Raw genomic sequence first — 230,686 nt, 5'->3', positions numbered from 1 at the left:
TGATCGACCAACTGGTTACTGAGGTCAGTCAGTTCCGGCCATAACTTCATTGCCCGGACCAGGTCGTCCCGGGTCAGAGGATAACGTTCCGCAGACACAAAGTGGAGGGTGGCGTGCTGGCTGGCGGGACTGTTCCGCCAGGCCTGCCAGGTCGCCAGGAAGTTCAGGCCGGTACCAAAGCCGGATTCCGCGACAACAAACGAGGCGTGCTTCCCGACCCGGGCAAAGCGTTCCGGTAATCGATTGTGCCCGATAAAAATATATCGGGTCTCATCCAGCCCGTTGTCCCGGTTGAAATAGAGATCACCGAACAGCCGGGATTCCGGAACGCCGTCATGCCACAGGATATCGGCCGGCTCCATGGCCGGCGCTGTTACTTCTGCCATCAGTTCCCGGAAGCGTTGCCGCTATTGATAATGGTGATGTTGTTGATGGTCACCGGTTCCCGGGGGACATCCGCCATGCCGCCGGAGTGACCGGTTGGCGTGCTGGCGATCGCATCCACGACACCCATGCCTTCGGTTACTTTTCCAAAGACTGCATATCCCCATTTTTTGGGGTTGTCCGATGCGTTCAGGTATGGGTTGTCTACAACATTGATAAAGAATTGGGAGGTCGCCGAGTGGGGCTGGCCGGTACGCGCCATGGCAATGGTTCCCCTCAGGTTTTTCAGGGTGGGGCTGCCTTCGTTGGGGATCGGGCTGCGGGTGTCCTTGCGAACAAGGTCGCGATCAAAACCACCGCCCTGAATCATGAATCCGGGAATCACCCGGTGAAAGATCGTGTCCCGGTAATAGCCGCTTTCCACATATTCAAGGAAGTTTGCCACGGTTTCCGGAGCCACATCCGGACGAAGCATGATTTCGATAACGCCTTCGCTGGTCTCCATGCGGACCTGGGGCAACGGGTTATCCGCGGAGCGGGGTTCTTCCGCCAAGAGCTGAGTGCTGAACGAAAGTGACGCCATCAGGATCAGCAAGAAACGGGTCACAAAAAGCGGGGAAGCGGCCTTGGATTGCGATTGGTTCTGGGTCACCTTGTTCACTCCGTGGAAAGTGCTGGCCATCGGGCAGCGGTAGCTTTGAGTAGTCGGATGTTAGCAGATATTCCTTCGGGAACGGATAATCTCCATGCACGATGCGTGGTGATCGTCTAACCTGTCTTAAGATTGTTTAACAACAAAATAGCGCCGGGCCGGGATGTACGGTGAGTGCAATCAAGGGAGGGGCCAAGTGAAGATCCGTCAGGGATTTGAAGAGAGATCAAGGCTGGGGCGATTGCTCATCAACCGGGGGTATTTATCTCCGGTACAGCTGGAAGAGGGATTGCGCCTTCAGGAGGAAACCGGGCAGCGTCTTGGGGAGGTGCTGGTCCAGGCGGGGTGGATCACCGAGCGGGAGCTCTACAGGGTTCTTAAGCACCAGTCCCGGTACCGCAACGCTGCAGCGTTGATCACCATGGTGGCATTGCCGCTGCAGCCGCTGGTCAGTTTTGCGGCCAGTAGTGGCGCAGACTCTCCGCAGGCGGCTTCGCCGGACTCCGGAGAGATGTATCGGAGCAAGGGGTTCTCACCGTTGAGTGATGACGATCTGGCGAGGGTGGCCGGGCAGGGGGATAGCGCGTTGGCGCAACGTATTGCTGCCGCCACCGCCATGGTGCCGGGGGGCGGTGAAGGCAGCCAGGAGCCGGATGTGGTGGAAGGTATCAAGCTGACGGCCCATATTTTTGTTCCAATCCTGAACTTCCTGGACTCCGACCTGACCATTAAAGGGGTTCACTATCGCGATGACGAACCCCGACATCAGCTCGGGACTGATGGATCGCTCACCCTGGCTTTCCCGGAGCGGATAGAGGAGATCCACATGGATAACATCCGGGTCAGTGGCGGGCGAACGCCGGCGCTGGGCAATGTCAGCATCCACGATATCCGTTTCGATCCGGCTTCGCGGATGACCATCTATACCCGGTAAGGTCTGCAGGCATTCCGGAGAGTGCGTTGGCCGGAATCAGGCGCTGGCCAGGATGGTTCTCTGGGAAGCGCCGGTCTGTTCGCCATGGGCGCCGTAAAGCTTTTGCTGGCTGCTGGCGCCACGGAAGATGTCTGTCAGGCGCGACAGGCGCTTCTGCATGTGGCTGATGACGCGACCGTTGTTCTGGTTGATCTCCTGGCAGAACGTCAGGCGCTCATTGGCCTGCGACCACAGCGACGCAAGATCGGATAATCCGGCGCTGCGGATAAAACGGGATGGCGCTCCGCTTTCCGGGCGATAGCCCATGGCAACGAGGGTATGAATTTTTTGCCTGGCACGGCCGCGGATCTGGTCGAGCAGGGTGTTTTTCTCGGTCGTTATTGCTTGCAGTGCCTGCATGTCCGAGGAAGAGAGGCAGGACTTTTCCTGCTCCAGAATATCCGCCAGTGCATCCAGTTGACGGATATCCTGAGAGAGAAGGTCTTTCAGTTCATCGATTGCGGCCATGATTTACTCACCCGAATATGCTTTTATCCATCTCAAGCATTTTCTGGGCCAGTTTCTCGGCGTCAACCTTGTATGAACCATCGGCCAGCGCCGCACGGATCTGCTCAATGCGGTCATCATCCATTTCCGGATAATCACCCAGCTTCTGTTCCAGCTGTTTCAGGTTCTTGGCCTGATTGCTCAGGTTTACGTTCTCACCGCGGGCACCCTGGCTCTTGGCCTGCTCGGGTGCCTGGGGCTGGGCATTCTGGGTGGAGCCAGACTTGTCGGCCGTGGTTCTCTGGGTGTTGACCTGGCCGGGACCAATTCCATTAAAGTCAACTGACATATCGGTACCTGCTTACCTTATTGACTGTACGGGGGACAGCATTCGCGAATTTTATACCTGCGTATCGGCCGTCAGGCCGGAAGCTTTAGCGAATTTTTAGCTCCAGAAGATTACACTTCTGTCATTCGCAGAGCGTGGAGCGGCAAGACTCTGCCGCCTGCGGAAAAAGCGCGCCGCACCTACATAGGAATTTCAACCTGGCCCGGGGCGGTCACCAATGCTTTCACGGTGCGGGACGATGACAGATTCTCTACCAGTACCTGATCGCCCACGCCCGCGTCGGCCATGGCCTTGCCGCGAGAATTGACCGAGAAATTTCCACTTCTGGCGGTGATGATAACATGATCGCCTCTGGTCACCGCTGCCGGAGCTGAGAGCAGGTCTGGCGTCATCAGTGTGCCGGCGTTGACGCCGCGTCGCATCTCCATGCCCACCAGCTGGTCAACGTTGTTAATCACACCCTTGCGGGTGGCATTAACCACGACTGAGTCCGTTTCGATCATGTTCGCCATGACCCGCTCTCCCCTGGCCAGTGGGCGTGCGGCCACAAGGCCTTCTCCGGTAATGGACACGGACGCGTTGAGAAACATGCGCCACGGCCGTTCGCCGCGACACGAGACCTGTAACGTCGGTTGCGTGGTTTTCCAGGGATCACCGCTGAAACTGACGTCCAGGGGGGCGTTACAGGTGGCCAGGGCCAGTCGGCTGTCCAGTCGGCCGGTTTTGTGTATGACCTCGAAACCGTTGTCCGCCTGTTGTTTCGAAAACTCGTCAAGGAACGAAGCCGCAGCGCTCCTGATCTGCTCGGCGGTGGTGTTTGCGGCCTGCACCAGCACCGGGACAGACGTTAACAGTGTGACGACAAAAATGGTGATGCGCATACGCTGCGGTTTGTCCTATGCTGTCAATTGTCAGTGGAAGATCCCGAAAAGCTTAAGGGTTCGGGGAATCGGCCGTTAACTTCACATAGTGAGTCAAAATTCCGGCGAAAAGCTGGTTTCATCCGCTCTTGAGAGCAGAAAAAGCAAAATGCATGCCGGCATGTCCGCGGGCAGACCTGGGGGAAAAGTAATGGCAGGGGTACTCGACAGTGTAAATCAGCGTACGCAGCTGGTGGGGCAGAACCGCCTGGAGCTCCTGTTGTTCCGTCTTCGCGGCAGGCAGATGTATGGCATCAACGTTTTCAAGGTAAAGGAAGTCCTGCAGTGCCCCAAGCTGTCGTCGATTCCCAAAAGTCGTAGCGTGGTTCGGGGGGTCGCCCATATCCGCGGTGAAACCATCCCCGTCATTGATCTGGCCATGGCCATCGGCCATCCCGGAGTTCCCCGCGAGGAGCTGGCGAACAGCTTCGTCATCATCACCGAGTACAACCGCAAGACCCAGGGGTTTATGGTTACCGGTGTTGACCAGATCGTGAACATGAACTGGGAAGATATCCTGCCGCCGCCCAAGGGTGCCGGCAACGATGTGTACCTGACGTCGGTCACAAAAATGGACGACAAACTGGTTGAAATCATCGATGTAGAAAAGATTCTTGCAGAAGTTTCTCCGCTCAGGGACGATGTTAACCAGGATTTGGTGGCCCGCAGCGCCGGGCGTGTTCAGGCACACCTGCCTGTGCTGGTCGTTGATGACTCCAGTGTCGCGAGACGGCAGATAGAGCGATGCCTGACCGCCATCGGCATGGAGGTTGTTACACGGGACGATGGGAAGCAGGCTTTTGATTACCTGAAAAAAATCACTGAAGATGGTTCCAGGGCCAGCGATCATTTGTCCCTCGTGATTTCCGACGTCGAAATGCCAGAGATGGATGGTTACACTCTGGTGACCCGATGCAAAAACGATCCGGCGTTACGGGATATGTTTATTATGCTCCATACCTCACTGAGCGGTGTGTTCAATACCGCAATGGTGCAGAAGGTTGGCGCTGACGAGTTTATGGCAAAGTTCAGTGCAGATGAGCTGGCCGAGAAGGTTATGGAAATAATTGATCGTGCCTAGGGCCAGCGATCCTTGCAGATTCACCTGACGCAGAGATTCAATGAAAGCGGACATTACGCCACAGGAATACGAAGCTTTTAAGACGTTCCTGCAGGATGCCTGTGGCATTCTGCTGGGTGAGAACAAACAATACCTCGTAAAAAGCCGTCTGCGCCGCATTCTCGAAGAAAACCAGCTTACAACCCTCGGGGATCTGCTGGGGCAGCTGAAGCGTCCGGGCCGCAGCAATCTCAGGGAGTTGGTCATTGACGCGATGACCACCAATGAAACCCTGTGGTTCCGCGACAACCACCCGTTCCGGATTCTTCAGGAAAAGCTGCTGCCTGAGTTTGCTGAACGCAAATCCATGCAGCCTTTGAGGATCTGGTCGGCTGCCTGTTCCACGGGGCAGGAACCATACTCGGTGGCCATGATCATCGAGGAGTTCCGGCGTCAGCGCCCGGGTAAACTCCGGGATGTGAAGCTGACTGCAACGGATATATCCAAAAGCGTTCTGGAAGTCGCCCGCAAAGGTGAGTACGAAATGATCGCGATTGGGCGCGGGCTGTCCCCGGAGCGCCAGAAGCAGTTCTTCGCGCCATCTTTGAACGGCGGCTGGCAGATACGTCCCCAGATCAAGAGCATGGTGGAGTTCAAGGAACTGAACCTGCTGGAGCGGTATATGCTGGGCAAGTTTGATATTGTCATGTGCCGCAATGTGTTGATATATTTTTCTGCGGAACTCAAAAAGGACATCCTGACGCGCATTCACGCCACCCTGAACCCCGGTGGTTACCTTATTCTGGGCGCGTCGGAATCACTCAATGGATTGCCCCACCTGTACGAAATGGTGCAGTGCCACCCGGGGATTATTTACAGGAAGAAATAACCCGCCCATGCCTCTCAACGTCTGGATACTGGTTGCCGCCCAGGCACTGGCCATGTGTACGGCCCCCTTCATTGTCTTCATCGGCAGCATTCATGGCCGGATTCTGGCGCCGTCCCCCGAGTGGGCCACTCTGCCAGTAGGGCTGGTGGTAGTCGGCACTGTGCTGGCCATCAAGCCTGCAACCTGGTTGATGGAGCGCCTGGGTCGAAAGCCGGTCATGCTTCTTGGTGCATTGATGGGGGTGCTGTCCGGTCTGACGGGCGGGGCCTCGGCCTGGCTTTCCAGTTTTCCGCTGCTGTGTCTGGCAGCCATTGTCGGCGGGACAGGGCTGGCGGTAGTTCATCAGTACCGCTTCGCCGCGATGGAATCCGTAAAGTCGGAGTTGGCAGGCTCCGCCGCGGCGCGGGTGTTGCTTGGTGGCCTGATTGCCGCGTGGCTGGGACCTGAAATTGCTCTCCTCGGCAGTGCGGGCCAGGGGGATCACCCGTTCCTCGAAGGCTGGCTGGGGCTGGGCGTCGTCCAGTTACTGGCGATGGGGGTGTTGGCGCTGGGCTATCGCGCAAAAAGTGAACTGGTCAGGGAAGCTCCGGCCGGGGGCGGTCGACCCCTGAAAGACATCCTGCGTGCCCCCGTGGTGTGGACCGCCATCAGCGGAGCAGCCATTGGTTATGCCGTGATGAGCTTTATCATGACAGCTACTCCGCTAAGCATGACCGAGATGGCCGGCCACGAACTTCCGGACGCCAAACGGGTGATCCAGATTCATATTGTTGCCATGTACCTGCCGTCGCTGATCAGCGGCTGGCTGACCCGGGTGGTCGGCATTCCCCTGATGATGGCCGGCGGGTTGATAGCCTACCTGGCCTGTATACTGCTGGCGTTCAGTGGCATCACTTTCCATCATTACCTGTTTGCGCTGATTCTGTTGGGTGTGGGCTGGAATTTCCTGTTCGTTGGTGGCACCACCCTTTTGCCCAGGGGGTACAGGGATGAGGAGCGTTTCCGGGTTCAGGGGCTGAACGATATGATGGTGTTCAGCTCCCAGGCTGTCGCGGCTCTCAGCGCCGGGGCTGTGCTGACGGCGCTGGGCTGGACCGGCTTGCTGCTGGCGTCGATTCCATTGCTGATACTGCACGCGGTATTGATGACTTCCTGGCTTCTCCATTCCCGGACACCAGCGGTCTCTGAATCGTCAGCGGACTGATAACAGCTGGCTTTGATGCATTATTGGGTAAGTAGCCGCAAGGTTTCCGGCGCTGTCAGCGCGGTATAGTGGCCAGCTGTGTCGAGCAGGCTGAGTTCGCAGTTGGGAAGGTGGCTTGCCAGGCAGCGGGCATGCTCGGGAAACACCAGGTTGTCGTGTAGTCCATGAACCACATGGACCTTCTGGTTGATTTGTCCGGCCTTGAATGGCCAGTCTCCGGCCATCAGGGCTATGTCCCGTGCAAATGACAGCGCTGCGATCCGGGGCCCCTGAGCCGTTGCCGCTTTGATTTCATCCAGATAGGCGGACCGCAAAGGCTCCTGTGAGAGCAGGGCGGTGTCGTTGGCCGACATGGCCTGGTGCATGGCGTTACACAGGGATTCGGCGCTCGTCAGAAGCGGCTCGAGCTGGGCTGGAAGCGTTTCCGGGTTATCCCGCCCGAGGCGCCACGTGCCTGCCGACAGCTCCCCGCCGTGGGCAAAGGGATCCTCCATCATCGGGATGGCCGGCATCCCGACAACCACCAGGTTATCTATTCGGGAAGCCGCACTCAGGGCACAGGCGAGAGCGAATATCCCACCTCCGGAAAATCCCAGTACTGAGAAGCGCTCCAGTTTCAGATGGTCCGCCAGAGCCAGTAGGTCGCTGGTGTGGTCGGCCAAGCCATAGTGCCCTATGGGGGTGGAGTCACCGTATCCTGGTCTGTCAGGGCTGATCAGGCGAAGCCCCAAAGCGCTGGCCTCTGTTGCCAGCCCGGCGGGCGCCACGCGTGATCCGGGAATGCCGTGGAGAAAGAATACCGGTTTGCCGTCACGGGGGCCGTGGTCAGACCATGACAGCCATCGACCGCTGTCTCTTTCAAGCATGGTGGTGTTCCGGCGCCAGGGAAGCCGCTCCCAGAAGCAGGCAGCGAACCATGTCGGCCTGGCGGGTCACCTGCATTTTCTGCATGACGGACTTGAGCTGTGTTCTCGCAGTATGTACCGAAATGCCCAGGCAGGCGCTGGCTTCCTTGATGTCATGCCCTCTGACCAGCTCCCCGGCCAGTCGGATTTCCGCGGGCGTCAGGCGGTAGATTGACATCAGGTGGTTGGTGTTCAGTGTCACGGGACGATCCGGGTTCAGGAGGAAGGCCAGTACTGTCTCTCCACCGTATGCAGTGGTGCCAAAACTCGATGGTCCTTGGCGGTAGTTAACCAGCGCCAGTGACGCCCCCCTGGGGGAAACTGAAATGCTGTGGGTGTTGCAGGTCCCATCCTGGAGCAGGCGGACAGCGGCGCGTAACTGGTTATGCATACTCTCGTTGCTGAATGCGAGTTTGCCACCATGAAGTCCCAGCCCAAAGGCCCGGGTTCTCGCGCATTCTTCTGCAACGTTATTAAGCCACTGACAACGCAAGTGGTGATCCAGGATCCAGACGCCAAAGGGCAAGCGGTCGAGCGCGGCGTGTGCCTGCTGGAGAGCTGATTCAAACTGGCCAATCAGGCGCGTCAGGTCCGCCGCTCTTTTCAGGTGTGGTGAGAAAAACTCAAGGGTTTGCTGTTCGTCCGGGCTGAAAGCGCCGGCCCGCCGGCAGCGATGAACGCCGATGTGCATGGCGCATTGCCGCCCCCGGTCGAATTGCGCGCCCATGGCGTAGAAATTGCCGTTGGGCCGGAAAATCGTCTGGTAGTGGGAGCTTTGCTCGAACTCTCGATCCGCAATAATCTGGTGGCTCACCTGAATCTTGCCAAGGGGGCCTTCAGACAGCGGAATGCGGAACGGGTCATGAAAGAACGCCCCTTCATGATAGGTTGCGTTAGCCGTGTCATCGAAACCCACGGTATAAGAGCGGTGAACCACGGGGTCATGAATGTCCGTTACCCGTAATGACGCAGTCCCGGTATGGAACAGTCTGGCGAGCTTTCCGAGGAAGACCGGCCAGCCGTCCGGATTCATGGCGCCGCCGTAAAGATCGTTCAGCATTGCCGGTGCAGCTGTTTTGATACTGCCCAAAACCTGCGACTCCTGATACCAGTGCATGCAATTGCGACAGGTTCATTTAAGCACACTTCTCCGGGGCCAGCGAATGGCTCCTTCGACAATATTGCGTGCGCGATGGGTCAGGTGCTACTTGATCAGTCCCTGAATGTCGCGAAAACGCGGGTGCTTGCAGTGCCGTAGCCATTCAAAAGCCACCATCTCGACTGTGACAATCCTGGCGCCGCTCTGGTGCAGGCGATCCAGGGCCACGTCCCGGTCAAGCTCATTGCGTGACCCGGTGGCATCCGCCACCACCCAGACCTTGTAACCGGCATCCACCAGGCTCAGCGCGGTCTGCATCATGCAGACGTGGGTTTCACAGCCACCGATGACGATTTGTTGGCGTCCTTCAGGCAATTCATCAATCAATCCATCGGGGCAGGCATCGAAATGATACTTCCCGATGACCTGATCGCACAGCTCACGGATGTCTGGCATGTTATGACCGAGCTTTTCCGGCAGCTGCTCGGTTGCCACTACCGGAACCTCCAGCAGTCCGGCCATGGTTGCCAGTTTGAGGCATTGGTCAATGACAGCCCCGCCATCGGCGATGGCCGGCATCAGCTTCTCCTGCAGATCAATCAGGATCAGGATGGATTGGTCGGCTTTCATCAGCATTGTTGTTCTCCTTATATTGGCTGGTTATTCTGACGCCCATCTGGCTATTTCCATACAGTAACGATAGCCCCGAAAACGCTCAATCGTTAACCGATGTCCCTTGGCAGTGTAATTTTTTCCACGATTTTCCCAAAGAGAGTTGCCAAACGCCTGAAAATTCATTAGAGTTTGCGCCCTCAAATCAGTGACGACATTACTGATTTGGAACAGTTTATTGGAGAGGTGGCCGAGTGGCTGAAGGCGCACGCCTGGAAAGTGTGTAAACGTTAATAGCGTTTCGAGGGTTCGAATCCCTCCCTCTCCGCCAATACAAAACCCCAGCAGAAATGCTGGGGTTTTTTATTGGCCGTGAGGGCGGGTGAGAAGCCTCGCCGGGTTCGACCGCAGGCTGCGAAGCAGCCGAAGGAACGTCGGAGCAAAGCGACGACGGCCCCGAAGGGGTGAGGGCCGAAGGCCCGAATAATCCCTCCCTCTCCGCCAATACAAAACCCCAGCAGAAATGCTGGGTTTTTTTTATTGCAGAACTTCAGTCTTTTATCCTGAACTCCCGAAATTCATCGGATACAGGCACTTCGCGAACCTCCACTCCCGTGACCCTTGCAGCTGGCGGCCCTTCCTCGCACCAATCCTTCAGCGCCTGAAGGTCATCCTGCAAGCCCTCCGCCACAATTTCCACCCGACCGTCGGGGAGGTTTTTTGCGTAACCCGTGAGGTTCAGTCGCCTGGCAACATCCTCCGTGGAAGCGCGGTAACACACCCCTTGCACCTTACCCGAAACCAGTATTACCCAGCGTGTTCGCATCATGGTCTTTCCCGTGTTATGTGGCATGGTACGCTAATTATCAATGTACAAGCCCTGGCCAGGAAAGCTCAAGCGCGGAAATGAGGGAAATGGCGACTTACCGTAAACACAATCACTCCGGGTATCCGAATGCGCTGATCCGTGAAGCAGAGGGGCTGGCATTGCTGCGGTCGGAACTGCTGAATGCCAACCAGGCTGAGACGATTTGCGTGCCAGAGGTGTATTACGTCGACGAATCGGTGCTGGAGATGGAAGCCATCGCTGCAGGATCTTCCTCGGATGATGCTCTGGCAAAACTGGGGGAGGGGCTTGCGACCCTGCATCGGGTGGTGCAGCCGTTCTATGGTCTTGAGGCTGACAACTACATTGGCCTGTCTCCACAGGTGAATGGCAGGTTCAGGAATTGGGGGTATTTCTTTGTAAACAACCGGCTTGGCTACCAGGTGGCGCTGATCCGCAATGCGGGAGTGCGTCGTGAATTCCAGGCTATTCTGGACAGCAGCGCGAGTGCGCTGGAGAGCTGGCTGGACGCCCGTTGCGAACAGCCCAGTCTGTTACACGGTGACCTGTGGGGTGGTAATGCGCTGTTTGAAGGCCACACACCCTGGCTGATCGACCCGGCGGTGTACTTTGGGGACCGGGAAGCAGATGTGGCGATGACAGAAATGTTTGGCGGGTTTGGCGCGGCATTCTACGCCGCATACGACTCCGTATGGCTCCGTAGCAAGGATTACCCGCTGAAGAAGGAGATCTACAATCTCTATCATTACCTGAACCACTACAACCTTTTTGGTGGCAGTTACCTGGATGGGTGCCGTCGGGGCTTTGACCTCCTGACTGACATGCGCTAATCAGCGTTTGCGCCAGACCAGAAAACGGTTGTTGGCGGGCATCTCGAAATCGCTTTCCAGAAACAGGTCATTGTCGCCAGCCATTGCTTCCATGTCTTCAATGTGACGAATCCCCATACGGGCATTGCGGGCCCTGAGATACTGGTCGAATTGTCGGTTGCTGTCACTGGTGTAGGTCCCGTTATAGTTGAACGGGCCGTACAGGCAGAAAGCGCCGTTTTCCGGCAACCGTTGGCCCAGGCCTGAGAACATGGCCTGGACTTCCTCCCAGGCCATGATGTGGGCGGTATTGGCGGAAAACGCGCCATGGATCTCAGGTACTGGCCAGTCCGCTTCACCAACGTCCAGCGCCACCGGCGCCAGGATGTTGCCGAGCCGGCAGTCCTCAAGCCAGGGCTGGCAAAGCTGGTAGTTGTCCGGATGGTCACTGGGCTGCCAGGTCAGGTGCGGTAAATGACCGGCAAAATGCACCGCATGCTGCCCGGTTCCCGTGCCCACCTCAAGGATAGTGGCGGGCGTGTGGAAGATCAGGGTCAGCTTCTCCAGAATAAAGGGTTTGTTGTTTTCACACGCCTGTGAATAGGGCTTTTCCTGCTGCATAAATCGCCTCTGGGTTGTGTGGTGTGAATGGCACTGGTTCACGTTGTCGCGTCATATGACGCCCTGGCTTCGCAACAGGAAAACTCCGACCGTTACGGTTACGCTCGCCATCAGGGTGGTTAGCGCAATGATATTGGCGGCCAGTCGGTCATTGCCGCCCAGCGCCTTGACCATAACAAAACTGGCGGCCGCGGTGGGGCTGGCGAAGAACAGAAACATCAGTCCGAGTTCGGCATCCCGAAAACCCGACAGCCAGGCGGCGCCGGTGCACAGGGCAGGAAGGGCCACCATCTTCATAACACTGGAACTGATGGCAGTGCGGCTGTCACTGCGAATAGCGCTGAGGGAGACGGTTGCGCCTATGCAAAGCAGGGCAAGCGGTAAAGTGAGAGATGCGAAGTAGTCGCCGCTGGTCATGACCCAGGTCGGGAAAGACACCTTCCACCAGGCGAACGGGATGGCCAGGAAGACCGAGATAATCAATGGATTGCGGACAATATCGCTGAGAATTCGACGCCAGCTGGCGGACTTGCCCGGTTGATAGGCCAGCAGGACGATTACCGATAAGGCGTTGTAGGAGATAATCACCAGCCCGAGCAATATACCTCCGGCGGACAGCCCGTAGTCGCCGTAGAGGCTTGCTGCCAGCGCAAGGCCCACAATGCCGCAGTTGCCGCGAAACGCTCCCTGCACATACACGCCGCGGTCTTCCCTGGGCACCCGCCAGACAGCCCAGCCCCATGCCAGGGCGAAACTCGCCAGGGTTGCTGCCAGGAAGAATATCAGCAGGTGGACATTCAGCGCCGTTTCCAGATCCGCCCGGACAATGCTGAGGAACACCAGGGTTGGCAGGGTCGCCTTGAACACCAGCGCGGAAGCGGTATTAACGAAATCATCGTTGATCCATCCAATGCGCTTCAGGCCCAGGCCGATAAAGACCATGGCGAATACCGGCAGGGTGGTTTCCAGGGTTTGATAGAAAATATCGAGAAGTGTCATAGCGTTACTGTGGACGGATGTGGGTGGGGATGGAGAGGGTAATCACTGGCACAGGATCCTGTTTCGAGCCGAAAAAGGGAATTGCACAAAGGGCTTAGGGGAGCAGGCTGGCTTGTATAATACGCTCAGGGTCGGTATCGACCAAGTTTTGGTCAGGGACTTGTCTTGACCCCAGGGCTCGGGCTGAAGCATGGGAGGTTGGTCCAGGTTGAATGAAATGTAATTGAAAGGTCTTGGTGACCTGGGGGCATGCTGCGCTATAGTTACGGGCACATATCCAAAATATAACGAACGTTCAGAGCCTGATAGACCAAGGAAACCCATGGAAACCGTTAATCCGACTCCCGAACAGCTTCAGAAAGTTCTGGCGAATACCCCCAAAGATCATCCGGTCGTTATGCTTAACCTGTTGCGGTTTCGTGATCGCGCCCAGTATAAGGATGAGGCTTCGGACCGGTCCGGGCGTGAAGCCTACTCACTCTACATGCAGGAAGCGGCAGCCTGTGTGCGGGCCGTCGGTGCGGAGGTGATCTGGTCCGGGCGGAGCGTCGGTTCCCTGATTGCGCCCCCCGACGAGTCCTGGGATCAGGTTCTGCTGGTTCGGTACCCATCCGTGGATGCATTCATGGCGATGATCGAGAGCCCTGAGTACAAGGGTGTCGTAAAGCATCGGACAGCCGCACTGGAAGATTCACGGCTGGTGGCCAATCTCGAAGGGAGCGCGGGCTAGTTCCATCAGCCACTCTGACTGCTGAATCATAATGCAGGTCACTTTGCCCGCCGCAATGGAGGGCAATGGCGCTCTGTTCCTCTGCAATAAAAGTGTCACCGAATTGGCATAACCTCCACCGCAAAGCCTGCATGTGGAGTTGTCATGCTCAGAACTGTCCGTAGTCGTATCCTGTTTTTCTCATGCCTGTCGGTGGTGGCCGTGTTTGGACTGGCATTATTGTCCTGGTCCATTATTACCAGGGCTGAGCAAGCCTCCGAGCAGCTGATCAAGGACAACCTGACGGAATCCTGGTCACTGGAAGATCTCGAGGCGGACCACCGACGACTGCAGGACCTGGCATACAAAGTAAAGGCGCAATTGTTGCTCTGGAGTGAGATCGACGAAGAATTCCAGTCCATTCGGTACTCCGTTGCAGAAAACTGGAGCGAAATACGCTCAAACCCGCTGCTGGCGGATTGGGCGACAGAAAACGCCGACAGATTTGCCGCCGTCCAGACTCTGCTCGCCGACCTGGCTCCGGGCATTGAGGAGCAGAGTTATTATCGGGTAGGGCAGGTGGTTGACTTCAAGCTGTTCCCCGCATTGGACCCCATGCTCGAATCCATAGCCGATCGTCGTAACGCCAGTCGCAAACGTATCGACTCCGGCGCTCAGGAGTTGCTGGCGTTTCTGGAGACCCAGCAGGTTTACCTGGTGGTGGGATCAATCATCTTCATGCTGGCGGTGCTACTGATGACTCTGTGGCTGAGAGCGACTGTGATTGTGCGCTTGAGGCGAATAGAGCGGGACCTGCATCAGATGGAGAAAACCGCGGATCTGACGAACGTCCCGGCGGTTTCGGGGCAGGATGAGGTGGCCGGCGTCAGCGTTGCGCTGGGTGGTCTGGTCAGTCGCTTCAACGGTTTTATCGGCGACATCCGGGAGGCCTCCCGTACCCTGGACCATCGCTCGGCATCCCTGGATACCCAGGCGGAGGAGGTCCAGAAGTCTTCCGATCGCACCCGCACCCAGATAAGGGACGTCAGCCAGTCCATGGCAGTCATCGCCGATCAGGCGACCGCCATAGAGGCGGCCTCGGCCAATGCCGCTGATACTGTGCGCGAGGCTTCATCCGCCAACGATGAAGTGCACAGCGGTCTACGCAACAGCGAGCGGGGCGCCGAACACGCCAACGAAGTCATTGGTCGTGTCTCGGCTGCCATTCAGGCCCTTGGCGGCTCTACCTCCAGGATCGAACAGGTTATCGGGGTGATTGCCGATATCGCCGAACAGACCAACCTGCTGGCACTTAATGCAGCCATTGAGGCTGCCAGGGCGGGAGAGCACGGCCGGGGCTTTGCGGTGGTGGCTGATGAAGTCCGGACACTGTCCCGGCGCACAGCGGATTCGACAGCGGAAATCCGTCAATGGGTCCATGATCTGGTCCAGGGGGTTGGCAATGTCGATGGGCTGCTCGAGGAGATGAGCGAAGCCGGGGTGAGCAATCGCAACAACCTCAACGCTCTGAAAGATCACCTGATCGAGCTTGGCGCACGTTTTGAGGCGCTGCAAACCCGGACAGGGGAAATCAACGCTGCAGTCAGCCATCAGCGGGGTGAAATCGAACGGGTTGGCAGGCGCTCTGCCGCACTGGACGACAGTGCTGGTGCGCTGAGCAGTAGTGTGGACATTACCCGGGAAATCAGTGAGGCGCTCCGTCAGGAGTCGCTGTCAATGCGACAATTAATTGCAAGGTTTCGCATAACTTAACAGTAACACCACTTCACCGATACCTCCCCAGGCCTTATGATAAGTCACTGAAACGGAGGAATGATGATCGACGACGCCAGCCAGCAACCTGAGGCCGACCCCAGGCAGGAAAAGTTCGTGGTTGATACGGAGCTGCTCTCCGATGATCAGGTAGACGGGCTAGTGGATGAATATTGCACCCGTTATCACGGCCTGAATGACACCGAAAACCCAATGGATGAGCGAGACCGGGTAAAAGCGGCGGTGAAGCGGGGGGATCTGGTGGTGTGGTTTGATCCGGTTGAGAATACTGCCGGATTGGGTGTTCCCGCTTGAACGCTCATTCATGTTTCATCGATCCGCGAGAACACCTACCCCGGGGTTCTTATAAACGGTACAATCCCGCTGTTTTTACCAGAAGCCGTGTGCGAGGTGAGTTTTGATCAGGGTATTGGTTGTTGATGACCATGAGCTGGTGCGTTCCGGGATTACCCGGATGCTGGCGGATAACCCCGATATTGACGTCATCGGCCAGGCCTCCTCCGGTGAGGACGCCATTGAATGTGTGCGCAAGCAAACGCCGGACATTGTCCTGATGGACATTCGCATGCCCGGTATTGGCGGCCTCGAGGCTACTCGCCGGATTCTGCGCATTGACGATACCATTCGGGTCATTGTGGTAACGGCCTGCGCCGACGACCCCTATCCCACCCGGGTGATGCAGAGTGGCGCATCGGCCTATATCACCAAGGGCGCTGATATCAAGGAAATGGTACGTGCGATCCGGATGGCCCATTCCGGCCAGCGCTACATCAGTCCCGAGATTGCCCAGAAGATGGCGCTCAAGCAGCTGGGGGGCGACCCCAACGGCGAAGATGGCGATCTGTCATTGTTTGACCGCTTGTCGGAACGGGAAATGCAAATCGCCATGATGGTGGTGGATTGCCAGAAAGTTCAGGACATTTCCGACAAGCTTTGCCTCAGCCCCAAAACCGTCAACAGTTACCGTTACCGGATATTCGAGAAGCTGGAAATTTCCAGTGACGTTGAGCTCGCTTTGATGGCGGTACGGCTCGGGTTGCTCGATGCCGACAAGGTCTGAATTCGACTCCAGAAATTTTCTGAAACAGCTTACTGAGCGTCCTGGCGTATATCGCATGTACGATGAGGGCGGCTCGGTCCTGTATGTGGGCAAGGCGCGCAATCTCCGGAAGCGGGTGGGCAGCTACTTCCGCAAGTCTGGCCTGGCGTCGAAAACCGAAGCGCTGGTGGCGAAAATTGCATCCATTGAGATCACCATTACCGGTAGCGAGACCGAAGCGCTGCTGCTGGAACAGAACCTCATCAAATCCCTTCGGCCGCCTTACAATATTCTGCTTCGGGATGATAAGTCTTACCCGTACATTTACCTGTCTTCCCATGACGACTATCCGTCACTGACGTTTCGGCGGGGGCGTACGAAAAAAGGCGGCGGCACCTGGTTCGGGCCGTTTCCCAGTTCCGGCGCGGTCAAGGAAAGTCTTAATATCCTGCAAAAGGTTTTTCGCATAAGATCTTGTAGTGAAAGCTATTTCAGGAATCGAACTCGTCCCTGCCTTCAATACCAGATCAACCGCTGCACAGCTCCCTGTGTGGAATATATCTCTCCGGAGGATTACCGGGAGGACATCCGTCACGCCACCATGTTTCTGGAAGGGAAAAATCCCGCCATCATCCATGATCTTATGGCAGCGATGGAGAAGGCCTCACAGAACCTGGAATTCGAGAAGGCAGCAGCCTATCGTGATCAGATTAACCACCTTCGCCATGTCCAGGAACAGCAATCCGTTGACGGCGAGGGGGGCGATGCGGACGTGGTTGCTATTTCCCAGGATGCAGGCGTTGTCTGCATTGTGGTGATTATTGTCCGGGGTGGCCGGGTTCTCGGTACCAAGGACTACTTCCCCCGTTACTCGATAGAACAGTCGGAAGGCGAACTGTTGAGCGCGTTCCTGGGGCAGTACTATTTCGGTGGCAGCACCCGCAGGGAGATTCCCCAGGATATCCTGGTGCCGGTGGAGGTCGAGGGGGAATCGTTGCTGGCGCAGGCATTAACCGAGACTGCAGGCAGGGATACCCGGATCCGTCGCAACGTTCGTGGCGAACGGCGTAAATGGCTGGAGTTGGCCATGACCAATGCCCGCCAGACGCTGCTGAGCCATCTAGCCAGCAAGGAAACCGTCTATCGGCGATTACTGGCATTGCGGGACATGCTGGAACTGGCTGAAACGCCGTCACGAATGGAGTGTTTCGACATCAGCCACAGCCATGGCGAAAACACGGTCGCATCTTGCGTGGTTTTCGACGAAAATGGGCCGCTTAAGAGTGACTACCGGTTGTATAACATTGAAGGCGTGACCGCCGGGGACGACTACGCCGCCATGCGCCAGGTCCTGACCCGCCGCTACAGGCGAATGGTTTCAGGTGATGGCAAACGCCCTGATCTGGTGTTTATTGATGGCGGTAAGGGGCAGTTGAATATTGCCCGGGAAGTCTTTGATGAACTGGGGATTTCCGATATTCCACTGATTGGTGTGGCCAAGGGTGTCACCCGCCGGGCCGGGATGGAGCAGTTGATTGATGCCATGACCGGTGATGTCTTTCGGGTGCCGGCGGATTCACCCGCGCTGCATCTGATTCAGCACATCCGGGATGAGTCCCATCGCTTTGCGATTACCGGCCACCGTGCCCGTCGGGACAAGAAGCGCCGGCAATCGACGCTGGAAGGTATCGAGGGCGTGGGACCCAAGCGCCGGCGGGATCTCATTCGCTACTTCGGTGGCATACAGGAACTTCGTAAAGCCAGCGTCGATGAGATGGCCAAGGTACAGGGCATCAGTAAATCACTGGCGGAAACCATCTACGCAGCATTGCACGACGAGTAAGGACAGCATGAATTTACCAAACGTACTGACGCTATCCCGCATTGTGATGATCCCGGTCTTTGTGGTGATTTTTTACCTGCCGGTGCAATGGAGCTATCTGGTTAGCGCGGCTATTTTCGCCCTGGCTGGCGCCACCGACTGGCTCGATGGTTACCTGGCCAGAAAGCTCGACCAAAGCACCCCCTTCGGGGCGTTCCTGGATCCGGTGGCTGACAAACTGATGGTGGCGGTTGCCCTGACGGTGCTGATTGAGGAGCATGCCAGCCTGATCCTGACGATTCCCGCTACCGTGATTATCGGCCGCGAAATCGTCATATCCGCACTGCGGGAGTGGATGGCCGAGATAGGCAGCCGGGCCAGTGTCGCCGTGTCCTACATCGGCAAGATAAAAACCACGGCACAGATGGTGTCTATCATTACGCTGCTGGCGTTTCCTCCGGGCGAGCTCTGGTCGTGGATTGGGGTAGGGCTGCTATACGTAGCCGCTGGCCTGACGTTCTGGTCAATGATCCTGTACCTGCAGGCGGCATGGCCGGATCTGTTCCCCAGGCAGGAATCCTGATCAGGCTTCCAGGCAGTCGCTGAGCCAGTCGCGTAGCTGCTGGCCCAGTTTTTCGCCCCCACGGCCAAAGGCCTCGACTACCTGATCTATCCCCGGACCTGTCGCGTCCGCGGTTACCCTGAAGTTGCCAGTGCAGATGGTCTGCCTTGTGCGGTTGTTCATCAATTGGGCATACAGTGAAACGAGCACCTGAACGCCGTTTTCACCTGTTTCACTGTGAAAACCATACAGGTCACTGACCAGGGTGACGTCGCTGCCAGTTGGGCTGGTTTCATTCACCACGCCCTGAAGTTGTCCTTCCTGGCGGAATGTTCCTATCATCAGTTCCCGTAACAGAACCGGCGCTGTGTCACGCCAGCGTACACCGCCGTAAATCTGGTATTCGTGGGGCGCGGGCTTGGTCAGAATCCGTGAACTGTCAAAGGGTTCGGTGGCCTGGGGCGTGTCAATTCTCAGGGTTATATCGAACTCGGTGCTACCATCGCTTTGGGCGGCAGCCGGTGTCGGGATATCCATGACCCGCGGCGCTTCGTAATCCGGGAATACCGTGCATCCGGCGAGTATGGCTGTCATTGCCAGGGCGGTGAAGGTTTGCGCATGGCGAACAGTCATTGCGGCGCCTCCTGAATGTTTTCCCGGTTCCAGATGGTGCTGGAAGGATCATCTTCAAGGCGCCGGGTGAAATGATTGAGGTTGCGGAGCGTGCTTCTCAGCTCGCGGAGAGCGGGCGAGAGCTCACCCAGGCCCTGCAGGCCTTCATCCAGTGCGCCTTCATTGCTGGCGGTTAGCTGTTCAATGCGGGTTGCCGTGGTCTGGATCGAGGCAATGGCGCTGTTGAGAGATTCGAGGGTGTTCTTGCCCTCGCTCTGTAATAACCGGTCGGCGTTGTTGGCAAATGCGGATACACGCGTTGAAGCTTCGGCGGCCCGCACGCTGGCGTCGTTCATCCGTTCGAGCAATTGTTCCAGTTCTGTCCGGCGGTCCATCAGCCCGTCCGTGGCTACCCGGGCGTTGCGGAGGATACGGGTCAGGTTCTCGCTGTTCTCTTCCGAAAATAAAGTATTGGCGTTGGTCAGGAGGCGTTCGGCTTTACTTAACAGAGCCTCGCCGTTATCCAGCAGGGAGGTGAACACCGAGGGTTCTGCCATGATCAGCGGCGGATCACTGCGACTGCCTTCCAGTACCGGGCTATCGGTCGTGCCGCCCTGGAAACGCACACTCATGCTGCCGGTGATATTGGCGAGCACCAGTCCGACGCGGGTGTTTTCGCGGATTTTCACGTTCTCGTCCACACGAATGAGCACCCTCACATGGCTGGGGTTTTCAGAATCCAGGGACAGGTCCACCACTTCGCCAACTTCGACACCGCTGTACTGTACCGGGTTACCCCTGGACAGGCCACTGACGGGATGATCAAAGCCGATTTCGTACCAGGCCCACTCCCGGTCGGTCGCGGACTTTCCCAGCCAGAGTGCAAATATCAGGGCTGCTGCGGCAATGATGACCGTAAACAGTCCGATAATAATATGGTGAGCTTTTGGCTCCATACTCTACTGCTCCTGCATCCCGGCTGTTGCTGAATGTGCGGCGGCACGGCCACGGGGGCCGTGGAAATAGTCGTGCACCCATTCGTCATCGGTTGCTTCCACCACCTCAAGGCTATCGGCTACCAGCACTTTTTTCCGTGACAATACGGCAACCCGGTCACAGGTGCTGTATAGCGTGTCCAGGTCGTGAGTAACCATGAATACCGTCAGGCCCAGAGCATCCCTCAGGGTCTTGATGAGCCCGTCAAACGCAGCGGCGCCAATGGGGTCAAGCCCGGCGGTGGGCTCATCCAGAAACAGGATTTCCGGGTCCAGCGCGAGGGCTCTGGCAAGGGCCGCGCGCTTGACCATGCCGCCGGACAATTCCGCGGGATACTGCAGGGCCGCCTCTGGCGGCAACCCCGCGAGGGCGAGCTTCATCTGTGCCAGGTGTTCCGCCATGGGGCGGGTGAGACCGGCGTGTTCCATCAACGGGACGGCAATGTTTTCCCGAAGATTGAGTGAGGTGAACAACGCTCCGCCCTGAAACAGAATGCCAAACCGCTGTTCGATCCGGGCCCGCTCCCTGTCCGGTAAACTGTGCAGATCCTGGCCAAATACCCGGATCTCACCACTGGTGGGGCGATGCAGGCCAACGATGCTGCGAAGCAGTACGGATTTACCCGTGCCTGAGCCGCCAACGACACCAAGAATTTCCCCGCGCCGGATATCCAGATCCAGGCCATCGTGGACCACATGGGAGTCAAACCGGTTTTCCAGGCCCCGGACTTCGACCAAGATGTTCTCGCGGCTGTTGCCCATTGCTGAGTTTTCCTGCCTCATGCTCACCATCCCATTTCCATGAAGAATAGCGCAGCGATGGAATCCAGCAGAATCACCATGAAAATGGACTGCACCACGCTGGATGTGGTGTGCTCGCCCACCGATTGTGCGCTGCCACTGACCTTGAAGCCTTCCAGGCAGCCAATAACGGCGATCAGGAAGGCGAAGACCGGCGCCTTGCCGAGGCCAACCAGAAAGTGTTTGAGAGCAATGTCCTGCTCGACGATGGCGAGGAACTGGGTCGGGGAGATGTCCAGCACGAGGGCACACACCGCTGCTCCGCCGGCCATCCCCGATAGCATACCGACGAAGGTCAGCAACGGCAGGCTGATCATCATGGCCAGGACCCTGGGCAGCACCAGCAATTCAACGGGGCTGAGTCCCAGGGTGCGGATGGCATCCAGTTCCTCGTTGACCTTCATGGCGCCGAGGTGGGCGGTAAAGGAGCTGGCGGTTCTACCGGCGAGGAGGATGGCGGCCAACAGTACGCCGAACTCCCGCAGGAACGAGAAAGCCACCAGGTTAACCGTATAGATGGTCGCACCGAACGCTTCCAGCACCGTGGCGCCCAGGAACGCCACCACTGCCCCCACCAGGAATGTCAGCAGGGCGACAATGGGGAGTGCGTTCAGCCCTGTGTCCTGAATTGCCGCCACAAACGCGGTAACCCGCCAGCGTCGCGGGCGGGGAAGGTTGTAAGCAAGCGCCGCCAGAGTCTCGCCAATAAAGGCGAGCAGTAACCGGAGCAGGTCGTACAGCTCTTCAACGCGCTGCCCGAGGGTGGATAGCATAGCCACCACCGGGTTGTAGGCGGGAGGTTGCGGCTCGTTTCTGTCGCCCATCGCCCTGGCGACTGCCCGGAGCAGGGCGCGCCTTTCGTCCGCAAGCCCGGGGGTGCTGTCCGCAAGGCCGGCGAGTGCCTTTGCGCCCAGCAGTTCCGCCAGCAGGGCGGCGCCGGCGGTATCAACCCGGCCAAGGTTGGCGAGATTGCCGCTGCAACCTTCAACTGACCCGGATATTTGGAGTCGGGCAATTAAATTCTTCAGTTCAGGATAATGGCCAAGTACCCAGTCCCCCTGAATCGTCAGTTGGCTACCATCCGTCAGGATCTCGCCGGGAACAGGGCTGGCGGTCCGGGATGAGGGTGGTGGCGTCATAGTGCTCCCCGATGTTGTTCAATTATTGTTCATAAAAACCAGGTAAAACAAAAAGTTGAAAAAAGTGGTTGACGCAATCGGTCGAATCCGTAGAATACGCCCTCGTTGACCAAGCGGGAATAGCTCAGTTGGTAGAGCACAACCTTGCCAAGGTTGGGGTCGCGAGTTCGAATCTCGTTTCCCGCTCCAATTTAACACAGTCTCTCACAGCCCACCTGAGAGCATGAAAGTCCTTAAAACTCCTCGGACTTTTCCCCGGCGCGGTGGCAGAGTGGTTATGCAGCGGACTGCAACTCCGTGTACGCCGGTTCGATTCCGACCCGCGCCTCCAATTTTTTCCTTGTTTAAACCACACCGGTCTCGGTGAATTCTGGTTATCGCACGAGTGCAATGCTCTCGTTGCCTTGACGCCCTCCGTTTGTCTTTCTATACCAAGTAATATCAATGACCGCCATTTCCTGCCAGTACCGGCCTTAGAGTTTCGTGAGCGGTAGTGGCGTCGATTCTGGCAGTGACCCTGCCTGAATCGTTTCTCCACGGAGGCACGTATGACGGACGAGGCTGAAGAGAGTAGCGGGGCTGATCGGCAAGATCGCCTGAATCCCATCGTGTTCTATGGTTCAGCGGCGGCCATTGTGGTGTTCGCGGTGTGGACCATTCTGTTTACCGAGTCGTCGAGCACCGTTATCTATAGTGTGCTGGCCTGGATATCCGATAGCTTCGGCTGGTTCTATTTTATCTCTGTTGTGGCCTATCTGGTGTTTGTTATTGCCATTGGCTGCTCACGGTTCGGAAAGTTAAGGCTGGGCCCGGCCCATTCCAAACCGGATTTTAACGTGCTGACCTGGGCGGCCATGCTGTTCTCGGCCGGTATCGGGATTGATTTGCTGTTTTTCTGCATCGCGGAGCCGGTTACTCAGTACCTTGCGCCTCCGGCCGGAGATCCGGAGACGGTGGCGGCTGCCAGGCACGCCATGGAAATCACCTTCCTGCATTGGGGGCTGTCTGGCTGGGGCGTGTACACCCTGGTGGGCATGGCGCTCGCTTTTTTCAGTTACCGGCACGGCCTGCCGCTTACCATTCGCTCAACCCTGTATCCGATATTTGGCAAACGCATCAAAGGCCCGATCGGCCACACCGTTGATGCGGCCGCGGTGCTGGGTACGGTGTTCGGTGTTGCCACCAGTCTCGGAATCGGGATCATTCAGCTGAACTTCGGTCTCAACTACATGTTTGGCGTAGCAGAGAGCACGCTGACCCAAACTGTATTGGCTATTTTGATTGTTATTTTCTCGGCGATTTCGGCGTTTACCGGCGTGGACAAAGGTATCCGCCGTCTTTCCGAGTTCAATATGGCACTGGCGCTGCTGCTGATGCTGTTCATTTTGTTCAGCGGCAAGACGATTTTTCTCCTGAACGCCCTGGTCATGAATGTGGGGGACTATCTCTCCAGCTTCATCACAATGTCGTTCAATACCTATGCCTTTGATCCCCCAACAGACTGGTTGAACGCCTGGACGGTGTTTTTCTGGGCCTGGTGGATTGCCTGGGGGCCATTCGTCGGTCTTTTTCTGGCGAGGATTTCACGGGGCAGAACCATCCGGCAGTTTGTGGCGGGCACACTGATCCTGCCACTGGCCTTCATGATGGCCTGGATGTCCATCATGGGAAACAGCGCCATCGACCTCGTAATGAATGACAGCGGCGTGGTGGGGTTCGGCCAGGAGGCGATGGAACACCCCGGTTCATCCATTTATCTTTTCCTGGAAAGTTTTCCCTGGGTGGGTCTGACCACCATCGTGGTGACCATTCTGGCGATTGTGTTCTTTGTGACCTCCGGCGACTCCGGCTCGCTGGTATTGTCCAATCTTACGTCAATTCTCCGTGACCCCAACCACGATGCGCCGGGCTGGATGCGGGTGCTTTGGGCCGCCATTATCGGGGTGTTGACGGTGGCGTTGCTGATGGCTGGCGGGCTCAGCGCGCTGCAAAGTACGGTGGTGATCATGGGCTTGCCGTTTGCCTTCGTGCTGTTTCTGATGATGCTCGGACTGTTCAAGGCGCTACAGCTTGAGGGATTGAAGGAGGACAGCCATCGCGGCAGCATGGCCGGGCACCTGTCGGGGCGGACTGACCCCGGCAAGAACGCGGCCCTGAACTGGCAGCAGCGCCTGACTCGCAGTGTGAGTTTCCCGACTCTGAATCAATCCCGTCGCTTCCTGGAAGACGTGGCAAAATCGGCGATGGAAGAGATCAAACAGGTCCTTTCACAGCAGGGATTCGCTGTGGATATTGAGGAAGGAGGGCAGGGCAATGAGCACATCGTCCTGCGCGTTAACCTGGGCGGCGAACAGGATTTCAGCTACGGCATCTGGCCCGCCAGATGCAAGATGCCAGCATTTTCGATCCGCGCAACCCGATCCGATACTCATTATTACCGCCTGGAGGTTCACCTCACAGAAGGCGGTCAGGGTTATGACCTCTACGGGTACTCCCGCGAGCAGGTAATTGCGGACATTCTTGATCAGTATGAGCGTCACCTGTACTTCCTGCACACGCAACGCGAAATGCCGGGCGGCGATACCATCATGCCTGCGGGGAATGATGAAAACTGATTGGCGGGGAATGTTGCCATGGATAACTCGAAATCAGAGGACGTATTTGACTACGTCATAGTCGGGGCCGGCTCAGCGGGATCGGTGTTGGCGGATCGTCTGAGTGCAGATGGACAGTATCGGGTACTGGTACTGGAGTACGGCGGCAAAGACAACTCGGTATTCATCCAGATGCCGACGGCGTTTTCGATTCCGTTGAACAAGCCCAAGTTTGACTGGGAGCTGTATACCGAGGCGGAACCCGGGCTGAATGGCCGGAAAATTCACCAGGCCCGGGGCAAGGTCATTGGGGGATCCTCATCCATCAACGGCATGGCCTATGTGCGGGGGTGTGCCGGAGATTACGAGGAGTGGGTTGAACAAGGCGCGGAAGGCTGGAGTTATGAAGAGGTGTTGCCGTATTTCCGGCGCGCCGAAGACTGCATTTACGGTTCCGATGACTACCGCGATACCGGAGGGCCACTCGGGGTCTGTAACGGCAATAATATGAAGAATCCGCTGTACCGCGCGTTTATTCAGGCCGGACGACAGGCCGGGTATGGCGAGACCAAGGATTACAACGGATATCGCCAGGAGGGGTTCTGCAGGATGGACATGACAGTACGCGATGGCAGGCGCTGTTCCACGGCCAATGCGTACCTCAAGCCCGCCCTGACACGGCAGAATCTTGAGCTCCGGATGCATGCGCTGACCACCAGGATATTACTTGAGGGCAAGCGCGCGACGGGTGTTGAATACCGCCACGGCGGCCAGTTGATCACTGTGCAGGCGCGTCGTGAGGTGATCCTCAGCGCCAGTGCCTTCAACTCACCGAAACTGCTGATGTTGTCGGGCATAGGGCCCGCCGACCATTTGCGGGAAATGGGCATTGAGCCGGTCCACGATCTGCCGGGCGTGGGCCAGAACCTTCATGACCACCTGGAAGTCTGGATTCAACAGGCCTGTACACAGAAGATCACGCTTAACAGCTGGCTGAATCCGTTCGGGCAGGCCCTGATTGGCGCACGCTGGTTGTTCTTCAAAAGCGGTCTGGGCGCGACTAACCATTTTGAATCCAACGGCTACATCCGCAGTCGGGCCGGTCTCAAGTACCCCGACCTGCAGTTCCATTTTCTGGCTGGCGCCATTGCTTATGACGGCTCCAGCTCGGCCGAGGGGCATGGTTTCCAGGCGCACCTGGGGGCGAACAAACCGAAAAGCCGTGGTTGGGTCAGGTTGGCGTCCAGTGACCCCCAGGCGCCCCCGCGGATGTGCTTCAACTATCTGCAGGAGGAAGAAGACAGGCAGGCGTACAGGGCTGGCATACGGCTGACCCGGGAAATCTTTGCGCAACCGGCGTTTGATCCGTATCGAGGCGAGGAGCTGATGCCTGGTGACCAGGTGCAGACCGATGCCGAGATCGATGCCTGGGTCGCGGACAACGCCGAAACCGCCTATCACCCCTGCGGCAGTTGCCGGATGGGCTCGGATCCGATGGCGGTGGTCGACTCCGAATGCCGGGTTCATGGCATTGAAGCCCTGCGAGTGGTGGATTCGTCGATCATGCCGACGGTGACCAACGGCAACATCAACGCACCGACCATCATGATCGGCGAGAAAGCGGCGGATCACATTCTTGAACGCCCGCCGCTGGCACCGTCGACTGCCCCGGTATTCTCTCCGGATGACTGGGGGGAGCATCAAAGAGAAGGGGCTCCCGAGCGGGCGACCCGGGAGTAATGGGGCAGGCGCAACCTCTAGCGCAACAGATCAAGTACCAATAACGCCCCCGTCTGTTTTGGTTATCAGCACTGTGGTTGAACGGGCGCGGGTTTTTCCGTCCGAAGCGGGGTAGCTCAGCTCCGGATGCTGGATATTGACCCACATGGTCTTGCCGTCGGGCGTTGCGGTTACCCCCGTCACCTCGCAACCCCTTGGACCGACGAGAAAGCGGTTTACCTGTCTGGTTTCCGGGTCGGCGCAGAGCATCTGGTTCGTACCCATGTTGGCGTTCCGGGGCTCGTCGTCACCATAGTCTGTCTGAATCCAGAGGCGACCCTGATGATCGAACCAGAGGCCGTCAGGGGAGGAGAACACGTCGCCCTTGATGGTTCCGGTCAGGTGCTCCGGCGATCCGGCTGAAGGTTTATCGCCAGCCAGCAGGAACATCTCCCAGGTAAACTCTGTCGCATCCACTCGGTTATCGTTTTCACGCCATCGCAGAATCTGACCGTGGAGATTGGTTTCGCGGGGGTTGGCTGCATCCACCGGTTGGTCGGGCTTGTTGCCTCTGTGTTTGTTGTTGGTCAGGGTGACGTATACGTCGCGGGAAACCGGGTGAACCGCTACCCACTCAGGCCTGTCCATGGGCGTTGCACCGACAATGTCGGCGGCTGACCTGGCATTGACCAGAACATCCGCCTGGTTGTGGAATCCGTTACGTGGGGTCAGCCCCAAATGACCGAATTCCAGGGCGCGCCACTCACCTTTACCGTCCTTGTGGAAAACGGCCACATACAGGGTGCCTTCATCCAACAGGTTTGCATTGGCGGTGCCGTTAACAGGGCGGTAGCGATCTTTGGGCACGAATTTGTAGATATACTCGCCCCGGGTGTCGTCGCCAGAGTAGATGGCTACACGGCCATCCGCGTCGTGGGTTACTGTCGCGCATTCCCGCACCAATCGACCGAGAGCGGTACGCTTCTTCGGGGTAGAGTCCGGGTCGAACGGATCGAACTCGACCACCCACCCGAACCGGTTCGGCTCGTTGACATGGCCGTGGTGTGGTTGGCTGTCATCGGGGGTGGCGTTGAACCGGGGATCGACCGAATCCCAGGCGTAGTTCTTGCTGTTGAGGGCCTGGGAAATACCATAGCGGTGATGTTCGCGGCGGCTGGTAAAATCTTCGGGGTTTCGGTTTACGAAATAGTTCTTCCAGTTTTCCTCGCATATCAGGTAGGTACCCCACGGGGTCTGCCCCATGGAACAGTTATTGATGGTGCCCAGTACCTTCTGGCCGGTGGCATCATCCACGGTTCTGAGGAGGTTCGATCCGGCGACCGGGCCCGTCAGATCCATTGGTGATTGAGCGGTAATGCGCCGACCATAGCGGGAGTCCCTGACGAGCTGCCATTCGTTTTCCTGCCTCTTCACCTCGATCACACTGACGCCATGGGCCATCTGCTCCTTGCGGACTTCAGCCTCCGGCCGCTGGATGGCGCCATCTTCCAATTCCCGGCTGCTGAATCCGTTCGGGTGCAGGGTGGGGTTCACATACTCATGGTTGATAACCAGCAGTCCATGACTGTCGGGGGCGTCCGGGAATGGAAAATAGGCCATGCCATCGTGGTTCTGGCCGGCCTGCAGAGCCTGTTCCTGCCAGCTATCGGACGCGTCAGATTGCCAGGCCTTGGCGCCACGGACCACGGGGTCACCCCAGGAAAAGAAGGCGCGTGCATCATAGCCTTCCGGCACCACCACCGAGTCAAAATCGGGGCTGGTCTGAGCAGGCACCGGGCGAAAGCGAATATTGCCGCTGGCCACACCTGAAAAGCCCTTCGATGGGGTGTTTCCGGCCATTACATGGGCCGGGGGCAGAAAGACAGACGCAACTGCGGTGGCCAGGCTGCCCCGTAGAAAACGGCGGCGGTCCAGACGAACCCGGCTGTCCAGATCCGGGTTGCCGGAGCGGTTGTCCGGGGTGTCGTCCAGACGCTCCATATCTTGGTGGAAGCCGTGGTCGTTTCGGGTAATGGTCATCTCTTATCCTCTTTCAAAGAACGGGTGGATGAATGGCTGGCAAGGGCAGTGGCATCGGTGGCCGTGAGCTGGTTCATATAGTCGAGCCACTGACTGGCTCGTTCCTGAGTGCTGGAGTGTCTGGTGGCCCGGGTTAACGCATCTTTGGCTTTTGGGTGATTGCCGCTGCGCATCTCGGCTATGCCCAGAAGGAGCAGGGTTTCCGGATTATCCGCCCCGCTCTTGGCGACGGCTTTCTGAAGCCAGCGTGCTGCACGGTTCCATTGCTGGCTTTGCAGCAGCAGACGACCAGCCATCAGTTCACTTTCGCCATTGCGGGTCTGGCTGGATAAATCCTCCAGTATCGCCAGCGCCTGATCGGGCTCATGGGCCTGTATCCAGGCCTGGACCAGTTCGAATCTGCTTTTGTCAGAGGCGGGCATCACTCCCAGGTTGATGGCCTCCTGAAGCCGCAGGGCCGCTTTACGGGGCTGGCCCTGGTGCAGGTGCAGGCTGATCAGGGCGCGCCATTCTGCTTCGGATTCCAGGCGTTGGTCGCTGTACAGGCTTTCCATGAGGGCGAGCTGGTGCTTGTAGTTCTCTTGAAGGCCGTACAGGCTTGCCAGGGCCTTGAGGTACTGCGTTTTCGGGAAGCGTTCGGCAAGGGTTTCCAGTACGCCAATCGCGCTGCCATGGTCATCCAGTTGCTGATAGCAGGCGCGTAGCAGATTAAGAACCTGCTCGGAAGCGTCGGTGTCACCCAGGCCTTCAAGCGATGTTGCCGCTTCCCGATAGCGTTCAAGCTGGTAAAGGCTGTGGGCCTGCAACATGGCGAGCTGGGAGTCATTCCTCACATCCCTCGGGGCCATTTCGCTCAGGACATTCAGCGCCTGCTGCCAGTCCCCATTCTGGTAATGCAGTTGAGCAAGATTGCGCCTGGCGCTCTGGTGCAGTCCCTCCGGTACTTCTTCAAGGTCCATGATGCTTTGATAGTGGCGAATGGCCGCCGGGTAATCGTGTTGTTGAATTGCCAGATAGCCGTGAAGGTTGAGTACCTGGGAGCGTTCATAGGCAGTCAGATTGTTCTGCTGGCCCATTTCGCCCAATTGCTTGCTGGCGGGCTCGTATTGGCCGTCCTGAATCTGGGCTTTGACGGTCTCCAGGGCGTTATAGACCGATTCCCGCATGGCATTGCCATACGATGCTGGTGACAACCCGAGAACAACGGTAAATACGAGGGAGTACAGGGGCGCTTTCACGTTACTGATCCTCTATACGGAATTTGAAGACGTTGCGGACTCCGGAAACCGCCACCGGTTGACCATCCGCCGTCCGCGGCTGGTAACGAAACCGGGCGGCGGCTTCCAGAGAAGGCTTTTCGAACAGGTAGCTATCGCAGGCGGATTCGATCACCCGGATATCCGCCACGGTTCCATCTTTCCTGACCGTGTATTCCACCGTGCAATTGCCTTCCACGCCTCTCATCAGCGCTCGCTCCGGATACCGGGGGGCAATTTTCGCCAGGGGCTGAAATTCGCCCTGTTGCCGTGCGCCGAGGTTGAAGCCGCCAGCATCAAGTGCCAGCCCACCGATGGCGGGCACGGCCGGCGTGGGCAACGGCGAGGGTGCGGGCGCATCCGTGGCAACCGCCGGTACGTCCGGGGTTTTGGGCGTTGGCTTCGGCTTTGGTGGCGGCTCCGGTTTCTGCCGTTGCTCCTTTACCGGGGGCTCGGGCGGAATTCGCACGAAATCCAGTGACACCCGCTCGCTTGTACCGGTGTCACCAACGTTTTCCATCAGGACCAGCTGCCTTATGCCCGTGACGAGGGTGGCGGCAAGCAACAGACCGATTGCCGACGCCATCAACCAGAAAGCCGGGTGCCGTCGGGGTTTCAGGGCTTTCGCTATCATGGGGGAGTGCAGGGTATTCATGGCAGCCATCACCGCTTTGTCGCCAGGGCTATATCCACGACGCCGGCCCGGCGGGTGGCATCCATCGCGGCCACAAGTGTCCGGGTCGAGGCCTCCGCATCGGCTTGTATGACCACCGACCCCCTGGGGTTTTCGGAATGCAACCGGGCCACGATGCCGGTAATGGAGTCCGTCCCCACTTGGCGACCGTCTATCCAGACCGCGTCGGAGTCATCAATGGCGATCAGAATGGCGGCATTGTCCCGGGATTCGGCTGTCGTGGCCTCGGGCCGCTCTACTTCAATGCCGGATTCACGCACGAACGACGCGGTTACCAGAAAGAAAATCAACAGAATGAACACCACATCCAGCATGGGGGTGACGTCAATCGTGCTCTCGTCTGCCGGCTCGTTATCATTCCAGGCAAATCTACGCATGGGCTACTACCTCCTGATATGCGTTGTCGGGGCTGCGAACTGCCGGAGATTCACTGAGAAGGTGCGTCACCTGCCGTTCGGCGCGCTGGGTCAGTCTGGTCAGAAGCAAGGTGGCCAACAGCCCGGTGAGGCTGACGACCATGCCGGCCAATGTGGGCAATGTGGCGCGGGACACGCCGTCAGCCATGGCTCTGGCATTGCCGGTCCCCGTGAAAGCCAGCACATCAAAGACCGTGAGCATGCCGGTGACTGTGCCCAGCAGGCCGAGCAGAGGGCATATGGCAACCAATACCCGGATCGCGGGCTGATTCCGTTCAAGTCGCTGGCGGGTGATGGAAACCAGTCTCTCCCGCAGTTTCTGTTCTACCCAGACGGATGCCGGGGTTAGCTGTTGCCACACTTGCGTCAATTGCGTCCGGAAGCGCGGAAACGCAATGAACAGATAGATAGTGCGTTCGGCCAGCAACGCCCAGAGCAGGGCGCTGGTCAGGGCAATCAGCCACATGACCGGGCCACCCTGATCGAGAAAAGCGGCCATATCCATGAACAGGGTTTCCAGCGTTGCACTCATGATGTGGCAAGCTCTGGTTGAGTCGCTGGAACTGGCTCCCGATCGATTCGAGGCGCTTTATCAGCAGCCCGGAAGTTTTCTGCAATAATCCCTGCCGCCTGTTCTTCAAGTACTTGCCAGATACTTCTGGCGCGAGCACTGACCAGGGTGTGCATCAGCAGAACCGGTATCGCCGTTGCCAGGCCAAGAACCGTGGTGACCAGCGCCTGGGAAATACCTCCGGCCATCATTTTCGGGTCACCATTTCCGAACAAGGTGATGGACTGGAAGGTAAGGATCATCCCGACGACGGTGCCTAACAGGCCCAGCAGGGGAGCAACGGTGGCAATAATCTTCATAAGCGCCAGGCCCCGGTGAATGGCCGGCCGCTCACGCAAAAGCGCCTCGCCCATCGCGACTTCCAGGGACTCCGGGTCTGTGCGTCGCATCTCCCGTGCGGCATTCAGAATTCGACCCAGGGGATTGCTGCCCGGTGTTCCGGGATTACGGGCCTGCCGGTTCACCCTGCCGCTCATGAGTCCCAGAATGACAAGGCGCTCCAGGGCCAGTAACAGGCCAATAGCCCCCAGCGCCAGAATGACATAACCAACAACGCCGCCCTGGCGTATGCGCTCTGATAAGTCCGGAACCTGAAGGAGCATATCCAGCAATTGGCCGCGGGTCGGGTCCAGTGAGACGGTTACTGGCTGAGAGGCATCTTCCGGGTTCTCCGGTACCTGGTATTGGCGGCCAGGCTGTTGTGCCAGCTCGGTCAACGTGGTGCTGGCGGGAAGATACTGCAGGTACTGGCCTTCGCTGATGACGTTGAAAGTGCCAAACCGGGTGACCTGTTTTGCTTCCGTGGCCCCGGAAAGTGAGGTGACCTCCGCATCGAAACTCCGGGCCTGGCCGGATGCCGCCAGCTCCTGGTGCAATTCAAGCCAGAACCGGCGAATGTCCTTCACGTCCGGAAGGCCAGAGTTGGTTTCCAGTGAACTGATAAAACCCGCCAGAAAAGCATCCCTTTCCGGAAACTGGAGATGGGTTGGGGAATCTTTCAGGGTGGCCCGGATCTGGCCGGCGGAATTGGCGAGCACCCCGAACAGTTCCTGCAGGTCACCGAGCGCTTCATCCCGGGTCTGCCTCAGTTCCGTCAGGCTTTCCTGATTGTCCTCGAACCGTTGTTCAAGGTGTTTGCTCTGTTCACGGGCATCCGCTACTTTCTGTTTCAGGGCGGCAAGCCGAGCTGCCTGTTCATCCCTTTGCTGGACGAACCGTTCAATGCGCGCCTGCTGTTCCGAGCGATCTTCGGTGGCGGCAGCCCTGACTTGCTGTAACAACTGGTCCAGAGACAGGGGGCGCTCCTGCGCCTGTGTATTGCAAGCCAGGAAGGAGATTCCGACAAGGATGCAGGTCAGAAAGGAAGACTTCATGGTTTCAGACCTCCGTTGTCAAAGTCGCTACTGGCGGTAAAAACCGGCACGGTGAGCAGATCGGGCGCTGCCTGTTTACGAGCAATTTTGTTGGCCTGGTCAAAGGCGCGATTCCATTCATTCGCCGCCAGCCGCTGCCATTCCCCGGCTTCCGGATTCCAGATGCCCAGCTCCTTCCGGTCCAGTGACCGATAAAGCAGCGTAAGGCGGCCAATGCGCAACATATCCACTTCCCGGCTGTTGTCACCGGTAGCCAGTTGTTCCCGCCAGGATTCGATGTTCCGGCCATAATCCAGCTCAGTCTGGTAGGTCTCCAGTACTCGTCGGAGGGTGACGGCCAGGGAGTCGGCGGGGTCTTCGAGACTGTCCTGCAGTGCAGCCACTGCGCGTCTGCGATCTTCAACCAGGAACGGTTTGTCCAGGGAGACAAAGTCTTCCAGGCTTGAAATCATATCGGTCACTATGGGTAGCAGCCGTTGCTCAAGTCCGCGTGAGTTATCAACGGTCTGCTTCAGGGTGTTGATATCCTTTTCCTGGTTAGCAACCTGTGTTGAAACGAGTTTGTTGTAGGCCGACAGTTGCTTGGCTTCCATCAGCAACTGCTGGTATTGAGCAACCATTTGCCGACTCTCTTTGTCCAGTCCGGCGACGGTTCGCTCCGCTTGGCTGGTTTGCTCAACCCGATCAACTGCCTGTCGGTTCAGATCGTCCAGGTCGGCAGATTCAACGGTAGCGGTAAACAGTGTGAGTGACGCAGCGAGGCTCGCTGCCAGACCGATACCGGTCTGTTGCTTGCGATGGGGATAATGCACAAGAACGTTCCTCGGTTACTTTTAGAGTGTGGCCAGACTATGGCTATTTTGTGACACTTCAGGGACACCCTTCGGGTGCCCCTTTCCGTGAGGCTCAGCGTTCCAGGTTCAGGGCTTCGCGGATGTACCGCCAGGGTACGGATTTGAAGTTCTGGGCCTGGGCGGGCAGAACGTTGCGACCGTCCTGGACCACCAGCATTCCCTCACTCCAGATGCCTCCAAGATCCGCCGAAGTTGCCGCGATGCCGTCTGTTTCGGAGGCGCCGTCAATGGCCTTCTCGTGGTTGATGCCAATCCTGAATTTGCCACGGAACTCGTAGGGCGCTTCAGCGTTGTAAACCACATAGGTGTTGTCGCCCTGGCTGGAGACCACCAGGTAGTCCCGGGTCTCGCCGCGATAGAACGTCAGGCCCTCGATGTCGTCCGTCAGGTGGTCACCGATGCTGTCCACCATTGACAGTTTGCTGTTTGAGTCCGGCTCGGCATCCAGTGCCCAGACTGCGTTATCCTCTTCACCAACAAACAGCTGCTGTCTCTGATCGTCAGCCACGCATCCCTCGGGCTGGGAGTCCACCCGGAATTCACGCACAAGCTCGCCGCCCCAGCGCTCATCGGTCAGATCCAACCGGAATTGATGAAACCGACCGTCTTTATCATTGGCGATGGCGTAGGTGCCGGTATCAGACTGGTACATGCACAGGCCGTAGATTTCGGGCAGGTCTGTCGGCACCTCTGTGACGGGAATGAGGGAAGCCCGGTCACGGTCAATGGCAAACAGGCTGAGGCTGTTTCGGGTGCGATTGGTGGCAACGGCAATGTCCACTGTTCTGCCCTGGTAAGGCACGCCATACCGAATGTCGACATTGTTGACACGGCCGACTTCAAGACTCTGGCGTTCTTCGCCATCCAGGCCGTAGGCCAACAAGCCATTGCGCTTATCAGTACCCAGGATCAGGCTTCTGTCCGGATGCTCAGGGTTCACCCAGATCTCTGGGTCGTCAGCCGCATCGCCAATCGTCGCAACCGGTGCGGTCTGCATTTCGGGCTTGACCTTCGGATAGCTGGCAGCAACCGGGGGCGGCGTAACGGCGAATGGCAGGTTTGCCAGCTTGAGCTGTTCGCTGTTTTCATCAAACAGAACCGCTTCAATCTGTTGGTTCCTGAGGGTCGCCGTCATTGTGTCCGGAGCTGTGCTATCGCCAAGATTGACGGTGCTTTGGTGCTCATAGCCTTCATCTGTGGCCTGGATCAGATGAAGGGCAGGGTGGTCCAGTTCAAAGGCAATCAATCCGCCCGGTACCGTAGCCAAACCTTTCGGTCCATTGCCCAGCTCACCAAAAGGCCCTGCCATCGCAACCGGGCTGCGGGCCAGTTCCGCTTCAGGGCTGGCGTCATAGGCCCATATACCCACGCCTTCCTCTGCGATGAAGAGGGTGTCTGTTCTGTCATCGGTTGCGCAGGTTTCGCCGCCCGCGGGTATGGGCAGGTCCCGAACCGACGCGACCTGGAAGTCGCCTTCCCCGGATTGGGTGATCAGGTATTGGTGTGCAAAGTATTTTTCGCTCAGGGCAAATAAATAGAGATCTTCGTTGTCTTCATCGTGGAAAAGGCATAGGCCCTCAAGGGGAAAGCCGCGCGGCGTTAACGCGGTGCGGCTCTCGATGGCGTTACCATCCTCGGACAGGGTAAACAGCAGGGGTTCCGCCGTTTCCGGGTTATAGCTGGCGAACAGTTCCAGTTTTTTTCCGTTGAGGCGTACGGTCCTTGAATCCAGAAATTCCGCCTTGGTCTGCCACTGGTCGACCATGCTGCCATCACTGGCGAACAAGGCGATCCCATCCCGTTCGCTGGTGCTTAGCCAGTGGCTATTGGCCCCGGCAGGGCGAGCCCATTCGCCAGCGATTGGCAAAGTGGCAAGTTCCGATGTCTCCACGGGGGATTTAACGGAGGAAGTGCAACCTGCAAGGGTGGTTGCAGCAATAACGGCTGAAAGTAGATTTTTGCGTGTTACAAACATTACGTTTATCCGGTTTAGCTGTGTGGTTCGATTGCAGCCCCGGGCGGAATGGCCGGGGCAGAGTCCTTGATGCTTCAGAAGCTGGTCATGGTGAGAGAGAGGCGATAGGTGCGGCCGTATTCCTCATACTGCGCGTTAAACCGTTCTCCCCCTTTGCCGGTGTAGGCGTAATAGGGGCGGTCAGTGAGGTTCACTGCATCGAACTGCACCATGAGGTTGTCCATCAGGTAATAGCTTGCCGTCAGATCCAGCTGGAAATGGTCACCCTCGTAAAGATCGTGGCGTTCGTCGGCGACATCGGGAATTTCTATGAGGTAATCAGACTTATAGTTACCGGCAAGGCGAATGCTGGCGCGGTCTGTCTCGTAACCAAGAGTCAGGTTGCCGGTGGTGTCGGACTGGCCTGGCAAGCGAACATCGCGGCGTACAGGGGTACCGTCATCGAAGGAGGTCACCGTGGCATCGGAACGGGTCCAGGTGCCATTGGCGCCAACGATAAGACCGTTCCATGGCGAGGGCAATGTGCTGAACTTATGGGAGTAAGCCAGTTCAAAGCCCCGAACTTCGGCGGTATCCCCATTCTCAAAGGTTTTCGCCTCTGAGAAGTCGGCCCATTCACCCGTTCCGGCGATATCGGTGGAGTAGATGAAGTTGTCGATACGCTTGTAGAAGGCATAGGCGGATATGGCGCTGGTCGGGCCCATGTAGTGCTCGATGCCAACATCAAAGTTGTCTGATTCCAGAGGGTCGAGATCCGGGTTTCCGAATTCTGCCTCATCATCCTCAATAACGAACGCGGGAGACAGCTGCTCGAAAGTGGGGCGTGCCAGGGATTGGGTCAGCGATGCGCGGAGCTGAGTGCGGTCAGTAAGCTCATAGCGAGCATGAAGAGATCCCAGCAAGTTGCTGTAATCATTGTCGACTCTGTTTGCCTGAAATGCGCCATCCTCGAGTTTGGAGCCCCGGGCTTCCAGATCCGTGTCCTCGTAACGGAAACCACCAAGAAGACGTAGGCCACGGATATCAATCCTGCCCATCAGATAGGCCGCGTTGATGTCTTCATCAATCTGGTAATCGTTGATACGCGACTCTTCCTCGTCGAAGTAGTCCTCTCTGCCAAGGCCAGAGACAAGGTCGCGAATGGCATCGGCGTTCAGGTCACTTCCGATGCGCCCCGGATTGTAATCCAGCTCGCCGCCGGCATAGTTGCCCATCCCCAGGCGATCGCCGCTGATGCCTGCATCTTCAAAGTCTTCATAAACCCACACGTCTTCGTCGGTTTCTTTTGTGCGCTGGCTGGCCTTGGCGCCGAATTTGATCAGGCCCGGATGGGCACCAAACATCAAATCCCGGGTGATATCGAAGCGAATGTTTTTTTCTTCATCCGTTGCTTCGCTGTCTGTCATTTCCACTTCATCCAGAGTGAAAGAAGACGACTGATACAGCGATCCAGGGCCGAAGACGTCGGGTTTTCGAGTACCACGGAAGCCCACGCCCTCGAATGGATCGGCGGCGACGAAAACGGCGCCGCCGAGGCCGTCATCTTCTTTCTCAGACGCTTCGCTGGCACTGACGCTGTACTCAACGAGCCAGTCCCGCAACCTGTGTTCGCCCCCCAGGGACGCCGACAGGATTTCCTGGACCTCCTCCCGGGCCTTCAACTCACGTTCGACTTCTGCTGCTCCCGAAGCGCCTGCTGCCAGGGGATCTTCAAACTCAAAGATGTTAGCCACGCGCTGCTCATCATCCGAGTAACGGCTATACATCGTTCTCAGGTAAAACAGGTTGTCCGGGTTCAGTTCGAGATCCAGGTTCACGGCGGCACCCAGGCGTTCCCGGGTGATCAGATAGTCCCTCTGTTCGATTTCCTCCAGTACAGCCGGATCTTCATCGAAGTCCCAGGCACCGCCGGTTTCAACGTTGTCAGAGCCGAATTTCCGTTCTTCCCAGCTTACAGCCCCAGCAACACCCAGGCGGGCGCCATCAGAGCCGATATCCAGCGTCGTTCCACCCGATAAAGCGCCGGCTGGGCTGGTTTCATCCACCAGTTCGTTATGGCTCATTTCGATCTTGGCCTTGCCGAACGGTTCGTTCTTGTCCAGGGCGGAAATGCTCTGCACATCAATATTGCCGCCAATACCGTTAGCGTCCATGTCTGGGGTGGGCGCCTTGGTGACGACCAGGGAAGAAACCAGGCCAGAAGGCAGCACATCCAGTGCCACGGCCCGCCGGTCACCCTCCGGCGCCGGCAGCTGCGCACCGTTGATGCTGACACTGTTCAGGTCAGGGCCCAGGCCCCGAATGCGGACAAAACGACCTTCCCCCTGATCCCGCTCTATCGAGATACCCGGCAGTCTTTGCAAGGATTCGGATACGTTGGCATCGGGAAGCGAGTTGATAGCATCGGACGTCACGATGGTTTGGAGGTTGTCAGACATTCGCTGTTGATTCAGGGAAGTGCGCAGGCGAGCGGCCTGGCCAACGACGGTCACGGTTTCCGCCGATGTGTCTGCGGGCGTCTCACTTTGACCAAAGGCGGCCGGGGCCGCCGCGGTGCCCATGCATGCGACGGCGATAGCCGCAGCCAGTCGCGAACGTTTCAATCCAGTCGGTGCAGATGTCATTCGAGCGAATCCTTATGTTTGTTTCCAGGAGCTGGCAGCGACATTAGGATTCGAATGTGTCGAAGCGGTTACACTTTTTTTAATGCCTCGTTTTTTCAGGCACTTACGAACGGTTTAAGGCGCCTGGTGAGCCGAAACGACCACGTGGTCTGCGAGCCTGGAACGGCTGTGCATCGGCGGTTTGCCCGGTAAAGGGCCTCAGCCAAACCTTTTTCGCCAGCAATGACATCTGAAACCCTGAGCCAATTTGACCCCCATTCCCCGTCACATAAGTGCAACCATGCTGTGCTATAGCTGCCACCGAACTTGAAACCAGTGGATAGCAAAATGACTCTGACTACCCTCAAACCACACCGTGGGAAACTGCTGATGCTGGCGGTTATTGCGAATGCATCACTTGTTGCAAGTCTGATCCTCGGAGATGTGAAAGCACGGTCGGAAATCGATTGGCTCGATGTGTTCGGCGAGGGCGGTGGCGCCGCCATGGTGTTGACCTGGTTGATTCTTATTCTTCGCAGCAGGCCGGCAGGGCGGGTCAGTAACATTCTTTCCGCAGGTTTTGGACTTGTATTTCTCGCACTCTGGCAAGACAACCTGGACGAGTTCGTACAATTTCCTGATGCGCAATGGTGGGACACCTGGCTGGAGTCGGTAACTCTGCCTATCGGCATGGCCCTTGTAACCTGGGGAATGTTCCACTGGCATCGGGAACAGTTGGTGATTACAGAACAGCTGCGTGGGCGTGAGCTCACCATCAGAGAGCATACGCAGGTGGATTCCGTTACCCAGTTAGCCAAATCAGAGTACCTGGACGGTCAGATTGAAATGGAACTCCAGCGTTTGGACGAGAGAATCATTCCTCCGTCTCTGTTGATGGTTGATGTCGATGGCTTCGATGCCGTGAACCGTGAGTACGGCACGAGCGAGGGAGACCGCTTGCTGAAGGTTATCGGTGAGCTACTCATAATGAATGTGCGCCGCAACGATCTGGTTTGCCGGTTCGCCGGTGACCGTTTCGCTGTATTGCTTCCGGGGACTGGCCTGCCTTTGGCCAGACTTATGGCGGAGGAGATTTCCAATGCGGTGCGTCACCTGGCACACAAAACCGCATTGCAGGGCAACACCGTCAATGTATCGGTGAGCGTCGGGGTTGCCCACGCCAGGTCGGCCAGTGCCGCCGAATTACTGGAGCGTGCGAACTATGCTCTTGCTTTGGCCAAGGCTGAACCCCGCCGGGGACATGCCGCATGAGCAACAAAGCAGACCGTCCAGAGTTTTACACCGCAGAGGAACAGGTGTTGCCCGCGCATCATCAGGCGGCATTGCTGGTTGAGCTGGCTTTAACCCGCAACATGCGGGAAGACCGGTTGCTCAAACACACCGGATTGTTCCCCAGCGACATTCGCAAGGCGAACCACAAGTTATCGGCGGCGACCTTTCGGCGCCTGATCCTGAATGTCGCAAGTCAGGGCGATGGTTCTGAGTTGAATCTGTTGTGGGGCAGCCAGCTGTTTCCCGGTCATTACGGCCCTCAGAGTACGCTCCTGGCCCACTCCGGGAACCTCATGGAGTTTCTGCAGACGCTGATCAGATTCCGATTTCACCTGTGCCCTTTTATGACACCTCATCTGGTCAGAGATGAGCGATGGTCCTATTTGTACTGGACGGATGCTGGCGGTGCAGGAAGGGCAAGGCCGTTTCTCGTGGCTGCCCTGATTTCAGGTGTGCGGAGTGCGACCAACTGGTTAGCGGGCGAGACGCTGCCCTGGCAGGTTTGCCTCAAACAGCCTAAACCAGTAGACACATCGGACTATCTGGTTGCCTTTGGGGAGTCCGTTCGATTTGAGGCAGGCATCGATTTGATGCGAATCGAGAGCCACTGGCTGTTCAAGCCCTGGGACGGGACATCAGAAATGGTTCGGGCTTCTGCTCTTGCCGAATCAGAGCAAGTGCTGGGCAAGGCCGATCGAAGACACGGATTGCCGGAACTGGTTTACCGCGTGATGCGACGTCACCCCGACGTCTTTGGCAGCCTGGATGCTATCAGTGAATACCTGGGAATGAGTTCCGCGACCCTCAAGCGCCGGCTAAAGGAATGTGATGCCACCTACCAGGCCATACATGACGAGGTACGGCTTCATCTCAGCCTGTACCAGTTTTATATCAAGGGGTGGAGCCAGGAGGACGTGGCCAGTTACCTGAATTGTTCCGATGACGCCAATTTCCGAAGGATGTTCAAGCGATGGACCGGACTGACTCCAACTGAATACCGAAAACACTTTCAGTTTCAGTGAGGGGGGATAGGTATCAAGAACCTTTCAGAATTATTGTCGGCTATGAACCAGCCCGAGCGGTTCAATCGTCATCTTCCATTAAGGTTCTTTCCTGCCGCTCCATCTCTTCCAGTCTCGCGGCATCGATCACCGCTAACAGGTCATCGACATCCGCACTGTGGGTATCGTGCTCGAAGCAGCCGGTGAGCTTGCTGTCAGCGCTTAGTTCGCCGCTCTCATAGAGCGCCCATATCTCCAGGCCGTAATCCGTTGCCAGCAGGTCTGGTGCGTATTTGCCAAAGTGGCGGCGCATGTTGTCGACATCCCGCAGCAGCATGCGCTGGGCACTGTTATTGCCTGCGGCGTTGACGGCCTGGGGCAGGTCAATGATCACCGGGCCCTGGGCATCCACAAGCACGTTGAACTCGGACAGGTCACCATGGATAAGGCCTGCGGCAAGCATACGGACGATCTCCGCCAGGACCCGGCCGTGGTAAAGTCGGGCCAGATCCGGGGTAAGCGTAACGTCATCGAGCCGTGGTGCGGCTTTGCCGTCTTCATCGGCAATCATTTCCATCAACAGCACGCCATCCACAAATCCCAGAGGCTGGGGCACCCGCACGCCGGCCGCTTCCAGCCGGTACAAGGCATCGACCTCAGCATTGAGCCAGGCGTCCTCCTGCTCTTTCTGGCCATAGCGTGTTTTCTTGCTCATGGCTCTGGCACGTCGGCTGTTCCGTACTTTCCGGCCTTCCTGGTATTCCACGGCTTGCTTGAAGCTGCGCTTCTGAGCTTCCTTGAACACCTTGGCGCATCGCAGGTGGTCACCGCAGCGCACCACATAAACCTGCGCTTCCTTGCCGCTCATCAGCTGGTACATCACTTCGTCCACCATGCCGTCGTCGACAAGGGGCTGTAATCTCTTCGGTACTTTCATAAAGCCTTTCTGGTTAACCGTAAGTTGATCTGGCACAAGGCGTCATATATACCACGTTTGGCTCGCCGATACTGTTGCAAAGAGAGGGGGGCGGATTCTCAACTCGCCGGGCACGGTAACCTGCCACCCACCAGAAATGTTTCCCGGCTGAACGCTGAGGCCGTTTTCTTTCCATCCTCGTTGGTCAGGCTCATGGTCACGGTGCTCGGGTCTGCCATCATGATCAGGCGATAGCGACTTCTCGGCTTCCTGTCTTTCAGCGCCCGCGGGGAAAACAGGGCGGCGTTTACCCCTTCCATGCCATTTGATTGAGAATAGGGTAATCGATAGAGATCAGCTTGCCGGGCTCGTGCTGAAAGGAACTGAAACCCTTCAATTCCGGATTCCCTCATTGCCGTCCCCAGTTGTTGGCAAGCGTCATAACGGGCGGGATGGGTGAGATCTTCGTGGAGATCTGCCCAGGCGTTATCCTGCAAGCGAATTCCGCGACTGGAGCGCATTCTCGTGGCGAACAGGGTGTGCAGGGTTTTCAGCGGCCTGGGGTAGGGCGACACCATGTCGTTGATAAAAACAAAGCGGTAGAACGCTGCTTCCGCCAGTGCTGTATTGACCGTCATGGCACCGTAGAAAAGGCTTTTTTCAAAGGGGCGGCCAAAGCGGGAGCCATATTTCAGGGGCGGATAGCGGAAGGGCGTGGCCAGCAGGTAGTGAAGGTTTTCAGTGCCTTCGGGCCGAGGCGGCTTGCTGCGATCAAGCAGCGCTTCAAGCCGCATCTGCTCCTCGATGTTATCCACCAGTTCGGTGGTGGCAATTTCCTCTTGGGATTCCACGACCCGGTAGATGGTGCCCTGAACCACCGTGGCATCAGATTCGATGCGATCCCGAAGGTTCAAATCTTGCCCCGCATGGCGTCAAGATAGTAAAGCACACGTACCAGTCCTTCGGCGCTACGAATCATGTCCCTGGGAACATCGGAGAAATAACGGTTCTCCGTATTGAGCCAGTGCTGCATGGCGGCCTCATCACCGCCCACCAGCGCGTAAACACTGCGATACACGCGGACGAACAGCAAGGCGAGTTCACCGGCTTTGCTGGATGGGTCGACCCCGTCCCGGGCCAGGCCGGTGCGATTGCGCCCCACGATTTCAGCCAGATCCGCCTGCGTCAGTCCCATGGCTTTGCCGGCATTAACCAGAGCCTTGCCCAGCAGCGCGCGGTCACTGGTTTGCTGTTTGATGTCGGAAACGGTGGTCATGTGCGGTCTCCGTTAATGATGTCTGTTTTTCACATTATAGTCGATATGAGTGAAAAATGCACAAGCAAAAGGTTACCGGAGAGCTTCAATCAACCGCTTGTTCACATCCTGCCAATGATCCAGCTTGCCGGCTTCGCCAATGCGTTTTTGTCTGCCTCCGGATCGGTTAAGCCACAAACCCTCACCGTTGAAACTGTAGACCGGTTCCAGGTCATTTCTGCGGGAGGCGGGTCTGATCTCATTGATCAGGTTATCCAGAATCAGGGGATCGGCATCCGGTTCCGGATACCAGGCGAGGACCATATGAGCCTGGTTCAGTTCCAGCGCCTTGACATAGACGATCCTGAGCTCCTCATCGGGAACGCCCATGGATTTGAGAGTCAGGTATTTGGCAATCGAGAAATCCTCGCAGTCACCGCCATTGGTGGTCAGCAGTTCCACCGGAGTTGCCCAGTAGTCTTCCTCCCCCCAATGCTCCATATCGGTAATAAAGCGGGCCCGGTTAAAGAATGAATTCACCAGAGCCAGCTGCCGCTCCCTCGGGGCATTTTTAGCCACTTGATGCAGGTTCTGCCAGCTTTCCAGCCGGCCGCGGGCTTCCTGCCCGAACTCTTCCTGAACGTAGCTTAGCAGGCGGTCGCCAAGCTCAAAGGCAGCCACTGCGGTGACCAGCAATAATACGGGAAGCAGGAAACTGCGGCGGCGAAACGTCCGGGCTGCCGTTTCCATGGTCGGACTCAGTTGTTGTTGTTCCGCAGGCGTTCGCGGAGTTGTTCGAGTCGCCGACGAATTTCCTCTCTGCGCTGTTCATCGGCGGCGGGGGAGGATGTGTTGCTCGCCGGTGAAGCGCTGGGGGCTGCTTCCTGCGTCTGTGGTTCGGCAGTGCCGGACCCGTCTGCGGCGAACTCCAGTCCGGTGCGGTCTTCAGATTCGGGAAAGTACAGGTTCTCCAGTTTTCCGCTACGCTCAATAATGACCCGGTTGGCGTGAACCGCGCGTAGTTTGGCATTGCCGGGCAGCTCGTCACCGACCAGGTAAGCTTCCGTCTGGCTTTTATCGTCTTCGATCAGGGCGCTGCCGGGGAATTCTCCGTCTGCTGCCAGCACCCCGCGCAAAAATAGCCGCAGGTTGGTTTCAGGCAGGTTTTCGGTATCAATTTGCTGGTCGCCCGCAGATTCCCCGGCGGTGCCGAACAGGTCAAGAGAGGCCAGTTCCACCTCGGGGGTGGTCTGGTCCCCGGAATCGGCTTTCCTGTCGGCGGCCGCCCTCTGTTGCTGGCTGTCGCGCTGGGATTCCTGTTGCCAGAAGCGGTAGGCCTGCCAGGACGTCAGGGCGATCATCGCGACGACGACGGCAGCGGCCAGAAGCATGGGTAACCGGGTGTTGTTCAAAGGCATTGGATGTCCCGACAGTGAATTTACGACCCTGGAAAAAGATCACAGGTTATCAGACTGCAAAGGTTAAATGGCAGTATAGTGTATAGAGTTATTCAGCGGGTCCATATCCTATGGTAGCCTTTCTGAATTAATTGAATAAAAAGGGTTTCCGGATAATTTATCCGCGCCTGGCAACAAAACGAGGACGACCTTGAATACAGACCACGAACTTCAGCCGCAGGATGCTCCGGTGGGCCGTCTTCCTTTCGCGTTCGCCAAACGCAACGGCGTGATACTGACCCGCGAGGAAGATGGTGAGCCAGTCATTCTTGTGCGTCCCGGAGCCAGCCATTCCGCCCTGGCCGAGGCCAACCGTATCAGTGGTGGCCGCGCCCGGTTCTCCACCATTGATCCCGATCGCTTTGATGCAGCCCTGAATGCGGCCTACCAGAACGACTCCGCCGAGGCCATGCAGATGGTGGAAGGCATCGGCGATGATATGGATCTCGCTTCCCTGGCGGACTCCGTGCCGGAGACGGAAGACCTGCTGGAGCAGGAGGACGACGCACCGATCATACGTCTGATTAACGCCATCCTGACCGAAGCGGTCAAGACCAACGCCTCGGACGTTCACATCGAAACCTATGAAAAGCGCCTGGTGGTCCGTTTCCGTGTGGATGGCGTGCTGCGGGAAGTGGTTCAGCCGAAACGCGCACTGGCGCCTTTGCTGGTTTCCCGTATCAAGGTCATGGCAAAGCTGGATATCGCCGAGAAGCGCGTGCCCCAGGATGGCCGGATTGCGTTGCGGGTTGCCGGGCGGGAGGTGGATATCCGGGTATCCACCATGCCATCCTCCAGCGGTGAGCGCGTGGTGCTTCGTCTGCTGGACAAGCAGGCAGGCAATATCCGCCTGGAATCCCTCGGCATGGCCGGGCGGGATCTCAAGGTCCTTCGCCGGCTGATTTACCGCCCTTACGGGATCTTGCTGGTGACCGGTCCCACCGGTTCCGGTAAATCCACAACCTTGTATGCGTCGCTACAGGAGATCAACGACCGCAGCCGCAATATCCTGACGGTCGAGGACCCCATTGAGTACAACCTGCCGGGTATCGGCCAGACCCAGGTGAACACCAAGGTCGATATGACCTTCGCCCGGGGGCTGCGGGCGATTCTGCGCCAGGACCCGGATGTGGTCATGATCGGTGAGATCCGCGATCTGGAAACCGCTGAGATTGCCGTTCAGGCGAGTCTCACCGGCCACCTGGTACTCTCTACGCTGCACACCAATACTGCTGTGGGCGCCATTACCCGCCTGATGGATATGGGCATCGAGCCGTTCCTGATCTCCTCCAGCCTGGTGGGTATCGTGGCCCAGCGTCTGGTCAGGGTGCTTTGCAAAGAGTGCTGCGAACCCTATACGCCGAGCGAAGAGCATTGCGAATTCCTGCAACAGGATCCGGCTAACCCCCCGACCATCTATCGTGCAAAGGGTTGCGATCACTGCAATCAATTGGGCTATCGCGGCCGAATCGGTATTTACGAAGTGGTTGAGATCACCGACGAAATCAGCGCTCTCATCCATAAACGGGCAGGGGAGCTGGATCTGGAGCACGAGGCCCGTTTGTCCGGCCCCAGTATCCACGCAGACGGTGTTCTCAAGATTCTTGAAGGCGTCACAACCGTTGAAGAGGTCCTTCGCGTGACCCACCGGAGCCAGTAACCCCATGCCCGCATTTGATTACAAGGCCCTCGACGCCCGCGGTAAACAGAAACAGGGCGTACTGGAAGCGGATGCTCCGCGGGCGGTCAGGCAACAACTCAGGGAGCGGGGGCTGACACCGCTGGAAGTGGCGCCGTCCACCGAAAAACAGGCCCATGGCAAGAACCCTCTGAGCAGCCGCGGCAGTCTCGCGGCTGCTGACCTGGCGCTGGTGACCCGACAGCTGTCAACACTGATCCAGTCCGGTATCCCGGTGGAACAGGCCCTGTCCGCAGCCGCCCAGCAGTCCTCCAAACCCCGTATCCGCAGCATGCTGATCGCCATTCGCGCCAAGGTGATGGAAGGCTATAGCCTGGCGGACAGTCTGGGTGAGTTTCCCCGGGCCTTTCCCCGGTTGTACCGTTCCACGGTTTCTGCCGGGGAACACGCGGGCCACCTCGACCTGGTGCTGAACCGGTTGGCGGATTACACGGAAGCCCGGCAGGAGGCCCGCCAGAAAATCCAACTGGCGGCGATCTACCCGATTATCCTGAGCGTGGTTGCCATCGCCATTGTTGTTTTTCTGCTGACCTATGTGGTTCCCGATATCATCGAAGTTTTCGTGAAGCAGGGCCAGGATTTGCCGGGCCTGACGGTGGCGATGTTGTCGGTGTCGGAATTTCTTGGAAACTTCGGTGTCTACCTTCTGATACTGATCATCGTTGGCATTGTCGGGTTCCGGCTATCGCTGCGTAAGCCTGCGTTCAGGCTGAAGTTCCACCGCTGGTTGCTGAGCATGCCGCTGTTTTCCGGCATGGTACGGGGGGTGAATACCGCTCGCTATGCCAGTACGCTCAGTATCCTGACCACCAGTGGCGTGCCATTGGTGGATGCCATGCGTATCGCCGGTGAGGTGTTGTCCAACGATTACCTGCGCCAGGAGCTGCGTGATGCGGCCCGCAAAGTCAGTGAAGGCGGTTCCCTTCACCGCTCGCTGGATCAGACGGGGTATTTCCCGCCAATGATGCTTCACATGATCGCCAGCGGTGAAGCGAGTGGTGAGCTGGACAGCATGCTGGAACGGACCGCGAAAATGCAGGAAAACACCCTGCAATCAAAAATTGCAGCGATTGTCGGTCTGTTTGAACCAATGATGCTGTTATTCATGGGCGTGGTGGTGCTGATCATTGTATTGGCCATCATGCTGCCGATTCTCAATATGAGCAATCTGGTCGGCTGATCCCGACATCGTTATCCCCAGAAAATGGAAAGAGAGCCCTTGCAAATGACGAGTAAAACTATGAAGCCTGACGTTACCCGGAATCCGTGCGACATCCGCCGAAAACACGGCGGCTTTACCCTGATCGAGATCATGGTGGTTATGGTCATCCTCGGTCTGCTGGTTGCTATTGTGGCCCCCAACATTATGGGGCGCAGTGACCAGGCCAAAGTGACTGTCGCGGAAACCCAGCTGAGCAACATCGCGAACGCGCTGGATCTGTATCGCCTGGATAATAGCCATTACCCCTCAACCCAGCAGGGCCTGGAAGCGCTGGTCAGCAAGCCCAGCGGCAGCCCGGAACCGAGGAACTGGAATCCGGACGGATACCTGAAGAATGTGCCGGAAGATCCCTGGGGTTCTGAGTACCAGTATGTGAGCCCGGGCACCGAAGGCCCGTATGATCTTTATTCCTATGGTTCCGACGGCCAGGAAGGCGGTGATGGCGATGCCGCTGACATCAGTGTCTGGAAAACCCGGGATTAAGCAATAATGATGAAGCGGGCATCGGCCTCGGGCTTTACGCTGATTGAGATTCTGGTTGTCCTGATCGTTGTCGGGTTGCTTGCTGCCCTGGCAGTGCTGAACCTGGGCGGCGGGTCTCAACAGCGGGAGATGGAAAATCATGTCCGTGAGATGTTTTTGCTGATGCAAACCGCCTCGGAACAGGCTGTACTGAATAACAAGGAATTGGGGCTCCTTCTTGAGGAAGGCAGCTACCGGTTCGCGACCCTCAACGAACAAGCCAACGAATGGACGCAGCCGGGTGAGCGGATGTTCCGCCAACGTAGCTTTCCCGACTGGCTTTTGGTGACTGAGTTTATCGAAAGTGACACCCCCAGACTTGCCTCTGAGGAAGACAAGTTGAGGCCGGATATTGTGTTTTTCTCCAGTGGAGAAACCACGCCGTTTGAAGTGGAATTCACCATTGGCAGTGACAGCTCCTACATGCACGTACTCGCCTCCGATGGGATCTCTCCCCTGGAGTGGCGTCGTCCGGGCGGTGATGAGGAGGAGCAGTGAGCAACCAGCGTGGCTTTACACTGATTGAAGTGCTGGTGGCGCTCCTGGTCTTCGGGTTGATAGCCACTGCTGCCGCCGAGGTGGGCAGTCAGTACATTGCCAGTTATGAGCGTATCCGGGATAAAACCATGGCGGGCTGGATTGCCGATAACCGGATCAGCGAACTCCGGCTCACAGAGGGTATGCCTGGAATTGCCGAGAATTCCGATGACCTGGATTATGGCCCTTTTCGCTGGCAGGTAACCACCGCTGTCCTTGGTACGGAAGAACCCACCATGCGGCGTGTCGAGGTCACTGTTGCCCGTATCAGGGAAGACGGCAGTGATCCGGTGCCGGTCCACACGTTGTCCGCCTTCATTGGAGAGAATTGATGTCACAGAAGGGCTTCACCCTGATGGAGGTGTTGATCGCTGTGACGATTACAGCGGTGATCGGTCTGGGCGTGTGGCAGGTGCTCAGTGGCGTGGTGCAATCCCGGGACCGGGTGAACGATGTAGCCGATGAGTTTGACCAGTTGCAGCGCACCATGTTGCTTCTGGAACGGGATCTGACCCAGGTCATTAATAGGCCAGTGCGTGACATGTACGGCGATTACCAGCCAGCGCTGACCAGCCGTGAAGACGATTTTTCCCTGATCCTGACCCGGCAGGGGTGGCGTAATCCACTGGGAACCCGGCGGAGTTCCCTGCAGCGGGTCGGCTGGGAATATACCGGCGAGGAGTTGCGTCGCAGGTACTGGATCACCCTGGATCAGGGCCAGGAAGAAAACAGCCAGGATGTGTTGCTGCTGTCCGATGTGACTTCGTTTGAGGTCCGCTTTCTGGATGATCAGCGCAACTGGGCGGATGGCTGGCCCACTGAAGAAGCCATGGCAAGCCTCAGTCCGGGAGCAAGGCCCGACATACCGCTGCCACTGGGCCTTGAAATCACCCTGGAGCACGAGCGCTTCGGCGAACTGGTTCGCACCTTCGCTTTTCCGGATTTTGACACAAGCGAGGCCCAGGGCATGGTGAATACGGTTAACGCGGGTGGCACTCAAACGGATTCGGGTACCGATGAGCAGGAAGATGAGGAAAATCAGAGCCAGGATCAGAATGGCCCATCCGCCCTGGGGAATCCCCAATGACCGCGCAAAGAGGTCTTTCCCTGCGTCGTGAGCGTGGTGTCGCCCTGATCATGGTGTTGTTGGCGATGGCTCTGGTGGTGATGCTCGCCACGGGCATGACCCAGCAACAAAGCGTTCGGGTTTTTCGGGCCGGTCATTACCTGGCGCAACAGCAGGGGCAAAGCGTTGCCCTCGGCACGGAAGCCTTTGCCCGGCAAATCCTGGTCCGGGATTTTGAGGAGGACAAGGAAGAAAACCTGATGGTCGACAGCCTGGACGAATTCTGGGCTGCCAACGCCGCCATTCTGCCTCTGGATGACAATGGCGTGGCCGAAGTTCAGATTGATGATCTCGGCGGTCGTATCAACCTGAACGATCTGGTATCCGCTAACGGCCAGGTGGATCCGCTTACCCGCGACCGCCTCGCCCGGTTGCTGGTTGCATTGGGCATATCGGAAATTACGGTTGATGTCCTGATAGACTGGATTGATCCGGATGACCAGACGGTCAGCGCCTACGGTGCGGAGGATGGACAGTACCTGATGGCGGATCCCGCCTTCCGCTCGGCGAACCAGCCATTCGTCAGCGTAACCGAACTCCGGCTCATTGAGGGGATGACCGAAGAAATCTACCGTTCTTTAAGGCGTCATGTGACGGCATTGCCGGTGACGGGCCTGGGGATTAACGTAAACACCGCAACCGCTCCGGTGCTGCGTTCACTGCACGCGGAACTGACACAGGCCCAGGCAGAGTCTATTCTTGAAAAACGGGAGGAAGAGCGGTTTGAAAATATTCAGGATTTCCTGGCCTTGCCGGAATTTGCGGGTCTTGGGCTGAAAGCCAACGGCCTGGGGCTACAAACCCGTTTTTTTGAGGTCGTTTCGCGGATTACCTATGATGATCGCGTTGCGAATCTGGTGAGCACCGTTTTCCGCAGTCCGGAAGGTGAGGTACAGACGGTTCACCGGGATACCGGGCAAAAGAACCGGATTACCAAAGAGCCTTATACTATTTCAGAAGGATAGACATGTCTTACCGCCTTTATGTCAGGCCCCTGCCACCCTTTGCCGACCCTGAGCAGACACCGGATGCGCAGCTGTACAACTGGGTTCTTCATGATGCCAGTGGCGACACCCAGGCTCATGGGCGAGGGGATACCCGGGACCATATCGAGCAAACCCTTAGTCAGAATGCTCTGGACAATGTCCTTTTGATTGGCCTGGTGCCAGGTGATGAGGCGTTGTTTTGCGTGGCGGATATACCGGCCAAACAAACGCGTTTTATCCAGCAGGCATTGCCGTACGCCGTGGAGGAGCAGATTGCCCAGGACATAGATACCGTTCACCTGGCCCTGGGCAGCCGAACGGACAGTGGCTTCAGGGTGGCGGCCATTGACCACAACCGCATGTCGGACTGGGTGGATCTTTTCAGTGGCTGGGAACACGCCCGGCTGGATGCAGTTTACCCCGACGCAGCACTGTTGCCAGAAACCAGGGGTGGCTGGTCCATCTGCCTGGATGGTGAGAATGCGATGCTGATCAGCGATCACGGTGAATGGCTGAGCATCCAGTCACGCAACCTGGGGATGTTTGGTCATACCCTGGCAGCTCCGCCATCGGAAGACGTTGTCGCGGAGATGCCGGTGACCATCTTTGGCACCGAGCAGGAGCTGGAACAGCAGCAGTCCGCGATCAGTGAACTGCGGGGCGCCGGCCGGCTTGCCATCAAGCTGGAAACCATTGATCTCATGCCCCTGGAGCTCCTGGCCCACGCCCATCACCATCACCTGTCCCACCCGATCAACCTGTGCCAGGGCGGTTATGGCGTCAACGGTGGTCAGGCCAGTCCGTTGCGGGCCTGGAAGCCCCTGATTGCAGTGGCCTGCGTCTGGTTCGTCATTCAGCTGGGCGTGGAGCTGGGCCTGGGCTTCTACCACCAGCAGGAGGCCGATGAGACCCGGGAACAGGCTATGGCGATCTACCGCGATGCTTTTCCGGGAGACCGCCGTACCCATGCAGGCAATGTTCGCCGGGTGATTGAGGGACAGCTTCGCACAATTGGTTCAGGCGGGCCGGACGCGGATTTCATAACGCTGATGAAATACACCGGGGATCAGTACACCAAAGTGCCACAGAATCAATCGCTGACTTTCAATTCCATTAACTACAGTCGCTCAAGGGGAGAGCTTGTGGTGGATATCCGCGCTGACAGTTATGACCGGATGAGCGCCTTACGCAGCGGGCTGGCGAAACAGGGGCTGGAAGCGCAGATTGGCTCGGTGGTTAATGAATCCAGTGGCGCCCGCGGGCGCCTGACGGTCTCGGGGGGCTGAAGGTATGCTGACGAAACTGAAAGACCAGCCAGCGGTTGGCAAGCTGATTGCCCAGTATGACCAGCTCCCCCGCCGTGATCAGCAGGCGTTGGCGGTTCTGGCTGTTGCGGTGTTGCTCGGGGTGCTGTATTTCCTGATTTGGCGACCGGTGACAGGTTTTCATGATCAGGCCGTGAGTTCGCGGGAAAACGCAGGAGAGTTGCTGGCCTGGATGGAGGAAAACCAGGAAGATATCGAACGGCTGGCGGCAAGTGAAGGCGGCGATGGGCCGGCAGCGAACGCTCCGGAGAATGGCCGTGCACTCATGGCACTGGTCACTCGCAGTGCCGGAGAGTCGGGTTTATCACTGCAACGGTTCGAGCCCAGTGGCGACAGCGCCATTCGTGTATGGCTTGAAGACGTTCCGTTTGCCGAAGTGGCTGCCTGGCTGGAGGATCTTAACAACAATCATGGCGTGGTGATCGATCAGGCCGCCATGGACCGGAAAAATGATCCGGGGATCGTATCCGTGCGGCTTACCCTTACGATCTGAAGATGTTGCTGAAGTGCTAACCGTATAAACGGGTGAGTAAACAGGAGTAAACCTGATGAGTGACGGCAAAGACAACAATAACAAACCAGAGCCAGTGATTGTCCGCCTTGATGAGGGCGCACGAAACGAGGCGAGGTCCATTCTCTTCCATTCGTACCTTCGTGAGCCGACGTTCCAGTACCTGTTCGATCACCGTCGGCCGGGGTATGAACAAAGGGTGAGGGCGACCATTCGGGAACTGATCGACCTCTATTTCGATCTCGATCAGGAGGCCGTCGGTGTTATGGTCGATGATACCCTGGTCGCCGTGGCCTTCATCGGCGAACCGGAGTTGCGTCTTAACCTGGCCGAACAGATCAGCTGGCGCATACGCATGGTACTGACCGCAGGCTTCGCCTGTACCCGTCGTTACCTGGATTACCACGAGAAAATCAAGGCGATGCTGCCCCAGCCTCTGGCGCACCAGCTGCCATTGATGGGCGTTAACCCCCAGTACCAGAATCGCGGTTATGGCCGGCTTCTGCTATCCGCCGTTGAGCGCTTGTGTGCGGATAATCCACGGGGCAGCGGTCTGGTACTGGATACCGGCAATAGCCGCTATCTGCCATTTTACGAGTCCGAAGGTTTTCACAGTCTCGGAAAAATCCGACTGGGGGATTTTGAGGACCATGTGCTGTTCCGGGAAGTGAGCCCTGAGGAAAAACAGGCGGTTCCCGGATGATGTTTTTGACCTAATGATGTTCAGGAGACGCTGTGTCTGACAACCAGGATTTCGATCTGATAGTAATTGGCGCCGGTTCCGGCGGCGTACGGCTCGCGAGAATGTCTGCCCAGAGAGGCGCCCGGGTCGCGATTGTCGAGTCCCGATACCTGGGCGGTACCTGCGTTAACGTCGGGTGCGTGCCCAAGAAGCTGTTCGTTTATGGTGCCCATGTCAGCGAAGACCTTGAGGACGCAGCCGGGTATGGCTGGAAGGTACCCCTTGATCAGGTCAGCTTCGACTGGCCAACACTGGTGGCCAACAAGAACGCCGAGATTGAGCGGTTGAACGGTATTTATGGTCGCATGCTGGAGAATGCCGGTGTCACCATTATTGAGGGCACGGCATCCCTGGCTGATGCCAACACCGTTGTTGTCGGCAACCAGCGTTACACCACAAAGCACATCACGGTAGCAACCGGGAGTTGGCCGGTGATTCCGGATATTCCCGGCAAAGAGAGCATTCTGACCTCCAATGAAATGTTCTACCTGCCCCAGTTGCCACGGCAAGCCGTGGTGTGGGGCGGCGGTTACATCGCCGTGGAATTTGCCGGTATCCTGGCCGGGCTTGGCGTAGAGACCACGCTGCTGTACCGGGGAGAACTGTTCCTGCGGGGATTTGACCACGATGTGCGCGAGTTTGTTGCCAACGAAATGCGCAGGAAAGGTGTAGACCTGCGGTTCGGGGTGACCATCGAAGCCGTGGAAAGCGACGGCACCCATTATGACGTTACCCTGAATGACGGAACCCACATGACCACCGGCCTGGTGATGGCGGCAACCGGTCGTCGCGCGCTGGTTGAGGGGCTGGGCCTGGAGGCGCTGGGCGTCCGGCTGAGCGGATCTGGCCATGTTGAGGTGGATGATCACTTCCAGACGGCGGTGCCGTCCATTACCGCACTGGGCGATGTTATAGGTACCCCTCAGCTAACCCCGGTTGCCCTTGCCCAGGGTATGGTGCTGTCACGTCGCCTGTTTGGTGACGGGCAGGGCGAGATGGATTACAACTGCATTCCGACCGCTGTCTTCTGCCAACCGAATATCGGGACGGTGGGGCTTACGGAAGAGGAAGCGAAGGAGGCAGGGCACACGGTGCGAATTTACCGCTCCGAGTTCCGACCGATGAAACACACCCTCAGCGGTCGCGAGGAGCGCTGCCTGATGAAACTGGTGGTGGACGCCGGGACTGACAAGGTTCTGGGCGCTCACATGGTAGGGCCGGATGCCGGTGAAATCACCCAGGGGCTCGCCGTGGCAATAAAAGCCGGGGCGACCAAAGCCCAGTTCGACAGTACCCTCGGCATTCATCCCACATCCGCGGAAGAATTTGTCACCATGCGTGAACCGGTCGCCTGACCAGACGCGCATTATGCTGATGTCCAGCCGCCGGTTATAGCTTTATCCAGCGGCTGAGTACATTCCTCAGACTTTCCTTTCGAACGGGTTTGGCCAGGTAGTCGTTCATGCCCGCGTTTTGGCAATTCGCTTCCGTTCCGGGCAGGGCATCCGCGGTCAGGGCAATGATAGGCGTGCCGCCCTGACCGTTACTCTGCTCCCATTCCCGGATGCACCGTGTGGTTTCATAGCCGTCCATGATGGGCATCTGGCAATCCATCAGGATTACGTCATAACCGTGGTGATTGGTCTGGATCAGCTCCAGCGCTTCCCTGCCGTTGTTGGCGGCGTCAGTTTCGAAACCAAGGCGGGAAAGCAGGGCCGTGGCAACCCTCTGGTTTACAGGGTTGTCTTCAACTACCAAAGCCCTCGAAGAAGGATCGTGTGCCGGTGGTAGGTCCTGCTCGGGAGATCGGGGTAGCGGAGCCTTGTTCGCCAGCTCAAAGGGCACTTCAAACTGGAATGAGGAGCCTTTGCCCAGATCGGTTTCCACCTGTACATGCCCGCCCATCAGTTCGACCAGCCTCTGTACCAGCGATAACCCCATCCCGGTGCCGCCGTGCCCGCGATTGTCGCCGCTGTCGAGTTGCTCAAAGGAGTTGAAAATATCATTCAGGCGATCGGCGGGAATACCCGATCCGGAATCGCTGACGGCGCAACTGAGCACCACGCAATTGTCTTCCAGAGAGAGCCAGCCCGCCTGAACGGTAATGTAGCCGGCGTTGGTGAACTTGATGGCATTGTCAATCAGCCCGGCCAGGATCTGTCTTATGCGGGGGGCGTCACCAACAACAAATGGCTTGTCTGGCCAGTCGCCATAGTAAGTAAGAGTCAGCGCAAGTCCCTGCTGTTCCGCCAGCAGTTTGTAGCTGGCGACACAGTTGGTGAGCAACTGACGAAGATCGAACTCCCGGTTTTCCAGTTGCAGCATGTCCCGGTCGATTCGTGAATAATCCAAAATGTCGCCAATCACCGTCAGCAGGTCTTCTGTTGACTGCCGGGCGGTCAGCAAATAGTCCTTCTGTCGCGGGGAGAGGGGCTCCTCAGCTACCAGCTCAATCATGCCGAGCACGCCGTTTAGTGGCGTGCGCAGCTCATGGCTCATGGCCGCCAGGAATTCGGATTTCGCCTGATTGGCCGACTCTGCCTTGGTACGGGCGCTTTCCGAGGCAGCCAGGGTGTGGGCCCTGGATTCCTGCAGGGAGTTCAAGTGGCTAGCCAGAGCATTAAGATTCTCTTCCAACTCCTGGATTTCTCTCGTTTTATGATTTTTGCTTACCGGCGCCTGACTGTAATCCAGCTCAATAAGCCGTTTAACACGGCTGGAGAGTCCGCGAATCGGTGCCAGTATGCCAGACAGTGTCTGGTTCACGATCAGCATGGTGAACAACAAAAGCGCTATGCCAACGGCAACGGACGTCCAGAGAATGTCGCTTCGCCGCGCCGCCAGTTGTTCCTTGCTGACGCCCACCTGGACGGTTCCCACCCGCAGGGCGCCATTGCCAAACCCGTAATCGGGCTCAAACCACTCGGTTTGCCGGCTACCTCCCAGATCCAGTGGTTGTTGAAGGATTTCGGCCTCGAATATGTCGAATGTGTCACTGGCGTTAATGGTGTCATCGTCGGTACTGGTTACAAAGCCGACCTCGTCACCCATGACATCGGACACGCGTATCCATTGCACACGGCTACGCTGCAGAGACTGTGTCAGGATCTGTTGCAAGGCCACGGTATTGCCGGAAACCACCGCGTACTCAACCGCGGGCGCCAGGCTGTCAGCGAGCATCTGACTGCTGTCCGCCAGATCCCGGCGCGCGTCATCAAGACGGGCAGAGGTAAAGAACGCCATGAGCACGACGAACATGACAATGGCGGGGGCTGCCCCAAGGAGCATCAGCTTTCTGACCAGGGGAGCTGGTTTGCCCGTTGATTTACTCATCGTCGCCCTCCGTCAATGAGGCGAGTCTGGCCTTGATGGCCATGACAAGTTCCTGCCCGGGAGGAAGGGGGATGTTCAGCGAGCGTGCGACCTGCTGGTTAACTTCCAGTCTGAACGATTCCGGGTGTACCGCTGGCGGAAAGTGGCCTGTTTCCTGGTAATCACTGACAATTTTCGCAGCCAGTTCAGCCACCCGTGTCAGCGGAGCATAGGTGGAGGCCAGGGCGCCGGCCTTAACGTAAGCCTGGCTGGGGCCGATGACAATGCGATTACGCCGGTAGGTTGTCAGTAAAATATGCTTGATGGTTCGCGGGTTGTAGATGGTGTTATCCGTTGCGGCGAGAAGAAAATCGCCGTAATCCAGTGCACGGATGAGGGTGGGGATCAGGTTGTCTGTATTGTTGACGACGAAGATCTGTCCTTCCATACCAAAGTCCGGTAGCTGGCTGACAACCTGCTCATACAGCGCCGCACTGTCAGGAGTGGCCAGCATTGATACCCGGGTGGCATGGGGCAGGATGACTTTGCCTGTGACCGCCTGGCGAATCAACGGGGGCGCATACAGAATCGCACCCAGGTGGGCTTCGGCGTCTACAGAGTATCCCTGTACGAAGTGTTGATCCACGAGCAGCGCCAGAATGGGAACATTGCGGCTTTCCTGATGGACGAAACTGAACGCCTCGGGGCCGAGGGTAATAACGATGCTGTTGTCGTCCTGGGAGGTTTGGCCGGGCTTGAAGGGCCTGAGGCTGAAGCGGTCGCCCAGCGCGTCGCTCAGCAGGCCGGTCAAGTGTTTTGTGAGCGCGGCGTTGGTATCCGCACCGGCAACGTAAATAGCGGTAGCCGGTCCAGGCTCGCTCACTGCGGGGCGCCATGCCAGCAGCACAAGAAACACAAGGCAAATAGTCACCCTGACAGGCATCCTGCCTGAGTAGCGGGCGTTGATTGACTGGTTGTCGAGTTTCATACCTTCCCGGGTTAAGTGCATTCCATTGTCTTTATCAGAATCGGATACCAGCTTCGACAAAAAACTGGTTGTGGTTCTGAATAATGTTATCCGGACTCAGGTCCGTTTCCCTGTTCAGATAGTGTTGCACGGTAACGGCCAGTTCGTAACTGTAGTTAGAGGCGAATATTCTGCGCGCAAGCCTGAAATCCGCACGTTCGAATTGAGATCTCCGGAATTCGTCCGCCCAGTAGAATGTGGCAGACGACGTAAGATCGAAAGGTAACTGCTGTATCCAGGCAAGGCTCCCTGAGTGGCGAACGGACAGTCGACCGAGAAGCTCAACGACATACTCCTGATCTCTGGAGTCAAGTGCGTCGGGGGCGCCGGTATAACGGCCATCCTGATCAAGGTAAGCATAAGTGGCTCGAAGTTTGGTGCCGGCGTAGTCAAGCGACGATTCGACCTCGAAGCCTTCCTGGTCCAGATCGACATTGTTGGCGATGAACCACTCCTCCTCATTGATGATGCCGCTGATCATGTCTGTCAGGTGATCATTGAAATAGCGAACCTCCAGGGACAACAAGGCCTGGTTTACAAAGAACTGACCAAAATAGCTTATTTCCCGGGAAATTATGCGCTCTTCTTCAAGTTCTTCGCCAAAAGTTGAGGTTTGCGGATTAACCAGATCTTCGACCTCGAATCGTGTGCCTTCCAGAAAATCGTAGGGTGGGCGTATGTTTCTCGGTTGGTATCCCCAGTCAGGATGTTGCTCAAAGGCATCCGGGGTGCGAACGGCTTCCGAATACACGAACCTCAGTGCCTGGTTATTGGTAATAAGGAAATTGGCTGCGACCCGTGGCGATAAATAGTCGTCATCGGTAGTTGTAGTGCTCTCCCAGTTGCCGCCAGCATTGAAGGTGACCCACTTGGCTGGCGTGTATTCCAGGTTGGCAAATACCCGGGACTGATAATTGTTCCCCCGGCCATTGAAGAAAGTCTCGGAGCGATAGGTGTCTTTACGATACCCCAGCCCTGATACCAACTTGAAATCGGGGTTGAGATACAGTGTGTCCTGAATCTCGAACTCAAGCCGCGACTCTTCAATATCTTCATTCAGGTCAGCAACGAAGGGGGCCGGGCTGTCTCCCGGCATGCAGTCGCCGGGTTCGAAATCGAATTCGGGCTCATTTCCGGCAAGGATACCGTCGATCACCGGGCCGGAAATACACACCGGCCAGCGTTGACGACGCTGATAATTCTGGTAACTGGCCTGAAAATGGAAGAAGTGGTTTTCCGAGGTATGTACGTTCAGGCGTGTCTGCAGGTAGTAGTCATCAACGATGATATCAGGGTGATCCGTGGCTCCCAGCTTGCCATTCTTTCGCAGGTCTTCTTCGTTGATACCGTCAACAACCCCGCCGCGCAGTTCCAGGTTGGTACTGTCCGAGGTACGGACGATGCCGTCGTAGCTGAAGGTGTTGATGTCGTACCCGTCATTGAACGGATAGAACTGGTCATCGTCTTCCTGTTTGTCGAAACCGTCGGATCTGCGTTTTTCGTAGGCCAGTCGCCAGCTGTAGGGGTCGCTGGCGCCGCCAACGGAGCCGAAAGTCCTGAGGTGGCCGCGGGAGCCGGAAGCGGCCCCGAGCTGGACTCCCGCCGTGTCGTCAGGCGAGCGGGTAATGATGTTGATGGTGCCCAGAAAAGCGTTAATGCCATCAGCCGCTGAGTTGGGCCCGCGGCTGACTTCAATCCGTTCTATGAGTTCCAGAGGCACGGGCATGGTATGCCAGTCGGTATCAGAGAGGCTGGCGCGGTACGACGTCCGGCCATCCACCAGAACCTGAAGCCGGCGCTGTTCGTAGTGCACCGTACCGTGGTAGCTGGTCACCGGATTGTTGCTACCCACTTCGGCAACCGTCATGCCGGGTACCAGCCGGAATACCTCAACGAGGTTCATGACCCCGAGATCCCTGATGAGATCCCCTTCGATAATTGTGGTTGTGCCGGGAACGCGGGATTTTGGCTGACGCAGCCGGGTCGTCGTCAGAACCTCCGGGAGAGGAGGTTCAATGGATGACAGTCCGGAGAAATCCGTCGCAGGCTCCCTGTCGTCCGCGTGGATCGGGGTGGAAAGTAGCAGCAAGCTTGCCAAAACCATGGTCAGGCAGTGTAGCGGAGCGACGGATTTGTGCAGGCCGGATGACGTTTTGGCAACAGAGTTCGTAACAGGCATGGCAGTCGTTTTATAATCGGGTGATTAAGGGATGGACGGTGTATTGCTTGAATGCCTTTTGTGTATCGTAGGTGACAGCACTGCATTTGTCTCTCAAAATTGTAATGAATCTCTGATATGAGCGTTACGCGTCTATGACATGTTGGGAAATCCTCGGTATTGAGCCGACCCGCGATCCTCGGCAAATTGAAGCCGCCTTTGAAAAGCAGAGCAAATTTGCCACTGGCGAAGAAGCCGAGCGCCTGAAGCAGGCGTATCAGGAAGCGATGGGCCGGGAGCCCGCGCCACAAGTTGAGCGGTCACAGTCTGAAGAATCCGCTCCAGCAGCTGAGCCGGTTGCCGCCGTTCCCGATGAGCAGCCGTTGAACGCCAATGAGCAGCAAGTGGTTCGCGAAGTGGTGATTCAGGTGAACGCGCTGTTGAACGACTCGGGGCGCAGCAAGGACCCACAGATCTGGAAGGCGATCCTTGGCGAGCCTCCTGCGGATTATCCCCGGGTAAGGCGCGAGATAGGCCGATCCCTGGAACAGAACGTGCGGCCAATGGCTGAAAATGGCACTTTTCCGGCTCCCGTTGCCAGGTTCCTGGGCGAGTGGTTCGACTGGAACAGTCTGACCGAGGTGGTCAGGGAAAATCGGGAAGACGAGGAGGCCGCCCGGGATGCGCAGGAGCAGGAAGCGGAGGAAGATTTGCCGCCCCAAATGGTCAATTTCTGGCCGGCGGTGATTGGCTGGATTGTCGGTTTAGCCGTTCTGGCGACGCTCTTCGGTGGCATGGGAGGCGGCGGCTGAAGCTGCCTCGATTTTTTCCCGGTACTTCTGGGCCAGAATGGCCCCGATAATTACCTGAATCTGGTTGTAGCACATAATCGGCAGCACGATCATGCCGAATCCGGGGTGACCCGAGAAAAGCACCTTGGCCATGGGTAGCCCGGAGGCCAGGCTCTTCTTCGAGCCGCAGAATACCACCGCCGCTTCATCTTCCAGGCTGAATCCGAAGCGTCTTACCAGCAAACGCGCCATCACCATAAAGAACCCGAGCAGGGCAAAGCACAACACGATGGTCAGTATGATCGCCGATACCGGCAGGTTCTGCCACAGACCGCTTTCCACTGAGTGGGAGAATGCGGAGTATACGATTATCCAGATAACGCACTGATCGTACCGCGACATCAGGCCTTCGTTGCGGGCCAGGAATCCCCCCAGCAGCGGCCGCAGGGCGTGGCCGGCTGCAAACGGCAATAACAGCTGAAACACAATGTCTTTCAGGGCTTCGGCCACCGAGAAGTTTCCGCCTCCGGACGTGCTGACCAGCAGTAACAGCAAGAAGGGCGTCAGCATCATCCCGAACACATTGGATGCTGCCGCGCTGCAAATGGCCGCCGGCAGGTTCCCCCTCGCCATGGCAGTGTATGCAATGGAAGACGACACCGCCGAGGGCAGGACACCCAAATAAAGGAAACCCAGGCCCAGGTCTTCCGGCATCCACTGCGGGGCAAAATCGCTGATGCCGTTGATCGGTAGCACGGCCAGTGGAAAGAACACGAAGGTGAGGGAAGTGATCAGTATGTGTAGCCGCCAGTGAGTCGCCCCTGCGACGATCTGTTCGCGAGACAGGGCGGCCCCGTGAAGGAAGAACAGTAAGGCGACGGCCAGCGTGCCAACGGTTGCGAGCAGGTCCGCAGCGCCGCCTGTAACCGGTAGGAAGGAAGCCAGAACAATGGCGCCCAGCAACAGCAGGGTGAAAGGATCAGCCCTCAACTTCATGACCGACTTTCCCGCAAGGTATCCAGGCTGGGCTTAAGAAGCGCTTTTGCCAGGGTTTCCGCCTTTTCCTCGTCCTGGCGCCGGATGGCTGCCAATAGCAACTCATGATCTTCCTGGGAGGGTTCAGGCAGGTCTGGCTCTGTTTCCGTGCTTTCAATGGTGCGGGAGACAGCGTGGGCGAAGTAGTCGTACAGCTCTGTCAGCGCGGGATTGTGGGACGCGGCTACCAGGGCATGGTGAAACGCCTCGTCGTGACGGATGCGAGCCGTCAGGTTCTCCCCGGCCTTTGCCCGGGCATCCAGTGCTTTGGTCATTGCCACCAGATCGGATTCCGTGCGCCGACGGGCCGCAAGCCGGGATGCTTCCGTTTCCAGCATGATTCTCACTTCCAACTGATCCCCCAGCTGGGCCCGGGCGATACGGCGCAGGGTTTCTCCGGCGTCCTTGGTGGACCGCACGTAGGTACCGTCCCCCTGGCGAGTTTCAAGCATGCCCACGTGTACCAGCACGCGCACCGCTTCCCGAACTGTGTTGCGGCTTACTCCGAGCGCTTCAGACAGGCTCGCTTCCACGGGAAGGCGGGTTCCGATTGGCCACTGTCCCTGCTCAATGGCGGCCCGGAGGCTTTCGATGGCTGTTTCGACCAGGGAGCCTTTTTTGATGGGTACAAGAGGCATGTCTATGATCCGTTGAAGTGATGAACCAATCATCCTATGAATATGCAGAAACGTCAACTCCCGCCGGCCAGGGCGGGAGTCTGTTGGGTGTGGTGGCTTACTTAATGGGCTTCGGCGGGATACAGAAACTGATAATCCGTGGTGTCCACCCGGCGTGTCGCCAGCCGGTAGTTGAAGGTGAAGCCAGGCCAGTTAATGGTATTGCGGCCGTTTTCATCCAGATACCAGGAGGTGCAGCCGGAATTCCAGACGCTGTCTTCCAGCCCGGTCTGGACGGAGTCTGAAAATGCCTTCTGGCGCTCGGGCAATACATCCATGGCCGACCCCGGGTACTTCTCCAGAGTGCTGAGGCAGCTCATGACGTAGCGCACCTGGGACTCCAGCATATACACAATGGAGTTATGGGCCAGGTTCGTATTGGGGCCGTAGAGCACAAAGAGGTTCGGGAATCCGGTGACGGAAATACCTTTGTAGGCTTCGACACCGTTTGCCCAGGCTTCATTAAGGGTGGTGTTGTCACGACCGGTGATGGTCATCGGCGCCAGGAATTCCGATGCTGCGAAGCCGGTGCCCAGGATAATCGCATCGACGTCATGATGTTTGCCGTCAGACGTCACCACGCCCGACTCGTCAATGTGGTCTATCGACGTGGTCACCAGATCCAGATGGGGCTGGTTAATGGCCGGATACCAGTCATTGGAGATCAGAATCCGCTTACAGCCGATCTTGTAATCGGGAATGATGTGCTTGAGCTTGTCCGGGGCGGTAACGTGTTTTCTGGCTTCCTTTCTGGCCTGGCGGGCAAACAGTTCCAGCAGACCGCTGAAGCGGGTGAAGGCCAGCGCGCGGCTCTCGTTTTTCCAGTAGATCATGTAGCGATAGAGGCGATCCCATGCGGGGACGGATTTGAACAAAGCCTGCTCCCAGGCTTTGAACGGCCGGTCGGCCTTGGGCAATACCCACGCAGCGGAACGCTGGAACAGGCTGAGTGATTTCACCTGCTTGATGATTTCCGGCACAAACTGGATGGCGCTTGCCCCGGTGCCAATGACGGCAACCCGTTTGTCGGTCAGATCATAGTCATGATCCCAGCGTGCGGAGTGGAAAAGCGTTCCCTTGAAGCGGTCCATTCCCTCGATATTCGGATAGGCAGGCTGGTTCAGCTGTCCTGTGGCCGACACGACCACGTCAGCGATGCGCTGCTGGCCATCCTGGGTGGTTACGGTCCAGGTGTTACTGGCTTCATCAAAGTCGGCGCGCGTGACTTCCTGGTGAAACTGGATATGGCTGGTAAGCCCGTACTTGTCCACGCAGCTTTCCATGTAGCCCAGCAGTTCCTTCTGGAGCCCGAACTTGCGGGACCAGTCGTGCTTTGGCTCAAAGGAATAGGAATAGAAGTGTGACTGCACGTCACAGGCGGCGCCCGGGTAGGTGTTATCACGCCAGGTTCCGCCGACGTTGCCGGCTTTCTCCAGCATGGTGAAGCTTTCAAACCCTGCCTGTTTTAACTGGATGGCCATGCACAGACCACCGAAGCCGGTTCCGATGATTATTACGGAGGGCTTCTTTGCACTTGCCTTGTTCGTCATCGCCTGAATCCTGTTTGTTATTGGCACTACACTTTTAATAACGAGTATATAGCGCCAACAGGGCTTCAGGGATGGCTAATGTGTGCAAACCGGGTGGTCAGAACGATCAATAACGGAGCAGGGCCGATCCCCAGGTGAAACCACCACCGAAGGCTTCCAGTAAGACGACTTCGTTCTTTTTGATGCGACCATCACGAACGGCCACGTCCAGGGCGAGGGGGATAGAGGCAGCGGACGTGTTACCGTGCTTGTTCACGGTCACCACGACCTGGTCCATGGACATATTCAGCTTCCTGGCCGTGGCGGCGATGATGCGCAGGTTTGCCTGATGGGGCACAAGCCAGTCAATATCCGACTTCTGCATCTGGTTCGCTTCCAGGGTCTCATCGACAATCTTGCCAAGAGTATTAACCGCGATCTTGAAGACTTCATTGCCTTTCATATGCACATGGCCTTTACCGGCCCGGACCTGGTCAAAGCCGTCGCCAATGCCGTAGGGTACATGCAGCAGTTCTTCATACTGGCCGTCGGCGTGGATGTGGGTGGACAGAATGCCGGTTTCCTCACTGGCCTCCAGGACCACCGCGCCAGCGCCATCACCGAAGAGCACGCAGGTGCCTCGGTCTTCCCAGTCCAGAATTCGGGAGAACAGCTCCGCTCCCACCACCAGGGCCTTTTTGCTGCTACCGGTCTTGATGAACTTGTCGGCCACGGAAAGGGCGTAGACAAACCCGCTGCACACCGCCTGGATGTCGAAGGCAGGGCAGCCATGAATATCAAGGCGGGCCTGGAGGATGCACGCGGAGCTGGGGAAAATCTTGTCGGGTGTTGAGGTGGCAAAAACGATCAGGTCGATGTCATCAGGCTGCAGTCCGGCAGCTTCGATCGCGAGTCGTGACGCTTTTTCAGCGAGATCAACGGTGGTTTCGCCCTCTACCGCAATATGTCGCTGTTCAATGCCGGTACGCTCACGAATCCATTGGTCGCTGGTGTCGACAATTTTTTCCATATCTTTGTTTGTCATGACATTCTCGGGCAGATACGAGCCCGTGCCGACAATTCGCGCGTACGTCATGTGTAATCTTCCTCGGGATAGACAGATCAATGCTCAGGTTCTTTTAATCATCCTATACCCTATTGATGGGCCCCAGCTATTAGCGGTTTGTCAAAGGCGAAGGCTGCCATACACAAAGCTGGTACTCGGCCCATAATAAGCTATACCTTAAAGGAGGAATCCCTGATGAGAAGGAGTGTTGATGACAGACCTTCCACTCGGCATGAAGTATTATCTGCTAATCCTTACCTCCAGCCTGATTGAAGACCTCAATGATTACGGCGTCAGATGGGTAGCGAATGAATCCGGAGTTGCCATTCGTGATGTTGAGAAGGCGTTCTTCAGCGCCCGTGCAATCGGGAACCGCCTGCCTGACGAGCCGGAACAAGCGGATCCCCGTCTATGGCCGGATGTCATGAAATCCATTCATACCATTCGCCGGGTACTGGATATGGTCGAGAAAACCACATTTGATGCGGTTATCGCCGAAGCCATGGAGAGTACGTCAGAGGTGGCCCGGGCAGATATCAGGCACGTTTTTGAGCAGAAGCGGGCGGCAGGGGAGATCGACTTCCGACTCCACGGCATTCTCAACACCCAACCGGAAGCCGATGAGCCCGACCCCGCCGTTCAGGAATCCTTCATGCTGAAGAGGGCGCGACGCTATCAGAGCTTCATGATGTTTGACGGCGCAAGCCTGAACCAGGAGGAGAAAGTGATACTGGAGGATGCCAGGATACTGGCGCGCCATATTATGGATGGCGACAGGAATAACCGGAGGATTGATGCCCTGTTGGTGATGGGGGCCGTACTGATTGAGACCGCCAGTGTGCGGCTGAAGCCCAGTATTCCCGTGTTGATACGGGAGAGCTTCGACCGCATGGCCACCAAGGCGGCGATGGCTCTGGGGGCAATTGTATACCGGGACGAATACCAGAGCTTCAAGGCCTCACTGGGGCTGGGGCGTCTGGCATCGGATCTGTAGGACGACGGATTTGAACCTCCTGAGGTTGTTCACAAATCCGGAGTAAGAATGGCATCCTGAATAAACACGCTGCGAGATAAAGGAGACGAGGTAATGGGCATTTCCAGCCATGAGCTTCACGACGAATTTCCCCAGTACGGAGAACTGATCGACGAACTGAACAGGAACGACCCCAGATTCCAGGAAGAATTCAAAAGGTATGCGGAGCTGGACCAGGAAATCGAGGGGTTGGAACGTAGGGATGCCCCCATCGGCGATGACAAGCTGCACCGGATGAAGCAGCAGCGCCTTCAACTGAAGGACGACCTCTATCAGACGCTCGTGAAGAAATCCAACGGACAGGGATAGGTATAATCAGCTAGTCCCTCCAGCCTGGAAGCCACGCGCCGTAGTGGTTTCCAAGTATAGGGTCGGTAAGGCTTTTTTTATAACATAGGTAACTAATGAAAGCCGGTTACGGCTTGCCCTTTGTCGTTACCTATGAATGGATGATTGATATGAAAAAAGCTGCCTCATTGTATAAAGGGTGGAGAATGAAGCGTGATTTCCTCCACCTCGTTCATACCACTGACCCCCGCCTGCTGTTGGACGTTGGAATCTCACCAGATGTTGTTGAACAACGTCGGAAAACGCCATTCTGGAAGTACTGAACGACCGGTGCCCGGCGACGCACGCAGCACCGGGTCTGTTCTGAATCTACATCGCCGATTGCCGCTCCAGGGAATCCGGCTCCGCTTCACCTGATTGTTGGCGCCACGCCATCAGGAAAATGGCCAGCCCCGCTACCGCCGTTGCGGCGCCCACGTAACCAGTGGATTGCCAGCCCAGGCCGGCGCTTATGGCCAGTCCACCCAGCCAAGGTCCCAGTGCGTTAGCGACATTGAACGCCGCATGATGGGAAGCAGCAGCCAGGGTCTGGGCACCACCGGCCACATCCATCAGGTGAGTTTGCAGGGCCGGTCCCAGGGCCACCATCAAAGCGACCAGGAAGCAGACAATCAGCAGGGTCCAGATGGATTCCGTCGCGTAGGGGTACAGCAACAGCATGCCGGTACTCCACAGCAGCATCCAGCCAACGGCTTGAAACCGCAGACGGTCAAATAACCAGCCACCAAGGATGTTACCCACGAACCCGCCGAGGCCGAATACTGCCAGTGCAACCGGTATCCAGAACGCATCCACGTCCGTTACGTGCAACAGTGTCGGTGCCAGGTAACTGAACACGCAGAACATGCCTGCAAAGCCGATGGATCCGATGGCCAGCGGATACCAGATTTTCGCCCGATTGAAGGCCTTGATCTCGGACAGCGGGCTTTGTTTTTCTTCCTGGCGGTCCAGGGGCAGGAAAACGATAATCATCAACGCAGTCAGTGTGGCTATCGCTCCAACGAAGCCGAAGGCGTAGCGCCAGTCCAGGTGTTGGCCGAGCGCCGTGGCGAGCGGGTTTCCCAGCAGCAAGGCCAGTGTCAGCCCCATCATCACCTGACTAACAGCTTTGGCACGCTGGTTGGCCGGAACCAGAGAGGCAGCCACCAATGCCGCAACTCCGAAATAGGCGCCGTGTGGCAATCCCGCGATGAACCGGAAAATCAGCAATGAGCCATAATCGCTCGCCAGGGCGCTTGCCAGGTTGCCCAGGGCATAGAAGCCCATGAGCGCGATCAGCAGGTGTCGACGATAGAACCGTGCGCCAATGATGGCCAGCACAGGGGCGCCAACCACAACACCGAGGGCATAAGCACTGATAAGATGCCCGACCTGTGGTTCCGTAACCCCAAGATCCTGCGCCACACTGGGCATCAGCCCCATAATGGCGAACTCTCCGGTACCGATCCCGAACCCGCCCATCGCAAGGGAAAACACGATCAACATGATTTTTGCGGGGGAATACCCGGGTTCTGAAGAATGCATGGACAACAGGCCTTTGTTTCCGTATTGGGTGGAAAATAAGGATGCTATTGTCGGCGATGGTGAGCGAGCTAAGTATAAGAGATTGTTCCGATACCATAGGAACAATCGTGTTTTGATGGGACTCATCTTCCAGGGGACGGATCAGGGCAAGGTCGTGATCCGTCCCGTTACTCACGGGGTGAGCCGTCAGAAGTACATTTTACGGATCATCGCTGGCATTACGCGCAAACTTGCCCGTACAAAGTCGACTGGCGAACGGGGCGCCACCAGGTGCAATGCGCTGTGAATAGCGTTGTGACTGGCCTCATCCTGCGGGTACCACCACAGGTTGCGTTTGGCTTTCAGCCAGTCCCAGTTCACCACTTTGGGGCGGGTCATCTCCAGTAGCCCCTCCGGGCCGTGGGTACGACCAATGCCGGACTCCCGGGGGCCGCCCCAGGGCAGGTCGGACATGCCGTGCGTGTAGAGATGATCGTTAATGGCGACCACGCCACCGTTAATACGATCCGCCAGTTTCTTTCCCCGGCTGGTGTTGCGTGTCCAGATGGAAGCGGTCAGGGCCATGGTGCAGTCATTGGCCAGGGTCACCGCTTCATCCTCGGTCTTGAATGACATAACAGGTATCACCGGGCCAAAGGTTTCTTCACGCATCAGGGCCATGTCGTGATGCACATCCGTCACCAGGGTGGCGGGATGGAATTCGCCTTGCTGATCGCTGACAGCCCGGGACTGGGCCACGATCTTCGCTCCGTCCTTGACTGCTTCGGCGAGCTGTCCTTCGACGAACTGGCGTTGTTTGGCGGTGGTCATAGAACCAATGTCCACGGAGTACTGGTCATCTGGAACACCGTGGCGTAACGCCTGTGTTTTCTCTGCCATCAGCTCCACAAACCGGTGATACACCGACTCATGAACATAGACCCGCTCAACTCCACCACAGGATTGTCCGGCGTTTTGATAGCCAGCCCAGGCGGCGCCATTGGCAGCCCGCTCCAGGTCTGCATCGTCCAGGACAATCATCGGGTCCTTTCCGCCGAGTTCCAGCGAGACCGGGGTCAGCGTGGCGGCGGCCTGGGCCATGATCTGTTTGCCTGTGGGCACGGAGCCTGTGAAAAACAGCTTGTCGATGCCATTATCAAACATCGCGCTGGACACCTGCCCGCCGGAACCGACGATATGGTGGAACAGGCCATCCGGCAGCTCAGCGGCGGCCACGATATCCTCGATGGCCTTACCAACCAGCGGTGTGGCGGCGGCTACTTTCAGGACGATGGCGTTCCCGGCCATCAGGCCCATGACCACTTCGCCGAAAGGAATGGACAACGGGTAGTTCCAGGGGCTGACGATGCCCACCACACCCAGCGGTTCGTGACGGATTTCCGAGCGCTTGCCAATCCATAGCAGGCTGGAGGGGCCGCGGTATTCGGGCTTCAGAACACCGGCCGCGTTCTTGCCATACCAGTCACAGGCCATCAGGCAGGGCAATACCTCGGTCGCCAGGGCGTCCATACGGGTCTTGCCGTTGCTTTCACTGACGATGCGGGCCAGTTCGTCGGCATTGTCACGGATATAGTCCCGCATTTTCTTCATATGCTGGCGACGTTCGGCAAAGGAACGCTCTGCCCATACGGCCTGGGCCGCCCTGGCCTGATCGAAGATCGCGGGAATCCGACCGGGCAGCGTGTGGGGGAGGGTGCCCAGCGTCTCGCCGTTTGCGGGGTTGGTGGCCGTGATTTCACGGTTGGGGATGTCTTGTTTAACCGTTTCCATTTCTGGAATCCTCCTTTGGGGGGATAAAGCTCATGGCACGTTCAGCCAGTGCAGTGATTGTCAGGCTCGGATTAACGCCCAGGTTGGCGCCTAGCATCGAACCGTCAACGACATAGAGATTCTGGTAGTTGAACACACGGTTTTGCGCGTCAATGACGCCGTGCTCAGGGCTGTCGGCCATGGCACAACCACCCATGCAGTGTGCAGTGAATGGCACGTTAAAGAAAATTTCCGTAGCCGTAGTGAACGGGATGCCATTGAAATGCGCGGCCATCTTCTTCGTAAACTCGTTGGCTTGCGGGATGTTGGTCGGAATCCGGTCGCCTTCGCTGCACAGCAGCTTGCTGAAAGGCCAGTACCAGCGGCGCTTCAGGCGCATCGACAGAGAGGCATCCACGGTCTGCATGACCAGGAAGATCATTGACTGTCGCGCCCAGCCAAAGGGGTTGGCGGCCCGGAAAAAGGTCACCGGATGGCGCAGCAGCGCCCATAGCCAGTGCAGGATACGCATAGGCCCTTCGCCACCGACCATCAGCGCGGTCAGGGTGCTGTTCAGGTCGTGCCCGTTACCGTAACGGGTGGCTTCAATGTGGGTGTGTTTATCGATGTGGATGCCCGAACCAATGGCCACGCCGGGACTCATGTCGACCTCCTTGCCAGGGAAGCGTATACCAAGCACGGATTCCGCGTTGGTCCGGACCCGATTGCCCAGGTCATCGGAAATATTCGGCAGCGAGCCGTTCTGTTTGAGCTTGAACAGCAGCTCCTGGGTGCCCAGGGAGGAGGCCGCGAAAACGACGCGACCGGCACGGAACGTCCGGCGCTGTTTGTTGAATCGGGCGGTTGAGCACTCCGTGGTTACTTCATAGCCGTCACGGCCATCGTCATGGCCATTCAGAGGCTGCACGTCTACGACGCGGGTTTCCTCGAAAACCTTAGCGCCGTTCTTCTCGGCGAAGTACAGGTAATTCTTGTCCAGGGTGTTCTTGGCGTTATAGCGACAACCGGTCATACAACCACCGCAACCGGTACAGGTAGCGCGCTCGGGACCTTCGCCGCCAAAGTAGGGATCAGGATGGGTTTCGCCGCCGGATTCACCCTTGGGAGGGAAGAACGTGGCCACTCGTGTGGGCTTGAACGTATCGCCAACGCCTTCGAGCTCAGCCATCTCTTTCAGCAGATTGTCGGCAGGGCCAAACAATTCGTTCTCGGTAACGCCCAGCATGCGCTCCGCCTCGGAAAAGTGGGCCGGCATCTCCTCGGTCCAGTTTGACAGGCCAGCCCAGGTGCCTTCGCCCCAGATGGAGTCCGGTGGCACCAGCAAGGTATTGGCGTAGGTGATCGAGCCACCACCAACGGCGTTGCCGCAGATCACCATCACATGACGGAAAGGGCGCAGGTTAAAGAAGCCTTTCAGGCCAAGGCGGGGCCGCCAGTAAAAACGGCGGGCGTTCCAGTTGGATTCGGGAAAATCCTCGGCGCGCCAGCGCTTACCCATTTCCATAACGGCCACCGAATAGCCCTTTTCCGCCAGCCGGTGTGCCGAAACGCTCCCCCCGAAACCGGAGCCAATGATCAGGTAGTCAAAATCATAGTTACTCATAGCATTCCTGTTCTTGCCACGTAACCGCCAGGAGTGAATAACCTGGCACGCGCCCCTTGTTGTTCTTTTGTTGACTCATGGTCCTGAAATCCGCAGACCGAGTCGGCCTTTACGTATGGTACCGGCGCGCTGAGGCTGGAGCCGGGTTATTTAATGACACATTGGGGTTATTAAATGACAACCGAGCGATCATCCCCGTATTGGAGGCGTTAGCTGTACATCATCATCCGTAAATCCACTGCACCGGTCATTGGCACCAAAGACGGACGCTATGGCGCTATGAGGAGAGTGGTACCTTATACATAGACGGGGGCACAGACTCCCAGCGCTTGAACGCCTTCCGGAAATTGGCGATATCCGAGTAGCCCAGCGCGTAGGAGATTTCCTGCACGGTCATCTGTCCGGTTTCCAGGTAACGGGTTGCGAGCTGGTGGCGGACATCCTCAAGAATGTCCCTGTACGATGTGCCTTCCTCGATCAGGCGGCGGTGGAGGGTTCTTGGTGTGACATGGAACCGCCTCGCGGTCATTTCCAGCGAGGGGAAGCCATGGGTACTCTGCAACATGATCCGGCGCACGCGCACAGCCCAGGTTTGTTCCGAGGATAGTTTCTCCAGTTCCTGCTGACAGACTTTCAACCCTTCCTGAAAGCTGACGGTATTCGCGAGTTTCAGAGGTTGGTCAATGGTTGCCAGGGGCAGGGAAAAGCCGGCTGAGTCCTGGTTGTAGGCGACCGAACAGCGAAACATCGCTGCCGCCAGCTTTTCATCACCATCAAAGGGAAAGGTGACCTCGCGGATGTCGCAGGTCCCCATGGTCGTGAAGTCCAGAATGTTCCGAATCGCCAGGACAATGGCCTCGGTCACCGGTCGGCGAATGTCCTCCAGCGGCCGGTTCTCGTAGAAGCTCACCCATAACCGGTCGCCCTGTTGGACCGACTCCATTGTCACCAGATCGGTCCTCAGCACGAGATAACGTTCCAGTAACTCCACCACCTGCCGGGTCGAGCCACTGCTCAGCGCTGCGTAGCCAAGAATGCCGTGGGTATTGATCAGCAGCCGTTCCCCGATCAGTAATCCCAGCGCCTTGTCATTGCAGAATCGGCCAGCGTCCAACAGGAGTTGCCGGAACGTTGCCCAGGGCATGGTGATCAGGGATTCTTCCGACTCATCAGGATTAATTCCCAGATGCCGCAGCCAGCCCTCTGTCGGGACACCAAGATCCGCGACGATATTGATGATCTGGAGGATGTAGTGATTGGGCAGGGTGATTTTCGAGTTCGACATTTGATGATTGTCAATTTATCACCCATGGATGTCAATAAATGACCCCGCTAATTTCGATGAGGGACACTAGCATGTAACCCGTGAGAACAAAAACGGGGGCAGATCATGTTTTCTTTATTCAGGAAGAGTGCACCGAAAGAACACTGCGCAGAGATTAACGGGGAAGCCGTCCAGGTATTTCAGAAAGAAACGATCCTGCACGCCGCACTGAGGGAGGACATCGATTTCCCGCACAGTTGTCGTGTCGGGGGCTGCGCGTCCTGCAAATGCCGCCTGGTCAAAGGGACCGTGAAAGAGCTGACGGACATTGGCTATATCCTCAGTGACGACGAACTCGATCAGGGGTATATCCTGGCTTGCCAGAGTATCCCGACGAGCGACGTCACCATTGCGGTGGACCTGACGGCACAAAAGCAGCGCAAGACGGTTCCTGGACGGGTGGTTCTGCAGGAGCGATTAACCCACGATATTACGCACCTCAAGCTACAGCTCGATCAGACACTGAATTACAAAGCCGGCCAGTACGCCGATCTGTCCATGGATTCGTTACCGGGACTGGCCAGGAGCTATTCCTTTGCCACGCCCTCTCAGATGGACGCGACGCTTTCCTTCTTCGTGCGCAAAGTGCCCGGCGGCCTGTTCTCAACGGAAGTGAATGATCAGGACTTGCTGGGCCACACCGTTATGGTGGATGGCCCGGCAGGGGAGTTCTGGTTACGTCCATCAGATGCCCCATTGATTCTGATCGCTGGTGGCAGCGGTCTCGCGCCGATCCTGGCGCTGCTGAAAGATGCTGTGGAAGGGCAGAGCCACCGGCCGGTGACCTTGTTGTTCGGCGCCAAGTCTCAACAGGATCTGTACCGGTTGGATGACATTCGGGATCTCGCGCTCAAATGGTCAGCCGCCTTCAGGTTCATCCCTGTTTTATCCCGGGAAGACGAACGTTCGGATTGGACCGGCGCCCGCGGACGGGTGACCGACGTCATCCCTGCGCTTTCATTGCAAGGATCGGAAGCCTATCTGTGTGGGCCACCAGGCATGATCGATGCCGCCGAAGCCAAGCTTATTGAAGGTGGCGTCAAGCGGACAAGCATTTATGCGGATCGATTTACAACCACGCGGGATGCCCTTCTGAACTCTGCCGATCCGGTTCTGGCTGTCTGATCAAATAATCATAAATTTTAGGGAGTTGAAATATGATGTTATTCCACTATCTGAAGTTCTTTTTCTTTCACGGCATCGGCCTCCTGTCTTTCGTGTCTCTGGTGGCTGGAGGCCATTGGATCAGCCTGGGACTGTTGGCGGTCTTGGTGATCTACATTGCCGGTGACGCCCTTTGTGGTGATGACACCACCACACCGGAATTCAGACACCCCACAATATTGACCGTACAGCTGTGGATGGCGCTGCCGTTGTTGTGTCTGATCGTTTTCGCTTCCGTCTGGAGCTTCAGTGCAACGGATATCGCCGGGTTTGGCGCCCTGATCACGGAACTGACGGACTACGATGCGATCGCGGCCCGCGATGCCACGCCCTTTATTCACCACATCTTCGGTGTCGTACTGACCGGACTGATGATTGGAATCATCGGCACCATTACCGGTCACGAGCTGACCCACAGAACCTGGGACCCGGTATCCATGTTGATTGGACGCTGGTTGCTGGCATTCAGTTTCGACACAGTGTTTTCCATTGAGCACGTCTACGGGCACCACCGCTACGTGTCGACCACCGAAGACCCGGCGACGGCCCCACGCGGACGAAACGTTTATCACCACGTCCTGGCATCCACCCTGAAAGGCAACGTCAGCGCCTGGAATATCGAGCAACGCCGGCTCAGGCGTAAAGGTCACTCGGTATTGTCCTGGCGTAATGCGGTGATCCGGGGACATCTGATGAGCGCAATGCTCGTGGCTGCTGCCTTCGCCATGGGAGGCTTTGGCGCCATGGTGTATTTCATAGCCTGCGCACTCTGGGGGAAGGCCTTGCTCGAGATCGTTAACTACATGGAGCATTACGGCATGGTCCGTCATCCCGAAACGCCGGTGCAACCAAGGCATTCCTGGAATACCAACAAACGCATCAGTTCCTGGACCATGTTTAACCTGACCCGCCATTCTCATCATCACGCCCAGGGCGAGGTGCCTTATCAGAACCTGAAGCCGTTCCCCGACTCACCGATGATGATTAGTGGTTACCTCACCACCATTGTGGTCGCGATGATCCCGCCGCTCTGGCACAAGCTCATGACGCCAAAGGTCCTGGAGTGGGATGAGAAATACGCATCTTCGGAGGAGCGCATCCTTGCAACGCAGGCCAATGCCAGAAGTGGGGTTCCTGCGCTTATGAAGCATGCAAGCCAGTAAGTCCGTAACAAAGTTAGCCCCCTGTGGTTTCAGGCGTTCCCAGGGGCGAAAATTGACCGGGCCTCTTCAAAGCACTTTTCTGCCAGCGCCGACCGTGGCTCGGTTCGGCGCATCAATATGCCCATGGGCGCCGCTGTGTGTGCACCGGAAATTGGCATCATACGCAGGTTATCGTTCAGCGCTTCCATACCGACTTGAAGCGGCATGATGGCACAACAGATACCGGCACTGACCGCCTGTATCAGTTGAAAGGTGGAGTCGCTTTCCAGTTTGGGATGTGGATCGAGCCCGCGGCTTCTGAAGCTTAAAGCGATGGATTGCCGATAGTGCATTCCCCTTGTCAGCATCCCGAGGGGAATGTCATTGAGGGATTCCCACGTCAACTCCGCCTGATCAAACTGGAAATAACGTGCATCGTGCAGCAATCCCATACTGGTAGAGGTCAGTTCGATTGCTTCGAAGTGATCGGTGTTGATGTGGTCGAGATAACACAAACCCAGATCGAGCTGATTACGACTTAATCCATCGATGATCTGCTCCGAACTCATTGATAGCAACTCAAAGTGCAGCTCCGGGTATTGCTGAATCAGCGGTTTCACCAGGTCCATGGGATTAAGGCTGGCCAGGGGAACCATTCCAAGCCTCAGTTTCCCTACCAGTTGCCCGCTGCAGTTCGCCGCTTCCGCCTGCAGTCCGTCATAGGCGGCCAACATGGTTCGGGCCCAGGCCAGCACTCGTTCACCGGCTTCAGTAAACCCTTCGAAACGTTGGCCACGTGCGACAAGAACAAGATTCAATTCATCTTCCAGGGCGCGCAGACGCATTGACAGGGTAGGCTGGGTGACATGACAAAGCTCTGCTGCCTTCCCGAAGTGGCGGGTTTTATCCAGAGCAATAAGAAACTTGAGCTGTTTGATATCCATGGGCACCTGACGATAGTTTGGGGGCCGCCAATTCAGCCAGCGCTTCCCCGTTTGTTCTGATTCTTGCCTATCACCCATGAATGAGCAAATGCTGACAATAGAGGGCCCTTATCACTCATTCATTTATTTCGATTAGATACTGAGATTAAAAAGAAATATAAAAGAATAACCTTTGGCGGAAAACTCAGGAGCCCGGATGAGCGATAACGAGCACATAAAAAGTTACGACGGCCCGGCTGCCGGCTGGGGGGCGCTGAAAAGCGTGACCAGGAGCTGGTTGGGGAGTGAGAATGCCGTCAGGAACATCCGGGCAATGCTAAAAACCAACCAGAATACCGGATTTGACTGCCCTGGCTGTGCCTGGGGGGAGTCTCCGGAAAGTGGGTTGGTGAAGTTCTGCGAAAATGGCGCCAAAGCCGTGAACTGGGAGGCTTCAGGTCGTTCCGTCGATCCCGCTTTCTTTGCCAGACACAGCGTATCGGATCTGGCTCGCCACACGGATTACTGGCTTGAGTATCAGGGGCGGCTGACGCATCCCTTGCGTTACGATGCGACGACCGATCATTATGTCGAAACAACATGGGACGAAGCGTTCACCCTGATCGCCCGACACCTGCAAAGCCTGGAGTCGCCCGATCAGGCGGAGTTCTATACCTCCGGCCGGGCAAGCAATGAGGCGGCTTTTCTATACCAGTTGTTTGTTCGTGCATTTGGCACCAATAACTTCCCTGACTGCTCAAACATGTGCCACGAGGCCAGTGGTGTGGGCATGACAGAGAGCATCGGGGTAGGTAAGGGCACCGTGGTTTTTGAGGATTTCGAGCAGGCCGATGCCATCTTCGTGATTGGCCAGAATCCCGGTACCAACCACCCCCGTATGTTGGAACCGCTTCGTGAAGCGGTTGAGCGTGGTGCGCAGGTTGTTTGTCTCAATCCACTAAAGGAACGTGGCCTGGAGCGATTCCAGCACCCGCAACACCCGTTTGAAATGCTGAGTAACGGCTCGGAGCCGACCAGTACGGCTTATTTCCGGCCCGCGCTGGGGGGCGATATGGCTGTCATGCGGGGCATCGCCAAGTTCCTGCTTACTTGGGAGCGTGAAGGGAAGCGTGAAGCAAAAGACCAGGGCCAGCCGCCCGTGTTCGACCATGAGTTCATAAGCGAGCACACATCTGGGCTTGATGAGTATCTGTCGGTAGTCGATGCGACGAGCTGGGAACACATCGTGGAGCAATCCGGATTGAGCCTTGATGACCTGGAGCTTGCCGCACAAATGTATCGGCGTGCCGAGCGCGTCATTATGTGCTGGGCGATGGGTATCACGCAGCATCGCCATTCCGTAGCGACGGTGCAGGAAATTATCAACCTTCAGCTGTTACGGGGAAACATAGGCAAGCCAGGTGCTGGCCTGTGCCCGGTGCGGGGCCATAGTAATGTTCAGGGCGACCGCACCATGGGTATTGATGAGCAGCCTCCAGAGTGGCTACTTGACTCGCTGGAGCGGCGTTTCCGGTTTTACGTGCCACGACTGCATGGCCACAACACCGTGCTCGCGATCAAGGCCATGGAGGAGAAACGGGCAAAGGTATTCATAGCGTTGGGAGGGAACTTTGCACAGGCGACACCCGACAGCCCACGCACCCACGATGCGCTGCGTAACTGTGACCTGACCGTTAACATCGCGACCAAACTGAATCGGTCTCACCTGGTCACAGGTCGGGATTCGCTGATACTGCCGTGTCTGGGGCGCACCGAGATTGACCTGCAGGCGGAGGGCCCTCAAGGCGTCACCGTCGAGGACACTTTCAGTATGGTTCACATCTCCTACGGCCAGCTCAAACCGCGATCCCCACACCTCCGGTCGGAACCCGCCATCATCGCGGGTATGGCCCGTGCGACCCTTGGCAACCATCCCATCGACTGGGAACACACGGTCGCGGATTACAGCCGTATACGGGATCTGATTGCGGACACGATTCCAGGCTTTGAACGCTTCAACGATAAGTTAAAACACCCAGAGGGGTTCCATCTGGCGAACCCCGCAGCCCAACGGCTATGGGAAACCGGTAGCGGGAAAGCCCGGTTTACCCCCAGCGTTCTGCCCGGGGAACTGGTCAATGAAGGTGTGCTGCAACAGGGAGAAAAGCCAGACCTGATTCTCCAGACGATGCGTTCACATGATCAGTACAACACAACCTTGTATGGATTGGACGATCGCTATCGAGGGGTATTCGGACTGCGTGACGTCATTTTCGTGAATGCGGACGATATACGTCGGCTTGGGTTTGAGCCCGGTGACAAGGTGGATTTGGTATCGCTCTGGGATGACGGGCGGAAGCGCCGCGTGTCTGATTTCCTGCTGGTTGCCTATGACACGCCACCAGGGCAGGCCGCTGCCTATTACCCGGAAACCAACCCGCTGGTGCCACTGGATAGCTATGGTGATCGCACTTTTACTCCCACTTCAAAATTCATTGCGATCAAGTTGGAGAGGGCTGCGCCGAGCAACCTGATCCCGACGTCAGCTGTTTGCTGACAGACCTTTCGTTCCAGGCTCACCCTGGTCCCGGTTCTCCGTCAGCCTGGGGCAGGGCTGTATACTCTTGGCGCGCTGTGATGGGGAACATGGATCAGATTCAGACCGTATCGACGGGCCCATTGAACGGTCAGGGCGGTGGGTGCGGATAAGCTTACGAGCGTTCCGATCTGCGCCCGCACGGCTTTGTGAATGAGCTCCAGGCTACAGCGACTGGTCACGACCACAAAACCGTCACGGGGATTCTGGCCAGCATTGATCATCGCTCCGATGAGCTTGTCCAGGGCGTTGTGGCGGCCAATGTCTTCGCGACAGAGTCGGACATGTCCTTTCGTATCGATATATAGCGCGGCGTGCAGCGCGCCGCTGTGTCGGCCCACCTGTTGTGCCACCGAGATCCTATCGCGAAGATCTCCGAAAAGGTCGGCGTTTGGGATAGGCGTATGCGTAAGCCCGGTAAGTTGCGGCAGTGCCTGGTCAATGGCGTCCGTGCCACAGATTCCGCAGCCACTGGTTCCGGCCAATTGCCTGCGGGAACGCTTCAACGCCCAGAACGCGCGGCTGGATATGGCCACTTCAGCGCGATGAGAGTCACCGGACTCCGTTACCTGGATATCGTAAATCTCATCCAGGGAGTGAACGACATCGCTGGTGAGACTGAAGCCCCGGATAAAATCCTCGAAGTTGCCCGGCGACACCATCATCACGGCCTGACTGATACCGTTGTAGCTGATGGCCAGAGCCGTCTCGCGGGGGAGCGCTGATGCACCGTTCATTTCGGTGTGATCAAGCTCAATATACTCAAACTGTTCGGGCGTAGAGGGCTCAGCGTTGATGTTGATAGTCGCGTTTGTCACTTGATCTGATGTCCCTTTATTCGCGCTTTGAAAAAAAATCGACCCATCAATAATATTGAAATGCCGGGAGCCCATCCAATCATCTGTATTTACTGAATGATAAGCGAACTTGATCAAGCTTCAAGACATCCCGATAGACTCGCTCATACTCTGTTCCTATACTTCCGAAGTCTACTGCATGGAAGCACCTCAATGACCCCGGCTCCAAGGACACCTTGTGTTCGTTGCCCCGTGCTTTCTTCCGGTCGTGCATTCGTGGAGCCTGGATGTGGCTCTGTCACCCTGTAGTCATCTAATTGAGGGACTGGGATGGATCTGGTTTATAAAAATGAAAAACCATTGCTGATCATTGCGGCGGTGTTTTCCGCCATATTCTGGCTGGCGCTGATTGTGGGTACCCTGGGCATCGCCTTGTTGTATCTGCTCCTCGGTTATCTGTTTTTTCTGTTTGCCCATTCGGCATTTATTTCCCACCTGAAAGGGTCTGGCGTGCGGATCAGTCAGGATCAGTATCCCGATCTGTATGAGCGCCTGGTTCGGAGCTGTGAAAAGGTCGGGGTCAAGGAGATCCCGGAGGCTTACCTGCTGCGCACGGACTTCTTTAACGCCCTGGCCACAAAATTTCTGGGCCGGCATTTCGTCGTGTTGTTCACGGATGTTATAGATGCCCTTGAAGATCAACCAGATGCGATCGATTTCTATATTGGGCATGAACTTGGGCATATTCACCGCAAGCACTTGTCGTGGCGTACTTTTGTAATGCCGGGCTCGCTGTTGCCTATTGTAGGCCCGGCATTGCGTCGTGCGGAGGAATACACCTGTGACCGGTACGGAGTTGCCTGTTGCCAGTCCGAAGGCGATATCAAGGCTGCGATTGCCGCGATCGCGGCGGGTGATACGCGTTGGAAAACAATTAACGTCGATGCCTATATCAATCAGGTGGCCACCACCAACGGGTTCTGGATGTCGTTCAACGAGCTGACTGGTGACTACCCCTGGCTGACCAAGCGCATGGCGACCGCGGTTGCCGTGTCGCAAGGCCGGCAGATAAAACACCCGCGCCGCCACGGATTTGCCTGGTTTCTCTCGATGTTTGTGCCGCGGGTGGGCGGGGGAGCCGGTGGTGCGGCCTCTCTGATTGTGACGATAGCGATCATCGGTGTGCTCGCCGCTGTTGCCATCCCGGCCTATCAGGAGTTTCAGGATCGGGCGCGCTATTCCTCAGCGTATTCAGCAGCCCAACCCGTTCAGGAGCAGGTCACCGCCTATGGCTATGAGAACCAGGCGTGGCCGACCACCATGAACGAGTTGGGGTATGCGCAGCCAACCCTATCGGATCCTGATCTGGGATATGAGATAGATATCTATGAAAACGGCCTGATTGGTATCGAAGTGGGGACGGATGCCAGTGGAGAGTCGCAGTACATAATACTGGAACCCGAAGTTGTCGAAGGCGAAATCAGTTGGGTTTGTTTTGGGCAGAATGTGGAAGCCAAGCTGCTTCCGTCGGCGTGTAGCTGATAAAAACGGCGGGGCTGGTGACCCGTCTGGCTGATTCGTTAACCTACTGAGCCAGGCGGGCCACTAGACAACACAGGTGTTAGTCACGACAATATAGTGTATATGCAGCATTGGCCGTTTTAAATGACGCAAACCGAGGGGCAAGGGGTAGGTATGAGCTCAACAGGCGAACAGGCAATCGATACACCTGATCCAATGGCCATCGCACAACAGTGTGCGGCTTTACACTCCAGGGTGTTTTCACGTCTGGTTACCCGCCATTACAACGCCTATCTTCGTCCGACCGGTTTGATGGTCACCCAGTTCACGATCATGAATGCTATTACGCTTTTCACGCCAGACTCGATACACCATCTGGCTGAGACTCTGGGCATGGAACGCACGTCTCTACAGCGGACGGTGGACAAGATGATTGATAAAGGCTTATTGCAGACCCGCTCAAGCGGACACAATCGCTCTCTGGAACTGAGCCTGACACAAGAGGGAAAACGGGTTTATAAAGAAGCCTCCGTGAAGTGGAATGAAGCGCATCAGGCATTTGTCGACATGGCGGGAACGGAAGAGTGGTCCAGTGTTGTCGAAAAGCTGCAGGGCTTCAGCGCCTCCCTGAAATCAAACCTTTGATCTTTACCGGCAGTCTGCATTGACTGCCTGCCTAACGACGAAAGAGATCCCGCGACAAATAGGATAGGGGTGGAAAAGTGCTTGCGATCCGGTTTCAAGTTTCATAGTGTATATGCACTATAGTTAAAAATCGGTCGAGTGAAGCTGAGGTGAAAGCGATGAGTATGGCGGAGAAGATGTTCAGGGTAGGGTTTGGCGGATTTAGTCGCCTGGTTCCTACCCAGGCATCCAATGTTGCACGTAAGTTAATGATGAGTCCCCGCAAAGGTACCCCGAAGAGCTGGGAACTCGACATGCCCGAGCCAGACCGGGAATTGGCGCTGGGTAATGAAACACACTTGTCGATATGGCAGGGCGGCCCGTTGAAGGTGCTGTTTGTTCATGGGTGGGAAGGGCGTGTATCACAATTCGCCCCGCTGCTGGGCCGGTTAGACCGGTCACTGTTTACGTTCTATGCCGTACATCCGCCCGGCCATGGGATGTCCGCGGCTCCGGAATCTCACCCAGGCAAGTTTATCGAGGCAGTCCGGGCCGCATTGGCCTTCATTGGTGAGCCTGTACATGCAGCCATTGGGCATTCGATGGGGGCCGGGGTGCTTTGCTATGTGCAGGCACATGATCGTTCAATAGAGCGCTTGGTCCTAATCTCCGGTCCCGCTCATTTCCACGGTATCCTGACTCGATTCTCGGCATTTCTCGGGCTGGGTGCATTAGCCGAAAAACGCTTTCTGGCATCGGTTGAATCCCATGTCGGGATAGCAATCAGTGACCTTGATATGACAGGTCTGGCTGAACATATCACCCAACCTGTCATGATCGTTCATGACCTGGAAGACAAGGAAATTCCGTTTTCTGAGGCGTTGCAGTTACATCAGCGTTTTCCGTCATGCCATTTATTGGAAACCAGGGCATTGGGACATCGCCGCATATTGCAAGGCGATGAGGTGGTGGAGCGCATCGATGGCTTCCTTTGTGGTTTTATTGGCGATCTATAGTGTATATACATCAGGAGAAGACGATGAGTAAGACATCGGCACGTGCTGAAGCTTTTTTTCTTACCGTTATCCGTTGGCGATGGGTTGTTTTGACCATTGCCTTAGCGATCCTGGCAGGCCTTGGCAGCCAGCTCGGGAAATTGACGAAGAATACACAGGCTGACGCCTTCATCAGCCCTGACGAGCCAGCGCTCGTTTATCGGGAAAAAGTCGAAGATATTTTCAACCTTCGGGATCCCATCGTTATTGCGGTTATGAATGACGGGGAGTCAGGGATCTTCAACCCCCAAAGCCTTGATCTGGTGAAATGGCTGACGGAGCGAGTTGAGCAGGTGCCGAATGTAGATCCTGACCGGATTACCAGCCTGTCCACCGAGTCCAATATTCGTGGTACCGAGGACGGCATGGAGGTCGACGACTTTTATGGCGAAGGCCCGGTAGACGAACAACGTGCGGATTGGATCAAGGCCGCAGTCAGTGACTTCCCGCTCTTTCAGGGAAGCCTGGTGGCGCGGGATGGCACCGCCACGCTCCTTATTGTTGAGCTATTGGATGAAACCAAAGCGGAAGCCACCTATGACGAAATCATGGCTTTGGTAGAAGATGCACCGACCGGGGCGAATGACGAAATTCATGTGGCCGGTGAGGGGGCCGTGGCCGGGTATCTTTCCAATTATATCGACCAGGATGCAAAACGGCTGAACCCACTTGCCGGCCTGATCATTACCCTGATTCTGATTGTTGCATTCCTGACACCCAGGGCCGCGCTTGTTCCCAACTTCGTGGTGGCAGGTACGGTGGTTGTGGGCCTGGGAGCGATGGCGGTTTCCGGTGTGTCTTTTTTCGTCATCACCAATGGCCTGATCGTGTGCATGATCGGGATCGCCGTGGCGGACTCCATCCACATTTTCTCAGAATACTACGACACCATGGTCAGCCACCCGTCACTGGATCACCATCGCGTGATTGCCCATGCCGTGGCGCGGGTCTGGCGCCCGGTCACGTTGACGACGCTAACCACCGCCGCAGGCTTTCTGGCGCTTTATCCCACCAATGATATGCCACCACTTCAGTACTTTGGGGTGTTTGGCGCACTCTCTGTGATAGCCGCGTGGCTGTTAAGCCTGCTGGTGACACCTTGCCTGTTGAGCCTTCTAAAGTTGAAGCCAAGCCGTCGCATCAAGGTTGCCCATAACATGGCACCGCCAAGCCTTCTGTCCAGAACGCTTTCCGTACTGGGAACGCAAAAGCCACGGGTCACGCTGGCGGTCGCTGTCCTGATCGGTGCGATCGGCGTGGTTGGAAGCAGCAAGGTCGTTATCAATGAGGAGCGTATCGAAAATTTCCAGGCGTCCGAGCCTTTGTATCAAGCCGACAAAGCCATCAACGCCAGCATGGATGGAAGCTATTACCTGGACGTAGTGATTGAGACCTCTGATGCCAACGGACTGTACAAGCCAGAGGTGTTGAACCGCATCCGGAACCTGCAGCACTTCCTTGAGCAGCAGCCGGAGATCCATGGTTCGACATCCATAGTCGACTACATCCAGCAGATGCACAAAGCAGTCAATGAAGGGGATGACCAGTATTACAGTATCCCCAATGACCCAAATCTGACTGCCCAGTTGTTCCTGCTGTATACAGCTTCCGCCTCTCCCACCGATTTCGAGGACAAAATTGATCCTGAACGCCGAATTGCCCTGGTGCGGGCGAACCTCTCCACAGGGTCCTATCTCACGTCCAGGGAGCTGATTCCCAGACTGGAATCCTACCTTGAACAGCACTTCTCGGAACCCGGCGTCAGCGCCAACATTAGCGGGCGTGTAAACGTGGACTTTCACTGGATACAAGGCATTGCCGCCAGTCACTTCAACAGTGTGATGGCGGCCTTTATTGCCGTGCTCGTTATGGCGGCCCTTCTCTTCCGGTCTCTGGTCGGTGGTGTCATGGCTGCCGTACCGGTGGGGCTGGCCATCCTGACGGTTTATGCCGTGATGGGCGTAACGGAGATCTGGCTGGGCGTTGGCACTTCCATGTTTGCAGCTATCGCTATTGGTCTGAGCGTCGATTTCGCCATTTACACACTCGATCGCCTGAAGGAGGTATTGAGCATGCAATCCGATACAACGGTGCAGCAACGAATCCAGTCAGTGTTCCAGCTTTCCGGACGTGCACTTTGGTACAACTTCCTGGCGGTAGGGCTTGGTTTTGGCGTATTGATGACCAGCCAGGTACCGCCACTGGTTAACTTCGGGCTGTTAGTCGCAATGTCCGTTGGTATCGCGTTCATTTCCAGCCTGGTGCTGCTGCCCGCCATTGCCCTGGTCTTCAAACCCGCCTTCCTGTTTGGGCAAAAACAAAGCAAGTGGCGAGGCGCTGCACTTGCATTGGTGCTCATTGCCCTGGCGTTTGGTGCCCAGCTGGCGTCCGCACAAGAGGCACCAAGCGGTGACAGTGTTATTCAACAGCTGAATGCCCGGGACGAAGGCGATTCCGTCTACCGGGAAATGCGAATCGAGTTAACCGACCGCCGCGGCAATACCCGGGTCGAGGAAACGGTGGCGTTTCGGAGATATTTCGATGATACCAAGAAGACCGTCATTTTCTATACCAGCCCTGTTAACGTCAAAGGGACTGCCTTTCTGACATGGGACTATGCCGATAATGCCCGGGATGACGACCAATGGCTTTACCTTCCTGCGTTGCGGAAGGTTCGGAGGATTTCGGCATCGGACAGGGGGGACTATTTCCTTGGTACTGACTTCACTTACGAAGAAATCAAGAAAGAGAGCAAGATCTCTGCGGAAGACTATCACTTTACACTGGTGGGTGAAGAGGAGGTGGATGGCCGTCATACCTGGGTGATCGAAGCCAGGCCCGCTTCTTCGGAAGTCGCTTCGGTTCTTGGTTACAGCAAGGTGCTGTTACGAATCGATCCCGAAGTCTGGATGCCACGATTGTCAGATTACTGGGATGTTGCCGGCAACCATTTGAAAACCATTCATACCAGGAAAATTGTCAATATAGATGGCATATGGTCTGTTGAAGAGATCGAGGCAAAGAATCACAAAACCGGCCACCAAACGCGGATACTGTTCAGCAATACTGACTATGACGCCGCTGTACCTCCCAGACTGTTCGAACAGAACGCATTGAAACGAGGGTACTGATATGAGGCGCCAGATTTTTGCGTTCATGGTCATGACCCTGATGTCACAGGCGCTATGGGCGGTAGACGTCGGCTTTAGCGGGATTAGCCAGTGGAATTCAGGCTACGAAGTAAACACCGGCGAATGGCAGACAAACCAGTTGGCGATAAAACCCGAGATAACGGCTCGATTTGACGGCGGTACCAAAGTGACCGCCAAACTTCTTGCGCGCTGGGATCTTGAGGACAAGCTTGAGCCGGGTAGGCCGGCACAGCCTTTCAGATCAGGTATTAATCGTCGCATCTTCCCTGACAACCACACGGATCTCGAATTGCGGGAGTTGTTCGTGGATGACTACCTGGGCAACACCTTTGTCCGCATTGGTAAACAGCAGATCGTTTGGGGTCAGGCCGATGGCCTGCGCGTGCTGGACGTTATTAATCCACTGAATCACCGTGAGTTTATCCTTCCTGAGATGGAAGACCGACGCATCCCCCTCTGGAGCGCCCAGGTTGAAATACCCGTGGACTCATGGAGCCTGCAGTTGGTGTGGGTACCAGACAGTACCGTCACCGAGGCACCGGAACCGGGAGCCGCCTTTGCATTGCTGGATGACCCCTTCAATGGGGCAGGCACACTAACGGTTGACCGACCAGAGGCATTCAGCGAGAGCGATTACGGTGCACGCCTTGGGCGATACTGGAATGGGTGGGATCTCACTCTCAACTATCTGTACCACACCATCGACGACCCGATCATTACCATTGATCCTTCGGAACAGGCGATTCTGGCCAGCTACAACCGCTCCCACCTGTTTGGAATAACGGCCGCCAATGCCTTTGGGGATTACACCTTCAGGCTGGAAGCCGGATATGAATCAGAACGAAAATACGCTTCATCTGTGCATGGCCTCCAGTCTACCGGTGAACTCAGTTATGTTCTGGGCCTGGACTACAGCGGGTTGACGGACACACTGTTAAGCGGACAGTTTTTCCAGTCGGTTCGCGATAAAGGTCTTGATGTCCCGCGCACGGAAGAAAGCGCCACATTGCTGCTTCGACGCGATTTCATGAACCAGGTTGTCCAGTTGGAATCGCTTCTGATCTATAGCTTCGAAAATCGAGACGCCCTGTGGCAGTTAAGTGCGGATTATCAGCTTACAACGAATGTGCAACTTAACGCAGGCGTAGACCTATTCAGTGGTGACAGGGAGGGGCAGTTGGGTCGATTCCGGGATCGGAGCCGTCTGAATGTGGGGATTGAGTTGGGATTTTAATCGCTAAAAGCAGAGGTGGGAGATTAACCTCCCACCTCGTTCGTTAAGATACGACACAGGGCGCTCAGGGTTATTCAGGGAACATTGACAGAGCCTCTTTCAGGACCTTGACTGACTCATCGTGTTTGCCTTGCTCGTGCAGGGTCTGGCCCTGATCACGGAGCGCCTTGATGTTATCGACGGTTTCCCGGTCGAGCTCTTGTGCAGACTCTAGTTGTGAATCCACCTTGGCAACGAGACCGGGACACTGCGAAGCTGCCACGGTGCCGGCCAGGAACAGACCAAATAGTAGTGCAGCGATATAACGCATAGTGTTTCCTCCTTTCGTACGCCTTTATTAAGCATATACAGCGACTCTCTGTTTGGCCAATTACAGAATAGATGACGTTCCTCGTTCCAGATGCGTCATTCGATCTTCTGGTTATTCAGCGGCTTTCTGGCTTTAATAAGAGGATTAAGCAGAACAGTATCCGGGTTGCGGTAGCAACCCGGACTATCTTTCATCTAACGGTGCAGCCGCCATGAATGAAGATACGCTCTCCGGCCTGTTGCGCTGTATCCGTTTGCGCGGAGCATTATTTTTCCACGTCGAATGTGTCGGCGCCTGGGTCACCGAGGCACCGGCCGCTCATCTGATCGCCCATGCCGTGATGCCGGCTTCCGAACACATGATGGAATATCACGTGGTGTTAAAGGGATCTTGTTGGGCCGGTATAACGGGCGAGGCACCGTTTGAAATGAATGAAGGGGATGTGATCCTCTTTCCTCACGGCGATCCTCATGTGATGTCCAGTATCCCGGGACTGCGAGCGGAACCGGATCTCGAATATCTGGTTGCTACGCTGAAACAGTGTTCGGGATTGCCGTTCATGCTCTGCCAGGAGGACGACTTTCGGGCTCGGCCTGCAACAGCGGCAGAACGAGGGCCGGATAGTACCTCTGGCGCAGTGCTGCTCTGTGGTTTTCTGGGTTGCGACAAGGGGCCATTCAACCCGTTGCTGACCGCATTGCCAAGAGTGATGCACGCTCGTGCCAACGAGTTGACTGACGGTCACTGGGCCGGACAGCTTGCCAGACTGGTTGAAGCCGAGTCGCGCTCAAAAAGACCAGGTGGTGAAGCGATCCTTGAGCGTATGAGCGAAATGATGTTTGTGGACCTGATCCGTTTTTACCTCAGCAAAATGCCGGAAAGCCAGACCGGATGGCTGGCGGGGTTGCGTGATCGTCATGTTGGTCGGGTTCTGGGGTTGATGCACCGGTCCCCGGCTGACGCCTGGACGCTGGAAAAGCTTTCCGGCCATGCCGGCCTTTCCCGATCCGCGCTACAGGACCGCTTCGTGGAACTGGTCGGACAGCCCCCCATGCAATACCTCAGAAGCTGGCGGATGCAGGTCGCTTCCAACCTGCTGGTCGAAACCAACGCGAAAATAGTCACCATCGCCGGTGAAGTGGGTTACGAATCCGAAGAGGCGTTTAGCCGATCATTCAAACGCGCCGTAGGCCTATCGCCTGCCGCCTGGCGTCGTGAGCGGTCGGTGCCGAAGATCCGGTATTTCAGTCAATAACACTGGACGAATGATCATTCAGCCAGAATACCGATGCTCCCATCATAAGCATGTCCACAGGGACAACTTCAAACCTCTACCTGACATGGAAGAAATCTGATGGAAGCAATGCAAGCCTTTGATGAAGATAAACTGAATGCCTTTGTGGGGCAGGTGCTTGGTGATCTGGGCGGTGCATACAGCGCCGCATTGGTCAAGATCGGCGACCGGCTGGGACTGTATCGCGAGTTACAGACCCGGGGACCTGCAACCTCGTTGGAACTCGCCGAGCGGACCGGCTATTCCGAGCGTTATCTGCGCGAATGGCTGGCGCATCACGCAGCCTCGAATTATCTCGAATACGATCGATCAACCAGACGGTTCCGGTTGCCTCCGGAACAAGCCATGGTCTTCGCTGACGAGGACAGCCCGGTTTACATGATCGGGGGCTTCGAAAATGCCTTCACCACCTTCGAGAATGAGCCCAGGGTGAGTGAAGGGTTTCGTACCGGTGAGGGGGTAGCCTGGGGCGATCAGGCCCACTGTATGTTCTGTGCGGTCGCCAAGTTCTTCCGCCCGGGCTATGTCCATAATCTTGTTCAGCATTGGCTTCCTGCGCTGGATGGCATGGTCGAAAAACTGGAGCTTGGCGCGCGGGTCGCAGACCTCGGCTGCGGTCACGGCCATTCCACATTATTGATGGCGGCAGCGTTCCCGAATTCCACGTTTATTGGCTACGACTTTCACGGTGAGTCTATCGATTCCGCGAATGCGCATCGTGATGAACATGGTCTGGCCCCGGATCGTGTCCGCTTTGAGCAAGCCACGGCCACAGACTTCGACGGCGGTGATTTTGATCTCGTGACCTGTTTTGATGCGTTGCATGATATGGGGGATCCGATCGGAACTGCATCCCATGTGCGGAATCAGCTTAAGTCGGATGGCACCTGGATGGTGGTGGAGCCCATGGCGGCGGATGAGCTGAGCGATAACTTTAACCCGGTAGGGCGGCTGTTCTACGCGGCCTCAACGAGTATCTGTGTACCCACGGCCCTGGCACAACAGACCGGCTTTGCACTCGGTGCCCAAGCGGGCGAACGCAAGCTCTCAGCCGTTATTAAAGAGGGAGGTTTCAGCGAAGTGCGAAGGGCAGCGGAAACTCCGTTCAATATTGTCCTGGAGGTGCGTCCCTGAGTTTTCGAGTCGGTCAGATATCAACGCCTCTTTGCCCAAAATCGGAGGATCGTAATCGGGCAAAGAGGCTCAGTTCTACTCCTTTGGTATTGGTGCCAAAAGAGGATCAGTCCCATCCGTTTTGAATAGTTCATAAACAACGCAGAAGCGTTAAGTTAAAAGCGTAAAGGAATCGTATGTATTTACAGGTAAGGAGTTCAGAGCAGCAACGTTAAGCTCCAGAAGGTGGCATGATGTTAGTCCAACAACGTCCATCATTTTTGGTAAAAGAGAATCAGCAATACGCCGGAACCGGCGGTTTGAGCGAAAATAACGCCCATGCCCGTTTTGTTCCAGCCTTTAAAGACTCTTATACCGGCCAGGTAGAAATATCCCGATATCGCGACGGTCGTCCTGCACCCTTCCATTTGGTTGATGGATTGCCCGAGGAATGGATAACCAATAGGGACCTGGCGAGCAATGTTGTTGAACTCAAAGCCACTGTCATTTCCGGATTCGTTCGGTTAGGGCGTTTCTTTACACGCCAGGAAGCCTCGGATTTTGTGGATCAGCTGACTTCTTGAGGTTTTGAATGGTCAGTCATCTTGCTCACATCTCAGCTGCATAAATGTCGCAAGCACCAGCAGGATCAGCAGAATCCCTCCTCCCGTCATCAATCCTGGCAGATGCAATACACTCGCGAGGTAACCGAGCGCGATCAGCAGGACTGTCGCAATGCCGTAGGCCTTGGGGATTTTCTGAGCCATCACCCTGAAAAAGAGCATGCCCCCAATCAAGAACAGGGTCGGACCTGCAATGGCAATGACGATGGCCGGTAAATGCATGGCCGCAATCGGATGTGCGACGATTTCTTCGATGGCAACAGCCATGGTAATGGCGCCGCACACCATGATCCCGTGAGCGTAGGCCAGACCAGACCGGGCAAGGCGTGTGTGGTCGGATGCACTGGAGAAGCTGCGCTCGCCCGTTTCCGTCGCATATACGAAATACAGCCACCACAATGACACGATCATCGAAAAACCAAGGACACCGGCCACTACGGTGGCCGGTGTCAGCGTCTGCCCTGAGAGTAATCCGCCCAGCAACAGGATCGACTCGCCAAGGGCAATAATGAACACCTGTTGATTTCGCTCCAGGAGGTGAAGGCCGCGCAAGGGCCAGGTTCCCATAGGCGTTGCCCCCAGCCTTGGCACCCAGAAGCCAACGTAAGGCGCGGCATAATCCACCAGCACGGCGATGACCCAAAGAACCAGGCGGCATTCCGGAAAGATCACTCCGGCAATCCAGAATACCGAGGAGAGGGCGCTCCACAGCCCGAGTTGCGCATAGTTACGACCCATGCGCGTTCCACGAAACACCAACGCCATATAGGCTGCCCGCAACAACGCCATCACAACGTATGCGCCGACGAACAGGCCGGCTCTGGCGGTAAAAGCAGAGGGCATGGCGATCGCCATCACCAGCGCGCAGGCCATTAGCGCAATCATCAGGATGCGCCCGCTCAGATGGTCGGGGTTGACCCAGTTGGTTGCCCACGCGGTGTAATTCCAGGACCACCAGACCGCAGCAAACAGGGTGAAGGCTTCCAGTGCGCCAATAGCTGTCTGGTGGGCGAGAAGATAATGGGATAGCTGGATGATGGAAAATACATAGACGAGGTCGAAGAACAACTCCATGTTGGTTACACGGGGTGTTTCTTCACCTTCAAGTTTTCTCAATGCCTCGGTTGGCACAATCCGATGAAGGAAAGATGGTGTCATATCAGTTCCTGAACCGGGCAACGCCCCTAGAACTTCCTCGCCAGAATAACCGCCGTGGCTGCGGGCAGGCCGAATACGACGATGAAGATGGGTAGCTCCTCCATAAAGGAGTAGCCAGCGTGATAAACGCCAACGCCCATATTAAGCGCTGCCAACACAAACCAGACCACCAGGTAGAGCGGCAGTGCTGCGCTGAACGTTCGGTCCATGGTTCTGGCACCAAATACCGTGAGTGCCAGTAATACGAAACCACCAAGAATGACAAGAAAGGTGTGCATTGTGCGAGCTCTCCACAGTCACAAATGAATGCGGAGGCGGTGGCTCCGCCTCCGTTCGCTTGTAGGCTTACTTGGTAGTGTAGCCGCCATTGACCAGAATGGTTTGACCGGTCATCCACCAACCTTCTGACACCATAAACCGGACATACGGGACGATATCCTCGATTTCCGTCAGTCCGGATTTGGAGAAGGGTGAAAGGGCGGCCGCCGTTTTGTGGAAGGCTACTGCCTCATCACTTTCTGCCGGGTAGAAGAACGGCGTATCCATCGGGCCGGGGCCAATGGCTGTGACCGAAATGCCGCGTTCACCGAATTCCTTGGAAGCGGCGCGGGTGAAGTGTTCCACCGGGGCTTTCAGGCCGGCATAAGCGGAGTAGAAGGGCGTGTAGGCACCCAGAAGGGAAGTCACGATGGTACAGATCTTCCCATTGTCGTTGAGTGACTTGCCCGCCTCCTTGAGGAAAAAGAACGCCGATTTTGCGTTTATGGCGCTCATGGTGTCGTATTCCTGTTCGCTGATTTCCACCATGGGCTTCTTCAGAACCATGCCGACGGTATTGATGGCAATATCCGGCTTGCCCAGTGCCGCCTCGGTATCTGCAAACAATTTTTCGACATTCGCTGCTTTGGTGAGATCCTGCTGGAAAATCGCGGCTTCCGCCCCCGAAGCCCGGATTTCCGATGCAACTTCCTCGGCGGCAGGTTGGGTTGAGTCACTGTTGTAGTGGATGGCGATGGCCTTTGCTCCCTGGCCGGCAAGATCCTTTGCCAGGAGCCCCCCGAGGTTTTTGGCGCCACCTGCAATCAGAACCACTTTGCCTTGAATACTGTTTCTGGACATGACCGTTCTCCCTTTCTGTGTTGCGTTCGAGAGGCGGGGCTTCCCGCCGAGTTCGCAATCAGGCTAGTCTGTATGTGGATCTGAATAAATAAGGCATTCAGAACATCAGATGTCGGGAAAATCGAACAATGGAACCACATGGACAGAATTCGCCAGGTACAGATTTTCATTCAGGTGATGGAGAGCGGGAATTTCACGCGAGCGGCTCATGCGCTAAACATCCCCCGATCGACCGTTTCCACTACCATCCAGGCCCTTGAGGATCGGTTAGGGACCCAGCTCCTGCAGCGTACCACCCGGCAGGTGGCCCCGACTCAGGACGGGCTGCAGTTCCTAGAGGCAGCCCGTTCGCTGGTTGAGACCTATGAGGAAGCCGAGTCGATGTTTCGCCATGAGCCGCAGCAGGCAGAAGGGCGGTTACACGTGGATATCCCGAGCCGGATTGGGCGTCGAATTGTGATTCCGGCCCTTCCTGAATTCCTGGAGCAGAATCCTCTGATACAGCTTGAGTTCAGCATGAATGACCGGATCATCAATATGCTGACTGAAGGTGTGGATTGCGTTATTCGAGTGGGACACCTGCCGGACTCGGAACTGGTTTGCCGGAAACTTGGGGATCTTGAAGTTATCAACTGTGCCAGTCCGGCGTATTTGGCGCAGTACGGGATGCCAGAGTCGTTGGACGATCTCGCGGAACACGTACTCGTAAATTATTCAGCCAACCTGCCAGCGTTGGCTGCGGAATGGGAATACCTCGACGGAGAGCGGGAACGGATCGTGAAAATGCAAAGCAAGATCACAGTGGATAACGCGGAGGCTTATATCGCCAGCGCAAAAGCCGGCATGGGCATTATCCAGATCCCGAGGTTTGACGTTGAACAGGCTATTGAAGAGGGAACACTCGTCCAGGTACTGGACGCCTACAAAGCGCCTTCGCTGCCAATCTCTTTGTTGTATCCGAGTCGACGCAACGTTCCGTTACGGGTTCGGGTGTTCCAGAAATGGGTAACGGACCTGCTTTCAGTCCATGGGGTATGGACCGGTTGTGAAGAATGGGGCTGAAGTACTTCAGCCCCATTCTTCTGTTCTGCATTACCACACGCTTTCAGTCCGGAAACACAACGGTCCGGTTGCCGTGCAGGAATACCCGCTTTTCAATGTGATAGCGTATCGCCTTGGCCAGAGTCTGGCTTTCAACGTCCTGGCCTTTTGCCACCAGATCTTCCGGATAATGGCTGTGATCCACCGCCTGCACGCCCTGGGTAATGATGGGGCCTTCATCCAGGTCATCGTTTACGTAATGCGCCGTCGCACCCACCAGCTTGACGCCCTTGGCCCAGGCCTGGTGGTAGGGTTTGGCACCCTTGAAGCCCGGCAGCAATGAATGATGGATATTGATCGCCCAGCCGTCGAGCCGTGCGGCCATCTCCGACGACAGCACCTGCATGTAGCGAGCCAGAACAACCAACTCGCACTGATGCTCGTTAATCAATTCCCAGACCCTGGCCTCCTGCTCAGGCTTGGTGTCCGGGGTGACTGGCAGGTGGAAATACGGAATACCGTGCCAATCCGCCAGTGATTGGAGGTCCGGATGATTGGAAATGATCAGGGGAATGTCGATCGCCAGTTCGCCTGTGCGGTAGCGGTAAAGCAGATCGTTCAGGCAATGGTCGTATTTCGAGACCATGATGGCGACACGGGTCTGGTGTTCCGGCGCTGTCAACTGCCACTGCATGTCGAACTTTGCTGCACGGGGTTCCAGGATCTCGCGGAATTGCTGCAGAGAGGCTTCGCCTCCCAGCGGCCGGAACTCCACCCGAATGCTGAAACTTTCCGTGGCCTTGTCGTCGAATGAGTTCAACGCCACGATGTAGTTCTCACTTTCGACCAGACTGCGGGTGACGGCATCGACCGTACCCAGACGGCTCGGACATTGAGCCGTCAGGATCCAGAGTTTCTCTTTAATGGCCATTGACTATACCCTCAGATTTCAACCGGGCTCGCCTGGGTCCGGCCAGAACGGCTTGTGGAGGCGCCTTGTGCTGGTTGGCTCAGGCTAAGGCGGTATTCCTGGCTGGCGTCAACCAGCCAGCGCCAGACATAGTCCGCGAAACTGCGGCGTACCACCAGTTCCCACTCGTCCTCGCCGACCCGGCGAAGCGTTGCCTGGGACTTTGCCAGCACTGTGGTCACGACTTTGCCGACCGGGAAGTTGTGGTCGTGCACGTCATAAGGGCAGCTCTTCATCAGTACCGAGCGGGCCCTGGAACCGGCCAACCGCACCAGCGTCTGGCCGCCGCCGACGTTAATCACCGCATAGTGGCCGTTAAGCTGCTCGCGCAGTGTCATCTCCATGGCCAATGCCTGATCGCCCGGTCCCGTCAGCAACCATTCGTCCGGTGCGATCCAGCTCAGGGCCCATTCGCTGTTCTGGTTGCTCTGCAACACCTCAGGTAGCGCCAGTCCGGTGGCCGCCTCGACGCCCTTGGCGAAGTCGGCGTTATTGGCGTCTCCCCGCAGGGCCAGGTGAGTCTTCAGGGCGGATTCCCACAGATACACCCCCGGGTTCTCCGGTGTTGTCCTGGACGCGGTTTGCGCCTGGTGTGCCAGCGGGCTACGCGCTGGAATCCCGGTCTCTGGCAACTGCTCCATGATGGCTACCTGGGTCGACACAGGGACCGCCTTGTTGATTGCTTCAGACATTTTGACGCTCCCCCTTCGGATCCAAAAAGATAGTGCTACAGATTTCTGCTTCGACAACCCGGCCGTCGACCAATGGGTAGTGGACGGTTTCCCCCATTCGCTTGTGGCCGTTCTTGATCACGCCCATGGCAATTGAGCGACCAAGATTGGCGCTGTAATAGCTGGAGGTAACGTGCCCCAGCATCGGTACCGGTTTCGGATGGTTCGGGTTGTCCACGGCCTGGGCGCCTTCGGGCAATACAATGCTCGGGTCTTTGGTTTTCAGACCGACCAGTTGCTTGCGGTTTTCCCGTACGCAGTCTTCCCGCTTCATGCCACGCTTGCCAATGAAGCTGAACGGCTTGTCCTCCTTCACGGCCCAGCTCATGCCGAGGTCGTAGGGGTGAACGGATCCGTCGGTGTCCTGACCGGCGATGATGAAGCCTTTCTCGGCACGCAGGATATGCATGGTCTCGGTTCCGTAGGGTGTCAGGTCGTACTTGGCGCCGTGCTCGAACAGCTTCTCCCATACATACAGGCCGTAGTTCGCCTGCACGTTGATTTCATAGGAGAGTTCGCCGGTGAAGGAAATCCGGAACACCCGGGCCGGTACGCCCGCCACTGTACCCTGACGCCAGTCCATGAACTTGAAACTGTCTTTGTCCAGGTCGATATCATCGGTCAGTTCGGACAACAGTTTGCGGGCGTTTGGTCCGGCAATGGTCATGGTGGCCCAGTGGTCGGTCACGGTGTTCATGTAGACCTCCAGTTCCGGCCACTCGGTCTGGTGGTAGAACTCCAGCCACTCCAGCACACCGGCGGCGCCGCCTGTGGTGGTGGTCATCAGGAAGTGGTCCTCGGCCAGGCAGGAGGTAACCCCGTCGTCGAAGACCATGCCGTCTTCTTTACACATCAGGCCATAGCGGCATTTGCCGACCGCCAGTTTGGCCCAGGCATTGGTGTAGATACGGCCAATGAAATCGCGGGCATCCTTACCCTGAATGTCGATCTTACCCAGAGTCGAGGCGTCGAGAATGCCCACACTGTTGCGTGTTGCCAGGCATTCCCGATCAAGGGCCTGCTGCATGGTTTCGTTCGGTTTGGGGAAGTACCAGGGGCGCTTCCATTGGCCAACGTCTTCGAACAGGGCACCGTGCTCGACGTGCCATTCGTGCATGGCGGAATACCGCTTGGGCTCGAACAGGTCGTTACAGTGGCGTCCGGCAATCGCGCCGAAGGTGACCGGCGTATAGTTCGGCCGGAAGATGGTGGTACCCGTTTCCGGAATCGACTGGTTCAGGGATTTTGCGGCGACGGCCATGCCATTAATGTTACCGAGCTTGCCCTGATCGGTACCGAAGCCCATCGCCGTGTATCGCTTCACGTGCTCGATGGATTCAAAACCTTCGCGGGTCGCCAGCTCGATGCCGGCGGCGGTCACATCGGTCTGGAAATCGACAAACTGTTTTGGTGCCCGACTGTTAGGCTTGTGGTGCGGAATGCAGAACAGTGCCATGGGGCGGGTTTCTGGTCGGGTCCTGACCGACGGCACAGCGGCAGGCTCCGCCTCAAAGCCGGCATTGGCGGCAGCCTCGGCGCCAATCCGGGCTCCGTCGGTAAGGCAGCCGGAAAGGGAAAAGCAACCGGTCACGGCACCGGCCGTAAGTTGCTTCTGAACGGTCTTGCCCGGCACGAAGCCTATGACCTCGTCATCCCAGACTGGGCGGCTGCCGGTGTGGCAGGACAGATGAACCGCTGGGCTCCAGCCACCGGAACTGGCCAGGGTGTCGCAGTTCAGTATCCGGTCTTTACCCGTGAGCCGGGTGCCGTCAGCATTCAGGCCGGCGACCACCGCGCCTGTCACACGCATCTTACCCTGAGCGTCAATGACGGCGTGGCCTTTGAGTATCCTGATGCCACGTCGGTTGGCCTCGTCCTGCCAGGCGCCGTCGGCATTGGCGCGGGTGTCGACAATGGCGACGACTTCCCGCCCTGCGTCCTGCCAGTCGAAGGCCGTACGATAGGCGTTGTCGTTGGTGGTCATCAGTACCAGCCGGTGGCCGGGTGCCACGGCGTAGCGGTTGATATAGGTCGACACTGCTGAAGCCAGCATGCATCCGGGCAGGTCATTGTTGCCGTACACCAACGGCCGCTCATGGGCGCCCGTGGCCAGCACCACCCACTTGGCACGCACCCGGTGCAGGCGTTGACGAGACTGGTTCGCCGGGGCGCGGTCGCCCAGGTGATCGGTACGGCGCTCGTGAATGGTCAGGAAGTTGTGGTCGTGGTAGCCGTTGACGGTGGAGCGGGGCAGCAGCAGAACGTTGTCATACCCCGACAGTTCCTTCAGGGTATCCCGTACCCAGTCGCCGGCAGGTTTGCCATCCAGGGTGTCGCGGCCGTCGAGCAAAGAGCCGCCCATCTCGGCCTGTTCGTCAGCGAGGATCACACGTGCTCCGGAGCGGGCGGCTGACAGGGCGGCCGACAGTCCGGCGGGCCCGGCCCCGACGATCAGTACATCGGTATGCTGATTCAGGTGGTCGTATGTGTCGACGTCCGGATCACGCGGGGAACGGCCAAGTCCGGCAGCCTTGCGGATGTATTTTTCATAGGTTTCCCAGGCAGCCTGGGGGAACATGAAGGTCTTGTAGTAGAAGCCGGGGGGCAGCATGCGACCGAGGATAGAGCCGAAAACGCCCAGGAAATCGAACTGCAGGTTTGGCCAGCCACTGGTGGGTTGACTGACCAGACCATTAAACAGTTCCTGCTGCGTGGCGCGGACGTTCGGTACCTGGGTGGCTTCGGTGGCCCCGAGCTGGAATACCGCATTGGGTTCCTCGGCACCGGCGGCGACGATGCCGCGGGGGCGACTGTACTTGAAACTGCGCCCGATCACATCGACCCCATTGGCGAGTAACGCCGAGGCCAGTGTGTCACCGGAAAAGCCTTTGTAGCGGCGGCCGTTGAATTCGAAGGTCAGGTTCTTGCTGCGGTCGATTCGGCCGCCATGTTCGAGACGGTTAGGTTGTGTCATGTCGTCGCCTCTCAGGACTGCTGCTTGTCGGTGAATTGGGTAACGCGCGGTGCGTCGCCCATCCGGTAGGTTTCCAGAATTTCGTAGCTCTGGGTGTCGCGCGTGGCGTTGAAAAACTTGCGACAGCCGATGGCATGAACCCAGATCTCGTGGTGCAAACCGCGCGGGTTGTCGCGGAAGTAGAGGTAATTTCCCCATTCCTCGTCACTGCAGGCGTCCGGATCGGCCGGGCGTGACAGATGGGCCTGTCCCTTGGGGTGGAACTCCTCTTCTTCTCGATGTTCGCCACAATAGGGGCAATAAATGTAAAACATGGGATGGTCCTCCGTCAGTGGGCGACGCCAGCAGCGCCGTGTTCATCGATCAGGGCGCCGTTGTGGAAACGGAACATGGAGAATGGCTTGGCCAGTTCGTTGGCTTCGCCCTTCGCCAGGGTGGCAGCGAAAACGTGACCGGAACCCGGGGTCGCCTTGAAGCCACCGGTGCCCCATCCACAGTTGAAGAAGAGATTCTCAACCGGAGTATCGGAGATGATCGGGCAGGCATCCGGGCAGGTATCGACGATGCCACCCCACTGTCGGTTCATCCGGACCCGGCTGAACATCGGGAACATTTCGACGATGGCCTGCAGGGTGTGCTCGACGGTCGAGTAAGAGCCACGCTGGCCATAACCGTTATAACCGTCGATACCGGCTCCGATCACCAGGTCGCCTTTGTCGGACTGGGAGATGTAGCCATGGACCTGGTTGGACATGACCACGGTATCCAGGATTGGCCTGATCGGTTCGGATACCAGCGCCTGTAGCGGGTGGGATTCGATCGGCAAATTGAAACCGGCCATCTTGGCCAGTACGCCGGAGTTACCGGCTACAACGCAGCCGATACGATCGCCGTAAATGGTCCCGTGCTGTTTGGTGCTCACGCCGATGGCAGCGCCATCTTCGGTGATGATGTCGTCCACTTCGCACTGCTGGATCAGGTCTACGCCCATGGCATCGGCGGCGCGGGCATAGCCCCAGGCCACTGCGTCATGACGGGCCACGCCGGCACGGGGTTGCCAGGAAGCACCGAGGATCGGATAGCGGGCGTTGGCGGAGCAGTTCAGTATCGGCACGATTTCCTGCACGCCCTGGGTGTCCAGCGCCTCGCTGTCGATGCCGTTCAGGCGGTTGGCGTTCACCCGGCGCTGGATGTCGCGCATATCCTGCAGGGTGTGACCCAGGTTCAGTACACCGCGCTGTGAGAACATGACGTTGTAGTTCAGGTCCTGGGACATGCCCTCCCACAGTTTCATGGCATGCTCGTACAGCAGCGCTGCTTCGTCCCACAGGTAGTTGGAGCGCACGATGGTGGTGTTCCGCGCCGTATTACCACCGCCCAGATAACCCTTTTCGACGACGGCCACGTTGGTGATGTTGTGGACTTTGGCCAGATAGTAGGCCGTCGCCAGACCATGGCCACCGCCGCCAACTATGATGACATCGTATTTCTTTTTCGGCTTGGGATTGCGCCACACCCGTTGCCAGTTTTCATGGTGGGTCAGGGAATGTTTCAGCAGTCCGAATCCGGAATATTTCTGCATTGTTAGGTCCTCTTCGGTGGCAACCGTCTCTCTGGGTAAGCTGCTGGTCACGCCTTTGGAATCGGCGCTCGTTTTCAAGACGTGTCCCGGTAATTAATGCGGGACGGATTGAATGGATGGTATGCGTACCAACGTCCCGTCACGTGCTCGCTCACGACATTCGGGTGAAGATTTGCGACAGTGGGTGGGAGCGGAGAAGTCGTCAGCATTCAATGACATTGACCGCCAGGCCGCCACGGGATGTCTCCTTGTATTTATCAAGCATATCCCGCCCGGTATCCCGCATGGTCCGGATGACCTTGTCCAGCGATACAAAGTGTTCGCCGTCGCCCCTCAGCGCCATCACAGCGGCGTTGATCGCCTTGACCGCCCCGACCGCATTACGCTCAATACAGGGCACCTGAACCAGCCCGCCAATGGGGTCGCAGGTGAGCCCAAGGTGGTGCTCCATGCCGATCTCCGCCGCGTTCTCGACCTGTTCCGGCGTACCGCCCGTTACGGCGGCCAGGCCCGCTGCCGCCATTGCACAGGCGGAGCCGACTTCACCCTGGCAGCCTACTTCCGCACCGGAAATCGAGGCGTTTTCCTTGAACAGGATACCGATGGCCGCCGCCGTCAACAGGAAGCGGATGACACCGTCCTCGCTGGCATTGGGACACCAGTTCCAGTAGTAATGCAGCACCGCCGGTATGATGCCGGCAGCGCCATTGGTGGGGGCGGTCACCATGCGGCCACCGGCCGCGTTCTCCTCGTTCACCGCCAGCGCATAAAGGTTGACCCAGTCCATGGCGCTCAGGGAGGGTGTGATCAGGTCCATGCGGTCAACTTCCATCAACGACGCGTAGAGCTTCGCCGCTCGCCGTTTAACCTTGAGCCCGCCGGGCAGGATGCCTTCGTTGGTCGTGCCGTTCTGCACGCACTCCTGCATTACTTGCCAGATGTGCAGGATACCTTCCCGAATCTCGGTTTCGCTGCGCCACACCTGTTCGTTGGCCATCATCAGGTCGGAGATGGCCAGCCCGTGTTCCTTGCACTGGCGCAGCAGGTCGTTACCGCTTTTGAACGGGTAGGGCAGAGGCGTCTTGTCTTCCACAATCCGGTCCGCACCGGCGGCTTTTTCATCAACCACGAAGCCGCCGCCTACCGAATAGTAGGTGCGCTGGCGCACCACCTCGCCCTTCCCATCCAGGGCAGTAAACATCATGCCGTTCGGATGGTAGGGCAGGGTTTCCTTGCGGTGGTAGGTGAGGTCGGTTGCTTCATCGAAGGCAATGGGATGCTCTCTGAGCAAACGTAACTCTCCCTGGCTGCGAATTTCCTCCGTTCGGGGGGACAGAATGGCGGGGTCGACGGTGTCCGGGCTGTGGCCCTCAAGCCCGAGCAGCACTGCCGGGCCGGTGCCATGACCTTTGCCAGTCGCACCCAGTGAGCCGTACAGCTGAATGTCGACGCGGGTGACGTCGGTGAGCCCCCCGGCTTTTTTCAGACCCCGGACAAACCGACGAGCCGCCTGCATCGGACCCACGGTATGGGAGCTCGATGGGCCGATGCCGATTTTCAACATATCAAAAAGACTGATGGCCACAGGTATCTTTCTCCTTAACCGTAAGCCGGAAAATCCCGACACAACTGATGGACCTTCTCCCGGACTACCGCGATAACCGGAGCGGCATCGCCATCCTGCAAGGCGTCAAGAATATCGGCGATCCATCCGGCCAATTGGAAAGACTCAGGCTCCTTCAGGCCGCGAGTGGTAATAACCGGTGACCCGATGCGCAGCCCGGAAGTAACAAACGGCGATTGCGGGTCGTTGGGTACGGCGTTTTTGTTCACGGTGATGTGCGCTTCACCCAGCGCCGCATCGGCTTCCTTTCCTGTCAGTCCCTGCTTGACCAGGCTGAGCAGGAACAGGTGGTTTTCGGTACCACCGGATACCACATCGTAACCGCGCTCGATCAATACCCCGGCCATGGTCTGGGCATTGCGCACAACTTGTTGTTGATAGTCCTGGAATTCGGGTTCGGCGGCTTCCTTGAAGGCCACTGCCTTGGCGGCAATGACGTGCATCAGCGGGCCACCCTGACCGGCCGGGAAAACAGCGGAGTTGAATTTCTTGTCCAGTTCCGGCTGGCCCTGTGACAGGATCAGGCCGCCACGGGGACCGCGCAGGGTTTTGTGGGTGGTGGTGGTAACCACGTGAGCGTGAGGCAGCGGGTTGGGGTAGACACCGGCGGCGACCAGACCGGCAACATGCGCCATGTCCACCATCAGATATGCACCGACCGCGTCGGCGATCTCACGGAAACGCGCCCAATCGACAGTACGGGAATAGGCCGAGAAGCCAGCGACAATCATGCCTGGCTTGTGCTCCTTCGCCAGCGCCTCCACCTGGTCATAGTCGATCTCACCGGTAGCCTCGTCCAGGCCGTACTGCACGGCATTGTAGAGCTTGCCGGAGAAGCTGACATGGGCGCCATGTGTCAGGTGGCCGCCGTGGGCCAGGCTCATACCGAGGACGGTGTCGCCGGGGTTCAGTAGCGCCATGTAGACGGCGGCGTTAGCCTGGGAACCGGAGTGGGGCTGGACATTGGCGTAGTCGGCACCAAACAGGGCCTTGGCACGGTCGATGGCCAACTGCTCCACTTTATCGACGTGTTCGCAACCACCGTAATAACGTTTGGCTGGGTAACCTTCGGCGTACTTGTTGGTCAGGCAAGACCCCTGGGCTTCCATCACCACGGGGCTGGTGTAGTTCTCGGAAGCAATCAGTTCCAGGTGGTCTTCCTGGCGTGCCGCCTCGTCCTGCATGGCCGCCCAGAGAGTGTCGTCGTATGAAGAAAGCGTTTTTGTTTTGCTGAACATGGCTGAGATTCCCGGTAGTGAAAACGGACCTGATGGATCAGGCGTGGGTTATTGAGTGGGATAGTAGGACCGATGGCGAATGTTGATCTGCTCGGGCACGACATTGGATCGAGAATTTGCGACAGAAGCCTGGTGCACGCCACGATCTCTGCCTGGAAATATTATTACCGGGTGTGCCGTGCCTCGGATGGCGTTATTCCGTAGTAGTCCTTGAAACAGTTACTGAAGTGACTGCTACTGACAAAGCCGCTTGCCAGGGAAATGTTCAGGATGCTCCGGTTCGTTTGCATGAGCAGGCGCCGGGCATGAACCAGCCGGAGTTCCAGGTAGTAGCGTGAAGGCGAAGTATCCAGGTGGTTCTGGAACAGGCGCTCCACCTGTCGCCGGGAAATATTGGCGCATTCCGCCAGCTCCAGAAGGGAGAGTGGTTCTTCGATGTTGGCCCGCATCAGCGCCAGCAGGGTTTGCAATGCTTCCGGAAAGGTAGGGTCGTCTCCCATGTTCAGTGGCATTGGGCCTACCTGCTCGGCAACCTGATCACAGCTCAGGATTTCGCGTACTGCCCGCACGATGTGTGGGTTGTGCAGCAGTTCGCCAATCAACTTCAGCATCATCTCCAACGCACTGACCGGGCCGGCGCAGGTGGCGTGGTGGCCCTTGATCTCGTAAGCATTGGTGGACACCTTCGCGCTCGGGAAGTTTTCGCGTACATAGGCATGGTTGTCCGGATGCAGGGCACAGGCATGGTGCTCCATCAGGCCTGCCTGAACCAGGGACACACCTCCATTCCATAATCCGCCCAAACGAATGCCTTTTTGATCGGCTGTCCTCAGTGTGTTGAGCAGGTACGGTTCCGGGCCCAGCTGGCTGCGATAGCCGCCACAGACAATCAACATATCGACCTGCCCGGGTTTGACCATCAAGGAATCCAGAGTGGTTCCTGTGGACACCTCGATGCCAAGGTCGCTGAGCACGGTTCGGCTTCCGATGCCGATAGTGAAGTGTTCGAACACCGGTTCTGGCGTGATGAGATTGGTCGTAACCAGCGTATCAACGGCGGCGGTAAAGGTAACCATGGAAAAGTGTTCGCGCAGAATAAAACCGATACGCAATGGTGTCTTTACTCGGGGCACCCCGCGACTCATTGGTATTGCCTCAGAAACCGGTTCGCATGAATGTCTCGAATGGATTGCAGCACGCCACGCAGTTCCAGTTTGGCGAGGGCGAGATTGATTCGGTCCACCAGCTCCTGGGCGCCCTGGGCCTGTTTGGGGATCAGGATGTGCATTTTCTGGCGCGAGAACACGAAGCTGAGTCGACGCACGGCGTTCGGGGATTCAAAGACCGTATCGATGGCTTTCCTGGCGGAGAAAATGTCCACGGGAATGACGTCCACCGTACCGGCTTTCAATAATTTGAAACAGTCGGTCAGGGTCTCGGGTTGTTCCAGGGTGGTACCGGGCTGCTGCAGTAAACTGGTCAGGTCGTGCATGAAGTAACCCTGGGGGCGGCAGAAACGATGTCCGGCGAGCCCTTCCAGCTCCGTCGTCCGGACTTTGCCGGCGGTCAAGACGAACGGAACGATGTAATTCGACATCAGGGGTTCCGTGTAGAGGAACCGCCGGGCTCTGTCTTCATTGAAGTACCAGGGAAACGTTGCCTGGTAATGTCCTTCTTCGGTGTCGGAAAGCAGGGCGTTCCAGGTAGGCTGGAACACGACTTCATGCTCCAGACCGGCTTCCGGCATGACGCGATTCACGATTTCAACAATCATGCCACGGCCCTTCAATTCTTCTCCGGTAAAGGGCGCAAGGTTGCCTGAGGTGACTAGCCGCAAGGGGTCCGCAGAAGCGGTACTGAGCAGCGTGAATAGCAGAAAACAAGAGGTAAGGAGCTTCTTCATATCGGTACCCGTATTCAGTCGAAGCTGACAAAAGGTCCTGTAGAGGCAGTCCGTTACCATTCGCGAAGAACCTGTCTTCATGAAAAAAAGGACGGGGTATCCACTTGGGTCCGTAAAGCTTAACCCCGTCAATATGGGCAAGGCCGTGATTCTCGATGGTAAAAACAAAGCTGATGGATCAGGCGCTGATCATTGAGAAGGCATAGTAGGCCCGATGGAGGATGTTGATCTGCTCGGTCACGACATGGGAGGAATGATTTGCGACAGGGCGTTTGGGGAGCAGGGGATGCGAGTCCTCTTTTTAGCGTTGTCCGTGTCCTGTGCAAGAAAGAATCTGTCGTATACAGGCATGTGCCTAGCGGCCGGGTGTTTAAAGTAGGGAGGGCACTTCCACCACAACAGATTGACAATGAAGGAAGACACAATGACAAGCAATGCATCCAACCGCGGGGTGGTGTACCAGGGCCCCGGCCAGGTCTCCATCGAATCCATCGCCTTTCCCAAACTTACCCTTGGCAACCGACGTTGCGACCATGGCGTAATTCTGAAAGTACTGACCACCAACATCTGTGGCTCCGACCAGCACATGGTGCGCGGCCGCACCACCGCGCCCGCGGGCCTGGTGCTTGGCCATGAAATTACCGGCCAGATTATCGAATGCGGCCGGGACGTTGAATTCCTTGAAGTGGGCGACATTGTTTCCGTACCCTTCAACATCGCCTGCGGTCGCTGCCGCAACTGTAAGGAAGGCAAGACCGGCATCTGCCTGAACGTTAACCCCGCCCGTCCCGGCGCTGCCTACGGCTACGTGGACATGGGTGGCTGGGTCGGCGGCCAGACCGAGTACGTCATGGTGCCGTACGCCGACTTCAACCTGCTCAAGTTTCCCGACCCGAACCAGGCCATGGAGAAGATCAAGGACCTCACTCTGCTGTCCGACATCTTCCCCACCGGCTTCCACGGCTGTGTCACCGCTGGCGTCGGCCCCGGTTCCACCGTCTACATCGCCGGTGCAGGTCCGGTTGGCCTCGCTGCTGCCGTCAGTGCTCAGCTGCTTGGCGCCGCCTGTGTCATCGTCGGTGACATGATCCAGGAACGTCTCGACCAGGCGCGCAGCTTTGGCTGCGAAGCCATCGACCTGAAGCAGGATGCTGAACTGCCCGAATTGCTCGAGAAAATCCTCGGCGAGCCGGAAGTTGACTGCTTCGTCGACTGTGTCGGTTTCGAAGCCCATGCCTGCGGCCACCATCACCATCACGAGCAACCGGCCACGGTACTGAACTCCGCGATGCAGGTTACCCGGGCCGGTGGCGAGATCGGTATCCCCGGTCTTTATGTTACTGAAGACCCCGGCGCCGCTGAAGAATCCGCTAAACAGGGTGCACTGAGCATGCGCTTTGGACTCGGTTGGGCCAAGTCCCACTCCTTCCACACCGGCCAGTGCCCGGTCATGAAGTACCACCGCCAACTCATGCAGGCCATCCTGTTTGAGCGTGTCGATATTGCCAGCGCAGTAAATGTGCAAATGATCAGCCTCGATGACGCCCCCAGGGGGTACGCCGACTTTGACGGCGGCGCGGCCAAGAAGTTTGTGATCGATCCGCACGCATCAGTGGCTGCCTGACGTCAACTTTCCGTTAACCTGACGAAGAGGGGGCCGTGTGAACGGCCCCCTCTTTTATTTCAGGCTGACTATGGCAGCTGTTCCAGGAGCTACAAACTGTCGTGAGTCAGGTTTTTAAGGATTGTTTCCCCATACCAGTCCAGGAAGTTGATTACGCCAAATTCGTAAGTCTCCGAATAGGGGCCGGGCTGATACGCCAGTGAATTAATACCCTTCTGGTTTTGCTCAGCCAGCTCCCTGTCCTGTTTGTTGGTCTGGTCCCACACATAACGCATGCGCTCCACGTCGTAGTCGTCGCCTTCCACCGCATCCTTATGCACCAGCCACTTGGTCGTTACCAGCGTCTTCTGCGCGGAAATCGGCTGCACCTGAAACACGATAACGTGATCGCTTTGCATGTGATTCCATGAATTCGGCAGGTGCAGAATCCGCATAGAACCCAGGCTCTGGTTTTGAATGCGTCCCAGGTTTTTCTTGCAGGCCGGTTTACCGTCCATGGTCATCACCGCCGTGCCTTCCTTTAACGGCATCCGCACGATCCGGTTTTGCAATCCGAACTCCACATGTTTGTGCGGAATGCCTTCACGATCCCATTCCGCCGCCTGACGTTCGTAGTGCTCCTTGAATTCCGGTGTGGCTCTGGGGTCCGTGGTGTCGTCCCATTCCAGTAAGGTTCTGAGCAATTCCGGATGGGAGCCCGAGCAGTGATAACACTCCCGGTTGTTTTCAACCACCAGCTTCCAGTTTGCGTTTTCCTCCAGAGTCGACTCTGCCGCCACCTTGGTATTTTCCATGTCGTAAGGTTCCATATAGGCATCCAGGGCGGCCAGATAGGCATCAATCTCGGGCGGCTCGCCCTCGGCAAGGCAGACATAGATAAAACCGCCAGCCGTTTTGCAGTGCGCCGGTTTCAAGCCGAATTCGTTTTTGTCGAAACCATCGCCCATTTCCGTCCCGGCAAAAATCAGGTTGCCCTTCAAATCATAGGTCCACTGATGATAGGGGCAGGTCAGGTTCGCCACCTTGCCTTTTTTGGCAGTACACACACGCGAGCCCCTATGGCGGCACACATTATGGAATGCGCGTACTTGTCCATCGCGGTCACGCACTACCAGCACCGGGTTTTGCCCGATCTCTACCGTTATGTAGGCACCCGGTGTTGGCACTTCGCAGGTCATGCCGACAAACAACCATTCCTTCATGAAGACTTCTTCCATATCCACCCGGAAGAGGAAAGGGTCGTTATACAGCGCCCGGGGCAGGGACAGGTTTCGGGGCCGCTCAGTCAGCGTCCGGCTCATATCCCGTCGGGCTTCCCCTATGTGGTTGTATTGTAGGTTGAGTAGGTCGTATTCGGTCATCGGAGCATTTCCTATTAAAAGGGTGTACCTCAGCGTGTGGCGTTACCCGCAAATGATGCGGGTGCGGGTTTTCGGTAACCCATTTTCGCAGGGGTGTCAGGCGCCGGTTATCCGTTAACGACATTCGCGGTTTTCAATTCGACTTGGCGGGCAGGGGAGATGAGTACGGGCTCGGCGGCTGGAGAAGTTGATCAAGACTTTGTCGTAAATGGGTAACTCGTGGCTTTGGTTTTTCACCAGAATGAATCGTCACAGTTCCACCGGTGCATCATCACCCACGATGGAGATTAAATAATGACCAGCGTTACCGAAGTCACCGAACCCTCGTCCCATTTCAATCCGCTCAACACCCGGGTTTGGGCCAACGGCCGCCACCTGGTCCGATGTGTTCGCATTATCCAGGAGACCTGGGACGTCAAAACCTTCTGCTTCAACGCCGAACAGTCCATCATGTTCTTCTTCAAGCCGGGCCAGTTCGTCACCCTGGAGCTGGAAATCGATGGCGAGCAGGTCATGCGTTCCTACACTATCTCAAGTTCACCCTCCGTCCCCTACAGTTTCTCGATCACCGTCAAACGCGTACCCGGCGGTCATGTCTCCAATTGGCTGCACGACAACCTCAGTGAGCATGACGAGCTTGCCGTGCATGGCCCGGTCGGCAACTTCAATTGCATGGACTATCCCTCCGAGAAGGTCCTGCTGCTCTCAGGCGGTGTAGGCATTACGCCACTGATGTCCATGGCGCGCTGGTACTTCGACACTAATGCGGATGTCGATATGGCATTCATCCACAGCGCCCGCGCGCCCAAGGACATCATCTTCCAGCGCGAACTGGAACACATGTGTTCGCGAGTCCCCAACTTTAACCTCAGTGTTATTTGCGAAAGGACTGAAATCGGCCATGCCTGGAATGGCTATCGGGGCTACCTGGACCACGCCAAGCTCGAAATGATCGCACCGGATTATCAGAGCCGACGCATTTTCTGCTGCGGTCCGACCCCCTACATGCGCGCCATCAAGAACCTTCTCATCGAGAACGGCTTTGACATGTCGAAATACCATGAGGAATCTTTCGGCGCCACTCCGGCCGACGTCACCGAGGATGTGCTGGAGCAAGCGGAAATCGCCGTCAAACAGGCGGAGGACATCAAGGACGCGGATACCTATACCGTCGATTTCACCACCTCCGGCATGAGCGTCCAGATCCTGCCCGGTGAAACCGTCCACGCTGCTGCCAGTCGTCTGGGGCTCAATATACCCAAGGCCTGCGGGGTCGGTATTTGTGGTACCTGCAAGGTGCTGAAGACTCGCGGCGAGGTTGATGTCCAGCACAATGGCGGCATCACCGAGGAAGACCTGACGGAGGGTTACATTCTCTCTTGCTGCAGCACCCCGTTGTCCGATCTCAGCATCGACGGTTGATTTGGGCGGCGTTACACTGAATTTGCCTGATCTGGCGCCCTGGCCCCCGGTTACCTGCGGGCCAGGGTACCCATGTCGCAATTGAGCTCAAATTAGTACGCAATGCGACGTTTTTAGACTGTTCACCGTTCACCGCGGGGCATACTATTAGCACCTGACATTAATCAATTATGACGGGAAGGGAAGGCGTTGGCTTTTCCCAATAAAAACAAAATCCTGACAGTGGTCGCTCGACCCGGACGTATTTCGGGGCCCGCTGATCAACTGGACTTGCAATACAAGAGAGAGGGGTAAGTCCATGAAAGAGAACATTGTTTCTCAGCCTCACCTGATTGAAACACAGCCCTACCGGGTTGGTTTTTTGTTGATCGATAATTTTACCCTGGCTGCCTTGGCGTCAACCATAGAGCCATTGCGCATGGCCAACCAGCTCACCAGCACCGAACTTTACACCTGGCAGCTATTGTCCCGCGATGGCGAAACGGTTAAGGCCAGTGACGGTTTGAGGATATCTCCAGACGGCTCGATTGCCGACAAGAAGGTATTCGATATTGTCATCGTGGTGGGCGGTGTTGATATCACCCGGAGCTATACCTCCAGGGAAGTGAGCTGGCTCCAGCAGCAGGCGCAGAAAAAGGTCCTGCTCGGCGCCGTATGTACCGGTGCCTACGTACTGGCCAGCGGAGGCCTGCTCGACGGCTACCATTGCAGCGCCCACTGGGAATGCCTAGCGTCCCTCCAGGAGCGGTTTCCACGGGTGAACTGTACCCACCAACTCTACACCCTGGACCGGGATCGCATGACCTGCACCGGAGGCCATGTGCCAATGGACATGATGCTCAGCATGATCGCCCGCCAGCACGGCAAGGCATTAACCAATGCGATTTGCGACATGTTCGTCTGCGACCGTGTCCGCCCGGACAACGAATTGCAGCGCACCCCGTTGCGCCGTCTGCTGACCACGGCCCAGCCCAAGCTGGCAGAAGTCACTGAGTTGATGGAAGCCAACATAGAGGAACCCATTGAACTCGAGGAACTTGCCAGCTTCGTTGGCATTTCCCGGCGTCAACTGGAACGGCTGTTTCTTAGGCACCTGAACTGTACTCCCTCGCGCTACTATTTGAAGCTCCGGCTGGATCGGGCGCGTCAGTTGCTGAAACAGACCACCTGTTCCATCATCGAAGTCGCCTCTATGTGTGGTTTTGTATCCGCCCCGCACTTCAGTCGCTGTTATCGCAAGTACATCGGCATCTCTCCCAAGGAGGAACGGGCCGAGGTGTGGTCACTGAAGCAACCGGAGCCGCCAGATGCCGGTGAGGTCGCCACCATACCTACCTCCTCTTATGTTGCCCTGCAGCTGGCTCAGGCAGAGCCATCCTGTGGCGCGGTTAACTTCATGTCGGTTTCGGTGCCGTGTGTTCAGAAGCTTGCCGCCTCGGGTTAACTCGGGTAAACGGATAAAATAAGGGGCTTCGGCCCCTTTTTTTCGTTTTGGCTCTGGCCCGGTGTTCCCCCTCCTCATCCTCGGTGCGCTGCCGATTTTGGTGTTTGCCCTGTCGCTTCCAGTGAACTCGGTTGAACGCCCCATGGATACACTCCCTCTATGCTCAACCAATCAACTGTCGGGGTGTCACATGAACGAAACCGAATTGCACCAGGATTCCATCGTCATCGATGGCCTTGTCATCGCCAAATGGGGCCGTGAACTCTTCGAGGACATGCGCAAGGGTGGGCTGACCGCCGCCAATTGCACCGTTTCCGTCTGGGAGGATTTCCAGGCCACGGTCGACAATATCGTCCTGGTTAACGAACTGATCGAAGACAACAGCGACCTGGTGATGAAAGTGCGGACCACCGACGACATCCGCAAGGCCAAGGAGCTGGGCAAGACCGGCATCATCATGGGCTTCCAGAACGCCCACGCCTTCGAAGACCAGCTCGGTTACATCCAGATCTTCAAGGACCTGGGCGTCGGCGTTGTCCAGATGTGCTACAACACCCAGAACCTCATCGGCACCGGCTGCTATGAGCGGGATGGTGGCCTGTCCGGTTTCGGCCGCGAAGTCGTCGCGGAGATGAACCGCGTCGGCATCATGTGCGACCTTTCCCACGTTGGCAGCAAGACCTCCGAGGAAGTCATCCTCGAATCCCGGAAGCCGGTCTGCTACTCCCACTGCCTGCCATCCGGCCTGAAAGAGCATCCGCGCAACAAATCCGACGAGGAGCTCCGGTTCATCGCCGAGCATGGTGGTTTTGTCGGAGTGACCATGTTCACACCCTTCCTCAAGAAGGGCGTCGACGCCACCATCGATGACTACGTCGAGGCCATCGCCTACATCGTCGACATTGTCGGCGAAGACCAGGTCGGCATCGGCACTGATTTCACCCAGGGGCAGGACAAGGCCTTCTTCGACATGCTCACCCACGACAAGGGGTACGCCCGAGAGCTCACCCGGTTTGGCAAGATCGTCAACCCCGAGGGTATCCGCACCATCGGTGAATTCCCGAATCTGACCGCCGCCTTGCTCCGCAACGGCTTCTCCGAAGAGCTCACCCGCAAGCTCATGGGTGAGAACTGGCTGCGCATCCTTGGCGAGGTATGGGGGGAATGACCATGACTACACACGCACCGGAAATGCCCATCGAAGTCGACAGCGAAACCGGCATCTGGACCACCGACGCACTGCCCATGCTGTATGTGCCGCGGCACTTCTTCATCAACAATCACCAGGCCATCGAAGCGGAGATCGGTCCTGAACGATACGCCGACATTCTCTACAAGGCTGGTTACAAGTCCGCCTGGCATTGGTGTGAAAAAGAAGCGGCGCTGCACGGCCTCAAAGGTAGTGAGGTGTTTGATCACTACATGAAGCGGCTCTCCCAGCGTGGCTGGGGTCTGTTCACTGTTGAACATCTCGACATCGCCAGTGGTCAGGCGCGAGTCCGGCTTGATCACTCCGCCTTCGTCTACCACTACGGCAAAGCCGAACGCAAGATCGACTACATGTTCACCGGCTGGTTCGCCGGCGCCATGGACCAGATCGCCAATGACCTCGGATACGACGTTCGCACCCAGGCGGTGCAAACGCAAAGCGCCGCGGAGGAGGGCGTCGATTACGGCGTCTTCGAAGTGACACCGACACCGGACTTCAATACAGCCAACTAAAACAGAAAATTCAGTACGGAGGTAAACAGGGTTTTGCCTGGTTGATGGTGCAAGCCCTAGGAACCTGCGTACAGAATAAAGAGAGAGCCACCATGTCCCAATTCGAAGCACTCTTTCGACCGTTACAGATCAACCAGTTGACCATCCGCAACCGGGTCGTCAGCACCGCCCACGCCGAGGTCTACGCCACCGAGGGCGGTATGACCACCGACCGCTACGTTAAATATTACGAAGAGAAGGCCAAGGGCGGCTGCGGTCTGTGTATCTGCGGCGGCTCCAGCGTCGTCTCCATCGACAGCCCGCAAAGCTGGTGGAGTTCGGTCAACCTGTCCACTGACCGCATCATTCCTCACTTCCAGAACCTCGCAGATGCCGTCCACAAACACGGCGGCAAGATCATGATCCAGATCTCCCACATGGGGCGCCGCTCCCGCTGGGACGGCGAAAACTGGCCCAACCTGATGTCGCCCTCCGGCGTCCGTGAACCCGTGCATCGTGCTACCTGCAAGACCATTGAGGAAGAGGAAATCCAGCGCATTATCGGTGACTTCGCCCAGGCTGCCCGGCGCGCCAAAGAAGGCGGCCTCGACGGCGTCGAACTCTCCGCCGTGCACCAGCACATGATCGACCAGTTCTGGTCGCCGCGCGTCAACAAGCGCACCGACCAATGGGGCGGCACCTTTGAAAACCGCATGCGCTTCGGCATGGAAGTGTTGAAGGCTGTGCGCGAGGAAGTTGGTCGTGACTTTGTTGTCGGCATTCGCATCTGTGGCGACGAATTCCACCCGGACGGTCTGAACCACGACGACATGAAGCAGATCGCAAAATACTACAACGACACCGGACTGCTGGATTTCTTCGGCGTCGTCGGTTCCGGTTGTGATACCCACAATACCCTGGCCAACGTCATTCCCAACATGTCCTACCCGCCGGAGCCGTTCCTGCACCTGGCCGCCGGCATCAAGGAAGTGGTCGACGTGCCTGTTATCCACGCCCAGAACATCAAAGACCCGAACCAGGCCGAACGTATTCTGGAAGCTGGCTACGTCGACTTCGTCGGCATGACCCGCGCCCACATCGCCGACCCGCACATCATTGCCAAGATCAAGATGAACCAGGTGGACCAGATCCGCCAGTGCGTCGGTGCCAACTACTGTATCGACCGCCAATACCAGGGCCTGGACGTGCTCTGCATCCAGAATGCCGCCACTTCCCGCGAGCATCTGGGCATGCCACACATCATCGAAAAGACCGAGGGTCCGATCCGCAAGGTGCTGGTCATCGGCGGTGGCCCAGGCGGCATGGAAGCGGCGCGGGTCGCGGCCGAACGCGGCCACGAGGTCACGCTGATCGAAAAAGCCGGTGAACTCGGTGGCCAGATCACCCTTGCCGCGAAGGCGCCGCAACGGGACCAGATCGCCGGCATTACCCGCTGGTATGCCCTGGAACTGGATCGCCTTGGCGTCGACCTGCGCTTCAACACCGAAGCCGATGCCTCAGTTGTACGGGATTTGCAGCCGGACGTCTGCATCCTTGCGACCGGTGGGGTTCCGTTCATGGAGCAGATCCCGGAATGGGGGTTCGAGGACGGCCTGGTGGTGTCCTCCTGGGACATCCTCAGCGGCAGGGTTGAGCCGGGCGAGAACGTCCTGGTCTACGACACCATCTGCGAATTCTCCGGTATGTCCGCGGCGGACTATCTGGCTTCCAAGGGGGCACAGGTCGAACTGGTCACCGACGACATCAAGCCCGGTGTCGGTATCGGTGGCACCACCTTCCCGACCTACTACCGCAGTCTGTATGAGCGGGAAGTGATCATGAGTTCCGACATGATGCTGGAAAAAGTCTACGCCGAGGGCGACAAGAAAATCGCGGTGCTGGAGAACGAGTACACCGGGCAGAAAGAGGAGAGGGTGGTCGATCAGGTTGTGATCGAGAACGGTACCCGACCGAACGAAGCCCTGTATTACGAGCTAAAGGACGGCTCGATCAACAAGGGACAGATTGATGTGGAAACCCTGTTTGCCTGTGACGCCCAGCCGGTTTTGAAGGAAGCCGATAAGGGCATGATCCTGTGGCGATTGGGGGATTGCGTGTCCCAGCGGAATACGCACGCGGCGATCTATGACGCACTGCGTTTGTGCAAGGATCTGTAACCCAAGTTCAATCCGATGAGGTACACCATGCTCCTTGACTGGCTGCTCCCAGCTCTCGTGGTCACGGCACTCGCCTTGCTGGTTATCGGCGCCATACGCCGTGTCCTGCTCTGGCGTGCGGGCCAACCCGAACCGGTAAGTATCATCGCCGGGCTCATGGCCATGCCGCGCCGCTACCTGGTCGATCTACACCATGTGGTCGAGCGCGACAAAGTCATGTCCAACACCCACGTCGCTACGGCGGGCGGGTTCGTGTCGTCCATGCTGTTGATCATACCGGTGCACGTGCTCGGGCTGGAAAGCCGTTGGCTCAGCATTCCCTTGCTGATCGCCACGGCCCTCATGTTCACCGGCGCCATCTTCGTCTACCGGCGCCGCCGCAATCCACCGGCCCGTCTTTCCAGGGGGCCCTGGATGCGATTGCCGAAAAGCCTGCTGATGTTTTCGGCATCTTTTTTCCTGCTCACCTTGCTGACGTCCGGTTTCCTGCCGGAGAGTTTCGGGAGTTGGGTGCTCGTGGCCGTACTTCTGGTGGGCGTAACTCTGGGCCTGTCCGAAATGCTCTTCGGCATGGGCTGGGGCGGGCCGATGAAGCATGCGTTTGCCGGTGCACTGCACCTGGCATTCCACCGTCGCCCGGAACGCTTCGGCGGCGGTCGTTCCACTGGTCTGAAACCGGTCAATCTGGATGGCAAACTGGGTGTGGCGGAACCCAGGGATTTCAAATGGAATCAGCTGCTGGGTTTCGACGCTTGCGTGCAATGTGGCCGCTGTGAAGCGGTTTGCCCGGCCTTTGCCGCCGGCCAGCCGTTGAACCCGAAGAAACTGATCCAGGATATGGTCGTGGGTCTGGCCGGGGGAACCGACGCCAACTACGCCGGCAGCCCCTATCCCGGCACCGAAGTCGGCAAGGCGGAAGGCAACCCGCACCAGCCCATAGTGGATGGCTTGGTCAGCGCTGACACCCTTTGGTCCTGCACCACCTGCCGCGCCTGTGTCGAAGAGTGTCCGATGATGATCGAGCACGTTGATGCCATCGTCGATATGCGCCGTCACCTGACCCTGGAACGGGGTGAAACCCCGAACAAGGGCGCCGAAGTGCTGGACAACCTGATCGCCACCGACAATCCCGGCGGCTACGAACCCGGCAGCCGGATGAACTGGGCGGCAGACCTTGACCTGCCGCTGATGGCCGATAAGCACGACGCCGAGGTGTTGTTCTGGGTGAGCGACGGATGCTTCGATATGCGCAGCCAGCGTATCCTTCGCGCCTTCGTCAAGATCCTGAAGGCCGCGAATGTCGACTTCGCCGTGCTCGGCAACGAGGAACGGGATTCCGGTGACGTCGCCCGCCGTCTCGGCGATGACGCCACTTTCCAGTCCCTGGCCAGGCACAACATTGCCACGCTTGGTAAGTACCGCTTCCAGCGCATCGTCACCACGGACCCCCATGCCTTCCACGTACTGAAAAACGAGTACGGCGACTTTGGTGGCCACTACGAGGTATTGCACCACAGCACGTTCATCAACGAGCTGGTTGAACAGGGCCGGCTCAGGTTGGACCGTTTCAAGGGCGGTACCGTCACCTATCACGATCCCTGTTACCTGGGACGCTACAACGGTGAGTACGAATCCCCGCGCGCCTTGCTCGGCGCCCTGGGCATCCAGGTCAGCGAGATGGAACGCTCCGGCTACCGTTCACGCTGTTGCGGAGGCGGGGGCGGGGCGCCCATCACCGACATTCCGGGGGAGCACCGCATCGCCGACATGCGTGTCGATGATGCCCGCAAGGTGGACGCCGAGACCATCGCCGTCGCCTGTCAGCAATGCACCTCCATGCTTGAGGGCGTGGTTGAGCCGCGCCCCGAGATTCGTGACCTGGCCGAGCTGGTGGCCGATGGCTTGATCATTGAAACAGCCGAATCGACCGCTCCGGCAGCCCAACCCATTGCGGAGGAGGTGCACTGATGACGGATATCCCAAGGCGCGACCCGCGCACCGAATGGATACTGCGCAATCGTCTGCACCCTCAGTATGATGAAGTGGTCGCCGTCAACAGCGGTCCAGTGCGCGGTCCCACCGGCTTGTTACGCAGGAATCCCCACGCCGTTGGCTATATCGGACCCAATGGTATCAAACGCATCGACCGCAGCGCTGGTCTGACCGGCGGCGCGGGCGGTTTGTCGTCACGTGCCAAAGGCCGCTCGGCCCAGGCGGAAGTCGAGTTGCCCCTGCATCGGGTTGAGCAACCCGATTTCCATGTGGTCGTGGTTGTCGACTTGGCGGGCGGCCGCTTGAGCAGTCATGACAAGGACGTGCTTGGTCAGGCGCATCAGTTGGTGAAAGCCGCAGAAGGCGAGGGCGCTGTTGTGGCCGTCGCCCTTGGCGAAGCACGGGAGGCGAACTTCGACAAAGCAGGCGCCGACCGCCTGGTTCATTTGACCGAGGTTCACGGCCAGTCGCTGACCGGCTACTGTCCGGAGCACAAACTGGCCGTGCTTGAAGCGGTTGAATCCGAACTTGCACCGCGTTATTGGCTGTTCCCGGATTCGGTCCACGGCGGCGCCGACCTCGGCTCCCGCCTGGCTGCCCGCCTGGGCGAACGCCCGGCCGTCCATGCCTGGCAAGTCGATGCCGACCACAGCGTCTGTCGCGGCGGCAGCCAGTTGACGGATTGGCATCGACCCACGGCCCGCGTCATCCTGCTGGCCGAGGAATGCGCATTGCCTATCGACGAGACCCGGCACGAAGCCAAGCCGATCGAACTGCCATCGATTCGCAAGGTAACACCGCAAATCGAAGACCTCGGTCAGGTCGAGGTTGACCCGAGTAAGATCGCCCTTGGGGAAGCCGAATTCATTCTCTCCGCCGGTAACGGGGTACGTGACTGGCAACAGTTCCATGCAGTAGCCACTGCCATTGGCGCCACCGAAGGCGCCAGCCGGGTCGCCGTGGACGATGGTAATATGCCGCGTTTCCGACAGGTTGGCGCCACTGGCACCTGGGTGACAGCGCGGGTTTATGTCGCGGTGGGTATTTCTGGCGCCATCCAGCACATGCAGGGTATCGGCCGGTGCGACAAAGTGGTGGCCATCAACCTCGATGATGGCTGCGATATGATCAAACGGGCCGACCTGAGTGTGATTGGTGACAGCCAGGGCATCCTCGCTGAATTGCTGCGGTTGGCTGAAGGCCGGCAAAGTGGAACGGAAGCCGCATCCCCCGCCGAATCCACTGAGGAGGAACGTCATGTTGCCTGACTCTTTATCCAACCCCGACCTCAAGGTCGCCTCGCTTATTTCCGTTGGCCAACATGCCAAGTCCGGCCGCGCGCGGCGGGCCAGCCAGGATGCCCGTGCCGTCGAACTCGGCCTGAAGATGACAGGTTCCTCCTCCCGACTCATCCATGTCGGTGGTGGTGATGAAACCGGCCTGCGCCAGTACCTTGGTATGGGCTTGCCGGAAATAACCCTGCTCAAGGCTGACGGTAGTGCGGATGCCGTCCCCATTTTGGCGAGCTATCTCAAGGAACAGCCCGCTGACATCGTCCTTACTGGCATTCACGCCGAACAGGGCGAGGCCTCCGGCATGGTGCCTTACCTGTTGGCGGAACACCTCGGCTGGCCCATCGTTCCCCGTATCGCCGACATCCAGAAGGTGGAGGAAGGCTTTGCCGAAGTGCTGCAAGCCCTGCCACGTGGTCAGCGCCGTCTGCTGCGCGTTCCGCTGCCGTTCATTGCGACCGTCGACAATGCTGCTCCCGAGGCGCGGCAATATGCGTTCGGCCCGGCCCGTCGCGGACTGATGGATGACGTAGCGGTTAACGCACCGGTTGATGAAGCCCGGTTGGAGTGGCAAGAGAATCCCGCCAAACCCAGACCCAAGCGCCTCAACGTTGTCAAAGCCAAGTCCGCCGCTGACCGGTTCAAGGCGGCCACGGCAAAACCCCAGGGGCAGGGCGGCAAGGTCATCCGTGACGGCACGGACCGGGAGAAGGCGGAGGCGATCATGGAGCTGCTAATTGCAGAGGGAGTGGTGAGGTGATTTCCCGAGGCGGCAGGGATATCACGACCTTGCCGCTTTAAGACACGCAACCCCCTTTCCATGTCGCAGTTGGAGTTCTGGCCTGATCTGCAATGCCATACCATAATCCTCGCCCGGGACAGATCGGAGCGGCTGGCAGCATGGTAGTCATGCTCAGGTAAACCCGACGTGCAGGCCTTATTCGATATGGCCTCGGGCTCTCGAAAAACAACAACCCGATAATAACGAATTACTCTGGAGAGCCCCCTTATGACTAGACGTGCGCAGCCCGCAGTCGACGCTGATCGTCTTTACGACGACGTCGATTACCAGATCGGGCAAGACAATATCCAAGTCGCCGGGTTTGACGTCCACAACCCGGTGTTTGGTATCAGCGCCATACTCATCCTTGTTTTTGTTGCAGGTACCCTGTTCGCGACCGAAGCGGCCAACGGTATGCTGTTGGGCGCCCGCGGCTGGGTGATTGAGCACTTTGACTGGCTGTTCATGGCCGGTGGCAACCTGTTTGTGGTTTTCTGCCTGGCGTTGATTCTCTTGCCAGTCAGCAAGGTCCGCATTGGCGGTGACCATGCCAAACCGGAATTTTCCACATTGTCCTGGTTTTCCATGTTGTTTGCGGCGGGCATGGGCATTGGCCTGATGTTCTGGAGCGTCGCCGAACCCGTTGCCTATTTTACCGACTGGTACGGTACCCCGCTTGGTGTGGCCGCCAATACTGCCGAAGGTAAATCCATGGCTCTGGGCGCCACCATGTTCCATTGGGGCCTTCATCCCTGGGCCATGTACGGCATAGTCGGCCTTTCGCTGGCATTTTTTGCCTATAACAAAGGCTTGCCATTAACGATTCGATCCGCCTTTTACCCGATTCTCGGAAACCGTATCTGGGGGCCAATTGGTCATGTAATTGATATTGTTGCCGTGTTGGCGACCATCTTTGGTCTGGCCACGTCCCTTGGCCTTGGCGCGCAACAGGCCGCCAGTGGTCTGGCTTACCTCGGAATCGTGGAGAACGGCATTGGTACGCAGATCGGATTGATCGCATTCATCACCGCCATTGCCATTTTTTCAGTGGTTCGTGGTCTGGATGGCGGAGTAAAGCTGCTCAGCAATATCAACATGGTCATTGCGTTCATTCTGCTGCTTTTCGTCATCGTCGTCGGTTCCATCAGCGGCTTCTTCGCCAACCTGTTTGACCTGTTCTGGTCCTATGGGAAAAACATTCTGCCCCTCAGTAATTGGGTGGGCCGGGAAGATGAAACCTGGTTCCATGGCTGGACCGTATTCTATTGGGCCTGGTGGATTTCCTGGTCGCCTTTCGTTGGCATGTTTATCGCCCGTGTGTCCAAGGGCCGCACCGTGCGTGAATTCATGCTCGCGGTATTGATTATCCCGACCCTTGTTTGTGGTATCTGGGTAACTGCGTTCGGCGGCAACGCGCTGGACCAGATCCAGGCTCAAGTGGGAGCGTTGAGCGGTGGGCTTACCGAAGTACCGCTCGCCATGTTCCAGATGATGGAAAATATGCCGTTGGCCTCTTTGATTTCCTTCCTCGCCATTGTTCTGGTGCTGGTGTTTTTTGTTACCTCCTCGGACTCGGGATCGCTGGTGATCGATGGTATTACCGCCGGTGGCAAACAGGATGCCCCCGTTGCCCAGCGTGTGTTCTGGGCGACCATGGAAGGCGTAATTGCCGCCACCCTGTTGTTTGGCGGTGGCGCACAGGCACTGAACGCACTTCAGGCGGGTGCGGTTACCGCCGGCTTGCCGTTCGCCGTCATCCTGATTCTGATGTGCGTAAGTTTGTACAAGGGGTTGAACGGGGAGGCGAAAACACAGCTTAAATACAGCGTGTAACCCTCAGGGCGGAAGAGCGATATCCAATCAGCTCTTCCGCCCACCCCCTTCTGGCCCGGATACCTGCTTCAGCCACCCATGCGCTCCCACGCTTGAATGTGTCGCAGGCGAGCAACCCGGCGCTTTCTCCACGATTACAATGACCCATCAAGTGCAGAATTTTCCGGGTGATCAAAATGAATATAATCGCAACCACCGACGTTCAGCACAAAGTGCGCCACATCATTGCCGGCCTGAAACACAAACCGGGTGCCCTTATGCCCATCCTGCATGCCATCCAGGGCGAACTCGGCTACATCCCCGGCGACGTTGTGCCAACCATCGCCGAAGGCCTGCAGATAACCCGCGCCGAAGTTCACGGCGTCATCAGCTTTTATCATGATTTTCGCGCCGCCGCCCCCGGCAAGCACACTATCCAGATCTGCCGGGCCGAAGCCTGCCAGGCTCGCGATTGCCGAACACTGGAACGCCATGCCCAGCAGACACTCGGCGTCGACTACCACCAAACCACCCTGGATGGCGAGATCACCCTTGAGGCCGCCTACTGCCTTGGAAACTGCGCCACCGGACCCTCGATCCGCATCGGCGACGACATTCACGGCCGTGTCACACCGGCCCGTTTCGACGCCCTGATCGACCAGCTACAGACCGTGCCGCTCACTATCCAGGCGGCGCAGGCAGGGGTAAACAGAAAGGAAGACAGCAACCATGGTTAAAGTCTTTGTGCCACGAGACACCACCGCCTTATCACTCGGTGCCAATCAGGTCGCGGATACGCTGAAACAGGCCTGCCGTGAACAGAACGCTGACATCGACCTGATTCGTAATGGCTCACGAGGCCTTTTCTGGCTGGAACCCCTGGTTGAAGTCGAGACCGGGCAGGGCCGTGTTGCCTACGGCCCCGTGACTCCAGAAGACATCCCGGCGCTGCTCGACCAGGGCATGCTCGAAGGCAAGCCCGGTCACCCTTTGTATCTGGGTCTGACCGAAGAGATCCCGTACCTGAAGAGTCAGCAGCGCCTGACCTTCAGTCGCGCCGGCATCATCGACCCCACGTCGCTGGATGATTACATTCACCTGGGCGGCTACGTCGGCCTGCGTAAAGCCCTGGCCAGGATTCCCCAGGAGATTGTCGACGAAGTGAAAGCCTCCGGTCTGCGCGGCCGGGGTGGGGCGGCCTTCCCGGCTGGCATCAAATGGCAGACGGTGCTTGATGCGGACGCCCGCACCGGTAGCAGCCCCTATTCCGAACGCAAGTTTATCGTCTGCAACGCGGACGAGGGTGACTCCGGCACCTTTGCCGACCGACTGGTGATGGAAGCCGATCCCTTCATGCTGATCGAAGGCATGACCATCGCCGGCCTCGCCGTGGGTGCGGACACCGGCTACATCTACCTGCGCTCCGAATACCCGGTTGCCCATAAGATTCTGAACGAAGCCATCGCCAGGGCTGAGGAAGCCGGTTATCTGGGCGGCAACGTATTGAGCTCTGGCAAGGCCTTTCACCTGGAAGTTCGCCTCGGCGCCGGCGCCTACATCTGCGGCGAAGAGACCTCTCTGCTCGACAGCCTGGAAGGCAAGCGCGGCCAGGTGCGCGTCAAACCCCCGTTGCCCGCGTTGAAAGGCGCCTTTGGCCAACCGACCGTGGTCAACAACGTGCTCACACTGGCTGCCGTACCCTTTATTCTGGCCGAAGGCGGCCAGGCTTACGCTGACTACGGCATGGGCCGTTCCCGGGGCACTCTGCCGTTCCAGCTGACCGGCAACATCGAACGCGGTGGCGTGGTGGAACTGGCGTTCGGCGTCACCCTGCGTGAACTGCTGGAAGACTACGGTGGTGGTACAGCCTCTGGCCGGCCGATGCGCGCTGTGCAGGTCGGTGGCCCGCTGGGTGCCTACATGCCCGAAAGCCAGTGGGACACGCCACTCGATTACGAAGCCTTCAGCGACGTTGGCGCCGTGGTCGGCCACGGCGGCATCGTGGTGTTTGATGACACCGTGGACATGCTCGACCAGGCCCGCTTCGCCATGGAATTCTGCGCCGTTGAATCCTGCGGTAAATGCACACCCTGCCGCATAGGTTCCACTCGGGGCGTGGAGGTCATCGACCGCATCCGCGCCAACCAGGAGCGGGATTACCACCTGAATTTGCTGGAAGACCTTTGCGACACCCTGGAAGACGGCTCTCTCTGCGCCATGGGCGGCATGACGCCTAACCCGGTGCGCAGCGCCCTGCAGTACTTCCCGGACGACTTTCACCAAGACCGCACCACCGCGTCCCGCACGCCGGCGGGGGAGGCCTGATCATGTTGCATATCTACGATCCGAACACCCGCTCTGACCGTGATCTGGGCACGCCGCCCCCGGTCGAGACCGGCCACACCGTATCACTGACCATTGACGGCCAGGCGGTGACCGTGCCCGAGGGCTCCTCCGTGCTGCGCGCCGCTGCCATCGCCGGCATCCAGATTCCCAAGCTGTGTGCCTCCGATAACCTCGAGGCCTTCGGCTCCTGCCGTCTGTGCGCAGTGGAGATCGAAGGCCGCCGTGGCCTGCCGGCCTCCTGCACTACGCCGGTGGCCGAGGGCATGAGCGTTATCACCCAGAACGAGCGCGTCGCCAAGCTGCGCCGCAACGTGATGGAGCTGTACATTTCCGACCACCCACTGGACTGCCTGACCTGTCCCGCTAACGGCGACTGTGAGCTGCAGGACATGGCCGGTGCCGTCGGCCTGCGCGAGGTGCGCTACGGTTACGAGGGCAAGAACCACCTCGAGGCCGAGAAAGACACCAGCAACCCCTATTTCACCTTTGATACCAGTAAATGCATCGTGTGCTCGCGTTGCGTGCGGGCCTGCGAGGAAGTGCAGGGCACCTTTGCGCTGACCATCGACGGCCGGGGCTTCGATTCCAAGGTCGCGGCGGGCCAGGACGAAGACTTCATGGATTCCGAGTGCGTCTCCTGCGGCGCCTGTGTCCAGGCCTGCCCAACGGCGACACTGATGGAGAACTCGGTGATTGATCAGGGCCAGCCAGAGCATTCGGTGGTGACCACCTGCGCCTATTGCGGCGTCGGCTGCTCATTCAAGGCCGAGATGAAAGGCAACACCGTGCTGCGCATGGTGCCGTTCAAGGATGGCCACGCCAACCACGGGCATTCCTGTGTCAAAGGCCGCTTCGCCTTCGGTTATGCCACCCATCCGGAACGGCTGACCAAGCCGATGATCCGCAACCACACCGACGAACCCTGGCGCGAAGTCAGCTGGGAGGAGGCGATCCAGTTCGCGGCCGAGCGCATCAGGGCCATCCAGGCCAAATACGGCCGCGACAGCATTGGTGGTATTACATCTTCCCGTTGCACCAACGAGGAAGCCTACCTGGTGCAGAAACTGGTGCGTACCGCGTTCGGCAATAACAACACCGACACCTGTGCCCGCGTCTGCCATTCCCCGACCGGCTACGGTCTGAAGCAGACGCTGGGTGAAAGCGCCGGCACCCAGACCTTCGATTCGGTGATGAAATCCGACGTTATCGTCGTTATCGGCGCAAACCCGACCGATGCCCATCCGGTGTTCGGCTCGCAACTGCGCCGCCGTCTACGCCAGGGCGCCAAGCTGATCGTCGCCGACCCGCGTTCCATTGACCTGCTGAACACACCGCACGGCGGCGAGGCGCTGCATCTGCCGTTGCGTCCCGGGACAAACGTCGCCCTGATCAACGCCCTGGCCCATGTTGTCATCACCGAAGGACTGGAAGACCGCATGTTCATCGCCAGCCGTTGCGACGGAAGCGAGTACGCCACCTGGAACGACTTTATCCGTGACGAACGCCATTCACCGGAAGCGACGGAAGACATCACCTGCGTTCCGGCCGCTAAAGTCCGCGAAGCGGCCCGGCTGTATGCCCAGGCGGGTAATGGCGCTATTTATTATGGCCTGGGTGTGACCGAACACAGCCAGGGCTCCACCATGGTGATGGGCATCGCCAACCTCGCACTGGCCACCGGCAACATCGGCCGCGAAGGCGTGGGCGTTAACCCGCTGCGTGGTCAGAACAACGTCCAGGGTTCGTGCGACATGGGGAGCTTCCCCCATGAACTGCCGGGCTACCAGCACGTCTCCCGGGAGGGCCCGCGCAAGGCCTTCGAAGACGCCTGGGGCGTTACGATCAACAGCGAACCCGGCCTGCGCATCCCCAACATGTTCGATGCCGCCATCGACGGCAGCTTCAAGGGGCTGTACGTGCAGGGCGAGGACATCGCCCAGTCCGATCCCAATACCCACCATGTGGAACAGGCGCTTGGTTCGCTGGAATGCCTGATCGTGCAGGACCTCTTCCTGAACGAGACCGCCAAGTTCGCCCACGTGCTGCTGCCCGGCTCCTCGTTCCTGGAGAAGGACGGCACGTTCACCAACGCCGAACGACGCATCAACCGCGTGCGCAAGGTGATACCGCCGCTGGCCGGCAAGGGCGACTGGGAGGTCACCCAGGACCTGGCGAACGCACTGGGCTATGCCATGCACTACGACCATCCCGAGCAGATCATGGCCGAAATTGCCAGCCTGACACCCAGTTTCCAGGGCGTGACTTACCAGAAACTGGATGAGCTCGGCAGCATCCAATGGCCGTGTAACGATGATAATCCGATTGGCACTCCGATCATGCACGAGCAGGACTTTCCGATTGGCAAGGGCCGGTTCATGGTCACCGACTACGTGCCCACAACAGAGCGTGCCAACCGCCGTTTCCCCCTGCTGTTGACCACGGGCCGTATCCTCAGCCAATACAACGTCGGTGCCCAGACAAGACGGACCGACAACCAGGCCTGGCATGAGCAGGATTGGCTGGAGTTGCACCCCCACGACGCCGAAGAGCGCGGTATCAATGACGGAGACTGGGTCGGCCTTACCAGCCGCTCAGGTAATACCGTGCTGCAGGCCAAAATCAGTACCCGCATGCAACCGGGTGTGGTCTATACCACCTTCCACCACCCCGTGAGCGGTGCGAACGTCATCACCACCGACAATTCGGACTGGGCCACCAACTGTCCTGAATACAAGGTCACTGCCGTACAGTGCGAAAAGGTTGCCCAACCTTCGGCGTGGCAACAGCGCCACCTGGAACAACATAAAAAACAATGGGACTTCTACCAAGGGTAGTCCGCAGTGGAGAGCACACGATGCGAATAGGCGTTCCTAGAGAGATCGACGAAGGGGAAAAACGCGTGGCGTTGACCCCGGAAGTCGCGATACAGCTGCAAGAGCTGGGCTTCAGCCTCGCTATCGAAACAGGGGCCGGCTTACAGGCCAGTTTCGATGACGACCAGTACCGTGAAGCCGGTGTTGAGATTATCGAGGACCCGAAAGAACTGTGGCATTCGTCCGACATTGTCATGAAAGTACGTCCGCCCAGCCAACACCCGGAATTGGGCTTTTATGGCGTTGAGCTGCTGGGCAAGGGCCAGACCCTGATCAGCTTCCTCTATCCGGCGCAAAACCCCGAACTGCTGGAGGAACTGTCCAACCGTGGCGTCACCGCCCTGGCCATGGACTCGGTGCCGCGTATTTCCCGTGCCCAGAAGATGGACGCGCTGAGCTCCATGGCTAACATCGCGGGTTACCGCGCGGTGGTTGAGGCGTCCCAGCACTTTGGCCGTTTCTTCACCGGACAGATTACCGCCGCCGGCAGGATTCCTCCGGCCAAGGTGCTGGTGATCGGCGCCGGGGTGGCGGGGCTCGCCGCCATCGGTGCGGCCAAGAGCATGGGTGCCGTGGTGCGGGCCTTCGACACCCGCCCCGAGGTGAAGGAGCAGGTAGAGAGCATGGACGCGGAGTTCCTGATGCTCAGTTTTGAAGGCGAGGGCGATGGCGAGGACGGCAGCGGCCAGGGTGGCTACGCCAAGACCATGAGCCCCGAGTTCATCGAAGCCGAGATGGCACTGTTCGCGGAGCAGGCCAAGGACGTTGATATCATCATCACCACCGCCCTGATTCCGGGCAAGCCGGCGCCGGAATTGATCACCGAGGGCATGGTCGCCAGCATGAAACCGGGCAGCGTTATCGTTGACCTTGCGGCCGAAACCGGTGGCAACTGCAAGCTGACCGAGACCGACCAGGTGGTGGTCAGGCACGGCGTTACCCTGATCGGCTACACCAACCTGCCGAGCCGCTTGGCGTCGCAGGCCAGCCAGCTCTACGCCACCAACCTGCGCCACCTGCTGAGCGACCTGTGCCCGGAGAAGAACGGCGAGATTGTCGTCAACATGGAAGACGAGGTGATTCGCGGCGCCACCGTGGTGAAAGAAGGCGAGGTCACCTGGCCGCCGCCCGCACCGCGCCTGTCGGCGGCGCCAAAGACCGACATGGGCGACAAGGCCCGGGTCGAGGTTGAAAAGGCGGAGCCCCGGCCGAAACACCCGCTGGCCTTCCTGGCACCCCTGGCATTCGCAGGGCTCGGGCTGCTGGGCCTGGGTTCGGTGGCGCCGCCGGAGTTCATGGGGCATCTCACGGTTTTCGTGCTGTCCTGCTTCGTTGGTTACATGGTGATCTGGGGGGTGTCGCACTCACTGCATACGCCACTGATGAGCGTCACCAACGCCATCAGTAGCATCATCGTTATCGGTGCTCTGATGCAGATATCCAGCGAGCAACCCCTGGTGCTGATACTGGCCGTATTGGCGGTGTTCATCACCAGCATTAATATCGTCGGCGGTTTCGCCGTCACCCAGCGCATGCTGCGGATGTTCAGGAAATAGGGTGGGTATGATGATCACAGGTGTAATCACGGCTTCTTACATAGGGGCGAGCGCACTCTTTATTCTCGCACTGGGCGGCCTCAGCCATCAGGAATCCGCACGGCGCGGAAATCTCTATGGCATGCTGGGCATGGGCCTGGCGTTGGTAGTGACGATTTTCGGTATCGTCACCAACAACTACTTCTTCCTGCTGCCAGGCATGATCGCCGGTGGTGCTATCGGCTGGTATCTGGCGAAAAAGGTCGAGATGACCCAGATGCCGGAGCTGGTTGCGATCCTTCACAGCCTGGTGGGGCTGGCCGCGGTTTTCGTGGGTTACGCCAACGCCCTGGGGCACAGTGAGCTCAGCGGTGTCGAGAAGACCATCCACGACATCGAAACCTACATCGGCATCCTGATCGGCGCGGTCACCTTCACCGGTTCCGTCGCCGCCTACCTCAAGCTGAGCGCCAGGATCAGCGGCAAGCCCTTGCAGCTACCGGCGCGGCACCTGTTCAACGCCAGCCTGGGTGTGGCGGCGGTGGTATTCGGCGTGCTCTTCGTGGAACAGTCCGCCGCCGGCGGTGGCCTGCTCTGGCTGGTGCTGATGACCGTTGTCGCACTGGTGTTCGGCCTGCACATGGTTCTTGCCATCGGTGGCGCCGACATGCCGGTGGTGGTGTCGATGCTCAACAGCTACTCCGGCTGGGCCGCGGCCGCGATGGGATTCATGCTGGGCAACGATCTGTTGATCGTGGTCGGTGCGCTGGTCGGCAGTAGCGGTGCCATCCTCAGCTACATCATGTGCAAGGCGATGAACCGAAAGTTCGTCAGCGTCATCCTCGGTGGCTTCGGCGGTGGTTCGAGCAAAAGCGCCGGAGCAGGCCCGGCTGGTGAGGCCGGCAACGTGAATCCGATTGAGGCGGAGGGGGTAGCGCACCTGCTGGAGAGCGCCAAGGAAGTGATGATCCTGCCGGGTTACGGCATGGCGGTCGCCCAGGCACAGCACACGGTCTTCGAAATCAGCAATAAGCTGCGGGAGATGGGGGTCAACGTGCGCTTCGGCATTCATCCGGTGGCAGGCCGCATGCCGGGTCACATGAACGTGCTGCTGGCCGAGGCGAGGGTGCCCTACGACATCGTCTATGAGATGGACGAAATCAACAAGGACTTCCCCAACGTGGATGTTTCCGTGGTGATCGGCGCCAACGACATCGTCAATCCGGCGGCCCAGGAAGTGCCGGACAGCCCCATCGCCGGCATGCCGGTCCTCGAACCCTGGAACGGCAAGACCACCATCGTGCTCAAACGCGGCATGGCCACCGGCTACGCCGGCGTCGACAACCCGCTGTTCTATAAGGACAACACTCGTATGCTTTTTGGCGACGCCAAGGAAAGTGTCGATGCGGTACTGAAATTCCTCGGGCGCTGAAGGAGGCATATACCTACTGAGGTATATGGAGCGCCGGTGGCCCGGCCGGGTAGGCTTGTTTGCAAAGTCAATCAATGTCGGGAGAAGCCCATGAAAACCAGTGCGGAATGGAAAGCCCTGAGTGAATCTGTGAGTTTGCACGGGCAGGCATTTATCGCCGGTCAGTTCCGGAATGCCGTGTCCGGTGAGACCTTTCCGGCCATCAACCCGGCGACCGAACAGACACTCACGGATGTCGCCAGCTGCGATCACGCCGATGTCGACCTGGCCGTGACCGCGGCCCGCGAGGCGTTTGTTTCCGGCGTCTGGTCGGATCTGGCTCCGGGCGACCGTAAGCGCATTCTGCTGCGTCTGGCGGACCTGGTTGAGAAACACGGTGATGAACTGGCAGTGCTGGACAGCCTGGACATGGGCAAGCCCATCAGTGAGATGATGAGCATCGACGTGCCGGATTCCATTGACTGCCTGCGCTGGACGGCCGAATCCATCGACAAGCTTTACGGCGAGATTGCACCGACGGGCAACGACACCCTCGGCCTGATCCGCCATGAGCCTGCGGGCGTTGTCGCAGCGATCACCCCCTGGAATTATCCGCTGATGATGGCCACCTGGAAGATTGCGCCGGCACTGGCGGCGGGCAATTCAGTCATCCTCAAGCCTTCCGAGAAAAGTGCGCTGAGCGTGCTGCGACTGGCGGAGCTGGCGAAAGAGGCGGGCATTCCCGATGGCGTGTTCAATGTGCTGCCCGGATTCGGTCACACCGCGGGCAAGGCGCTGGCGCTCCATAACGACGTCAATGTACTCGCCTTTACCGGCTCCAGCCGCGTCGGCGGACTGCTGATGGAATATGCCGGCCAATCCAATCTCAAGCGGGTGTGGATTGAGGCGGGTGGCAAATCGCCGATGCTGGTGTTTGAGGATTGCGAGGACATTGAGAAGGCGGCGTCGACGGCAGCCGCAGCGATATTCTCCAATCAGGGCGAAGTCTGTATCGCCTGTTCCCGGCTCTATGTCCAGTCGTCCATCCGCGAGCGTTTCACGAAAGCCTTGCTGGAGGCGGCGAAGGCCTATCAGCCCCGGGATCCGCTTGATCCGGACACCCGCATGGGTGCGCTTGTCGACAGGACCCAGTTGGAGACCGTGGCCCGCTATATCCAGTTGGCGATCGACGAGGGTGGCCAGGTGCTGACCGGCGGTGTTCCGGAAGCGGTGCCGGGGCAGGGCTACTTCGTCGGGCCCACCATCATTGGCGATGCCCACAACGGCATGCGCTTCGTGCAGGAAGAAATTTTCGGCCCGGTGTTGGCCCTGGGTGAGTTCAGCGACGAAGCCGAGGCCATCCACCTGGCCAACGACAACCGTTATGGCCTGGGCGCATCGGTCTGGACAGGCAATCTGTCCCGGGCCCATCGCGTCAGCCGGAAAATTCAGAGCGGTATGGTCTGGGTCAACGGCTGGGGTGGCGGTGACAGCACAATGCCGTTCGGCGGGGTGAAAGCCTCCGGTTATGGCCGGGACAAGTCTCTGCATGCGCTTGAGAAATACACGGATCTGAAAACCGTGTGGATCAGTCTCTGATCAGTGCTCAAGGCTCGTGGGGTTATCTTCCAGGTGGGTCAGGTGGTTGATGAATTGTGTGAAGATTTCCGCCTGAGTGGAGGTGTTCAGCCGCGTATGGATGTTCTTGCGGTGCACCTTCACGGTCCCCACGCTGATCTTCAGGCTATCGGCAATCGCCTGGGACGAAAAACCACGCAGGATCAGGTCGGTGATTTCCCGCTCTCGCTGGGTGAGTACGCCGCTGGCAAACGAACGCAGGGCGCGCTTCATGGGGCCGTCGGAACGACCGTATTGCAGGAATTCACCGGACTGGGCCTGCCAGAACTGGCGCACCAACGCGCTGATGACCGGGTAGAATTCCTGCAGGGCATTTAACTCAGTGCGGGAAATGCTCTCCAGCGATGCCTTGCGCCCGAGGGTGATGGCGCAGGTCACTTTGTCATCGAGACGGATCAGCAGGTTGATCTCGTCCACCAGGCCGAAGTTCTGGTAACAGGTCTGGTAGTACTCTGTGCTCCTGAACGAATCCGGCATAATCTCGGCCAGACGTACAATGCCGTGCGATGCTCCGTTCTTGATGGCATGGAACAGCGGGTCAAGTACATAAGAGTGGCTCAGGTACTGGCGCAGGGTGTCGCTTTGTTCCTCTGGTGCGGAGGGATGGACCAGGATCGGTCGCAGGGACTTCTTATAGGTCAGTAGAAGGATCGTATCGAAGAAACACAGCGTCGACAGGAACGCCTCCAGCATGGTCGGGAAGCTGCGCAGGCGCTGATGCTCAATGAGGACCGCCAGGTTTTTCTGCCAGCTCTCGTTCGCCTGTATCTGATTCACGCGATCTCTCATCACACACCTTAATTGTCTTTCTTTCAAGGCTAAGCCAATTAGTGGACCGAAGCCAGTCCGATCCACAGCAAGGCTCATGCCGCAGAAATGCCGCCCACCCGGGCGTAGGTGCGATCCAGCGCGACACGTAGGCGATCCACCATCTCATCCACCTCTGCATGGCTGATAACCAGCGGCGGCGAGAGCACGATCCGGTTGCCACAGGCCCGTGCAATCAGCCCGCTGGCGGTGCACTCGTCCCGGCACAGGGTGCCAACGTCTTCGTCAAAGAACGTGCGGGCGTTGCGGTCCTTCACCAGGGCCAGGCCCGCAATCAGGCCGGTGCCCTCGATATGGCCGCAAAGCGGGTGTTCGCCCAGGGTGTCCCGCAGACGGGCCTGGAAATAGGGGCCAATGTCGGAGGCGACCGATTCGATAATCCCTTCTTCCTTCAACAGCCGGATATTCTCCAGAGCGACGGCCGCTGCCACGGGATGACCGGAATAGGTGAAACCGTGACTGAAGTCGTCGCCCGACTCGACCAGGGTGTCAGCAATCCGGTCGCCAACTGCAACCGCGGAGATGGGCAGATACCCGGAGGAGAGGCCCTTGGCCATCGACATGATGTCCGGCTGGAAATCGTAAGTCTGGCTGCCAAACCATTGCCCGGTCCGACCAAAACCACAGATCACCTCATCCGCCACCAGCAACACGTCATACTTGCGGCAGATACGCTGAATTTCCGGCCAGTAAGTGCGCGGCGGGACGATCACACCGCCGGCGCCCTGGATGGGTTCACCGACAAAGGCGGCGACGTTATCGGGGCCAACTTCCAGCAGCTTCTCTTCCAGCTCGCGGGCGCGTAGCAGGCCGAACTCCTCTTCGGAAAGGCCATCGGCCTCGCCATACCAATAGGGCTGCCGGATGCGGTGGATGCCCGGTAACAGGGGGGCGCACTGGCCGTGCATATGGGGCATGCCGCCCAGACTGGCGCCGCCAAGGGTACTGCCATGGTAGGCATTTTCCCGTGCGATCAGCAGCTTGCGGTAGGGCTTGCCTTTGAGCGTCCAGTAATGGCGCACCATACGGATGATTGTGTCGATCGCCTCCGAGCCGGAATTGGCGAAAAAGACCCGGTTAAGATCGCCGGGTGTGATGTCAGCGATGGCCTGGGCGAGCCTGGTTACGGGTGTATGGGTGCTCTGGAAAAATGTGTTGTAGTAGGGCAGCACCTGCATCTGTTCGTGGGCAGCATTGATCAGCTCTTGCCGTCCGTAGCCCAGGTTCACGCACCACAGGCCAGCCATACCGTCGATCAGTTTGTTGCCGTCCGAATCCCAGACATGGACGCCTTCACCACGGGTGATCACCCGTGCACCCTTGCGGTTGAGTGCCTGGGTGTCTGTAAATGGATGAAGGTGGTGACGGGCATCGGTGTCGCGCACAGCGTTTTGCGTTTCAGTGTTCGGAATTCTTGTTGTGTATGACATGACAATTCCCATGAAAGTGTAGGCGCCTGGATTAACGTCCACATCTACCATAGGAAAACTCGTGTTTTCGGAGATATACCCCCCGGGTGATAGATACACCCATACTCCCAGTGGGATATCGTGGCATTCTGTCTTCCTAAAAGCATTCAAGAGTAACGCGTATGACTATTAACAAGAACCGCGACCTGGACTTCTTCATCACGGACCTGAACGGGAATTTACGCGGAAAGCGATTGCCTTCCAGCGGCCTGAAAAAGGCACGGAAAGAAGGCCTCAAATTGCCACGCTCGGTGGTCGGCTTTGATTTCTGGGGCGCCGACGTGCTGGAAAACGGGCTGGTGTTTGAAACCGGCGATAGTGATGGCGTCTGTATGCCCGTCTCTGACGACCCGACACCGGTGCCCTGGTCCGAAGTACCCCGTGACCAGATGCTGGCGATGATGTTCAATCCGGACGGCACGCCCTTCGAGGCTGATCCTCGCCAGGTTCTCAAACGCATCGTGGACCGCTTTGCCGAGCTGGGATTAACGCCGGTGATGGCGACGGAGCTCGAGTTCTACCTCATGGATGCCGAATCCGAAAGTACGCAACGCCCGATCCCACCGGCATTGGCCGACGGCAAGGGGCGCCGGCTGTCCAACACGGAAGGTTACGCCGTCGAGGAAATGGACGGGTTTGAGGCCTTCTTTACCGATATCCGTGCAGCGTGTCAGACCCAGGGCATCGGGGCCGACACCATAATCGCCGAGATGGGCCCTGGCCAGTTCGAGGTCAACCTCAATCATGTGGCCGACCCACTGAATGCGGCCGACCAGGCGATCCTGTTCAAGCGCCTGGTGCGCGGCGTTTCACGGCGTCACGGCTATGCGGCGACGTTTATGGCCAAACCCTATGCTGAGGAAAGCGGTAACGGCTTCCATGTGCATTTCAGCCTGCTTGATCAGGACGGTAACAACGTCTTTGATAACGGCACCGAGGAGGGCAGCGATCTTCTCAGGCATGCCATTGCCGGCCTGATGAAGCTGATGCCCGAGAGCATGCTGGTTTTCGCGCCTCACCTGAACTCCTACCGCCGTTTCATGCCGGGCGCCTATGCACCGACCTTCGCCAGCTGGGGCTACGAAAACCGAACGGTTGCCCTGCGTGTACCGGAAAGTCCAAACATTGCGCGGCGGATCGAACACCGGGTCTCCGGTGCCGACGCCAACCCGTATCTCGTACTGGCCTCGGTCCTCACCGGCGCATTCTATGGCATGGAGAACAAGCTGGAGCCGAACGCACCGGTCGAAGGCGACGCCTACGCCGAGGAGAACCCGGAATACCCGCTGCCGTGCGAATGGCAGGAAGCGACCAATCGCTTCGACCAGAGCGAGATCCTGCGGGAGTACCTGGGTGACGAGTTCGTCCGGGTCTACGCCGAAGCCAAGCGCCAGGAGCGTCAGCGCCTCAATGAGCAGATCTCCGACATTGAATACGAAGCCTACCTGGGCCTGCTCTGATTTAATAAACGACAGATAACGCCTGCGGTAAAGCCGCAGGCGAGGAGTACCTGATGAGTCTGAAAATCGGCATACTCGCCACCGGTATTACGCCGGACGATTTGATTGATACCTACGGATCCTACGCGGACATGTTCATGAACCTGTTCGGGCAGGCCGGCTACGATTTCAAATACGAGACCTTCGATGTCCGGGACGATGTCTTTCCGGATTCGGCCGAATCCTGCGATTCCTGGATCATTACCGGCTCCAAGTCCAACGTTTACGAGAACACGCCGTGGATGGCCCGCCTGAAGGACCTGATCCTCGAGATCTACAGCACCGGTCGCCCGATGGTCGGCATCTGCTTTGGACACCAGATTATCGCCGAGGCCTTTGGTGCCGACGTGAACAAATACCCGGAAGGCTGGGGCGTTGGCCTGCACACCTATCAGTTGGAAAAGACTGTGCCGGAACTGGACGGCCTGCAAGGGCAGTTCACCCTGAACGCCATGCATCAGGACCAGGTGCTGACCAAGCCGAAGCAGGCCGAAGTGGTCGCCTTTTCGTCATTCTGCCCCTTTGCCGCACTCCAGTACGATAACCGCATCCTGACCCTGCAGGCCCACCCCGAATTCAACGTGGATTTCGAATCCCGGTTGGTACTGTCGCGCCGTGACAATCCGATTCCGCCGGCAGCGGCAGATGAGGCGCTGGTAGGCCTCAACGACGAGTCCGCCGACACGGATTCCCTGCAGGTGGCACGATGGATGGCCTCGTTTCTCCAGCAGGGGTGAACCGGTAAGGTTCTAGTCCCGTCCCATATCGACCGGCGCCATGCGCCGGTCTTTTTTTGCAGATATAAAAAAGCCGGGCGAGGCATAAGCGCCTGGCCCGGCTGGCAGCATCGCTGCCTCAGGCGATGGTGTACCCCATCACGATGAAGGACACGAAGGCCATGACCGCACCTATCGTGGCGTAGGGGATCTGGGTCAGGGCGTGCTGCATCGGTGTACAGCCGGAGCCCGTGGATGACAGCACCGTAGAGTCACTGAAGAAGCAGGCATGGCTACCAAACGCAGACGCGGAGAGCAGGGCGCCCACGGTCAGTGGCATGGACATATCCATGGCCTGGGCCATCGGGATTACGATGGGCAGCGATACCACAAACACACCCCAGCTTGACCCGGTGGAGAACACCACCGCGGCCATGGTGGCAAACACCATCGCTGGCAGCAGCTCCGGAGAGAGATACGGGGTGATGGTGTCGATGATATAGGTGGTCATGCCCAGTTCATCGTTGATGGCCTTGACCATGAAGCCGGCACACACCACGGCGATCGGATGCAGCATAACCTTGAAGCCATCCAGCATGGAGTCGGTCAGTTCGCCGAAGCTCATCAGCCGCTGGCAGAAGTACAGGATCATCGTGAAGATGGAAGCCACCAGCGCGCCCAGCAGCAGGTCGATCTCGTAGTAGATGCTGGCGGTAATCAGGACTGCCATCGGCAGCAGGAAGTTCATCAGCCCCACTGTCGTGGAAGTACGACGAACGTTGCTGGTATCGAAACCCTGGTCCTCTAATCCGTCCGGGATCGGCTGGCCATTACGGGCCCGTTCCTCGGCCTTTTTCATCGGGCCGAGATCCTTCAGTACACCCATGGCCACGAGGAAAACCACAATCAGTGCGGCCCAGCCGTATGCCATGTAGGGAATCGAATCAATGTACAGCGACATGCCCTGGCCGTCAGGAACGGCGCCGTTTTCTTCCAGCAGAGCGCCAAAATAGACCGCCCAGGTGGAAATCGGAACCAGAATACAGACCGGAGCGGCGGTGGAGTCCACCAGGAACGCCAGTTTTTCACGGGAGATCTTGAAGCGATCCGTCAGGGTCTTCATGGACGCGGACACAGCCAGCGAATTCAGGTAGTCATCAATGAAGACCGCCAGGCCCAGAAAAGAGGTGGTCAGCATGGTGCCGCGCTTGGTCTTTATTCGTCTGGCCAGCACCTCGCCAAAACTCAGCACACTGCCGCCGCGCTCCAGCATATTGATCAAGCCGCCCATCATGCCGCAGACCAGTACAATCCAGGCGATGGTCTCGTTTTGGACCACGTTCATGGACAAATCACCCAGGCTGGTGAAAAGGTTGGTCGGGTCGATCAGGAGGGAACCGGCAACAATACCGGCGAAGATGGATTCAAGGGGGCGCTTGGTTTTAACAGCGACCAGAACGATCAGAAGGGAAGGCAGCAAACTCAGTACACCGTACGAATCGCCCTCCACCTGCCAGGTCGACATATAGGCGAAGGCCGCGAGTATCGCGCCGTAGCCCAATATCGAATACAGGGGCCCCCAGCCGGGACGGTCCTTCAGACCATCGTTCATTGGCATGATCCCGCTATCAGTACTTATTGTGTTGTCAGTCATCATATTACCCGTCTCTTGTTTTTCATTGGAACCGCGGTGAGAGCAGTCACCGCGGAATTCGGGGGCATTTTGATCTCACCGGGCCAGCAGACAGGCGGCCCGGCCGATGTTAGTCAACGTGAGAAATCAAAAGCCGAGCTGGTCGCGCAGGTTGTAGTACCAGGCCCCCATGGCGGTCAGCGGAATCCGCATGGCCCGTCCGCCGGGGAAGGAGTACTGGGGCAGGCCGGCGAAGATGTCGAATCGTTCTGCCTGGCCCTGGATAGCGTCACTGATCACCTTGCCCGCCAAATGGGTACAGGTGATGCCATGGCCGCTATAGCCTTGCGCGTAATAGATATTCCCGCCAATGCGGCCAAACTGGGGCAGACGCATCAGTGTGAGAAGGAAATTGCCCGTCCAGGCGTAGTCGATCTTTGCTCCCTTCAGCTCCGGGAAGGTCTTGAGCATCTTGGGCACGATCAGGGATTCGACCTTTTCTGGCTCGCGGGCGCCGTAGGTGACGCCACCGCCATAGATCATCCGGCCGTCACCGGACAGGCGGAAGTAGTCGAGGAGGTAGTTGCAATCCTCAACACAATTGTCTTTGGGCAGCAGGCGCTGGCGCACATTCTCGGCCAGCGGCTCAGTGGTAATGATCTGCGTGCCGCAGGGTATGGCCTTGGATTCCAGCTTGGGCAGCAGGCCATTGAGATAGGCGTTACCGGCAACCAACACATAGTCAGCCTCAACGCAGCCTTCCTCGGTGTGGACGACCGGTTTATCGCCTTCACGAATCCGCAGGGCCGCGGAGTTCTCATAGATGACGCCGCCCAGGGATTCAACGGCCGCTGCTTCACCCAGTACCAGGTTGAGCGGATGGAAATGCCCGCCGCTGTGGTCGATCAGACCGCCGGTGTAGCGTTCGCTGCCGACGTGTTGCTGGATGGCGTTCTCATCAAGTAGCTCGAGCTGGTCATGGCCGTGGGCTTCCCAAAGCTTTTTCTTCTCGACCAGTCCATCGAATTGCTTGCTGTTGCAGGATGCGAAAATGCCGCCTTCTTTCAGGTCGCACTGGATGTCGTACTGTTTGACGAAGCGCCGCAGGATACGACCGCCCTCGAAGGCCATCTGGCCCATCTCGGCACCGACTTTCTTGCCGTAGTTCCGTTCGATGAAGTCGATATCGCGGCTGTAGCTGTTGACGATCTGGCCGCCATTGCGGCCGGATGCGCCGAACCCAATGCGGCTGCCTTCCAGGACAACCACCTTGAACCCTTTTTCGGCGAGGTGGAGCGCTGTCGACATGCCAGTGAAGCCGGCGCCAATGACGCAGACATCAGCCCTTACGTGCCCTTGCAGGGTGGGGCGTACGGCCTTGTCATTCGCCGACGCAGCGTAGTAGGAATTGGTATGAGACGTTGTTGGCACGGTGTTACTCCCGAAACATCATTGTGTCTTGACCGGCCCTCCCGAAGGTTGGCCGATTGAGTCTTGTCTTGGGATACAACGTTACGGAGAAGTGACAATCCCGTGATATACCCCCCTGGGTATATTTTGGGAGGGTAATCATTGCAGGGTTGATCGACTGTGGTGCATGGAATGGGTTTGGGGTAGGGCGGGGAGATTGCGCTTCTGGCGATGATCCGCTCGGGAGCCTATATTGGCTTGGTGGCAAGGCTTGCGATAGGTTTTCAGTGTATGCCGAAAGCATGGTACTTTCGGGCCACAAGATCTTGTTGATTAAAATCAGAAAATCCAGACTGGCGAGTAGACTTTATGAACGTAGTGATCATCGGCGCGGGGATTATGGGAACCACTTTTGCCACCCTGGCAAAAGAGATGGCACCGGATTTGGACATCACCATCCTGGAGAGACTGGACAGCGCCGGGGCAGGAAACTCATGGGCATTCAACAACGCCGGCACGGGACATGAAGCGAACTGTGAGCTTAACTATACCCCCGTGGATGAAGAGGTCATTTCGGTCGAGAAAGCGCTGAAGATCCACGCCCAGTTCAACGTGGCCAAGCAGTTCTGGGCTTACCTGATCGAAAAGGGCGCCATCAAGGACCCTAAAACGTTTATCAACCAGACCAAGCACTGCACCATTGTTTCTGAATCCGCCATTGAAGAACTGCAATTGCGATTCAAGGAAATGTCGGCTCATCATTTTTTCGAGCACATGCGTTACTCGGAAGACTTCGACGAAATAAAAAGCTGGATTCCCTACACCATGGAGGGACGCCCTCGCCATGAAAAAATGGCGGCTACCGTTATTGAAACCGGCACGGATGTTAACTTTGGCGCTTTAACGGAGCAGATGGCGGCGCATGCAGTGCGTGAGCTGGGTGTGAAAATTGAGTACGGCACCCATGTAAAACGTGTACACAGGAGCCCCACAGGGCGTTGGGTTATCGAAGCTGAAAGCAACGGGACCAGGGTTCAGCATAGGGCGGATGTGCTCTTTGTAGGCGCCGGTGGGGGCGCTTTTCCACTTTTGAAAAGAAGCCACTTACCGTTTCGGAGCCGATTTGCCGGCTTTCCTGTGGGCGGGCGGTTTTTGCAGGCACCGATCAGCGAAGAGCAGGCCGGGAATTACAGGGCCAAAACCTATGGCAAAGCCAAAGTTGGCGCACCTCCCATGTCCGTACCGCACCTGGATTTACGGGTAGTGGATGGCAAGCACTATTTACTTTTCGGTCCTTTCGCATCGTTTAAACCGGTGCTCGAGAGAGGCCGTGGATTTTTTGATTACCTTACCTCCATTCGTCTGCATGATATCCCGGGCTTGCTGAATGTGGCCCTTGAGCATTTCCCCCTGGTTAAATACCTGGTTTCAGAGACCTTCAAAGGCGAAAAGAGCATGTTTGAAGAGCTTGAGAGCTTCGCTCCGGGCTTGAGTAAGAAGTTTGACTGGAGACCGGTTCAAGCCGGCCAGCGAGTGCAAATCATCAAGGACGGGGATTTGCAGATGGGCACGGAAATCCTTGTGTCCAAGGACAAGACTTACGGGACATTGCTGGGGGCATCGCCTGGCGCGTCGGTTTCGCCCGAGGTTATGTTGCGCTGCCTGGAGCAGTTGTTACCGGCTGTCGTTTCCAGCGAAGAAGCCAAAGAAAAGAAGAAAAAGATGTTTCCTGAGGACGACCTGGATGCATTGATCAATAATCCCGATCGTTACCGGGAGATTCGTGACTCAGTCAACAAACAGTTGGGGATAAACCAGTCCAGGGCGCAGTGAGGTCGGCTATGCGTGAGGGGCAGGGCATAGCGGGCGCCTCTTTCGAACCGGGACTGGAACCGGGGTATGAGCCTGAGATCAAATGAGAACCTCAGGCTCCATTTGGTAGGCTTGATGAAGCAGGTTAATGAATCTTTCTGAAATTGGTAATGTTTCTGAACCAATCACCCTCACAGGAACACCCGGGGTCCAGGAGTTCATGACGGCTCCACCTGTTAGCCGCCGAACTGTCTCTACCGCCACAGTTTCCTGGCGTTGGGGGACTCCCAGGGATTCCAGTTGCCGCTTAACAATCTGCATTGTAATCCCGTTGAGCATCTCTGCCCTGGGCCATACAACGGCCTTGTCGTCCCAGAAAGCCATATTCCAGATGGTCGCTTCGCTGATGTGGCCATGCGTGTCCAGATAGGCCGCATCATCAAACCCTTTCTCAACCGCTTTTCGGAGATAATAGGTTTTCGTCGCTTCGCCCACATGTTTGATGGTTGGTAAAGGGCGTTGATGCTCAACAGTATCCAGCCGCAGAGCTCCAGCAGGACCATTTGTGGCCGGAGAGGTACGAACAAGTATTGCCGGGTCGTTCGGGGCGCCGACCGAAGTAAATTCGCCACTACGTGAGAAAACAGTCGCAATCAGCGATACATTTGTTGGTCCGTCCTCAATGGCGGAGCGAAGAAATGCTCGAATTTCGTCATTGGAATGCGCCCGTCCAAACATTTCTATCGACGCAGAGCTCAGGCGTTCCAGGTGAAGGTCCAGGCCCCGAACAGTCCCATTGCGAACCTGCATTGACGTAAAATGGGCGAAACCCGAAAAGGCGAGGGGCGGAAGGTCTGAAATTGAGGCTTCACGCCCATCAATCATTGTTCTGAAGGATAGTGTCTTTGACATCTCTGTGCTCCTCGTATTTGAACGGGTGGAATTCAAGTACGAAGATCTTAAACTGTGACAGTGGTGTCAGGGTCAAGAGGGTATTTATGAGAATCGGAGATTTGGCAAAGCAAACTGGCGTCAGCGTACGCATGTTGCGATATTACGAGGCTGAGGGGCTGCTAACACCTGCGAGAACAAGTAGCGGTTATCGAGACTATGGTTCGGCTGACAGAGACACGGTAGAGCGTATAAAGATGCTGGGAGCATCCGGAATGACATTACCCGTGATCCAGAATTTTCTTCCTTGTGCGCTTGATGAACGGGGTGAATTTGAACCATGCGATGAGTTGACTGACATCCTGGACCAGCAGATTGAACTGGTTGCTGAGAAAATTCAGCGTCTACGGGAAAGCCGTGCTTTGCTTTTTGAATTGCGGACAAAGGTAGACACGAAATCCACATTCGCTGGGGGCACCTGAGCCCCGCTATCAACTCTTCAATGCATCATCCAGATCGGTATCTTGGCGTGACCAACCATATGGCGCGTCACCCCGCCAAAGATTTTGCATGACTAACTACCGGAAACCCAAGCCACCAAGACGTTGATCTTCCGAAAATGCATTCGAAAGGTATCGCATAACCAGTTTGATACGTTCAACGTGCCGCAGATCGGGATGGGTCAGTAGCCACAGATTTGATGCCTTCCCCGGCGGGAAAGCAAACAAGGCTTCCAGTTCCGGTCGCTGCTGGTCGTCTGGTAGAAGGGCCAGGCCATGACCGCTCTGGGCTAACCAGGACATGGCCACCAGGTCGTCGCTGCGGGCAGCGATGCATTGCGCCAGTGTGCTCTCCAGCCAGACAAATGCCGGTAGTCCCTGCATGCTGCCACTAGCGCCGATCAATAGATGGTGCTGCAAGTCGTCCAATCCTGTCGGGAAGCCATGTTTTTCCCGGTAGGTGGGGCTGCCATAAACACTCCAGCCGATGGAACACACTTGCCGGCCAACCAGATGTTCAGGCGGCACATCCGTTACCCTGACGGCGATATCTGCCTGGCGGCTGTTCATGTTGACTTCCAGATTGCTGACCAGCAATTCGACCGTGATCTCCGGATAACCCTGGTTCAACCTGGCCAGATAGTCGGGCAGGTATCGATAAGCAAGGTTGTTGGGCGCAGTAATCCGGACCTTGCCCTTTGGCTGCACATCACGACCTGCGATTCGACGTTCCATATCGTTAAAGGCGCCGTCAACGCGATTGGCGATGTCCTTCAACTCCTCGCCCAGAGGCGTTAGCGCGTAACCGCCAGGCAGACGTTCAAACAGGCGGGCACCCAAATCTTTCTCGAAGGCGTTCAACCGCCGAAACACAGTCGAGTGGTTCACACCCAGTATTCGGGCCGCGCCAGCCAGGGAGCCACTTTGTTCGATGGCGAGAAAGACTTTGAGTGAATTCCAGTCCACTTGATGTTCCCTGTATTTGCAAGATTGCAATTCTATCTTTCCAATTTTGCGAATGTTGCTCGCTGAGTGCAAGCGCGATACTGAACCCGATCAGAATCCAACAAGGAGAACCGTCTATGACTCGCGAGTTTGAGCTAATCACCCATGTACTGTGTCCCTATGTTCAGCGCTCGGTCATCGTCCTGAGTGAAAAACGAATTCCCTACCGGCGCACGGACATTGACCTGGCAAACAAACCAAAGTGGTTTCAGGATATTTCCCCGTTGGGCAAGGTGCCGGTGCTCGTGGTGGGGAAACGACAATCCCTTTTTGAGTCAGCTGTGATCTGCGAATACCTCAATGAGGTGACACTAGGCACGCTGCATCCGGAGGACCCGTTGGAGCGTGCCGATCACCGCGCCTGGATAGAATTCGGGTCTGGCCTGTTGAGTGGCATTGCCCAACTGTATAACGCACCAACACAGGAAGAGTTTGATGCCTCACGTAACAGGTTACGGATACGATTCGAGCAATTAGAGAATCGGCTGGGCGGCGGTCCTTATTTCTCCGGGGAGAACTTTCAGATCATTGATGCTGTCTACGGTCCGATTTTCAGGTATTTCGATGTGTTTGAGTCTGTGGTGGACCTGGGCATTCTGGAGAATGTGGAAAAGGTTCATATGTGGCGGGACCGCTTGCGGACTCGGGAGTCGGTTCGCAAGGCGGTCTCCCTTGACTATCCGGATCGTCTGTTGGCCTTTGTTCGGGGAAGGGGTAGTTATATGTCCCAACTGGTGGCTTGCGGCAATTGAGGCGTCGACCCGGAATTTCTTTGCTACACCAACGGAGGGTTAACGCGTTTGAACCCTTCCTGGGTTTGATAAGGGTAATAGGGGTAAGGCGGTGTCACGGCACTGACCTCATCAAGCCGGGTGATCTGCTCAGGAGTCAGGTTCCACCCCACTGCACCCAGGTTCTGCCGAAGTTGCGATTCGTTACGTGCACCCATGACCACAGTGGCCACGGTGGGTCTTTGCAGCAACCAGTTTATCGCGATCTGGGGCACAGTCTTATGGGTTTCCTCGGCGATCTCCTCCAGAACGTCGATAACCCGGTACAGGTGTTCGTCATCCACCGGGGGCGCAAACTGCGCTGTCTCATGCAAGCGGCTGGTCGACGGTAACGGCTGCCCCCGCCGGATTTTACCGGTCAGCCGGCCCCAGGCCAGTGGACTCCAAACGGCCGCGCCGAGCCCCTGATCCTGCCCAAGGGGCATGAGTTCCCACTCGTAATCCCGGCCGACCAGTGAATAATAGGTCTGGTTGGCAATATAACGGGAGTAGCCATATCGGTCAGCCACCGCAAGGGATTTCATTATCTGCCAGCCGGAGAAGTTCGATACGCCCACATAGCGGATCTTTCCTTGCCGGATCAACAGGTCCAGCGTGCTCAACACCTCTTCCACCGGGGTACGGGCATCGAATGCGTGCAGATAATACAGATCGATATGATCGGTGTTCAGCCGTCTCAGCGACGCTTCACATGCTCGGATCAAGCGTTCCCGTGACGAGCCGGCATCGTGGGGGCCATCGCCCATGGGCAGGGTGGTTTTGGTGGAGATCATCAGCTGCTGGCGCTTGCCCCGGATCGCTTTTCCGAGCACTTCCTCGGACGCACCATCGGAGTACACGTCCGCGGTATCAAACAGGGTAACGCCGGCATCCAGGCATATATCCACCATCCGGCGTGCCTCGTCACTCTCGGTATTGCCCCATGCACCAAACAGAGGGCCCCGGCCACCAAAGGTACCGGCGCCAAAGCTCAATGCGGGCACTTTCAGGCCAGAAGCGCCCAGTTGACGGTATTCCATAGCAGTTCTCCTCTCGCGTTGTTGGTAACTCGACGATACAGAGGCCTTTACTTATGATATAGACATCCTGTTGTCACGATATTTGTGAAATGAATTCACTATGCCTCAATCCTCCACCAATCGCCTGGCGGCCATGGAAATCTTCAGTGCTGTGGTAGAGCAGGGCAGTTTTTCGGCTGCCGCCCGGGCCTGCCGGTTGACCCCATCTGCCACCAGCAAGGCGATTACGCGCCTGGAGCAACGGCTGGGAACCAAGCTGATTCATCGCTCCACCCGGCAAATGCAGTTGACTGCGGAGGGCCGACGGTTCTACGAACGTTGCCGCCACATCCTCAGTGACCTGGAAGAGGCGGAAAGGGGAGCGAGTAGAGCAGTAGAGCCTACGGGGCACTTGAGGGTCACTGCCAGTCTTCCTGTCGGCCACGGTTTTTTACTGCCGATTGTTTCCAGGTTTCTGGCACAGTACCCCGGTATTACACTGGAGCTGTCGTTGACTGACCAGGTAGTCAATCTGCTGGCTGAGCATACGGATGTGGCCGTCCGTAATGGTCCTCTCGAGAACTCCAATCTGGTAGCCCGCAAGCTGGGTGAAACCCGCATGGTGATAGTGGGCGCCCCGGAATATCTCGAACGACATGGCATGCCGGCCACTGTAGAAGAGCTGAGGACACACAATCGTCTGGGTTTCAGCTTTTCCCGGCATACAACTGCCTGGCCCCTGATGATTAATGGCGAGCACACTGAAATCATGCCTCAGGGAAATCTGTTGGTCAGTGATGGGGAAACCATGCGCAAACTGGCAGTCGAGGGCGCCGGGTTGGCACGTTTGACCCGATTCCTGGTTGATGAAGACATACGCCAGGGTCGACTTGTGCCGGTTATGGAAGACCACAACCCCGGAGACCGGGAAGAGGTCCACGCGGTTTTTCTGGGGCAGGGCCGTTTGATGCCGGGTCGGGTTCGGGCATTCCTGGATTATCTCTACGACAACATCCAGATAAACTGATCATTGAACGACTTCAGGCTCGGCAACCGGTTGACGCCTGGCCCTGCCGGCAATCAGGGAACCCACCACGATGAGAACACTTGCCGCGATCACGGCGCTGGTGGCTTCTCCATAACCCGCCGCGATCAGCAAAACCACGGAAATGAGGGGAGCACTGTATGCCAGGGTACCAAGCAACTGGATGTTGCCGTGCTTCACGCCATAATCCCAGGTGAAAAAGGCAATACCAACCGGGCCCAGGCCAAGGCCTAATACGCCCACCCATTGAACCCACCCAGTTGGCCACACTGTGGTTTCCCAGGCCAGGTGACATACCAGGGCCAGAACGGCGGTCACGCCACAAAACCAGCCCACGGCATCTGTCGGTACGGTTTTTACCAACCGGGACAGAACAGAGTATGACGACCAGATCAACGCACAACTGAAGGCCACCAGGTAACCGTCCAGATTACTCGCCGCAAAACCACTGCTATTCCGCCCGATCAGCAACCAGCACCCCACGAGGGCGAGCACGGCTCCCACAATGTGCTGTTTCCGCAGGGACTCGGCGGGCAAGAGGGACGACAACAGAACAATGAACAGTGGCCAGAGATAGGCAATCAGGCTGACTTCGACAGCCGGAGCCAGCGTCATCGCCTTGAAGTAGGCAAAGTGGTAACCGAACAGGCCACCAACCCCGATACACCAGGCCAACAGGGGCTGACGCATATACCGTGTCCCATTATGGCCCGCGTGGAACCAGCGAACACACATCAACAGGAACGCGATGCCAAAGGTCATCGCCATCAACTGAAATTCCGGAATCTTCCCACCAGAAAGCTTGGTCAACAGCGCAAGCGTTCCCCACAGAAACACAGAAATTGAGCCAATCCACGTTGCCGTGACGATGGTTGCCATAAGTTCTCCCAGCCACAATCAGTTCATGAAGTTCAGGGGAGGGAGTCTATGCCCGGTGGAAGGGCCTATGCTTTCCGATTAAGGCGGCATTATTTCGATTTTCGGCGGAAATGGCTTGGCGATTTTCCGAAGTGGCGGGAGAAGCGGTCACTGAAGGACGACAGCGAACTGTACCCCACAGAGTCCGCAATGCGCTGGATATTGAGATCGGTCTGTTCCAGTAACCTCCAGGACTCCTGCATGCGGAGCTCGGTCAGGTAGTGGTGGGGTGTCATGCCAATCTGGTCACGGAACAACTCATTAAGCTGCCGAATACTCAGGTGAGCAACGGCCGCGAGTTCGGCAACGATGATTTTATTGTGGAAATTATCATCAATGAACTGTTTTGCTGTAGCTACCCTCCGGTCCAGCTTCAGTTTGTCGCCGTGGCGCTCCTGCAAGAGCTGGATCAACAAAAGCAGCATCTGATGCTCTGTGTGAGACGAAGGCGCCCCGTTTAACATTTGCGAGTGCAGAAACCGGACGTAATGAAGTAATGCCGAATCCAGCTCAACAAAACAGGGGAGCCGGTCCAATGCAGGGGCCAGGGCTTCTGGCACATCGGCCACCAGAAATCGATTCTCTTCAGATGCGGAATACCCATGGTCGCTTCCGGACGGAATAACAGCAGCCCGGTTTCGCTCAACGTTACCTTCGGTCTGGTCGACAGACAGCGAAAGTCTACCCAGTAGCGGTAACACTAACTGGTGGTGGTCATGGGAATGATTTTCCCCCTCATGGCCGTAGCTTCGCAGGTGCAGATTAGGGTCGGATGTCATCATAGGATGAGTATATTCCCACTGAATATTTTGACACGCCAGGAAGCCTTGGAGTTTATGGAACAGTATCAGAACTCATTATCTCGATAGAAGGCACGGCTTTTCTCGTAAACTGTGGACATATCTATCAGTACAAATCCCAGCCCCGATTCATGTAAGAAGAAGGTGTAAGCCTCCTCTGGGGGAAGACTTTGCCAATATTCAGGGATGCTGCTTTCCCGTTGGTTGATCGCAGGATAACGGGAATGCTCAAAGTAGCCGGCTTCAGTACTGTCGTAGGCGACGGCAAGTGGTTCGGGGGAGGTTATCAACGTGTACCGCAGCAGGCCAGGATGGGTAGCCGTTATGGCGATGACGCAAAGCAGGGCAGCAAGCCCCAGGCGCTCCGCCAGGGGAGCACCTTTCCCAAGCCGGATCCCCAAGGCACCTGCCAGCAGCCCCGTAGAAACAAATGGCCAGAGTGGCAGGTTACCAGCAACGAGGTAATTGGTGAGCATCATGTAGTCAACAAGGGCATAGGTGCCAAGGCCGGCAAGAAGAATTAACTGCACGACCATGCCTTTGTGTTTCAATAAGTTGAAGTGGTTTGCCAATGGCCCGGCTCGCTCGACCGGGGTTGATGTAAAATCCGCGTTGCCTGTTATCACAGTAAGCGCTTTGACAAGAGGAGCCTCGTGGATGAGGGCTTCCACCCTCGTCTTGGGTTTCCCCAAGGCGCTGCCAAAGCTTATGCGATGATCCGGGTGGCCCTCCCTTAAAAAAAGGTAGGGCTGAAGCCGGTAGGTTCGCCTGTCAGTTACGAGGCTGAGTCTTGATTGCTGAAGAGCCTGAGCCATGTTCCGGAATCCGGTAACGGGGGTCAGTTCAATTTTCCGGATGGTGTTTAACGGAATGCGGTGGTCACCGGTGGTGAGCCCCATGAGCCCGAGGCCGGTCAACCGCGGGATGTGAATCGTGAGGTTCTCGCTGTCCAGTTCCAACCAGACCTGGCGATTGACATACGCCACGGCGCAACCCAGCAGCAGACACAAAGCGAACAGGTACAGTTCGAAAGGCACGTTACCTTGTTCGTCCAGCAAAAGCTGGCTGAAATCCAGTTCATCAACGTTAGGCAGCTCCAGTAGCAGCAGACTTCCGAGCAGAAATATCAGCAATACTCCGAGGACTGCAAACAAGTGGCTTGTCTTGAGGATGCTGGCGGAGTAACGAAAGCGCTGTTTACCCATGGTTCTATACCCGATCTTGTCGAAAAACGAGGGGCGCTCCAAACATGCTCATGGAAGTTCTGACCAAAACTCTTCTAACCAAGTTTGCAAATCTTCCCGTGAATCGAAATCTTCTTCAGTTAATTCTTCGTATTCTTCCAGCGAAATAAGCCTATTGTCGATTGCTTCCCGCAACTGAGCCTTAAATAAATTCACATCGTACGGGAATCCCTTTCCAGTGCTAATGGCTTCTCTTATCAACTGAGGGTCATAGCACTCAACGTGGCAATATTTTCTCAATACCGTTTTCAGTGGCTCTTTGATGCTCATTTCAATCTCTAAGGTTTTGGATTCGGGTATAAAGTATGTAACCTGACGTTTCCATCTTGATCAAGCCTATAAATTGCTTTGAGGGTACCGTCAGTGAAATCGGTCGGGATATGCCCGGTCGGACTTTTCTTACTGCCTAGCCGCGTGACGCCCCTCACATAGCTCTGATAATCACTTCCAAATACATCCTCCAAGGGAATTTCAACCGGATCAACGAATATGTCCCCATTCATTCGAGCAGCAGCAATATTCTGCTGGAACTGTGTTGAGTTTCGAGCAAAGTCATCTGCCTTTAACAAAGCATTATCACTAGTAAACGCAGTTGCATTTCGCCCTACCTTGTGAAGTTTAGGGCTACCATCTGGAGATTTATTGAACGCATCGAATGTCGTACCTGAAGCTGGATCTATACCTCTCACGGCACGATCCTCAAGCTGGAGATCGGTTACTCGATTTGGACCTCCATGCCGAATTGGTGCATGTCCTTCAAGATCTAGCGTTCTTATTTGCTGTGTAGTGGTTAACTTGTTTGGAACATTCTTGGCAGGCTTCAACTCCTGGCCTTCAACCCGCTTGGAGGCCGTGGCTTCCAGATGGTTCTGTTTCTTCAGGTCGGTATTGCGCCAGAGGTACCTCAGGCGCTGTTTGCGCACGGCGGTGCCGTAAGCCTTAACGGTCTTGCCCAAAGAGGCTAGCAGGCCCGCATGGCGGAGCCGGCTTGCGACTGTCCCCACCGCCGCAGCACCTCCGGTGGCCACGGCCAGCAGGGCCATCAATATCAGATCGAAGGCCACGGTCGCGGTAAAGTAAGTGGCTTCAGTATGATGCTGGATACTGGCGTACTCGGCAACGAAGTCGTTGAGGCTTTCCCGGAGTATGGGGTCGGCCATCACCAGGTTGGTCAGCTCATAGGCCTGAGCCACGTCCTCACGGGAGATATCCGTGGGATTGTACCCCAGGGCCTTGATCCAGCGTTGGTGGCGGGCTTCCTTATAGTTCGCCCGATAGGACTCGTACCAGGATGTGTCCGGGCTGCCTTCACTGGCGTCCCAGGCCGCCTTCAGGCCATCCATCAGGGTCAGGGTCGGTGTGGCCAGGTCCCCCATCCCATCGACAAACCGCAAGAGCCCGATACCCGCGTCCGCAAATCCTTGGGATGCAGCACCGGTACTGACGGCCGCGCGCTGGTACCAGGGCATTTGCTGGTATTCCCGCTCCAGGGCATCGGCCTCTCCTTGCTCACGCTTCAGTATTTCTGTCAGGGCATGTTGAATCGCCCGGCGCTGTTGACCCACCTCGTCATCCGAGGCATCCGAACTCAGGCGGACGAAGGCGAACCGGCCATTCAGCCCTTCAATACGCGCTTCGCCATTTGCATCCAGAGTGCCCGTTACGCTCTCATCGTCTGTTGCCAGGGTATAGGGAAGACCGGCCACGCCGGTGCCGTCGGGCCAGCGGTAGGCCAGGGTTACATTGTAGGAGCCAGCGCCCGGCACAGGGCTTTCAGGCGCAGGGGGTTCCGGTGAATGAGTGATTGGCTCGTTGGCCGGTGCCAGGGAGTCTGAGTAGACGGCAGCAGCACCGCCCCGTGATCGGCCCGGCCAGTGTTGCTGGAGGAGTTGCCGGAGCGTGGGCGGCAAGTCATTACGCAGGGTGTCCGGGCTGGCCCGTGTGTCGGTGAACAGGGCAAAGCCCGGCTCATAACGGCTGGATAGCACCAGGCGTCCCTCTTGCAGGTCTTCCAACAGGTTTCGTTTCTGGGCGTTGGTCAAGTTGCCGGTCTGGGAAACATCGGCATCCGGGGGCAAGTCGATATGCTGGCCCTGGTAGCCACGGATGAAATAGTCCCGGGCGATGTCCACGGCGTTTGAGGGGTGCAACAGCGTCGGCAGAATGGCTTCGGTAAAACCATAGCCGCCCGTTACGTAGAGCTGGTAGGACATTGTTCCTTCTTCCTTGTCCGGTGATGTCCGTTGGTCCTTTTACAACGCTTGAAATGCTATTGAGTCATCGGGGGGATGGCAAGCGGGTCAATTCACACCTTTCAGATAAAACGCACCGTCCCTGGTGCCAAGACGCAGATGAAACATCTAACGATCAACCGCTGTTTTTGGAACGTACTTCACCACGGATAACAATCTGACCGCTGTATGGGGCCGGTTCGGCAGTATCATTCTTTGCGTCGCGATCCTGAATTTCACCGCGAATCACGATCTGACCGCTATAGGGAGCGGGCTGAGCCTGTTCGGAGCGGGGCTCGTCTGATTTGCGGTCTGCCAGGGTAGCGTGTGCGGGCAGGGCAGCGACGGTAACAAGTGACGCGAGGGTAAACAGTGCAATTTTGCGCATTTTAGTTTCTCCTGGGTTCGAATGATTTCAGCTGAGACCGATGTCGCCAATCGACTCGATATCAGATGAACGAAGTATGGAACCGGAGAATGGCGAGGAATAATTCTCAAACAGTATGGGGTACATCATTCCCTATGATGGGCCTTTCGCCTCTGAACGGTATGTAAAAGCACTCATCATTCTGGGAAATAGGACTTATATGGCCCCGCAATTGGTTTTTGAGCGTTCAGAGTCGCAATGTGTCACCGAGGCAATCCAGTTGAGGAGACAATCTTATGAGCAACATTATTAATGTGACAGACGCAAACTTTGAGCAAGCGGTGGTTCAGAGCGATCGGGCAGTGCTGGTGGATTTCTGGGCACCGTGGTGTGGCCCCTGTAAGACAGTCGCCCCCATGTTGGAGGAAATCGCCGATGAGTTTGGTGACGAGCTGACCATTGTGAAAGTGAACGTGGACGACAGCCCGGACATCACTGCAAAAATGCGTATTCGGGGGATCCCAACACTGGCCCTGTTTCAGGACGGGGGCGTTATTGCCCAAAAAACTGGAGCTGGCAGCCTGGGTGAATTGAGGACCTTCGTAAAAGGGCACTTGTAACGCAGATCCAAAGCCTCCTGAACAGGAGGCTTTCTGGTATAGGAGCTAGCCAACCACACCTTTACCGGAATTTCGTCATTGCGATCAAACTACTTGCCAGCCAGACTGATCAGGGTCCCATTTCCAGGAATGCCAAATGAAAACGCAAGAGCTTCAGTTGCTGTACATCTTCGATGCCATAATGACCGAGCGCTCAGTTACCCGCGCAGCGGATCGGCTCGCGATGACCCAGCCTGCGGTATCCAACGCGATTTCAAGAATGCGTCAGATCTGGAACGATCCACTTTTTGTCCGTAAAGGGCGGAACATTGAACCAACTTCCTATGCGGTGAGTCTTTGGCATCAGGTGGGGGATCACATGTACGCTCTCACCAACGCGGTCAGCGCCACACAGTTTGAGCCGGCAACATCAAAGCGGAAATTTCGCATCGCGGTAACGGATGTAACGGTTGAGATGATCTGGCGTCAGCTGCTTGAACTGCTGGAAAGTGAGGCTCCTGGTGTGGATGTCCATGCCGTTCCGTATACCCCCGAGGGAACCTACGACGACTTGCGGGAAGCACATGTGGATCTGGCCGTGGGCATGCTGAATCAACACGACCACAGCCTGCGAAGCACATGGCTGTTCGAAGGTGGGTATGTACTGGCGATGCGTGCGGACCATCCGCTTGCGGGCCGCCAGATTACAATGGAAGAATTTCTTGATGCCCGGCACCTGCTTGTGACGATGTCCGGGGATGCTCACGGTTTCGTGGATAGCTATCTCGACCAGAAAGGCCAGAGCAGACGGATCGCCGCGACAGTGAACCATTTTTCAATTGTTCCCCGGATACTCCGGGAATCAAACCTGATTGCGTCTGTTCCCGAGTTGATCAGTCAGGATTGTGGCTTCGTGGACGGATTATGGATGGGAGAGCTTCCGTTTGAAGTGGACCCAACCAGCTTGTACCTCATCTGGCACACCCGCCATGACCGCGATCCCGGGATTGTCTGGCTGCGACATCATGTGGAGCGGCTTCTACGGGAACGCTGGCACGACATCATGACCAACTCTCCGTGCGGCTATTCGGCTACCAGAGCCATCGCTTAAGCTCTGACTCGAATCCAGACCATTACTCGAAGAAAAACTTCTGCCGGTATGTCACAGTAGTATGAGCGCTAGTTCCGACAACCAGGGGCGGAAAACAATATTTGTTCATAATAGGCCGAAGGATAGCTAGAGATGATGCGACCACAGTTTCTCCAGGATTTGATAAAACAGCTCTCGCCAAAACTGGATTCGACGTCCTATGTCTACTGCACAGTGCCAAAGGCAAAATACGGCGAATTGGAACACCTCAAGCCCATCGTCAGCATTGCCGAACTGGAAGGCCTTACCCTGGTTATTCCTCTTGAGGAGGCCAAAGCCGAGGGCCTGGACTATTACCGGGTTTTTCGTCGCATCACCCTGGAGGGCCACTCCAGCCTGGAAGCCCTGGGCCTCACATCTGTGGTAACCAGCCTGCTGGCCGAGCGGGGCATTACCACCAATGTCATCGCAGGGTTTTATCACGACCACATGTTCGTACCCAGCGATCGCATTGATGAGGCGATGGAAGCACTGAAGGAGCTCGCCAGCCAGCCGAATGTTGGCAATGATTAAACCAACGCATGAGGAGTCCCAATGATAGAGCGACGTCACCGGGAAATGCCCCCAACTGTCGCGACCCTCGACGATCTCGCACCGTTGGCAGACTATTCATTCATGGACACGCTCAACTGCGATCCTGAGGGGAAAGCAAACGGAGCTGACCACGCGCCACGACAGGTCTTCTCGGGGCACTATGTTCCGGTCAAACCCACGCCAATCGAAAACCCCGAATACGTCGCGCATGGGAAAAATCTGTTTCGCGAACTGGGTTTTGCCGACAGCATGGCGCAGTCCAGCGGCTTCGTCCGCATGTTCTCCGGCGACTTATCCCGGGTTCCGGAGCCTCTGCGCAATGTCGGGTGGGCGTGTGGCTACGCACTTTCCATCTACGGCACCGAATTCTACCAGCAATGCCCGTTCCAGACCGGCAATGGCTACGGCGACGGTCGCGCTATTTCGGTGCTCGAGGCTGTCATCAACGGGCAGCGCTGGGAAATGCAGTTGAAAGGGGCAGGGCGCACACCCTACTGCCGCGGCGCGGACGGCAGGGCCGTTCTGAGATCCAGTGTGCGGGAGTTCCTGGCCCAGGAGCATATGCACGCACTCGGTGTACCTACGTCACGGTCTCTGAGTCTGTACGTGTCGAAAACCGAGCAAGTCAGGCGACCGTGGTATTCGGAGGGCTCACGCTCAATAGATCCCGATATCCTTATACTCGAGCCAGTTGCCATCTCTACGCGTGTTGCGCCGTCGTTCATTCGGGTGGGGCAGCTCGAGCTCTTTAGTCGTCGAGCACGCAAGCAGGAGCACCCGCAGGCGATGGAGGAGCTCGAGAAGATCGTCTCACACCTGATCGATCGTGAGTACAGTGACGTTATCGACCAGTCACTGGCCACTGCTGAAAAAGTGGTGTTGCTTGCACGTGAGTTCCGCAGCCGACTGACGTCGCTTGTTGCGAACTGGATCCGTGTTGGCTACTGCCAGGGTAACTTCAACAGCGACAACTGTGCGGCGGGCGGCTTTACGCTCGACTATGGCCCCTTTGGATTCTGCGATGTGTTTGATCCGCAGTACCAACCATGGACGGGTGGCGGGCATCACTTCGCGTTCCTCAACCAACCAGCAGCGGCCGAACGTAACTTCCACTCGTTCTGTTCGGCGGTTCGGCCGTTGCTGGCAGGGCATCCAGACTGTCTGCGGCAGCTGGAAGAGATTCAAAGTGATTTCCCGAAAGTGATGCAAGCGCAAATGGAGAAGATGTGGGCTGCCAAGCTTGGACTTGACGCTTTTGAGGCGGATTTGTTCCGCGAGCTGGCAACGCTGATGATGCAAACGCCTGTTGATTACACCCTATTCTTCCGGGAACTCTCATCGTTGCCAGATGACATTGAGCCACTCAAGAAGAGCTTCTACAAGGGCCCGACCAATGCTGCAGACCCCGAAGGGATAGACAAGCGCTGGTCAGCGTGGCTCACAAAATGGCAATCGCTCACTCAATCTCGCTCTCCTGAGGAGCTTTCGAGTCAGATGAAGCTCGTCAATCCAAAGTACAGTTTGAGGGAGTGGTTCGTTGTGCCTGCTTATCAGCAAGCGGCAGCGGGGAATTACGCTTTGCTGCGAGAACTGCAGGACGTGATGACGCAGCCATACGCCGAGCAATCGGAGGACGTAGAGAAGAAATACTACAGGCTGAAGCCGCCGGAGCTCTTTGAGGTTGGTGGGTCGTCGCACTATAGCTGCTCGTCGTGACGGGCAGCCGATTGGATTTTTCACACAAAGTACTAAATTCGTCCGGGTCATCGCTATGGAGTTATCATTAATGACAATGAGCTCAATACCATCTTGTTAGTCCATAGCTCCAGAGCCCAATTTCAGGGGCATGTGGCCGAGTAGTTAGTATGCATAAAATCCCGCTACCCACCCCGGCAGTACTGGCTGTTGTCGCTCGCCAAGGCAAGCTGCTGCTTGCCCGGCGTGCTAACCCTCCTGATGTCAGGTATTGGGGATTTCCTGGGGGCCATATTGAACCAGGCGAAACTCTCTTGAATGCCGCAGTTCGCGAGCTACGAGAAGAAACGGGGGTGATAGCGAAAGCAGGGCATGTCCTTACTGCGGTTGATGCCCTTGAATGTGACGATGAAGGGCTAAGGTATCACTTTGTTCTCGTTGCAGTGATCTGTCATTGGCTGGAGGGTGAAGGGAATGCGGCAGATGATGCGCTAGAAACCGGGTGGTTTAGTCCTGATGCCATAGCTACTTTAGGACCGATGGTAAGTTCCGATGTGGAAGCCGTAGCGAGGTTAGCACTACAGGAAGATAGACTACCTCAAGGGCAAGTCTGACACCGGTAACAGTCGTGAGAAGAAAATCGGCTCGAAAACTGGTCGGGCGTGAGCTCACGCGCTTGGCCGGTCATGCTACTCAGAAAGGCTCCTGATTAGCTGCTCGTATGCGAGGACGAGGCAACTGGACGACCACAGAAAGTGCTAAACCTATGAAACCATAAATCAGATGGTTACGGCGCAAGTTCCACGCTAAGTGCTAAACAAACTTAAAGTAAATTCTAGAATAGCGAGCTGATTTCAGTTTCCACACAAAGTACTAAATTCGGCGGCCAGCTTGGGAGTGACCCTACCCAGGATTTTCCCAACTCTGGAGGGCCTAATAAGGGGTAGGGGCAGTCGTTCGGCTCATCAGGGGCACCAGCACCCACCATAAATGGGAGCTTGAGAGTTGGCTAACCTTCTTCAATCGCCTCTAAGGCCAGCTCTGCAAGGGGGCCTACATGGCCGGCCAATTCGGTGGCATTTGCGTTTGAGGCGTTACCTTCCAGGGAGCGTTTTGCCACACCCTGAATGATTGCAGCCAAACGGAAGAAGCTGAACGCAATGTAGAAGCTGAAATTTTCAATCTTGTCGATCCCCATTCGCTGGCAATAGGTTTCGATGTATTCCTGCTCGCTGGGAATCCCCAGAGCCTGGATGTCTTTGCCTCTGAGACCTTTGACTGCCCCTATAGACGGCATGCGCCTTTGCATGCAAAGGTACGCCAGGTCAGCGAAAGGGTGTCCCAGGGTGGACAACTCCCAGTCCAGAACGGCAATAGCCTTCGGTTCAGTTGGGTGTAGCATGAAATTGTCGAGCCGGTAATCACCATGCACCAACGCTATTCGGCCATCGTCATCAGGCAGGTTGGTGCTGAGCCAACGGATCAATTGTTCCATTGCTTCGATTTGCTCGATTTCCGACGCCCGGTACTGTGAATTCCAGCGGTCAAACTGCCGTTGAAAATAGTTACCTGGCTTTCCGTAATCCTTTAAACCGGCCGCATCGATATCAACGGAATGCAGCGCTGCCAGGACCCGATTCATGTCATCATAAATCGCCGCACGATCGGCTTTATTCACTTCGGGCAATGACGCGTCCCAATAAATACGTCCCTCAAGATACTCCATGATGTAAAACATCGACCCGATTATGGAGGTGTCTTCGCATAGATGATGGACCTTAGCGACCGGGACCTCGGTGCCTGCCAAGGCCTTGAGGACACGATATTCACGATCAACCGCATGGGCTGATTTAAGCAATTTACCGGGCGGCTGGCGTCTCAATACGTAGACACCAGTCTCCGCTGTGAGTTTAAAGGTGGGGTTTGATTGTCCACCTGAAAACTTCTCTACACTGATTGGCCCTTTGAAGCCCTCAATTTTGGCTTCGAGATAGAGCTGCAAGCTGTCGAGATCCAGGCTGTTAACAGCACGTGTCATGATCCTACTCCTGCGATTGAGAGAACAAGGGGATTCCGGCGCAAGTGACAATGCATATTGGAACCCGTCATTCAATTATTGGGTTGGGTGAGGGCTAGAAATACATTTTCCGAATCATAGTGGGGAGTACCCGGACGACAGACTTCAAAAAGTCCATGGTCGATTTCGGTGCAACCAGGTGCAAGGCTTGACGAATAGCGTCATAGCTCTCCCGGTCTTGCGGATACCACCACAGGTTTCGTTTGGCTCTGAGCCAGTCCCAATTGACGACTTTAGTTTTAGTCATTTCTTTCAGGCCTTCAGGTCCGTGCGTACGACCGATGCCTGATTCGCCAGGGCCTCCCCAAGGCACGTCGGACATGGCATGGGTGTAAAGGTGATCGTTGATGGCAACGACGCCGCCCTTGACCCGGTCAGCCAGTGCCTTTCCGTGACGTGTGTTCCTTGTCCAGATTGAGGCCGTTAATGCCATCGGAGAGTCGTTCGCCAGTTCAATGGCTTCGTCTTCGGTGCGAAAGGGCATGACCGGCATTATGGGGCCGAAGGTTTCTTCCCGCATCAGGGTCATCGAGTGGTTGACGCCGGTCACCAAGGTGGCGGGATGGAAATGGCCCTCGCCATGCTCCGGCCCTTTTGACTGAGCGACGATGGTTGCGCCGGAATCCACAGCTTCGGCCAACTGTTTTTCAACGGTGAGACGTTGATTAGCGGTGGTCATCGAACCAACATCCACGGAACACTCGTCGTTTGGTACTCCGTGCCGGAGGATCTTGGTTCGTTCCGCCAGTAACGTCACGAAACGATCGTAGACCGATTCGTCCACGTAGATTCTCTCCACGCCGCCGCACGACTGTCCAGCGTTCTGGTAGCCGGCCCAGGCCGCCCCATTGGCGGCGCGCTCCAAGTCTGCGTCCTTTAGCACGATCATTGGGTCTTTGCCGCCGAGTTCCAGGGACACTGGAGTCAACGTCTCTGCTGCCTGCGCCATGAGTTGCTTGCCGGTGGGTACGGAGCCGGTGAAGAACAGTTTGTCGATGCCGTGCTGGAACATCGCGGTCGATACCTTTCCGCCGGAGCCGATAATATGGCTGAACAAACCGTCTGGTAGTTCGCCTGCAGCGATGATGTCTTCAATGGCTTCACCTACCAATGGGGTCGCAGCCGCGACCTTGAGCACGATCGCGTTGCCGGCCATCAGCCCCATCAGAATCTCTCCAAAGGGAATGGATAGAGGATAATTCCAGGGACTTATGATGCCCACTACCCCCAATGGCTCGTAGCGAACCTCTGAACGTTTCCCAATCCAGAGCAGGCTTGATGGGCCGCGACGTTCTGGTGCGAGCACCTTCGCCGCGTGTTTACCGTACCAGTCGCACGCCAGTTGGCAGGGCAGAACCTCGGTAATGAGGGCGTCCATACGGGTTTTTCCGTTACTGTCACTGATAAGGCGAGCCAGATCACCGGCATGGTCACGGATGTAATTCCGCATCTTGACCAGGTGGGTGCGACGTTGGGCAAAACTTTGTTTCGCCCAAACCTTTTGGGCTTGTCTCGCCTGCCGGAAGATTGAGGCGTATTGATCTTCCGGGGTTTGGAGTGCTTCCCCGAGAACGTCGCCTGTTGCAGGATTGACTGCGGTTACGGTTTTCGCGTTGGGGGTAACAAATTGATTCATGTGGTAGCTTCCTTCATTGCCTCATCCCGGGGAGGGATAAAACTCATTGCGCGTTCAGCCAGTGCGGTAATGGTCAGGCTGGGGTTTACCCCCAGGTTGGCGCCAAGCATGGCGCCATCGACCACGTAGAGATTCTGGTAATTGAATACCCGGTTTTGAGCGTCGATGACCCCTTTATCCGGGCTTTCGGCCATAGCACAGCCGCCCATACAGTGCGCAGTAAACGGTACGTTGAAGAACACTTCGGTTGCAGTGGTAAATGGAATGCCATTGAAATGCGCGGCCATCTTCTTGGTGAACTCGTTGGCCTGGGGGATATTTGTCGGGATTTTTTTCCCCTCACTGCAAAGGATCCTGGAGAAAGGCCAATACCAGCGACGCTTGAACCGCATGTTCAGGGATGCGTCGAGAGTCTGCATCACCAGGAATATCAGGGACTGGCGAGCCCAGTTGGCAGGGCTTACCGCTCGGGCAAAAGTGACCGGATGGCGAAGCATGGCCCAGAACCATTTCAGGATTCTCAGGGGGCCTTTGCCGTCGACCATCAGCGTCATCAACGAGGCCATCATGTTGTGGCCGTTGCCGTAGCGTGTCGCTTCAATATGGGTGTGCTCGTCGATGTGGATGCCAGAGCCGATGGCTACGCCTTCACTGATGTTGATGTCTTTGCCCGGAAAGCGGATGCCCACAATCGATTCGGCGTTGGTGCGCACCCGATTGCCCAGGTCATCGGAAATGTTGGGCAGGGAGCCGGTCTGCTTGAGTTTGAACAGCAGTTCCTGAGTGCCCAGGGAGGAGGCCGAGAAAACAACGCTTTTCACTCGGAAGGTTTGACGTTGCTTGTGAACCCAGGCAGTAGAACGTTCGGTGGTGACTTCATAGCCGGCGGAACCGTCGGTTTTACCGTCGAGCGGGTGGACATCGACCACACGGGTTTCTGCATAGACTTTTGCGCCATTCTTCTCGGCAAAGTAGAGGTAGTTTTTATCCAACGTGTTTTTCGCGTTGTACTTGCAGCCGGTCATGCAGCTGCCGCAGCCGGTACAGGTTCCCCGGTCCGGGCCTTCACCGCCGAAGTAGGGGTCGGGGTAGGTTTTGCCACCTTCCTCACCCTCCGGTGGAAAGAAGGCCGCGACGCGAGTCGGTTTGTAGGTGTGGCCAACGCCCTGGAGTTCTGCCATCTCCTTTAGCAGGTTGTCAGCCGTGCCAAAGATCCGGTTTTCAGTGACACCGAGCATACGTTCGGCTTCCGTATAGTGAGCGGGCATCTCCTTCTTCCAGTCAGACAGCCCGGCCCAGGAGCCTTCATCCCAGACAGAGTCCGGTGGTACCAGAAGGGTGTTGGCGTAGGTGATCGAGCCGCCGCCGACAGCATTGCCGCATATGATCGCAACATGGCGGAAGGGGCGCAGGTTGAAGAAGCCCCTCAGACCAATCTTCGGGCGCCAATAGTAGCGATTTACCTTGGTGTTGGATTCAGGGAAGTCTTCAGCGCGCCAGCGCTTACCCATTTCCATAACGGCAACGGAATAGCCCTTCTGGGTCAGGCGATGGGCAGAAACACTCCCGCCGAAGCCGGAGCCGATGATCAAGTAATCGAAGTCGTAATTGGTCATGTTACCTCTTCCTGTTGCGGGACCGTTTGCAGGGTCCGTGCAGTTTGTTGTTGTGGGATTAGGACTTGGGGAACTGTTACGCGCCGGAAACCCTATGCCTTGGGCACCCGGCTAATGAGTCCAGTCAGTGTGTTGCCCAACGAACTGGCAGATCCGCTGCGCTGCGGTTTTTGCCTGCGGTAACGCGTCAATCGTCTGGAAGACGTGTGGCAGCTTTTCCCAAATTTCCAATTGGACTGGCACCTTGGCGTCACGGGCCTTGCTCGCAGCCCTAACGGAGTCATCAAGCAGCATTTCGGTACTGCCAACCTGGAAGAGCATCGGCGGGAGCCCCTCAAAGTCACCCAGCAATGGCGAGACCCGCGGATCCGAGTGCAGCTCTGCTGGTGCGTAGTGGCTACGAACGCCAATGGCGAATGCCGACGTGAAGATCGGGTCCCGTTGGGCGTTGGTCAGTGCACTCCGACCGCTCAAGGTGAAATCCAGAAAAGGCGAGAGCAAAACGGCACACGCCGGACGAGCAAGCTGCTCTGCCTTGAGACGCAACAAGGTGCTCAATACGAGGTTACCGCCGGCGGAGTCGCCGGCGATCACAATGTCCTTGGGTGCGAAGCCCTGTTCGAGCAGCCACTTGTAAGCGGTGAAACTGTCATCGCTGGCCGCTGGGAATGGGTGCTCCGGCGCTAGCCGGTAGTCCACCATAAGAGCCCTGGCACCCAGGGCTTCGCACCAGGGTGCCAGCATCGTTGCGTGCACATTTGGAGAGGAGGCGACGAAAGCGCCGCCGTGAAGGTACAACACAACTCGGTTGTCTTGATGGTTGTCGGGTACCAGCCACTCACCGGATACACCATCTGCATTGGCCTTCAGTCGATTGAGGCCGGGCAGCTGCTTCGGCGCCTGTCGGTCCAGTTTGGTGACCTGGTCCCGAACCGAGCTCACGTTCACTTCCAGTCCATGCCGCCACTTGACTGACACGCGAAGCAGCAGGTTGAGGAGCGAATACTTCCAATGCCCCTTCGTAGGTCCGAAAACCTGGGTAATGGCGGCGATGTTGGCGGAATCATGCAGGTAATTGTTCATGCTGCGTCCTCATTGCCCGGAGGCCGTGGTGTCTGGCCAGCGGTAGTCGGTGAGCATTTTGCGCAGCGTGATCTTGCTAACCTTGCCGGTGGCGGTGTGAGGGATTTCGTCCACGTACACCACATCATCTGGAATGCAGAACTTGGCCACTTTGTCTTGATACTGGGCGATAATCTCTTCCGTGCTAACGTCCTGGTCGTCTTTTTTGACCACGACCAGCAGTGGTCGTTCATCCCATTTTTCGTGGGCCATGCCCAACGCTGCCGCTTCGGCGACCGCCGGATGGCTCATGGCAATGTTTTCCAGCTCAATGGAACTGATCCATTCGCCGCCGGATTTGATGACGTCTTTCGAGCGATCCGTGATTTGAAGGTACCCATCCATATCCAGGTTGGCCACGTCGCCGGTGGGGAACCAGCCGTCTACCAACGGGCTGTCTTCCTTGTTGTAGTACTGGTCGATGACCCAATGGCCCCGTACAAGAAGGTCCCCGGAAGTCTTCCCGTCGCGGGGAAGTTCGTTGCCATGGTCGTCGACAATCTTGAGGTCAATCCCAAAGGGTGGGCGCCCTTGCTTGATCTCTAGCTCGAACCGTTCTTCTTCATTCAGCGTCCGATGCTTGGCTTTCGGAGTGTTCACGGTGCCCAGTGGGGACAGTTCGGTCATTCCCCAGGCGTGCTGAATCTTGACGTTATACTCCTGCTTGAAACTCCGCATCAGTGCGGGCGGGCAGGCAGAACCGCCGACAATCATGCGGTTGACGCTGGAAAGCTTCTGGTTGGAACTGCGTAGGTGTTGAAGTACGCCGAGCCAGACCGTCGGCACGCCGGCGGAGAAGGTCACACCTTCTTTTTCAAACAGTTCGTAGAGAGTCTCGCCGTCCATACCGTCGCAAGGAAGAACGAGTTTGGCGCCCGCCAATGGAGCGGAATAGGGGAGTCCCCACGCATTAACGTGGAACATGGGGACAACAGGTAACACCACATCCTGGCCGGATAGGTTCATTGCATCCGGCATTGAACTGGTCAAAGCGTGAAGAAGAGTAGATCGGTGCGAGTAGAGCACGCCTTTGGGATTACCGGTGGTGCCGGAGGTGTAGCACAGAGATGAGGCAGTGTTCTCATCAAGCCGGGGCCAAGTGAATTCCTTTGGCTCGATCGCAATCAGGTCTTCGTAACAGAGCAGGTTCGGAACGTCGACATCCGGCATGTGATCTGGGTCGGTCATGGCAACCCAGTACTTGACGCTCGGGCATTGGGGCGCAATGGATTCCACCAGGGAGGCGAAGCTGGTGTCGAAGCAAAGCACCTGGTCTTGTGCGTCGTTTATGATCCAGCTGACCTGCTCCGGGAACAGGCGGGGGTTTATGGTGTGCGTGATGGCACCCATCCCGGAAATGGCATAATAAAGCTCAAAGTGCCGGTGGTTGTTCCAGGCCAGGGTGGCAACCCGGCTGCCAAGATCAACGTCGAGTTTCTTAAGTGCATTCGCGCCTTGCTTGGCGCGCTTGTGGGCCTCTGCATAGGTGTAGCGATGAATGTCGCCTTCGACCGTACGTGAAACAATCTCTGTGCTGCCATGAAAGCGCTCTGCATGTTCCATGATGGACGACACAATCAGAGGCTGACTCATCATTTTGCCTTGCATAACGTAACTCTCTTTTTGTAGGAAGTGTTGTTGTTTGGTCGGGAAAGCCGCGGCCACTGGTTGCCAGAGCTTTCCCTTATTTTCGTTGGTGTGCCGGCTCAGGCTGCATTTCGCCTGTTTGGGGCCGGCTTGGCTTTGCGCCTGTTGGCGGATGTAAAGATCAATCGGTCATCTTCGATGGCATCTTCCAGTAGCATCTTCTTGTCAGCCCGGTAGTTCATGAGGATTTGCCAGGGATACTTTCTGCCCTGCCGGGGCAGACGATGTTTTCCCCGTTGAATGTAGCCGGCACTCAGCGAGTCCAGGATGCCTTCATCCAGTCGGCTCTGGTCGATATCCCGTGGAACGACCACGTCCAGTTCACGCCGCTTCATGAACTTGAAGAGTCGGCAGAGGTAGTCCGCGGCCAGATCCAGCTTGAGGGTCCACGAAGAGTTGGTGTAGCCGAATATCCACGCCAGGTTCGGCATCTTTTCCACCAGCACCCCTTTGTAGGCCATCTTGTCGCCCAGGACTTCGGGTTCGCCGTCAACAGACAGCTCCATACCGCCAAACATCTGGAGGTTGAGCCCTGTTGCGGTGATGATGATGTCGGCGTCCAGGGTCTTACCGGATTTCAGCACGATGCCAGCGTCGGTGAAGCGGTCGATGTGATCTGTTTCGATGGACGCAGTGCCAGACCTTAGCGCTTTGAACAAGTCTGCGTCAGGTACGGCGCACAGGCGTTCATCCCATGGCATGTAGCTGGGAGAAAAGTGCTTCATGTCGACGTTGGGACCCACATGTTTGCGCACATGGGATAGCAGGAAGCGACGCATCAGCTTAGGCCAGCGTCGGCATGAAACGTACACAGCCCGTTGCATCACGATGTTTCTTTTGCGTGCCAGACTGAAGGCCCAGCGGGATGGCATAACTCGCTGAAGCACCGCCGTGATCCGGTCGACTGACGGGATTGAATACACGTAGGAAGGCGACCGCTGTAGCATGGTGACATGGCTGGCCGTTTCGGCCATCGAAGGGACCAGGGTGACCGCAGTTGCTCCGCTTCCTATCACCACGACTTTCTTACCACTGTAGTCCAGGTCTTCAGGCCAATGCTGCGGGTGGATGATGGTGCCTTTAAAGTCGCCTTCACCGGGAAACTTGGGGCGAAACCCGTCATCGTGATTGTAGTAACCCGTACAGCACACCAGAAAATCGCAAGTGTACTCCTTGGTACAACCGCTGGATTCATGCAGGGCAGTGACATGCCAGCGATGATCTTCGCTGGACCAGTCTGCGTGGGTGGTTTTCAGGCCGTACTGGATCTTGTCCTTGATGCCATATTGGTCTGCTGTCTTGTCGATGTATTCACGAATCGAGCCGCCATCGGCCAATATTTTGAGTCCGGTCCACGGGCGAAAGTTGTAACCAAAGGTCAACATGTCGGAATCTGAGCGTATGCCAGGGTATCGGAAAAGGTCCCAGGTTCCTCCAATGCGCTCACGGCGCTCCAGGATAGCAATGCTCTTGTCAGGGCATTGGTCTGCAAAATGACTGGCAGTTCCAACTCCGGAAAGACCTGCGCCGATTATTATTACGTTGTAATGCTGCTTACTCATGTGCGCTCCACGTTCATCGAGAACCGGTGATAGAGAGGCTGGATATTGAGTAATTTATGTGTATTCCCGACTAAGTTATTGTCAATATCGGACACATGTTTAACAATATCGGACACGACCACGATGAAACTATTGAGGATGTAATGGGTAGCCTGATTCAAGCGACCAATTTATGGGGGTACGATGAGCTGGTGCGGGAACTGGGCGGCGATCCGAACCGGTTTCTGGCTCGTTTTCACATTCCGTCAGCTCCGGAAAGACCGGACGATTCCTTTGTTCTTTACCGGAGCGGTGTTCTGTTGCTCGAAGCCACGGCGGCGCAATTGGAATGTCCGGATTTCGGGCTGCGGCTTGCCCAGTGGCAAGGTCTGGAGATGTTGGGGCCGGTTGCCGTCATCGCACGAAACTCTGGTTCTGTTATGGAAGCGTTTGAGGCGATTGCCCGCTACCTGTACATCCACTGTCCTGCGCTGTTGCTGCGCCTGCAGCCTTCCGGAACCGGGGACTGGGTTCAATTCGATTACCGGATTACGGAGTTGTCGCCGCCACAATTACGCCAGTCCTATGAACTGAGTCTCGCCAATGCGATGCAAATCCTTCGAATGCTTGCAGGGGAGAATGCCAGGCCGGACATGGTGTCCTTTTTTCACGGCCAGGTGGGATCGGACGAAAGCTATGCGGAATCGTTTGGCTGCGAAGTACGGTTCAATCAGGATTGGTGTGGATGGCGGATTTCGGCAAAGCTGGCACGCCAGCCCATCGACCATGCCGACTCCCAGGCCTTGCACTATGCAACCAGATACCTCGAATCGCACTATGCGCCCGGTAGCACTGCACTTTCGGCACGGGTGACCGAGTTGATAGGTCGGCTCCTGCCCACCGGGCTTTGCAGCGCCGACACGGTTGCTGCCGAACTGGCCATTCATCCCCGAACCCTGCAGCGCCACCTGGCGGAAGAAGGGTATCGATATGAAGAGCTGCTGGATCAGGAGCGACGGCAGCTTGCTATTCGTTACCTTGGCGAGCCTGGTCTGCATATGGTCCAGATAGCCGGGCTTCTGGGTTACACCGAACAAAGCACCCTGAGCCGATCCTGCCGGCGTTGGTTCGGAACAACCCCAAAAAAATACCGAGAGCAGTTGCAGTCGTCTCTCCCATCCGGCGCTAATGGCCCCGCGATCTGATGATGTTGTGTCGAGAATTTCCTTTCCCAATTAAACATAACGAACGTTGTGTTAAAGTGGAAGCCTTGCTACGATTAGACAGATCGTAACTGGCCCCACGGATTGCCCGTGAGGCCGCCAACATCATTAATCGCCGGTTGACAGCCAGCCTGACACAAACCAAGGCGATTGCCTGATTTCTGCTTGAGGCTGCTATGGCTACTGATCTGCACAAAAACGTCGACGTTGCCCTGAATAAATTCCGTCCCCATGGCGGTTGGCTGGAGAAGCCAACGGATCTTCAACCGCCGCTTGAAGATGAAATCAACGCCGACGTGGTTATTGTCGGTGCCGGCTACGCCGGGCTTTCCACCGCTCTGGAACTGGCGGAGGAGGGTGCCAAAGTGGTCGTGCTGGAGCGCGATTTTGCCGGCTTCGGTGCGAGTGGGCGTAACGCAGGATATCTTGCTGGCAGCATGGGGATCGAATTCGAATTCTTTCTCAACCGAGTCGGTCGGGAGAAGGCCAGGGAGATTGTCCGTTTCTACGATGAAGGCGTTGCCTATGTGGAGGGTCGGCTCGACAAACTGGGAATAGACTGTGATTACAATGCCTCCGGCATTATTCGCGCGGCTGTTCACGCCTCCCAGGAGAAGAGATTGCGAAGGAGCATGGAGCTTGGCCTTGAACTGGGTTCGCAGACAGAGTTCCTGGATCAAACGGAGATGCGTGCTCGCGGGATACCACCGGCGTTTCTGTTTGGCTGCTACCAGAAACACGGCGGCACACTGGACCCCGGCAAGTATGTGCTGGGCCTCAGGCGTGCGGCGTTAAAGGCTGGTGTAAAACTCTACGAGCAGACTCCGCTGGTTTCCTACACTGAGGGTCCGGTGGTCACCTGTGAAACCGAACGGGGCCGGGTACGCGCACCGCACCTGGTATTGGCGACCAATGCCTATACACCTCAGCTTGGTCTGCTGCGGAACAAGGTGGCGCCAATGCGGGTTTCGGCGATCGAAACCGAACGGTTGACCGCTTCGCAACTTGCGTCCCTGGGGTGGCAGGGGCGAGAGGGCATTGTGACGCCTCATTTCACCATGGAAAGTCATCGCCTGACCGCCCGTAATACATTGGTTATTACGACCAAACGACTGAATTATGTGTATGGCTCAAAGACGCCAAACGTCCCGGACAATACCGCTTATCGGGAACTCGCAGTAGCACTGAACGATCGCTTTCCAACCCTGAACGGCCTCGGAATCCAGGCCTGCTGGAGCGGTTATGTCAGCCTTGCCTACGATGCCTTGCCGGTGGTGGGCGAGACCGGCGCCAACCAGAACATTCTCTACACCGCCGGGTGCTCCGGGCATGGCGTTGCTACCCAATCCCTTATGGGAAAGCTGCTTAGTGAGCGAATTGGTGGTTCCGAGAATCCGCTGCTTTCGGCACTACGGCATAAGTCACCTACGACGCTGCCTGAGCCGCTGCAGTGGTGTGCACTCAAATTCGCTCTAGGTGCAGCCAACCGGATTGATGGCTACATTAACCGTAACGTGCGTAGAAAAAAACGTGGTTAGAACGACGGCTGCATATCGTCATGAGCACCCGATACCGGAGCCAATGACAACGAGATTGATCGGATAGCGGCAAATTTTTTATTTGGAGGCCGTAATGGAATCTATTCGTAATCGCTTCAGGACGTTTTCGCTCTGGTTAACGCTCACATTGGTGGTCACTGCTTGTGGCGAGCAGGAGCAAAAAACACCGGAACCTGTCTCTCGGCCGGTTAAGCTTTTCACCGTGGGTGAAACGGCCAGCCCCCGGACGTTGAGGTTTCCCGGTAGTGTTTCTGCAGTCCAACAATCGGAAATGGCATTTGAAGTCTCCGGGCGCATCATTGAAATGCCAGTCACCGAAGGTGATCGGGTAGAGGCCGGTACGGTACTGGCCAGGCTCGATCCGCGGGATTACGAATCCGAACGTGATCGGGCCCGCGCCGAGCGCAATGCCGCCCGGGCCGACTTCAATCGTTATGACAAAGCCTACCAGGCAGATGCGGTAACGGCGCAGCAGCTGGATATGGCCAGGCGCGCCCTGGAGGTGGCAGAGGCGGGGCTCCAGAGGGCCAATAAAGCTGTTGAAGACACAGTTATGCAGGCTCCGTTCAGTGGGCGTGTTGCCCGCAAGCTGGTGGAGGACTTTGCCAATGTGCAGGCCAAGCAACCGGTGATGATCCTGCAAAGTGACAACGCCCTGGAAATGAAGGTCAATATCCCTGAAGCCGACTGGGTGGGCCATAAGCCCGTCACATCTGCTGCGGAGATCGAACAGGACGCCGACATCAGGGTTGTGCTCAGTTCACTTCCGGACAGGGCTATTCCGGCGCGAATTACGGCCTTTTCCACCTCTGCCGACCCGATCACCCGTACCTTCGAAGTTACGGTTGGTTTCGAGCCGCCGAAAGACCTCTCGGTGAGTCCCGGGATGACCGGCCATGTCGCCTATACCCCTGCGCCGGAAGCGGCGCCGGCTGGCCTGTCGATTCCTGCCCAGGCCGTTGTCGCAGCCCCTGATAAATCCCCCTATGTCTGGCTGTTCGATTCAGCAGCCGGCACGGTGACAAAGCGCGCTGTTGAGGTGGGCGAACTGACAGGTGACAGCATCCAGGTGATCTCCGGGCTTGAGACTGGCGATCGCATTGCGGTGTCGGGTGTGCATACGATGTCCGAGGGTTTTCCTGTACACGCATTGGAGGATTGAGATCATGGATATTGCCTCCATCGCCATCCGCAAGCGGGTTGTTACCCTGGTGCTCACGGTCGTGATGCTCGGTGCGGGCCTGTTGACCTACAGCGGGATGAGCCGCCTTGAAGACCCGGAATTCACGATCAAGGACGCCCTGGTCATAACACCATACAGCGGTGCGTCAGCAACGGAAGTGGAACAGGAAGTCAGTGAACGGCTGGAAAAAGTCGTGCAGCAACTCGGGGAACTGGAGCGCGTCAAGTCAAAGTCCGAGCGGGGGCTGTCGACGCTGACGGTGACCATCAAGGAGAGCTACGATAAGGAAACCTTACCCCAAGTCTGGAACAAGCTGCGGCAGAAAATAAACGATGTCCAGCGGGACTTGCCACCGGGCGCCGGCCCATCCATCGTTCTAGATGACTATGGCGATGTCTACAGCGTGTTCATGGTCGTTACCGGTGATGGCTACAGTTATGCCGAACTCAAGGAGTACGTGGATTCACTGCAGCGAGAACTCCTGCTGGTGCAGGACGTTGGCAAGATTACCACCTTCGGTGAACGGCAGGAGGCCATCTTCGTCGAGTTCAACCGGGACCGCATGTCTCAGTTGGGCATTTCACCGACCGCAATCATCGAGGAGCTGCGCCAGAAGGGGATAGCGGCAGATGCCGGCCGCGCGCGTGTCGGGTCGGAATTCGTCACCCTGACCCCATCCGGCGGTCTCGACTCGGTATCGGATTTCGAGTCATTGCTGATCCACGGCGGCGAGGGCCGGCAACTGTATCTGCGTGATATTGCCAACGTTCGACGCGGCTACGTTGAGCCCCAGGATGCCAAGATACGATTTGACGGTCGACCCGGTATTGGCCTGGGTATTTCCACCGTCTCGGGTGGCAACGTCGTGACGATGGGTGAAGCCGTGCAGGCCCGACTGGCGGAGCTGGAAGGCCAGCGCCCGGTGGGCATGGAGCTGGGTGTTGTTTCCCTGCAATCGGAAGCGGTGACCGAGGCGATCTCCGGGTTTGTCACCAGCCTGTTGCAGGCGGTTGCCATTGTGATTGTAGTGTTGCTGCTCTTCATGGGCTTGCGCAGCGGCCTGTTGATCGGCTTTGTGCTGGTATTGACGATTGCCGGATCCTTTCTGTTTCTCGATCCGATGGGGGTGGCGTTGGAACGTATCTCCCTCGGTGCCCTGATTATTGCGCTCGGCATGCTGGTGGATAACGCCATTGTGGTGGTCGATGGCGTGCTCATTCGTATGCAGAAGGGGAAAACCGCCGAGCAGGCGGCCTCGGAGGTGGTCAGGCAGTCTGCCTGGCCGCTGTTGGCGGCCACTCTGATCGCGATACTGGCGTTTGCTGCAATCGGCACCTCGAACGACGCTACCGGGGAATATTGCCGTTCGCTGTTCCAGGTGGTGATGGTGTCGCTTCTGTTGAGTTGGCTAACCGCGGTTACGGTGACGCCCCTGCTGTGCGTTATGTTCCTGAAGCCCCCCAAAGACAACCAGTCGAATTCTGACCCCTATGGCGGCGGATTTTACCGGCGCTACAGGGATTTCCTGCGTACCTGTATCCGCCACCGTTATTTGAGTTCGGCAACGGTGGTCGGCGTGTTTGCCGTCGCGGTGTGGGGATTCTCCTTTGTTGAGCAGAGTTTTTTCCCGAGTTCGACGCGTCCCCAGTTCATGGTGGATTACTGGCTGCCTCAGGGGGCGCACATCGATGCGACGAGCGTTGATGCGAAGCAGGTCGAACAGATGCTGCTGGAAACGGAGGGCGTCACACATGTGACCACGACGGTTGGGGAGGGGGCGCCACGATTCCTGCTGACCTACCAGCCGCAGCAGCCAAACAGCGCCTACGCGCAGTTCCTGGTCAATGTGGACGATTACCGGATTATTGACGAGCTGATACCGGAAATCGAAACCGAGCTTGCCGACCGATTTCCGGATGCGCTCGTCTACGCCAATCCATTCGAGCTGGGCACGGGAACCATTGGCAAGGTCCAGGCACGGCTGAGTGGCCCCGACGCGAACGAATTGCGGAGGCTGGCCGGTGAAGTGGAAGAGATCTATCGGAGAGATGCTGACACCAAGGGCGTTCGCACCGATTGGCGACAACGGGTAAAACTAGTACGAGCCAACCTTGCCCAGGAACAGGCTAACCTGAACGGCATCACCCGAGCGATGGTGGCGGAGGCGATGCAGGAAGGTTTTCAGGGCGTGAATGCCGGTGTTTACCGGGAAGGGGACTTGCTTCTTCCCATCATCGTCCGCGCCGACCAGGTCGCACGTAACGATATCGACAGCCTGTCAAACCTCCAGATCTGGAGCCCGGCCGCGCAGAAGATGATTCCATTGCGTCAGGTCGTGCGATCGTTCGAAACTGTCTTCGAGGATGAAATGATTCACCGCCGCGATCGCAAGCGCACCATCACCGTGTTCGCTGATCCCAGCGAGGGTAGTGCAAGCGAGCTCTTTGCCAGACTGCGCCCCCAGGTTGAGGCCCTGTCTCTTCCTCCTGGCTACACGCTGGAATGGGGCGGTGAGTACGAAGATTCCCGCAAAGCTGAAGCGGGCCTTGCGGCAACGATCCCTGTGTTCATCTTCGCAATGATTCTGATCACCATCCTGATGTTTAACTCATTGCGCCAGACGCTCGTCATCTGGCTGTGTGTACCCCTGGCGGTGGTTGGGGTTACGGCGGGTCTCTTGATCACAGGGCAGCCCTTCGGTTTCATGGCCCTGCTGGGGTTCCTCAGCCTGATGGGTATGCTGATCAAGAATGCCATTGTGCTTGTTGAAGAGATTAACCTGGAAAGCGGCGAAGGTAAGCCATTGAATGCGGCCATTGTGGATTCCGGAGTCAGTCGCCTGCGGCCGGTGGCCATGGCTGCACTCACCACGGCGTTGGGCATGATTCCGTTGGTGTTCGATGCCTTCTTCGTCTCTATGGCGATCACCATCATTGGCGGGCTGTTGTTTGCCACAGTCCTGACCATGGTAGTGCTGCCAGTGCTTTACGCCTTGATCTACCGGGCGGAGGCTGAGGACTCCTCCGCCGGCACCTGAATGTTCTGAGGGAACGGGGTTAGCGGCTTGAGAGGCTAGCCCCCGAAGCTCCCATCCTGAGTTCCGGACGACGCAGCAACTTCAGGCCGAACAGGATCATCCACAACGGGAATAGCAACACGACAATAATCAGCATTCCGTTGGTGAGATTGCCAAGAGCCGGGAAAAAGCCGAACACGAAGAACAGTCCGAAACACCAGCCGACGATCTTCAGCGGAACGAGGACGGACGCCCCCCAACCAGCTTGTTTCAGCTGTCTGCCTACGATAATTCCCCAGAACAACACGACCGGACCTTCACACCACCACAGCCCCCTCTGACTGAAGTAGGCGACGGTTGCCCAAATCGACTCCGCAACCGCTTTGCCTGCTTCGTCAGCACCGTCGTGCAAAGTTCCCAAGGTGTGCAGTGCGGTTTGCAGGATGGCAGCACCGCTCACGCCCACGACGACATAAAGGAGAATGGCAAGCGCCGCCATATCACCGAAGGCTCCCGCTTCATCCCGAAAGCGGTGCCAAAGATAGCCGCCGATGACCAAAACCGGAAAATAGAAACCCAGCAGGTCGACAAACATGGACAAGCGGAAGAGTTCGCGCATTTCCGGCGGTAAGCCCAGCATCCTCGCGCCATCCAGGGTCAACGTGAAGTCGCCTTGGGTGACGATTCCCGCCAGGACAACGTTCAGGTAGGCGAAGATCCCACCGGCTATGGCGACCCAGGCTGTAAAGCGCTCCATTTTTTCTTGATTGGCATTCATATTTTTCTCCATCAGTGGTTTATTGGGTATTGCGACTTGTTGGGGACAGGTTCGACAGATAGTGGGCCGTGGCAAGAATGTCTTCCTCCGACAATGCGGCCGCCATGCCATTCATCACCTGGGTAGGATCCTTGCGGGTGCCGCGCTTAAACGCTGTCAGCTGATCGACCAGATAGATTTCACCCTGGCCCGCCAAGCGCGGGCCGCTTGAAGAGCCATTGAGCTGATCACCATGACAGGTTGTGCACCCGCTGTTGTCCACGATGTTCTGTCCCCGTTCCCCCAGGAAGGCATTGGCGCCGGGGGACTCGACAGTGACCGGTGCCTGACGCTCGAAGTACGCCGCCAGCATCTCGATCTGGTTGTCGGTCAGGCTCCTGGCCAGTGGTTGCATCTGGGGACTGTGTCGGCGACCGTTCGCATAGGCATTCAGCTGGTTCTCGATGTACGAAGCCGATAGCCCCGCCAGGGACGGGTACATAGCGTTTCCGGATTGCCCGTTCTGGCCATGGCACAGGGCGCAGGTATCCTGTAGTTGCGGCCATTCGCCGCCATTGGATTCGTATTCGGTGGTTTGCTGGTCGACTACCTTTAAAAAGTGGTACCCCGCCCACAGCTCCGGACCCACCACCGCGCCCAGGGCCACGCCGCCGGCTACGGCCAGGGTGGCGGCAATCTTGATGACTCGCTTCATCAGGTGTTCCTCCCGACTTGTGTGAGTGCCTGTAAAGCCTGGAACGCAGCCCGGTGACCGGAGCGGACCGCCCCGTCCATGGCACCTGGCCAGATGTCGGCCGTTTCCGTGCCGGACCAAATCAACCGACCGGTCGATGGACGCAAGAACCTGCCCCATTGGGTCCAGAAGCCTGGTGGAATCGGATGGATGCAGGTAAGGCTCCAGGAGTCGACCTTGCCCCAATCATGGTCGTGGAACTGGGTTGGGTGCCGGGCCTCCTCGCCCAGGGCCCGGGCATAGATATCCGTCAGCACGCTTTCCGCCTGTTTGGCGTCATGGGTTAGTTGCCCCGGTTTGATAAAGGCGTTGATGACACCGACGGACCCATCGGGCGGAGAGTTGTCATAGGACCAGATCACCGGCCCGTCGAGCTGAGCGATTTGACCATTCAGGCCCTTGTCTCGCCAGAACGGGCGAGGATAGACGTGGACGGTTTTTCGCATCGGCGCATGGGCCGGCCAATTTGCCTGTAGTTGTGCACGGCCCGAGGGGAGGGCGGGACTGTAGGTGAACTGGTTGCAAAGGGCCGGGTTGAGTGCAGTGATGACCTGACGGGCCCGGATAACGCCCTGAGCGGTATGCACCTCCACAATATCCTGGTCCCAGCCGATGATTTTCCGCACCGGGCAGGACAGTTTGAGTTTGTCACCCAGGTCTTCCGCCATTCTGGTGCAGAGAACCTGTGATCCCCCGACAAACCGCGTCTCTTGTGCGCCATCCTTGATCCCTTCGAGCTGCTCTATGCTGCAGTCGGAAGTGTTGATGATCGAGAGAAAGTGCAGGAGGCTGAGGCTGGCGGGTGAAGAGCCGAAAGTGAGGGTGGTGGACATGTTGAATCCGATCTTGTCTTCTTTGCTCACGCCTTGTTGTTGCAACCACTCTCCAACCGTCATGCTGTCCAGCTTGGTGGCATTTGGAGCGGTCCAGGGCGCGTCACCCGGTACCGAGCGCGCCATGTTGTTCAGCTTACTGGCGATGTGGTGGCTGACGCTGGCACCGCCGTTGCTAGACTCCTCTGCGTATCGGCCATCACCTGCCAGATAGACGGTTTTGCCCTGGTAGTACTGGTCGAAGGTGTCCACTTCCAGCTGGCGAGCCAGGTCCGCAATGGCTGTCTGTCCGGGACCGATCCACTGGCCACCGGCTTCAGAAACAATTCCGTTTCCCAATTCATGGTTGTAGGTACGGCCGCCCACCCGGTCCCGGGCTTCCAGAACCACAAAGGATTCGCAGCCGGCTCGCTGTAGATCCCTTGCCGATGTCAGGCCGGCCAGGCCTGCTCCGATGATTGCCACGTCCACTACATCCGTTTCGGCCGTTCTCAAAAGGTCCTCACCCAAGCGGGCAGTCGTTGCCGTTGCTCTTCCTGCCAGAGCAAGCCCGCCCGCGAGGGCGCCTCCACCCAAGGCCCGGACCAGAAAGCGCCGACGGGCTCTATGCGGCTGTTTATCGTTATCTGATTTCATAATCCACCCTTGTCGCGTTATCCATCCAAATTATAATTACGGATGTTATGTTAATATACATAACAATCGTTATTGAGCAAAGAGCAAGCGATCAGAGGTAAGGGCTTAACGCGGCGGATCGGCAAAGTCGGATACTGATTCCTTATTTTAAAATAAAAATAACGTGTGTTGCGTTAAATTGGAGGGCTTGCTAATCTCTGGTTTGACTCTGCAAACGAGGCACGACACTGAGGCACGCTAATATGGCTAAGAAAGTTTCCTCTGACATTTCGATCAACGCGCAACGCCGGCAATTGCTCAAGTTTGCCGGCGCATCGGCTGCCGCGGGAGGGTTCGGTTTAAGCGCCGGGCTAGCCAGGGCGGGCGCAACCCTTGCCCCTGATTCTTCCGACGGCGTATTGGACGTCGCCATCATTGGTGGCGGTCTGTCAGGACTGACGTCGGCGCGGGATCTTCAGCGCGCAGGCTGCGAATCCTTCGTGGTCCTGGAAGCCCGGGACCGGGTGGGCGGACGAACGCTCAACTACGACGTGGGCAACGGTGAAGTATCGGACGTGGGTGGGCAGTGGATCGGCCCGAGCCAGACGGCCGTGGCGGATCTCGCTCGCGAACTGGAGGTTGAAACCTTTCCGTCCTATTACGAAGGCAAGACCGTCATTCTGGGTGGTGAAGGGCAACTGGCGATCGATCTGGAGGGGACTTTTGGTACCGATCATGCGATAGCCGAGAAACTGAGCAAGCTCTCGCGGGATGTGCCTTCAGGAGCACCCTGGAAATCCCCAAGGGCGGAAGAGCTGGACAAGCTTTCAGTGGGTGATTGGCTGGCCAGGCAGGACATCAAAGTGGAGGATCGAGTGAGCTGGGACGGCAGTATAGCCCTCACCGGCGGCGCAATGCCTGCAAAGATGGGGTTCCTGCACTTTCTCTCCATGATTAACTCTGCAACGAGTGACTACTTCAAGCTGGACTCGATCAAGGACAGCGCCCAGGGCACCCGGTTCGTGGGGGGCGCCCAACTCCTCAGCATCAAGATGGCAGAAGAGCTGGGGGATAAGCTGCGCCTGTCCTGTCCTGTTCGGAGAATTTCCGACTGGGATGGCGATGTGGTCACCCTGCACACGGATCAGGGAACCATTCGCGCCCGGCAGGTGATCATGGCGCTGAGTCCGCCGTTGTGTCAGCAGATCGAGTTCAGCCCAGCTCTCCCCGAGAAAAGAGCAGCGCTTCAACGCGCGTGGCCCGCCCATTCCCCTGCGCGAAAGACCGCCATGGTCTATTCCCGCCCGTTCTGGCGCGAGCAGGGGCTTAACGGCCATATCTTTCAGGTCAACGGTCCCATCATCTGGGCCTATGACAACTCGCCGGCCAGTGGCGAAGTGGGGGTTATCAACGCCTTCGTATCCAACGCCAATTTGCCGTCCGATCACAACCAGGCGAAACACGCCCTGGCGGAAATCTATGCCCAGGCATGGGGCGACGAAGCCTTGCGCCCCGTGGCGTACCACGATCAGGACTGGGGGCAGGTGGACCCCTGGACCATCACCTGTATTTCCGCAATTCCGCCGGGATTCTGGACCACCCATGGCGAAGCTCTTAACCCTCCCAGCGGCAATCTTATCTGGTCCGGTACCGAGACCGCCGATATCTGGGCCGGTTATATGGATGGAGCGGTCCGCTCCGGTCACCAAAGCGCCCTTGAGGCACTGAATGCCCTGCGGTTGAGGAGGCATACATGAAGAAAAAAATCCTTATCGGTATTCCGGCGGTCCTAGCGCTGGCACTCGTGTTCTTCGGGCCCGAACTGGTGGATCTCATCCGGCTCCAGACCTATCTCACGGAGTCGCAGGAAGCCTACGAGGCCAATAAAGGCGAATGGCCCCACCTGACGGATGCCTGTGAAAGCTGCCATGGCCGTAACGGGAATTCGCTGCACCAGGGCTATCCCAGTCTGGCGGGACAACCAGAATCGTACCTCGCGACCCAGCTTCGCAATTTTGCCAGCGGTCAGCGGGACAACCCGAATATGGCCCCGCTCGCCATGACCATGAGTGAGGAGGAGATCCAGCTCTATGCGGAGTTCTTTTCCAGGCAGGTCGCCAAAGAAAACCAGTTCTTCGATGCGGATCCGCAGCTTCAGGAGCAGGGCAAACGGTTGGTTGAGTCGGGTGGTTGCGCTGGCTGCCACGGAACCAACCTGACCGGTCAGGGCGAGTTCCCGCTCCTGGCTGGCCAGGGGTATGACTATCTCCTGAAACAACTCGATGCGTTTGCCAGCGGTGAGCGTAAGGATGCCACCGGCGTAATGAACAGTATGGTTAGGAGCCTTTCATCGGATGAGCGCAAGGCCATTGCCAGCTACCTGGCAGGCCTTTCTCCAGCCACTAACTGATCCGACACGCGTTACCTACAAACAACCGGGAGTCATTATGGAAATCAAAATTGCCATCTTGTGTGTTGCTACCATTTTGCTATGGGCGACCACATTGATCTGGGGTATGAAGTTCCTCAGGAGAAGCAACTACTTGCTCGGTATAGAGTATCTTGTCGTTACAGTATCGACCACAAACCTGTTTATCTATCTTATGAGCGAGTCCCAACTCGCCTATGACATCTCGTTCTTCCTGGACGCTTTCTCAAGGGCTGCTGGCATTCCAATTATAGCCACCGCCGGCCTGATGGCGGTGACGCACAACTACAAGCCTTCCAAGACCGTCGATATCCTGTTTTTTGTTGGCGCTTTCGTGGGAACGGCTGCACTTCTGTCGATCGATGTGTTTGCCAAACCATTGCCTTATTTCTACCTGGTCATGTGGAGCTCATTCTCGATTTACCTCGTTTATTTCGGGTACAGGCTGATTCAGGTAGGGGAGTACCGTCATGCAGTGCATGTCGTTATTGCTATGTTGTGTGGGCAGGCTATTGCCACTATTTACGACTTTTTCAAAATACCGGGCGATGAGCAGCAGATCATTTTCCTGATCCTTGCGTTAACAACCTGGTCCTACCTGGTGGTAGTACTGTATTACGCTTTCTATGCCCTGAAACGTGCAACGATTTCCAGCGGGGGAGCCGATGTTAATGAAGCATTCGTCGAGAAAGCTGGCTAACGACATCGTCGGCTTTATCGAACAGCTCAAAAGGAATGGCGAAGAAGCAGACAGCGGCCATTTCCCGGGATTACGGCGGCATCCGGCGGTAGGCTCGTCCATTCGTCTATTTGTCGAAGAGGCGCGTCGCTCAGAGTCGATGCTCTGTTCGGAAGTGGATACTCTGGCCGCCCGCATCAGCGTTTTGGAGCGCCGGCATGCCGACGAGCTTTCCGACCGGGATGCGCGTATCAAGGAACTAGAAGAGCAAATACACACGGCATGGTTAGCGGTGGATGCCCATGAGCGGGAAGTCGGAGCGCTCAGGGCGGAGCAGCATGTATGGGGACTGATCCAGTCGGCGCTCACAGAAGGAGTGTGGGACTTCATTGTCAGTAATGGACGAATTGATGATCCGGACAGCAGGTTGATCATTACAGATGCCTTCCGGAATCTGCTTGGATACAGCCGGGAAGAATTGCCGGATGGCCTGGATAGCCAGGCCATGATTACTCACCCAGACGATCTGCCCAGGCTCATGGCGGCGCTTGAGAGTGAGCTCCTTTCGCCCTCCGGGTCTGGCGAGTATGTTGAAGAGTACCGAATGCAACATAAAACCGAGGGCTACTGTTGGTTCCGTGAGCGCGGCCGGGCAATTCGGGATGAGCGGGGGAATCTGGTTCGTATCATTGGTGCAGTCAGAAATATCGAAGATGAGCATTCGGCGAAGGCCGCTCACAGAAAACTGATGGATAACAGCCGGGATACGTACGGCAAAATATCCGAAGTGGTTGATTTGATCAGCAGCCTCGCCGCCCAAACCAATTTGTTGGCCCTCAATGCGGCTATTGAGGCTGCAAGAGCTGGATCTGCGGGCAGGGGATTCTCGGTGGTGGCTGACGAGGTGAAGACGTTGGCGGATCGAACCCACGAAGCGACCAACCGGATACAGGAGATGCTTGAGTCGCCAGCGGAAAACTGATCGTACCCGGGGTGGGTTACACGGCCGATCCGGGAGGTGGCGAGATCAGGGTGATCAGCGCATCCAGAAGCGCTTTTGCCCGGCTCTGCTCAAACCTTTCCGGTTCAATCGGATGCATCATCATCCAGCCATCGCTGATCGCACTTAGTTGGTCTGCCAGCAAGTCAGCTGGAATGTCACTCCGAATGACACCTTGCGCCTGCCCTTTTGCCAAGATTGCCGCCAAACCCTGGCGAAAGCGAAAGTAACGTTGTTGTATTACATTGGCAAACGCTGGTTCATGCCGGGCATGGGCCAGAAGTTGAAACACGGCGAGCCAGGTGTCTGTTTCGTTAAGGCTAGTCCAATCCAGCCACTGTTGGATGACGACCCTGACATCGACTGATCCCTCGCCGGAATCCAGCATCGTATCAAACTGATCGAACAGGCTTTGTGCGACCGCGGACACCATTTCTTCTTTGTTTGCAAAGTAGTATGTGACCGCCCCTGTTGTGCATCCGGCTTGCTTGGCCACTTTGCGCATGGAGGCTCCGGAATACCCCTCCTGGGCGATCACTGATATCGCCGCCGCCAGCAGTTCCGCCCGTTTTGCCTCACGATCTCCTACCGGGCGCCCCCGCCGTGTTGTTTTTGATTCATGGTCGTCATCGCTTCGACGAGGGCTGGTTGGTGAGGAAGTGTCTGGTTCGGAGTCGCTCATAAGAAGAGATGGCATAGATGATTGGATAACAGTGGATTTGAATTCTCACCTACATGTCAGGTGTTATCCAAAAGGATGCACTAAAGACGATTCCCCGTGCAAGTCCTTATTCTGCCGAGGTGAAACCGGCTATGTAGCAGCGTCAGGGGCTCGGGGCGGCGAGAGAAGGGTAATGGCGGCGTCCATAAGAGCCTGGCCCCGACCCGAATGGAATCTGTCAGGTTCGATCGGCATCAGCATCATCCATCCATCGCCCATGGCACTGAGTTGGTCGGCGAGCAGGTCGGGCGCTATATCGCTTCGTACAACGCCCTGGTTTTGTCCCTTCTCCAATACTGATGTAAGTGCTTGCCGGAATTTGGCGTATCGCCGTTGCACGATGTCTGCGAATGCGGGCTCGTGCCGGGCGTGGGCCAGTAATTGGGTGAGCGCAAGCCAAAGGTCCGTCTCATCAACCTGAGTCCAGTCCAGCCACTGCTGGATTAATCCCCTGACGTCGATCCGGTCCCGGTTAGCGTCCAGCAAACCATCGAATCTGTCGAACAGGCTTTGTGCAACAGCCGCGTCCATCTCTTCCTTGTTGGCGAAGTAGTAGGTGACTGCGCCTGTCGTACACCCGGCACGTTTCGCCACCTTGCGCATCGACGCTCCGGCGTAGCCTTCCTGTGCGGTCACAGCTATGGCAGCGGCCAACAATTCAGCACGCTTGGCTTCGCGGTCTCCGACTGGTCGTCCCCGTCGGCTTGTCGGTTTGGCTTTGCTGGATGCAATGGGACGACCATTGGTGGCGGAGGAGGGAGAATCTGAATGAGTCATAGGCTGGTGGCAGTTCCATAGTCAAATGTCGTTTCCATCGTTTCGCCCCATCTTAGCAGGTGGTCTGATTTAGGAAAACATGAGTTATTATAAATTCACCCTCACGTCATAAAATAATAATAACACCTGTTGTCATTAAGTGGCCTCCTTGATAAAGTCCTAACAGATGTTACGTAAATGTACCTATGGAAAAGCAGGGACGCATCTTTGATTTAGGGATACGCACAACAAGAAATGACGAGAGGTCCATGTAATGAGAAAGAGTCTCCGATTAAAACGGCTTCCCCTGGCAGTTGCGATGCTGTCCGGAAGTATCGGCCTGGCCAGCGTTGGCCAAGTGCAGGCCATGCAATTTGACTTCGGTAGTGACAGTGAGGTGTCCGGCAAGCTGGATATCACTCTGGGGTATGCGGCCTCAGTGCGTGCCGAGGATGCGAAACCCTCTGCATTGAACCCGGCTAATAACCTGCTGGGCACGGGTACCACTCCCAACTATCTTTCCGATGCCCGGGTGCCGGAGGCGGGCGACCTGATTTCCAACGTCTTCAAGGCAACTGCGGAACTGGGGCTGGATTGGCGAAACTATGGCTTTGCGGGCTCTGTTACCTACCAATATGACACCGAGATCATGCACGACGAATCGGTTGATTTTATGGGTAACTCAGCACCCTGGACGGACGCCGCGGAAGATTATGCCGGCAGTTTCTACGATGTTCTGGATGCCTACGCCTACGGCTCTTTCGACATCGCCGGGAACCCCCTTGATCTGAGAGTGGGTAAGCAGGTGATCAACTGGGGTGAGGGGCTGTATTTTCTGGATGGTATCTCAACCCAGGTACCTCTGAACTTCAACAAGCTGGTTACTCCTGGGTCGGAGCTGAAGGAAGCCTATATCGGGGTGAACAGTGTCTATGCCCAGATGGGCATCGGCTACAGCGCGTCGGTTGCAGCCTATGTGCAAACCGATTGGGAAAGAGCCGAATTCGGACCCCGCGGCACCTTCTACAGCGACGATTTCTTCTTCCGTGGAGGCACGGAGGTTGATCCGCTGCTGGGTGTGCCAATACGGGACCGGGACAGCACGCCTGATGACAGCGGCCAGTGGGGCGTGTCCAGCCGTGTTTTTGTTACCGATGACACGGAACTGGGGGTCTATTACTCCCGGTACCATGAAACCCTCCCGTTCATAAAGCTGACCGTGCCGGGCAGTTCGGACGACCTGGGTTCGGCAACCGGCCTCCAACAGGTCTGGCCCGAGGACCTGGATATGTTCGGTCTCAGCATGGCCACCACGGTTGGCACCTGGTCAATCAATGGTGAAGTGGCCTACCGGCCAGACCGGCCGCTGTTCACAAACCTGACCACGTTTGATGCCAAAGGCCGCAACATTGAAGAGCATGACACCGTCAACGCTTCAGTACACGGCATCTGGCTGGGTGGCGCGTTACCGCTGGGTATCGACGCGCAACAGCTGCTTGTTCAGCTCGGCGCCGACTATATCGACGGCGACCTGGACAACCTTCAGGCCCATAACTCGGTCCACGGGAAAGTGGTAGCGCCGGATGATCTGGCATACGGCGTGGCGGCCGAATGGAGCGGAACATGGTATGCGGTGTATCCGGGAACCAATCTCACCCTGGGCCTGTTCCTGCAAAGGGATCTTCACGGTAACTCCCATTTCTGGGGCAACTTCGCCGAAGACCGAACGCTTGGAACGGTTTCCCTGACGGCCAATGTCGGCAACTCCCTGGAAACCACGTTGGGGTACAACTGGTTGAACCAGGACAACTCCAACTACGAGACGCAGGATAACGTCAACCTGTCTGTCAACTACAAGTTCTGAGCCTGAGCAAAGGGGGATCCAAACAATGTTGAATAGAAAAGTCCTGTTTACGGCGGTTGCTACGTTAAGCCTTTATACCGCCAACGTTTCTGCGGCCATCAGTTCTGCAGAGGTAAAGCGCCTGCAAGAGGATCTGACGCCGGTTGGCGCCGAGCGTGCAGGGAATGCCGAGGGCACCATCCCGGAATGGACCGGCGGTCGTACAGAGGTGCCGGCCGGATGGGAGCGGGGCGACGACCGCCCGGACCCGTTCGCCGACGAAGTGCCTCTTTTCACAATCACTGCCGCCAATGTGGATCAGTACGCGGATCGGCTAACCGACGGCTCCATTGCGTTGTTGGAGCGTTATCCCGAGTTCAGCATGCCGGTCTATGAGACCCACCGCACCGCCGCCTGGCCGCAGCGGGTTTATGACAGCATTGCTGAGCAAGCCACCACCGCCAAGCTGGTGGATGATGGTAACGGCGTCTCTGGCGTTTGGGGAGCCATACCGTTCCCGATCCCGAAAAACGGAAACGAGGCCATCTGGAACCATAACCTACGTTTCCTGGGGACCTACCTCAACGTTCCATCAGCAATCGCGACCATTGTTTACAACAACGACCAGAAGTTTGAATGGTGGTTCAGCAATAAGGTCCACTATACCTATTACGACCCGAGCATTACCGACGAAACCCGGGAGGAAGGTGCCTTATTCCGTTACGCCGCCACTGTGCACGCTCCGGCCCGGGATGCCGGGGAAGGGTACGTTGCGCTTGAATACATCGATGCCAAGGAAAATCCCCGTAAGGCCTGGACTTACGATCCCGGGGAGCGCCGTGCTCGACGTGCACCCAATCTGGCCTTTGATACGCCGGACCGGCCGATGAACGTGATTGACGACTACGACATGTTCTCCGGCTCGCCTGAGCGCTACGACTGGAAACTGGTGGGTAAGCGGGAAATGTACGTGCCGTACAACAACAACCACCTCAACTCCATCAAGCACTCCGTGGAGGATGTCTATCGCACGCCTGTGATCAACCCGGAGCTGACACGTTACGAACTGCACCGTGTCTGGGTAGTTGAGGCCACCGTTAAGCCTGATGCCCGTCATATCTACGCCAAGCGTGTTTTCTACATCGACGAGGATACCTGGAGCATTCTGGCGACCGACAAGTATGACGGTAACGGCAACCTGTGGCGTGTGGCTTTCAACTTCCCGGTCACCGCACCTGAGGTGCCGGTCACTGCGGGTGGCATCAACGTTCACTACGACCTGAAGGTCGGTGGTTACTACGCCATCGGTGGTGCAACCGGTGAAGAGCGAGCGCCGACCTTCGATGAGGAGGCGCCGCAGTCGGCGTATTACTCCGCATCTGCCTTGCGTCGTCGGGGCCGGTAAGAACCGATTGGGTTGAGACTCCATCACTACTTTGGGATGGAGTCTTGCCTTATAGCTAGGGGACTTTATGAAAAGACTAACCAACGCCAATCGCCGCAGCACAGGCTGCCGTTCCATGAGCAGGCTATTTGCCGCAGGGCTGGCCGCTGTAGTGAGTGTTGAAAGTGCGAGGGCGGAATACCAGGACCCCCTGGATACGCCTGCGCAAATAATGCCTTCTGCACCTCAATCCCTGCTTCTGGACATTACGCAGGTGGATGACCGCCTGGTAGCGGTAGGGGAGCGTGGACATATCCTCTTCTCAGATAACCATGGAAAGGACTGGCAGCAGTCCGAGGTTGCGGTACGTACTCAACTGAATGCCGTGTTTTTTGTCGACGATAAGCAGGGCTGGGCCGTCGGCGAAGACGCGGCAATCGTGCATACCGACAATGGCGGGCTGAGCTGGCAGAAACAGTTCGACGCCCGCAATGCCGAAATCCAGGGTCCACTGTCGGATGTGTACTTCAAGAACGCCAATGAAGGATATGCCGTCGGCGTCTTCGATAAGCTCTATCGCACCGAGGACGGCGGCGAGACCTGGCAAGACTGGTCTGATCATGCCAACAACCCCGATGAATGGCATTTCTTTGCCATTGCCGCCACCGATGCCGACACGCTGTACATTGCCTCCGAAGTCGGCCTGCTGTTCCGTTCCCTTGATGGGGGCGACAGCTTCGAACCGTTGCAGACCGACCACAATGGATCGTTCCACGGCATCCTGGCCAAACGTGCCCCTGACGGCAGCGATTGGCTGATCCTCTCCGGGGTTGGCGGCAAGCTATTTACCAGCAAGGACGGCGGCGAGAACTGGCGTGAGCTGGAGACCCGCACCGAGATGGGGCTGGCCGGTGGTACTTGGTTGGCTGACGGATCGGCACTTGTTGTTGGTACTGAAGGCGTGATGTTGCATGTCTCAGCGGACCTGGCTTCGGTGAAGAAATACCAGCGCGAGAATGGCCTGCCTTTAAGCAGTGTGGTTCAGCAGTCACCGGACAGTTACGTGATGGTTGGGCTGGGTGGTATCCAGGCCATGACACAGCTGCCAGGCCGGTGAACGGAGGAGAACAAGAATGAGTAATCCCAACCAGGGGCTGAAGTTTTCAGCGCTGACAAGGGCGGTTTTTACTTTCCGCCTACCCATATTACTCCTCAGCCTGGTGGCCACGGTCTATCTGGCGTGGCAGGCGAGTCTGGTGCAACCCGACACCCGACTGGAGAGACTGATCCCGGGCAGCCATGAGTTTGTGACTAACGCCAGGGAGTTTCTCGGAACCGAGAGCGTTGGCGACAGCAGTATCATTCGAGTGGCGGTCGCACGGGAGCAGGGCACTGTTTTCGATTACGACTACCTGGTCAAGCTGCGGCAGATCAGTGACGACCTGTCACTGCTCGAAGGCGTGGACACCAGCAGCGTCAATTCCCTCTGGTCGCCAGGTATGCTCTGGTTTGCGATCACGCCTCTGGGCTACGACAGTGGCCCGGTGATCGATATGGCCTCGTTCGATGACACGGCCGAGGCGATGGACATTATCCGCACCAATGTCTTCCGCGCGGGGTTGGTGGGAAGCTATGTGTCCAACGACTTCAAGGCCAGCATGATCGACTTTAAGGTGCTGCCGATCAATCCGGCCACGCAGCAGCCGCTGGATTTCAATGCGCTCTCGGATCGACTGGAACAGGTACGCCAGAAACACCAGGACGACAACATCAGCCTCCATGTGATCGGCGATGTGAAAAAAGTGGCCGATCTGGTGGACGGTTTCGGCCAGGTGGCGTTGTTCTTCCTGATTGCATTCCTGATTACAGCGGCGTTGCTGTTCAACTATTCGCGCTGCTACAAGTCCACCCTGATCCCGCTGGTCTGTTCTGTGGTAGCCGTGGTCTGGCAGTTAGGCATGATCAATCTGCTGGGGTATGGGCTGGGGGTATTCTCAGTTCTCGTGCCGTTCCTGGTGTTTGCCATCGCGGTCAGTCACGGCGTGCAGGTGATCAATGCCATCGCCCATGAGACGGCCAAGGGCGAGGACCGGTTCAACGCTGCCCGGGTGACTTTTCACCATCTGCACAAGGCGGGGCTGGTAGCGCTGATCAGTGACGGCATCGGCTTTGCGACCCTGTTTATGATCGATATCGGCGCCATCAAGGATCTGGCAATGGCGGCCAGCATTGGTGTGGCTCTGGTGATCTTTACCAACCTGGTTCTGCTGCCGGTGTTGATGTCCTACGTTGGCGTGTCCCAGCGTTGTGTCGATCATGCCCAATACAAACTGCAGAAAAAGTCAGCGCTTTGGGATGGTCTTGCACACTTTGCCGAGCCAAAGTTGGCGCGTGTCGCTGTTGTTGCTGCTCTGGTTCTGGCCGGTGGGGGTATCTGGTTCAGCCAGGGTTTGAAGATTGGCGATTTGGACAAGGGCGCACCCGAATTGCGTGCCGACTCCCGCTATAACCTGGACACCAACTACATCACCAGCCACTTCAGCACCAGTACGGATTTGATGACGGTGTTCGCCGGCATGCCCGAGGGGCAATGCGAGACCTACAAGGCCATCGAGCTGATTGATCGCCTGGGATGGCAGCTCGCCAATACCGAAGGGGTTAAATCGATGAACTCGCCGGCAACCCGCGCCAAGATGAATCGTTACCTCGGCAATGAAGGCAACCTGAAGATGATGGCGTTGCCTCGGGATGAGCGGGTTCTGAGTCGCGCCATTGCCGTGTCCGGGTTCTCGTTCACCGGTGGAAGCGCCAATTGCGATCACCAGAAGCTGAAGCTGGAACTGACCGATCACAGTCAGGAAACCCTGCAACGGGTTGTCGGAGTGGTTCGGGATTTCGCGGCCGCTCACAATGACTCTGATATCTGGTTCCAGCTGGGCGCCGGAAATGCCGCTTACGAGGCGGCCACGAACGAAGTCATCGAACGTGCCCAGTTTGAAATTCTGGCCTATGTCTACGGGATTGTTGCCTTGATGGTCTTGCTGACGTTCCGTTCCATAAAGGCGGTGATCTGTATTCTGGTGCCGCTGGCGTTGACGTCGCTGCTCTGTCAGGCACTGATGGCGGTGCTGGGGATCGGAATCAAGGTGGCCACGCTACCAGTAATTGCGCTGGGCGTGGGAATCGGGGTTGATTACGGGATCTATATCTACAGTCGTCTCAACTCCTACCTGGCACTGGGGCATCCGTTCCGTCAGGCGTATCAGGAGGCTCTCAAGACAACCGGCAAAGCCGTGTCCTTCACCGGTCTGACGTTGGCGATTGGCGTAGCGACCTGGATTCTGTCGCCCATCAAGTTCCAGGCCGATATGGGCATCCTGCTGACGTTCATGTTCCTCTGGAACATGATTGGGGCGCTCACACTGTTGCCAGCGTTGGCGCATTTCCTGCTGCGAGAAAAAGGCGGGGAGGTACAAGCTGAATGGTCCTCTAGGGCGTCGGAGGCCGTTTAAAGGCCATTTAAAAGTAGGGCGGGTTCTTGCTCAGGAACCCGCCAACCAAATGGGGGTTGTGTCCGCTTTGCCGGGTCTTTGATCCGGCTTTTTTCTTTCCTCAGCTTTCCTCTATAGATCTCTGAATCCTGCCAAGCCTGAAAGCGTGGTGTGAATGTACACGTGTTCGCTTTTTCAAAACTAAACATAACAACTGTTGTGTTAAATGGTAATCATTGATATGATTATTTTAAGGGAGAGATCCGGACAACGGTAAGGAGATGAAACTGCTGTAGCTATTAAGTGATATAGGTGGCGCAAATGTTTGATCAGCAACATGCATCGTTTTTGGTAGAAGAGAACCGTCGATTCGCCGGTACCGGAGGCGTAAGTGAACATAACGCCCAGGCCCGTTTTGTTCCCGCATTCCAGGATGCCCATACCGGCCAAGTGGAGATCTCCCGTTTCCGCGACGGTCGACCCGCGCCATTTCATCTGATTGACGGCTTACCCGAGGACTGGATCGCAGAGATAGACGCAACTGGGCGAGTGGTTCGAATCAAAGGATCGATAATTTCAGGATTCGTCCGGTTTGGCGTGTTTTTCACCCGACAAGAGGCCTCTGACTTTATTGGTAGGAGTTAAGGTCAAAACGTAACGAGCAGCCCCGCCATGCCACTCGCTCACGTGTTGGAGTTGTTAAGAGATTAATGAATCACCAAGTCTCCTGACTCAGGCAGACGGGTGATAAGGTCTGCACCAAAAAGGCTGGATGGTGTATAGGCTCCGCCCGTTGGCTGATTCTCCATCAGATGTTCGATGACTGCCAATGAACCAGTGATCGTCAGGCTATAGCCATTGGCGGTCCGTATTCGGGCGGTTTTCTTTTCGCCTCGGCCATTGGTGGCCTCACCCCAGACAAAGGTGGGCATCGTTGCTCGCGCCGCTTCATCGGGACCCTTCACCGTGTTGGCGATACGTGCCTTGATGAGCTTCTGGACAAACTTGATGCCCAGTAGCGGCCGGACATAGTTGCCGCTCTCGGCATTTTTGATCATCCGGGGGGAGCCCGGAATCCAGTCAGCCAGATCAGCAGGCAATAGCGAGGCAAGCTCATCAAGACTGAAACTATGGTTACAACTTCGTTCTTTTTCTATGGGTCACGATGGATAAGGACGATGTAACATAGAAGCCCGGTTGTCATTACACATAAGGAAGCGGCTGATTCAGACACTGTGTGTGACTGCATGAAGGCGACCATGCCGGAGATGGAAAGTGCAGTGCTGGTAGAAAACGCTTGAGGTGACGGCATTTGCACTTGATAGAGATTTCGATTATTGGTTTTTTCCCTTCCTGCCACTCTATCATACTGCGTATAATGTATATTATGTTAAATTCAGTATGTGATGCGTGCAGCTGAGTTCGTAATCTCCCTCCTTCAGATCCAACCCACTTACTCATAACTCGCGGCCCAACTGGTACGCCCAAGCTCAATGGCACGATAAACATCTGCCTCAGGAACCACCAACACATCCCCCAGTTCCCTCGGGTCGTAATGAAAGACACACAAACGCGAAGCAAACTCAGCGAACGGCAGCGATGCTTCGCCATGGCGCTCACCATTACTCTCTGTTGAGCAGTTGATACCCTGGCCCCAATCCTGGCCGCTGTCATTGTTGGGATTGAAGAAGTAGATGCGCATCTCGCCAACGCGATCAAGATTGGCACGGATGATGGTTATGGCGTGGCGTCCAACGAGGCGCCCGCCGCTGTCGGTGACAGCGATACCCGCAGGTTGCGGATGGATGACGGGTATGTTGCCGTTGTAATAAGGATGATAGCTGGCATAAAAGTGGCGGATGAAGCTCTCATAATCTTGGATCTTTCCTGTTGTCCGGCTAATGACACTGAGAAAACCGTGCCCTACCCACCAGCCATACATTTCAGGATTGATCCAGCGGTGCAGGTCGTCGTCACGTACTCCGCACAATCGCCCCATCTCGCCATAAATGCGGTCAAGGTGCGGTGCCAGAATCAATGAAACCGGATCCACATCGGTTGGAGGTTCTTTTGCAAGGCCTGCCTCCAGGTGCTGCGATGTGATGTGTTGGCCCTCAAAACGCATGATGACATCGTCATCGCGAGCACCCCAGGCCACCAGCTGCAACAGATAGTCAACATCGTTGAAGGACCACATGGAAAGGCCGATGACCGACTGGCAAGTCGGGTTATTACCCTGGCCAACACCCAGCGGCTGTCCCAGAAGGCTCAGTACACCGGCCAACAAAAACACCCGCGGAGGGTGCGCATTACCGAAAACCGTCCTCAGTTTATCGGATGCGGCTTGGCTCAATTTCAGTTCCAGTTGCCGCCACAGGGCTGAAGCCACGGGCGGTGTGAAGAGAGAGCCACGCTCAAGAAACATGGCCAGGCCATAAACGGCCTGACTGGTTTCCGGATGAACAACCTGGTCAATCAGTTCGAACACAATCTGGCGGTAACACTGGAGCACATCGTTGCCGGTAATACTCAGGCCCAGAGCCAGAGGTATCAGATCATCCCGGTGTCCACGCAGGTGCCGTATCAGCATGGGGTGATACGGTGAAACCATGCCCGTTTCGTGCATCCCAATGGCAAAGCCTTGCGCCTCTTCGGTTAGCGCGACTTCGTCCATGGCGGCCAGGCGCTCGCCGTAAACGGTAAAGCCCGGATCATCGCGGCAGCCTGTCGTTGGGCCGAACAAAGCGCTGACAAGGCGCGCTGCTTTGTCCATGCCCGAAGTTTCGATTTCCGGATCAAACAGGCATTTGGCAATCTGGCTGACCATCTGCTTGATACTGTCCGTTTGTATCGGGCGCTGCGCCAGCAAACGGTGCACTTCCTCCACCAGGCTGTCGAGAATACTCTCGTAGCCCAGTCTGCTGAGCAGGTACTGATAGAGTGAAGTGACTATGTGCCCTAGCCCTTGCGGCCGCTCCCTATCCGCTTCGCTCATCTGGCCTGATAACAGGTCCAGATTCAGTGCAGTCACCTGGGTCAGAAAATGTCTGGCCTGCTCCGCTGAAACTCCGGGATGAAGATAATCGCCCATGGCCACGGCAAGCAGGCGAAGCTCACTCAGGGCCTCAATGGCCGCGTAAGCCGGGGCTCCCTGGCGTAACGTTCGCACGGCCAGTGCAGGCCGAAGAATGGCAGGCCGGTCCCAGTCACTGTTGGTGAAGACGCCCTTGGCTTCTATAGCCGGTACCCGGGCGTACAACGCGTCCAGTCCGTCGGGGGCGACCATAACGTGAAGTGCCTCTTCCAGTACCTCTGTGTTTGGTGCTACAGGGTCGCTCAGGCGAGCAAACGCAAGCTGTTCCAGGGCCTCGTCAAACGTCGCAACAGAGGCGGTGGTATCTGAATCAGAGCCGGGAATAGTCACAATATCGTCCTTGCTTGCCTTGATGTGCCATTTGATATCACCCAAACCCAAAGATGCTCTCAAGGCCATTCAGAAGCAAACGATTCCGGGGCTTTCGTTTCCATTTGTAACCTGAGCGACTATATTGAGGTTGATGGTTGGGATGTATTGATCCCCTTTAAACGACATTGCCTCAACGCTCAGTTTGTCTGGTGCGCTCCAATGTCGGCGCAGTTTGTCCGGGTAAACCAGCAAGGAGAAGATCAAATGTCTATGGCATCGGAGAAAGAGTTACCCAAAGAGGTAGCAGCCTGGCTTGACCCCGATATGGACTCGGTTAAAGGGACCGAGACCCCTAAGGATCCAAAGAAAGGTTACATCGCCCTGCTTGGCTGGAGCGTTAATGCGATCAAGGCTGCGCAGAAGTTTGACCGCCGCTATATCGTTGTTGCTCCGGATTGGGCTGCGGATTTCTGTACCGCAAACAAGATTCCTTTCATTCCATGGGATTTTATCCGTCTGAATGATCGGTCTCTGGAGATAGCCGAAAAGCTGAAAGCGGAAGGCGTTGATGTCGCCATACCGCTGTTCGAGGAAACCGTTGAGTGGTCAGGGGCGATCAACTCTGTCCTCCTTAACAACCCCCGCATGTACGGGCAGTCCATTCTGTTCCGTGACAAGGCTTTGATGAAGCGCCGTGCTCAGCTTGGCGGTATTCGTGTCGGGATCTTCGAAGAGGCGCACGAGAAAGAAGACATCATCCGCTTCATGAAGCGCGTCAACCAGACGCTGCTCAAACTGGATGGTGACCCGGATGACCCGATTCACGTCAAGGCATTCGACAAGGCCGGTTGCCTCGGCCACCGAATGATCCGCACGATAGAAGAAATTGACAACATCCCGACGGAAGAATATCCCCTGCTGATGGAAAGTCACCTGGATGGCTGGGAGTTTGCCGTCGAGGCCTGGATCCACGATGGCAAGATCAAGTTCCTGAACATTTCTGAATATGTAACGCTTGGCTACTCGGTTTTCGTTCCTGCTACCGAGCAACTTGAGAGCTGGCGTAACGCGATCACCAAGCAGATCGAGTTGCTGATCAAAACGTTCGATATCCAGTTCGGCCTGATTCATCCCGAGTACTTCGTCACTGCTGATGGCGAAATGTACTTTGGGGAAGTCGCCTATCGCCCGCCCGGGTTCAAGGCTTTTGAGCTTATCGAGAGGGCCTACGGATTCAATGCGTACCAGGCTTCCATGCTGGTGTTTGACCCTAAAAGCACCAAAGAGGAAGTCGATAAGTTCTTCCCTCGTCCGGTGGTCGACGCGAAAGGTTACGCAGGTTGCTTCGGTGTGTATCCAAGACGTCGTGTGGTCAGCAAGCTGGAGATGCCCAAAGAAACGATTGAGCACCCCTACTTCGAGTCACACGAACTGGTTGCGCCCACCGAAGAGACCGTTCCTGACCGGTCGGCGTTCGGTACTCACTGGGGGCTGGTCTTCTTCTTTGGTGACGATCCGATCAAGATGCGGGATCTGCTGAAGGCTCAGGAGGAGCTGGACTTCTACGTCTAGCGGCCTGCCAAAGCCATTCAGTTGTCGCAAATGAGGTGTCCATGATTCTGGTTATCGCAACTCCAGAATCATGGATAGTCCTGAGCCCGCCCTGCCCCGGTACACCCCTTTTAAACTTGCTTATACGACGAATGCGGCTAAACTCTTATTCAGCTTGAAATTTTATCAATTTATCAAGTAATAAACTCAACATGCTGCAGCCCCTGTCATCCCTGAGCCGACCCTCGCTTCCCTTCACGATTGCCAGGGTATATATCAGTGCCGGGTTTATCGCCTTTGCCAGCGCCGTTTCTGCGGATGATAGCTCGCTCTGGGACATCCCCCTGGAAGAACTCGGGCAGATACGAGTCGTTTCGATTGCTTCGGGGACTGAAACGCCTTTGGATAAAGCCGCCGCCGTAACTTCGGTAATTGATGCTGACGACATTGCCGCGATGGGCGCAACGGACCTCGACCAGGTGCTGGAAACCGTGCCCGGGCTGCACGTAAATCACTCCGATCAGGCGTTCTCTCCCAAGTATGTGTTCCGGGGCATTACGTCCAGCAATAATCCGCAGGCTCTTCTGCTCATCAATGGCATTCCCGTTACGACCATGATGTATGGGAACCGGGGTAATGCCTGGGGTGGTATGCCGGTGAAAGCCATTGAGAGAATTGAAGTCATCAGGGGCCCTGGCTCGGCACTGTATGGCGCCGATGCTTATTCGGGCGTTATCAATATCACGACGAAGAATCATGAAAGTATTGACGGACAAACCGTCGGCGGAAGGATCGGGAGCTTCGATACCCGCGGTGCCTGGCTGGAGTCAGGTCGTCAGTTGGGAGATATCGGCGTCAGTTTGGTCCTGGAGTATCAGACCACTGATGGCTGGGATGAAACCATTGAACGCGACGCGCAAACCAACTTTGATGAGACGTTTGGCACATCGGCCTCTCTGGCGCCCGGCCCAGTCAATACCGGTGTTGATCAATTGGATGCCAGGTTTGAAATAGGCGGCGAGCGGTGGACATTCCGGGCAGGCATACAGGACCGTAGCAACCTGGGTACCGGGCCCGGTATCGCCCAGGCCCTGGATCCAGAAGGTGAGTTTTCATCTCGCAGATTGAACGCGGATTACAGCTATCGATGGTCCGATCTGGCCGATGGCCTGGATGTGGAAGCCAGAGTGTCCTACTTCAATATTACCCAGGAGCCCGAAAACGATATCGTACTTTATCCGCCTGGCGCTTTTGGTGGGGCCTTCCCCAACGGTTTGATCGGCAGCCCTGGCTACGAGGAAAACCAGGCCAGGTTCGACCTGAGCGCTATTTACCGCGGCATTCAGGATCACCGTATACACACGGGCGTCGGTACGTTTTGGGCTGACCTTTACAAGGTGACCGAACGAAAGAACTTCAATCCGGATTTCAGCCCAAAAGGCAGCGTGGTTGACGTGTCCGACGACCCGAGTGAGGTCTGGATGCCGGAGGAAGACCGCACGAATTACTATGTGTTCGTGCAGGATGAGTGGCAGTTCGCACAGAACTGGCAGTTGGTCAGCGGTATTCGTTTTGACGATTATTCAGATTTTGGCAGCACGATAAACCCACGAGCTGCACTGGTATGGGCCACAACCGACTCCATCACGACGAAGTTCCTGTACGGCCGGGCTTTTCGCGCACCGTCATTGAATGAGCTTTATGTGGCGAATAACCCGGTCTTCCTGGGCAACGATGAACTCGACGCCGAGACCATCGATACCTTCGAGATTGGTGTATCCCATCAGGTTACGCCGAGCTTGTTGTATGGCGTGAATCTGTTCTACTACGAGATTGATGACCTGATTAATGCGGTTCCAACTGCCGGTCTTATCGCGACGGAGTATCGAAATGCGGGCCAACGGACGGGACATGGCGGTGAAATTGAACTGACGTATCAGGCTCTCGAAACCCTGTCTCTACAAGCCAATTATGCGTATCAAACCGCAGAGGATGAAGGTACAGGGCGATCCGTCGGTGAGGCGCCCAATCATCAGGTCTATGCGCGTGCCGACTGGAGCGTATCGCCAGGTTGGCTAGTGAGCTCGCAGGTCAACTGGGTAGGTGAACAGAAGCGAACGGCTGCAGATCAGCGAGACCCCGTGCCTGACGCCACCACCGTGGATATGACCATTAGAACCAAAGGGTTATGGCAGGGGCTGGATCTTTCTCTGGCCGTTCGAAACATCTTCAATGAAGATGTGCGAGACCCCAGCCCCTTCGCCGCCCCTGCCCCGCCGATTCCAAACGACTTCCCCATGCCCGGGCGACGTGTCGTCGGCGAGCTCTCCTATAGTTTCTGACAGGGCCGCGGTCGGTTAGTCTTCCCAGTCCCGCTTTTCTACGCCGTGATAGACAATGCTTTCACACCGAATCGGAAAGAAGCTGCCTTCGGGGCGCTCTCTTGTATCCCGGAAACACGGCGCCATACCGGCCACGAAGCAAGGTGTCAGGATAAGTTGATATTCCTCACAGCTGAACCCCATGTCTGCAGCCAAAGCGGCATGCACGGCTGCTACGTTCATTGAGTATCCGTATACACTATTCAGGTGTTCGTACACTGCAAAGGCCATCTTCAAATAGTGGCCATCGGAGAAACCATAGTCTTTTGCTTTATCCAGTGTGAAGGCAATGCGTTCGTCTGTGGTGGCAAGGGGGCGGCCATAACCATAAAGGATGCGGCCCAGGGATTTCTCATGATCGACAAACTCCTCCAGTTTACCGCCTTCATCGCACCACTTACCGGCCCTGTAGAAAAAGTCGAGCGCCCGGACCTCCGGTCGACGACCGTATATGGATGCTTCCGAGATGCTTAATCCAGCCATCAGACCCAGAGAGGGCGTGGTACGCACGGAACCGGCCAAGGCGGCCACATGGTTTGGCCAGATGGAGGGATCCGGATAGCTTGTACCGACCCAGTACGAGTTCAACATCTTTGCGACGTTTTCTCCCGGATCTCTTCCAAGAATGCAATACAGGTACAAATGGAGCCATTCAAGATGGTCGAGTTCATGGTGAAGATCCTTACCGTGCATAACGACGCGTTCGGTAAGAAAGGCTTTTCCAATTCGCGTCAACCAATGGCTTTCTGTTTCAAGTAGTTGTTCATGATTCATTAGTTGCCCTCCCCGTCACGCTTTTTGTAGGGTCCCGGGTCGTCTTCCAGTTCAATGGCAGAGCTGTAGAAAGGAAATTTTTTCCAGCCCATTTTCCGCTGCTCCAGCGCATGGACGGCCGCACCGGGCAATCTCAGTATCAGGTAGAGCATGCTGCCCTGATCCTGATCAAGACCAAGATCAACGAACGCTGCAGCCGCTACAGCGCTGATGGAAATTGGATACCCGAAGAATGCCTCAAGGGCGTTGCGGTGGCTTTCCAGCCAATGCAACGCGCCTGCTTCTGGTGCGAACTGGACCAAAAGGTCCAACGACTGCCGAAGTGTCGTGGGCATGTCATCGCCGTTGGGGTCAAAACCCGGTGGATGCTCAATCGCCGGCCATATGTCCGCCCTTTCGTCTTCCTGGGGAGCCTGAAGTCGGGATTTCCAAAGTTCGATGTCCTGACCACATTCCCCCCACAAGCGAATGCAGATCTCAAGTTCCTGAGAGCCGCCATAGAGGCCAGAACCCACGGCAAGGGAGGACATGAGCGCAGAGCTGTGATTGGTGCCGGCAACGCCTCCGTTCATGGCTGCACGAATGCTGGCCTCCTTGGGGCCCTGGTTGGCGAGGATCATCGCCAGCTTCTCCAGGAGGGCCGCTTCAGCGGGTTGCGGTCGATCACCTTTGAACATCAGCAACAGATATTCAAACCAGCTTGCCCTGGCGATGACCTGGCCATACACATCGTAGCCATGGCAGTAGCTGGCCTTTGCGGCGAACGGGTTTGAATCTTCAGGTTCTTCAAACCAGAAATTGGAGTGATAAACGTAGTCTGAGGGCACGCGCTTTCCCCTAATCTATTGGTCGGTCTGTATCGAGCTGGTTAGCACCTTCATTCTCGATCCCAATGGAGGGACCTGGTCGCCGTCAACAATGATATCTATCAGGCAAGGTCCTGGGCGGGAGAGAATCCCGGGTATGTCCAGATCCATCAATTGCGCCATGGTTTCCACCCGGTAGGATTCCACGCCCAATGCCCGGGCCATCATGGCAAAATCCACGCTCGGTAACCGGGTTCCAACCTGTTCCCCGCCACTCAGTTTCTGTCCATGGCTGACCATGCCCAGTGAGGCGTCATTGAGGACCAGCATCAGAACATTCAGGTTTTCCTGGAGCGCTACCGTCAATTCCTGGCCGGACATCAGATAACTGCCGTCGCCGGTGAAGCAGACAACCGGATTCTGACGGTTGGCGGTGGCCATCCCCATCGAGGTTCCGATTGCCCAGCCCATAGCGGCAAATCCAAGCCCGATACTGAACTGATTCTTCTCCGCAGGCATGCCTTCCGGGCGACGGATATTCCAGTAGTGGATCCCCCACAAAAAGCTGTTCCCGGTATCCATGAGAACCCGGGTATCCGGTGGGCATATCCGGCTCATATAAGTCATCAAAGCCTGGGGTTTGACGCGCCCGGATCTGTCAAAACACTTTTCGGGCTCATCAAAACGGGTATTCTCCGGCACGCGATCGTAGTCCGTGACTGGCTGTGCGCAGCTTCCACTTTGTTTGGCTTTAAACGCATCAGCCAGGGATTCGAACAGGAGCTTTGGCGAGCCCAGAACGACGAGCCGGGCCATGGTTGAGCGGCTGAGGTGTGCCGGATTGCCGGAAACATGAATCAATCGGTCAGACAGTATTGTCGTGGGGTCCCAGCCACAGGTTGATACTTCGTCCAGAGCTGTGCCGATGGCCACAACACGTTCGGCATTTTCAACCTTTAGCGCGTCCGTCGCGCTGTTGTGGCCGGCAAAGCCAAATACACCCCGGTATAGTGGGTGGAAACTGTCGATGAGCCCCTTTCCACGTGGCGTCGTAACCATTAGCCAGTTCCGGGATTCCGCCAGGGCCACCAGCATGTCGTTTGCCCCGGCTGCGCCCTCACCCAGTACCAGTGTGACCTTGGACGCGCTCTCCAGCTCTTTCAGTAATGACTGGGCAGCAGGCTTGTTGGGTGCGACTTCGTGGTTGGTAAAGGCGTGGAGCGTTCCGTCTTTCACGTCATCGGGGATCCGGCGGCGCATCACGTCCAGTGGTATCGCCAGGTGGGCGGGCCCGGGCTGGTTGCTCATGGCGTGACTGACAGCCTGAAGCACTTTGGTTTCAAGTTGTGCCGGATGCGATACCAGGGTGTTGTAGCGCGTACATCTGGCAAACATCTCTACCGTATGAATGCCCGTGCATGAGGTCTCCTGCAATGAGCCCTGCCCAAACTTGTCGAGAGCAGTTTGCGCCGTTATCACGAGCATCGGAATCCCATCGGCGTAAGCGGATGCAACGCCAGTCAGCAGGTTCGTGGCTCCTGGACCGGCTGTGGAGCAACAAACGCCTAGCTTTCCTGTTTCCCGGGCATAACCCTCTGCCATAAATGCCGCGCCGGACTCGTGACGGGCGGTAATGGTCCGGATACCACCCTGGCGCTCACTTCTTGCCAATGCATCATAAAACGGTTCAATGCTCCCGCCAGGAACGCCAAACACATACTCCACACCGAGGCGTTCCAGGTAGCGTAATAACAAGTCACCATTTTCGAGCATGACAAATCCTATGGGGAAGGCATCAAAGTTGTATTTGAATCAGCGGGAAAACCAATCAATCAAGCGGCCGCGGCATGGAGATCCCGTATCCCTGCGCATAATCAATGCCGAGCTCAACCAGTCGTGATTTGACCCTGTCGTTCTCCACAAACTCGGCAACAGTCTTGAGACCGGTGGCATGGCCAATCCGGTTGCAGGCGTCAACAATGGCAAGATCGATTGGGTCTTCCAGCAAATTACGGACGAAGCCACCATCGATCTTGAGATAATCCACGGGCAAGGCCTTGAGATAGGAAAACGAACTCATGCCTGCGCCAAAGTCGTCCAGTGCAAATTTAAAGCCTCTTCGTCTGGCAGAGCTGATGAATCGCTGGGTGACATTCAGGTTGGCGATAGCGGAGGTTTCAGTGATTTCAAAACAGATGCGCTCCGGCTTTAATTTATATCGCTCCGCCAATTGGCTAATGTAAAGAAACAGTTCCGGTTCATTAAAGGAGCTCCCGGACAGGTTGATGAAAAACGTCCCGGTTTCCTCCCGGCCGAGGCCAGTGCGGTCAAGGTACCGGAACGCCATTTCAATAACTTTCCGGTCGATCCTGGTCATCAGGTTGAAGCGCTCGGCAGCGGGAATAAAAGCGCCCGGAGGGATTGTTTCGCCCCCTTCCCTCAACCGAACCAGAAATTCCGTGCGATAGCCATCGACGGCATCCGGCTGCAGTGCGGTCATCTCCTGTTGCCAAAGGCAAAAGCTGTCATTCTGCAACGCTTGCTGGATGCGGCTGGTCCAGTTCATATCACTCTGGCGCTGCTGCATTTCAACGTCGCTTGTTTCATAGAGCTGGACGTTGTTGCGGCCCCTGTCCTTCGCAGCATAGCAGGCCAGATCAGCATGACTGAGGAGCTCGCTGGCACTGCAGTAGTGCTTATCGACCAGCACCATGCCGATACTCAGGGAGACGGAAAACGGTCTGTCATGCCAGACAAACCGATACTCGCTGACCTCTTCACACAGTTTCTCGGCCACTCTCTGCGCATGGACGATGTCGCAGCCACGCAGGAGCACCCCGAACTCGTCACCGCCGAGCCTGGCGAGGGTGTCGTCTGAACGGATGTGATGGGACAGCAGCGCGGCAATCTGCTTAAGCAGGTGATCGCCGGCGACGTGGCCGCAGGTGTCGTTGACGATCTTGAACTGATCAAGATCAAGGTACAGGAGCACGTGTTGCCGTCCGGTTTTGTAAGTGTCTTCCAGGGCCTGTACCAGCCGTTGCTCAAACTCGCGGCGATTCACGAGATCGGTCAGGCTGTCATAGTAAGCCATGTGCTCCAGGGTGGTTTCCGCCACGCGCTTGGCCTGGCGTACGGAGCCTTCACGCACTTCACGGTCAATGGCGGGAATCAGCCGCGACAGGTTGTCCTTCATGATGTAATCCTGAGCGCCGGCTTTCATGGCCGTCACCGCAACGCCTTCCCCAATCGTTCCGGAAACAATAATCACAGGTACATCCATGCAATACTGCTGGGTCAGTTCCAGCACCCGAAAAGAAGAAAAGCCAGGCATGTTGTGATCGGTTATCACGATGTCCCACTTGCCACGGCGGAGGGCATAGGTCAGGCGATCCTCGCTATCCACCAATTCATGATAGGGGGAAATACCTCCTTTACGCATCTCTCGTAAAAGAAGCATGGCGTCGTCTTCGGAATCCTCGACGATCAACATCCGTAATGGGGTGCTTGTATCAATCAATGAACTTACCTTTATCAGTACGAGCGAACTGAGCCGGCTTTGGGCACCTTGTTGACAACGAGCCAGTAGCGGGCAAGCAATTTCATTTGTTCCGTAAATTCCCGATAGTTAATCGGCTTGGTGATAAAGCTGTTGGCTCCCAGACGATAGGCCTCCAGCAGGTCTGCCGGTTCATCGGAGGAGGTCACCATCACCACGGGCAGCCAGTTGGTGAGCGGTGAAGACCGAATGCTTTTTAGTACCTCCAGCCCACTGACCCTGGGAAGCTTTACATCCAGCAAAACAACTCCGAGCGTATCCAGCTCCTTGGACGGGGTATCGCCAAACAGGAAGTCCAGCGCCTGCTGCCCGTCTTCCAGCACGATTACTGGGCTGCCCTCGCTCGCGGCCTTGAGGGAGCGTATCGTCAGAACCTGATCATCCGGATTGTCTTCAACCACAAGGATTGAATAGCCGTCCATGTTTTTAGCTGCCCTTTCAATGGATTGCATTTAAAGCGTGAGCGTATGGTTGCAGTCTAGTCACGATCTCCCGAAACAGGCAACTTCACAATAAAACTTGCGCCCTCGCCTACTTTGGACGTCGCGGAAATCTCGCCATGATGCCTGCGAACCACCCGATACACTGTCGCCAGGCCAATGCCTGTGCCGCCAAACTCCGATGGTGTGTGAAGCCGGTTAAAAGCGACGAAGAGTTTGTCGATATACCGCATATCAAAGCCGACGCCATTGTCCCGGACTTCAATGGCTGTCCAGCGGCCCGCTGTTCGTGCAGACACGTCTATGATCCGTTTTTCCTCCCTGGCGCTGTATTTCCAGGCGTTTGCAAGCAGGTTCTGGAAAGCAACACGCAGCATTCGGCTATCACCCACAACCCGGACGCCCTGCTGAATGTGTACTTCTGAGGGGACGTCGTCACTGATGTCTTTCAGCTCATCAGTGATTTCCTGCAACAGTTGGCTCAAATCGACAGTCTGGTTCTCAATCGGCTGGCGGCTGACGCGGGAAAGGATCAACAGTCCGTCGATCAGGCCCGCCATTCGAACACTGGCCGCACGAATGCGCCGCAGGTAATCCTTGCCGGTCTCATTCAGCTGGTCACCGCAATCCTCCTCAAGTGCTTGCCCAAACCCTTCCACGGCTCTCAGTGGCTGCCTGAGATCGTGGGAGACCGAGTAACTGAACGCCTCCAGTTCCCGGTTTGCCATGCTCAGTTCCGAGGTCCTGGCTTCGACAATCCGCTCCAGGCTGTCGCGACTTTCCAGAATACGGCGATTCTGCTGCTGAATAGTGCCGATCATCTCGTTAAAGGTGTTCCCCAGCCGCCCCAGCTCGTCGGTTCCGGAGACCGGTGCGCGAATGGAGTAATCATGGTCCTGGGCAATGCGTTCAGCGGTTTCCGAGAGCTTGAGGATGGGGTCAGACACAATTCTCTGTAGCCGGAGCGCGAGGAACACCAGAGCCACCAGAATGACGGCGCCAATACCAATGGCTACGAACACAAAGGTGCGGATATGGCCATGTAATACCTCAAGGTGGGATGTGAGGAAAAGCTGCCCGACCGTTTCGTTATCAAGGGTTACCGGTATCGCTAGCCGATAGACTTCATCGACAAACCCTACTTCCAGTTGTCGGTTAACCGATGGACATTCCCGTTTATCCATGCTGGCCAGGGAAGCCATGACGGTCCCTTGTTGATCATAGACACAAGCCTGCTGGATAGTCTCAATGCGCTCAAGGCTGGAAATGATGCTGCTCAGCTGATTATTATCCTCAAACACCAAGGCGGCGGCCGACTGTTCAGCGAGGATGCCTGCAATGACATGCAGTTCGGACTCAAGCTGTTTACGGTAATTCCGGTTCTCAACAAAGATGAGGCTGGCGCAGACCAGGGTAATCCCCAGTGCACTGGTGAACAGTGTCAGGAAAAGCAGTTTGGTTTTAAGTCGCCAGTATCGCCATTGTCCGATCATCGCACGACCCTCACCGCCAGCTCCAGAAGTCGGGAGTTAATAGTAAGCCCCGCTTCGGTCGCGGCTTTCAGGCTGATTTCAAAGCGAATGACATTGCCCTTTTTGACGTAACCGACCATTCCCCCCTTGCGGACAAACTCCGGTAGGTCGCTGACTGTCAGCATGCCCTGGTGTTGGGCGAGATCAAGCAGCTCGTTGAGGTTGCGGGATTGCGACTGGGCGATATACAGCACATTGCACCCAGTAAGGTGCGCGGCATTGTCAGGGTATCGAAGCTGAAGTTCCCTGCCCTGGGATTTGCGACCAGTGAGAGGGTCGAGCAGGTCGCCAAACGGATCATCGCCAAAAATACATACCTCAAGGGGGGCGGAATTGCTCCCGTTATGGGGCCAACTGACAAAGCGTGTGAAGTTGTAGAGAAAGGCGGCTTTGACTTCGTACTCGGAACGTATGGAGGCGTGCCCGGGTACCGTGCCAAGACACAGGCTGAGAGTCAGTGAGATAAGGTATTTCAGGTGATCCCTCACGAGTCGGCCACGAAGCAAATAGTCATATTTGGATCAAGCAAATGGGCGTACGGCACCTACCGAAGGTTAGCATCAGTCCGGCTGCCGTCAACTGCATGCCAGATCTGTGCTACCCCAATATCAACTTTCCGGCACCGGAAAATCCACCTCATCCACCTGCTCTGACAGGTAATCCAGAAATGCGCGGATCGACGGAAGAAGGCCTCGGCGTGATGGAAAGACGGCGTGGAAAATACCGCCGCGTGGCTGCCAGCCAGGCAGTACATTGATCAGGCGCCCCTCGATCAGGTCACGTCCGCCTACAATCAACGGCATTTTGACCACGCCCAGACCGGCGATCGCGGCCTGCCTGAGGGTGAAAACATCGTCCGTAACCAGGCGTGGTTTGTGGTGTACCTGCACCGATACGCCGTCCGGGCCATCCAGACACCAGATGTGCTGGCCATCGGTCTGTTCGAAGTCGATGCTGGGCAGGCGAGTCAGGTCCTCCGGCGATTCGATGTTGGGGGAACGTTCCAGTAAAGCCCGCGACCCCATCAGGCATTGGGGGCTCCTGGACAGGACCTTCATGGTCAGGCCGCTGTCTTCAATCGGCGGGTACCGGACCCGGAGCGCCAGATCGACGCCCTCTTTAATTACATCGACCCGACGACTGGTGGCCACCAGCTCAATCCTGACTTCCGGATACATCTCCATGAACTTCACCACCAGTGGTGCAACCAGGAAATAGATCAATCCTGGTGGGCAGGTCATCCGGATGCACCCACGGGGTTCCGAGCGGGAACGATCGATCAGCTCCTGCGCCGCCTCGGCTTCAACCAGCATGGCAACGCAGTGGCGATAATACTCCTTGCCCAGCTCCGTTACGCTGAACCGGCGTGTTGACCTGTTAATCAACCGGGTATCAAGGCGCTCCTCCAGAAGTGCTGTGCGCCGGCTCAGTTTGGATTTGGGGACGCCCAATGCCCGCCCGGCCGGTGCAAAGCCACCATGCTCCACTACCTGCACGAAGTAATAGAGATCGTTCAAGTCCTGCATAGCTCAGAGTCCTATATATAGAACGCAGATTATAAATTTTGGCACCTACTCAGACCAGCTTCCGTGCCCTATCTTCACTGTATTGATCATTAATATCCAAACCAGTGTAAGGGGGAGCACATGAAACAGATACTGACTACCTACAGCGCACCCCATGGCCACTGGGTTGGTGATGGTTTCCCGGTCCGCTCGCTGTTGTCCTACGACCGTATGGGCGCCAACAATATCAGCCCTTTCCTGCTACTGGACTACGCCGGCCCCGCGCAGTTTCCACCGGGAACGCGCCGCCGGGGCGTTGGCCAGCACCCGCACCGTGGTTTTGAGACCGTCACCCTGGTCCTGCAGGGCGAACTTGAGCACCGGGACTCCACTGGCAGCGGGGGATTGATCGGCGAAGGCGATGTCCAGTGGATGACGGCCGGTGCCGGTATTGTCCACGAGGAGTTCCATTCGCCAGCGTTTACCCATCGTGGCGGCACGCTTGAGATGGTCCAGCTATGGGTGAACCTCCCAGCCAGGGACAAGAATGAACCAGCGGCTTATCAGACCCTGCTGAAAAAGGACATTCCGGTGGTTTCCCTGGGCGACCATATCGGCGAGCTCCGGGTTGTTGCGGGTGAGTTCCACGGACACCCGGGGCCGGCGAGCACCTACACCCCGATGAATGTATGGAACCTGAAGCTTGAGCCGGGCGCGGATGTGGTCCTGCCCGTCCCGGAAGGACAGACCGCCATTGTAGTGGTGCTCAAGGGAACGGTGCAGGCAAATGGGGCCGAAGTATTACATGACGCGGAAGTTGCCAGCTTTGATCGCCAGGGCCAGGAACTGCAGCTTGAATCCAACAACGATGCCCGGTTGCTGGTACTCACCGGTGAGCCGATTAACGAGCCTGTAGTCGGTCATGGTCCCTTTGTCATGAACTCGGAGGCTGAGATCCATCAGGCAATCGCGGACTTCCAGAACGGAGAGTTCGGCATGCTTCACCGTTAGCCAGAACAGGTGATGGCCAGCGGTAGGAACCGGTCCCTCCGATGGGGGCCGGTCAATAAAACCCACCTGAAACGAAGGAGAAGGAACATGGCTTTTAAATACAATCGACTGGACAAGGACGATGTTGCTCTGCTGATGGTTGACCACCAGTCAGGGCTGCTCTCTCTCGTACGGGACTTCTCACCGGACGATTTCAAAAACAACGTACTGGCGCTGGCGGACATCGCCAAGTTTTTCGACATTCCGACCATTTTGACCACCAGCTTTGAGGATGGCCCCAACGGCCCAATGGTGCCGGAACTCAAGGAAATGTTCCCGGATGCGCCCTACTTCCCCCGTCCCGGCCAGATCAACTGCTGGGACAACGAGGATTTCCTCAAGGCCGTGAAGGCCACGGGTAAGAAGCAACTGTTGATTGCCGGTGTGGTGACCGATGTATGCGTGGCTTTCCCGACGCTGTCAGCGCTTGAAGAAGGCTATGAGGTCTTTGTTGTAACGGATGCGTCCGGCACCTTCAACCAGACCACCCGCGACGCTTCCTGGAGCCGCATGGAACAGGCCGGGGCACAACTGATGAACTGGTTCAGCGTTGGCTGCGAGTTGCACCGTGACTGGCGCAACGATATTGAAGGCTTTGGCGGCATCCTTGCCAAGCACCTGCCACATTATGCAAACCTGATGCAGAGCTTTACAGCCCAGAAAGGGTAAGCTTTAGCGGGCGCCACACCCACAACCCTTGTGGGTGTGGTCTCGATTGAACTATTTCGGCAGGTTATTCCTGCTCTGAGCGAGTTGCTCCAGGGTGTTATGTTCGCATTCTTTTTCAGCCATAAAGCTCTCTGATGACGTAACCAGAATGTTGTCATCACTCATGAATCGACGGCCCAGCAAGGCCGGATAGGAAAACCGTCCCCGGTCAGCCAGGGAAAATTCGGTTTCATGGGTGGAACCGGCAATACAGAACTCCATTCGCACTACATACCGCCTTTGGGACGGCGCACCCTTTCGTTTTATCCGGACAGTCCGGTCCACCGGGCGTTCAAACTCCAGGATGACGTCCTCAACCTCAGTACCGTTCTCGCCGGCTTCCTGGTCGCGGTGATCCGCAAGGGGCACCTGAAAGCTCACCCACTTCTCATCCCCTTTCTCGAAGGGCTCAATGTTAACCGCATGGAGCGAAGAGGTTTTTGCTCCGGTATCCAGCCGTGCCTTCAGGCGCAAGCCGGTGTCCTGAAGAACAATCCATTCCACAAAACCGAGGGATTCCGGTGGGCGCTCCTGGCTTTGCTTTTCCTCTGCCTGAATAGGTGCGGCTGCGGCCAGAATGGCTGCGAAGGTGAGTCCAACAGCTAACTTCATGAAACATCTCCGGCAAACGTGATCAGATCCGGGAAGAATGTCAGGAACCGGCGTTCCAGCTCCCGGTCGTTCTCTTTAATTTCTTCGATGATATCGAAAAACTGATGCTTGAAACGGATACGCTGGGCGACCCGGTTCAGTGCAAAGCCCACGCTATCCAGGTCTGCGTAAGATCCGAACCAGTCATTCTCCGCCATGTTTTGGGTAACCCGCTTCATTTTTTCGGGCATCAGGTGTTCGTAGTCCCGAAACTCCCGGTAAACAGTGTCGATAAAGGTACCAGAATCGACATTGCTGAATCGTTGCCAGTGTCTTAACAGGTAGTGATCATAAAGGATATCGAGTGCAACGCCTGCAAAGCGGCGCCGTTGCTGTGAAAACAGTCGTTTGCTGGCAAGTACTTCCGGGTGGCTGTCCGTGTATGTGTCGACAGCCCGATGATGGTACAGGCCGGCCCGGACGGTTGGCGGGAGTTCCCGGACTTGCAGTCCCCTGGCGAAATCCCCCATCACGCTGCCAATGCGGGCCTGGGGCGAGTCCGGTGCGAGGAAAAGATGGGCCAGATGATTCAAACAGCCTCCCGGGATAGCGAGTAAGCCCGTAATCCCGGGAGGCTTACCCGATCAGAAATTAAAGGTAACGCCGAGGCCAAGGCCATCAATAGTGACGTTGTCCTTGTCATAATAACGCATATATTCAAGGTTGCCGGACACTTGTGGCGCCATTTCAACGTTGACGCCAATGCCGTAGGAAAAATCGGAGTCATCATCGGTAACCGTGGTGAAAGGCCCCTCGGCTTCCAGCTCTACCCGGGTGAAACCAAATATAACATAGGGCGTTGCCGGTGATTCGTTGGCAAGGTTCAATGTGGCGTAACCCCCAAAGAAGTTATCCACGGAGTAATCGATGCCATTGACGCGATCGTCGTCAACGCCAAAGCCTGCCCTCGCCTCCACGCCGAAGTAGGGTGTCGCCAGCGCGCCCACCTTGGCGGACAGCGCGCCAACATCCGCATCGTCAGAGTCGTCCTCGAGATTAAAGAAGGTGTAGTTCAGGCCTGCGTACAAGCTCCCCATTCCTGACTTGTACATATCACTCGCAATGGCAGGGGCTGCTGCCAGGCTGCCTGCGAGAGTGGCAAATCCAAATACCAAAGAACGTGTGGTTTTCATTGTCTTCGATGCTCCTTCCTGGTTTTCACCGTCAGTTTTACGAAATTGCACTACACCAACGATTTAATCCAGCACAAGGATCCGGATTTACCCGATATTTACAGTGATTTAATTCCCCGTTCACGCGCGTGGCAAGGGCCGGAGTTGCCTTGCGAAAGCGGCAGGCCGCATGTATTCTGACGCCGTCTCTCTGTTCGGCCAACTTGAGCTTCCTTTGAGAAACCTGAACCCTGTAATCTTCATTGTTAGCGTCATGTTTGTACTTTTGAGTATTTTCATGACGTTACCGGTAATACTTCTATCAGGCTCTGAAGCGCCCAATGCCATGGCGTTTGCGGAATCTGCCGCTATTGTATGCAGTATCGGGGTTTTCGGGATTGTGGCCACCTACCGGAAACCGCGGGACCTTAAGCCCCGCTTCATGTTTGTCCTGACGGTTTCAAGCTGGCTCATTATTGCCCTGCTCTCTTCACTGCCGTTCTACCTGAGTGATAACGGTATCTCCATGACGGACGCCCTGTTCGAGGGGACTTCCGGCATTACCACCACCGGCGCAACGGTACTGACAGGCCTGGATACCATGGACCGGGATCTTCTGCTGTGGCGCTCCATCCTGCAATGGATCGGAGGCATCGGAATCATCGGCATGTTCGTTGCCGTACTGCCGTTCCTGCGGGTAGGCGGGATGCGCCTGTTTGCCACGGAATCCTCGGAGTGGACCGACAAGGCCCTGCCCCGCATGAAGACGCTGAGCCGCGGCCTGCTGCTTGTGTACGTGATATTTTCAGTGATCGCCGTGGTGACCTACTGGCTATCAGGCATGTCACTGTTCGATGCCTTTAACCATGGACTTACCAGCATAGCGACCGGTGGCTTCTCGACGTCGGATTCGTCCATGGGCAAATTCGACTCCGACCTGATTCTGCTCCAGGGCAGCCTGTTCATGATGATTGGCAGTATGCCGTTCTTCCTTTTTGTCCGGGAAATGCACGGACAGCACGGCGTGCTTTTCCGGGATCAGCAGGTACGACTGTTTGTCACCATCCTGCTGGTGATCCCGGCCTTGCTGACTCTATATCGCTGGCATGTCTCGGTCGGGGACTTCGACCCCATCCACGGCTATGTCGCCACGCTGTTCAACGTTACGTCTGTGGTAACCACCACCGGATACGCCTCCGAAGACTATTCCGCCTGGGGGCCCCTGGCGTTTGTGCTGTTCTTCTTCCTGATGTTTGTCGGCGGCTGTTCCGGGTCGACCGCTGGTGGCATGAAAATCTTCCGTTTCCAGCTGTCACTGATTGTGCTGCGGGAACAGCTCATGCGCTTGTTGCATCCACGTGCGGTACTGACCAGGAACTACAATGGCCGCGCCGTCAGTGATGAAATCATCTCATCAATGATTGCCTATACCTTCATTTTCCTGCTTTGCCTGCTTGTCATTACGGTGGCGCTGGCAGCGCTGCAACTGGACTTCATTACCAGCCTTTCCGGGGCTCTCACGGCCCTGACCAACGTTGGTCCCGGCCTGGGCGCAATCATTGGCCCGGCAGGGACGTTTGAGCCCCTGCCGGATGCAGCCAAATGGATACTGTCGGTGGGTATGCTGATGGGGCGCCTGGAAATCCTCAGCGTAGTGATTGTGCTATCACCCGCGTTCTGGCGCAGTTAAAAAGAGGCCCGGCGTATCGGGGGGAAATAACTGACGTTGTGATGGTGATTCTGCAACCAGGAGAGCAAGGCCGAAATTGTAACCCCGTCGTTCTCCACACCCTTGAAATCCACACCCAGACCCTGGTCCGATTTGCGAACCACCAGACCTCTTAACTTCAGGAATGAGTTTTCGTACTTGTCAGGAAAGCGGAACTCCAGTTCCAGGGTCTGGTTGAGTTGAACGTCCGTGTAGCTGGTCGCAATAAACAGGCCGCGCTCACTGGCATCACGAATCTGCCCCGTGGCCACCGGCATGTTGCGCTTGTAGAGCAGAAGCCCCAGTTTCCCGGTTATACGTTTGCTCAAACGGTACTCCATGAAACCTCCTCGAGCCGACAGGCAAAAGCCATGGGTAGGACAGTTATTCATGGAATGATATCCCGGATTTGTCAAATTATCTTTTGACGCTGATCAAAAATTGACCTTCTCTGACAGGAACCGGCCGATGTCCTGAATTTCCTCCAGGCAGACGCTGTGCTCCATCGGATACGTTTCATAACGGGGGTTGTAGCCCATGGCACGAAGCTTTTCGGTGCTTTTCTGCCCCAGGGATTCCGGTACAACGGGATCAAACGTGCCGTGATAGGTATTGATTGAAATATTCCGGTTCGCTTCTGACGGTTTGATGGTCTCAGCCGTGGCAAAGTAGGTCGATAGCGCCAGCAGCCCAGCCAGTGGCTTGGGATAGGTCAGGCCCACTTCGTACGCTACTGCCCCACCCTGTGAGAAACCGGCGATGACGATGTTTTCGCTGGGAATGCCGCGCTCAATCTCCCGGTCCACCATACGCGCAACCGCATCAGCGGAAGCCAGCAACTGCTCGGTGTCGATAACGCGATCGACATCCATGGCCTTGATGTCGTACCAGGCGGGCATGCTCATACCACCATTAACGGTGACCGGCATGACCGGTGCGTGGGGAAACAGAAAGCGCACGGCAGCGTTAGCGGGTAATCCCAGCTCCGGGACCACCGGTTCAAAGTCGTGGCCGCTTGCACCCAGTCCGTGCAGCCAGATAACGGCAGCGGTCGGGTTGGGATTGGTTTCCAGTTCGATATATTCAAGTTCCTGCACAAAATACCTCAATCGTCGGTGCCGGGTTCGGAAGCGTCGGGATCATTCGCCTGTAAGGCGGTGACCACCGGATTGGCATACATATCCAGCAAATAAGGACGGATGGCCTCGTCACAGCTTTCCAGTCGCCGCTCCATTTCAGCCTCGGCGGCTTCGAGTTCCGCGGGTGACCAGGTTTCTGCGGTCACCACGGAATCACTCACGGTATCCGGCGTGGTGTGCGCCTGCGGGTGGATACCCCGTTGCCGGTACGCGACCAGATTGGAAGCATGCAGGTGATAGTTGGCATGCATTTCCCGGTCAATGCGGGCGGAGAGATCCTTGGGGTTACCGGGAGCGTCGGCGATCGGCGTGCCAAAATGCACATGTACATGGCCCTTGAATCCCGTCAGGCCTTTCATGATCTGATCCGTGTCCTCGCCAGCGGTCTTGGTGTAGCTTCCGGTGCGGGCACGGGTTTCCAGCTCGCGGGCCTTGTCAGCGTCACAGGGATCGTACTCATAAGCGATAGAGACCGGAACGATATGAAGCCTGTTCATGGCTTCAGCGAAATCCAGTCCGCTCTTTTTCTTGCTCATGTAGAACATTTTGATGATAGCCGGATCCGTAAAATCCAGGCCATCCTTCGCACGGCCTTCCCGTTGGGCAATCCAGATGCTGTGGTTGGTATCAATGCTGTGATTGATAAAGCTGGACAGCGTGATGTAGGCGTCCCGCATTTCGCGGGGGCTGGTGATGTTCCGGCGTACCACGAAGCTCTTGTTCAGGCGCATCATCTCGGCGAATACCCGGTTTGCAAGCAGGTTGTCACCAATCGCAATGCGGGTCGTATTAAAGCCGTTGGCGAACAACAGGTAATTCACCACCATGGGATCAAACACGATGTCCCGATGGTTGGATATAAACAGGTGCGCGGAATGCTTGTTGAGATTTTCAAGGCCGCTCTGGGTCACCCGGGTGGTGGTGTGGTCCACCAGATCCCCTGCGTACTCCGACACCTTGGCCTGAAGGTCGTCGACCCGATCCAGGTGACCAAAGTTCTTCACCAGCCAGCGTCTGATCCAGATGCGCACTACCCCTGGTGCCCAGCGCGCCAGTGTGGGGGATTTGAAGCGGGCGATCATGTCCAGAAATTCCGGATCATTCACCAGGCGCTTGATAGCGGCACCGGTTTCGTCGTCCGAATAGGGACGGATGGCATCAAATTCCTGCATGGAGTTCCTGTTGTTTTCAGAGTCAGTCATTGGCGGTGATGACGATAAAAATCGCGGTATTGTAGCGTTAATCAAGGTGTTTTGCCTCTACTGTGCCCGCGAATCTGGTATGATTTCGACCCTTGAACAACATGACACCGACCATTCCCGCATCCTGGCACCGGCAATCCATGGACTTTGATCAGCTGAGCACAGAACGCCCGACCCTCTCCCGGAAAGACCCCGAACAGGTCCTGCATGAGGTTTTTGGTTACGAAACCTTCCGCCCCCTGCAGGGGGACATCATCCACGAAGTGGTCAATGGCGGGGACGCCCTGGTCCTGATGCCGACCGGCGGGGGTAAATCCCTGTGCTATCAGGTGCCGGCACTGGTACGCCCCGGTACCGCCGTGGTCATCTCTCCGCTGATAGCGTTGATGCAGGACCAGGTGGCAGCCCTGAACGAACTGGGTGTGCGTGCCGCGTTTCTGAATTCAACGATGGATTTCGCCCAGGCCAGGGATACTGAAAACGCGCTGATGACCGGTGAACTGGATCTGCTTTATTGCGCACCGGAGCGTTTGATACAGCCACGGACCATCGATCTTCTCCACAACGCGTCGATTTCCCTGTTTGCCATCGACGAAGCCCACTGCGTATCCCAGTGGGGGCATGACTTCCGCTCCGATTACCTGGAACTGAGCCTGCTGGCGGAGCAGTTCCCGGGGATTCCCCGAATTGCACTGACCGCGACGGCGGATGAACGGACCCGAAAGGAAATCGCAGAACGTCTGTCACTGACCCATGCCCGTCACTTCGTGAGTGGCTTCGATCGCCCGAATATTCAGTATCGAATTTCACCAAAAACAAATGCAAACAAGCAGTTGCTGGACTTTATTAAAGCTGAACATGATGGCGATTGTGGCATCGTCTATTGCCTGTCCCGCAACAAGGTGGATGCCACCGCGCGCATGCTGGCGGATAAGGGGTACACCGCTCTCCCCTACCACGCCGGGTTAAGCGGTCCGGAACGCGCCCGTAATCAGGAACGGTTTCTGCGGGAGGATGGGGTCATTGTCGTCGCCACCATCGCGTTTGGCATGGGGATCGATAAGCCGGACGTGCGCTTTGTTGCCCACCTTGATCTCCCCAAGAGCCTGGAAGCTTACTACCAGGAGACCGGGCGTGCCGGACGTGACGGCAAACCCTCTACCGCCTGGATGGTCTACGGCCTGCAGGATGTCATCAAGCTTCGGCAGATGCTGGAAGCGTCGATGGGGAACGACCATTTCAAACGGGTCGAGCGACAAAAACTCGATGCCATGCTCGGGCTGTGTGAAGTCACCAGCTGCCGTCGGCAGGTTCTGCTGCGGTATTTTGGAGACGTGCTTGAACAACCCTGCGGGAACTGCGATACCTGCCTGAACCCGCCGGATACCTGGGACGGCACCGTAGCGGTTCAGAAAGCATTGTCCTGCGTGTTCAGGACGGGCCAGCGTTATGGCGTCACCTACCTGATCGACGTGCTGAGGGGGTCCGAAAACGAGCGTATCCGCCAGTTTGGCCATGACAAGGTCTCGACCTATGGCATTGGCACGGAACTATCCGTCAGTGAATGGAAATCGGTGTTTCGGCAGCTGGTTGCCAATGGCTATCTCCGGGCTGATCCGGAAGGCTACGGCTCTCTCCAGCTCACGGAACAATGCCGCCCTCTTCTGAAAGGCAAAGAGCCGATTCAGTTGCGTAAGGATCCCGCACCGGTCAAGTCATCCGGTCGCGCCAGCTCGGGCAGCGCTCGCGCAAAAATAAGCGATCAGATTACCGACCAGGCTGGATGGGATGCATTAAGAGCCTGCCGCAAGACGCTGGCAGAACAGCAGGGCGTCCCGCCTTATGTGATATTCCATGACACCACTCTGTTCGACATGCTGGAGCGGCGACCCGCAAGCCTCTCCGAGCTGGCCGAAGTCAACGGTGTGGGGGCCGCCAAGCTGGAGAAATACGGCGAGATCTTCCTGCAGACCCTGAGTGAGCTCAGCCAAGGCTGACCGCCCCGCTGTTCTCATACAGTTTCGCGTAAGATTCTTTTACAGTTTTTTAGAATCAAGTACAGCCTTGCCAGTCGGTTTTGCTCTAAACTGGTTGCGAACCTACTTTCCCGCAACACGGACGCACGGAGAGAGACTGAATGGCAAGCGGCACCCAACAGCCTCCAGCAAGGAGATTTCAGCCACTGAGGCTTGTACTCGGGGTGCTTCTGATTGCCCTCACCTTGACCACCCAGAGCCTGGCAGAGATTCGCAATGCCGCCTACCAGCCCCCGATGGAAAGGGAGTACAAACTCTGGTACCGGAACTACGATAACCCGGCGATTCGCGAACTGCTGGAGCTGGCTCTTAATAAAACCCCGGAGTACGGTGATTTCCGGATCACCCGCAGCGAAGAAATGGGCCAGGGCCGGGTGTTGAGAGAGTTGTCCCGCGCCCGCACCAGCCTGATAGACATTGCCAACGTTGCCAGCAGCAGTCAGCGGGAATCGGAACTCCTGGCGATTCCCATCCCGATTGACGGCGGCCTGCTGGGGTTCCGGGTTTGCGTGGTACTGCCCCACTCCCTGCCGTTGTTTGAAGGGGTCAATTCGATTGACGATCTGAAGGAGCGGGGCATTCGTATCGGTCAGGGGATGCACTGGCCGGACACTGACATCCTTGAGGCGAACGACATTTCGGTGGTCACCCACACCCGCTACGAAATCCTCTTTCGGATGTTGCGTAATGACCGGTTTGACTGTTTTGCCCGTGGGGTCAGCGAAGTCATGTTTGACCTGGAAATCGAGGACGATCCGAATCTGGTCATTGAGCCCTCGCTGATGCTCGCCTATCCCATGCCTTCATATTTCTTTACTGCACCGCACGACTATCTGACGGCTCACCGCGTTCAACTGGGTATGGAGCGGGCTATTCTGGATGGCAGCTTTGCCCGGTACCTGGCGGATTACTATAGCAAGCCGATTGAAAAGCTGGCGCTGGATCGCCGCAAGGTGATTGTGCTCAGGAATCCCTTCCTGAGCGAGGAATCACGAATGGTGGGGCGTCACACCCTGGACAACCTCCACCGTCGCCTTAAAGTTCTGAGCCGTTAGACCCGGAACCGGGACACGTTCTGGCTCAGTGTATTGCCAATGGATTCGATCTGGCCGCTGTATACATCGTTTTCACTGGCGGCGGTGGCGGCCTCCTGTCCCTGGTCCGCAATGCGGGTGATAGAAGAATTCAGCTCTTCGGTCACCGACGTCTGCTCTTCCGAGGCCGTGGCGATCTGCGACGTCATCTGGCTGATCGACGTAATCGCCTCGGCGATCCGGTTCAGCGCTTCCATCGCGTCCTGGGCTTTTTCCATGCTGACATTGGAAACCGCGGTGGATGCTTTCATGACATCAACGGCGTTGTTGGCGCCTTTCTGCAGCCGCTCGATCATGTTGTTAATTTCTTCCGTGCTGTCCTGGGTCCGGCTGGCGAGGTTCCGGACCTCATCCGCCACCACGGCGAATCCCCGTCCTGCGTCACCCGCACGCGCAGCCTCAATGGCGGCATTCAGGGCAAGCAGGTTGGTTTGCTCGGCAATACCCTGAATGACTTCCAGCACCGAGGTGATATCGCTGACATCCCGCCCCAGGGTGTCGATCACCTCAGCGGCAGAGGCAATTTCCCGCGACAACTTCTGCACCGCGTCCCGGGAAGCCTCAACCGTTTCCAGTGAGGCACGGCTGTCGCTATCCGCCGTGTTGGCGGCGTCAGCGGTCTGCTGGGCAGACTGGGCAATTTCACCGGCCGCGGCAGACATTTCATTGATCGCCGTTGCCACCATGTCGATCTCACCCTGCTGACTTTCCACGCTGCTGCGACTGGTGCTGGCCGTCTGGCGCAGGGATGTCACGTTGTTCTTGAGCTCACTGGTGCCCTTCTGGACATCACGGACCACATTCTGAATGTTGCCGACAAAACTGTTAAAGCTGCGGGCCAGAAGACCAAACTCATCCTTTGCGCTGTCATCCAGTCTTTGGGTCAGGTCGGCATCACCGCTGGCGATGTCCTCCATGGCCCGGTTCAGCCGGTGAACTGGCGCCATCAACACGCGAACGCCGAAGTGCAGCACCAGCAATGAAATCACCAGGCCAGCCAGTGCGATGATAATACCTGTCACCCGGGCTGCTGCCACAGGCTCATGGATCATGTCTTCGTTTACGAAAGTCCCGAGGTACCAGTCAACGCCCCGCGCACCGCTGATGGCGTGAAAGCTGGCGCTCCAGTTCTCGTCGTTCACTTCATAATTGTGTTCGTTGCCGTCCAGGTTCGGGGACTGGCCGATCAGGTTTTTGATGCTCTCACCGATCAGTTCCTCGTTTGGATGGAACAGCACCGTGCCGTCGGCGCTGATCAGCGAGGCGTATCCGGTACCCGCAAGCGTGACCTCGGAAAGAGTTTCTTCTACGGTCTTAAGAGCGATATCACCGCCGACAACCCCCCGGTAGCTACCGGATTTAACCGGCGCCAGCGTAGTAATAATCGTATTGCCGGTAATCACATCCCTGTACGGCTCGGTGAATGAAGCGCGGCCCAGGTCCATTGCAATCTGGTACCAGGGGCGGGTTCTGGGGTCAAAGTCGGACGGCAGGCCGGCGCTGTCCTTCTCGGTTTTCATCAGCATGTAACCGTCTTGGCGGCCGACATAGACATCCTTGAAACCACCACCTGTGGTTGTGGATTGCAGTAGCACCCTTGCCTGCCGGTCGGTGCGCACGTCTTCCATGGACTTGGCGACAGCCTCTGTCATAGTCAGCCGGGTGTTGAGCCAATCGGCGATACTTGACGTACTTTGCGCCACTGCATCGTCAATCAAGGCGTCCACATAGGTTTCGGTGGTGTCCTGCAGCCGGACGTTTCCGGACCAGGTGAAAACGACCATCACCAGAATGAGCAGGACGCCGAAAGCGGCGAGCAGTTTTTGACCAAACGTCAGTTGCACGGATAAATCTCCAAAGGAAGTGGCTGAGGCGTTATTCAGGGGTTCTTAAGTCTTTCGGCGGGAAATGCGAAGTCTTTAATGCCTTCTGATAAAATCACTTGAATAGCTTGGTTTATTGTAAGCAGAGCTTGAGCTAAATTCCTTTAATAAATGTAACGGGAGCCTCCCTGTATGGCCCACGAAGAGCTGCACCTTAACCTCCGCAATCTCACCCTGGATGATTACGAAGAGCTCCAGCAGCTGATGGATCGGATTTACGATGATATCGGCGGGGCCTGGCCAAGGGAGACCATCAAGGCGCTGGTGGAGCAATTCCCCGACGGGCAGATCTGCATTGAGGATTCCGGGGAGCTGATCGCAGTGGCGCTCACGGTGTGCGTAAAGTATGAGCGTTTCAGTAACCCCCACACCTACGACGACCTCATCCTCCGGAACGAAAAGATCTGGCACAACCCGAAGGGCGATTCCCTGTATGGCCTGGATGTGTTTATTCATCCGGATTACCGCGGTTACCGGCTCGGCCGGCGTCTATACGAAGCCCGCAAGGAACTTTGCAGGTCCATGAACCTGCGCGCCATTCTGGCTGGCGGCCGGATTCCCAGTTACTACAAGTACGCCGATCAGTACTCCCCTGAGGAATACATTCAGCGGGTGGACCGCAAGGAAATCTTCGATCCGATCCTCACCTTCCAGCTCTCCAATGATTTCCAGGTTACCCGGCTGATGCACAAATACCTGCCGGAAGACGAAAAGTCCCTGGGATACGCCACCCTGCTGGAATGGCGGAACATTCTTTATACGCCTCCTTCGGCGGTACTGAACGTCAAGAAAACCCAGGTTCGCCTGGGCGCCGTGCAATGGCAGATGCGTGAGTTCACTTCCGTTGAAGAAGTGCTCAAGCAGGTGGAGTACTTCGTTGACGCGTTGTCTGATTACAAAAGTGATATCGCGCTGTTTCCCGAGTTCTTCAACGCGCCATTGATGGGGCTGACGGATCAGATGGACCAGACCAGGGCGATCCGGTTCCTGGCCGGATTTACCGAGCAGTTCCGCAATGAAATGTCCGAAATGGCGGTGAGTTACAACATCAACATCGTGACCGGCTCCATGCCGCTGCTGGAGAATGACCGGGTTTATAACGTGTCCTACCTGTGCCATCGGGACGGACGGGTTGATGAGCAACGGAAAATCCACATTACACCCCACGAACGCCGTGACTGGGTCATTGAAGGTGGGAACCAGTTCGAGGTATTTGATACCGACGCTGGTCGTGTCGCCATCATGATCTGTTATGACATCGAATTCCCGGAGCTGGGACGCATCGCCGCCAGTCAGGATGTCGATATCATCTGCGTGCCCTTCTGGACCGATACCAAGAATGGCTATCTGAGGGTTCGCCATTGTGCCCAGGCGCGAGCCATTGAGAACGAATGCTACGTTGTCATCACCGGCAGCGTTGGCAACCTGCCCAAGGTGGAGAACCTGGACGTCCAATATGCCCAGTCATCCGTATTCTCACCCTCTGACTTTGCGTTTCCCCACGATGCGGTAATGGCGGAAACCACGCCAAACACGGAAATGATCATGTTTTCCGATATGGACCTGGAGAAGCTCAAACTGGTTCGCAATGAGGGCTCGGTCACCAACCTCAAGGACCGGCGTACAGATATGTATGACATTAAAACCCGTTGATTTGGCCCGGATAGACTCCTCAGGCAGTTGATGAACTGCCTGAGAGGGTTATCGTATAACGCTGACGCCGTTGCCAAATCTGTCAAGTGTGGCTATTGTTTAATCATTCAACTACGGTTTATTTATACCGGATGCGGTCCGGACCCGGAAAATCCGAGAGCTTTTTCATGAACGAAGCGCTACCAGATCTGATTGCTCGCTTTCGCATCAAGCGCGGCCTGTTTCGCAAGGAAACGGTTGAAGCATCGATATTCGAGCTTGATAACTACGGTTGTGTGATGAAAACCGACAAGGTGTTTAACCCGGGCGATACCGTCATCCTGGACCTGATCATGGACATGCCGTTCGAGAACATCGAGGCGGAAGGCATATCAGGGCTCGTCACAGAACGCAGAAAACACTGCAGCAACTTCTTCTATGCCATTGATTTCATAGAACTTGACGGCACCAACTCTTCCCCGGTAGCCGACAAGCTCCGGCGCATTCGGGATGTGGTCATTAAAAAGCAGTCCCTGAAATCACGACGTTCCTCCGGGCCAGCTTCAGGTTTACAGCAAACGGCCTGACCAAGCACGACCTCACTTCGTTCAAACCGTAAGGAGACAGCCTTCATGGCCAAAAAAGCCAACAAACCAAGCGTGGATAAAATTGTCAAAAAGGTGAACAAGGAATTCGATAAAACGTCTTCCCAGATTGAAAGCCTGATCAATGATGCTCTCAAGCAGTTTGATAGCCTTCAGAATCAGATTCAGGATCCGGTACGCAAGTTACTGAAAGAAGTGGATGAACTTCGCGATCGGGAAATGAAGCGTTTCAATGAGGAATTCGAACGTAGACTGAAGGAATTCCATGATTTGCAGAACAGCATCCTTGATCGCCTGGGTATTGCCAGCAAGGAAGTCAGCGAGGAAGTAAAGAAAACCGCTGATACGGCATCCGCTAAGGTTAGCGCGGCCAAACCTAAAAAGGCAGCTGCAAAGCCGGCCGCCAAGAGTCCAGCCAAGAAAGCCCCCGCGAAATCGGCGACCAAGGCCAAGACCAAAACTCCTGCAAAGAAGGCTCCAGCCAAAAAGGCACCTGCCAAAAAGGCGGCCAAGCCAGCAGACAAAAACGATCTGACGCGCGTCAAAGGCGTAGGCCCGGCGACAGCCAAGAAAATGCAGGATGCGGGTATTACCTCCATCGAGCAGATCGCCACGCCCTCCGATGCAGATAAGGAAAAGCTGCAGGCCTTCTCAACAATGAAAGGGTTCGCAACGCTGTCTGACGAAGCCAAGAAAGTTCTCTGATGCGAACGCCTGAGCAGCCTGTATTACGGGATATTGTCCTGATTGGCGGCGGGCACAGTCACGTTGGGGTTCTTAAGCGGTTCGCCATGAATCCTGTACCGGGTGTCCGGTTGACGCTGATTTGCCGCGACACCCATACCCCCTACTCCGGCATGCTGCCGGGGTACGTGGCTGGGCATTATTCCTACGACGACGTCCACATCGACCTGAGCCGGCTGGCTGAATATGCCGGCGCCCGCTTCTATCGCGACGAAGCCATTGGCCTCGACAGGGATCGGAAGCGGGTCATCTGTAAAACCCGTCCAGACGTGCCCTACGATCTCCTGTCCATCAATATCGGCTCATCTCCCCGGGTTGAAGATGTGTCGGGTGCTGCCGAACATGCGGTACCCGTTAAACCGATTAACGGTTTCAACAGCCGCTGGCTGGCGCTGCTGTCACGCCTGGAGAACCATCGGGGACCGATGACCGTTGCGGTGGTCGGTGCCGGCGCCGGTGGCGTGGAGCTGACGCTGGCCATGCAGTTCCGCCTGCGGAACGAACTGAAACAGCGCGGGCTTGATCCTAATCAGCTGCACTTCCATCTGTTTGATGCAGAGAGCCAGATACTGCCGACCCATAACGCCAGGGTGCGCGCGGTATTCGCCGAAAAACTCAGCAGCCGCGGGGTGAAGGTCCATCTGGGAACCGCTGTCTCCGAGGTGGAAGCCGGACGACTTCAAACCGCGAATGGCGATACGTTCGACGTTGACGAAGTGTTGTGGGTCACCCGCGCCGGAGGTCCTGCCTGGCTGAAAGACACCGGCCTGGCGCTTGACGACGGCGGTTTCATACGGGTCAGGGATACCCTGCAAACGGAAACCGACGACGCCATCCTCGCCGCCGGTGATATCGCCAATGTGGTCAATCATCCCCGGGAAAAGGCGGGCGTGTTTGCTGTCCGTCAGGGCCCTCCCCTGGCGGACAATCTCAAACGTCTGGCTACGGGCAAGTCCGCGAAGGATTTTCATCCCCAGAAGAAATGGCTGGCGCTGATCAGCACCGGTGACAAGTTTGCCGTCGCCTCCCGGGGCGACCTGTCGTTCGCGGGTTCCTGGGTGTGGCGCTGGAAGGACTGGATCGACCGGCGTTTCATGGACAAGTTCAGTGATCTGCCGCCCATGGAAGACACTGGCAAGTTACCGGATACAGCCGCCGCACAGAGCGCTGAGGAAGCCTCCCAGGCCATTTCCGCTGTCGCCATGCGCTGCGGGGGTTGTGGCGCCAAGGTTGGCAGCACGGTGCTGTCACGGGCCCTTGGTGAGCTGAAGCCCATCGAGCGGGATGACATCATTATTGGCCTGCACGCGCCCGACGATGCGGCCGTGCTCAGGGTGCCACCGGGAAAGGCCGTGGTTCACACCGTCGACTTCTTCCGCGCATTCATTGATGACCCGTACATCTTTGGTCAGGTTGCGGCGAACCACAGCCTTGGTGATGTCTTCGCCATGGGCGCCGAAGCGCAGAGCGCCACCGCCGTTGCAACCGTGCCCTATGGCATTGAGTCCAAGGTTGAAGATGTGGTGTACCAGATGATGTCCGGTGCCGTTGAAGTGTTAAACGATGCCGGCTGCGCCCTGGTGGGCGGCCACACCGGTGAAGGCCGGGAGCTGGCCCTGGGGTTTGCTGTCAACGGCCTGATCGACCCGGACGAAGTCATGAGTAAAGGCGGTCTCAAGGCCGGGGATGCGCTGATCCTCACCAAGCCCATTGGTACCGGAACCCTGTTTGCCGCCCATGCGAAACTCGCCGCGAAAGGACGCTGGATCGATTCGGCGCTGGCCTCCATGGTCCAGTCCAACAAGAGTGCGGCCCAGTGTTTGCGGAAGTACGGGGCCAAAGCCTGTACAGACGTAACCGGTTTTGGCCTGCTTGGCCACCTGGTGGAGATGACGCGGCCCTCGGGTGTCGATGCGGAACTGGACCTGTCCGCCATTCCGGTGTTGCCCGGCGCCGAGGAAACGGCCGCGGCCGGTATCCTGAGTTCATTGCAACCGGCCAACATCCGCCTGCGCCGGGGTATTCGTGATCAGGACAAATGGGTAAAGCACCCGCGTTATCCGCTGATCTTTGATCCCCAGACCGCCGGAGGGCTACTCGCCAGCGTGCCGGCGGACGTAGCCGACGACTGCGTGCGGGAACTCAAGGCTATGGGTTATCCCCATACCGCGATCATTGGCAGGGTGACTCCCCAGGACGAAAGCGGTCCCATAGAACCGATCAGTCTTCGGGACTGATCCTCTGCCTGCTGTTGGCGATGGCCTGCTCTATCGCCAACAGCAGGGACGTCTGTTCCGCTTCCGGAACGAAACCACCCGCCAGAGCTTCCACGTGATTGTGCAATTGCGACAGGTAGTCCGGTGACGTCTCCGCCCGTGACATCAGCTGCGCCAGGTGCTGTTCGTCCTTTACCCGAAAATAGCCAGGATAGTCGTTCCCCAGCAGTCCCCGGTTTCCGGGAATATCCGAAGCCAGTATGGGCAAACCCGCCCGGCACGCTTCCGAGACCACGTTGGCGCCGCCTTCCATCACCGAACTGATGACCATCAGCCGCGACCGGGCCATCAGGGCATCTGTTGCGGGCTTGTCTAGCTCACCCAGCCACTGAAAACGGGGGTTCCCGGCCTGCTCGGCCTCCGCCATGCGTTGCCAGCCGTCGGTGTGGGGTTTACCGGCATTGAAAACCCGTATCCGGGAGTTTTCTGGCAGGTAATGGCAAGCCAGCGCCGCCCTAAGAGGATCCTTCTCGTCCCGCAAATGGCCAACCACGCAGATATCAAAGTGGCCATCATCAGCTTCGGCCGGTGCGATCAGCCCAGCAGACTGCAACACCGTGACCAGTTTCGACCGGAAAACGTCCGGGATGTCGTCGGCCACTTGATGGTGCAGACCAATGAGCGCGTCCGCCAGTGCCATCGACTGCCGGGTGTCCTGTGGAAATACGTGTTGATGGTGATAGATATCGGTGCCGGTCAGCACAGTGATTACTGGCACTTCTGGATGGTCCCGGCAAAACTCGCGGATGGCTTGATGACTGCGCCAGGCATGGAGTGCAATGAACACATCACAGGGTTCCGGGGATAATTCTGTGACCACAGACACCCGATGACCTGCCTTCTGCAATAATCTTGACCAACGCTCCGCCGTAGCCCGGTTGCCGGCCCGTGAACCTGGTGGTGCAGGTGTCAGAATCTGGATGTGCATTGTTCGGCCTTCTGCCTGATCATATTCTTGTTGGCGTTCCTGATCCGCGAGCGCTGACCCGATTTAGTCGCTCAATCGTATTGCAGTTCATGCCGGAGGTAAATCAGGGTATCCTGAACATCCGTGCAGTAACGCACTGAAATTTCCACTGTTATAGAAGGAATCACTCCATGGCCATGAGCTTTATACGGAAATTCATGCTTTCCAGCCTGTTAGCCCTTGCCTCATTCACGGTTTCAGCCCAGACATTCGTGTTCACCGCCATTCCGGACGAGGACGAAACCAAGCTGAAAGAGCGTTTTCAGGGCATAGCGGATTACCTGCAGGAAGAGCTGGATGTTGAAGTCCGATACATTCCGGTCAAATCCTACGCTGCCGCGATTTCCGCATTCCGCAACAACCAGGTGCAGCTGGCCTGGTTTGGTGGTCTGTCCGGCGTTCAGGCCCGGGCACTGGTGCCGGGATCCCAGGCGCTGGCCCAGGGCGTTGAAGATGAAGCCTTCTATAACTATTTCATCGCCCACAAGAGCACCGGCCTGGAAAAGTCCGACACCCTGCCGGAAGAGGTGCGCGGTAAGACTTTCACCTTTGGCTCGAAGGGGTCCACCTCCGGCCGCCTGATTCCGGAATACCATATTCGCCGGATCTTTAACGAAGCCCCCGAGGACGTGTTCTCCAGGGTTGGCTTCAGTGGCAACCACACCCGCACCCTGCGCCTGGTGGAAGCCGGTACCTACGATGTTGGCGCCATCAACTATGCCGTTTGGGAAAAGGAACTGGAGAACGGCAATATCAACACCGACGAAGTGAAAGTCATCTGGGAAACTCCGACCTACCCGAACTATCAGTGGACCATCCGCGGTGATGTGGACAACCGCTACGGCGAGGGTTTCACTGACAAGGTCCGGCAGGCCCTGCTGGATATGGATGATCCTGCATTGCTGGAAAGTTTCCCCCGCTCAGGGTTCATCCCGACGGCCAATGAAAACTACGAGCCCATCCGCTCAGTGGCGGAGCAGATTGGAATTCTGGATTAATGTCAGGATTTCAGCTCTCCGGACTGACGGCCTCCTTCGATGGCGAGCGGGTTATTGGCCCGCTCAGCCTGGATGTTAAGGAAGGCGAACGAGTGGCGCTGGTCGGAAAGAGCGGTGCCGGTAAATCAACGCTGATCAAGTTGATTCACGATCGGGTCGACGGCCATGCTTCCCTGGTGCCGCAGGATCTTGGCCTGGTGAATGCGTTGCCGGTCTTCCACAATGTGTTTATGGGGCAACTGGATGCCCATCCGGCATGGTACAACACCCTGACCCTGGTCCGGCCCTTCCGCAAGGACCGTGATGCCATCAGGGTGCTACTGCGTGAACTCTCCATGGCGGACAAGTTCTGGACGCCAGCCGCGTCCCTTTCCGGCGGGCAGCGCCAGCGGGTTGCCATCGCACGCGCGATATACCGAAACGCCGACCTCCTGCTCTCGGACGAGCCAATATCGGCCCTTGATGGCCCCATGGCTCACCTGGTCATGAAAGCTTTGAATCAGCGGTTTGCGACCAGCGTAACCGCCCTTCATGATGTGGAGATGGCGCTGACCTACGCCACGCGAATTGTCGGCATCCAGGATGGCCAGATTGCGCTGGATGAACCCAGCCAACGATTATCCGCGGCTGATATCATGCCGCTGTACTGACGGGCGACAGCAACCGTATGTATCTCTCTCCCACCCTGAGAATCAGCCTGCTCTTTCTGGCGATCGCCATCGCCGGGCTGTTCTTTGCGGACATCGCCATCACCACCGCCAACCCCTGGCAGGATCTCGGGCGATTTTTCCTCGGGGTGGCCACACCCGATTTTTTCAGCACTGAAGGACTGGCTACAGCATTGCTGCGAACCGTGGCATTCGCTTTTGTGGGCGTTGCACTGGGCAGCGCGTGCGGCTTCCTGCTGTCGCTTATTTACCGGTTTTCTCCGGTGCGAATCTTCTGCGCCTTTATCCGCGCGATTCACGAACTTTTCTGGGCGTTGATCTTTCTGCAGTTTTTCGGCTTTCACCCGCTGACGGGGGTGTTGGCCATCGCCATTCCGTACGCGGGCATATTCGCCAAGGTCTATTCCGAAATTCTCGAGGAATCGGACCCCGGCCCTGCACGTCTGCTGCCGCCCGGCACGGGCGTTATCTCCACGTTCCTGTATACCCGCATACCGGATTGCTGGGTACAGCTTCGCACCTATACCGCCTACCGCCTGGAATGCGGGTTGCGCTCCAGCGCGATCCTGGGGTTTGTCGGGCTGCCCACCCTCGGGTTCTACCTGGAGACTTCCTTTTCCCAGGGGTTCTATTCCGAAGCCGGGGCCATGCTGATTCTGTTCTATGTCCTGATTGCGACCATTCCCCTGTGGGTGAAACCAAAACTGCTGCCGATCTATATCCTTGGTGCCCCCTTCTTCCTCGGTGACGGCATGCCCATCATCTGGGGCAACGTGGAGCGTTTCTTTACCGAGGACATTGTTCCGGCGCCGCTGAGAGACGGCGAGGGGCTGGCCGGGCTGGGTTCCTGGTTTGGTGATCTGATGCTTAACGAGGCTATGCCGGGAATATGGAACACTCTGGTGCTGACCCAGATTGCTCTGGTGGCCACCGGGATTCTCACCCTGCTGGCGTTTCCGCTGATCTCCAACCACTTTGGCGGCCCGGTCAGGCGCACCTCCGGCCATGTGCTGCTGGTGATTGCACGCTCCACCCCCGAGTACATTCTTGCCTACATTCTGCTCCAACTCTGGGGGCCGTCCATGCTGCCTGCCGTGGTGGCGCTGGCGCTGCATAACGGCGGCATCATTGGTCACCTGATCGGGCGGCAGACCAACACCATAACGCTCCGCCCAGACGCTCCCACCGGCTATCGTCGGTATAGCTGGGAGCTTGTGCCACGCGTGTACCGGTCTTTCCTGGCTTTCCTGTTCTATCGCTGGGAAATCATCATGCGGGAAACCGCCATACTCGGGATACTGGGTATCTACACCCTGGGGTTCTACGTGGACAGCGCAATCCAGCAAATCCGCTTTGATCGCGCCATCGTGCTGATCCTGATCACCGCCCTGCTGAATATCGGTATCGATATCCTTGGGCGTTACATACGCCGCAAACTTGCCCTGCAGACCATGCCGACCTGCTGATGTTGCAGTGTTGGGAAAAAGGTATGACCGGTGAATTCAGGCAGAGCCCTGGGCCGCGGCACGCGCGCCGGACGGTTCCAGTTGCCAGTCGGTGCCCAGATCCATGGCTTGTGATGAATCGGGCGAGTCGAGGGGAACTCCGGCAATAACAGGCTTGCTGAAACTGCCATCATCAAGGTGGCGCATGGACTCAACGTCCACCGAACGTACCAGGTAAGATTGGCCATCAAGCTGCACCCGCGCCCGGTGCGTCAGCCCAAAGATAAAACGGCAGTAGTCCAGCTTGAGCTGGAGCAAATCCTGTTCGGCTTTGCGGATTTTGCGGAGGAGAACTTTCTGAACGCTGTCGCTGTAATCCATCACATCTTTCCTGGCCAACTTGTTATTCCAATTATTCTACACAATCCTGACACCCTGTCATGGCCCTAGTTTCCTTCGGCCTGAAATACCAGTTTCACCGGCATATCATCGAACACCCTGTTGCCCTGTTTCAGATCAATACGCCACAACATGTCGGGATCGGTGGTGCAGAACGGCGCGGTGAAAGTAGCGCGCCAGACACCAATGCCTGCTTCCGTTTCCGCCCGCGTTAATGGCACCGGGTATTCGCCCAGGTACATGGATTCCCCCTTCAGCACCGCCAGGAAGCGGTCCGGATTGGAGCTGGTGTGAAGGCGCAGATGGTATTCCTGACCCTGGGTGCCTACTTTACCCTTTTCCAGTTCCGCCACCCAGAGCGTCCCCATCATCTTCCATTCACATGGGCCCATGTGAAGATCGCAAACCGGCGTTTCTGAAGCCTGCTCTTCCCCGGACATCAGCCATCCTGGCCCAAAAACAGCGGCTGCTATCAGCCCCGTCATTAGTACAACAACCGCAATCGCTCGTAACAATTCCATTTCCTCCAAGCAAAAGGTGGCATTATGGTCATTCACAACAGGAACGCAAAGGTTTCTAAACCACTGCCCATCGTGAGAAAATACTGCGCTTTGATTCACCACCCACAGGATACGCCAGTGCAGCCGGACATTTCCGTAAAGCACCTGAACAAAGTATACGCCGATGGATTTCAGGCCCTGAAGGATATCAACCTGGACATCACCCCGGGTGAAATCTTCGCCCTGCTCGGTCCCAATGGTGCGGGTAAAACCACATTGATCAGCATCATTTGCGGTATCGTGAACCTCTCCAGCGGCGAAGTGAAAGCCGCGGGCCACGACATCGTGCGGGACTATCGCAAGGCCCGGGAAAGCATCGGCCTGGTCCCCCAGGAACTGAACACCGACGCGTTCGAAACGGTCTGGGACGCGGTTTCATTCAGCCGTGGTCTGTTTGGTAAGGCGCCAAAGCCGGCGCATATCGAAAAGGTCCTTAAGGATTTATCGCTCTGGGATAAACGGAATAACCGCATCATGTCTCTCTCCGGTGGCATGAAACGCCGGGTGATGATCGCCAAGGCGTTGTCCCATGAACCCAGGATTCTGTTCCTCGACGAGCCCACCGCCGGGGTGGATGTGGAGCTGCGCCGGGATATGTGGGAGATGGTTCGCCATCTCCGGGAAGACGGCGTCACCATTATTCTGACCACCCACTACATCGAAGAAGCCGAAGAGATGGCAGACCGCATCGGCGTCATCCGTGAGGGGGAAATCATCCTGGTCGAAGAAAAGGACCGGCTGATGAGCAAGCTCGGCAAAAAGGAACTGCGCCTGCAGCTTCAGTCACCATTGGAGACGGTACCGGGCGAACTGGTGCTGGAGCCGGTTGAGCTATCCGATGATGGTTACGAGCTGATCTACACCTTCGACTCCCAGCAGGAACAGGCCGGTGTTGCACGCCTGCTTCGCACTCTGGGGGATATTGGCATCGAATACCGGGACCTGAAGACCCGGGAAAGTTCGCTGGAAGAGATCTTCGTCGGCCTGGTTCACGATTAGTGGCGCCGACACACTGGAGCAACCCATGAATTTATATGGTATCCGAGCAATTTATAACTTCGAGATGGCCCGTATGCGCCGCACCCTGATGCAAAGCGTGGCGTCGCCGGTGATCTCGACATCGCTGTACTTCGTGGTCTTCGGATCCGCCATTGGCAGCCGCATGGGCGATATCGATAACATCAGCTATGGCGCCTACATTATCCCGGGCCTGGTGATGCTTTCGTTGTTGATGCAGAGCATCTCCAATGCCTCTTTCGGGATCTATATGCCCAAGTTTTCGGGCACCATCTACGAAGTGCTTTCGGCGCCGGTTTCCTATGTGGAGGTCGTGCTGGGTTATGTGGGCGCCGCGACCACGAAGTCGGTGATCCTCGGCCTGATCATACTGGCCACCGCCAAACTGTTCGTGGATTACGACGTGCTGCACCCGTTCTGGATGTTTTTCTTCCTGGTGCTCACGTCCGTCACCTTCAGCCTGTTTGGCTTCATCATCGGCATCTGGGCCGATGGCTTTGAGAAACTTCAGATTATCCCGATGATGATCGTAACGCCTCTGGTGTTCCTGGGCGGCACTTTCTATTCCATCGAGATGTTGCCGGAGATCTGGCAAACCATCAGCCTGTTCAACCCGGTGGTGTACCTGATCAGTGGTTTTCGCTGGGCCTTCTACGGGGTATCCGATGTTCATGTCGGCATCAGCGCCGGCATGATTCTGGTGTTCCTGACTGCCTGTATGGTGGCGATATGGTGGATATTCAAAACCGGTTACCGGCTGCGGTCGTGACAGGACTTTCAGCAGGAGCCGGCCGTTACGCCGGGGTTACATGCCTGCTGATTGGGTGCCTGTTCGTGCTGGGGGGCATGGCCAGGGAAGCCATCGCGGAGGAGCGGTTGCCATCACGTCAGGCATGCCTGATCTCTGACAAGGGAGTCATCCCGATTACTGTGGAGATGGCAATCACTGACTCCCAGCGCAGGAAAGGGCTGATGGGGCGGGAATCACTCCCTGCGAACAGCGGCATGCTGTTTGTCTATGACGAACCCAGAAAACCGGACCACGGGTTCTGGATGTACAAAACCCTGATCCCCCTGGACATCGCCTATCTGGATAAGACCGGAACCATCAAGGCCATCAAGCACATGGCCCCCTGCAGATCCCGCACAAGTTCAGGTTGCCCGGTGTACCGCGCGGGGGTCAGCTTTTCCGCTGTGTTGGAAATGAACCGTTCCTTTTTCCGGAACCACGGTATTTCGGTAGGTCACCATTTCTCAACCAGCGAGTCCATCTGCAAACATTGAGATTTCGAAGGCCAGCCCGGGATTTGTGGCCCGGGCCAGCCAAAGGCAAGGTGGTTATTTCTTCTTGCCTCCCTTGTTTCCGTTACCACCTTTGCTGTCATCATCTGTCTTGCATGACTTCGGTTTGTGAAGCTGGATGTTTCCGCCCTGGCTCAGTGTTCCACTGGCGGAGTAGCCAGAGTCACAACTGATGCCAAAGGTATCGGATCGTCCCGGTTCACCATTGTCTGCAACGGTTACCGTGCAGAAGGTAGCGCCGCCGTCATCGGCAACGTAATCCAGCTCGCGGGTTGTGGCATCGACAATACGATAGTCGAGCACTGAACTGCCCCGTATGTGATGGCCCGGTGCAACCAGGTTAAAACGGCCTTTCATGTTGCCATTGGGGAACACGCCACCGTTCATGCCGAAGTTCACACGCTGCCCGTAGTCATCGAAGAAAAAGCCACCGCCGGTGACAAAATCCGCTGCAGGCGGGCACTCACCGTCCGGCCCACTACCACAGATCAGTCCCGCCTCGGCCCGGGAAACTTCGACTTCAGCTACTGGCGTACCCAGAGCGCCGAGAACCTCCACGCGGAGCGCAGTTACGGTGATGCTCTTGTCGGTTTCGACCTGTTCATTGATCGTCACTTTGATCAGCCCGCCAATATCCAGGGTCTGATTTGGCTTTCCGCTCACCTCGATGGGCATGCCATTGATCGTCAGCCCGACGATGTCAGAGTACCCCGAAAGAACCGGAGAGCCGTTGGTACACTGTGCCGAAGCGACAGCCTGAAGGACCGTGGCGCTGATGCTCAGATCAACGCCCAGGGACGTCAGATCAAGTCCGAGTCCCGCAGTAATGGCCATGGAATCGGTGCGGTGGCCGGAGCCCACCGTTGTCGCGTGCAGAACGCTGGCCCGAACCAGTCCCTGATCTACGTTTAGCAGGGACTCATCCTTGCTGCCCCCATGACTATCGAGCTGTCCCGTGTCAGAGAGCACGATGTTCTCTTTGAGGAGCAGGAGGTTAAGGGACAAATCCAGCGCGGTCGCGCTGCCGATATAGGACGGCATCACTGACGTGTCAGATCCACCACCATTCTTCCCATTATTTGACTTGGGTGCGGCGACAGCCAGAGCCGAAGCAAAACACATTGCCACGGCCACAACGATCGCTACACCCCCTTGCCTGAGTGTTGCAGTATCCAAGGTCATATCACTCTCCTTGTTAGTTTTTATAGTGTGGCTACTGTCCTGGTTTCCCAAACCACATTATGAGTATTAGTGCTAACAAGGAGTGCGAGAAAGACGGATTCACTCTATAGAATGGCCAAAGTAGTACAGATGTACATAAAAGGGATATATCACGTTCAAGAACAGTTGCTTAGCGGGCTGTCGAGTTTTCAGTTGTCCTTCCATTCCGGTTTGCGCTTTTCCAGAAACGCGCAAATCCCTTCCTGGGCATCACCGGCGGCCAGGTTATCGGTCATCACCTGGGAGGTGTAGTCATAGGCATCCGCCAGGCCAAGTTCCAGCTGCCGGTAAAACGCTTCCTTGCCGACTTTCAGGGTATGGCTGGACTTGCCAGCAATAACCCGGGCCATGTTGTACACCGTTTCGTCCAGTACCTGTTCGTCCACCACCTTGTTCACCAGCCCGATCTGCTCCGCCCGCAGCGCGCCGATCATCTCGCCAGTCAGCAGCATTTCCATGGCGTGCTTGCGATGCACATTGCGGGATACTGCCACCATCGGGGTGGAACAGAATAACCCGATGTTAACGCCGGGGGTGGCAAACCGCGCCGTATCCGCCGCAACCGCCAGGTCGCAACTGGCCACCAGCTGGCAACCGGCGGCCGTGGCAACGCCGGCAACCCGGGCAATGACAGGTTTCGGCAAATTGACCACCTGTTGCATGACCTTGCTGCACTGATCAAACAGAGCCTTCTGCTGATCCTGCTTGCCAAACTGCTCCCTGACCTCTTTCAGATCATGGCCGGCACAGAACACCCGGCCACTGGCACCGAGTACAACGACCCGGGTATCCGGATCTTCAGCCAGAGACTCCAGCCGGTCCGATAACGCCTGCAACATGGCCATGGACAGACTGTTGCGATTCTCCGGCTGGTTCAGGGTCAACGTTGTGATGCCATTGTCGGTGGCAACGGTAATCATCTCTTCCGCAGTCATGGTGACCTCATTCCTCAGACTTTCTCACAGTATTCAGCGGCCCCGGCGTCAAGTCGAGCAGACTTTCGTCGGCATCGTCCGCAACGCCGCCCCAGGTAGTTCGTGACACAGTTCACAAAAGTGACACCCTCCAATGTCCGCGTGGCCAACGCCCAGACAGTAAAATTTATGGTTTTATGTCGGCAAAGCGTGACAAAACATCACAAAAAACAACAAAAAGAGGTAACCATGACACTAATCAAGCAAGCTTTGCCCCTGGCAGTCGCAATAGCACTCACCGGCTGCGGCGGAGGTGGCGGCGGCTCCGATAACAACCCCGATGACACGACCGGCGTGGTGGATTCGGAACAGCAGGAAGTGGCTGGCCAGGGTGTTATCCGCGTACTTTCAAACCGGCCCGACCTGATCAACGGTGGTGACGCCCTGGTAGAAGTGGCGTCAGCGAATCTTGAGGGCGCCAGAATCCAGCTCAACGGTAAAGACATCAGTGACGCCCTGACCGCCATGGAGAACGGTACGCGTCGTGGGCTGATCACCGGCCTGGAACTCGGCGAGAACGAACTCAAGGTTATCCTCGGTAAAGGCGGCGTGCTGCGCAAAACCATCACCAACCACCCCAAAGGCGGCCCGGTATTCTCCGGCCCCCAGGTTCAGCCCTGGAACTGCACCAACGAGAACCCGGTAGACGACAAGTGTAACCAGCCGGCGGAATTCGAGTTCAAATATGTGCCCCAGTCGCAGTTTGACCTGTTTGCCGAAAGCTTTGACCCGGAATCCCCCGGATTACCGGGGGCATTCCTGCCCTACGACCCCGAAAACCCGCCACCGTCCGAAGACATCGCCCAGGTCACCACCGATGAAGGCGTCACCGTTCCTTACATCGTTCGGGTAGAAACCGGCGTGATGAATCGGGATCGCTACCAGGTCATGTCCCTGTACCAGCCGGATCAGGAATGGTCAGCGTTGGCGCCCCAGGAGCAGTGGAACGGCAAAATCCTGATCCATCACGGGGGCAACGTGGGCGTCAGCTACGGCATGGGCCAGCCGCCCAATGGCGATATTGCCGGCACCGCGCCGGAGGGTGCGGAAACCCTGTTGGGGGACAGCATTTCCGTCGCCCTTGCCCGCGGCTTTGTGACCCTGTCCACGGCCCAGGCCAACCTCGGGCATAACGTCAACCTGGTGACCGCAGCGGAATCCCTGGTAATGGCCAAGGAACACATCGTTGAGCAGTATGGCCCGGTGCGTTACACCATCGGCACCGGATGCTCCGGCGGCGCCATTGCCCAGCAGCATATCGCCAACGCCTATCCGGGCATTTATCAGGGGCTGATCGTTCAATGCTCCTACCCGGATGTGTGGACCACCGCCACCCAGTTTGCCGACTACAACCTGCTGAACGAATACCTGGGCAATAAGGTATCCGAAGACCCGGCAGACCTGCTGACCTTCGTTGAAAGCCTGCTCACCTCACCGGTACTGGCGGTCCAGTGGCCTGCGCTGTACGGTCATCTGCCGGTAAACCCGATCGTTTCCGACCTGGCCTTCTTCCCCTCGGCGGAGCCGGATCAGGAGAACTGCCCGGGCCTGGCGGGACAAGCGGACGTTTATGACCCGGAAACCCGCCCGGATGGCCTGCGCTGCGGCCTGATTGATTACATGGTCAATCAGTTCGGCACGCGCCAGCCAGACGCGTGGTCCCCCAATGAGCAGCTGCTGTCACGGGGCTTCGCCGGCATCCCGCTGGACAATACCGGCGTGCAGTACGGCCTCAAAGCCTTGCAGGACGGCGTCATCACCGGGGATCAGTTCCTGGCCGTCAACCGCGACATCGGTGGTCTCGACGTGGACATCAACTACCAGCCGGAGCGTATCGCTGCTGACCCGGAAGCGCTGGAGAACGCCTACCGTACCGGCGCGGTCAACACCGCGGAAAACCT

The 230,686-nt window shown here is 57.0% G+C and carries 202 protein-coding genes, 3 tRNA genes and 1 other RNA gene (2 of these 206 cut by a window edge); 104 read left to right on the top strand and 102 right to left on the bottom strand.

Annotation, left to right across the window (positions count from 1 at the left end):
• Both mnmC and ACQUWM_RS04420 read right to left on the bottom strand, forming a co-directional pair.
• Nucleotides 1–389: the start of a bifunctional tRNA (5-methylaminomethyl-2-thiouridine)(34)-methyltransferase MnmD/FAD-dependent 5-carboxymethylaminomethyl-2-thiouridine(34) oxidoreductase MnmC gene (gene mnmC, locus ACQUWM_RS04425; RefSeq protein ID WP_428921431.1), read on the bottom strand. Its footprint begins 1,525 nt before the window's first position; 389 of the gene's 1,914 nt are visible here — the first part of the coding sequence; the start codon lies at nucleotides 387–389; the stop codon falls past the left edge of the window.
• Entirely contained in the window at nucleotides 386–991 is a 606-nt protein-coding gene (locus tag ACQUWM_RS04420) for a peptidylprolyl isomerase (RefSeq protein ID WP_407000928.1), read from the bottom strand. The genes mnmC and ACQUWM_RS04420 overlap by 4 nt, the downstream gene beginning before the upstream one ends.
• A 241-nt stretch (nucleotides 992–1,232) precedes the next feature.
• On the opposite strand from ACQUWM_RS04420, the gene ACQUWM_RS04415 reads away from it, so the two are divergent.
• A complete protein-coding gene (locus tag ACQUWM_RS04415; RefSeq protein WP_428921307.1) occupies nucleotides 1,233–1,970 on the top strand; it encodes a pilus assembly protein PilB in 738 nt (245 codons plus the stop codon).
• 36 nt (nucleotides 1,971–2,006) lie between these two features.
• On the opposite strand, the gene ACQUWM_RS04410 is transcribed toward ACQUWM_RS04415, so the two are convergent.
• The 3 genes from ACQUWM_RS04410 to flgA form a co-directional block, all read right to left on the bottom strand.
• Nucleotides 2,007–2,477 (bottom strand): flagella synthesis protein FlgN, encoded by a 471-nt coding sequence (locus tag ACQUWM_RS04410; RefSeq protein ID WP_407000713.1) that lies wholly within the window; start codon nucleotides 2,475–2,477, stop codon nucleotides 2,007–2,009.
• Between the two features lie 7 nt (nucleotides 2,478–2,484).
• Nucleotides 2,485–2,805 carry a flagellar biosynthesis anti-sigma factor FlgM gene (flgM, locus tag ACQUWM_RS04405; RefSeq protein ID WP_407000712.1) on the bottom strand — a complete coding sequence of 107 codons (321 nt, stop codon included), beginning with the start codon at nucleotides 2,803–2,805 and terminating at the stop codon, nucleotides 2,485–2,487.
• 179 nt (nucleotides 2,806–2,984) lie between these two features.
• Nucleotides 2,985–3,686 carry a flagellar basal body P-ring formation chaperone FlgA gene (gene flgA, locus ACQUWM_RS04400; RefSeq protein ID WP_428921306.1) on the bottom strand — a complete coding sequence of 234 codons (702 nt, stop codon included), beginning with the start codon at nucleotides 3,684–3,686 and terminating at the stop codon, nucleotides 2,985–2,987.
• 190 nt (nucleotides 3,687–3,876) lie between these two features.
• Here flgA and ACQUWM_RS04395 point away from each other — a divergent pair, with 190 nt between their 5' ends.
• The 3 genes from ACQUWM_RS04395 to ACQUWM_RS04385 are packed head-to-tail and all read left to right on the top strand — an operon-like array spanning nucleotide 3,877 to nucleotide 6,878.
• Complete coding sequence (locus ACQUWM_RS04395) at nucleotides 3,877–4,806, top strand: chemotaxis protein CheV (protein WP_407000709.1); 930 nt, start codon at nucleotides 3,877–3,879, stop codon at nucleotides 4,804–4,806.
• A 40-nt stretch (nucleotides 4,807–4,846) separates the two neighbouring features.
• Entirely contained in the window at nucleotides 4,847–5,674 is an 828-nt protein-coding gene (locus ACQUWM_RS04390) for a CheR family methyltransferase (protein WP_407000708.1), read from the top strand.
• Nucleotides 5,675–5,681: 7 nt separating this feature from the next.
• Nucleotides 5,682–6,878 (top strand): MFS transporter, encoded by a 1,197-nt coding sequence (locus ACQUWM_RS04385; protein ID WP_428921305.1) that lies wholly within the window; start codon nucleotides 5,682–5,684, stop codon nucleotides 6,876–6,878.
• A gap of 20 nt (nucleotides 6,879–6,898) precedes the next feature.
• Here the strand turns inward: ACQUWM_RS04385 and ACQUWM_RS04380 are convergent, their stop codons facing one another.
• The 3 genes from ACQUWM_RS04380 to ACQUWM_RS04370 all read right to left on the bottom strand — a co-directional run bounded on the left by ACQUWM_RS04380 (nucleotide 6,899) and on the right by ACQUWM_RS04370 (nucleotide 9,518).
• Nucleotides 6,899–7,744 carry an alpha/beta fold hydrolase gene (locus tag ACQUWM_RS04380; protein WP_428921304.1) on the bottom strand — a complete coding sequence of 282 codons (846 nt, stop codon included), beginning with the start codon at nucleotides 7,742–7,744 and terminating at the stop codon, nucleotides 6,899–6,901.
• Complete coding sequence (locus tag ACQUWM_RS04375) at nucleotides 7,737–8,873, bottom strand: helix-turn-helix transcriptional regulator (protein WP_428921303.1); 1,137 nt, start codon at nucleotides 8,871–8,873, stop codon at nucleotides 7,737–7,739. The genes ACQUWM_RS04380 and ACQUWM_RS04375 overlap by 8 nt, the downstream gene beginning before the upstream one ends.
• A gap of 114 nt (nucleotides 8,874–8,987) precedes the next feature.
• The gene (locus ACQUWM_RS04370) at nucleotides 8,988–9,518 is read right to left on the bottom strand and encodes a hydrolase (RefSeq protein ID WP_407000704.1); all 531 of its coding nucleotides are present in this window, start codon (nucleotides 9,516–9,518) and stop codon (nucleotides 8,988–8,990) included.
• A 216-nt stretch (nucleotides 9,519–9,734) separates the two neighbouring features.
• Here ACQUWM_RS04370 and ACQUWM_RS04365 point away from each other — a divergent pair.
• Together ACQUWM_RS04365 and ACQUWM_RS04360 are read left to right on the top strand one after the other, a co-directional pair.
• Nucleotides 9,735–9,825 (top strand) — tRNA-Ser (locus ACQUWM_RS04365).
• Between the two features lie 31 nt (nucleotides 9,826–9,856).
• Nucleotides 9,857–9,998, top strand: a non-coding RNA gene (locus ACQUWM_RS04360) — RtT sRNA.
• A gap of 46 nt (nucleotides 9,999–10,044) precedes the next feature.
• Here ACQUWM_RS04360 and ACQUWM_RS04355 read toward each other — a convergent pair.
• Nucleotides 10,045–10,323, bottom strand: coding sequence for an acylphosphatase (locus ACQUWM_RS04355; RefSeq protein WP_428921302.1), 279 nt, complete (start codon nucleotides 10,321–10,323; stop codon nucleotides 10,045–10,047).
• 86 nt (nucleotides 10,324–10,409) lie between these two features.
• On the opposite strand from ACQUWM_RS04355, the gene ACQUWM_RS04350 reads away from it, so the two are divergent.
• The gene (locus ACQUWM_RS04350) at nucleotides 10,410–11,171 is read left to right on the top strand and encodes a fructosamine kinase family protein (protein WP_428921301.1); all 762 of its coding nucleotides are present in this window, start codon (nucleotides 10,410–10,412) and stop codon (nucleotides 11,169–11,171) included.
• On the opposite strand, the gene ACQUWM_RS04345 is transcribed toward ACQUWM_RS04350, so the two are convergent.
• Complete coding sequence (locus tag ACQUWM_RS04345) at nucleotides 11,172–11,771, bottom strand: DUF938 domain-containing protein (protein ID WP_428921300.1); 600 nt, start codon at nucleotides 11,769–11,771, stop codon at nucleotides 11,172–11,174.
• Between the two features lie 51 nt (nucleotides 11,772–11,822).
• Nucleotides 11,823–12,770, bottom strand: a complete 948-nt coding sequence (locus ACQUWM_RS04340; protein ID WP_428921299.1) for an AEC family transporter — start codon at nucleotides 12,768–12,770, stop codon at nucleotides 11,823–11,825.
• A gap of 322 nt (nucleotides 12,771–13,092) precedes the next feature.
• Here ACQUWM_RS04340 and ACQUWM_RS04335 point away from each other — a divergent pair, with 322 nt between their 5' ends.
• The 6 genes from ACQUWM_RS04335 (at nucleotide 13,093) to pgsA (ending at nucleotide 18,717) form a co-directional block, all read left to right on the top strand.
• The gene (locus ACQUWM_RS04335) at nucleotides 13,093–13,500 is read left to right on the top strand and encodes a DUF1330 domain-containing protein (protein WP_407000699.1); all 408 of its coding nucleotides are present in this window, start codon (nucleotides 13,093–13,095) and stop codon (nucleotides 13,498–13,500) included.
• 144 nt (nucleotides 13,501–13,644) lie between these two features.
• The gene (locus tag ACQUWM_RS04330) at nucleotides 13,645–15,252 is read left to right on the top strand and encodes a methyl-accepting chemotaxis protein (protein WP_428921298.1); all 1,608 of its coding nucleotides are present in this window, start codon (nucleotides 13,645–13,647) and stop codon (nucleotides 15,250–15,252) included.
• Between the two features lie 63 nt (nucleotides 15,253–15,315).
• Nucleotides 15,316–15,567 carry a hypothetical protein gene (locus ACQUWM_RS04325; RefSeq protein ID WP_428921430.1) on the top strand — a complete coding sequence of 84 codons (252 nt, stop codon included), beginning with the start codon at nucleotides 15,316–15,318 and terminating at the stop codon, nucleotides 15,565–15,567.
• 103 nt (nucleotides 15,568–15,670) lie between these two features.
• On the top strand, nucleotides 15,671–16,333 hold the full coding sequence (uvrY, locus tag ACQUWM_RS04320; protein WP_407000696.1) for a UvrY/SirA/GacA family response regulator transcription factor: 663 nt from the start codon (nucleotides 15,671–15,673) through the stop codon (nucleotides 16,331–16,333).
• Entirely contained in the window at nucleotides 16,317–18,155 is a 1,839-nt protein-coding gene (gene uvrC / locus ACQUWM_RS04315) for an excinuclease ABC subunit UvrC (protein ID WP_428921297.1), read from the top strand. The genes uvrY and uvrC overlap by 17 nt, the downstream gene beginning before the upstream one ends.
• A gap of 7 nt (nucleotides 18,156–18,162) precedes the next feature.
• Complete coding sequence (pgsA, locus tag ACQUWM_RS04310; RefSeq protein WP_407000694.1) at nucleotides 18,163–18,717, top strand: CDP-diacylglycerol--glycerol-3-phosphate 3-phosphatidyltransferase; 555 nt, start codon at nucleotides 18,163–18,165, stop codon at nucleotides 18,715–18,717.
• Here the strand turns inward: pgsA and ACQUWM_RS04305 are convergent, their stop codons facing one another.
• The 4 genes from ACQUWM_RS04305 to ACQUWM_RS04290 are packed head-to-tail and all read right to left on the bottom strand — an operon-like array spanning nucleotide 18,718 to nucleotide 22,243.
• Nucleotides 18,718–19,329: an ABC-type transport auxiliary lipoprotein family protein gene (locus ACQUWM_RS04305; protein ID WP_407000693.1), complete on the bottom strand. Its 612-nt coding sequence runs from the start codon at nucleotides 19,327–19,329 to the stop codon at nucleotides 18,718–18,720.
• Nucleotides 19,326–20,264 carry an MlaD family protein gene (locus ACQUWM_RS04300; protein WP_428921296.1) on the bottom strand — a complete coding sequence of 313 codons (939 nt, stop codon included), beginning with the start codon at nucleotides 20,262–20,264 and terminating at the stop codon, nucleotides 19,326–19,328. Before ACQUWM_RS04300 ends, ACQUWM_RS04305 begins: the two co-directional genes overlap by 4 nt.
• A 3-nt stretch (nucleotides 20,265–20,267) precedes the next feature.
• Nucleotides 20,268–21,065 (bottom strand): ABC transporter ATP-binding protein, encoded by a 798-nt coding sequence (locus tag ACQUWM_RS04295; protein ID WP_428921295.1) that lies wholly within the window; start codon nucleotides 21,063–21,065, stop codon nucleotides 20,268–20,270.
• A gap of 23 nt (nucleotides 21,066–21,088) precedes the next feature.
• Nucleotides 21,089–22,243, bottom strand: a complete 1,155-nt coding sequence (locus ACQUWM_RS04290; RefSeq protein ID WP_428921294.1) for an MlaE family ABC transporter permease — start codon at nucleotides 22,241–22,243, stop codon at nucleotides 21,089–21,091.
• 113 nt (nucleotides 22,244–22,356) lie between these two features.
• Here ACQUWM_RS04290 and ACQUWM_RS04285 point away from each other — a divergent pair.
• From ACQUWM_RS04285 to betA, 4 genes are all read left to right on the top strand, one after another.
• Nucleotides 22,357–22,432, top strand: a tRNA-Gly gene (locus ACQUWM_RS04285).
• A gap of 68 nt (nucleotides 22,433–22,500) precedes the next feature.
• Nucleotides 22,501–22,574, top strand: a tRNA-Cys gene (locus ACQUWM_RS04280).
• Between the two features lie 217 nt (nucleotides 22,575–22,791).
• Nucleotides 22,792–24,858, top strand: coding sequence for a choline BCCT transporter BetT (gene betT, locus ACQUWM_RS04275; RefSeq protein ID WP_428921293.1), 2,067 nt, complete (start codon nucleotides 22,792–22,794; stop codon nucleotides 24,856–24,858).
• An 18-nt stretch (nucleotides 24,859–24,876) separates the two neighbouring features.
• On the top strand, nucleotides 24,877–26,577 hold the full coding sequence (gene betA / locus ACQUWM_RS04270; protein ID WP_428921292.1) for a choline dehydrogenase: 1,701 nt from the start codon (nucleotides 24,877–24,879) through the stop codon (nucleotides 26,575–26,577).
• 30 nt (nucleotides 26,578–26,607) lie between these two features.
• Here betA and ACQUWM_RS04265 read toward each other — a convergent pair whose 3' ends face one another.
• The 9 genes from ACQUWM_RS04265 to ACQUWM_RS04225 form a co-directional block, all read right to left on the bottom strand.
• The gene (locus tag ACQUWM_RS04265) at nucleotides 26,608–28,590 is read right to left on the bottom strand and encodes a PhoX family protein (protein ID WP_428921429.1); all 1,983 of its coding nucleotides are present in this window, start codon (nucleotides 28,588–28,590) and stop codon (nucleotides 26,608–26,610) included.
• 2 nt (nucleotides 28,591–28,592) lie between these two features.
• Nucleotides 28,593–29,834 carry a tetratricopeptide repeat protein gene (locus ACQUWM_RS04260; RefSeq protein ID WP_428921291.1) on the bottom strand — a complete coding sequence of 414 codons (1,242 nt, stop codon included), beginning with the start codon at nucleotides 29,832–29,834 and terminating at the stop codon, nucleotides 28,593–28,595.
• Between the two features lies 1 nt (nucleotide 29,835).
• Nucleotides 29,836–30,507, bottom strand: coding sequence for a TonB family protein (locus ACQUWM_RS04255; protein WP_428921290.1), 672 nt, complete (start codon nucleotides 30,505–30,507; stop codon nucleotides 29,836–29,838).
• Between the two features lie 8 nt (nucleotides 30,508–30,515).
• Nucleotides 30,516–30,923, bottom strand: a complete 408-nt coding sequence (locus ACQUWM_RS04250) for an ExbD/TolR family protein (protein ID WP_428921289.1) — start codon at nucleotides 30,921–30,923, stop codon at nucleotides 30,516–30,518.
• A complete protein-coding gene (locus ACQUWM_RS04245) occupies nucleotides 30,916–31,494 on the bottom strand; it encodes a MotA/TolQ/ExbB proton channel family protein (protein WP_428921288.1) in 579 nt (192 codons plus the stop codon). The genes ACQUWM_RS04250 and ACQUWM_RS04245 overlap by 8 nt, the downstream gene beginning before the upstream one ends.
• Complete coding sequence (locus tag ACQUWM_RS04240; RefSeq protein WP_428921287.1) at nucleotides 31,491–32,906, bottom strand: MotA/TolQ/ExbB proton channel family protein; 1,416 nt, start codon at nucleotides 32,904–32,906, stop codon at nucleotides 31,491–31,493. Before ACQUWM_RS04240 ends, ACQUWM_RS04245 begins: the two co-directional genes overlap by 4 nt.
• Nucleotides 32,903–33,718, bottom strand: coding sequence for a DUF3450 domain-containing protein (locus ACQUWM_RS04235; RefSeq protein ID WP_428921286.1), 816 nt, complete (start codon nucleotides 33,716–33,718; stop codon nucleotides 32,903–32,905). Before ACQUWM_RS04235 ends, ACQUWM_RS04240 begins: the two co-directional genes overlap by 4 nt.
• Nucleotides 33,719–33,812: 94 nt before the next feature.
• A complete protein-coding gene (locus ACQUWM_RS04230; protein WP_428921285.1) occupies nucleotides 33,813–35,735 on the bottom strand; it encodes a phytase in 1,923 nt (640 codons plus the stop codon).
• Nucleotides 35,736–35,809: 74 nt separating this feature from the next.
• Nucleotides 35,810–38,359: a TonB-dependent receptor gene (locus ACQUWM_RS04225; protein ID WP_428921284.1), complete on the bottom strand. Its 2,550-nt coding sequence runs from the start codon at nucleotides 38,357–38,359 to the stop codon at nucleotides 35,810–35,812.
• Nucleotides 38,360–38,686: 327 nt separating this feature from the next.
• Here ACQUWM_RS04225 and ACQUWM_RS04220 point away from each other — a divergent pair, with 327 nt between their 5' ends.
• Both ACQUWM_RS04220 and ACQUWM_RS04215 read left to right on the top strand, forming a co-directional pair.
• A complete protein-coding gene (locus ACQUWM_RS04220) occupies nucleotides 38,687–39,610 on the top strand; it encodes a GGDEF domain-containing protein (RefSeq protein WP_428921283.1) in 924 nt (307 codons plus the stop codon).
• The gene (locus tag ACQUWM_RS04215) at nucleotides 39,607–40,653 is read left to right on the top strand and encodes an AraC family transcriptional regulator ligand-binding domain-containing protein (protein ID WP_428921282.1); all 1,047 of its coding nucleotides are present in this window, start codon (nucleotides 39,607–39,609) and stop codon (nucleotides 40,651–40,653) included. Before ACQUWM_RS04220 ends, ACQUWM_RS04215 begins: the two co-directional genes overlap by 4 nt.
• Before the next feature lie 61 nt (nucleotides 40,654–40,714).
• On the opposite strand, the gene ACQUWM_RS04210 is transcribed toward ACQUWM_RS04215, so the two are convergent.
• From ACQUWM_RS04210 to ACQUWM_RS04190, 5 genes are all read right to left on the bottom strand, one after another.
• Nucleotides 40,715–41,569, bottom strand: a complete 855-nt coding sequence (locus ACQUWM_RS04210; RefSeq protein ID WP_428921281.1) for a PA4780 family RIO1-like protein kinase — start codon at nucleotides 41,567–41,569, stop codon at nucleotides 40,715–40,717.
• A gap of 98 nt (nucleotides 41,570–41,667) precedes the next feature.
• On the bottom strand, nucleotides 41,668–42,462 hold the full coding sequence (locus ACQUWM_RS04205) for an RES family NAD+ phosphorylase (RefSeq protein WP_428921280.1): 795 nt from the start codon (nucleotides 42,460–42,462) through the stop codon (nucleotides 41,668–41,670).
• Entirely contained in the window at nucleotides 42,459–42,824 is a 366-nt protein-coding gene (locus ACQUWM_RS04200) for an antitoxin Xre/MbcA/ParS toxin-binding domain-containing protein (protein WP_407000674.1), read from the bottom strand. Before ACQUWM_RS04200 ends, ACQUWM_RS04205 begins: the two co-directional genes overlap by 4 nt.
• Nucleotides 42,825–42,896: 72 nt before the next feature.
• Nucleotides 42,897–43,553 (bottom strand): transglutaminase-like cysteine peptidase, encoded by a 657-nt coding sequence (locus ACQUWM_RS04195; RefSeq protein ID WP_407000672.1) that lies wholly within the window; start codon nucleotides 43,551–43,553, stop codon nucleotides 42,897–42,899.
• 8 nt (nucleotides 43,554–43,561) lie between these two features.
• Nucleotides 43,562–44,221 (bottom strand): type II secretion system protein N, encoded by a 660-nt coding sequence (locus ACQUWM_RS04190; RefSeq protein ID WP_428921279.1) that lies wholly within the window; start codon nucleotides 44,219–44,221, stop codon nucleotides 43,562–43,564.
• A 190-nt stretch (nucleotides 44,222–44,411) separates the two neighbouring features.
• On the opposite strand from ACQUWM_RS04190, the gene gspE reads away from it, so the two are divergent.
• The 11 genes from gspE to gorA are packed head-to-tail and all read left to right on the top strand — an operon-like array spanning nucleotide 44,412 to nucleotide 54,285.
• Nucleotides 44,412–45,920 (top strand): type II secretion system ATPase GspE, encoded by a 1,509-nt coding sequence (gene gspE, locus ACQUWM_RS04185; protein ID WP_407000670.1) that lies wholly within the window; start codon nucleotides 44,412–44,414, stop codon nucleotides 45,918–45,920.
• Between the two features lie 4 nt (nucleotides 45,921–45,924).
• A complete protein-coding gene (gene gspF, locus ACQUWM_RS04180; protein ID WP_428921278.1) occupies nucleotides 45,925–47,139 on the top strand; it encodes a type II secretion system inner membrane protein GspF in 1,215 nt (404 codons plus the stop codon).
• Between the two features lie 60 nt (nucleotides 47,140–47,199).
• A complete protein-coding gene (gspG, locus tag ACQUWM_RS04175) occupies nucleotides 47,200–47,664 on the top strand; it encodes a type II secretion system major pseudopilin GspG (protein WP_428921428.1) in 465 nt (154 codons plus the stop codon).
• A 6-nt stretch (nucleotides 47,665–47,670) separates the two neighbouring features.
• Entirely contained in the window at nucleotides 47,671–48,201 is a 531-nt protein-coding gene (gene gspH / locus ACQUWM_RS04170; protein ID WP_428921277.1) for a type II secretion system minor pseudopilin GspH, read from the top strand.
• Nucleotides 48,198–48,572 (top strand): type II secretion system minor pseudopilin GspI, encoded by a 375-nt coding sequence (gene gspI, locus ACQUWM_RS04165; RefSeq protein WP_428921276.1) that lies wholly within the window; start codon nucleotides 48,198–48,200, stop codon nucleotides 48,570–48,572. The genes gspH and gspI overlap by 4 nt, the downstream gene beginning before the upstream one ends.
• Nucleotides 48,572–49,327, top strand: a complete 756-nt coding sequence (gspJ, locus tag ACQUWM_RS04160) for a type II secretion system minor pseudopilin GspJ (protein ID WP_407000663.1) — start codon at nucleotides 48,572–48,574, stop codon at nucleotides 49,325–49,327. Before gspI ends, gspJ begins: the two co-directional genes overlap by 1 nt.
• On the top strand, nucleotides 49,324–50,331 hold the full coding sequence (gene gspK, locus ACQUWM_RS04155) for a type II secretion system minor pseudopilin GspK (protein ID WP_428921275.1): 1,008 nt from the start codon (nucleotides 49,324–49,326) through the stop codon (nucleotides 50,329–50,331). The genes gspJ and gspK overlap by 4 nt, the downstream gene beginning before the upstream one ends.
• A gap of 2 nt (nucleotides 50,332–50,333) precedes the next feature.
• Nucleotides 50,334–51,638, top strand: a complete 1,305-nt coding sequence (gene gspL / locus ACQUWM_RS04150; RefSeq protein WP_428921274.1) for a type II secretion system protein GspL — start codon at nucleotides 50,334–50,336, stop codon at nucleotides 51,636–51,638.
• 4 nt (nucleotides 51,639–51,642) lie between these two features.
• Nucleotides 51,643–52,170: a type II secretion system protein GspM gene (gene gspM, locus ACQUWM_RS04145; RefSeq protein WP_428921273.1), complete on the top strand. Its 528-nt coding sequence runs from the start codon at nucleotides 51,643–51,645 to the stop codon at nucleotides 52,168–52,170.
• 55 nt (nucleotides 52,171–52,225) lie between these two features.
• Nucleotides 52,226–52,891: a GNAT family N-acetyltransferase gene (locus ACQUWM_RS04140; RefSeq protein ID WP_407000657.1), complete on the top strand. Its 666-nt coding sequence runs from the start codon at nucleotides 52,226–52,228 to the stop codon at nucleotides 52,889–52,891.
• A 32-nt stretch (nucleotides 52,892–52,923) separates the two neighbouring features.
• Nucleotides 52,924–54,285, top strand: coding sequence for a glutathione-disulfide reductase (gene gorA / locus ACQUWM_RS04135; RefSeq protein WP_407000656.1), 1,362 nt, complete (start codon nucleotides 52,924–52,926; stop codon nucleotides 54,283–54,285).
• A gap of 34 nt (nucleotides 54,286–54,319) precedes the next feature.
• Here gorA and ACQUWM_RS04130 read toward each other — a convergent pair whose 3' ends face one another.
• Genes ACQUWM_RS04130 through ACQUWM_RS04120 form a run of 3 tightly spaced genes read right to left on the bottom strand, consistent with a single transcriptional unit; the run spans nucleotide 54,320 to nucleotide 59,448 of the window.
• The gene (locus ACQUWM_RS04130) at nucleotides 54,320–56,263 is read right to left on the bottom strand and encodes an ATP-binding protein (protein ID WP_428921272.1); all 1,944 of its coding nucleotides are present in this window, start codon (nucleotides 56,261–56,263) and stop codon (nucleotides 54,320–54,322) included.
• A complete protein-coding gene (locus ACQUWM_RS04125; protein ID WP_428921271.1) occupies nucleotides 56,256–57,251 on the bottom strand; it encodes an ABC transporter substrate-binding protein in 996 nt (331 codons plus the stop codon). The genes ACQUWM_RS04130 and ACQUWM_RS04125 overlap by 8 nt, the downstream gene beginning before the upstream one ends.
• 13 nt (nucleotides 57,252–57,264) lie before the next feature.
• Nucleotides 57,265–59,448 carry a TonB-dependent receptor plug domain-containing protein gene (locus tag ACQUWM_RS04120; RefSeq protein ID WP_428921270.1) on the bottom strand — a complete coding sequence of 728 codons (2,184 nt, stop codon included), beginning with the start codon at nucleotides 59,446–59,448 and terminating at the stop codon, nucleotides 57,265–57,267.
• A 134-nt stretch (nucleotides 59,449–59,582) separates the two neighbouring features.
• Here ACQUWM_RS04120 and ACQUWM_RS04115 point away from each other — a divergent pair, with 134 nt between their 5' ends.
• Nucleotides 59,583–60,239, top strand: a complete 657-nt coding sequence (locus ACQUWM_RS04115) for a J domain-containing protein (protein ID WP_428921269.1) — start codon at nucleotides 59,583–59,585, stop codon at nucleotides 60,237–60,239.
• Here the strand turns inward: ACQUWM_RS04115 and ACQUWM_RS04110 are convergent.
• The 4 genes from ACQUWM_RS04110 to ACQUWM_RS04095 all read right to left on the bottom strand — a co-directional run bounded on the left by ACQUWM_RS04110 (nucleotide 60,192) and on the right by ACQUWM_RS04095 (nucleotide 64,555).
• A complete protein-coding gene (locus ACQUWM_RS04110; protein ID WP_428921268.1) occupies nucleotides 60,192–61,214 on the bottom strand; it encodes a bile acid:sodium symporter family protein in 1,023 nt (340 codons plus the stop codon). The genes ACQUWM_RS04115 and ACQUWM_RS04110 overlap by 48 nt on opposite strands.
• Nucleotides 61,211–61,891 (bottom strand): FadR/GntR family transcriptional regulator, encoded by a 681-nt coding sequence (locus tag ACQUWM_RS04105; protein ID WP_428921267.1) that lies wholly within the window; start codon nucleotides 61,889–61,891, stop codon nucleotides 61,211–61,213. The genes ACQUWM_RS04110 and ACQUWM_RS04105 overlap by 4 nt, the downstream gene beginning before the upstream one ends.
• Nucleotides 61,892–61,992: 101 nt before the next feature.
• Complete coding sequence (locus ACQUWM_RS04100; RefSeq protein WP_428921266.1) at nucleotides 61,993–63,480, bottom strand: flavin-containing monooxygenase; 1,488 nt, start codon at nucleotides 63,478–63,480, stop codon at nucleotides 61,993–61,995.
• Nucleotides 63,481–63,586: 106 nt separating this feature from the next.
• Nucleotides 63,587–64,555, bottom strand: a complete 969-nt coding sequence (locus ACQUWM_RS04095) for a beta-ketoacyl-ACP synthase III (RefSeq protein WP_428921265.1) — start codon at nucleotides 64,553–64,555, stop codon at nucleotides 63,587–63,589.
• Nucleotides 64,556–64,736: 181 nt separating this feature from the next.
• On the opposite strand from ACQUWM_RS04095, the gene ACQUWM_RS04090 reads away from it, so the two are divergent.
• The 3 genes from ACQUWM_RS04090 to ACQUWM_RS04080 all read left to right on the top strand — a co-directional run bounded on the left by ACQUWM_RS04090 (nucleotide 64,737) and on the right by ACQUWM_RS04080 (nucleotide 66,169).
• Nucleotides 64,737–65,519: a hypothetical protein gene (locus ACQUWM_RS04090; protein WP_407000645.1), complete on the top strand. Its 783-nt coding sequence runs from the start codon at nucleotides 64,737–64,739 to the stop codon at nucleotides 65,517–65,519.
• A gap of 93 nt (nucleotides 65,520–65,612) precedes the next feature.
• Nucleotides 65,613–65,867 (top strand): YdcH family protein, encoded by a 255-nt coding sequence (locus ACQUWM_RS04085; protein WP_406984407.1) that lies wholly within the window; start codon nucleotides 65,613–65,615, stop codon nucleotides 65,865–65,867.
• Between the two features lie 95 nt (nucleotides 65,868–65,962).
• The gene (locus ACQUWM_RS04080; RefSeq protein WP_407000644.1) at nucleotides 65,963–66,169 is read left to right on the top strand and encodes a hypothetical protein; all 207 of its coding nucleotides are present in this window, start codon (nucleotides 65,963–65,965) and stop codon (nucleotides 66,167–66,169) included.
• Nucleotides 66,170–66,215: 46 nt separating this feature from the next.
• Here ACQUWM_RS04080 and ACQUWM_RS04075 read toward each other — a convergent pair whose 3' ends face one another.
• The 4 genes from ACQUWM_RS04075 to ACQUWM_RS04060 all read right to left on the bottom strand — a co-directional run bounded on the left by ACQUWM_RS04075 (nucleotide 66,216) and on the right by ACQUWM_RS04060 (nucleotide 72,088).
• Entirely contained in the window at nucleotides 66,216–67,430 is a 1,215-nt protein-coding gene (locus ACQUWM_RS04075) for an MFS transporter (RefSeq protein ID WP_428921264.1), read from the bottom strand.
• Between the two features lie 186 nt (nucleotides 67,431–67,616).
• On the bottom strand, nucleotides 67,617–69,200 hold the full coding sequence (locus ACQUWM_RS04070; RefSeq protein WP_407000642.1) for an aldehyde dehydrogenase family protein: 1,584 nt from the start codon (nucleotides 69,198–69,200) through the stop codon (nucleotides 67,617–67,619).
• The gene (locus ACQUWM_RS04065) at nucleotides 69,187–70,803 is read right to left on the bottom strand and encodes a GMC oxidoreductase (RefSeq protein ID WP_428921263.1); all 1,617 of its coding nucleotides are present in this window, start codon (nucleotides 70,801–70,803) and stop codon (nucleotides 69,187–69,189) included. The genes ACQUWM_RS04070 and ACQUWM_RS04065 overlap by 14 nt, the downstream gene beginning before the upstream one ends.
• Nucleotides 70,804–71,080: 277 nt before the next feature.
• The gene (locus tag ACQUWM_RS04060) at nucleotides 71,081–72,088 is read right to left on the bottom strand and encodes an AraC family transcriptional regulator (RefSeq protein WP_428921262.1); all 1,008 of its coding nucleotides are present in this window, start codon (nucleotides 72,086–72,088) and stop codon (nucleotides 71,081–71,083) included.
• A 105-nt stretch (nucleotides 72,089–72,193) separates the two neighbouring features.
• On the opposite strand from ACQUWM_RS04060, the gene ACQUWM_RS04055 reads away from it, so the two are divergent.
• Both ACQUWM_RS04055 and ACQUWM_RS04050 read left to right on the top strand, forming a co-directional pair.
• Entirely contained in the window at nucleotides 72,194–73,252 is a 1,059-nt protein-coding gene (locus tag ACQUWM_RS04055; RefSeq protein WP_428921261.1) for a 2Fe-2S iron-sulfur cluster-binding protein, read from the top strand.
• 32 nt (nucleotides 73,253–73,284) lie between these two features.
• The gene (locus tag ACQUWM_RS04050; protein ID WP_428921260.1) at nucleotides 73,285–74,454 is read left to right on the top strand and encodes an alkane 1-monooxygenase; all 1,170 of its coding nucleotides are present in this window, start codon (nucleotides 73,285–73,287) and stop codon (nucleotides 74,452–74,454) included.
• A gap of 29 nt (nucleotides 74,455–74,483) precedes the next feature.
• On the opposite strand, the gene ACQUWM_RS04045 is transcribed toward ACQUWM_RS04050, so the two are convergent.
• Nucleotides 74,484–75,377 (bottom strand): LysR family transcriptional regulator, encoded by an 894-nt coding sequence (locus ACQUWM_RS04045; RefSeq protein ID WP_428921259.1) that lies wholly within the window; start codon nucleotides 75,375–75,377, stop codon nucleotides 74,484–74,486.
• Nucleotides 75,378–75,573: 196 nt separating this feature from the next.
• Between ACQUWM_RS04045 and ACQUWM_RS04040 the strand changes: the two genes are divergently transcribed.
• On the top strand, nucleotides 75,574–77,913 hold the full coding sequence (locus ACQUWM_RS04040) for an FdhF/YdeP family oxidoreductase (protein WP_428921258.1): 2,340 nt from the start codon (nucleotides 75,574–75,576) through the stop codon (nucleotides 77,911–77,913).
• Nucleotides 77,914–77,954: 41 nt separating this feature from the next.
• On the opposite strand, the gene fdhD is transcribed toward ACQUWM_RS04040, so the two are convergent.
• Nucleotides 77,955–78,770, bottom strand: coding sequence for a formate dehydrogenase accessory sulfurtransferase FdhD (gene fdhD, locus ACQUWM_RS04035; RefSeq protein WP_428921257.1), 816 nt, complete (start codon nucleotides 78,768–78,770; stop codon nucleotides 77,955–77,957).
• Nucleotides 78,771–79,079: 309 nt separating this feature from the next.
• Between fdhD and ACQUWM_RS04030 the strand changes: the two genes are divergently transcribed.
• The 5 genes from ACQUWM_RS04030 (at nucleotide 79,080) to ACQUWM_RS04010 (ending at nucleotide 86,335) form a co-directional block, all read left to right on the top strand.
• Nucleotides 79,080–80,291 carry a M48 family metalloprotease gene (locus ACQUWM_RS04030; RefSeq protein ID WP_407000634.1) on the top strand — a complete coding sequence of 404 codons (1,212 nt, stop codon included), beginning with the start codon at nucleotides 79,080–79,082 and terminating at the stop codon, nucleotides 80,289–80,291.
• 153 nt (nucleotides 80,292–80,444) lie between these two features.
• Nucleotides 80,445–80,915, top strand: coding sequence for a MarR family winged helix-turn-helix transcriptional regulator (locus ACQUWM_RS04025; RefSeq protein WP_406984432.1), 471 nt, complete (start codon nucleotides 80,445–80,447; stop codon nucleotides 80,913–80,915).
• 158 nt (nucleotides 80,916–81,073) lie between these two features.
• Entirely contained in the window at nucleotides 81,074–81,910 is an 837-nt protein-coding gene (locus ACQUWM_RS04020; RefSeq protein ID WP_428921256.1) for an alpha/beta fold hydrolase, read from the top strand.
• A 23-nt stretch (nucleotides 81,911–81,933) separates the two neighbouring features.
• Nucleotides 81,934–85,080: an outer membrane lipoprotein-sorting protein gene (locus tag ACQUWM_RS04015; protein ID WP_428921255.1), complete on the top strand. Its 3,147-nt coding sequence runs from the start codon at nucleotides 81,934–81,936 to the stop codon at nucleotides 85,078–85,080.
• Between the two features lies 1 nt (nucleotide 85,081).
• The gene (locus ACQUWM_RS04010; RefSeq protein WP_407000630.1) at nucleotides 85,082–86,335 is read left to right on the top strand and encodes a DUF1302 family protein; all 1,254 of its coding nucleotides are present in this window, start codon (nucleotides 85,082–85,084) and stop codon (nucleotides 86,333–86,335) included.
• 70 nt (nucleotides 86,336–86,405) lie between these two features.
• On the opposite strand, the gene ACQUWM_RS04005 is transcribed toward ACQUWM_RS04010, so the two are convergent.
• On the bottom strand, nucleotides 86,406–86,645 hold the full coding sequence (locus ACQUWM_RS04005) for a hypothetical protein (RefSeq protein ID WP_407000629.1): 240 nt from the start codon (nucleotides 86,643–86,645) through the stop codon (nucleotides 86,406–86,408).
• Between the two features lie 211 nt (nucleotides 86,646–86,856).
• On the opposite strand from ACQUWM_RS04005, the gene ACQUWM_RS04000 reads away from it, so the two are divergent.
• The 3 genes from ACQUWM_RS04000 (at nucleotide 86,857) to ACQUWM_RS03990 (ending at nucleotide 89,636) form a co-directional block, all read left to right on the top strand.
• Nucleotides 86,857–87,900 carry an AraC family transcriptional regulator gene (locus ACQUWM_RS04000; RefSeq protein ID WP_407000628.1) on the top strand — a complete coding sequence of 348 codons (1,044 nt, stop codon included), beginning with the start codon at nucleotides 86,857–86,859 and terminating at the stop codon, nucleotides 87,898–87,900.
• Nucleotides 87,901–88,008: 108 nt separating this feature from the next.
• Nucleotides 88,009–89,073: a class I SAM-dependent methyltransferase gene (locus ACQUWM_RS03995; RefSeq protein WP_428921427.1), complete on the top strand. Its 1,065-nt coding sequence runs from the start codon at nucleotides 88,009–88,011 to the stop codon at nucleotides 89,071–89,073.
• Between the two features lie 230 nt (nucleotides 89,074–89,303).
• Nucleotides 89,304–89,636 carry a hypothetical protein gene (locus ACQUWM_RS03990; RefSeq protein ID WP_407000627.1) on the top strand — a complete coding sequence of 111 codons (333 nt, stop codon included), beginning with the start codon at nucleotides 89,304–89,306 and terminating at the stop codon, nucleotides 89,634–89,636.
• 12 nt (nucleotides 89,637–89,648) lie between these two features.
• Here ACQUWM_RS03990 and ACQUWM_RS03985 read toward each other — a convergent pair whose 3' ends face one another.
• The 3 genes from ACQUWM_RS03985 to ACQUWM_RS03975 form a co-directional block, all read right to left on the bottom strand.
• Nucleotides 89,649–90,833, bottom strand: coding sequence for a low temperature requirement protein A (locus ACQUWM_RS03985; protein WP_407000626.1), 1,185 nt, complete (start codon nucleotides 90,831–90,833; stop codon nucleotides 89,649–89,651).
• 26 nt (nucleotides 90,834–90,859) lie between these two features.
• Nucleotides 90,860–91,111 (bottom strand): hypothetical protein, encoded by a 252-nt coding sequence (locus ACQUWM_RS03980; RefSeq protein ID WP_428921254.1) that lies wholly within the window; start codon nucleotides 91,109–91,111, stop codon nucleotides 90,860–90,862.
• A 67-nt stretch (nucleotides 91,112–91,178) separates the two neighbouring features.
• On the bottom strand, nucleotides 91,179–91,952 hold the full coding sequence (locus ACQUWM_RS03975; RefSeq protein WP_428921253.1) for an SDR family oxidoreductase: 774 nt from the start codon (nucleotides 91,950–91,952) through the stop codon (nucleotides 91,179–91,181).
• Between the two features lie 138 nt (nucleotides 91,953–92,090).
• On the opposite strand from ACQUWM_RS03975, the gene ACQUWM_RS03970 reads away from it, so the two are divergent.
• Nucleotides 92,091–93,014 (top strand): LysR family transcriptional regulator, encoded by a 924-nt coding sequence (locus ACQUWM_RS03970; protein ID WP_428921252.1) that lies wholly within the window; start codon nucleotides 92,091–92,093, stop codon nucleotides 93,012–93,014.
• Between the two features lie 43 nt (nucleotides 93,015–93,057).
• Here the strand turns inward: ACQUWM_RS03970 and purU are convergent, their stop codons facing one another.
• From purU to ACQUWM_RS03925, 9 genes are all read right to left on the bottom strand, one after another.
• Entirely contained in the window at nucleotides 93,058–93,924 is an 867-nt protein-coding gene (purU, locus tag ACQUWM_RS03965) for a formyltetrahydrofolate deformylase (RefSeq protein WP_407000622.1), read from the bottom strand.
• A gap of 11 nt (nucleotides 93,925–93,935) precedes the next feature.
• Nucleotides 93,936–94,655 (bottom strand): sarcosine oxidase subunit gamma, encoded by a 720-nt coding sequence (locus ACQUWM_RS03960; protein WP_428921251.1) that lies wholly within the window; start codon nucleotides 94,653–94,655, stop codon nucleotides 93,936–93,938.
• Nucleotides 94,648–97,668, bottom strand: coding sequence for a sarcosine oxidase subunit alpha (locus tag ACQUWM_RS03955; RefSeq protein WP_428921250.1), 3,021 nt, complete (start codon nucleotides 97,666–97,668; stop codon nucleotides 94,648–94,650). The genes ACQUWM_RS03960 and ACQUWM_RS03955 overlap by 8 nt, the downstream gene beginning before the upstream one ends.
• A gap of 11 nt (nucleotides 97,669–97,679) precedes the next feature.
• Nucleotides 97,680–97,982, bottom strand: coding sequence for a sarcosine oxidase subunit delta (locus tag ACQUWM_RS03950; protein ID WP_428921249.1), 303 nt, complete (start codon nucleotides 97,980–97,982; stop codon nucleotides 97,680–97,682).
• A gap of 14 nt (nucleotides 97,983–97,996) precedes the next feature.
• A complete protein-coding gene (locus ACQUWM_RS03945; protein ID WP_407000618.1) occupies nucleotides 97,997–99,250 on the bottom strand; it encodes a sarcosine oxidase subunit beta family protein in 1,254 nt (417 codons plus the stop codon).
• A gap of 202 nt (nucleotides 99,251–99,452) precedes the next feature.
• The gene (locus tag ACQUWM_RS03940) at nucleotides 99,453–100,835 is read right to left on the bottom strand and encodes an L-serine ammonia-lyase (RefSeq protein ID WP_428921248.1); all 1,383 of its coding nucleotides are present in this window, start codon (nucleotides 100,833–100,835) and stop codon (nucleotides 99,453–99,455) included.
• 14 nt (nucleotides 100,836–100,849) lie between these two features.
• The gene (glyA, locus tag ACQUWM_RS03935) at nucleotides 100,850–102,112 is read right to left on the bottom strand and encodes a serine hydroxymethyltransferase (RefSeq protein ID WP_407000616.1); all 1,263 of its coding nucleotides are present in this window, start codon (nucleotides 102,110–102,112) and stop codon (nucleotides 100,850–100,852) included.
• Nucleotides 102,113–102,276: 164 nt separating this feature from the next.
• A complete protein-coding gene (locus tag ACQUWM_RS03930; protein ID WP_428921247.1) occupies nucleotides 102,277–103,245 on the bottom strand; it encodes a GlxA family transcriptional regulator in 969 nt (322 codons plus the stop codon).
• Nucleotides 103,246–103,253: 8 nt separating this feature from the next.
• On the bottom strand, nucleotides 103,254–104,015 hold the full coding sequence (locus ACQUWM_RS03925) for a substrate-binding periplasmic protein (protein ID WP_428921246.1): 762 nt from the start codon (nucleotides 104,013–104,015) through the stop codon (nucleotides 103,254–103,256).
• 424 nt (nucleotides 104,016–104,439) lie between these two features.
• On the opposite strand from ACQUWM_RS03925, the gene fdhA reads away from it, so the two are divergent.
• Entirely contained in the window at nucleotides 104,440–105,639 is a 1,200-nt protein-coding gene (fdhA, locus tag ACQUWM_RS03920) for a formaldehyde dehydrogenase, glutathione-independent (RefSeq protein WP_428921245.1), read from the top strand.
• Between the two features lie 89 nt (nucleotides 105,640–105,728).
• Here fdhA and ACQUWM_RS03915 read toward each other — a convergent pair whose 3' ends face one another.
• Entirely contained in the window at nucleotides 105,729–106,940 is a 1,212-nt protein-coding gene (locus tag ACQUWM_RS03915) for an aromatic ring-hydroxylating oxygenase subunit alpha (RefSeq protein ID WP_407000923.1), read from the bottom strand.
• A 354-nt stretch (nucleotides 106,941–107,294) separates the two neighbouring features.
• Between ACQUWM_RS03915 and ACQUWM_RS03910 the strand changes: the two genes are divergently transcribed.
• From ACQUWM_RS03910 to ACQUWM_RS03840, 15 genes are all read left to right on the top strand, one after another.
• Nucleotides 107,295–108,422, top strand: coding sequence for an FAD-binding oxidoreductase (locus tag ACQUWM_RS03910; RefSeq protein WP_428921244.1), 1,128 nt, complete (start codon nucleotides 107,295–107,297; stop codon nucleotides 108,420–108,422).
• A 298-nt stretch (nucleotides 108,423–108,720) separates the two neighbouring features.
• Entirely contained in the window at nucleotides 108,721–109,866 is a 1,146-nt protein-coding gene (locus ACQUWM_RS03905; protein WP_407000611.1) for a GlxA family transcriptional regulator, read from the top strand.
• A 190-nt stretch (nucleotides 109,867–110,056) separates the two neighbouring features.
• The gene (locus ACQUWM_RS03900; RefSeq protein ID WP_407000610.1) at nucleotides 110,057–111,034 is read left to right on the top strand and encodes a dipeptidase; all 978 of its coding nucleotides are present in this window, start codon (nucleotides 110,057–110,059) and stop codon (nucleotides 111,032–111,034) included.
• Between the two features lie 2 nt (nucleotides 111,035–111,036).
• On the top strand, nucleotides 111,037–111,588 hold the full coding sequence (locus ACQUWM_RS03895; RefSeq protein ID WP_407000609.1) for a DUF5943 domain-containing protein: 552 nt from the start codon (nucleotides 111,037–111,039) through the stop codon (nucleotides 111,586–111,588).
• Nucleotides 111,589–111,680: 92 nt separating this feature from the next.
• Nucleotides 111,681–113,744, top strand: coding sequence for a dimethylglycine demethylation protein DgcA (gene dgcA / locus ACQUWM_RS03890; RefSeq protein ID WP_428921243.1), 2,064 nt, complete (start codon nucleotides 111,681–111,683; stop codon nucleotides 113,742–113,744).
• A 27-nt stretch (nucleotides 113,745–113,771) separates the two neighbouring features.
• Entirely contained in the window at nucleotides 113,772–115,712 is a 1,941-nt protein-coding gene (locus tag ACQUWM_RS03885) for a (Fe-S)-binding protein (RefSeq protein WP_428921242.1), read from the top strand.
• The gene (locus tag ACQUWM_RS03880) at nucleotides 115,712–117,004 is read left to right on the top strand and encodes an electron transfer flavoprotein subunit alpha/FixB family protein (RefSeq protein WP_428921241.1); all 1,293 of its coding nucleotides are present in this window, start codon (nucleotides 115,712–115,714) and stop codon (nucleotides 117,002–117,004) included. The genes ACQUWM_RS03885 and ACQUWM_RS03880 overlap by 1 nt, the downstream gene beginning before the upstream one ends.
• Nucleotides 116,994–117,788 carry an electron transfer flavoprotein subunit beta gene (locus ACQUWM_RS03875; RefSeq protein ID WP_428921240.1) on the top strand — a complete coding sequence of 265 codons (795 nt, stop codon included), beginning with the start codon at nucleotides 116,994–116,996 and terminating at the stop codon, nucleotides 117,786–117,788. The genes ACQUWM_RS03880 and ACQUWM_RS03875 overlap by 11 nt, the downstream gene beginning before the upstream one ends.
• Nucleotides 117,789–118,037: 249 nt before the next feature.
• Nucleotides 118,038–119,642, top strand: a complete 1,605-nt coding sequence (locus ACQUWM_RS03870; RefSeq protein ID WP_428921239.1) for a BCCT family transporter — start codon at nucleotides 118,038–118,040, stop codon at nucleotides 119,640–119,642.
• Nucleotides 119,643–119,818: 176 nt separating this feature from the next.
• The gene (locus ACQUWM_RS03865; RefSeq protein WP_428921238.1) at nucleotides 119,819–120,358 is read left to right on the top strand and encodes a formate dehydrogenase subunit gamma; all 540 of its coding nucleotides are present in this window, start codon (nucleotides 119,819–119,821) and stop codon (nucleotides 120,356–120,358) included.
• Nucleotides 120,351–121,946: a formate dehydrogenase beta subunit gene (locus ACQUWM_RS03860; protein ID WP_428921237.1), complete on the top strand. Its 1,596-nt coding sequence runs from the start codon at nucleotides 120,351–120,353 to the stop codon at nucleotides 121,944–121,946. The genes ACQUWM_RS03865 and ACQUWM_RS03860 overlap by 8 nt, the downstream gene beginning before the upstream one ends.
• Before the next feature lie 2 nt (nucleotides 121,947–121,948).
• Entirely contained in the window at nucleotides 121,949–124,801 is a 2,853-nt protein-coding gene (gene fdhF / locus ACQUWM_RS03855; RefSeq protein WP_428921236.1) for a formate dehydrogenase subunit alpha, read from the top strand.
• Complete coding sequence (locus ACQUWM_RS03850) at nucleotides 124,780–126,396, top strand: Re/Si-specific NAD(P)(+) transhydrogenase subunit alpha (protein ID WP_428921235.1); 1,617 nt, start codon at nucleotides 124,780–124,782, stop codon at nucleotides 126,394–126,396. Before fdhF ends, ACQUWM_RS03850 begins: the two co-directional genes overlap by 22 nt.
• A gap of 10 nt (nucleotides 126,397–126,406) precedes the next feature.
• Entirely contained in the window at nucleotides 126,407–127,807 is a 1,401-nt protein-coding gene (locus ACQUWM_RS03845) for an NAD(P)(+) transhydrogenase (Re/Si-specific) subunit beta (protein WP_428921426.1), read from the top strand.
• Between the two features lie 90 nt (nucleotides 127,808–127,897).
• Nucleotides 127,898–129,385, top strand: coding sequence for an aldehyde dehydrogenase (locus tag ACQUWM_RS03840; protein WP_428921234.1), 1,488 nt, complete (start codon nucleotides 127,898–127,900; stop codon nucleotides 129,383–129,385).
• Here the strand turns inward: ACQUWM_RS03840 and ACQUWM_RS03835 are convergent, their stop codons facing one another.
• Together ACQUWM_RS03835 and ACQUWM_RS03830 are read right to left on the bottom strand one after the other, a co-directional pair.
• The gene (locus ACQUWM_RS03835; protein ID WP_407000598.1) at nucleotides 129,386–130,201 is read right to left on the bottom strand and encodes a response regulator transcription factor; all 816 of its coding nucleotides are present in this window, start codon (nucleotides 130,199–130,201) and stop codon (nucleotides 129,386–129,388) included.
• 86 nt (nucleotides 130,202–130,287) lie between these two features.
• A complete protein-coding gene (locus tag ACQUWM_RS03830; RefSeq protein ID WP_428921233.1) occupies nucleotides 130,288–131,682 on the bottom strand; it encodes an aspartate aminotransferase family protein in 1,395 nt (464 codons plus the stop codon).
• 161 nt (nucleotides 131,683–131,843) lie between these two features.
• Between ACQUWM_RS03830 and ACQUWM_RS03825 the strand changes: the two genes are divergently transcribed.
• Nucleotides 131,844–133,181, top strand: coding sequence for a glutamine synthetase family protein (locus ACQUWM_RS03825; RefSeq protein WP_428921232.1), 1,338 nt, complete (start codon nucleotides 131,844–131,846; stop codon nucleotides 133,179–133,181).
• Nucleotides 133,182–133,234: 53 nt separating this feature from the next.
• Nucleotides 133,235–133,957, top strand: coding sequence for a glutamine amidotransferase-related protein (locus ACQUWM_RS03820; protein ID WP_428921231.1), 723 nt, complete (start codon nucleotides 133,235–133,237; stop codon nucleotides 133,955–133,957).
• A 118-nt stretch (nucleotides 133,958–134,075) separates the two neighbouring features.
• Here the strand turns inward: ACQUWM_RS03820 and ACQUWM_RS03815 are convergent, their stop codons facing one another.
• Both ACQUWM_RS03815 and ACQUWM_RS03810 read right to left on the bottom strand, forming a co-directional pair.
• Complete coding sequence (locus ACQUWM_RS03815; protein ID WP_407000594.1) at nucleotides 134,076–135,548, bottom strand: Na+/H+ antiporter NhaC family protein; 1,473 nt, start codon at nucleotides 135,546–135,548, stop codon at nucleotides 134,076–134,078.
• A gap of 168 nt (nucleotides 135,549–135,716) precedes the next feature.
• The gene (locus ACQUWM_RS03810; RefSeq protein WP_428921230.1) at nucleotides 135,717–137,000 is read right to left on the bottom strand and encodes an NAD(P)/FAD-dependent oxidoreductase; all 1,284 of its coding nucleotides are present in this window, start codon (nucleotides 136,998–137,000) and stop codon (nucleotides 135,717–135,719) included.
• Nucleotides 137,001–137,348: 348 nt separating this feature from the next.
• Here ACQUWM_RS03810 and ACQUWM_RS03805 point away from each other — a divergent pair, with 348 nt between their 5' ends.
• Nucleotides 137,349–138,812: a malate:quinone oxidoreductase gene (locus tag ACQUWM_RS03805; RefSeq protein WP_428921229.1), complete on the top strand. Its 1,464-nt coding sequence runs from the start codon at nucleotides 137,349–137,351 to the stop codon at nucleotides 138,810–138,812.
• A 78-nt stretch (nucleotides 138,813–138,890) separates the two neighbouring features.
• On the opposite strand, the gene ACQUWM_RS03800 is transcribed toward ACQUWM_RS03805, so the two are convergent.
• Nucleotides 138,891–139,703 (bottom strand): aminotransferase class IV family protein, encoded by an 813-nt coding sequence (locus ACQUWM_RS03800; protein WP_428921228.1) that lies wholly within the window; start codon nucleotides 139,701–139,703, stop codon nucleotides 138,891–138,893.
• An 86-nt stretch (nucleotides 139,704–139,789) separates the two neighbouring features.
• Between ACQUWM_RS03800 and ACQUWM_RS03795 the strand changes: the two genes are divergently transcribed.
• Nucleotides 139,790–140,164 carry a MerR family transcriptional regulator gene (locus ACQUWM_RS03795; RefSeq protein ID WP_428921227.1) on the top strand — a complete coding sequence of 125 codons (375 nt, stop codon included), beginning with the start codon at nucleotides 139,790–139,792 and terminating at the stop codon, nucleotides 140,162–140,164.
• Nucleotides 140,165–140,260: 96 nt separating this feature from the next.
• On the opposite strand, the gene ACQUWM_RS03790 is transcribed toward ACQUWM_RS03795, so the two are convergent.
• Entirely contained in the window at nucleotides 140,261–141,148 is an 888-nt protein-coding gene (locus ACQUWM_RS03790) for a LysR family transcriptional regulator (protein ID WP_428921226.1), read from the bottom strand.
• A gap of 116 nt (nucleotides 141,149–141,264) precedes the next feature.
• Between ACQUWM_RS03790 and ACQUWM_RS03785 the strand changes: the two genes are divergently transcribed.
• The gene (locus ACQUWM_RS03785; RefSeq protein ID WP_428921225.1) at nucleotides 141,265–141,939 is read left to right on the top strand and encodes a glutathione S-transferase family protein; all 675 of its coding nucleotides are present in this window, start codon (nucleotides 141,265–141,267) and stop codon (nucleotides 141,937–141,939) included.
• Nucleotides 141,940–141,962: 23 nt separating this feature from the next.
• On the opposite strand, the gene ACQUWM_RS03780 is transcribed toward ACQUWM_RS03785, so the two are convergent.
• Complete coding sequence (locus ACQUWM_RS03780; RefSeq protein WP_428921224.1) at nucleotides 141,963–142,997, bottom strand: aldo/keto reductase; 1,035 nt, start codon at nucleotides 142,995–142,997, stop codon at nucleotides 141,963–141,965.
• A gap of 100 nt (nucleotides 142,998–143,097) precedes the next feature.
• Here ACQUWM_RS03780 and ACQUWM_RS03775 point away from each other — a divergent pair, with 100 nt between their 5' ends.
• The gene (locus ACQUWM_RS03775; RefSeq protein ID WP_428921223.1) at nucleotides 143,098–144,003 is read left to right on the top strand and encodes a LysR family transcriptional regulator; all 906 of its coding nucleotides are present in this window, start codon (nucleotides 143,098–143,100) and stop codon (nucleotides 144,001–144,003) included.
• Here the strand turns inward: ACQUWM_RS03775 and yddG are convergent, their stop codons facing one another.
• The 6 genes from yddG to ACQUWM_RS03745 form a co-directional block, all read right to left on the bottom strand.
• Nucleotides 144,004–144,900, bottom strand: a complete 897-nt coding sequence (yddG, locus tag ACQUWM_RS03770) for an aromatic amino acid exporter YddG (protein ID WP_428921222.1) — start codon at nucleotides 144,898–144,900, stop codon at nucleotides 144,004–144,006. It abuts the gene before it with no gap.
• 89 nt (nucleotides 144,901–144,989) lie between these two features.
• The gene (locus ACQUWM_RS03765) at nucleotides 144,990–145,721 is read right to left on the bottom strand and encodes a helix-turn-helix domain-containing protein (RefSeq protein ID WP_428921221.1); all 732 of its coding nucleotides are present in this window, start codon (nucleotides 145,719–145,721) and stop codon (nucleotides 144,990–144,992) included.
• A gap of 65 nt (nucleotides 145,722–145,786) precedes the next feature.
• Nucleotides 145,787–146,944: a hypothetical protein gene (locus ACQUWM_RS03760; protein ID WP_428921220.1), complete on the bottom strand. Its 1,158-nt coding sequence runs from the start codon at nucleotides 146,942–146,944 to the stop codon at nucleotides 145,787–145,789.
• 48 nt (nucleotides 146,945–146,992) lie between these two features.
• The gene (locus tag ACQUWM_RS03755) at nucleotides 146,993–147,253 is read right to left on the bottom strand and encodes a hypothetical protein (protein WP_428921219.1); all 261 of its coding nucleotides are present in this window, start codon (nucleotides 147,251–147,253) and stop codon (nucleotides 146,993–146,995) included.
• 8 nt (nucleotides 147,254–147,261) lie between these two features.
• Nucleotides 147,262–149,196 carry a hypothetical protein gene (locus ACQUWM_RS03750; protein WP_428921218.1) on the bottom strand — a complete coding sequence of 645 codons (1,935 nt, stop codon included), beginning with the start codon at nucleotides 149,194–149,196 and terminating at the stop codon, nucleotides 147,262–147,264.
• Between the two features lie 154 nt (nucleotides 149,197–149,350).
• Nucleotides 149,351–149,602 carry a hypothetical protein gene (locus ACQUWM_RS03745; RefSeq protein ID WP_428921217.1) on the bottom strand — a complete coding sequence of 84 codons (252 nt, stop codon included), beginning with the start codon at nucleotides 149,600–149,602 and terminating at the stop codon, nucleotides 149,351–149,353.
• Nucleotides 149,603–149,877: 275 nt separating this feature from the next.
• On the opposite strand from ACQUWM_RS03745, the gene trxA reads away from it, so the two are divergent.
• The 5 genes from trxA to ACQUWM_RS03720 all read left to right on the top strand — a co-directional run bounded on the left by trxA (nucleotide 149,878) and on the right by ACQUWM_RS03720 (nucleotide 154,173).
• Nucleotides 149,878–150,201: a thioredoxin gene (gene trxA / locus ACQUWM_RS03740; RefSeq protein ID WP_428921216.1), complete on the top strand. Its 324-nt coding sequence runs from the start codon at nucleotides 149,878–149,880 to the stop codon at nucleotides 150,199–150,201.
• Nucleotides 150,202–150,337: 136 nt separating this feature from the next.
• The gene (locus ACQUWM_RS03735; protein ID WP_428921215.1) at nucleotides 150,338–151,291 is read left to right on the top strand and encodes a LysR family transcriptional regulator; all 954 of its coding nucleotides are present in this window, start codon (nucleotides 150,338–150,340) and stop codon (nucleotides 151,289–151,291) included.
• 132 nt (nucleotides 151,292–151,423) lie between these two features.
• Nucleotides 151,424–151,843 (top strand): ACT domain-containing protein, encoded by a 420-nt coding sequence (locus tag ACQUWM_RS03730; RefSeq protein WP_407000573.1) that lies wholly within the window; start codon nucleotides 151,424–151,426, stop codon nucleotides 151,841–151,843.
• A 21-nt stretch (nucleotides 151,844–151,864) separates the two neighbouring features.
• The gene (locus tag ACQUWM_RS03725; protein WP_428921214.1) at nucleotides 151,865–153,580 is read left to right on the top strand and encodes a protein adenylyltransferase SelO; all 1,716 of its coding nucleotides are present in this window, start codon (nucleotides 151,865–151,867) and stop codon (nucleotides 153,578–153,580) included.
• 149 nt (nucleotides 153,581–153,729) lie between these two features.
• On the top strand, nucleotides 153,730–154,173 hold the full coding sequence (locus ACQUWM_RS03720) for an NUDIX hydrolase (protein WP_428921213.1): 444 nt from the start codon (nucleotides 153,730–153,732) through the stop codon (nucleotides 154,171–154,173).
• 395 nt (nucleotides 154,174–154,568) lie between these two features.
• Here the strand turns inward: ACQUWM_RS03720 and ACQUWM_RS03715 are convergent, their stop codons facing one another.
• The 6 genes from ACQUWM_RS03715 to ACQUWM_RS03690 all read right to left on the bottom strand — a co-directional run bounded on the left by ACQUWM_RS03715 (nucleotide 154,569) and on the right by ACQUWM_RS03690 (nucleotide 163,219).
• A complete protein-coding gene (locus ACQUWM_RS03715) occupies nucleotides 154,569–155,597 on the bottom strand; it encodes a phosphotransferase family protein (RefSeq protein ID WP_428921212.1) in 1,029 nt (342 codons plus the stop codon).
• A 94-nt stretch (nucleotides 155,598–155,691) separates the two neighbouring features.
• On the bottom strand, nucleotides 155,692–157,272 hold the full coding sequence (locus tag ACQUWM_RS03710; protein WP_428921211.1) for an aldehyde dehydrogenase family protein: 1,581 nt from the start codon (nucleotides 157,270–157,272) through the stop codon (nucleotides 155,692–155,694).
• A complete protein-coding gene (locus ACQUWM_RS03705; RefSeq protein WP_428921210.1) occupies nucleotides 157,269–158,888 on the bottom strand; it encodes a GMC oxidoreductase in 1,620 nt (539 codons plus the stop codon). The genes ACQUWM_RS03710 and ACQUWM_RS03705 overlap by 4 nt, the downstream gene beginning before the upstream one ends.
• Before the next feature lie 111 nt (nucleotides 158,889–158,999).
• Nucleotides 159,000–159,971, bottom strand: coding sequence for an alpha/beta hydrolase (locus ACQUWM_RS03700; RefSeq protein ID WP_428921209.1), 972 nt, complete (start codon nucleotides 159,969–159,971; stop codon nucleotides 159,000–159,002).
• A gap of 9 nt (nucleotides 159,972–159,980) precedes the next feature.
• On the bottom strand, nucleotides 159,981–161,618 hold the full coding sequence (locus ACQUWM_RS03695; RefSeq protein WP_428921208.1) for a 3-(methylthio)propionyl-CoA ligase: 1,638 nt from the start codon (nucleotides 161,616–161,618) through the stop codon (nucleotides 159,981–159,983).
• Between the two features lie 98 nt (nucleotides 161,619–161,716).
• Nucleotides 161,717–163,219: a flavin-containing monooxygenase gene (locus ACQUWM_RS03690; protein WP_428921207.1), complete on the bottom strand. Its 1,503-nt coding sequence runs from the start codon at nucleotides 163,217–163,219 to the stop codon at nucleotides 161,717–161,719.
• A 143-nt stretch (nucleotides 163,220–163,362) separates the two neighbouring features.
• Between ACQUWM_RS03690 and ACQUWM_RS03685 the strand changes: the two genes are divergently transcribed.
• From ACQUWM_RS03685 to ACQUWM_RS03670, 4 genes are all read left to right on the top strand, one after another.
• Nucleotides 163,363–164,403 carry an AraC family transcriptional regulator gene (locus ACQUWM_RS03685; protein WP_428921206.1) on the top strand — a complete coding sequence of 347 codons (1,041 nt, stop codon included), beginning with the start codon at nucleotides 163,363–163,365 and terminating at the stop codon, nucleotides 164,401–164,403.
• A 194-nt stretch (nucleotides 164,404–164,597) separates the two neighbouring features.
• Nucleotides 164,598–165,959, top strand: a complete 1,362-nt coding sequence (locus ACQUWM_RS03680) for an NAD(P)/FAD-dependent oxidoreductase (RefSeq protein ID WP_428921205.1) — start codon at nucleotides 164,598–164,600, stop codon at nucleotides 165,957–165,959.
• Nucleotides 165,960–166,053: 94 nt separating this feature from the next.
• Entirely contained in the window at nucleotides 166,054–167,142 is a 1,089-nt protein-coding gene (locus ACQUWM_RS03675) for an efflux RND transporter periplasmic adaptor subunit (RefSeq protein WP_428921204.1), read from the top strand.
• Between the two features lie 4 nt (nucleotides 167,143–167,146).
• On the top strand, nucleotides 167,147–170,200 hold the full coding sequence (locus ACQUWM_RS03670; RefSeq protein ID WP_428921203.1) for an efflux RND transporter permease subunit: 3,054 nt from the start codon (nucleotides 167,147–167,149) through the stop codon (nucleotides 170,198–170,200).
• Nucleotides 170,201–170,219: 19 nt separating this feature from the next.
• On the opposite strand, the gene ACQUWM_RS03665 is transcribed toward ACQUWM_RS03670, so the two are convergent.
• From ACQUWM_RS03665 to ACQUWM_RS03655, 3 genes are read right to left on the bottom strand one after another with little or no spacing between them, the layout of a single operon-like run.
• Entirely contained in the window at nucleotides 170,220–170,957 is a 738-nt protein-coding gene (locus tag ACQUWM_RS03665) for a hypothetical protein (protein WP_428921202.1), read from the bottom strand.
• 19 nt (nucleotides 170,958–170,976) lie between these two features.
• Nucleotides 170,977–171,651 (bottom strand): c-type cytochrome, encoded by a 675-nt coding sequence (locus tag ACQUWM_RS03660; protein WP_406984620.1) that lies wholly within the window; start codon nucleotides 171,649–171,651, stop codon nucleotides 170,977–170,979.
• Nucleotides 171,651–173,159 carry a flavin monoamine oxidase family protein gene (locus ACQUWM_RS03655; RefSeq protein ID WP_406984621.1) on the bottom strand — a complete coding sequence of 503 codons (1,509 nt, stop codon included), beginning with the start codon at nucleotides 173,157–173,159 and terminating at the stop codon, nucleotides 171,651–171,653. The genes ACQUWM_RS03660 and ACQUWM_RS03655 overlap by 1 nt, the downstream gene beginning before the upstream one ends.
• 242 nt (nucleotides 173,160–173,401) lie before the next feature.
• Between ACQUWM_RS03655 and ACQUWM_RS03650 the strand changes: the two genes are divergently transcribed.
• The 4 genes from ACQUWM_RS03650 to ACQUWM_RS03635 are packed head-to-tail and all read left to right on the top strand — an operon-like array spanning nucleotide 173,402 to nucleotide 177,227.
• A complete protein-coding gene (locus ACQUWM_RS03650; protein ID WP_406984622.1) occupies nucleotides 173,402–174,895 on the top strand; it encodes a flavin monoamine oxidase family protein in 1,494 nt (497 codons plus the stop codon).
• On the top strand, nucleotides 174,892–175,548 hold the full coding sequence (locus tag ACQUWM_RS03645; RefSeq protein ID WP_406984623.1) for a c-type cytochrome: 657 nt from the start codon (nucleotides 174,892–174,894) through the stop codon (nucleotides 175,546–175,548). The genes ACQUWM_RS03650 and ACQUWM_RS03645 overlap by 4 nt, the downstream gene beginning before the upstream one ends.
• A gap of 37 nt (nucleotides 175,549–175,585) precedes the next feature.
• Nucleotides 175,586–176,266, top strand: a complete 681-nt coding sequence (locus ACQUWM_RS03640; protein ID WP_406984624.1) for a hypothetical protein — start codon at nucleotides 175,586–175,588, stop codon at nucleotides 176,264–176,266.
• The gene (locus ACQUWM_RS03635; protein WP_428921201.1) at nucleotides 176,238–177,227 is read left to right on the top strand and encodes a methyl-accepting chemotaxis protein; all 990 of its coding nucleotides are present in this window, start codon (nucleotides 176,238–176,240) and stop codon (nucleotides 177,225–177,227) included. Before ACQUWM_RS03640 ends, ACQUWM_RS03635 begins: the two co-directional genes overlap by 29 nt.
• Before the next feature lie 16 nt (nucleotides 177,228–177,243).
• Here the strand turns inward: ACQUWM_RS03635 and ACQUWM_RS03630 are convergent, their stop codons facing one another.
• The gene (locus tag ACQUWM_RS03630; RefSeq protein WP_428921425.1) at nucleotides 177,244–177,801 is read right to left on the bottom strand and encodes a TetR/AcrR family transcriptional regulator; all 558 of its coding nucleotides are present in this window, start codon (nucleotides 177,799–177,801) and stop codon (nucleotides 177,244–177,246) included.
• 255 nt (nucleotides 177,802–178,056) lie between these two features.
• Nucleotides 178,057–178,743 (bottom strand): TetR/AcrR family transcriptional regulator, encoded by a 687-nt coding sequence (locus tag ACQUWM_RS03625; protein WP_406984626.1) that lies wholly within the window; start codon nucleotides 178,741–178,743, stop codon nucleotides 178,057–178,059.
• Between the two features lie 253 nt (nucleotides 178,744–178,996).
• Here ACQUWM_RS03625 and ACQUWM_RS03620 point away from each other — a divergent pair, with 253 nt between their 5' ends.
• The 5 genes from ACQUWM_RS03620 (at nucleotide 178,997) to ACQUWM_RS03600 (ending at nucleotide 186,085) form a co-directional block, all read left to right on the top strand.
• Complete coding sequence (locus tag ACQUWM_RS03620; RefSeq protein ID WP_428921200.1) at nucleotides 178,997–180,586, top strand: DUF1302 domain-containing protein; 1,590 nt, start codon at nucleotides 178,997–178,999, stop codon at nucleotides 180,584–180,586.
• A 25-nt stretch (nucleotides 180,587–180,611) separates the two neighbouring features.
• Nucleotides 180,612–181,970 carry a DUF1329 domain-containing protein gene (locus ACQUWM_RS03615; RefSeq protein ID WP_406984629.1) on the top strand — a complete coding sequence of 453 codons (1,359 nt, stop codon included), beginning with the start codon at nucleotides 180,612–180,614 and terminating at the stop codon, nucleotides 181,968–181,970.
• Between the two features lie 67 nt (nucleotides 181,971–182,037).
• Nucleotides 182,038–183,066, top strand: coding sequence for a WD40/YVTN/BNR-like repeat-containing protein (locus ACQUWM_RS03610; protein WP_428921199.1), 1,029 nt, complete (start codon nucleotides 182,038–182,040; stop codon nucleotides 183,064–183,066).
• Between the two features lie 16 nt (nucleotides 183,067–183,082).
• The gene (locus ACQUWM_RS03605) at nucleotides 183,083–185,461 is read left to right on the top strand and encodes an efflux RND transporter permease subunit (RefSeq protein WP_428921198.1); all 2,379 of its coding nucleotides are present in this window, start codon (nucleotides 183,083–183,085) and stop codon (nucleotides 185,459–185,461) included.
• A 300-nt stretch (nucleotides 185,462–185,761) separates the two neighbouring features.
• On the top strand, nucleotides 185,762–186,085 hold the full coding sequence (locus ACQUWM_RS03600) for a hypothetical protein (protein ID WP_428921197.1): 324 nt from the start codon (nucleotides 185,762–185,764) through the stop codon (nucleotides 186,083–186,085).
• A gap of 62 nt (nucleotides 186,086–186,147) precedes the next feature.
• Here the strand turns inward: ACQUWM_RS03600 and ACQUWM_RS03595 are convergent, their stop codons facing one another.
• Together ACQUWM_RS03595 and ACQUWM_RS03590 are read right to left on the bottom strand one after the other, a co-directional pair.
• Complete coding sequence (locus ACQUWM_RS03595) at nucleotides 186,148–186,498, bottom strand: hypothetical protein (protein ID WP_428921196.1); 351 nt, start codon at nucleotides 186,496–186,498, stop codon at nucleotides 186,148–186,150.
• 395 nt (nucleotides 186,499–186,893) lie between these two features.
• The gene (locus ACQUWM_RS03590; protein WP_428921424.1) at nucleotides 186,894–188,858 is read right to left on the bottom strand and encodes a hypothetical protein; all 1,965 of its coding nucleotides are present in this window, start codon (nucleotides 188,856–188,858) and stop codon (nucleotides 186,894–186,896) included.
• Nucleotides 188,859–189,110: 252 nt separating this feature from the next.
• Between ACQUWM_RS03590 and ACQUWM_RS03585 the strand changes: the two genes are divergently transcribed.
• Both ACQUWM_RS03585 and ACQUWM_RS03580 read left to right on the top strand, forming a co-directional pair.
• Complete coding sequence (locus ACQUWM_RS03585) at nucleotides 189,111–190,418, top strand: carboxylate--amine ligase (protein ID WP_407000565.1); 1,308 nt, start codon at nucleotides 189,111–189,113, stop codon at nucleotides 190,416–190,418.
• Between the two features lie 191 nt (nucleotides 190,419–190,609).
• Complete coding sequence (locus ACQUWM_RS03580) at nucleotides 190,610–192,739, top strand: TonB-dependent receptor plug domain-containing protein (RefSeq protein WP_428921195.1); 2,130 nt, start codon at nucleotides 190,610–190,612, stop codon at nucleotides 192,737–192,739.
• A 15-nt stretch (nucleotides 192,740–192,754) separates the two neighbouring features.
• Here ACQUWM_RS03580 and ACQUWM_RS03575 read toward each other — a convergent pair whose 3' ends face one another.
• The 8 genes from ACQUWM_RS03575 to ACQUWM_RS03540 all read right to left on the bottom strand — a co-directional run bounded on the left by ACQUWM_RS03575 (nucleotide 192,755) and on the right by ACQUWM_RS03540 (nucleotide 201,415).
• Nucleotides 192,755–193,552 carry a hypothetical protein gene (locus tag ACQUWM_RS03575; protein WP_407000563.1) on the bottom strand — a complete coding sequence of 266 codons (798 nt, stop codon included), beginning with the start codon at nucleotides 193,550–193,552 and terminating at the stop codon, nucleotides 192,755–192,757.
• Complete coding sequence (locus tag ACQUWM_RS03570) at nucleotides 193,552–194,379, bottom strand: citryl-CoA lyase (protein WP_428921194.1); 828 nt, start codon at nucleotides 194,377–194,379, stop codon at nucleotides 193,552–193,554. The genes ACQUWM_RS03575 and ACQUWM_RS03570 overlap by 1 nt, the downstream gene beginning before the upstream one ends.
• Nucleotides 194,380–194,394: 15 nt before the next feature.
• Nucleotides 194,395–196,131 carry a thiamine pyrophosphate-binding protein gene (locus ACQUWM_RS03565; RefSeq protein WP_428921193.1) on the bottom strand — a complete coding sequence of 579 codons (1,737 nt, stop codon included), beginning with the start codon at nucleotides 196,129–196,131 and terminating at the stop codon, nucleotides 194,395–194,397.
• A gap of 55 nt (nucleotides 196,132–196,186) precedes the next feature.
• Nucleotides 196,187–197,878, bottom strand: coding sequence for an EAL domain-containing protein (locus ACQUWM_RS03560; RefSeq protein WP_428921192.1), 1,692 nt, complete (start codon nucleotides 197,876–197,878; stop codon nucleotides 196,187–196,189).
• A 14-nt stretch (nucleotides 197,879–197,892) separates the two neighbouring features.
• On the bottom strand, nucleotides 197,893–198,339 hold the full coding sequence (locus ACQUWM_RS03555; protein ID WP_407000559.1) for a response regulator: 447 nt from the start codon (nucleotides 198,337–198,339) through the stop codon (nucleotides 197,893–197,895).
• A gap of 56 nt (nucleotides 198,340–198,395) precedes the next feature.
• Complete coding sequence (locus tag ACQUWM_RS03550) at nucleotides 198,396–199,850, bottom strand: ATP-binding protein (RefSeq protein ID WP_428921191.1); 1,455 nt, start codon at nucleotides 199,848–199,850, stop codon at nucleotides 198,396–198,398.
• A complete protein-coding gene (locus tag ACQUWM_RS03545; RefSeq protein ID WP_407000557.1) occupies nucleotides 199,847–200,377 on the bottom strand; it encodes a YfiR family protein in 531 nt (176 codons plus the stop codon). Before ACQUWM_RS03545 ends, ACQUWM_RS03550 begins: the two co-directional genes overlap by 4 nt.
• Nucleotides 200,378–200,497: 120 nt before the next feature.
• Nucleotides 200,498–201,415, bottom strand: a complete 918-nt coding sequence (locus ACQUWM_RS03540) for a LysR substrate-binding domain-containing protein (RefSeq protein ID WP_428921190.1) — start codon at nucleotides 201,413–201,415, stop codon at nucleotides 200,498–200,500.
• A gap of 120 nt (nucleotides 201,416–201,535) precedes the next feature.
• Between ACQUWM_RS03540 and ACQUWM_RS03535 the strand changes: the two genes are divergently transcribed.
• Nucleotides 201,536–202,405, top strand: coding sequence for a pirin family protein (locus ACQUWM_RS03535; protein ID WP_428921189.1), 870 nt, complete (start codon nucleotides 201,536–201,538; stop codon nucleotides 202,403–202,405).
• 87 nt (nucleotides 202,406–202,492) lie between these two features.
• Nucleotides 202,493–203,113: an isochorismate family cysteine hydrolase YcaC gene (ycaC, locus tag ACQUWM_RS03530; protein ID WP_407000554.1), complete on the top strand. Its 621-nt coding sequence runs from the start codon at nucleotides 202,493–202,495 to the stop codon at nucleotides 203,111–203,113.
• Between the two features lie 51 nt (nucleotides 203,114–203,164).
• On the opposite strand, the gene ACQUWM_RS03525 is transcribed toward ycaC, so the two are convergent.
• Genes ACQUWM_RS03525 through ACQUWM_RS03515 form a run of 3 tightly spaced genes read right to left on the bottom strand, consistent with a single transcriptional unit; the run spans nucleotide 203,165 to nucleotide 204,936 of the window.
• A complete protein-coding gene (locus ACQUWM_RS03525) occupies nucleotides 203,165–203,764 on the bottom strand; it encodes an ATP-dependent zinc protease family protein (RefSeq protein WP_428921188.1) in 600 nt (199 codons plus the stop codon).
• Nucleotides 203,761–204,336, bottom strand: coding sequence for an ACP phosphodiesterase (locus ACQUWM_RS03520; protein ID WP_428921187.1), 576 nt, complete (start codon nucleotides 204,334–204,336; stop codon nucleotides 203,761–203,763). Before ACQUWM_RS03520 ends, ACQUWM_RS03525 begins: the two co-directional genes overlap by 4 nt.
• 51 nt (nucleotides 204,337–204,387) lie before the next feature.
• On the bottom strand, nucleotides 204,388–204,936 hold the full coding sequence (locus ACQUWM_RS03515; protein WP_407000551.1) for a porin family protein: 549 nt from the start codon (nucleotides 204,934–204,936) through the stop codon (nucleotides 204,388–204,390).
• Nucleotides 204,937–205,189: 253 nt separating this feature from the next.
• On the opposite strand from ACQUWM_RS03515, the gene ACQUWM_RS03510 reads away from it, so the two are divergent.
• Nucleotides 205,190–206,605, top strand: a complete 1,416-nt coding sequence (locus ACQUWM_RS03510; RefSeq protein ID WP_407000550.1) for a TrkH family potassium uptake protein — start codon at nucleotides 205,190–205,192, stop codon at nucleotides 206,603–206,605.
• Here the strand turns inward: ACQUWM_RS03510 and ACQUWM_RS03505 are convergent.
• The 3 genes from ACQUWM_RS03505 to ACQUWM_RS03495 form a co-directional block, all read right to left on the bottom strand.
• On the bottom strand, nucleotides 206,602–206,952 hold the full coding sequence (locus tag ACQUWM_RS03505; protein ID WP_428921186.1) for a PilZ domain-containing protein: 351 nt from the start codon (nucleotides 206,950–206,952) through the stop codon (nucleotides 206,602–206,604). The genes ACQUWM_RS03510 and ACQUWM_RS03505 overlap by 4 nt on opposite strands.
• A gap of 105 nt (nucleotides 206,953–207,057) precedes the next feature.
• The gene (locus ACQUWM_RS03500) at nucleotides 207,058–207,720 is read right to left on the bottom strand and encodes an alpha/beta hydrolase (RefSeq protein WP_407000548.1); all 663 of its coding nucleotides are present in this window, start codon (nucleotides 207,718–207,720) and stop codon (nucleotides 207,058–207,060) included.
• A gap of 8 nt (nucleotides 207,721–207,728) precedes the next feature.
• Nucleotides 207,729–208,934, bottom strand: a complete 1,206-nt coding sequence (locus ACQUWM_RS03495) for a 1-acyl-sn-glycerol-3-phosphate acyltransferase (RefSeq protein ID WP_407000547.1) — start codon at nucleotides 208,932–208,934, stop codon at nucleotides 207,729–207,731.
• Between the two features lie 170 nt (nucleotides 208,935–209,104).
• On the opposite strand from ACQUWM_RS03495, the gene recQ reads away from it, so the two are divergent.
• The gene (recQ, locus tag ACQUWM_RS03490) at nucleotides 209,105–210,961 is read left to right on the top strand and encodes a DNA helicase RecQ (RefSeq protein WP_428921423.1); all 1,857 of its coding nucleotides are present in this window, start codon (nucleotides 209,105–209,107) and stop codon (nucleotides 210,959–210,961) included.
• Between the two features lie 140 nt (nucleotides 210,962–211,101).
• Complete coding sequence (locus ACQUWM_RS03485) at nucleotides 211,102–212,055, top strand: hypothetical protein (protein WP_428921185.1); 954 nt, start codon at nucleotides 211,102–211,104, stop codon at nucleotides 212,053–212,055.
• Here the strand turns inward: ACQUWM_RS03485 and ACQUWM_RS03480 are convergent.
• Nucleotides 212,052–213,938, bottom strand: coding sequence for a methyl-accepting chemotaxis protein (locus ACQUWM_RS03480; protein WP_428921184.1), 1,887 nt, complete (start codon nucleotides 213,936–213,938; stop codon nucleotides 212,052–212,054). The genes ACQUWM_RS03485 and ACQUWM_RS03480 overlap by 4 nt on opposite strands.
• A gap of 171 nt (nucleotides 213,939–214,109) precedes the next feature.
• On the opposite strand from ACQUWM_RS03480, the gene ACQUWM_RS03475 reads away from it, so the two are divergent.
• From ACQUWM_RS03475 to selD, 4 genes are all read left to right on the top strand, one after another.
• The gene (locus ACQUWM_RS03475) at nucleotides 214,110–215,630 is read left to right on the top strand and encodes a GNAT family N-acetyltransferase (RefSeq protein WP_407000544.1); all 1,521 of its coding nucleotides are present in this window, start codon (nucleotides 214,110–214,112) and stop codon (nucleotides 215,628–215,630) included.
• Nucleotides 215,631–215,797: 167 nt separating this feature from the next.
• A complete protein-coding gene (locus ACQUWM_RS03470) occupies nucleotides 215,798–216,196 on the top strand; it encodes a hypothetical protein (RefSeq protein WP_407000543.1) in 399 nt (132 codons plus the stop codon).
• A gap of 45 nt (nucleotides 216,197–216,241) precedes the next feature.
• Entirely contained in the window at nucleotides 216,242–216,919 is a 678-nt protein-coding gene (locus ACQUWM_RS03465) for a helix-hairpin-helix domain-containing protein (protein ID WP_428921183.1), read from the top strand.
• Nucleotides 216,919–219,195, top strand: coding sequence for a selenide, water dikinase SelD (gene selD / locus ACQUWM_RS03460; RefSeq protein ID WP_428921182.1), 2,277 nt, complete (start codon nucleotides 216,919–216,921; stop codon nucleotides 219,193–219,195). Before ACQUWM_RS03465 ends, selD begins: the two co-directional genes overlap by 1 nt.
• Here selD and senB read toward each other — a convergent pair.
• On the bottom strand, nucleotides 219,179–220,162 hold the full coding sequence (senB, locus tag ACQUWM_RS03455; protein WP_428921181.1) for a selenoneine biosynthesis selenosugar synthase SenB: 984 nt from the start codon (nucleotides 220,160–220,162) through the stop codon (nucleotides 219,179–219,181). The genes selD and senB overlap by 17 nt on opposite strands.
• A 170-nt stretch (nucleotides 220,163–220,332) precedes the next feature.
• Between senB and ACQUWM_RS03450 the strand changes: the two genes are divergently transcribed.
• From ACQUWM_RS03450 to ACQUWM_RS03440, 3 genes are read left to right on the top strand one after another with little or no spacing between them, the layout of a single operon-like run.
• Nucleotides 220,333–221,199 (top strand): putative selenate ABC transporter substrate-binding protein, encoded by an 867-nt coding sequence (locus ACQUWM_RS03450; RefSeq protein ID WP_407000539.1) that lies wholly within the window; start codon nucleotides 220,333–220,335, stop codon nucleotides 221,197–221,199.
• A complete protein-coding gene (locus tag ACQUWM_RS03445; RefSeq protein ID WP_407000538.1) occupies nucleotides 221,199–221,849 on the top strand; it encodes an ATP-binding cassette domain-containing protein in 651 nt (216 codons plus the stop codon). Before ACQUWM_RS03450 ends, ACQUWM_RS03445 begins: the two co-directional genes overlap by 1 nt.
• A 17-nt stretch (nucleotides 221,850–221,866) precedes the next feature.
• Complete coding sequence (locus tag ACQUWM_RS03440) at nucleotides 221,867–223,333, top strand: PhnE/PtxC family ABC transporter permease (RefSeq protein ID WP_407000537.1); 1,467 nt, start codon at nucleotides 221,867–221,869, stop codon at nucleotides 223,331–223,333.
• A gap of 36 nt (nucleotides 223,334–223,369) precedes the next feature.
• On the opposite strand, the gene ACQUWM_RS03435 is transcribed toward ACQUWM_RS03440, so the two are convergent.
• The gene (locus tag ACQUWM_RS03435) at nucleotides 223,370–223,693 is read right to left on the bottom strand and encodes a hypothetical protein (protein ID WP_428921180.1); all 324 of its coding nucleotides are present in this window, start codon (nucleotides 223,691–223,693) and stop codon (nucleotides 223,370–223,372) included.
• Between the two features lie 65 nt (nucleotides 223,694–223,758).
• Entirely contained in the window at nucleotides 223,759–224,151 is a 393-nt protein-coding gene (locus tag ACQUWM_RS03430) for a hypothetical protein (protein ID WP_407000535.1), read from the bottom strand.
• Nucleotides 224,152–224,349: 198 nt separating this feature from the next.
• Here ACQUWM_RS03430 and ACQUWM_RS03425 point away from each other — a divergent pair, with 198 nt between their 5' ends.
• Genes ACQUWM_RS03425 through ACQUWM_RS03415 form a run of 3 tightly spaced genes read left to right on the top strand, consistent with a single transcriptional unit; the run spans nucleotide 224,350 to nucleotide 226,572 of the window.
• Nucleotides 224,350–225,270 (top strand): ABC transporter ATP-binding protein, encoded by a 921-nt coding sequence (locus ACQUWM_RS03425; protein WP_407000534.1) that lies wholly within the window; start codon nucleotides 224,350–224,352, stop codon nucleotides 225,268–225,270.
• A 25-nt stretch (nucleotides 225,271–225,295) separates the two neighbouring features.
• Nucleotides 225,296–226,057, top strand: coding sequence for an ABC transporter permease (locus ACQUWM_RS03420; protein WP_428921179.1), 762 nt, complete (start codon nucleotides 225,296–225,298; stop codon nucleotides 226,055–226,057).
• Nucleotides 226,018–226,572, top strand: a complete 555-nt coding sequence (locus tag ACQUWM_RS03415) for a DUF192 domain-containing protein (RefSeq protein WP_428921178.1) — start codon at nucleotides 226,018–226,020, stop codon at nucleotides 226,570–226,572. Before ACQUWM_RS03420 ends, ACQUWM_RS03415 begins: the two co-directional genes overlap by 40 nt.
• Before the next feature lie 54 nt (nucleotides 226,573–226,626).
• Here the strand turns inward: ACQUWM_RS03415 and ACQUWM_RS03410 are convergent, their stop codons facing one another.
• On the bottom strand, nucleotides 226,627–227,772 hold the full coding sequence (locus ACQUWM_RS03410; protein ID WP_428921177.1) for a choice-of-anchor P family protein: 1,146 nt from the start codon (nucleotides 227,770–227,772) through the stop codon (nucleotides 226,627–226,629).
• 188 nt (nucleotides 227,773–227,960) lie between these two features.
• Complete coding sequence (locus tag ACQUWM_RS03405) at nucleotides 227,961–228,746, bottom strand: enoyl-CoA hydratase (RefSeq protein ID WP_428921176.1); 786 nt, start codon at nucleotides 228,744–228,746, stop codon at nucleotides 227,961–227,963.
• Between the two features lie 228 nt (nucleotides 228,747–228,974).
• On the opposite strand from ACQUWM_RS03405, the gene ACQUWM_RS03400 reads away from it, so the two are divergent.
• Nucleotides 228,975–230,686, top strand: partial view of a DUF6351 family protein gene (locus ACQUWM_RS03400; protein WP_428921175.1) — the 5' portion only. 889 nt of this gene lie beyond the right edge of the window; the window shows 1,712 of its 2,601 coding nt (coding positions 1–1,712); it begins with the start codon at nucleotides 228,975–228,977; its stop codon lies beyond the right edge, outside the window.

This window comes from Marinobacter sp. DUT-3, assembly GCF_050379435.1.
GTDB lineage: Bacteria > Pseudomonadota > Gammaproteobacteria > Pseudomonadales > Oleiphilaceae > Marinobacter.
The sequence above is the reverse complement of the archived record's forward strand: the minus strand, read 5'-3'. Positions and strand labels throughout refer to the sequence as shown.

Coding starts and splice junctions, on each gene's coding strand:
- ACQUWM_RS03800 (WP_428921228.1), bottom strand. CDS start 139,703: ATGTCAAAGACACTATCCTTCAGAACAATGATTGATGGGCGTGAAGCC.
- ACQUWM_RS03585 (WP_407000565.1), top strand. CDS start 189,111: ATGTCTATGGCATCGGAGAAAGAGTTACCCAAAGAGGTAGCAGCCTGG.
- ACQUWM_RS03435 (WP_428921180.1), bottom strand. CDS start 223,693: ATGGATTACAGCGACAGCGTTCAGAAAGTTCTCCTCCGCAAAATCCGC.
- ACQUWM_RS03700 (WP_428921209.1), bottom strand. CDS start 159,971: ATGAACAATTACCTGCATGATTCCGCCAACATCGCCGCCATTACCCAG.
- ACQUWM_RS03605 (WP_428921198.1), top strand. CDS start 183,083: ATGAGTAATCCCAACCAGGGGCTGAAGTTTTCAGCGCTGACAAGGGCG.
- ACQUWM_RS03825 (WP_428921232.1), top strand. CDS start 131,844: ATGACTATTAACAAGAACCGCGACCTGGACTTCTTCATCACGGACCTG.
- ACQUWM_RS03885 (WP_428921242.1), top strand. CDS start 113,772: ATGCTCCTTGACTGGCTGCTCCCAGCTCTCGTGGTCACGGCACTCGCC.
- ACQUWM_RS03670 (WP_428921203.1), top strand. CDS start 167,147: ATGGATATTGCCTCCATCGCCATCCGCAAGCGGGTTGTTACCCTGGTG.
- ACQUWM_RS03450 (WP_407000539.1), top strand. CDS start 220,333: ATGGCCATGAGCTTTATACGGAAATTCATGCTTTCCAGCCTGTTAGCC.
- ACQUWM_RS03830 (WP_428921233.1), bottom strand. CDS start 131,682: ATGTCATACACAACAAGAATTCCGAACACTGAAACGCAAAACGCTGTG.
- ACQUWM_RS03945 (WP_407000618.1), bottom strand. CDS start 99,250: ATGCAGAAATATTCCGGATTCGGACTGCTGAAACATTCCCTGACCCAC.
- gspF (WP_428921278.1), top strand. CDS start 45,925: ATGCCCGCATTTGATTACAAGGCCCTCGACGCCCGCGGTAAACAGAAA.
- ACQUWM_RS04125 (WP_428921271.1), bottom strand. CDS start 57,251: ATGCACTTAACCCGGGAAGGTATGAAACTCGACAACCAGTCAATCAAC.
- ACQUWM_RS04325 (WP_428921430.1), top strand. CDS start 15,316: ATGATCGACGACGCCAGCCAGCAACCTGAGGCCGACCCCAGGCAGGAA.
- ACQUWM_RS04005 (WP_407000629.1), bottom strand. CDS start 86,645: ATGCGTTATATCGCTGCACTACTATTTGGTCTGTTCCTGGCCGGCACC.
- betA (WP_428921292.1), top strand. CDS start 24,877: ATGGATAACTCGAAATCAGAGGACGTATTTGACTACGTCATAGTCGGG.
- ACQUWM_RS04095 (WP_428921265.1), bottom strand. CDS start 64,555: ATGACGTACGCGCGAATTGTCGGCACGGGCTCGTATCTGCCCGAGAAT.
- ACQUWM_RS04355 (WP_428921302.1), bottom strand. CDS start 10,323: ATGATGCGAACACGCTGGGTAATACTGGTTTCGGGTAAGGTGCAAGGG.
- ACQUWM_RS03600 (WP_428921197.1), top strand. CDS start 185,762: ATGTTTGATCAGCAACATGCATCGTTTTTGGTAGAAGAGAACCGTCGA.
- ACQUWM_RS03760 (WP_428921220.1), bottom strand. CDS start 146,944: ATGGGTAAACAGCGCTTTCGTTACTCCGCCAGCATCCTCAAGACAAGC.
- ACQUWM_RS03475 (WP_407000544.1), top strand. CDS start 214,110: ATGGCCCACGAAGAGCTGCACCTTAACCTCCGCAATCTCACCCTGGAT.
- ACQUWM_RS04055 (WP_428921261.1), top strand. CDS start 72,194: ATGTTTTCTTTATTCAGGAAGAGTGCACCGAAAGAACACTGCGCAGAG.
- ACQUWM_RS03980 (WP_428921254.1), bottom strand. CDS start 91,111: ATGCACACCTTTCTTGTCATTCTTGGTGGTTTCGTATTACTGGCACTC.
- ACQUWM_RS03895 (WP_407000609.1), top strand. CDS start 111,037: ATGACTACACACGCACCGGAAATGCCCATCGAAGTCGACAGCGAAACC.
- ACQUWM_RS03680 (WP_428921205.1), top strand. CDS start 164,598: ATGGCTACTGATCTGCACAAAAACGTCGACGTTGCCCTGAATAAATTC.
- ACQUWM_RS03535 (WP_428921189.1), top strand. CDS start 201,536: ATGAAACAGATACTGACTACCTACAGCGCACCCCATGGCCACTGGGTT.
- ACQUWM_RS03860 (WP_428921237.1), top strand. CDS start 120,351: ATGGTTAAAGTCTTTGTGCCACGAGACACCACCGCCTTATCACTCGGT.
- ACQUWM_RS03785 (WP_428921225.1), top strand. CDS start 141,265: ATGACTCGCGAGTTTGAGCTAATCACCCATGTACTGTGTCCCTATGTT.
- flgA (WP_428921306.1), bottom strand. CDS start 3,686: ATGCGCATCACCATTTTTGTCGTCACACTGTTAACGTCTGTCCCGGTG.
- ACQUWM_RS04115 (WP_428921269.1), top strand. CDS start 59,583: ATGACATGTTGGGAAATCCTCGGTATTGAGCCGACCCGCGATCCTCGG.
- ACQUWM_RS04040 (WP_428921258.1), top strand. CDS start 75,574: ATGAGCGATAACGAGCACATAAAAAGTTACGACGGCCCGGCTGCCGGC.
- ACQUWM_RS03820 (WP_428921231.1), top strand. CDS start 133,235: ATGAGTCTGAAAATCGGCATACTCGCCACCGGTATTACGCCGGACGAT.
- ACQUWM_RS03795 (WP_428921227.1), top strand. CDS start 139,790: ATGAGAATCGGAGATTTGGCAAAGCAAACTGGCGTCAGCGTACGCATG.
- ACQUWM_RS03990 (WP_407000627.1), top strand. CDS start 89,304: ATGATGTTAGTCCAACAACGTCCATCATTTTTGGTAAAAGAGAATCAG.
- ycaC (WP_407000554.1), top strand. CDS start 202,493: ATGGCTTTTAAATACAATCGACTGGACAAGGACGATGTTGCTCTGCTG.
- ACQUWM_RS03710 (WP_428921211.1), bottom strand. CDS start 157,272: ATGAATCAATTTGTTACCCCCAACGCGAAAACCGTAACCGCAGTCAAT.
- ACQUWM_RS03650 (WP_406984622.1), top strand. CDS start 173,402: ATGGCTAAGAAAGTTTCCTCTGACATTTCGATCAACGCGCAACGCCGG.
- ACQUWM_RS03715 (WP_428921212.1), bottom strand. CDS start 155,597: ATGACACGTGCTGTTAACAGCCTGGATCTCGACAGCTTGCAGCTCTAT.
- gspL (WP_428921274.1), top strand. CDS start 50,334: ATGTCTTACCGCCTTTATGTCAGGCCCCTGCCACCCTTTGCCGACCCT.
- ACQUWM_RS04240 (WP_428921287.1), bottom strand. CDS start 32,906: ATGAAGTCTTCCTTTCTGACCTGCATCCTTGTCGGAATCTCCTTCCTG.
- ACQUWM_RS04120 (WP_428921270.1), bottom strand. CDS start 59,448: ATGCCTGTTACGAACTCTGTTGCCAAAACGTCATCCGGCCTGCACAAA.
- ACQUWM_RS03690 (WP_428921207.1), bottom strand. CDS start 163,219: ATGAGTAAGCAGCATTACAACGTAATAATAATCGGCGCAGGTCTTTCC.
- glyA (WP_407000616.1), bottom strand. CDS start 102,112: ATGTTCAGCAAAACAAAAACGCTTTCTTCATACGACGACACTCTCTGG.
- ACQUWM_RS04225 (WP_428921284.1), bottom strand. CDS start 38,359: ATGACATCTGCACCGACTGGATTGAAACGTTCGCGACTGGCTGCGGCT.
- ACQUWM_RS04255 (WP_428921290.1), bottom strand. CDS start 30,507: ATGAATACCCTGCACTCCCCCATGATAGCGAAAGCCCTGAAACCCCGA.
- ACQUWM_RS04350 (WP_428921301.1), top strand. CDS start 10,410: ATGGCGACTTACCGTAAACACAATCACTCCGGGTATCCGAATGCGCTG.
- ACQUWM_RS03730 (WP_407000573.1), top strand. CDS start 151,424: ATGATGCGACCACAGTTTCTCCAGGATTTGATAAAACAGCTCTCGCCA.
- ACQUWM_RS03615 (WP_406984629.1), top strand. CDS start 180,612: ATGTTGAATAGAAAAGTCCTGTTTACGGCGGTTGCTACGTTAAGCCTT.
- ACQUWM_RS04245 (WP_428921288.1), bottom strand. CDS start 31,494: ATGAGTGCAACGCTGGAAACCCTGTTCATGGATATGGCCGCTTTTCTC.
- flgM (WP_407000712.1), bottom strand. CDS start 2,805: ATGTCAGTTGACTTTAATGGAATTGGTCCCGGCCAGGTCAACACCCAG.
- fdhA (WP_428921245.1), top strand. CDS start 104,440: ATGACAAGCAATGCATCCAACCGCGGGGTGGTGTACCAGGGCCCCGGC.
- ACQUWM_RS04020 (WP_428921256.1), top strand. CDS start 81,074: ATGAGTATGGCGGAGAAGATGTTCAGGGTAGGGTTTGGCGGATTTAGT.
- ACQUWM_RS04100 (WP_428921266.1), bottom strand. CDS start 63,480: ATGACGAACAAGGCAAGTGCAAAGAAGCCCTCCGTAATAATCATCGGA.
- ACQUWM_RS04000 (WP_407000628.1), top strand. CDS start 86,857: ATGAATGAAGATACGCTCTCCGGCCTGTTGCGCTGTATCCGTTTGCGC.
- ACQUWM_RS04390 (WP_407000708.1), top strand. CDS start 4,847: ATGAAAGCGGACATTACGCCACAGGAATACGAAGCTTTTAAGACGTTC.
- ACQUWM_RS03780 (WP_428921224.1), bottom strand. CDS start 142,997: ATGGAATACCGTCAACTGGGCGCTTCTGGCCTGAAAGTGCCCGCATTG.
- ACQUWM_RS03805 (WP_428921229.1), top strand. CDS start 137,349: ATGAACGTAGTGATCATCGGCGCGGGGATTATGGGAACCACTTTTGCC.
- ACQUWM_RS04335 (WP_407000699.1), top strand. CDS start 13,093: ATGGAAACCGTTAATCCGACTCCCGAACAGCTTCAGAAAGTTCTGGCG.
- gspG (WP_428921428.1), top strand. CDS start 47,200: ATGAAGCCTGACGTTACCCGGAATCCGTGCGACATCCGCCGAAAACAC.
- ACQUWM_RS03470 (WP_407000543.1), top strand. CDS start 215,798: ATGAACGAAGCGCTACCAGATCTGATTGCTCGCTTTCGCATCAAGCGC.
- ACQUWM_RS04380 (WP_428921304.1), bottom strand. CDS start 7,744: ATGCTTGAAAGAGACAGCGGTCGATGGCTGTCATGGTCTGACCACGGC.
- ACQUWM_RS03955 (WP_428921250.1), bottom strand. CDS start 97,668: ATGACACAACCTAACCGTCTCGAACATGGCGGCCGAATCGACCGCAGC.
- ACQUWM_RS04305 (WP_407000693.1), bottom strand. CDS start 19,329: ATGACTGTTCGCCATGCGCAAACCTTCACCGCCCTGGCAATGACAGCC.
- ACQUWM_RS04345 (WP_428921300.1), bottom strand. CDS start 11,771: ATGCAGCAGGAAAAGCCCTATTCACAGGCGTGTGAAAACAACAAACCC.
- ACQUWM_RS03550 (WP_428921191.1), bottom strand. CDS start 199,850: ATGATCGGACAATGGCGATACTGGCGACTTAAAACCAAACTGCTTTTC.
- ACQUWM_RS03675 (WP_428921204.1), top strand. CDS start 166,054: ATGGAATCTATTCGTAATCGCTTCAGGACGTTTTCGCTCTGGTTAACG.
- ACQUWM_RS04060 (WP_428921262.1), bottom strand. CDS start 72,088: ATGTCGAACTCGAAAATCACCCTGCCCAATCACTACATCCTCCAGATC.
- ACQUWM_RS04370 (WP_407000704.1), bottom strand. CDS start 9,518: ATGCTGATGAAAGCCGACCAATCCATCCTGATCCTGATTGATCTGCAG.
- ACQUWM_RS04090 (WP_407000645.1), top strand. CDS start 64,737: ATGACAGACCTTCCACTCGGCATGAAGTATTATCTGCTAATCCTTACC.
- ACQUWM_RS03635 (WP_428921201.1), top strand. CDS start 176,238: ATGAAGCATTCGTCGAGAAAGCTGGCTAACGACATCGTCGGCTTTATC.
- ACQUWM_RS03970 (WP_428921252.1), top strand. CDS start 92,091: ATGGACAGAATTCGCCAGGTACAGATTTTCATTCAGGTGATGGAGAGC.
- purU (WP_407000622.1), bottom strand. CDS start 93,924: ATGGCCATTAAAGAGAAACTCTGGATCCTGACGGCTCAATGTCCGAGC.
- betT (WP_428921293.1), top strand. CDS start 22,792: ATGACGGACGAGGCTGAAGAGAGTAGCGGGGCTGATCGGCAAGATCGC.
- ACQUWM_RS03775 (WP_428921223.1), top strand. CDS start 143,098: ATGCCTCAATCCTCCACCAATCGCCTGGCGGCCATGGAAATCTTCAGT.
- ACQUWM_RS04220 (WP_428921283.1), top strand. CDS start 38,687: ATGACTCTGACTACCCTCAAACCACACCGTGGGAAACTGCTGATGCTG.
- yddG (WP_428921222.1), bottom strand. CDS start 144,900: ATGGCAACCATCGTCACGGCAACGTGGATTGGCTCAATTTCTGTGTTT.
- ACQUWM_RS03660 (WP_406984620.1), bottom strand. CDS start 171,651: ATGAAGCGAGTCATCAAGATTGCCGCCACCCTGGCCGTAGCCGGCGGC.
- ACQUWM_RS03445 (WP_407000538.1), top strand. CDS start 221,199: ATGTCAGGATTTCAGCTCTCCGGACTGACGGCCTCCTTCGATGGCGAG.
- ACQUWM_RS04295 (WP_428921295.1), bottom strand. CDS start 21,065: ATGGGCAACAGCCGCGAGAACATCTTGGTCGAAGTCCGGGGCCTGGAA.
- ACQUWM_RS03705 (WP_428921210.1), bottom strand. CDS start 158,888: ATGACCAATTACGACTTCGATTACTTGATCATCGGCTCCGGCTTCGGC.
- ACQUWM_RS03850 (WP_428921235.1), top strand. CDS start 124,780: ATGGGACTTCTACCAAGGGTAGTCCGCAGTGGAGAGCACACGATGCGA.
- ACQUWM_RS04010 (WP_407000630.1), top strand. CDS start 85,082: ATGAGGCGCCAGATTTTTGCGTTCATGGTCATGACCCTGATGTCACAG.
- ACQUWM_RS03655 (WP_406984621.1), bottom strand. CDS start 173,159: ATGAAATCAGATAACGATAAACAGCCGCATAGAGCCCGTCGGCGCTTT.
- ACQUWM_RS03665 (WP_428921202.1), bottom strand. CDS start 170,957: ATGAATGCCAATCAAGAAAAAATGGAGCGCTTTACAGCCTGGGTCGCC.
- ACQUWM_RS03555 (WP_407000559.1), bottom strand. CDS start 198,339: ATGGACGGCTATTCAATCCTTGTGGTTGAAGACAATCCGGATGATCAG.
- ACQUWM_RS03925 (WP_428921246.1), bottom strand. CDS start 104,015: ATGAAGAAGCTCCTTACCTCTTGTTTTCTGCTATTCACGCTGCTCAGT.
- ACQUWM_RS03640 (WP_406984624.1), top strand. CDS start 175,586: ATGGAAATCAAAATTGCCATCTTGTGTGTTGCTACCATTTTGCTATGG.
- ACQUWM_RS04190 (WP_428921279.1), bottom strand. CDS start 44,221: ATGCCTTTGAACAACACCCGGTTACCCATGCTTCTGGCCGCTGCCGTC.
- ACQUWM_RS03950 (WP_428921249.1), bottom strand. CDS start 97,982: ATGTTTTACATTTATTGCCCCTATTGTGGCGAACATCGAGAAGAAGAG.
- fdhF (WP_428921236.1), top strand. CDS start 121,949: ATGTTGCATATCTACGATCCGAACACCCGCTCTGACCGTGATCTGGGC.
- ACQUWM_RS04290 (WP_428921294.1), bottom strand. CDS start 22,243: ATGACGCCACCACCCTCATCCCGGACCGCCAGCCCTGTTCCCGGCGAG.
- gspH (WP_428921277.1), top strand. CDS start 47,671: ATGATGAAGCGGGCATCGGCCTCGGGCTTTACGCTGATTGAGATTCTG.
- ACQUWM_RS03430 (WP_407000535.1), bottom strand. CDS start 224,151: ATGTCCGGGGAAGAGCAGGCTTCAGAAACGCCGGTTTGCGATCTTCAC.
- ACQUWM_RS04385 (WP_428921305.1), top strand. CDS start 5,682: ATGCCTCTCAACGTCTGGATACTGGTTGCCGCCCAGGCACTGGCCATG.
- ACQUWM_RS03645 (WP_406984623.1), top strand. CDS start 174,892: ATGAAGAAAAAAATCCTTATCGGTATTCCGGCGGTCCTAGCGCTGGCA.
- senB (WP_428921181.1), bottom strand. CDS start 220,162: ATGCACATCCAGATTCTGACACCTGCACCACCAGGTTCACGGGCCGGC.
- ACQUWM_RS03575 (WP_407000563.1), bottom strand. CDS start 193,552: ATGAATCATGAACAACTACTTGAAACAGAAAGCCATTGGTTGACGCGA.
- ACQUWM_RS03975 (WP_428921253.1), bottom strand. CDS start 91,952: ATGTCCAGAAACAGTATTCAAGGCAAAGTGGTTCTGATTGCAGGTGGC.
- ACQUWM_RS03580 (WP_428921195.1), top strand. CDS start 190,610: ATGCTGCAGCCCCTGTCATCCCTGAGCCGACCCTCGCTTCCCTTCACG.
- ACQUWM_RS04395 (WP_407000709.1), top strand. CDS start 3,877: ATGGCAGGGGTACTCGACAGTGTAAATCAGCGTACGCAGCTGGTGGGG.
- ACQUWM_RS04250 (WP_428921289.1), bottom strand. CDS start 30,923: ATGCGTAGATTTGCCTGGAATGATAACGAGCCGGCAGACGAGAGCACG.
- ACQUWM_RS03845 (WP_428921426.1), top strand. CDS start 126,407: ATGATCACAGGTGTAATCACGGCTTCTTACATAGGGGCGAGCGCACTC.
- ACQUWM_RS04075 (WP_428921264.1), bottom strand. CDS start 67,430: ATGCATTCTTCAGAACCCGGGTATTCCCCCGCAAAAATCATGTTGATC.
- ACQUWM_RS03755 (WP_428921219.1), bottom strand. CDS start 147,253: ATGAGCATCAAAGAGCCACTGAAAACGGTATTGAGAAAATATTGCCAC.
- ACQUWM_RS03720 (WP_428921213.1), top strand. CDS start 153,730: ATGCATAAAATCCCGCTACCCACCCCGGCAGTACTGGCTGTTGTCGCT.
- ACQUWM_RS04200 (WP_407000674.1), bottom strand. CDS start 42,824: ATGACCACCGTTTCCGACATCAAACAGCAAACCAGTGACCGCGCGCTG.
- ACQUWM_RS04065 (WP_428921263.1), bottom strand. CDS start 70,803: ATGAGTAACTATGATTTTGACTACCTGATCATTGGCTCCGGTTTCGGG.
- ACQUWM_RS03865 (WP_428921238.1), top strand. CDS start 119,819: ATGAATATAATCGCAACCACCGACGTTCAGCACAAAGTGCGCCACATC.
- selD (WP_428921182.1), top strand. CDS start 216,919: ATGCGAACGCCTGAGCAGCCTGTATTACGGGATATTGTCCTGATTGGC.
- trxA (WP_428921216.1), top strand. CDS start 149,878: ATGAGCAACATTATTAATGTGACAGACGCAAACTTTGAGCAAGCGGTG.
- ACQUWM_RS04230 (WP_428921285.1), bottom strand. CDS start 35,735: ATGTTTGTAACACGCAAAAATCTACTTTCAGCCGTTATTGCTGCAACC.
- uvrC (WP_428921297.1), top strand. CDS start 16,317: ATGCCGACAAGGTCTGAATTCGACTCCAGAAATTTTCTGAAACAGCTT.
- ACQUWM_RS03765 (WP_428921221.1), bottom strand. CDS start 145,721: ATGATGACATCCGACCCTAATCTGCACCTGCGAAGCTACGGCCATGAG.
- ACQUWM_RS03540 (WP_428921190.1), bottom strand. CDS start 201,415: ATGCAGGACTTGAACGATCTCTATTACTTCGTGCAGGTAGTGGAGCAT.
- ACQUWM_RS03620 (WP_428921200.1), top strand. CDS start 178,997: ATGAGAAAGAGTCTCCGATTAAAACGGCTTCCCCTGGCAGTTGCGATG.
- ACQUWM_RS04030 (WP_407000634.1), top strand. CDS start 79,080: ATGGATCTGGTTTATAAAAATGAAAAACCATTGCTGATCATTGCGGCG.
- ACQUWM_RS04110 (WP_428921268.1), bottom strand. CDS start 61,214: ATGAAGTTGAGGGCTGATCCTTTCACCCTGCTGTTGCTGGGCGCCATT.
- ACQUWM_RS03900 (WP_407000610.1), top strand. CDS start 110,057: ATGAACGAAACCGAATTGCACCAGGATTCCATCGTCATCGATGGCCTT.
- ACQUWM_RS04300 (WP_428921296.1), bottom strand. CDS start 20,264: ATGGAGCCAAAAGCTCACCATATTATTATCGGACTGTTTACGGTCATC.
- ACQUWM_RS03695 (WP_428921208.1), bottom strand. CDS start 161,618: ATGCAAGGCAAAATGATGAGTCAGCCTCTGATTGTGTCGTCCATCATG.
- ACQUWM_RS04410 (WP_407000713.1), bottom strand. CDS start 2,477: ATGGCCGCAATCGATGAACTGAAAGACCTTCTCTCTCAGGATATCCGT.
- ACQUWM_RS03610 (WP_428921199.1), top strand. CDS start 182,038: ATGAAAAGACTAACCAACGCCAATCGCCGCAGCACAGGCTGCCGTTCC.
- gspM (WP_428921273.1), top strand. CDS start 51,643: ATGCTGACGAAACTGAAAGACCAGCCAGCGGTTGGCAAGCTGATTGCC.
- ACQUWM_RS03910 (WP_428921244.1), top strand. CDS start 107,295: ATGACCAGCGTTACCGAAGTCACCGAACCCTCGTCCCATTTCAATCCG.
- ACQUWM_RS03880 (WP_428921241.1), top strand. CDS start 115,712: ATGACGGATATCCCAAGGCGCGACCCGCGCACCGAATGGATACTGCGC.
- ACQUWM_RS03510 (WP_407000550.1), top strand. CDS start 205,190: ATGTTTGTACTTTTGAGTATTTTCATGACGTTACCGGTAATACTTCTA.
- ACQUWM_RS03960 (WP_428921251.1), bottom strand. CDS start 94,655: ATGTCTGAAGCAATCAACAAGGCGGTCCCTGTGTCGACCCAGGTAGCC.
- ACQUWM_RS04070 (WP_407000642.1), bottom strand. CDS start 69,200: ATGGAAACGGTTAAACAAGACATCCCCAACCGTGAAATCACGGCCACC.
- ACQUWM_RS03515 (WP_407000551.1), bottom strand. CDS start 204,936: ATGAAAACCACACGTTCTTTGGTATTTGGATTTGCCACTCTCGCAGGC.
- ACQUWM_RS04080 (WP_407000644.1), top strand. CDS start 65,963: ATGAAAGCCGGTTACGGCTTGCCCTTTGTCGTTACCTATGAATGGATG.
- ACQUWM_RS03905 (WP_407000611.1), top strand. CDS start 108,721: ATGAAAGAGAACATTGTTTCTCAGCCTCACCTGATTGAAACACAGCCC.
- ACQUWM_RS03725 (WP_428921214.1), top strand. CDS start 151,865: ATGATAGAGCGACGTCACCGGGAAATGCCCCCAACTGTCGCGACCCTC.
- ACQUWM_RS04340 (WP_428921299.1), bottom strand. CDS start 12,770: ATGACACTTCTCGATATTTTCTATCAAACCCTGGAAACCACCCTGCCG.
- ACQUWM_RS03625 (WP_406984626.1), bottom strand. CDS start 178,743: ATGACTCATTCAGATTCTCCCTCCTCCGCCACCAATGGTCGTCCCATT.
- ACQUWM_RS04045 (WP_428921259.1), bottom strand. CDS start 75,377: ATGGATATCAAACAGCTCAAGTTTCTTATTGCTCTGGATAAAACCCGC.
- dgcA (WP_428921243.1), top strand. CDS start 111,681: ATGTCCCAATTCGAAGCACTCTTTCGACCGTTACAGATCAACCAGTTG.
- ACQUWM_RS03485 (WP_428921185.1), top strand. CDS start 211,102: ATGGCAAGCGGCACCCAACAGCCTCCAGCAAGGAGATTTCAGCCACTG.
- ACQUWM_RS03745 (WP_428921217.1), bottom strand. CDS start 149,602: ATGCGCAAAATTGCACTGTTTACCCTCGCGTCACTTGTTACCGTCGCT.
- ACQUWM_RS03840 (WP_428921234.1), top strand. CDS start 127,898: ATGAAAACCAGTGCGGAATGGAAAGCCCTGAGTGAATCTGTGAGTTTG.
- ACQUWM_RS03420 (WP_428921179.1), top strand. CDS start 225,296: ATGAATTTATATGGTATCCGAGCAATTTATAACTTCGAGATGGCCCGT.
- ACQUWM_RS03985 (WP_407000626.1), bottom strand. CDS start 90,833: ATGACACCATCTTTCCTTCATCGGATTGTGCCAACCGAGGCATTGAGA.
- ACQUWM_RS03525 (WP_428921188.1), bottom strand. CDS start 203,764: ATGAAGTTAGCTGTTGGACTCACCTTCGCAGCCATTCTGGCCGCAGCC.
- ACQUWM_RS04215 (WP_428921282.1), top strand. CDS start 39,607: ATGAGCAACAAAGCAGACCGTCCAGAGTTTTACACCGCAGAGGAACAG.
- ACQUWM_RS03685 (WP_428921206.1), top strand. CDS start 163,363: ATGGGTAGCCTGATTCAAGCGACCAATTTATGGGGGTACGATGAGCTG.
- ACQUWM_RS03870 (WP_428921239.1), top strand. CDS start 118,038: ATGACTAGACGTGCGCAGCCCGCAGTCGACGCTGATCGTCTTTACGAC.
- gspJ (WP_407000663.1), top strand. CDS start 48,572: ATGTCACAGAAGGGCTTCACCCTGATGGAGGTGTTGATCGCTGTGACG.
- ACQUWM_RS04015 (WP_428921255.1), top strand. CDS start 81,934: ATGAGTAAGACATCGGCACGTGCTGAAGCTTTTTTTCTTACCGTTATC.
- ACQUWM_RS03440 (WP_407000537.1), top strand. CDS start 221,867: ATGTATCTCTCTCCCACCCTGAGAATCAGCCTGCTCTTTCTGGCGATC.
- ACQUWM_RS04105 (WP_428921267.1), bottom strand. CDS start 61,891: ATGCCTCTTGTACCCATCAAAAAAGGCTCCCTGGTCGAAACAGCCATC.
- ACQUWM_RS03915 (WP_407000923.1), bottom strand. CDS start 106,940: ATGAGCCGGACGCTGACTGAGCGGCCCCGAAACCTGTCCCTGCCCCGG.
- ACQUWM_RS03815 (WP_407000594.1), bottom strand. CDS start 135,548: ATGAACGATGGTCTGAAGGACCGTCCCGGCTGGGGGCCCCTGTATTCG.
- pgsA (WP_407000694.1), top strand. CDS start 18,163: ATGAATTTACCAAACGTACTGACGCTATCCCGCATTGTGATGATCCCG.
- ACQUWM_RS04330 (WP_428921298.1), top strand. CDS start 13,645: ATGCTCAGAACTGTCCGTAGTCGTATCCTGTTTTTCTCATGCCTGTCG.
- recQ (WP_428921423.1), top strand. CDS start 209,105: ATGGACTTTGATCAGCTGAGCACAGAACGCCCGACCCTCTCCCGGAAA.
- ACQUWM_RS03465 (WP_428921183.1), top strand. CDS start 216,242: ATGGCCAAAAAAGCCAACAAACCAAGCGTGGATAAAATTGTCAAAAAG.
- ACQUWM_RS04140 (WP_407000657.1), top strand. CDS start 52,226: ATGAGTGACGGCAAAGACAACAATAACAAACCAGAGCCAGTGATTGTC.
- ACQUWM_RS03495 (WP_407000547.1), bottom strand. CDS start 208,934: ATGCAGGAATTTGATGCCATCCGTCCCTATTCGGACGACGAAACCGGT.
- ACQUWM_RS03565 (WP_428921193.1), bottom strand. CDS start 196,131: ATGCTCGAAAATGGTGACTTGTTATTACGCTACCTGGAACGCCTCGGT.
- ACQUWM_RS03750 (WP_428921218.1), bottom strand. CDS start 149,196: ATGTCCTACCAGCTCTACGTAACGGGCGGCTATGGTTTTACCGAAGCC.
- ACQUWM_RS03735 (WP_428921215.1), top strand. CDS start 150,338: ATGAAAACGCAAGAGCTTCAGTTGCTGTACATCTTCGATGCCATAATG.
- ACQUWM_RS03875 (WP_428921240.1), top strand. CDS start 116,994: ATGTTGCCTGACTCTTTATCCAACCCCGACCTCAAGGTCGCCTCGCTT.
- ACQUWM_RS04195 (WP_407000672.1), bottom strand. CDS start 43,553: ATGGAAACGGCAGCCCGGACGTTTCGCCGCCGCAGTTTCCTGCTTCCC.
- ACQUWM_RS03595 (WP_428921196.1), bottom strand. CDS start 186,498: ATGATCAAAAATGCCGAGAGCGGCAACTATGTCCGGCCGCTACTGGGC.
- ACQUWM_RS04210 (WP_428921281.1), bottom strand. CDS start 41,569: ATGAAAGTACCGAAGAGATTACAGCCCCTTGTCGACGACGGCATGGTG.
- ACQUWM_RS03405 (WP_428921176.1), bottom strand. CDS start 228,746: ATGACTGCGGAAGAGATGATTACCGTTGCCACCGACAATGGCATCACA.
- ACQUWM_RS03415 (WP_428921178.1), top strand. CDS start 226,018: ATGGTGGATATTCAAAACCGGTTACCGGCTGCGGTCGTGACAGGACTT.
- ACQUWM_RS03995 (WP_428921427.1), top strand. CDS start 88,009: ATGCAAGCCTTTGATGAAGATAAACTGAATGCCTTTGTGGGGCAGGTG.
- ACQUWM_RS04025 (WP_406984432.1), top strand. CDS start 80,445: ATGAGCTCAACAGGCGAACAGGCAATCGATACACCTGATCCAATGGCC.
- ACQUWM_RS04130 (WP_428921272.1), bottom strand. CDS start 56,263: ATGAGTAAATCAACGGGCAAACCAGCTCCCCTGGTCAGAAAGCTGATG.
- ACQUWM_RS04050 (WP_428921260.1), top strand. CDS start 73,285: ATGATGTTATTCCACTATCTGAAGTTCTTTTTCTTTCACGGCATCGGC.
- ACQUWM_RS03410 (WP_428921177.1), bottom strand. CDS start 227,772: ATGACCTTGGATACTGCAACACTCAGGCAAGGGGGTGTAGCGATCGTT.
- gspK (WP_428921275.1), top strand. CDS start 49,324: ATGACCGCGCAAAGAGGTCTTTCCCTGCGTCGTGAGCGTGGTGTCGCC.
- ACQUWM_RS04085 (WP_406984407.1), top strand. CDS start 65,613: ATGGGCATTTCCAGCCATGAGCTTCACGACGAATTTCCCCAGTACGGA.